Source organism: Candidatus Devosia phytovorans (genome assembly GCA_029202405.1).
GTDB classification, from domain to species: Bacteria; Pseudomonadota; Alphaproteobacteria; order Rhizobiales; family Devosiaceae; genus Devosia; species Devosia phytovorans.
Genome location: CP119312.1, coordinates 2,155,386 through 2,383,097 on the forward strand (window position 1 = coordinate 2,155,386; position 227,712 = coordinate 2,383,097).

Here is a 227,712-nt window from a genome sequence, read left to right on the forward strand (position 1 = left end):
CCCAATACTTGCGCCGACTTAGTTTTTGGTCACCAGGCGGTAATACACGAAGTCCGAGTTGGAGCCGTTGACGTAGCCTTCCACGTTGGTGGCCATGCCGATCTGGAGGGCGGCCTGGAACATGATGACGATCGGGCTTTCGGCCTGGACCTTTTCCTGCAGGTCGACGTAGAGCTCGTTGCGCTTGGCCTGATCGGGTTCGGCCAGGGCGGCGTTGACTTCGTCGTTCATCTCGACCGGAACGGCCCAGCTGTTGCGCCAGGTGGTGGTGGCGGCGTAACTGGCGTCCGAATTGTCGGAATTATAGGCGAAGGCCTTGGCGTTGGAATGCGGGTCCATGAAGTCGGGGCCCCAGTACAGCAGCATGGCTTGATGGGTGCGCTCGCGGTACTTGGTGATGACCTGGGCGCCGGTGCCGGGCAGGATTTCGAAGTTGATGCCGGCTTCGGCAAAGCCAGCCTGGAGCGACTGGGCGATGTCGGTGAAGGGAGCCGAGTTGATCACGTCGAGGGTGACGTTGATCGGCGTGGTGATGCCGGCGTCGGCCAGGATCTGCTTGGCCTTTTCGACGTCATAGCTATAGGGCGTTTCGTCGTAGGAGCCCGGGAAACCCTTGGGCCAGAAGGCCTGGTGCTTTTCCATCTGGCCCTTGAGGAAGGTCTCGGTCATGCCGTCGTAATCGACAAGATAACGCGCGGCTTCCCAGACGGCCGGCGGGGTCAGCGACTCGGTCTTCTGGTTGAAGGAGAGGAAGTGAACGGCGGCCTGAGGGAAGGTTTCCACCTTGACCGATTCCGGCAGGCCGGCGATCTGGTCGGGGGTGAGGTTCTTGGCCATGTCGACGTCGCCCGAGGTCAGCAGCAGCTGCTGGGTGGCGGCTTCGGCAACGTGGCGGATGAGGATCTGCTTCATGGCGGGGGCGCCGCCAAAATAGGTCTCATTGGCGGTCATACGGACCAGTTCGGCCGGGCGATAGTCGGTCAGGACATAGGGGCCCGAGCCGGCCGAATTGGTATTGAGCCAGGCATTGCCCCAGTCTTCGCCTTCGACATGCTCGGAAACCAGAACTTCGTCAACGATGGAGGCCGGGCGCGAGGCCAGGACGTTGAGGACGAAGGCCGACGCGAAATCGCCTTCCCACTGCACGGTGACGGTGTTGCCGTCGACGGTGACCATCTGGTCGATGTTTTCCGGGGTCCAGCCGAGCTGGGTCAGGATGAAGGCGGGGGTCAGGTTGAGCGAGACCACGCGCTTGAAGGTATAGTGCACGTCTTCGGCGCGGACCGGGTTGCCCGAGGCGAAGGTGGCGCCATCACGCATGGTGAAGGTCAGGGTCTTGGCGGCTTCGTCGGCCACCCATTCCGAGGCCAGGCCCGGCGCGAGAACAGTGGTGTCCTCGGCGGCATACTGGACCAGGTGGTCATAGAGATTGGCGTTGATCTCGCCGGCCGAGAATTCATAGGCCTGGGCGGGATCGAGGGCGACGATGTCGTCGATGTTCTGGGCAATGACCAGAGCTTCGGCCGGGGGTCGCGGCGTAAACTGCACCAGCCGCGAGCGGCATGGACAGAGCAGTCGCGAGCAGTGCGGCTGTAAACAGCTTCATGTGCGTTTCTCCTTGGATGTGACGATCTTCTTGTTCTTCACCGGCTTAGGGCCGGTTTTTGCTGCCGGCCCGACCTGCCGCGAGGGCTTGGCCGAGGACCGGAAGAGGGTGAGCGTGCCGGTCCAGAGGAGGCGCGCGGGCTGATCGGTGTGGTTGGACCAGGAATGGGGACGATTGCCGCGGAAATGGAGGCTATCGCCGGCGCTCATGATCATTTCCTCGCCATCGAGGCGCTGGGTGATCGAGCCTTCGAGCACGAAGAGGATTTCCTCGCCCTCATGCGCCACGGTTTCGGAGCGATAGCCGGGCGGCACGGTCATGACGAAGCTGGAGAGCTGATTGCCGGGGAAATCGGTGGCGAGGCGCTCGTAGACGATGGAGGAACCGTCGACGGAAAAGCGGTTGCGCTCCCCTGCCCGCGTCAGCGCCGTTTCAGGCTTGGGTGCGGAGACGAAATAGTCGATGCCGACGCCCAAAGCACGGGCAATGCTAGCGAGGGTGCCCAGCGATGGCGTGGCGTGATCGCGCTCGACCTGGCTCAGGTAGCCGACCGAAACTTCGGCGGATTTGCCCAGCGCTTCGAGGGTGAGCTGCTGCTGGCGACGGCGGGCACGGATGAGCGCGCCCACACGGGGGTGCCCCTCCAGATCGACATTGGCCAGCGCATTGATCGTCATCAAACCACCAAAATTTTTTTGATATAAGCAAAGTTTTCTGTATGGTGAAAGCGAAATGTGAGGGTTCTCACAGTCTGCAAGAGAGTCATCTTGCGGATGTAAATTCCTGTTTTTGTTGGAGTTTATCTGCTTGAGCCAAGACCTGCAGACGACAGCCATGGCTGACCCCGTTCCGCCGAAAAAGCGCAAATGGGGGCGGATTGCATCTGCCGTCGCCGGTTTCGTGCTGACGCTTTTCCTCACCTTTCTGGGCCTTCTGGCCATCACCTTCTTCATCGGTCGGGTGATCCCGATCGATCCGGTGCTGTCGGTGGTGGGCGATCGTGCGACGCAGGCGCAATATGACGCCGCCAAGATCGCCATGGGGCTGGACCGGCCGCTGTGGGAGCAGTTCATCAGCTATGTGATCAACGTGTTCTCGGGCAACCTGGGGCAATCGGTGTCGACCGGCCGCGCGGTGGTGGACGACCTGGGCCGGGTGTTTCCGGCAACGCTGGAAATGGCGACAATCGGCATTTTTCTCGGCGTGGTGATCGGCGTGCCGCTGGGCGTGATCGCGGCCAGCCGGCAGGGCTCCATCATCGACCAGATCATTCGCGTGGTGGGGCTCTTGGGCTATTCCATGCCAGCCTTCTGGCTGGGGCTGGTGGGGCTGGCGCTGTTTTATGCGCGGCTGCGCTGGGTGGGTGGTCCGGGGCGGCTCGACATTTTCTATGACGGGCTGGTGAGCCCGGTGACGGGGTTGATCCTCGTCGATAGCCTGCTGGCGGGCGAGTGGGAGATTTTCTGGAATGCGATCAGCCATTTGATCCTGCCGGCCTCGGTGCTGGGCTTTTTCAGCCTCGCCTATATCGCCCGCATGACGCGCTCGTTCATGCTGGATCAGCTGAGCCAGGAATTCGTGACCACGGCGCGGGTCAAGGGCGTGCCGGAGCGCGTGGTGATCTGGCGACATGCGTTCAACCCCATTCGGGTGCAGCTGATTACGGTGATCGGGCTGAGCTACGCCGGGCTGCTGGAAGGCTCGGTGATGGTGGAAATGGTGTTCGCCTGGCCTGGGATCGGCAATTACCTGACCACGGCGCTGCTCAATGCCGACATGAATGCCGTGCTCGGCGCGACGCTTGTGATCGGCGCGGTGTTCATCTTCATCAACAAGATTTCGGACGTGCTGTATCGCGTCCTCGACCCGAGGGCCCGCTGATGTCGACACGTGACTGGCTGCTTGCCGACTCGCCCAGTTCCCGGTTTCAGGCCAATGCGGGGCGCTTCTATCGCGTGCTGACAGCGCTGATGCGCAATCCGCTGTCGCTGCTGGGCGGGATCATCATTATGGCGCTGATCATCACGGCCGCCTTTGCGCCGTGGATCGCGCCCTATTCGCCGGTGGGGCAGAACCTGGGCCAGCGCCTGCTGCCGCCATCGGGCGCGCACTGGATGGGCACCGACGAGCTGGGCCGCGATATCTATTCGCGGGTGATCTATGGATCGCAGATTACCCTCACCATCGTGGCACTGGTGGCGCTGATCTCGGCGCCGCTGGGGTTACTCGTCGGTGCGGTGGCCGGATATTTTGGTGGCTGGGTGGACCGGGCGCTGATGGGCGTGACCGATATTTTCCTCTCCATGCCCAAGCTGATCCTGGCGCTGGCCTTCGTCGCGGCGCTCGGACCGGGCATCAACAATGCGATCATCGCCATCGCGATTACCTCGTGGCCGGCCTATGCGCGCATTGCCCGCGCCGAGACGATGACGATCCGTAATGCGGAGTTCATTTCGGCGGTGCGATTGTCCGGGGCTGGACCGGTGCGGGTGATCGTGCAGCATATTTTGCCGCTCTGTACCTCGTCGATGATCATCCGCGTGACGCTGGACATGGCGGGCGTGATCCTGACTGCGGCGGGGCTGGGCTTCATCGGGCTCGGGGCGCAGCCGCCACTGCCGGAATGGGGCGCGATGATTTCGCGCGGCCGCACCTTCATCCTCGACCAGTGGTGGGTGGCGACCATGCCGGGCTTTGCCATCATCATCGTCAGCCTGGGCTTCTGCTTCCTCGGTGACGGGTTGCGCGATGTGCTCGACCCCAAGAGCGAGGACAAGTAAATGGCGCCGCTTCTATCGGTCGAAAATCTGCGCGTCAGCTTTCCGACGCATACGGGTCGGGTCGAGGTGGTGAAGGGGATTTCCTTCGAGCTGGGCCGGGAACGGCTGGGCATTGTGGGGGAGAGTGGATCGGGCAAGTCGATGACGGGCCGGTCCATCCTCAAGCTGATCCGCAAGCCGGGGCTGGTGACGGCCGACCGGATGGAATTCGACGGGGTGGACCTGCGGGCACAGTCCGAGCGGCAGATGCGGGCTATCCGCGGCGCGCGGATTTCCATGGTGATGCAGGACCCGAAGTTTTCGCTGAACCCGGTGATGACCGTGGGCGAGCAGATCGCCGAAGCGCTGGTGACGCATGAAAAGCTGCCGCGGCGTGAGGTGAATGAACGCATCTACGCCATGCTGGAGGCGGTGCGGATCCATGATCCGAAGCGCGTGGCGGGGCTTTATCCGCATGAAGTGTCGGGCGGCATGGGGCAGCGCATCATGATCGCCATGATGCTGATCCCCGAGCCGGAGCTGCTTATTGCCGACGAGCCGACTTCGGCGCTGGACGTGAGCGTGCAGGCACAGGTGCTCGACATCATCGATAATCTCGTGACCCAGAAGGGCATGGGACTGATCCTGATCAGCCATGACCTCAACCTCGTCAGCCGCTATTGCGACCGGATTCTGGTGATGAATTCGGGGCGGGTGGTGGAGGAATGCGCGGCGGGCGAACTGGCCAATGCCAGGCACCCCTATACGCGGGGCCTCTTGGCGGCGATGCCGGTGATCGATGAGACACGAGACGAATTGCCGGTGCTCGACCGGACACAATGGGCGGGCACATGAGCGCTATAGACCTCGAAAACCTCGATATTTCCTATGGCGACACCAAGGTCGTGCATGGGGTGAACCTCAACATTTCAGAAGGCGAGAGCTTTGCCCTGGTGGGGGAAAGCGGCTCGGGCAAGTCGACGATCCTGCGGGCGATTGCGGGGTTGGCGCCGGATTGGACCGGGTCGATTTCGGTGCTGGGCAAGGCGCGCAGCCATCGCATCGAACGCGATGTGGCGCGGCAGGTGCAGATGGTGTTCCAGGACCCCTATGGGTCGCTGCATCCGCGCAAGACGATCGACTCGGTGCTGAGCGAGCCTTTGGTGATCAACGGGATCGGCGAGCGCGGCGATCGGGTGGAAAAGATGCTGACGGCCGTGGGACTGGATCATCGCTTCCGCTTCCGCTTTCCGCACCAGCTTTCGGGCGGGCAAAGGCAGCGCGTGGCGATTGCGCGGGCGCTGATGCTGGAGCCGAAAGTGCTGCTGCTGGACGAGCCGACGTCAGCGCTGGATGTTTCGGTGCAGGCGGAAATCTTGAACCTGCTGAAGCGTTTGCGGAAGGAACAGGGGCTCACCTATCTCTTGGTGACGCACAACCTGCCGGTGGTGAGCTTTTTGTGCGACCGACTGGCCGTGATGCGGCATGGGCGGATCGTGGAAGTGGCCGATGTGGGGCTGCTGAAGCAGGGGCAGTTGCGGGAAGAGTATTCGCGGGAATTGCTGGCGGCGACGCCGGGGTAATTTGCCAAACTCACCACGTCCACCTTGCGGCCGTGGCGCGATATCGAGATGGATTCCGGCTCAAGGCCGGGATGACACCGTGGGTGTGGATCGCAAGGTGCGCCCAACAAAAACCAGGAAAAACTATGACTGACCACACGACGGCGCTCGCCCAGTTCAATGCCGAGATCGCTCTGGCCAAGGGGCAGGATGCGGCGTTTAACGCCTTGCAGACGCTGGTGCAGAGCGTGGTGGGCGCGAAGCTGTTTACGGTGATGATCGTGGACATGGAAAAGGAAGAGTCGAGCCGGGCATTCACCAGCCATCCGGTGGACTATCCGACCTCGGGCACCAAGCCGCTCAATTATGGACCGTGGTTCGACCTCGTGCACAAGCAGCGGGCCTATTATGTCGCTAACACGATCGAGGATATTTCCAAGCTGCTGTTTGATTACGAGCTGATCAATGCGCTGGGCTGCCAGTCGATCGTCAACATGCCGGTGTTTCTGGGCGATGAAATGCTGGGCTCGGTGAACATGCTCAATGTGGAAGGGTATTTCACGGAGGAGCGGGTGCAGGTGATCAGGGATGTGCTGGAGATTCCGGCGAAACTGGCGATGGCTGTGGCGCTGCGGTAAATCCCTAGCCTTATGAATTGGAAAGGCCCGCGGATGTCCGCGGGCTTTTTTTTGTTGGTGTACCCCCTCCTAGCCTCCCCTGATAAGGGGGAGGGACAGATCGAGTTTGGGGCGCCATGTTGCCAAATCCACCGACCGGGTCCCTCCCCCTTTTCAGGGGGAGGATAGGTGGGGGTATTCTTCCTTATCCGGCGGTCGCCATTAGCGATGCGTTGCCGCCGGCGGCCGTGGTGTCGATGCAGACGTGGCGTTCGAGGAGGAGTTTGCCGGCGTCTTGCATGGAGGTCAGCAGCGGCAGGATGGCGCCGGTGCGGGCGCTCATGGCGATGCGGATGGCGCGGAGGGTGGTCTCGTCGCCGAACCAGGCGACAGCGTCGAAGGTGGTGGCGTGGGACAGGGCGTCGAAATCGAGCTCGGCGAGCATGGCCGTGCTGCCCAGGGTGGCGGCCATGGTGGCCTGGGCCTGCTGGTCAGCCGTGGTTGGGCCGAGGCAAAGGACCGCAGCACGAGGGGCCGTGTGCATGACATTGCTCTCGCCGGTCGGGCCGGGCAGCGGGAGCGGCGCGGCTTCGGCGGGAACGGGACCCTGGGTGAAGCGCGGCAGGTAGTGCGGGCCGCCGGCCTTGGGACCGGTGCCGGACATGGCTTCGCCACCAAAGGGCTGCGAGCCGACAACGGCGCCGATCTGGTTGCGGTTGATGTAGATATTGCCGGCCTTGACCGTCTGCGAGAGCTGTCGGACGCGCGAGGAAATCCGGGTGTGGAGGCCAAAGGTCAGGCCATAGCCCGAGGCATTGATGGCGGCGATGACGGCCGGGAGATCGTCTGCCCTATAGGTCGCGACATGGAGGACGGGGCCGAAGATTTCTTCCTTGAGGTCTTCGATGCCTTTTACGCGCAGGACTGCGGGGGCAACGAAGGTCCCCTTCCCTTCCGGCGTATTCAACCTGTGAATCAGATTCCCGTTTTTCTTGTAAGTATCGACATGGGCCTGGATTTTAGCCCGGGCGGCTTCGTCGATGACGGGGCCGATGTCGGTCGAAAGGCTCCAGGGATTGCCCAGGGTCAGCTCGTCCATGGCGCCCTTGAGCATTTCCACGGTGCGTTCTGCAGCGTCTTCCTGGACGTAGAGCACGCGCAGGGCCGAGCAGCGCTGGCCGGCGGACTGGAAGGCGGACGCGAGGATGTCGCGCACAGCCTGTTCGGGAAGCGCGGTCGAATCCACGACCATGGCGTTGAGGCCGCCGGTTTCGGCGATGAGCGGCGCCATGGGATCGAGATTGGAGGCCATGACGGCGTCGATCTTACGGGCGGTGGGGAGCGAGCCGGTGAAGACCACGCCTGATATGGCGGGGTTGGAGGTCAGCGCGGTGCCGACCTCGCCGGCGCCGGGCAGCAGCTGGATGGCATTGTTGGGAATGCCGGCTTCGAGCATGAGCTGGACGGCGCGGAAGGCGATGAGCGGGGTCTGTGGGGCGGGCTTGGCCAGCACCGGATTGCCGGCGACGAGAGCCGCCGCGATCTGGCCGGTGAAGATGGCCAGCGGGAAATTCCACGGCGAAATGGCGGCGATGGGACCCCGCGGGGCGGCGAGAGGGATGGCTTCGGCCTGGGCGGCGTAGTAGCGCAGGAAATCGACGGCTTCGCGGACTTCGGCCACGGCATCGGCCCAGGATTTGCCTGCCTCGCGGGCGAGGAGCGCGAAGAGTTCGGCGCGGTTGGCTTCGTAAAGATCGGCGACGGCACGCAGGCGCGTGGCGCGGACGAAGGCCGAGGTCTTTGGCCAGGCGGAGGCGGCGGCGGACTTGATGGCGGTGGCGACGTCGGTGGCCGTGGCTTCGGTGACGGTGCCGATTATGTCGCTGTGGTCGGCGGGGTTTTTCAGTTCGACTGCCGTGCCCTTGGTTGGCGCTTTCACGGTCAGCGGCTTGGCGTGCCACTGGGTTGTGCGGAAGGCTTCGCGGGCGGCGTCCATGGCGGGGAAGGTCACCGGGTCGGTGAGGTCGAGGCCGATGGAATTGCGGCGGGCACCGAAGATGGCCTGGGGTGCCGGGATGGCGGGATTGGGGATGGTATCGAGGGCGAGCACTTTGCCGATCGGGTCTTCGGCGACGGTGGCGGCGGGGATGTCCTCGTCGGCGATCTGGTAGACGAAGGAGCCGTTGGCGCCGTTTTCGAGGAGGCGACGGACGAGGTAGGCGAGCAGGTCCTTGTGGGCGCCGACCGGGGCATAGATGCGGGTGCTTGTGTCGTGATTGGTGCGCAGCACTTCGTGCAGGCGCTCGCCCATGCCGTGCAGGCGCTGGAATTCGTAAGAGTCCTTGAAGCGACCGGCTTCGGCCGCGAGGTGGAGAATGGCGCTGGCGGTGTGGGCGTTGTGGCTGGCGAACTGGGGGTAGATATTGGGCGAAGCGAAGAGCTTTTTGGCCGCGGCGATATAGGAAATGTCGGTCGAGGCCTTGCGGGTGAAAACCGGGTAGCCGTCGAGGCCCATGACTTGGGCGCGCTTGATTTCGGCATCCCAATAGGCGCCCTTGACGAGGCGCACCATGATCTTGCGATCGAGCGAAGCGGCGGTGGCCTGGAGCCAGTCGATCAAAGGCAGGACGCGCTTGCCATAGGCCTGAACGACGACGCCGAAACCATCCCAGCCGGCCAGCTCGGGCGTGGCGAGAACGGCCGCAATGATATCCATGGAGAGATCGAGGCGGTCGGCCTCTTCGGCATCGATGTTGAAGCCCATGTTGGCGGAACGGGCCTGGATGGCGAGCTTGCGCGTGGCTTCCACCAGCTCGGTCATGACGCGGTGGCGCTGGGCGACCTCGTAGCGCGGGTGAAGCGCCGACAGTTTTACCGAAATGCCGGGATTGTCGCGGACGGAGGGCGACTTGCAGTGGGGGGCGAGGCTGGCGATGGCGCGGGAATAAGCGAGGAAATAGCGGGCGGCGTCTTCGCTGGTGCGGGCGGCTTCGCCCAGCATGTCGTAGGAGTAGCGATAGCCGAGGGCCTCGGGCTTTTTGGCATTCTGGATGGCTTCGTCGATGGTGCGGCCGAAGACGAACTGGCTGCCCAAGAGGCGCATGGCCTGGGCGACGGCGGTGCGGATGACGGGCTCGCCGAGGCGGGCAACGGCGCGATGCAGTGCGTTTTTCGGGCCGACTTCGGGATCGCCGAGGACGTCGGCGGTGAGGCTGAGGGCCCAGGAGGAGAAGTTGACCAGCTGATTGGAGGAGGCGCCGAAATGGCTGGCCCAGTTGGAGCCGCCGACTTTGTCGTGGATCAGGGCATCGACGGTTTCGGCATCGGGCACGCGCAACAGGGCTTCGGCCAGCGACATGAGCGCCACGCCCTCGTCGGTGGCGAGGCCATATTCGGCGAGGAAGCTTTCCATGAGGCCGAGGCGATTGCCGGTGCGGACGGTTTTGACCAATTGCTCGGCGTGAGCAGAGATTTTCTGGCGCGCCGTCGCGTCGAGACCCGTATCGGCGATGAGCTGGCGGACCAGCTTGGTCTCGTCGGCGAGGTTGCGGGCGTGGAGGTCGGAACGGGCGGCGGCGATGTCGGACATGGGGCGCTCTTGGGGCACGACCTCGTGGTTCGAGTCTCGCGAAGAGCTCGCACCTCACCATGAGGTCTACTGGAAATCTGGCGGGAGAATGACACGGCTTTGACAGGCGTTTCGCCTGATGTGGTGGCGCTGGACGCGATCAGGCATTATCGTAAGGGCATATTGCAGGACAAGCGCCCATGAAAATCGTCAGCTACGAGACTTTGGACCAGATCGACCGGCGGATTCTCGATGAGCTGGCCAAGGATGGGCGGATCAGCGTGGCGGAATTGAGCCGGCGGGTGAACCTCTCCAAAACGCCCTGCCAAGCGCGGATCACCCGGCTGGAGAAGGCGGGCTATATCCTGGGTTATCGGGCGGTGATCGACCCGAAGCGGTTGGGCCTACCTCATGTGGCCTTTGTGGAGGTGAAGCTATCGGATACGCGCAAGGGTGCGCTGGCGGCATTCAACAAGGCGGTGCGGGCGATCCCCGAGGTGGAACAGGCGCATATGATCGCCTCGAGCTTTGACTATCTGCTCAAGGTGCGGACGAAGGATATTGCGGATTATCGGGAGGTGCTGGGGGAGAAAATCAGCGCCCTGCCCCATGTGGCGCATACATCTACCCATGTTTCCATGGAGGCGGTGAAGGGGGATGAAGAGTAGCGGCGAAGGGGAGTCTTCGTCGGATACCCCCTCCTATTCTCCCCCTGATAGGGGGAGGGATCCGGCCGGTGGGTTTGGCTACTTGGTGCCTCAAGCTGGATCTGTTCCTCCCCCTATCAGGGGGAGGTTAGGTGGGGGTATCCGCTACCCTGCAGGAAACAACTTCCAGCGTTTGGGACGGAAGGCCAGGCGGGTTTTTTCGCCGGCGGGGTGGTCGAAGGGGAGGTCTACCTCGACCGGATGGTTGTCGCCGCCGATGGCGAGGTCGACGCGGCGGGTGCCGCCGACGCGGCGGGTGGTGGTGACGACGCCGGCGAGGGCTGCATCGGCTTCGACCAGTTCGGCATCGTGGGGGCGGAAGAAGAGGCGGGCGTTGCCGGAAGGTGTGTCGCCGGCGGGGATGCCGATGGCGCGGCCGCCGATCCAGACTTCGCCGTTTTCGACGGTGACGGGGAGTTCGCTGGAATCACCGATGAAGCCGAAGACGAAGGGCGAGGTGGGGCGGTCGTAGACGTCGTCGGGCGTGCCGACCTGTTCGATCTTGCCTTGGCTCATGACGCAGAGACGGTCGGAGAGTTCGAGGGCCTCTTCCTGGTCGTGGGTGACGAAGACCGTGGTGTGGCCGGTGCGGTCGTGGATTTCGCGCAGCCATTTGCGCAGTTCGCGGCGGACCTGCGCGTCGAGGGCGCCGAACGGTTCGTCGAGGAGCAGCACGGCGGGTTCGATGGCGAGGGCGCGGGCGAGTGCGACGCGCTGGCGCTGGCCGCCGGAGAGCTGGTTGGGATAGCGCTTTTCAAGGCCCGAGAGCTGGACGAGGTCGAGCAATTCCATGGCGCGGCGACGGATCTCGCCATTGGGCGGGCGGGTCGAGCGCGGGCGGACTTTCAGGCCAAAGGAGATGTTTTCGAGGATCGTCATATGCCGGAACAGGGCATAATGCTGGAAGACAAAGCCGATGTTGCGCTCCTGTACGGTCTTTTCGGAGGCATCGGTATCGCCGAAGAAGATCTTGCCCTGGGTCGGCATTTCTAGGCCGGCGATGAGGCGCAGCAGCGTGGTCTTGCCCGAGCCCGAGGGGCCGAGCAGCGCGATCAGCTCGCCCGAGCGGATATCGAGCGAGACATCATGCAGCGCCGGAAACCGGTCAAATTCCTTGCGCACATTTTGAACGCGAACTTCCATAGATCCTATTCCGATTTAGCAGCGGCGATTTCCTCGCCGAAGCGCCATTCCAGCGCAGATTTCAAAACCAGCGTGACCAGCGCGAGCAGGGCCAGCAGCGACGCCAGGGCGAAGGCCGCCGCGGCATTATATTCGTTGTAGAGCATTTCCACCTGCAAGGGCATGGTGGTGGTCTGTCCGCGGATTTTTCCCGAGACCACGGCGACGGCGCCGAATTCGCCCATGGCGCGGGCGTTGCAGAGCAGCACGCCGTAGAGCAGGCCCCATTTGATATTGGGCAGGGTGACGCGCCAGAAGGTCTGGAAGCCATTGGCGCCGAGCGAGAGCGCCGCCTCCTCGTCGCCGGTACCCTGGTCCTGCATCAGCGGGATCAGTTCGCGGGCGACGAAGGGGAAGGTGACGAAAATGGTGGCGAGGACAATGCCGGGCAGCGCGAAGAGGACTTCGATGCCGTAGCTCTTGAGGAAGGGGCCGAGGAAGCTCCCTGCCCCAAAGAGCAGGACATAGACGAGGCCAGAGATCACCGGGGAGACCGAGAAGGGAAGATCAATCAGGGTGATCAGGAAGGCTTTCCCCTTGAATTCGAACTTGGCGATGGCCCAGGAGGCGGCAAGGCCGAAGACGACGTTGAGCGGCACGGCGATCGCTGCGACCAGGAGCGTCAGGCGGATGGCGGCCTGGGCGTCGTGTTCGGTGAGCGCGGCAAAGAAGGGGCCGATGCCCTTGGCGAAGGCCTCGTGGAAGACGGCATAGAGCGGCAACACCAGGATGACGGCCATGAAGGCCAGGGCAATGCCGATCAGCAGATACTGGACGGCGCGGCTTTCGCTGGTGGGGGAAACGCGGCGCCTGGTGCGGGCGGTGAGCTTAGTGGCCATAGCCATACCTCCGGCGCGACCAGGCCTGGATCAGGTTGATCAGCAGCAACAGGGCAAAGGAGATCAGCAGCATGACGGTGGCGATGACCGTGGCGCCGACATAGTTGAACTCCTGCAGACGGATGTAGATCAGCAGCGGCGCGATTTCCGAGACGAAGGGAATGTTGCCGGCGATGAAGATGATGGAGCCATATTCGCCCACGGCTCGGGCGAAGGCGAGCGCAAAGCCGGTGAGGATGGCGGGCATGAGGCTGGGCAGGATGACGTGGAAGATGGTCTGGAAACGGTTGGCGCCCAGTGTCGCGCTAGCCTCTTCCACTTCGTGGCTGACCTCTTCCAAGATCGGCTGGATGGTGCGGACGACGAAGGGCAGGCCGATGAAGATCATGGCGATGACGATGCCGGCCGGGGTGTAGGCGATGCGCCAGCCGAGCGGGGCAAAGAGCGCGCCCACGGTGCCATTGGGGGCGTAGATGGCGGTGAGCGCAATGCCGGCCACGGCGGTGGGCAGCGCGAAGGGCAGATCGATGATGGCATCAAAAATGCGGCGGCCGGGGAAGCGGTAACGCACCAGCACCCAGGCGATCAGCGTGCCGAAGATCACATTGACCGAAGCGGCAATGAGCGCGGTGACGAAGCTGACGCGGAGCGAGCCGAGCACGCGGGCATCGGTGGCGGCTTTCCAGAAGCCCTCGGGGCCGAGGCCGGCGGAGCGGACGGCCAGGGCCACCAGCGGGATCAGGATGATCAGGGAAAAATAGGTGAGCGTGAAGCCGAGCGTTAGCCCGAAGCCGGGAATGACGCTGGGCTGGCGAAAGCTCCAGGCGCGGCGTGTTGCGGAGGACGGCGCGGTGCTCAAGTGGCGCCCCAGATGGCGAAAGTAGCTGCTGTCATCATGTCGACCCCTCAACCGGTACGGCGGTCGCGACCCTATTGGATCGGTCGGGTTTATCAAAGCGAGGTCGTGGCGTTTACGCAAGCGGGGAAAGAAAATTGTGCTAGCGGCAGGCTGGATTGGAGATTGGCGCAGTCAGGAAGCGCAATTTTCGCTGTTGGAACAGAAATTTGTAGCGTCGTGCAAACTGGTTTGACGCGGTTTCCGACCGCGCTAGCGCTCGGGCGTCCAGATGGGAGAGGTCTCGCGCTCCAAGGGACCGAGCGTGGTGATGTCGTCGCCGCGGCGCATGTAGATGTTCATGCGGAAGGAATTGCCGATGCGTTCGGAGCGCTCGATGAATAGCGCGGCGATGTCGGGCGGGCAGAGGTTTTCCGCGGTGCGGCGGAAGAGCGAGAGCCAGCGCATGAAATGTTCGTCGGCAAGCTCGGGCATGGCCATGTGCTTGGGCATGGGGCGGCCCGCATAGCGGCCGGTGCCGAGCAGCATGGAGCTCCAGAAATCGGCGATGGTGGCGAGGTGGGCGGGCCAGGCTTCGGGCGCTACGACGCGATTGAAGATGGGGCCGATGACGGGATCGCGGCGGGCATCAGCGTAGAAGCTGTCGACAACCCTGCGGATCAGGGCCTCGTCGAGACCTTCGGGAGTCTCCCAACCAACGCGCCTGTGCTGGGTGCCGAGTGGTGGCCGGGGATTGTCGACGTCGCTCATGGCGTGATCTCTGAGATGGCATAGGTGCAGCGGCGGCCGCCGGAGACGATGTGCTCGCCGCGCTCGATCTGTGTTTTCGGGCCAAGGATGGCGCGGAAGACGTCGAGTTCGGCGCGGCAGAAGCCCTGACAGGCGGTGGCTGCGGCGCAGATCGGGCAATGGTTTTCGACCAGGGTGAAGGATCCGTCGGCCTCTTCGCGCCAATCGGCCATATAGCCTTCGGCAGAGCGCAGGCCGACGAGGGCGGCGACCTTGTCGCGCAGCGGCAGGTCGTCGGCGATGGCGGCGGCATAGGCGTTGCGCGTCTCGGCTTCGCGGACGGAAATCAGCGTATCAAGCGCGGCTTCACCCAAAGCATCCTTGACGATGCCGAGGAGCTGAACGGTGAGAGCTGCATGGGTGTCGGGGAAGCGGGACTGGGCAGTGGGCGTCAGGCTCCAGCGCTGGGTGGGCCGACCGACGCCCCTTGCCTCGCTGAACGACTGCACAAGGCCCTCTTCGGCGAGGCGCGCCAGTTGCTGGCGCGCGGCTTCGCCAGTGGTGGAAAGCTTGGTGCCCAGTTCGGAAGAGGACAGTTCGCCATGCATCTTGAGCGCCATCAGCACGCGTTCGGCCGGGCTCCTGGGAGACCAAGTTGCGTTTGTCGCGGCTGCGCCGGCTCGGGGGGCGCCCATGCCGGTGACGTCGAACCGATTATCCAAGCCTGGGCTTGACATATTTGCGCCAGAGGTTTTCAAAGTCATTACTTGGAAATTAGATGGCAGGCGTTGTTTATGCAAGTGCCGCGCTGTCGCAGCTAAAAGATGGAGCCTGCAAATGGCCTTTGAACTCCCCGCCCTGCCCTATGCTCATTCAGCCCTTGCCGAGAACGGCATGAGCCAGGAGACGCTGGAGTTGCACCACGACAAGCACCACCAGGCCTATGTGACGGCACTGAACGGGTTCGTTGAAAAGAACGCGGACCTGCAGGGCAAGTCGCTGGAAGAGATCATCACCTTTGCCAATGGCAAGGCGGACCTGGCGCCGGTGTTCAACAATGCCGGCCAGCATTGGAACCACATCCACTTCTGGAACGCGCTGTCGCCCAAGGGCGGCGCCCTGCCCGGCAAGCTGGAGGCCAAGATCGTTGCCGATCTCGGCTCGGTCGACGCTTTCAAGGAGCAGTTCAAGACGGCTGCGACGACGCAGTTCGGTTCGGGCTGGGCCTGGCTGGTGCTGGGAACCGATGGCAAGCTCAAGGTCACCAAGACACCTAACGGTTCCAATCCGCTGGCGACCGGCGAGGGCAAGCCGCTGCTCGGCCTCGATGTGTGGGAGCACTCCTATTATGTCGACTTCCGCAATCGCCGCCCGGACTATGTGACCAACTTCCTCGACAAGCTGGCGAACTACGAATTTGCCGAAGCCAATCTGGGCTAGGGGCGCCGTATTTCACTGATGCTGGCCTGCAACGGGCAGTGTTCTGCGCTTCCGGTGCTCACGTACCCAAACGTACGCTCCGCTCCGGTTCTCGAACACCACCCCTTTCGGCTCAGCCTGAGCGAAATCCGGTCGCCCCTGTGGCGCCTGGTAACCACTGTTGCGTCCCGGCCTTGAGCCGGGATGCTTCCTGAGCTTCATTGATAGAGCTTGCGGCTGAGGCACCATCCCGGGATGGGTCCCGGCTCGAGGCCGGGATGACATCGTGGGCGGGGTCAAATCCTCCCCTGACAAAATTCCGAAGACGATGCGATGGGCGGCCTGCTTGTCGCCGGAGACAGAATTGACCCTGATGGCTGATTTCGACCTGCCCGATACGATGCACCTGCGACAGTCGCGACGGCCGGTGATCGGCAACGCGGAATTCCGCTCGGCCATGGCTGCCACCGCCTCCACGGTCAGCGTGGTGACGGCGCGGCGGGGCGACGAGCGGATCGGGCGGACGGTGACAGCCGTCCTCTCCATGTCGGCCAATCCGCCGGCCGTGCTGGTGTCCATCGACATCGTCAGCCGGATGGCCGATTTCATTGCCAAGACGGGCGGCTTCTCGCTGGCCATGCTGGCCGAGGACCAGTCCGACATTGCCAATGCCTTTGCCGGCAAGGTCGAGGCGAGCGGGCGCTTTGCGCTGGGCGAGTGGCAGGCCTGGCCCTCGGGCCATCCGATGCTGCTGGGCGCAGTGACGGCACTGGACTGCGAAGTCATCGGCGCTATCGAAACGGGTACGCATGTGCTGTTTGCCGGCGCGATCGTCGAGGCGGAAACCACGACAAGTCGGGCGCCGTTGATCTGGCAGCGCCATGCCTATCACGGACTGGCCGGGCTCGACTGACACGCCGGAAAGTGCCAAGCTCGCAACTCCTGCCCCGCTCCGGCATTCCCTGTTCAGAGCATTTCACCGTTTCTTCGAAACGCCGAAATTGCTCTAAATTTTTGGAAGGTCGCGTTTTCGAACCGCAAAAGCGGTATCCACTTTTGCTGAAAACGCTCCATGGGAGGCGTTCATGCCCCAGTTCTTTTTCCATTACCGCACCGATGATGAATTGATCCGCGACGTGGATGGCAGCGAACTGCCAGATCTCGACGCGGCAGAGCACAAGGCCGCAGCCCTGGCCAAGGCGATCGTCGAGCATGCGGCGAGTACGGGCGGAGACACGCGCCTGCCCCGGTCGATCGAAATCACCGACGCGGCGGGTGAGGAACTGCTCTATATCGTGTTCTGGGCGGGACCAAAGATTGGCGCAGACGGCAAGGATGATGACTCGCTGATCGAGCAAGTGCCTACTGTTCATTGATATTATCAGTTTGAACTGATATAGGTTGAGGCCTATAATTTCTGCGCTTGGGGGCGCGGGAATGGCTGGTGTTTGGGTTGTTCTGGAACATCCGAAGTTTGCGCGAGAATGGGAAAGGCTGCCCATTTCAACGCAGAAAAAGCTGGATGCTGTCGTCCAGATTCTCAGAGAGCACGGGCCAGCATTAGGACGCCCCTATGTCGATACGCTCAATGCGTCGCGTCATGGGAACATGAAGGAAATTCGGCTCAACGCCGACGGTGTCTGGCGCTTTGCATTTGCGTTCGACCCCGCACGCAACGCCGTCATCCTGGTCGGAGGGGACAAGGAAGGCGAGAACCAGACGGCCTTCTACAAGAAGTTCATCCGTTTGGCCGATGCGCGACTTGATGAATGGCTGGCACAGGAGAGTTGACATGACAAGGTACAAGAGATCCGACTTCCTCCCCGCTGACAGGCATTTCAACGCCCGCCCTCCCGAGGAACAGGCCGAAATTCTTGCCGAAGCAGACAGGATGATGGCGGAAATCCACCTGGCGAGTGTTCGCAAGGCCCTGACCGTCACGCAGGCTGACCTCGCCGAAAGGACGGGCCTCAAGCAAGGTGAAATTTCGCGGATCGAGAATGCGGTGACGAGCGTGCAGATCAAGACGCTGCAGCGCTATGTCAGCGGGCTTGGTGGTCAGTTGCGCATCGTGGCTGACTTTCCGGATGGATCGAAGGCGGAGATTCCGCTGCGAAATGGCAAGCCGGTCAAATCGAAGGCGATTGTCGCGGCGGCAGACCGCAAGAAGTCGGCCTGAGAGAACAAAAACGCCGGCCCGAGGGCCGGCGTCCTAACGTCCGGGAGGACGATTGCCTTGGATCACTGCGCCGGCGTGCCGGTGTAGATCTGGTCGAAGATGCCGCCGTCGCCGAAGAAGTGGGGCTGGGCTTCGCGCCAGCCGCCGAAGTCCTCGATGGTGACGAGGTTGACCTCGCCGAAGCGGGCGACGTCTTCCGGCGCTGCGGCTTCTGGCTTGAAGGGACGGTAGTAGTTGGCGGCAGCGATCGCCTGGCCTTCGTCGGAATAGAGATATTCGAGATAGGCCTGGGCCAGATCGGTATTGCCTTTCTTTTCGGCATTGCCGACGACAAGCGCGACGGGGGGTTCGGCGAGGATCGAAACCGAGGGGGTCACGATGTCGAAGGCATCGGGGCCGAGTTCCTCGAGGGCGAGATAGGCTTCGTTTTCCCAGGCGAGAAGGACATCACCGATGCCACGCTGCACGAAGGTGGTGGTGGAGCCGCGGGCACCGGTATCGAGCACGGGGACGTGCTTGTAGAGCTCGGTGACATAGGCCTGGGCGGTTTCATCGGAGCCGTCCGGCTGCGCCTTGGCCCAGGCCCAGGCTGCGAGGAGATTCCAGCGGGCGCCGCCAGAGGTCTTGGGATTGGGCGTGATGACCTCGACGCCATCATTGGTGAGATCGCCCCAGTCATTGAGACCCTTGGGATTACCCTTGCGGACCAGGAAGACGATGGTCGAGGTATAGGGGGCGTTGTTGTTTTCGAGCGTGCCGCGCCAGTCGGCGGGGATCAGCGTCGGATCGGCGTCGGAAATGGCGTTGATGTCGGATTCGAGCGCCAGGGTCACGACATCGGCCTCGAGTCCATCAATGACCGTGCGGGCCTGGGCGCCTGAGCCACCGTGGGTGGTCTGGATGGCCACGGTTTCACCCGCGGTTTCCTGCCAGTGAGTGGTGAAGGCCTGGTTGAACTGCTGGTAGAGCTCGCGGGTCGGATCGTAGCTGACGTTGATCAGGGTGCGATCCTGCGCATGCGCCGTGGTGACGGCAAAGCCCAGCATCAGCGAGGCGGCCAGACCGGCGTAGGCGATGTATCTTGAAGCGTTCTTCATCTCTGTCTCCCCGATGAGATCGATGGGAAAAGACTACCAGACCAATCGTCTATCGCAAGGCGATGGGCTCGCGCTGTTGTAACGCGCGGGAAAACAGTTTGCTGCATTCGAGGTTCTGGCGAGAAAAACATGGCGGAGAGCGAGAAAAAGGCTCGGTCTGCGCAAATTCATTCCAATCTGATCGTCGAGCAATCGGGCCTTGCTGTCATGCTGCCATTATGACGCCGCGCTAGTGGTTGAAGGAGAGGCAGACAGGTGCGAGCGGCGTGCCTAGAGTGACGCTGCGAGATGGGGAGTCGTTGAATGGACCTTGGGCAATCGAACCTGCTGGAGCGGGCTGAAGCGCTGATGGCTGGGGATGAGGGATTTGCGCGGTTCTTCCGGGCGGCGATCCTGGCCACGGACAAAGAGGACCTGGCACGACAGACGCCGGAGCGGTTCGAGGCGGACCTGCGCCAGTCCTATCAGTTGCTGGTGTCCTTCGAGGGCGATGGCAGCCGGTTGAGCGCGACGCCGCCGGCCGTGACGGGCGATCCGCTGGTGGTGGATGTAGTGTCGCCGGACATGCCGTTTATCGTCGACAGCGCGCTGGCGGCGGTGCGGGCGGCGGGTGGCACGGTGCGGCTGTTTACCCATCCGGTGGTCAAGGTGGACAATGGCACGGTAAGTGCCAATGGCGGGCGGGCGCTGAGCCTGCTGCATATTTACAGCGATCCGGTGGACGATGTTTCGGCGCTGACAGCGGAAGTCGAAGCGACGATGGCCGAGGTGACGCGGGCGGTCAGCGACTGGCAGGCGATGCTGGAGCGGCTGCGCAAGGGTGTCGCGGCGCTGCAGCAGAGCCCTGCCCCCAACAAGGACGAGAAGCTGCGGTTTCTCGACTGGCTGATCGAGCATAATTTCACCTTCCTCGGCATGCGGGAATATCGGCTGGGGGCGGAGGGCCTGGCGCCGGTCGCGGGCAGCGGGCTGGGGATTTTGCGCGACCCCGATTTCAAAGTGCTGCGCAGCGGCGCGAGTTTTGTGGAATCGACGCCCCAGCATGCTGCCTTCATGGCGGGTAACGAACCGCTGCTGGTGACCAAGGCCAATGTGCGGGCGCGGGTGCATCGGCGCGTGCATATGGATTATGTGGGCATCAAGCTGTTTGGCGCGGATGGCGCGGCGACGGGCGAGCTGCGCATCGTGGGGCTGTTCACAGCGCAGGCGCTGGCGACGCCGCATACCGACGTGCCTGTTATCCGGCGCAAGATTGCCGAGGTGATGCGCAAGTCGGGCGTCGATCCGCTGGGGCATGACGGGCGGACGCTGCTGAGCGCGCTGGACAGCTATCCGCGCGACGAGCTGTTCCAGATCGGGGGCGAACAGCTTTATGAATTCGCCACGGCGATTGCTGGCCTTTATGACCGGCCGCGGGTGCGGGTGCTGCCGCGCATCGACCGGTTCGACAATTTTGTCTCGGTGTTGGTTTATGTGCCACGCGATCGCTACGACAGCGAGGCACGGGCCCGGATCACGCGCTATCTGGCACAGGTCTATGACGGGCGCGTTTCGGCCTATTATCCGCATTTCCCGGAAGGGGATCTGGTGCGGCTGCATGTGATCATCGGGCGGATTGCCGGCGCGACGCCGCAGCCGAGCCGGGCGACGCTGGAGGACCATGTCGATGCGCTAACCTCCAATTTCGGTGATGTGCTGGCGGCGACGGCGCGGGATCCGGCGACGATCAGCGATTATCGCGGGGCGTTCTCGGCGGCCTATCAGTCACGCAATACGGCGGTGGATGCGCTGGATGATATCGGCGTGCTGCGGTCCCTGGGCGATGGCGCGGGGGTGGCGATACGGCTGCGGGCGCGCGAGGGCGCGGACGGGGCGCTGGGGCTCAAATTCTACCACCGCGAGAGCGCCATTCCGCTGAGCGACCGCGTGCCGATGATCGAGGCCTTTGGCTTCCGGGTGATCGACGAGCGCACCTATACGGTGGTGCCGCGCGACGGGGTCGAGCGGTATCTGCATGACATGGTGCTGGCGCCGAGCGAAGGGGCGAGCTTTGATCTCAGCGCGCGCGGCGCAGCGGTCGAGGAAGGGCTGCTCGCGGTGTGGGATGGGCTGGCCGAGAGTGATCAGCTCAATGCGCTGGTCAGCCGGACCATGCTGGGCTGGACGGATGCGGCGCCGCTGCGGGCGCTGTCGCGGTATCTCAGACAGATCGGGACGAGCTATTCGCAGCGCTATATTGCCAATGTGCTGGTGAAACAGGCGGAGGCCGCTTCGGCGCTGGTGGCGCTGTTCAATGCGCTGCATGACCCCGTGCAGGACGATCGGGAGGTCGCAGCCGAGGAAGCGCGGGAGCGGATCGTTGCGGCGCTCGATGCCATGGCGTCGCTGGACGAGGACACGATTGTCAGGCGCTTCGTCAACCTGATCGAGGCCTCGGTGCGGACCAATGCGTTTCAGCGCGATGAGGCGGGGCAGCGCATGCCGGCGCTGGCGATCAAGTTCAATTCCTCGCTGGTGGACGGCATGGTGGCGCCCCGACCGTTCCGCGAGATTTCGGTCTATTCGCCGCGCGTCGAGGGCGTGCATCTGCGGTTTGGGGCGATCGCGCGCGGTGGATTGCGGTGGTCAGATCGGCCGGAAGATTTCCGCACGGAAGTGCTGGGGCTGGTCAAGGCGCAGCAGGTCAAGAATGCGGTGATCGTGCCGGTGGGGGCCAAGGGCGGGTTCGTGCCCAAGCATCTGACGGCTGGCATGCCGCGCGAGGCTTTCGCGGCGGAGGGCGTGGCCGCCTACAAGATCTTCATCGGTGCACTGCTGGATGTGACGGATAATCTGGTCAATGGTGCCGTGGTGCCGCCAAGGGATGTCGTGCGGCGGGATGGGGACGATCCTTATCTCGTGGTGGCGGCGGACAAGGGCACGGCGAGCTTTTCGGACATGGCCAATGGCATTGCGATTTCGCGCGGCTTCTGGCTGGGCGATGCTTTCGCCTCGGGCGGCTCGGCCGGCTATGACCACAAGAAGATGGGCATTACGGCGCGCGGCGGCTGGGAGGCGGTGAAGCGGCATTTCCGCGAGATGGATCGGGATATCCAGAAGCAGCCGTTCACCGTGGTGGGCGTCGGCGACATGAGCGGCGATGTGTTCGGCAATGGCATGCTGCTGTCGCCGGAAATCGAGCTGATCGCCGCGTTTGACCACCGGGACATCTTCATCGATCCCAAGCCGAATGCGGCGGCTAGCCTTGCCGAGCGGCAGCGGCTGTTCGCCCTGCCCCGCTCGAGCTGGCAGGATTATGACCGTGCGCTGATCTCGGCGGGCGGCGGGGTGTTTTCGCGCTCGCTGAAGGCCATTCCGCTGACGGCGGAAATGCAGGCGGCGCTGGGGCTCAACGTGCCGCATGCGACGCCGGCGGAGGTGATGACGGCTATCCTCAAGGCGGAGGTGGACCTGCTATGGTTCGGCGGCATCGGCACCTATGTGCGGGCAGCGGGCGAGACGGATGCCGAAGTGGGCGACCGGGCCAATGATGCGATCCGCATCACCGGGGCCGAGGTGCGGGCCAAGGTGATTGGTGAAGGCGCGAACCTGGGCGTGACGCAGCGCGGGCGGGTGGACTATGCGCTCAAGGGTGGGCGGATCAATACGGATGCGATCGACAATTCGGCGGGGGTGAACTCTTCCGACCTCGAGGTCAATATCAAGATCGCGCTGGCGCCGCTGCTGGCCGATGGGTCGATTGATATCGAGGCGCGCAATGCCTTCCTCGTGACGATGACCGACGAGGTGGCACAGCTTTGCCTGCGCAACAATTACCTGCAGGGGCTGGCGATTTCGCTGGCGCAGCGGGCGGGGCTGGCCGAATTGCCGGACCACCGCGAGCTAATCGAGCAGCTGGAAGAACGCGGCCTGCTGGACCGACTGGTGGAATTCCTGCCGAGCGATGCCACGATGGACGGGCGGGCGCTGGTGCGGCCGGAGCTGGCGGTGATCCTGGCCTATGCCAAACTGACGCTTTATGCCGATCTCCTGGAGGGCGTTTCCATTGATGACCAGTATCTGGCGGGCGAGCTCTATCGCTATTTCCCGGAGACGCTGCACAGGACCTATCCCGAGGCTGTTGCGCAGCATCGGCTGAAGCGGGAGGTGATCGCCACGGTGCTGGCCAATGCGATGATCAATCGCGGCGGGCCGGCCTTTGTCAGCGAGCTGACGGCCGCGACCAGCGCCAGCCCGGGCGAGGTGGCGCTGGCCTATGCGGCGACGCGCGATGTCTATGGGCTGACGGCGCTCAATGGGGCAATCGATGCGCTGGATGGTGTGGTATCAGGCGATGTGCAGTTGGGGCTTTATGCCGAGGTTGCCGACCTGTTGATGCAGGAAAGCCTGTGGTTCCTGCGCAATGCCGACGTGACGCAGGGGCTGGTCAGTCTCGTGGAGCGACATGCGGCGGGCGTGTCCGTGTTGCGGGAGAGCACCCTGCCCGCTTCGCTGCAGGCTCGGGTGGATGGCAAGAGTGCCGAGCTCGTGGGTCTTGGTGTTCCGGAAACGGTGGCGCGGAACATCGCGCAACTGCCGGTGCTGAGCTATGCCAGCGATATCGTGCTGGTGAGCGAACGTGCGGGTGTGAGCGTGGTCGATGGTGCGGCGGCGTTCTTTGGGGTGTTCGCGCAGTTCGGGCTGTGGCCGGTGATCGAGCAAGGCCGCGATATCCGGCTCAGCGACCGGTTTGATCGTATGGCGCTGGACCGGGCGCTGGCCAACCTGATGCGGGCGCAGCGCGACCTCACGGCGGATGTGCTCAAGGCCGAGGGCGGGTTTGCGACATGGGCGGCGCGGCCGGGGATCTCGCGGACGGCGGCTTCGGTGGCGGAGCTGACGCAGGGGGAGCTTACGGTATCGCGGTTGAGCGTGGCGGCGGGGTTGCTGGCGGATCTGGCGCAAGAATAGTGGCACGCCCTCGTGGTTCGAGGCTTTGCTGCGCAAAGCACCTCACCATGAGGGCTACTGAGAGCTCGATGCTTCAACAGCCCTCATGGTGAGGTGGGAGCGCAGCGACCCTCGAACCACGAGGGCGTGGCGCCATGCTGCCAAAGTCTGCCTTGTATCCCAGCGACATATGGGGAGAGTGAGGCACCCTGCCCTTCTTGTGAGTGACCAGATGACCACGCTGACCCAATGGCTTGCCGCGCAGACTGTCGATCCGAAACTGGCTTCGGTGGTGGCCACGATGGCGGCGGCGAGTGCCGAGATTGCCGGGGTGCTGCGACTGGCGCCGATCGCGGGACAGACGGGATTGGCGGGGCATACCAATGTGCAAGGCGAGGCGCAGAAGGCGCTGGATGTGATCTCGAATGACATTGTTCTCAAGCACTTGAAGGACAATGACAAGATTTCGATTCTGGTGTCGGAAGAGCTGGATGAGGAAGTCCGGTTCGGCAATGACGGCCAGTATTTTGTGGCGACCGATCCGCTGGATGGCTCGTCCAATCTCGATGTGAATGTGACTGTTGGCACGATTTTTTCGGTGCTGGATGCGCGCAAGGGCCTGCTGCAGAAGGGTAGTGAGCAGTTGGCGGCAGGCTATGCGGCCTATGGACCGGCGACGAGTTTGGTCATCACCTTCGGGACAGGTGTCGCGATCTTCACGCTGGATGGATCGGGTGCGTTCGTTTTGACGCAGGACCAGGTCGCCGTGCCCGCCGCCTCGGGCGAATATGCGATCAATACGGCGCGCGAGCGGTTCTGGGACGCGGCGACCAAGGCCTACGTGGCCGAGAATGTTGCGGGCGAAACCGGCACGGCGGGCAAGCGCTACAATATGCGCTGGGTTGGGTCGATGGTGGCCGATATCCATCGCATCCTGATGCGCGGGGGGATTTTCCTTTATCCGCTGGACAGCGAGACCGTCAGCAAGGGCGGCCGGTTGCGGCTGCTTTATGAGGCCAATCCGATGGCGATGATCGTCGAGGCGGCAGGGGGGAAATCGACAACGGGACCGGAAAAGATACTTGAACTCGTGCCTAGCGGAATTCATCAGCGCGTTCCGGTGATCCTGGGATCGGCGGACGAGGTCGAGCGCGTGGAGGCCTGGTACAAGAAGGGATAGTGAGGCCTTCGGCCGAGTCTTCGTGGGGGGTACCCCCACCTATCCTCCCCCTGATAGGGAGAGGGACTGCTCCGTGGGCGGGGCGAGATGTTGCCACAAACTCGATCTGTCCCTCCCCCTTTTCAGGGGGAGGCTAGGTGGGGGTACTCTTCTCTCACATCCACGACCCAGATCAATTGCAACGTTCTTATAGTGTAGCTATAGCTCCTGCCAACAAGGAGCCAGTTCCATGACCGACGTTACGCTTGCCAAGACCAATTCGAGCCCGTGGCCGAAGCGGCCGTTTCATCGGCAGTATCTGATGCGGCAGGCGAACAATCTCTTTGATTTCTTCGAGGCGGCCTCGATCAATCCCAAGGGCGGGTTTTTCGAGCTGGATGACGAGGGTCTGCCGCTGGACGAGGGAAATTCCACCCGGCAAATCCATGTGACGACGCGCATGATCCATTGCGCGGTGATCGGCAGCCTGTTGGGGCGGCCGGGATCGGACGAGATTGTCGATCACGGCATGCGCTATGTCTGGGAGCAGCATCGCGACGCCGAGCATGGCGGCTATGTGTGGGGGCTGGACGACAATGGCGTCGTCAACGGGTCCAAGCAGGCCTATGGCCATGCCTTCGTGCTGCTGGCGGCATCGAGCGCCAAGCTCGTGGGGCATCCGCTGGCCGAGCAGATGATCGCCGATGTGACCAAGATCATCAACGAGCGATTCTGGGACGAGGGGACCGGAACGGTCAAGGACGAGTATAATCAGGACTGGTCCGAGCTGCTGCCCTATCGCGGACAGAATGCCAACATGCATATGACCGAAGCGCTGATGGCAGCCTTCGAGGCAACCGGGGACAAGGCCTATCTGCAAAAGGCCGAGCGGATCGCCGAGCTGATCATCCTCAAGAACGCCGTGGCGCTGGACCACCGCGTGGCCGAGCATTTCGATGCCGACTGGGTGCTGGACAAAAATTATGAGGGCAATGAGATGTTCCGCCCCTCGGGCACGACGCCCGGGCACTGGCTGGAATGGTCGCGGCTGCTCTATCAGCTGTGGGTGCTGGGCGAGAAGCGGCTGAGCTGGATGACCGGCGCGGCGCGCGAGCTGTTCCGCCAGTCGATCGAGCTGGGCTGGGACACGGCGCATGGCGGGTTCTTCTATACGCTGGACTGGGACAACAAGCCGATCATGCGCGAGAAGCTGTGGTGGCCGACGGCCGAGGCGATTGGCGCGGCGGCCTATATTTCGGCCTATGATACGCATGACTATTTCCAGACTTGGTATCGCAAGCTCTGGGACTATGCGGAAAACCACGTGATCGACCATGCGCGCGGCGGCTGGCTGAGCGAACTCAAGGAAGACCTGACGCCGACCTCGCGGCTGTTCGTGGGCAAGCCCGATATCTACCACGCGCTGCAGGCCTGCCTGATCCCGCTCTATCCGGCGACGGGGAGCCTCACCAGGGCGATCATCGAGGCGGATCACACGGATAAGTATGCCCGCTGAGGTCTGCCCTTAAGGGCAGTTGCAAGCCTTGCAGGTCGCGCGTAAAGCAGCGCGACTTGCGGGAGAGAGCGCGACATGACGACGATGATGCAGGCGAAGACCGATGCGGGATTGACCACATTGGTGCTTGAGGCCGCGATTGCGGCGGCGCGTGTCATCATGGATGTCTATGCCCGGCCGATAACGGCCGTCAAAAAGGCCGATGGTTCGCCGGTGACCGAGGCTGATGCCGCCGCGGAAGCGGTGATCCTCGACCATCTCAGACCGACCGGAATTCCCGTATTGGGCGAGGAAAGCGTGGCCGCCGGGATCATCCCCGTGCTGGGCGAGCGCTATTTCGTGGTCGATCCGCTGGACGGGACCAAGGAATTCATCAAACGCAATGGCGAGTTCACGGTGAACATCGCGCTGGTCGAGCATGGCGTGCCGGTGCTGGGCGTGGTGCTGGCGCCGGCGACGGGGGAAACTTTTATCGGCGACGCCACCGGGGCGTGGTTCTGCAACGTGCAGGACGGCCTGGCCTCGGAAAGACAGAGCATTGCCGTGGCTTCGGCTACGCGGTTGCGGATCGTGGCGAGCCGCAGCCATGGGCATGCGGCGCTGGCGGCGCTGTGCCAGACGCTCGATGTCGAGGCGGATGTGTCGGTGGGGTCGTCGCTGAAATTCTGCCTATTGGCACGCGGCGAGGCGCAGCTTTACCCGCGCTTTACCCCGACTTCGGAATGGGACACGGCTGCCGGACAGGCAGTGCTAGAAGCGGCGGGCGGTGCGGTGGTGACGCTGGACGGCGCGCGCATGGCTTATGGCAAGCATGACCTGGCCTTCCTCAACCCTTATTTCGTGGCCGCTTCGAGCCTCGAACTGGCGCAAAAGGCGGCCGCGGAGATGAGCCGGCTGCTCGATTGAGGGGACTGCTGACACAGTCTGTCAGCGACGCGAGAGCAGATTGGCCGGCCTGCAATGGGGCGGCAGTGTGGCTTGCGCTATGCTCGTCAAGCATATAAACAGCCGCCATATATCGATCCAGCATATGGTCGTGTGGAGCGCGCATGAACGTCAGGACCCTGTGTCTATCCATCCTCTATGAAGGCGATGCGACGGGCTATGACATCCGCCGCATGTGCGTCGAGGGTGAGTGCGCCTATTTCGTCGAAGCCAGCTATGGCTCGATCTACCCGGCGCTGGCCAAGCTCGAGGCGGAAAAGCTGGTTGTCAGCCGGACCGAGCCGCAGCCGGGCAAGCCGGCCAAGAAAATCTATTCCATCACCGATGCCGGGCGCGACGAATTTGCCGAGGCGCTGGCCGGGCCGCTGGGCGAGGATGTGTTCCGCAGCCCGTTCCTGCTGTTTGCCCGCTATGCGCATATTTTGCCGCGCGATCTGGTCGCGGCGCGGGCGCAGGAATTTCTCGACAAGCTCGGCGACAAGCACAGCAAGCTGCAAGATGCCTTCCCAGGGCACGCCAGCAATGCCAGTGACGCATGGGTAATAAATTACGGTCGTGCCATCATGGAGGTTGCGCAAACGCATATGCGCACCCACATGCACGAACTGATCACTTTGGCGCGAGCCGAACAGAACAAAGACGCGGCTGAGTAAAGGGGCAAATATTCATGCGTGCACTGTTTTCATATGGACTGGCTTTGTTGATCCTGCTTGGCGCTGGCGCCTGGCTCGCCACCGGAACGCTGGTGGTGGGTGGAAGCGGACCGGGGAATGGGGAAAGACCCATTGTTTCGGTCATCGAAGGCCAGGATCATGGTCCCCTGCATGAGACGCTGGCGAATGCCGGCGTGCTGGCCGAGCATCCCGAACCCGAAACCGACCCCCGACTGACCATTGCCCAGCGCAATGAAGAGGCAAGCGGGTCCGATGAGGCGCTGGCGAAGGTCCGTACCGTGACCTACACCGCCAAGCCGATGCAGATCGACGTGCCGCTGCGCGGCCGCACCCAGGCGAAATCCTCGGTCGGCGCTCTGGCCGAGACGGCTGGTATCGTCGATGAGGTGCATGTCACCAAGGGCGAGCAGGTTGCCGTGGGCGATGCCCTGTGCACGCTGGATCGTGGCACGCGCGCTGCCGCCGTGGCCCAGGCACAGGCGGGGCTGGAGCAGGCCAATGCTGGCCTCAACCAGGCACAGCTCGATTTTGACACCAATGCCGACCTGCGTGAACGCGGACTGGCCGCGCCCAATACGGGTCGCGCCGTGGAAGTGGCGCTGAGCGGCGCCCGGGCGTCGGTGTCCTCGGCCCAGGCTGCGCTCGACAATGCACAGCAGGAACTCGATCGCACCGAGATCAAGGCCAAGGTGGCCGGTGTGGTGCAGGATCCGGTGGCCGTGGCTGGCGCCATGCTGCCGCAGGGTCAGGCCTGCGCGACCATCGTGCAGCTCAATCCGATGAAGTTCGTCGGCCAGGTGCCGGAGTCGCGTATCGACCTGGCACGCACCGGGCTCGACGCCGTGGTCAAGACGGTGAGCGGCGCGCAGGCCGAGGGCAAGGTGACGTTCATTTCGGCCACGGCCGACGATGCGACCCGTTCCTTCCCGGTCGAAATCGAATTTGCCAATGACGAGCTGAGCTTCCGCGATGGCGCAACGGCGCAGGCCGTGGTGACGCTGGGCAGTGCGCAGGGCCAGCTGCTGCCGCAGTCGGTGCTGACGCTGGACGAGGCCGGCACGCTGGGCGTGCGCACGGTGGAGGACGGCAAGGTCGCCTTCCATGAAATCACCATCGTCAGCGATACGCGCGATGGCGTGTGGGTTACCGGCCTGCCCGAGACGATCGACGTGATCACCGTCGGCCAGGAAAACGTGTCTGCAGGACAGGCGGTCGACGCCTCGTCCGATGAGAATGCTCCCGCTGTCAGCGAAGAAAGCGTCTGATCATGCTCGACTTCATCGTCAGAATCCTGAGGATGCCGCGTGTCGTGCTGACCGTCATGGTCATCATGGTCGGCGCGGGTGTCTCGGCCTATGTGTCGCTGCCCAAGGAAAGCTTCCCGGCAATCGACGTCCCCTATCTCTACGTCTCGATCAGCCAGACGGGCGTTTCGCCGCGTGACGCGGAAAACCTCCTCGCCAAGCCGACCGAGGAAGAGCTGGCAACCCTGCCGGGGCTCGAGAATATCAGCTCCACCTCGACCACCGGCCATGCCTCGATCTTCCTCGAGTTCGACATCAATACGGACAAGGACCAGGCCCTCGCCGATACCCGCGCCCGCATGGATGCGGTCAAGGCCGAGTTGCCCGACGAGGCCAATGAGCCAATCGTGGCGGAAATCGACCTGGTCGGCACGCCGATCATTTCCGTGGCCGTGTTCGGCAATGCGCCGGAAAAGGAACTGGTGCGCCGCGCCGAGGACCTGCAGGATCACCTCGAAGGCCTGGCCGATGTGCGCGAGGCAGAACTTTCCGGCGGGCGCGACGAAATCCTCGAGGTCAAGATCGACCTGCTGCGGCTCGAAGCCTATGGGCTGACTGCCAGCCAGCTGCTCGATGCGCTCAATCGCAACAATATGGTGGTGCCGGGCGGTACGCTCAACACCGGCCAGGGCTCGTTCAATATCGAAGTGCCGGGCCTGATCACCAATCCGGCCGACGTCTACAACCTGCCGCTCAAGACCGACGGCAATAGCGTGGTGACCTTTGGCGATGTGGCCACGATCACCCGGACGCTGGAAGACGCGACCGCCTATACCACGGTCAACGGCTCCCCTGCCCTGATCCTGGGCGTATCCAAAAAGCTCGGCACCAATATCATCGACGTATCGGGCCAGGTGCGCGCAGCGACTGCAGAATTTGCCAAGGACTGGCCGTCGGGCGTGCAGTATTCCTTCTTCCTCGACCAGGCGGAAACGACCAATTCGATGTTCCGCTCGCTGGAAGCAGCGGTGCTGACGGCCGTGGCGCTGGTGCTGATCACCTGCGTGGCCACGCTTGGCGTGCGTCCGGCGATCATGATTGGCCTGTCGATCCCGCTGTCCTTCATGATGGCGTTCCTCGTGGCGCAGATGCTGGGCATGACCATCAACATGATGGTGATGTTTGGCCTGGTCATCGCGGTGGGCGTGCTGGTCGACGACCCTGTGGTGGTGGTCGAATATGCGGAGCGAAAACTGCAGGAAGGCGTCTCGAAAAAAGAGGCGTTCATCCTGGCCGTGCGCAAGATGTTCATCCCGGTGGTTGGCGCCACCGCGACGACGCTGGGCGCCTTCGTGCCGCTGCTGTTCTGGCCGGGCATCATCGGGAAGTTCATGGCCTATCTGCCGACCATCGTGATCATCGTGATGATTGCGTCGCTGATCTCGGCACTGATCTTCATGCCGGTGATCGGCGCGGTGATCGCCTCGACCCATGTGGACGAGAAGGCCAAGGAAGCTGCCGACGTCGTGATGTATCCCGACAAGTTCGACGCCAAGAAGGTGCGCGGCGTCACCGGCGTCTATGTGCGGACCATGGAGCATCTGCTGCATTGGCCCATACCGACGCTGGCGGTGGGCTTCGGCATCATCGTGGCGATCTTTGTCGCCTATGCCACCAACCCGACCGGCAGCGAGGCCTTCCCGGCTTCGGAACCGGAATTCGCTACGGTGGCCGTGGTCGGTCGCGGCAATTACTCGCCGGAAGAAATCCGCGACATGATGAGCGAGATCGGCGACGAGATCATGCAGGTCCAGGGCATCCAGGACGTGATCATGCAGTTTGGTGACACGGGCGCCTTTGGCACCATGCCGCCCGACACGCTGGCCAATTTCCAGCTGCAGCTCACCAACTACAACAATCGCGTCAAGGCCGAGGAAATCTTCGGGCAGATCCGCGAGCGGATGACGCAGTTTTCGGGCCTCGATATCCAGGTGCTGGCGGCCGAGAATGGCCCGCCCGCGGGCAAGGACATCAACCTGCGCGTGGACAGCACCAACTATGACGACCTGGTTCCGGTCGTCGCGGCGATCCGGGCGCATCTGGAATCCATGCCCAATACGGTGGATATCGAAGACGGTCGCCCCTCCCCCGGCATCGACTGGCAGATCACCATTGATCGCAACGAGGCCGGCAAATACGGCATCGGCGTCCGCGAACTCGCACCCTATGTGCAGCTCGTGACCTCGGGCGTGGAACTGGGCACCTATCGCGATGAAGAGACCGGCAAGGAACTCGACATCAAGGTGCGCCTGCCGGAGAACGAACGCACGTTCGACGCGCTGGATTCGATGCGCATCGCCACGTCCAATGGCATGGTGCCGGTGAGCAATTTCATCGAGCGCACGGCCGTGCCCAAGGTCGCCAATATCCAGCGGCGCAACCAGGTCTACCAGATGCCGGTGGCTGCCGGTCTCGCCAACCTGCCGGAGGGCGTCTATGCCGCCGACAAGGTGGCCGAGGTCCAGGCGTGGGTCGAGGAACAGAATTTCCCCGACTCCATCACTGTGGCCTATACCGGCGCTGAAGAGCAGATGGGCGATGCCAATGCCTTTATCGTGCAGGCATTTGGCGCCGCCATGTTCCTGATCTTCTTCATCCTGCTGCTCGAGTACAACAGCTTCTACCAGGTGATGGTGACGCTCTCGACGGTCATCATGTCCGTGGCCGGTGTGCTGCTGGGCATGCTGGCGACGGGGATGAGCTTTTCGGCGATCATGACGGGCCTGGGCATCGTGGCGCTGGCAGGCATTGTGGTGAAGAACGGCATCGTGCTGATCGACACCTATAATGACTACAACCGCCATCAGCATGTGGAGCCGGTCAAGGCGATGCTGCTGACCATCGGGCAGCGCGTTCGCCCGGTGCTGTTGACCGCGTTCCTGACGGCACTCGGCGTCATCCCGATGTGGGCCAATGTCGAGTTCGACTTCATCCGCCGCGAAATCGTGGTCGGCGGGCTGGCCGGTTCGTGGTTCATCCACCTCTCCGCAGCGCTGGTCTCGGGCCTCTTCTTCTCGACCGCCCTGACCCTCGTCATGGTGCCGGTGCTGATCACCGCCCCAAGCGTGATCTGGGGACAGATGAAGGGTACCGGGCACCAGTTCGATCGCCTGCGCAACTATGTGAGCGGCGGCTGGCGCAAGCCGGCGGCGGCAGCCCCGGCAGGGTTCGACGGCATGGCCGTGGAAATCCCGGCCGACGCTGACGGCAGCAAGCGCTATATTGTCAGCCCGGACGCAGGCCTCGACAACAAGGGCAAGGATGCGGCCAACAGACCGGATCGGCCTGAGGCGGCAGAATAACGAGACAGACGAAAGGCCCGCAGCAATGCGGGCCTTTTGGTTTGATGCACTTGCATAGTTAGCTAATTTAGCTATATTTGCGGTTAGCTATTTTAGCTGACGGAGTTTGTCGCCATGGCTGTATTCAACGCAACTGATGCCAAGAACAAGTTCGGGCAAGTGCTGGAAATGGCGCAGGCTGGACCGGTGCGTATCCAGAAGAACGGGCGTGATGTCGGGATCATGCTGTCACCCGAACAGTATGAGCAGATGAAATCTGCCAACGCGGCCCCACAGGTTCGTCCGCTCGTGGAAGAATTGCTGGAGCGCAGCATTCAGCGGCGCAGGTCACTTTACGAGGCACTGGCGAAATAGGTAAGCGGGGATGCCAAGCTACCTGACGTTGGAAGAGGCCCTTCGCATCCACCGGCGGATGCTTGAGGAGTTTGGTGGCGCTAAGGGCATAAGGGATGCAGGGCTGATCGAGTCAGCCCTGTTGCGCCCGCAAACCGGCTACTATGCCGACCTGATCGAAGAAGCCGCCGCCCTTTGGGAGAGCCTCGCGATGAACCATGGCTTCATCGACGGCAACAAGCGCGTGGCCTACGCCTGCGTCGAACTGTTTTTGCAATTGAACGGCGTCGATATCTATCCGGGCAATGACGATATCGAGGCGTTTATCTACCGCAACATCGAGGGCGGCACTTTCAACAAGGACGTCATCGAGCGCTGGCTACACGAGCACACCGAGCCCTTCTCACTCGATCAGTCGTAGCTGAGCTTGGGGTACCAGTCCTTGCCCCTGCCCTCGGGCGTAAAGTCGAGGATGGTCCAGAGCGCGGCGATGTCGGGGGCGTCGCGGGGATCCTGGTCGGGGTCGGCCATGTCGCCGGTCATTTCGCTGGCCCAGAACAGGCGGACCTCGTCGCCATCGCGCTTAAAGACGATGAAGGCGGGGATTTCGCCGCCGTCCTCCATGATGAGGCCAAGGTCATTGGCGTAGTCGTCGCCCAGGGTCTGGATGAAATCGAGATGCTTCCAGCCGCGTTCCTCGGCGAAGTCGCGCTGGCGTTTGACCGGGCTGCGACCGAGGATCTTGAAAGCGACGCGCTGCTTGATGTCGGCGGCATTGCCTTCGACGCTCCCCAGCCAATTGGTGCACATGGGGCACGGACGTTTGCGCTCGGGACCATACATCCAGAAATAGGTGACCAGCGTATCCTTGTCGCCAAACAGGTCCAGCAGGCTGAGGTCGCTGCCATCGGCGTCGAGGAAGCGGTAGTCCTTGTCGATGACGGGACCGGGGGGCAGCGCCTGTCGCTGTGCGCTGAGGCGCGTCATGTGGCGGCGGAACTCGATCTCTTCGGCCAGCAGGGCCTCGCGGGCGGCGCGGTATTCAGCGGTTTCGCCGGGGAACGGGGTTTTGGCACCGCGGGCGAGGTCGGCGGCGGGGGTGAGCGTGGTCGTCATGGCAATGCTCCATCACTTGTGTGCTGGAGCAACAAGCTGGGGCGGCGCAGGTTCCTGATATGTGATCGAGCGGAGGATGGTCGTCAACCCGGAAGGGCCTATCCCGAGAGGGTACCCCCTCCTAACCTCCCCCTGATAGGGGGAGGGACCGATCGAGTTTGGCGCCCGCCCAGCAGGCTATTCCGCTGCCGGGGTGCCGCGTTTGACGAAGCCGTCGGGGTCGTTGGCGGTTTCGAGGAGTTTTTCTTCGGCCTCGGTGGCTTCGCGCTGGCGGCTCCACATCTGGGCGTAGAGGCCATCCTGGGCGAGAAGCGCTGTGTGGCTGCCGCGTTCGGCGACAATGCCCTCGCGCAGAACGAGGATTTCGTCGGCGTTGACCACCGTGGACAGACGGTGAGCGATGACGACGGTGGTGCGGTTTTTCGAGACCACGTCGAGGGCAGACTGGATGTCGCGCTCGGTCTTGGTGTCGAGGGCCGACGTCGCCTCATCGAGGATGAGGATGGACGGCGCCTTGAGGATGGTGCGGGCGATGGCAACGCGCTGCTTTTCGCCGCCCGAGAGCTTCAGGCCGCGTTCGCCGACGGGCGTGTCATAGCCATGCGGCAGGCTCTCGATGAAGGGCCCGACCTGGGCCATGGCGGCGGCAGAGCGGACGTCTTCGCGGCTGGCGCCGGGGCGGCCATATTCGATGTTGTAGCCGATGGTGTCGTTGAACAGCACCGTGTCCTGCGGGACCATGCCGATGGCGGAGCGCAGGCTTTCCTGAGTGATGGCGCGCAGATCCTGGCCATCGATGGTGATGGCGCCACCCGTCACGTCATAGAAGCGGTAGAGGAGCCGGGAGATGGTCGACTTGCCGGCGCCGGTGGGGCCAACGATGGCGACGGTCTTGCCGGCGGGCACTTCGAAACTCACGCCCTTGAGAATGGGACGCTCGGGATCGTAGTGGAAGGTGACATTGTCGAAGCGGATGACCGGGCCGGTGACGGCGAGCGGCTTGGCATCGGGCGCGTCGACGACCTCGGCCTTCTGGTCGAGTAGCTTGAACATTTCCTCGATGTCGGTGAGGCCCTGGCGCAGCTCGCGGTAGACGAAGCCGATGAAGTTGAGCGGGCGATAGACCTGCATGAGGAAGGTGTTGAGGAGGACGAAATCACCCAGGGTCAGCGTCTGGTTCATGACGCCGACGACGGCCATGATCGAGATGATCAGGAAGCCGGCATAGAAAATGACGGCCTGGCCGAAGTTGAGGAAGCCCAGCGAGGTCCAGATGCGGATGGCGGACTTTTCATAGCCGGCCATGGAGGCGTCATAGCGTTCGGCCTCCATCTTCTCGTTGGCGAAGTATTTGACCGTTTCGTAATTGAGCAGGCTGTCGATGGCCTTGCCATTGGCATCGGTGTCGGAATTGTTCATGTCGCGGCGGATGGCGATACGCCAGTTCGACGCCTTGATGGTGAAATAGAGGTAGCCCCAGATCATCACCACGAGGACGCCGAGATAGCTGACGCCGAAGAGCCAGACGAAGATCACGGCGGTGACGACGAATTCGACGATGGTGGGGGCGATGTTGAGCATGGCGAACCGGACGACCGTTTCAATGCCCTTGGTGCCGCGCTCGATGACGCGACTGAGCCCGCCAGTGCGGCGCGCCAGATGGAAGCGCAGCGACAGGCGATGCATGTGGTGGAAGGTTTCGAGTGCCAGCTTGCGCACGGCATGCTGACCGACGCTGGCGAACCAGACGTCGCGCAGCTGCTGGAAGCCGGCATCGATGATGTTGCCGAGGACGTACGCAATGACCAGCACGATGGGCACGGCGAGGCCCATGACGACGGCATTGTTCGGGGCGGAGCCATCGAGGTTGTCGATGATGCCCTTGTAGGCGAAGGGGATCAGCGTGGTGGCGACCTTACTGGCCAGCAGGGCGCCAATGGCCAGCACGACGCGCCAGCGCAAATCCGGGCGATCGGCGGGCCACATATAGGCCCAGAGGTTGCGAATGGTCGAAAAGATGGAGCCTTCGTCCGCGCTAACGGACGGTTTTGCAGGCGCAGCGCTGTCAGACGACATCAGGCGGGTTCCGCTTCCAGTTTTGTCGGTGCGGGGGCGAAGCCCGCGATCATGCCGGAATAGGCGCTGCCAAGGGCGGCGAGCCGGTCATACTGGACGATATAGCAATTGCGTGTGCCACGCGGACGACGCTCGATCAGGCCCGCGTCGAGGAGGACCTTGATATGCTGGCTGACGGTGGACTGGGCCAGGGTCAGTTCATCGGTGACATCGGCGCAGCAGCATTCGCCGCGCTCCTGCTTGGCCAGGATGCGCAGGATGTTGAGCCGCACCGGGTGGCCCATCGCTCGCATGATGTTGGCAATGTCGTCGTCGTGCATGGCGTGTCTTGGTGCGTGTCTTGGGTTGATCGTCATTTACCGATAAAATGGGTAAGGGCGCGACAATAATCAATGGCCCACCTGTCAGCGGGCCATTTTCTGCGCAGTTATTTAGTTGGGCAGGTCGAAAACCTGGCCGGGATAGATGCGATTGGGGTCGCGGATCTGGCCGGTATTGGCTTCGTAGATGGTGGTGTAGCGGATGCCTTCGCCATAGACGCGGCGGGCGATGGTCCAGAGATTGTCGCCGCGACGGATGATGGCCTTGCCGGCGGCGAAGCGCTCGGAATCGGGGCCGCCGACGGAAATGGCCACCAGGGTTGGCACGGCGTCAGTGGCGGTTTCCGGCGTGACAGCAGGTGTGGCTTCGGCGACGGCGACATCGGGCGTTTCTACGGGCGCCGGTGCTTCGGCGACCGGTGCCGGTTCGGTTGCTGCAGGCTCGGGCGCCTGGGCAACGGCGGTGGGCGCTTCCTCGGCCGGGGCTTCGATGCGGAAGTCGACTTCGGCGCGGGCCGTGACGTCGGCGCTGTTGGGAGCAAGGACGTCGATGCGGACGCGCTGGGTGGGCTTGGTCAGCACATTGCCACCCTCGACGAGCCAGCGACCGTCGGAGACGGTGGAATCGGCGACATAGGCATCATCGACATAGAGGCGAACATTGGCGCCTTCATCGGCAGCGCCGGCGAAGAAGGTGCGGTCGCCTTCGATCTCGATGGCGTCGATGGTGGGTGCGACAGTGGCAACGGCCGGCGCGGCAGATGCGGGTGGCGTGGCCGGGGCAGGATCGGCTGCGACAATGGTGGGTTCGGCGGCGGGTGCCGGGGTTTCCGCTGGAGCCGCAGGTGGCGTTGCCGCCGTATCGGCAGCCGGCGCGACGGGTGCCGGGGCTGTGGCGGCAGGTTCGGCCGGCGTTTCTGCAGCCGGGGCGGCAGGCGTTGTGGTTTCGGGCGCAGCGGGGGCTGGCGGCGTGACCGGATCGGCAGTGGCGACCTGGGTGTCGATGGCGGGGCGATCAAGGCCCTGAAGAATGTCGCTGGCGGCGCCAGGCGTGCTGGCGACGACGAGGGGCTCACTGGTCTTGTCGTCATTGATGACGACAACGAAGGACTGGGCCGAGCGCCCTTCCTTGCCGGCTTCGGCCAGGGTGATTTCCGTGCCGCCGGGGGTGATGGGCGCATCGGGGACGATGACCCAGTCGCCGCTCGGCTCGACGGTGGCAGAGCCGATCAGGGCATCGTTGGAATAGACTTCCACTTCGGTGCCCGGCGTGCCGCTGCCGGCGATGACGACGGAGCCATCGGGCTCGGCGCGCAGCAGGCCGAAAGTGGCGCCGATCAGATTGTCGGGCACGTCGGTGGTTGCGGGCGGGGTGACGGCGAGTTCGGGCCCGGGGCTGACCGTGGCTTCAGGCTCGGGCGCCTCTGCGGGGGCGATCACGGCGACATCCTGCGGTGCTTCGGTCGGCTCTTCCGTATCCGCCACCACCGTCTGCGGCAGCAGGCCCGCATTGGTCATGGCGCCGCGCAGGCAGACGCCCATGCCGTCGGGAGAATTGAAGCAGGAGACGATGGTCGGACCGGTGAGCACGCCGACGATAACGACGAGGGTAACCGCTGCTGCCCCGACGGTGAGAGCAAGAGGTTTCTTGGGAGCAGTGTCGGCCAGTTCATCCTCCAGAACCGTTTCGGCAGTGTTCAGCTCTGCCCGGTTAGATCGTGCCCGCTGCCGTCTCAGTTTTCAACAGCTTGTAGGTGATTGATTCATACAGAGCTTCAAAGGAGGCATCAATGATATTGGGGGAAACGCCGATCGTGTACCAGCGCTCGCCCGTGCCATCGCGGCTCTCGACCAGTACACGGGTGACCGCGCCCGTGCCGCCGTCCAGAATACGCACCTTGAAGTCGACCAGTTCGAGGTCTTCGATGCGGGCCGAATACTTGCCCAAGTCCTTGCGAAGGGCCAGATCCAGCGCATTGATCGGGCCATTGCCCTCGGCGACGGACATCAGTAATTCGCCCTCGACGCGGATTTTCACCACCGCCTCGGTCATGGTGATTTCCTCGCCCTGGGCATTGTGGCGGCGTTCGACGCTGGCGCGATAATTCTCCACTTGGAAAAATTCAGGCAGCGTGCCGAGCACTTCATGGGCGAGGACCGCGAAGGAGGCGTCGGCGCCATCGTAGGAATAGCCGCGCGATTCGCGGTCCTTGACCTCGCGCAGCAGCTTTTCGAGGCGGGGATCGTCCTTGGCGAGGTCGATGCCGTGGCGGGCGAGCGCGGTCAAAAGGTTGGACTTGCCGGCCTGCTGGCTGACCATGATGGCGCGTTCGTTGCCAATGCTTTCGGGCGGGACATGCTCATAGGTGGAAAAATCCTTGAGCAGGGCCGAAGCATGGATGCCGGCCTTGGTGGCAAAGGCGGAACGGCCGACATAGGGCGCCTGGCGCATGGGGGCGCGGTTGAGGCGATCGTCGAAGGCGCGGGAGATCTGGGCGAGACGCGAGAGGCGGCTGGCATCGATGCCGGTTTCGAAGCGCTCGGCGTACCAGGGCTTCAGCGCCAAGGTCGGGATCAGGGTGATCAGGTTGGCATTGCCGCAGCGCTCGCCGATGCCGTTGAGCGTGCCCTGGATCTGGCGGACGCCGGCCTCGACGGCAGCCAGCGTATTGGCGACGGCCTGGCCGGTGTCATCATGGGCATGGATGCCGAGGTGGTCACCCGGGGCGACGGCCAGGACTTTCGTGATGATGTCGCGGACTTCGGTTGGCATGGTGCCGCCATTGGTGTCGCAAAGCACGACCCAGCGGGCGCCGGCGTCGAGGGCGGTTTGCACGCATTGCAGGGCATAGTCGGGATTGGCCTTGAAGCCGTCGAAAAAGTGCTCGCAGTCGATCAGCGCTTCCTTGCCGGCGGCAACGGCGCCGGCAACAGTGTCGCGCAGACTTTCGAGATTATCCTCCAGCGAGATTTCGAGCGCGATCTTGACCTGGTGGTCCCAGGTCTTGGCAACAAAGCAGGTGGCTTCAGCGGAAGAGTTGAGCAGAGCCTGGACACCCGGGTCATTGGCGGCGGAGCGCCCTGCCCTTTTGGTCATGCCGAAGGCGGTGAATTTGGCGCTCCTGGTGCGCTTGGTCTCGAAGAACTCGGTATCGACCGGATTGGCGCCGGGATAGCCGCCTTCGATGTAGTCGACGCCCAGCTCTTCGAGCAGACGGGCAATGGAAATCTTGTCCTCAAGCGAGAATTCGATGCCAGCCGTCTGGGCGCCATCGCGCAGGGTCGTGTCGAAGAGATAGAGGCGGTCTTTGGACATTAGCTCAACTCAAATGTCGTGTTTGTCTTGTCGTATTCGCGAACCGCGAAACCGGTGGCCACTTTTGCTGGGAACACTCCGTTTTTGGCCCTTTGGATCAGGGCCAATCCGATGTGTCGTGGTCGGGGTGCTGGTGGTTGGTCTGCTTGATCGCCGAGGCCCAGGCTTCCTGGCCGGTTTCGGTATCCCCGCCATTTTCGATGGTGATCAACGTCTCGAACCACGGCACCTTGCCCTCGTTGCCGGTATTGGCATGGGGCGGGAAGAGCTCGGGATGGTCGAGCGAGCCGATGGTGAAGTTGACGCGACCACCCTCGACATTGTCATAGAACAGCGGCGTCCCGCATTGGGCGCAGAAGCCGCGGTCGACATGCTCAGAACTGCGGAAGCGAGCGGGCGTGCCACGGGTCCAGGTGATGGCTTCGCGCGGCGCGGCCACGAGGGCGGCGAACACGTTGCCCACGGCCTTCTGGCACATGCGGCAGTGGCAGATGTGGGCATTGTCCAGCATTTCGGTGGCGTGATAGCGCACGGCGCCGCATTGGCAGCCGCCGCTGACCTCCATGGCGTATCGATCCATCACTTGTCTCCGCGCGGCGGCCAGTCGGCCGTGTCGTGGTCGGGATGCTGGTTGGAATGGATGCCGGCCATGAAACTGCTCCACTCGTCGGCATTTTCGCGCAGCGGCAGACTGCTGAGCTTTTCGAAAAAGGGCAGCTTTTCATGCGGATTGACCTGGATCTCGGGGGCCGCGACCTCGGGATGGTCGAAGGCACCGATGGCCAGCTCGAGGCCGAAGCGGGTTTCATAGGCCAGGGGCGTGCCGCAATCGCCGCAGAAGGCGCGGCGGGCGGCGTTGGAGGACTGGAACCACTTCGGCTCGCCACGGGTCCAGACGGCATTGTGAGCGGTGACCAGCGGGCCGAAGAAGCCGCCGAAGGCCTTCTGGCACATGCGGCAATGACAGATGGAGCCGCGACCGAGGCGGGTGACGCTGAAGCGGACGGCGCCGCACTGGCAGCCGCCGGCATGGGCTTCGGGGCGCTCTATCACCGTTTCATCTCCCATTTGGTGGCGCGCTGGCCGGCCTCGTTCTTGTAGTCCATCAGCGAGATGCCCTGTTCGGTCAGCTCGTTGCGGATGGCGTCGGCGCGGGCGAAATCCTTGCCGTTGAGCGCGTCGAGGCGGTCAGCGATGGCCTTGGCGATATGCGGGGGCGCTTCCCAGCCGTCGTCGGAGGTGAGCAGGCTATCTAGGCCGAAGCCGAGGAAGCGCAGGGTGGCGGCGAGGCAATGACGGGCATTGCCCTCCTCGCGATTGGCCTTCTTGGCGATGAAGTCCAGCGCCACCGAGGCGCGGTGGAAGTTGAGGTCGTCGGCCAGTTCCCTGACCACGCTGTCATCTGGCGCATCGCCTTCGGCAACCTCGGCCCCGCGGGCAGCGCGCTGCCAGTCGCGCAGCTTGGCCTCGGCTTCTTCGAGCCGCTTGACCGAAAAGTCGATGGGCTCGCGATAGTGGGTCATCAGCATGGCGAGGCGCAGCACGTCGCCGATCCAGGCGCGACCGCCCATGGTGCCGGTTTCGAGCAGATCGTTGATGGTGACGAAATTGCCGAGCGACTTGCTCATCTTCTGGCCTTCGACCTGAAGGAAGCCATTGTGCATCCAGACATTGGCCATGGCGTGGGTGCCATGGGCGCAACGGGACTGGGCGATTTCGTTTTCGTGGTGCGGGAAGATCAGGTCGAGCCCGCCGCCATGGATGTCGAAGGTCTGGCCGAGATAGCGCTCGGACATGGCCGAGCATTCGATATGCCAGCCGGGGCGGCCACGGCCCCAGGGGCTGTCCCAGCCCGGTTCGCTGTCGGAGGACTGTTTCCAGAGCACGAAATCGGCCGGGTTCTTCTTGTGGGCTTCCACGGCGATGCGGGCGCCGGCGAGATTGTCTTCGAGATTGCGGCCCGAGAGCTGGCCGTAGTCGGGCATGGACTTGACATCGAACAGCACTTCGCCCGAGGCATTGTAGGCGTGATTGTTGGCGATCAGGTCGCGAATGAGAACCTGCATCTGCTCGATATTGTCGGTGGCGCGGGGCTGGATGGTGGGCTCCAGTGCGCCCAGCGCCGTCGCATCGGAGAGGAACTGGCGCTCGGTCTTTTCGGTGACGCGGCGGATGGCCTCGTTCAGCGGCAGATCGGGAAAATCGCGCAGGGCGCGGGCGTTGATCTTGTCGTCGACGTCGGTGATGTTGCGCACATAAGTGACCTGCTCTGCGCCATAGGTGTGGCGCAGCAGGCGGAACAGCAGGTCGAAAACGATGACCGGGCGGGCATTGCCGATATGGGCGAAGTCATAGACCGTGGGGCCGCAGACATACATGCGCACATTGTTCGCATCGATGGGGGCAAAGGCCTCCTTGGTGCGGGAGAGCGTATTGTAGAGCGTCAGCGAAGTCATATGGTCCGTCCTCTGGGCCAAGCGCATTTGTGCTGGCAGACGGCTCTTCGGGTATCAGATTGTTTGGATGAAGAAGACCGCGCCGCCAACGAGTGGTTAGCAGGTAATAATGCAGGTCGAAATCAGAATGATCTGGTTCTTCATGGCGGCATGATTGAACGGCGTGTGGGCGGAAAGCAAGCCGAAAATAAAAAAGGCGGTCCCGAGGGACCGCCAATCGCTTTGGAGGCGATGGAACTGTTACGAGCGGAACTGCTGGTGGCACTGGCCGCAGGTGGCGCCGATGGCCTGAAGGGCGGCGGCGTAGCCGGCGGCATCACCGGTTTCGGCAGCAGCCAAGCCCGTTTCGGCAGCGGCGCGGCCGGTTTCGATGATGGCGGTGAAGCCTTCCCAGTTTTCCCAGATGGCAGGCAGCGCTTCGCTGTCGCCGACGATCGAGCCTTCGGGGAAGAGGGCGGGCATGTTGGTATAGTCGTCGAGCAGGGTCTGCATGGCGGCGACGGCCTCGGCACCGGTCAGCGGGCCGGCGCTGCGCAGGGTCTGGCCGTTGGTGCGCATGATCGCCTTGCGCGCCGTGACGGCTTCCTCGGGCGTGGCAGGCGCGACAAAGGCGTCCTGGGCGACGGTGGCCACGACGCCCAGCGTCATCAGGCCAGCAATGGCCATGGCGGAAATCTTCTTGATCGACATTGTTCGTTGCACCTCAACTTGCACCGGGGTCAGAGTTGCATGGCAAGATGACGGGCCCAACGCCCACACGCGAATGTTATCAAACATTTGCAACGTGTTGGCGTCAGGAGCTCGCTAGCGGATTCAAGACGTTAGACTAGGACGATCTTTTGCAGGATGTCGCCGAGGAGCGCCCTGCCGTCGTTGTCGATGGCGCCGATGCGGACCAGGTCGCCGGGCTTGAGGAAGGGCGTGCGGGCACGGCCGTATTTGAGTTTTTCGACGGTGCGGGCCTCGGCGATGCAGGCAAAACCGATACCGTCGCGCTTGATCGGCAGCGCTTCTTCGTGGCGGTTGGAGACGGTACCGCCGCCGATGATGGTGCCGGCGGCGAGGTCGCGGGTGCGGGCGGCTTCGACGATCAGGTCGGCGAAGTCGAAATGCATGTCGGTGCCGGCATTGGGCTGGCCGTAGAGCGTGCCATTGACCTCGATGCGGACGGGCAGATGCAGGCGATTGTCGCGCCAGGCCACGCCGAGGCTGTCGGGCGTGGCGACGACGGGGGCGAAGCTGGTGGAAGGCTTGGCGTGGAAAAAGCCGAAGCCGTTCTGCAGGTCATCGACCACAAGGCGGCGCAGGGAGACGTCGTTACAGACGGTGACGAGGCGGATGGCGGCGCTGGCCGTGGCTTTGTCGGCGCCCATGGGAACGTGGCCGATGATGACGGCGACTTCGGCTTCGAAATCGAGGGCGAGATCGGCATCGGTGACGCGGATGGGATCGGTGGGGGCGGAGAGCGAATCGGAGCCGCCCTGATAGAGCAGCGGCCGGGTGGACTGCAGTTCCTCATCCTTGCTGCCCTTGAGGCTGCGGACGCGTTCGAGGTGACTGAGATAGCCGGCGCCATCGATCCACTGATAGGCGCGCGGCAGCGGCGCAAGGGCCTGGACGGGGTCGAAGGGCTGGCCGGCGATGGCCCCCGCATCGAGCTCAGCCGAGAGCGCGGCAAGGGCCGGGGCCAGAGTGGACCAGTCATCGAGCGCGGCCTGCAGCGTCGGGGCGATGCGGCCGGCCGAGACATAGCGCGCGGAATCACTGGAAAGGACGACAAGCTGGCCGTCGGGCCGGGTATTGCGAAGCGTGGCAAGTTTCATTCTGGCGCAATCTCGAACTTGTGTGGCCCTGCAGCGCTACCACGCCGCGCGGTGACCGGTATAGTGTTGGCAATGGTGGAGAGTCTGAGGCTTGGCGCGTTTACAAATTGGAAACGCGGCCGCCTTGCCTTAAGGCCGACACATGGACGCGCGACGCGTCCGGGATCAGATTCGAGGACAGAGCTTGGGCAGCAATCGCACACGGGCCATTATCCTGACGGTGCTGGCGGCCATGCTGCTCGTGCTGGACGTCAACACGGCCTATGCACAGGCGGCGCAATGCGCCCAGCTCGACAATGCGCTGCGCCAGTTCGACCGCAATGCCGACTTCCGGCAGATGGGCGGGAACTCGCAAGCCGCGCAGCAGGCAGCGCGCGATGTGCAGCAGATGGAAAGCCGCTATGTGCGCGAGGGCTGCAATGATGCGGCGCGGGCCGGCCAGCAGCTGACCCGTCAATGCCAGCAGATTGGCCGCGAAGTGCTGCGGCTGCGCGATGTGGCATCGCAGGTCAGCCAGCAGGTGGACTCGGCCAATGCCGTGGCCGGCCAGCGCGAAGCGATCCTGCAGGAAATGGCGCGGTTCGGCTGCAATGCCGGTTCAAGCGCCGGCTTCAGCAATGAACGGCAGTCGGTGTTCGACCGTATTTTCGGCACGACGTCGGAAGGCGATTTCACCAATGGGCAGATGGTCGATGGCGGCGGCTATTGGGGTTACCAGGGCTATCAGACGGTGCGGACGGTCTGCGTGCGGCTGAGCGACGGCTATTTCTGGCCGATCAGCTATGCCACGCTGCCCGACTATGTGAGCCAGGATGCGCAGCAATGCCAGGCGAGTTGTCCGACGACGCCGGTGGAGCTCTATTTCTATGACAATCCGGGCCAGGAGCCCGAGCAGATGCGCAACCAGTATGGCGAGAGCTATACCTCGCTGGGGGCCGCCTTCCGCTACCGCACCGAACTCGACACCAGTGCCACGGCCAATTGCAAGGTGCCGGCGATTTCGCAGGGCACGATGAGCGTGGCGACGGGCAGCGATGGCTCGACGCGCACGATGATCGAGACGGCGGACCTCAACTTCCCGCTGCCGCTGCGCGATCCGCGCCGGCAGATGCCGGTGGCGGCAGTCGTGGCGCCTGCGCTGCAGGCGGCTGTGGTGGTGGATGTGCCCCTGCCCCGCGTGCGTCCGGCCGGCCCGGGCGAAATTGCCGTAACGCGGCCGGTTCAGACGGCGAGCCAGCCGGACCTGCGCCTCGTGCAGTTCGGCAACAAGGTGGTCAGGGTAGTCGGTCCAGACACGCCTTACGCCCAGCCAGCGGGAGCAGGGACTTAAGCTCGGGACCATCGTGACGGCCCGTCAGGGCCATGCGCAGCGGCAGGAAGAGCGCCTTGCCCTTGCGGCCGGTGGCGGTCTTGAGCGCGTCGGTCCAGGTGCCCCAGGTGGTTTCGTCCCAGGGCTCGGGCGGCAGCAGGGCCTTGGCCAGTGCCAGGAAATCGCGATCTTCCTCGGCGATGACGGGCTCTACCGGGCCAGTGACCAGCTTTGACCAATCGGCGATGTCGTCGAACTTGCGCAGATTGGCGCGCAGCAGCAGCCACATGGCTTCGCCTTCGAGGCCCAGGACGGAGAGCCGAGCTGCAGCGCCCTCATAGGGCAGCGCATGCAGCAGGCGGGCGTTGAGATTGTCGAGTTCGACGGGATCGAAACGCGCCGCGCCATGGCTGATCATCCCGAAATCGAGCCGGTTGGCGATTTCATCGAGGGTTTCATAGGTCTCGATGGGCAGGCTCGTGCCGGTGAGGCTGGCCATGATGGCCACAGCCATGGGCTCATAGCCTTCATCGCGGAAATCGCTGATCGACTGCGAGCCGAGACGCTTGGAGAAGCCCTGCCCTTCGGCGTCGGTGAGCAGATTGTGGTGGGCGAAGGTGGGGACCGTACCGCCCAGGGCTTCAAAAATCTCGATCTGCGTGCCGGTGTTGGAGACGTGGTCCTCGCCGCGGATGACATGGGTGATGCCGAGATCGATGTCATCGACCACGGAGGGCAAGGTGTAGAGATAGGAGCCGTCGCCACGCACCAGGACCGGGTCGGACATGGAGGCGGTGTTGACGGTCTGGAAGCCCTTGATCAGGTCCTCGAACTGGACTGGGCGGCCATCGAGCTTGAAACGCCAATGGGGCGTGCGGCCTTCGGCTTCGAGTTTTGCGCGGTCCTCGTCTGTGAGCGAGAGGGCAGCGCGATCATAGATCGGCGGCTTGTTGAGGAGGCGAGCGCGGGCGCGCTTGCGGTCGAGTTCGTCCTCGGTCTCGTAGCAGGGATAGAGGCGGCCGGCGGCCTTGAGCTTTTCGACGGCAGCGTCATAGAGCGCGGTGCGTTCGGACTGGCGGACGAGCAGGTCGGGCGTGACGCCGAGCCACGCCAGGTCCACTTCGATGCCGTCGGCATATTCGCGGGTCGAGCGGGCGTGGTCGGTGTCGTCCATGCGCAGGACATACTGGCCGCCGTGGCGTCGGGCGTAGAACCAGTTGAGCAGGGCCGGACGGGCATTGCCGAGATGGATGCGACCGGTGGGGGATGGCGCCCAGCGGACGATGATATTGGGGCTGGTCGTCATCCGATCACGCGATCCTTGTAGCCATTGGTGATGGGATAGCGGCGGCCGAGGCCGAAGGCTTTCACCGTCAGCTTGGGGCCCGGGGCGGACTGGCGACGCTTGTATTCGGCGATATTGAGCAGGCGCTCGATCCGTTCGACCAGAGCCTGATCGTGGCCCTGGGCGACGATCTCGGCAATGGAGAGTTCGTCTTCGACAATGCCCTTCAGGATCGCGTCGAGCACCGGATAGGGCGGCAGGCTGTCCTGGTCGGTCTGATTGGGCCGCAGTTCGGCGCTGGGGGCCTTGTCGATGATGGCCTGGGGGATGACTTCGCCGGCCGGGCCCTTGCAATCGCCGGGCACGTGGCTGTTGCGCCAGGCGGCGAGGCGATAGACCTCCATCTTGAACATGTCCTTGAGCGGATTGTAGCCGCCGTTCATGTCGCCATAGATGGTGGCGTAGCCAACGCCCATTTCCGACTTGTTGCCGGTGGTCAGCAGCATCGAGCCGAGCTTGTTGGAGACGGCCATGAGCACGACGCCGCGCATGCGGGACTGGATGTTTTCCTCGGCGAGATCGGGCGCGCGGTTGTCGAAGATCGGGGCCAGTTCGACCAGCGCGTCATCGACCGGATTGCCAATGGACACAATGTCGTAACGCACGCCAAGGGCCTCGGCGCAGTCCTTCGCGTCCTTGAGGCTGGCCTCGGAGGTGTAGCGATAGGGCAGCATGATGCAGTGGACGTTTTCGGCGCCCAGGGCATCGACGGCCATGGCGGCGACGACGGCGCTGTCGATGCCACCCGAGAGGCCGAGCACGACCTGCTTGAAGCCGTTCTTCTTCACATAGTCGCGCAGGCCGAGGACGCAGGCGAGCCAAGGGGCTTCATCAGTGGTGGTCAGTTCGGTGACTTCGCCATCGGCGCAGGTCCAGCCATTGTCGCCCATCACCCAGTCGGAGACGATGAAGTCGGTTTCGAAGCTCTTGCCCTGGAAGACCAGCTTGTTGCCGGGCTCCATGGCGAAGGATGCGCCGTCGAACACCAATTCGTCCTGGCCACCGACCTGGTTGAGATAGAGCATGGGCACATCGTCTTCGGCAACGCGGGCGCGGACGAGGTCTTTGCGGACATGCTGTTTGTTGGTCCAATAGGGCGAACCATTGGGGCAGAGCATGATTTCGGCGCCGCGCATGGCGAGGTGCTCGCAGACCGAAGTGTGCCAGATGTCTTCGCAGATCGGGATGCCGACGGGTACGCCCTTGATGACCACGGGATCGGGCAGCGGGCCGGCGGCGAAATAGCGCTTTTCGTAGAAGACGTCATTGTTGGGCAGTTCACGCTTGTAGCGCGTGGCGATGATCTCGCCGTTTTCGGCAACGACGACGGCATTGTGGAGGCCCGTCTTGTCCTGCCAGATCGTGGGCAGGATCACGACGGTGTTTTTGCCCTTCGTGTCGGCCACCAGATCATGCGCCGCCTGGATGGCGTCTGCTACGAACTTTGGCTTGAACAGCAGATCATCCGGGAAATAGCCGGTGAGGAAAAGCTCGCTCAGCAGCAGGATATCGGCTTTTGCGGCCGTGGCATCGGCCAGGGCCTGACGCGCCAGGGCGAGATTGCCGACGAGATCGCCGACCTTGGGATTGAGCTGCGCGAGCGCAATTCTGAGGCGGTCTGTCACGATGCTGCTGACCCGAGGCTGGAAATGAAACGCGCGCCACGGCAGGGAGCCGGACGCGCGCAAGACTTAGCGATTTGCCCTCGGGAGGGCAAGGGAAGCAGGTTCAGAAGCTGCCGGAGATTTCGAGGAGAGCGCCGTAGCGGATCATCTCGAAGGGGTTGTCGCGGAAAATCCAGCGCTGAGCGGTGATCGTATTGTCGGCAGTGCTGTCGAGCATGACGGAGTCGTAGGTCGCGTCATACTGGCCCGTCAGGTAGGAGGCTTTGCCGCCTACGCGAATGGTCAGGTTCTCCGTCGGATGGAAGCCGACCATGAGCTTGCCGCTGGCGCCATAGCCGTTGCCTTCGATCTGGGCTGCGGAGGTCTGGCGGAACAGGCCTGACTGACCCGGGACAGAAAAGCCTCCGTAGGTGCCGCCGATCCATGAATAGGGAATTGCCGCAGCCTCGCCAGTGATGTCGAAAGCACCGCCATCGAAGCGGCCAGCCAGACCCAGTTTCAGTTCGTGGACACGGAAGTCGTTGACCTCGCTATCGCCACCCCCAGTGATGGAGTATGGCGCCCCACCCGCTGTAACAGCCGGCGTGGTCAGGAAATTGGCGCTGCCCGTGTCCGGCGAGTCCTTGGTGAACTGGTAGCCCGTCATCAGACCGAAACGCGCGGTTTCGTCGCCGAAGGCGAGCCAGCCGAAGTCGGCGCCGACATAGCCCAAGCGGGCCGCAGGGAGGTCGACGTCTGCGCCGCCATTGACGCTGTAGCTGCCGCTGTGGGCGACGCCGTAGCCCGCGGTGGCTTCGACATAGGACTGGGTCGAGAGGTCGTTGATGCGGGCAAAAATTTCGCCGGACGAGGTCTTTGTCTCATTGGACTCGGAGAAATCACCGATATTGTGTTCCTGGTAGCCCAGGGAATACCAGTAGCGGATGCCGGTCTCGTAAGTCAGCGGGTTGGCATCGCTCGACTGCCAGTTGTTCGGATAGGATGTACGCAGGGCCGGGGCAGCCATCCAGTCCGCAGCCAAAGCCGGCACGGCGACCAGCAGGGATGAGAGGGCCACGGTGCCCAGAATGATCCGATTCATTACAGCCTCCGGCATTCTGCCAAATGTTGGAGACCATTCATGATGTGTTAGGGTTAAAATCCCGCTAAGCTCAATGAGTTGGGACTTTGGTAACTGCATGGGTGCAGATTTGATCACAGGGTGCGAGATTACGCGCCATTTTTGGCAACCGTGCGCCCTGTTTGGGAGTTGCCCCGAAGTCAGTACAGGCCTTCTGGTCCGAAGAGTTTTTTGATGATGCGTATTCTGGTGGTCGAGGACGAGATTTTTGTCGCGACCGAAATCGAGCATGTGATCGAGGAAATGGGGTTCAACCCCATCGGCATCGCGCATGACCAGCGTTCGGCGCTGGCGCTGGCGTCGCAGGCCGATATCGCACTGGTCGATCTCAATCTCCAGGACGGTCCCACCGGCATCGGCATCGGACGCATCCTGGCGCAGACGCATGGCGTGACCGTGGTCTATATGACGGCCAATCCGTCCCAGCTCGGCGACGGCGTTCCCGGAACGGTGGGCGTGCTGGCCAAGCCGGCCAGCGACCGCGATCTGCGGGCCGTGGTGGCCTATGCCGTGGCCCGTCGCCAGGAAGCAGATGCGGCGCCTCCTGCCCGGCTGCAGCTTTTCAGCTGGCCGGACAGCATGATCCACAACTAGCCAGTCATCGAGCCAGTCATCGAGCCTGTCAGCTCTGCAGCTTCCCGGATCGCCGCAGTGTGTCGAGCGGCAGGTCGATCTCGACGCGCAGGCCGTCGGTTTCCCAGAGTCTTTGCAGGTTGCCCCGCATCTGGCCCTCGACGCTGAGCGTGATCAGGCGCGAGCCGAAACCCGAAAGCTCGCCTTCGCGCTCGATGGCGGGGCCGCCGATTTCCTTCCAGGACAGGCGATAGCGGTCGTCGCTCTGGCTGCCGGTGAGGCCCACCCTGCCCGCTTCGAGGGAGAGGGCGCCGTATTTGGCCGAATTGGTGCCCAGTTCGTGAAAGAGCAGCGCCAAAGGCGTGGCGGCGCCATCGTCGATCTGGGCGTCGTCGCCATCAAAGAGGATGCGTGAGCCCTCCTCGTTGCCATAGGGCTGCATCAGGCGGTCGATCAGTGATTTCAGCGAGCCCTGATTTTCCGGCGGACGGGAGACGTGGCTGTGCGGACGCACGAAATCATGCGCTTCGCCCAGGGCATAGATGCGCTGGCGCAGTTCGGTCGAGAAGGCCTTGACCTCGTCGCTCTTGCTGCGCGCCGAGAGGCTGATGATGCTGGTGAGGACGGCGAAGATGTTCTTGATGCGGTGGCTGAGTTCCTGTGCCACCAGTTCGCGTTCCTCGGTGACCTGTTTGGTCTCGTGAATATCGGTGCAGGTGCCAATCCAGCGCAGGATCTGACCTTCGGCGTCACGAATGGGCAGTGCGAGGCCGAGCGTCCAACGGTAGGCGCCGGTGTGGTGCTTCAGGCGATATTCGATCTGGTAGGGCTCGCCGGTCGCGAGGCTATGCCGCCAGGCCTTCCAGGCGCGGTCCTGGTCTTCGGGGTGGAACATGTCGTTCCAGCCTTCGCCGTCGGTCGAGCCCTGCGGCACGCCGGTGAATTCGTACCAGCGGGCGTTGTAATAGTCGTGATAGCCATCGGGCAGGGTCGACCAGACCATTTGCGGCATGGTGTCGGCGAGGGTGCGGAAGCGCAGTTCGCTCTCGGCCAGGGCGTCCGAGATATGGCGCTGTTCGGTGATATCGACGATGACGCCGGGGAAGCGCGTGGCGACGCCATTGGAGTCAAGGCGTGGACGGCCCGAGGCGCTGACGTAGTGGGTGGCGCCCTGCTGGTCGACGAGCCGATATTCGCTGCGATAGGGCGAGCCGTCCTTGAGAACGGCAGCAATCTCGTTGCCCACCCGGGTGACATCATCGGGATGGATGGCCGCGAGAAATTCCTCGATCGGCACGCCAAGGCCGGCCTTCAGCGAATCGAGATTGAACATGGCGGCGAATTTGTCGTCTGAAGTCACGATATTGGCCGCGACATCCCAGTCCCAGGTGCCGACAAGGCTTGAGCCATTGAGGGCGAGGGAGAGACGCTCCTCGCTGCGGGCCAGCGCCTTCTGGGCGAGCATGCGACCCGTGGTTTCGTGGACAATACACAGCGTGCCCATCGACTGCCCATCTTCGCCGACGACCGCGCTGTAGCGCAGATCCATCCAGACCGGCTCGGGCTGGCCATTGCGATTAAGCGCCAGTTCCTGATCGGTCAGCGACCAGGATTCGTTGCGCAGGCCGCGTTCGATATTGCCGCGATTGAAGTCTGCGATTTCGGGCCAAGCCCGGGCTGCCGGCATGCCGAAAATCTCGGGGTGCCGTCCGCCGGCAAACACGGCATAGGCGTTGTTGTAGACCAGGTAGCCCTCGGTGCCGATCAGCATGACCATGGGCGTTGCCGTCGACATCATCAAGCGTACCGAGCCACGCAGGCTCTCCGGCCAGCCCGGAATGGGACCCAGGGGGTGGCTCGACCAGTCGAACTCGTTGATCAGCTTGAGCGTGGGATCCCGCTCCAGGCGCTCGCGCGCTTCAGGGCTGGCAGCAGGGAAGAGCGACTTTGGCATGCTCTGCTTTCGTAGGCGGATCAGTGGTCAGGACTATAGCTGGCCAAAAGGCCGATCTGCAACGCGCTGCCTCACGTCCGGTTCACCTGCCCCAATAATTTATTCTCCGGCGACGAGACGCTGGCGCGGTGGCTTTTGTGCATGGACTTCCTCGGCGACGAGGAAGGCCAGTTCGAGGGCCTGGCTGGCATTGAGGCGCGGGTCGCAATAGGTGTTGTAGCGATCGGCCAAAGTGGCCTCGGTGACCGCCGAAACACCGCCCACACATTCGGTGACATCGTCGCCGGTCATCTCGATATGCACGCCGCCGGCATAGGTGCCCATTTCGCGGTGTATGTCGAAGAAGCTCTTTACTTCCGAGAGCACGCGATCGAGCGGACGGGTCTTGAAGCCGGTGGAGGCCTTGATGGTGTTGCCATGCATGGGATCGGAGCACCAGACGACGGTGCGGCCGGCCTTCTGCACGGTCTCGATCAGGCGCGGCAGATGATCGTGGATCTTGTCGCTGCCGAAACGGGCGATCAGCGTAATGCGGCCGGCCTCGTCGGTGGGGTTGAGGCGATCGAGCAGGCGCAGCAGGTCGTCGCTCTGCAGCGAGGGGCCGCATTTGATGCCGATGGGATTGTGGATGCCGGCGAAATATTCGACATGGGCAGCATCGGGCTGGCGGGTGCGGTCGCCGATCCACAGCATGTGGCCGGAGGTGGCGTAGTAATTGTTGGAAATGGAGTCGCGACGGGTCAGCGCCTCCTCATAGCCGAGCAGCAAGGCTTCGTGGCTGGTGAAGAAACTGGTCTGGCGCAGGGCCGGCGTATTCTCGGGATTGAGGCCGAGCGCGCCCATGAAGGTGATGGCGTCGTCGATCTTGCGGGCGACTTCCTCGTAGCGGGTGTTCCAGTTGGAGCCCTTCATGAAGCCGACGGTCCACTCGTGGATGCGGGTCAGCTCGGCATAGCCGCCCATGGAGAAGGCGCGCAGCAGGTTGAGCGTGGCGGCGGACTGGCGATAGGCCTGCAGCATGCGGTCCGGATCGGGCACGCGGGCAGCTTCATTGAACTCGATCGCATTGATGATGTCGCCGCGATAGGAGGGCAGTTCGACGCCATCGATGGTTTCGGTATCGGCCGAGCGCGGCTTGGCGAACTGGCCGGCAACGCGGCCGACCTTGACCACGGGCTTGCTGGCGCCGTGGGTCAGCACCACCGCCATCTGCAGGAAGACGCGGAAGAAGTCGCGGATGTGGTCGGCGCCATGCTCGGCAAAGCTTTCGGCGCAGTCGCCACCCTGCAGCAGGAAGGCTTCTCCACGTGCCACGGCGGCGAGGCGGGTCTTGAGATCGCGGGCTTCGCCGGCAAAGACCAGCGGTGGGAAGGTCGCGAGCTGACGCTCGGCTTCGGCCAGGGCCGCCGGATCGGGATAGGCCGGAACCTGGGAGATGGGCTTGTTGCGCCAGCTATCGGGGGTCCAGGTGGTCATCGGCTCGTTTCCTCGTTGTTGGCGCGGGAATACCAAGGGCGGGCGCTGTGGACAAGGATAATCGCGGCAGACTTTGGTCGTGCAGAAGCGCCGCCTGCAATGCGGTTTTCACGGATGACGGGCGGCCATGAGCCCAGAAACTACTAGTGAAGTGCGAGCCAACGGCCGCCCTGTCACAGTCTGAAGTTTTCTCACCGGGTCCGGAACTCACCGGGGACTATTATCGCAAGCCTAGGTGCCGACTTTCAGCCCGGCCAAATGGGCGCCCCCATCTCCAGCCTCCCCACCCGGTGCTGCGTCGGCACCGCATGTGTGACGGGAATGGGGAGAGTATGCGCGAGGATTGAAGGGCGGGGAAAAGTCGGATGAAAAAGTCGCCATCGGCTGAGGACGCAGGAATAATTCGGCTTTTGAAACGGGGATTGGAAGCCGCGATACCAACCATCTCCCCTCGCAGTGCATGCGAGGTGGTCAGCCGCCGAGTTTTTCCCCGTCGCGATAGGTGTAGGTCGGGCTCTTGAAGGTGACGAGTTCTTCGGCCGCAGAGGGATGGAGGGCCATGGCGCGGTCGAAGTCGGCCTTGACTGCGCCCATGCCCATGGGGATGGCGACGAGCTGGATCATTTCGGCGGCGCCGGGTCCGAGGATATGGCAGCCGAGAATCTTGCCGCCGTCCTTTTCGGTGATCAATTTCAGGATCATCCGCTCGGTGCGGGTGGATAGCGTGTTCATCATCGGCCGGAAGCGGGCGCAGTAGACGTCGATGTCGCCATGGGTGGCGGCCTCGGTCTCGGTGAGGCCGACGACGCCGATTTCGGGGTCGGTGAAGACGGCGGTCGGGATCAGGGAATGGTCGACCGACAGCTTGTTATTGTTGAATACGGTCTCGGCGAAATACCAGCCCTCGCGGATGGCGACCGGGGTAAGCTGGGCGCGGCCGGTGACGTCGCCCACGGCGTAGATGCTGGGCACCGAGGATTGCGAGAAGGCGTCGACCTTGATGGCGCCGGAGGATTCGAGCACGACGCCGGCCTTGTCGAGGCCCAGGCCATGCACATTGGGCGTGCGGCCAATGGCGAACATGACCTGGCCATAGGGGGCGGTGACGCCGTCGCTGAAGGTGACGGAAATGTCGTCGCCGGCGCGGCGGAGTTCGCTGATGGTGGTCTGGTAGATCAGCTTGACGCCACGGTCGATGAGACCGGCTTCGAGACCGCGGCGGATGTCCTCGTCGAAGCCGCGCAGGATGCAGTCACCGCGATAGATCAGGGTGGTGTTGACGCCGAGGCCGGCGAAGATGGCGGCGAATTCGACCGCGATATAGCCACCGCCGGCGATCAGGATCGAATGCGGCAGGGTTTCGAGATCAAAGGCTTCGTTGGAGGTGATGGCCAGTTCGGCGCCGGGGATATGGGGCGCGTTGGGCCGCGCGCCGGTGGCGACGAGAATATATCTGGCGGTCAGTTCGCGATCCTGTTCGACGAGATGCACCGAATTGGGCCCGGTGACGACGCCGCGGTCCTTGATGATCTCGACGCCGGGCTTTTCGAGATTGGCCGTATAGGCGACCTCGAGCCGGGTGATTTCCTTTTCCTTGGCGGTGACCAGCGTTGGCCAGTCAAAGCTGGCCTCGACATCCCAGCCGAAGCTGGATGCGACGTCGAACATGTCGTGGAACCGGGAAGCATAGGCGTAGAGCTTCTTGGGCACGCAGCCACGGATAACGCAGGTGCCGCCGACGCGGAATTCCTCGATGATGGCGACCCTGGCGCCATAGGTGGCGGCCATGCGCGCGGCGCGGACACCGCCGGAGCCAGCGCCGATAACGACGAGATCATAGCTATCGGACATGGCAGGCGCTCCTTTGCATCATCGGTATTTTACGATGAATATCGGGTGGCAGATCGCATAAAAAAAGACCCCGCACAAGGCGGGGTCCGATTGCTGCCATGGAAGTCGTGGTTTGACTAGACTTCAAAGCCCTGGGAGCGCAATTCGGCGCGGACCTTGGCGTAGAATTCGGGACGGGTGTTGTTGGTGAAGACCTGCAGGATCGCCTGCATGTCGGAGTTCACTTCGGTATTGGCGCGGGCCAGCTTGCGGCCGGTGGGGCTCTCGTAGAAGGTGACAATCTGCTGCAGCTCTTCAACGGTGAAGCGCGTGGCATAGACGCGGGCAAACTGGTCGAGCAACTCGCCCTTGCGGCCCTGATAGGTCTCGAGCACCTTGCCGATGGCCAGGTCGATCTCGTCGGCCAGCTCGGGATTTTGCTGGGTGAGCTGGGACAGGCTGCCAAGGCCGATTTCGACGAGAGTGATCTCGAACACGCCGGCGCTGTCGGTCAGGTCGACATATTTGCGGGCCAGGGCCAGCTGTTCGGGTGGCACTTCCTGGGCCATTGCGGGCGCGGCAACGGCAAACAGCGCCACGCTCATCACTACAGCCACCAGCGCCTTGGCGCGCGTCATAAGACCGGTCATCATCGATTTCCCCACTTGATTGATCAGTTCAGCTAGCCGCCAGCGTTCTTACGCCATCCGCGGTCGCCACATAAGCCGTCTTGCACATTTTGAGGAACAGCCCGTGCTGCACTACCCCGGCGATGTCAAGCAAGTCGCGTGACAGCGCTTCTGGCTGCGAAATGCGGCCAAAAAATGCATCGAGAATGAGGTGGCCGCCGTCGGTGACGAAGGGCGTGGATGGCGCCGTCTCGCGCAGGCGCAACTCGCCCTCGGCCCCATGGGCGGCAATGACCTCGGCCACGGTGCGGCGCGTGGCGCCCAGGCCGAAGCGATTGACCTCGATAGGCAGCGGGAAGCGGCCGAGGGTGTCGACGAGCTTGGAGCCGTCGGCAATGACCAGCATGGCGTCAGAGGCTGCAGCGACGATCTTTTCGCGCAGGAGGGCGCCGCCGCCACCCTTGATCAGGTTGAGATGGGGATCGATCTCGTCGGCGCCGTCGACGGTCACGTCGAGGCGATCGAGCGTATCGAGATCGGAGAGCGGGATATTGAGCGAGAGCGCCTGGCGGGCCGTGACTTCAGAGGTGGGCACGCAGATACACTCGAAGCCCTGGGCAACCTTTTCGCCGAGCAGTTCGACGAAATGCTTCGCGGTGGAGCCGGTGCCGAGGCCCAGGCGCATGCCGGAGTGGAGGCTGGCCAGGGCCATGGCGGCGGCCTCGCGCTTCAGGTGTTCGCTCATCGTCGCATCCTGCAGTTGGTGGCCGTGCAATTGCAGGGGTTTGCCATGGAGTCAATGCCACCTTTGCGGCGCGATCACGCATTGGTGAACGCGCAGTGTAACTTGCCTGCAACACATTTTGTTGAACGTGAAAAAACGGTGGCGAATTGGGGGCAATCGGCCCTTCTCGCTGCATGGCAAAGCGCGTAAGCAACAAAAATTCCTGGGGGCGGGAGACTTGATTCCTCGCTCTATTTCAGAGGCCAAGTCGTCAGATGCTCAATACCAAAACCATGGTGGCTCTCGGGCTGTCCCTTATCCTGTCGGCAACCAGCGTCATGCCCGCAATGGCTGAACTGGTCTATGATCGCACCACCGGCACGTTTGTCGAAGCCTCAACCATCGCGCCGCGTCCGCGGGCTGGCCAGAGCGCGATCAAGAAAGAAATCGTTGATTATGCCACGAGCCAGAAGCCTGGCACGATCGTGATCGAGACCGGCGAGCGTCGCCTTTATCTGGTGCTGGAAGACGGCAAGGCCCTGAAGTATGGCATCGGCGTCGGCCGTGACGGCTTTACCTGGTCGGGCACCAATCGGATCACACGCAAGGCCGAGTGGCCCGGCTGGACGCCGCCTGCCGCCATGCGCAAGCGCGTTCCGGACCTGCCGGCCTATATGGAAGGCGGCCCCGACAATCCGCTGGGCGCCCGCGCGCTCTATATTGGTTCGACGCTTTATCGCGTGCATGGCACGTCCGAGCCGTGGTCGATCGGCCAGGCGGTGTCGTCGGGCTGTATCCGTCTGACCAATGACGACGTGGCCGACCTCTACGAACGCGTTGCCGTGGGCGCCAAGATCATCGTGAATCATTAGCAGGGGGCGCCCGGCCTACGAGGCTGGGCCCGTCTCTAGCGCAAGACTGACCGATCCGTTTGGAAAGGGTGCCCGCCGGCACCCTTTTTCTTTGGGCAATGCTTTGAAAGTGATGGGGGAATGGATAGATTGGGGGGATGAGCATAGTCGCCTCCCCTGCCCGACCGCTGATCGACCGCTTCGGGCGGCAGATTTCTTATCTGCGCATTTCGGTGACGGATCGCTGCGACTTCCGCTGTGTCTATTGCATGGCCGAGGACATGACTTTCCTGCCCAAGCGGGAGGTGTTGAGCTTTGAGGAAATCGAGGCGATCGCCAATGCCTTTATCGCGCGGGGCACGACGCGGATCCGGCTGACTGGCGGCGAGCCACTGGTGCGTCGGGATATCATGGCGCTGGTGCAGAAGCTGGGCGGGCGGATTGGCGGGGGGCTGGACGAGCTGACGCTGACCACAAATGGCAGCCAGCTTTCCAAGCATGCGGAAGGCCTGTTCGCGGCCGGGGTGCGGCGGATCAACGTGTCGCTCGATACGCTGGATGCGGACCGGTTCAGGACGATCACCCGGCGCGGCCGGCTTGAGGATGTGATGGCCGGGATCGACGCGGCGCAGGCGGCGGGGCTGGCGATCAAAATCAACATGGTGGCGATGGCCGGCGTCAATGACGACGAGATCGAGCCGATGATGGCCTGGGCGCATGGCCGTGGCATGGGACTGACGCTGATCGAGGGCATGCCGCTGGGCGAGGTCGGCATGGATCGCGTCGATGCCTATCTGCCGCTGCGCGAACTGCATGACAGGCTGGCGCGGCGCTATACGCTGACGCCGATCGACAAGAAAACCGGTGGGCCGGCGCGCTACAAACATGTGGCGGAGACCGGCGGTGTGCTCGGCTTCATCACGCCGATGAGCCACAATTTCTGCGAGAGCTGCAATCGCGTGCGGCTGACGGCGACGGGGCAGCTGTATCTGTGCCTGGGGCAGGACGATCAGGTGAACCTGCGCGACGCCTGGCGCGAGGGCGGTGCCGCGGGGCTGGACGCCGCCATGGATCACGCCATGGCGATCAAGCCCAAGGGGCATGACTTCGTCATCGACCGCAGCAAGACCGAGCCCGCATTGGGCCGCCACATGAGCGTCACCGGAGGTTAGAATGGGCGAAAGAACGACGATCACGGCCAGCGATGGCTTCACCCTCAATGCCTATGCGGCCAGGCCAGCGAGCAAGCCGATCGGCGGCGTGGTGCTGATCCAGGAGGTCTGGGGCCTCAATGACTGGATCCGCAGCGAAGTGGACCGCTATGCCGCCGAGGGCTTTCTGACCGTGGCGCCGGCGATGTTCGACCGGGTGGAATTTGGCTACGAGAGCAATAATTACGGACCGGAGCAGTTTGCCGTGATCGGCGAGCTGATGAAGAAATTCGACCACAAGACAGCGCTGCTCGACGTGGCAGCGGCGATCACGACAGCTGCGGATGGCGACAAGGTCGGGATCACCGGCTATTGCTTTGGCGGCGCGGTGAGCTGGCGTGCGGCGGCGCATGAAGGCATGGGGCTGAGCGCGGCTTCGGGCTATTATGGCGGCGGCGTGCCGAACTATATCGACCTGGCGCCGCGCATCCCCACCGAGATGCATTTCGGTGACCAGGACAAGGGCATTCCGCTCGAGCAGATCGAGGCGCTCAAGGCCCGGCATCCGGAAGCCGACATCTACACCTATCCGGCCGATCACGGCTTCTGCAACAGCGCCCGGCCCGGCAATTTCAACGCCGATGCCTGTGCCAAGGCCAATGCGCGAACGCTCGACTTCTTCCGCAAGCATCTTGGATAGTCTGCAGGCGCATCAGGACTATCTGCTGGAAGCGTGGGCAGCGGCGCAGGCTGCGCCACTGTCGGTGCGCAAGGCCATGCTGGTGGCGGGCTTGCTCGATGCGCAGGTCGACCGGCTGTTCACGAGGGACGCCGGCGACATCCTGGCCTTTCGCGCCATAATGGCAGAGCAAAGTCCGGCCCTCGGCGCTGTGATGGCGCTCTGTAGCCGGCGGGATGGGTTTGACGTGGTCGTCGAGGCGGTCGCGGTGCCGCTCAGCGCATATCAGCAGCTTTCGGTGCAGGACTTCATGGTGAGCCTCTACAATGATCACACGGTGCAAAAGCTCAACCTCGTGCTGCCGGACGGGGCGCGGCGGGAGATGCATGGGGTTTTGAGTAAGGCGCTGGACGCCTTGAAAGTCGCGTTGAATAACCCAACAAGATAGGTTATTTTGGTCATGATCACGGTACTGCAATCTGGTGGAATGCGGTTCGTGATCTACCAGAACGATCACCAACCGGCGCATGTGCATGTCTATGGCGACGGCGATGCAAGGATCGATATCGTCGAGGTCTCCCTGCTCAGCCATCGCGGGATGAGCAAACGGGATTTGTCGCGGGCAAAGGCCGTGGTGTTTGAGCACCGTTCGATGCTTTTGGCGAAGTGGGAAGAAATTCATGTCACAGCGAGAAATCACTGAAGACGAATACGAGGCGGCCACGCAACGCGGTGAGATAGAGCGGGCGCGCAGCCCCAACCCATCGCAGGTGCGCTTTGACCGCCAGACTGGCCGCGTGCTCGTCGATTTCAGCAATGGGGCGGCCTTGCTGATCCCGGCCCGATCGCTGCAGGGGCTGGAAGACGCCAGCGACGACGAACTGGCCGAAGTCGAACTGCTGGGCGAGACCGGGTTACACTGGGAAAGCCGGGATGTGGATTTCACCATTGATGGGTTGATGCGTGGTGTGTTTGGCACGGCGGCCTTCATGGCGCAACGCAAGGGCGGCCAGTCGCGGTCCGAAGCCAAGGTAGCCGCAAGCCGGGCCAATGGCGCCCAGGGCGGTCGCCCCCGCAAAGCCCGTCCCTAGCGCTTCTCGGCGCGTTCTACCAGTTCGACGATCACGCCGTCGGGGTCGCGGACGAAGGCGACGCGGGTGAGCATTTCGGTGAAGATGGCGGGGCGTGGGGCTTCGAGGATTTCGATGCCGGCAGCCTGCAGCTTGATGGCAATGGCATCGACATCGTCGAAGGCGAAGGTGATGTGCCGCAGGCCCGATTCATGGGGCGGCACATCGCGGGAGCGGGTCACCGGGGCATAGGGCGAGCCGATTTCGAGCATGCCGCCGCCGGTATCGAGGAAGGCAATCTCGCCGCGGGTGTTCTTCTTGCGCAGGGCAAGCGTCAGGCCGAGCAGACCGCAGTAGAAATCGATCGTCCGATCAAGATTGGACGAGGTCATGCCGACATGTTCGAAGCCTAGAAGCATATTCCGTTCCCGCGGAAGTCCTGCTCAACCACCCGGCGCAGCAGGGGTTCCAAGAGAGGCATGCTTATTTGTCGTCGTCAACGACAATGGCGAAGTCGAGCGGCAGTGCCGTGGTGTATTTGATCTGTCCCATGGCAAAAGCCGAACTGACATCGGTCAGATTGATCTTGCTGATCAGGCGCTTGTAGAAGGTGTCATAGGCGCCAATATCGGGAACGACTACGCGCATCAGGTAATCGACATCCCCGCTCATGCGGTAGAATTCGACGACCTCGGGAAATTCGTCGATGACACCGGCGAACTTGCGCATCCAGGCTTCATTATGCTCGTTGGTCTTGACCGAAACGAAGACGGTGACGCCGACATTGACCTTGGCCGGATCGAGGACGGCGACGCGACGCTGGATGACGCCGTCTTCTTCCATCTTCTGGATACGGCGCCAGCAGGGGGTGGTGGACAGGCCAACCTTGCGGCCGATCTCGGCGACCGGCATGGTGGCATCCTTCTGCAGAAGGGTGAGAATTTTTCGGTCGATCTTGTCCAAAGCCATAACGCCCCCGCGAAATCAGTTTGCGCGTTTCGACCGAAATCCCGGCCAAAGCGGAAGATTTACTGCCACATCTGGCATGGACTAGCAATAATCTTGCGCGAAAATAAGTCGACGGCCTGATTTTACAAGCTGTTAACCAGGACCTCTACGGCCAGAGATCGCCCAGCCATGAGAGGGCATTGTGCGGGCGGGCCTCATCGTCGCGCCAGTCGCGCGGGCGATCGAAGCTGCCGGCCCAGATGCCACGGCTGTCGCGCCGTGCGGCAGCCTCCTCGGTCCAGTAGCCGCCGGAGGACACGGCAAGCCCCTCCCCGACCATGATGGCACCAAGGTCCTGGTCGTTGACCCGGCAGGTGGCGAGCAGGCGATCATACTGGTCGCGGCCCTCGGGACGGCAATCGACGGCACCGGATGACAAAAGTTCGGCCATGCGATCGCGGGCAGAGCGGCCACAGGTCCATTTTGAACCATCAGCAGTGTCGCATTGCTGGGCCAGTTCGGGGGCATCCATGCCGAGCAGGCGGATGCGCTCGTCGCCAAGGCGGAAGCTGTCGCCGTCGCTGACGCGCGCCTGCCCTGCCACGGGCGGCAGGGGCTGGTCGAGTGCGACGACCAGTGCGGCCACGCCCGCCAGCACGAGCAGGGCCAGCAGGCCACCGCGGCGGGTGCGAAAAATGGAGAATGGATAAAGTTGTCGGCGCCGGATTTCACCACCCGTTAACTACGTGGTCCTAGTGTGCTCAGCAGAGTAGCGGACGCGTTTTATGTTCGCATTTGTTTAGTAATGAGTAATGAGTCCATGGCGTCCCCACCGGTTGCTACCGATGACGTCCGTTCGCAGATGGGACGGGACAGCAAGCGCGCGGCGCAAAAGACCGTGCTGGATGCGCGTCAGCGCCTGACATCCAGCTCGGGCACCCGCGCGGACTATGATTTCGAACTCATGCGCGACTATGCGCAGGCCCGGCTGAATGCCGCCCTGCCGATCGCCGCCATTGTCTCCATCCTGTCGATCGTTGCCAGCTTCTGGGTCCCGGTGGTGTTCACCACGCTCTGGGCCGGCATGGTGATCCTGAGCCTCGTGATCGTGGCGCTGCTGGCGCATCGCTTCCGCACCAGCGAACCGTCAAAATTCAACGCCCGGCAGTGGACCGCCAGTTTCGTGGCCGGCGAAACCATCCATGGCCTGACCTGGTCGACGCTGGCGCTGTTCACCCTAGTGGCGGATGTGACGGCGCTGGTGCCGGTGATGTTTGCCATGGTGCTGGTTTCCATCGCGGCCAATGCCGTTTCTACCAATGCCCTGCCCTCGGCCACGGTGGTGAGCACCGCGCCGGTCATGCTGACGGTTTCCGGCACGCTGCTGGCGCTGGGTGGCACGCTCAATTACACGCTGGGTGCCGTGGTGATCCTGGGCGAGGTGTTCTTCGTCTATCTGGCCCGCCAGATGCACGCGACAAATCTCGAGACGATTTCGCACCAGTCGGAAAAGGACGCGCTGATCGGCGAGCTGGAAGAAGCCCGGCAGATGTCGGACGAGGCGCGCCGGCATGCCGAGCAGGCCAATATCGCCAAGTCGCAGTTCCTCGCCACGATGAGCCACGAGCTGCGCACGCCGCTCAACGCCATCATCGGCTTTTCCGAAGTGCTGAAATCGGAACTGCTCGGCCCGCACCAGGTGCCGCAGTACAAGGAATATGCCGGGGACATCCACGGCAGTGGGCAGCACCTGCTCAACCTCATCAACGAACTGCTCGACCTCAGCCGCATCGAGGCGGGCAAGTATGAGCTCAACGAGGAAGTGGTGTCGCTGGTCGATATCGCCGAGGACTGCCGCCGCATGATGGAGCTGCGCGCCAAGTCCAAGGGCATCGAGCTGGTCTATAATGTCGGCAATAACCTGCCCAAACTCTGGGGTGACGAGCGCGCCATCCGCCAGGTCGTGCTGAACCTGTTGAGCAATGCCATCAAGTTCACGCCGCAGTCGGGCAAGGTGACGCTGGTGGTGACGCGCAGCGGCGACGGCGGCCAGATGGTTTCGGTCAAGGACAATGGCCCGGGCATTCCCGAGGACGAGATCGAAACCGTTCTCTCCTCCTTCGGCCAGGGCTCGCTGGCGCAGAAGACTGCCGAACAGGGCGCGGGCCTGGGCCTGCCGATCGTGCAGAAGATCATGGAGCTGCACCAGGGCCGGTTCGACCTGTTCAGCAAGCTGCGTTTCGGCACCGAAGTGATCGCCACCTTCCCGCGCGCCCGTGTGATGGACGCGCTGGCTCCCGTCGTCGAGAAGCGCAACCGCCTCGAGATTTTCTCGGAAGCCGGCTAAGCCAACACTTTTGCTGGAAAACAACAGTAATTAGCTTTCAATCAACAATCCTCCTGCTAGCACATTGCTATTGGGAGTCGCAAAATGCTGAATACATATGGCCGTGGGTCGGTCATTCTTCTTGTTTACGAAGATAATGCGGATAATAACGCGACCTTGGCCCGGGAAACCGGCGCACAGGCCATCACGCTGGACGAGTTTTCCGGCAATCACCTTGCCAATGACCCCAATATCGTCATCCGCGTGGCGCTCAGCAATCTCGACACGGTCCGCAAGCTCAAGGCTGTGCTGGCCAATCGCGGCAAGGGCCGACGCATATTTCTCGTCGATCTGGACAAGCGCGTGACCAGCGTACATGCGGCGGTGCTGGGCGCCGACGTGCTGCTGGCCGAACCGGCGAGCAGCGCCGAGATCAACAAGGCCGTGCGCGAACAGCTCAACCTGCCCGCCGACAGTCCGCATAGCGTGGCCGTGATGAACTCGATCGGCGCGGGCATCACTGCGCTCGACGCCTCGTTCAAGGCGATCATTGCCGGCGCGCAGCTCGATACCGAAGGGGCGCAACTGGCGAGCGAGCAGATTGCCGACGCGGTGACGCTGGCGGGGATCAATGACTGGCTGGCGACCGTCAAGGGCTATCACTTCGGCACGTTCCAGCACTGCATGCTGGTGACCGGCATGGCATCGGCTTTTGGCAGCAAGACCGGCATGTCGCGGCAGGACGTGATGCGGCTGACGCTGGCGGGACTGCTGCATGACATCGGCAAGGCCGTGGTGCCGCTGCGCATTCTCGACAAGCCGGGGGCGCTCGACCCGGACGAACAGGCGATCATGCAGGTGCATCCGGTGGCGGGATATGACTATCTCAAGCAGCACAGCACGATCGATGCCCAGACGCTGGCCAGCGTGCGGCACCATCATGAAGCGCTCGATGGCAGCGGCTATCCCGATCATCTGGCGGGCGAACAGATCGACGACCTGACGCGCATCATCACCATCTGCGATATCTACGCCGCCCTGATCGAGAAGCGCAGCTACAAGGAAGCCAAGACGCCGCGGCAGGCACTGACGATCCTCAACGCCATGGCGGCAGACGGCAAGGTCGAGGCAAGCCTGGTGCGGGCACTGGGCAATATCGTGATGGGCACGAAGGTCGTCTAGCGACCTGTCGGCCGATAGACCTGCGCCATGGCGCCGCCGGGAAAGGTTCTCGAGCTGACCAGCGTCAGGGGCAGCGGCGCTTCGAGCCTCGAAAAGGGCGAATGCCCCTGCCCCAGCGCGATGGGATGAATGGCAAAGACGAACTGGTCGACCAGCCCGCTGGCGACGAGGCTTTGCGCAAAACTGTAGCCGCCATGGGCGAGGATCGGCTTGCCGGTCTCGGATTTGAGCCGGGTGATTTCCCCGGCGAGATCGCCGCTGGCGACATGGCTTTGGGCCCAGCTTTCGCCACCGGGCTGGAGCGTGGCATCGGCGGGCAGCTCTGCGGCCTTGAGGATGGCAGCGCCACGGCGCGAGAACACGGCCTTGGGGATCTGGTTCATCGGCGGAGCGAAAAGCGTGGTCGAGACGGGCCAGAAGGGCGCCATGGCCTCGAAGGACCGGCTGCCCATGATGTGCAGGCTGGCGTTGGCGACATTTTCGACCGACCAGGCCTTGGCCTCCTCGTCGCCACCGAACATCCAGGCATTGCGGCCCTCCATGTCGCTGACAAAGCCATCGAGCGACATGGACATTTTCAGGATCAATTCACGCATCGCATCCTCCGGACGACAGCCTAGCACAGGACGTGTGGCGGCGGAGGGTGCCGACACCACCGCACCCGGTAAGGCCTAGGCGGCGTCGGTCAAAGGCTGGGCACGATCGATGCGCTCACGCTGGGCGGGATCGTTGAGCGCTTTCCACAGATCGGTACGGCGCTGGGTGTTGAGCCAGAAGTCGGCGCTATTGCCAAAGACGCGCGCAAGGATCAGGGCTGTCGCGGCGGTCACCGTGCGACGATCATTGCAGAGCTCGTTGACGTGTTTGCGCGGCACACCCATGGCCTCGGCAAGCGCCGACTGGGTGAGGCCCATGGGCTCCAGAAACTCTTCGGTCAGGATCTCGCCAATGCTGGCAGGACGCCGTGTGGTCATCAACATTTTTGCACCTCACCGATAGCTGTGGTTGTCGAGATAGACTTCGGAGGCCTCGCCCTCGGACCAGATGAAGATCAGACGCCATTGCTGGTTCACACGAATGGAATACCGGCCATCCAAACCGCCGCGAAGCTTCTCGAAGTGATTGCTTGGCGGTACCCGCAGGTCGCTATCGACAGCAGCATCGTCGAGCATCTGCAGCTTGCGAAAAAGTCGATCTTCCAGATCTGGCGGAATTCGCGACGAACGTTTGTCGTCCGCGAAGAATTGCTTCAGCCAACTATCGCGGAAACCGACAATCATGCTTCACCTGCCGAGGTACTGTACCACCCCATGGGACAGCCAGCAAGTGAGGCCGACTACCCCGCCACCGGCTGCACCGCGGCTCTGCCCAACTCCGTCAAGCCATAAACGCCCCGGCTTTCGCGTTGGAACCAGCCGTAGACATTGCTGCGCAGGATGGTTGGGGCGCGGGTGACGATGGGTTTGAGCTGCTTGGGGCTTTGCGGGCCGGACAGCAAAGCCGTGGCGCAGAGGATGCAGTCCTGGCGGTAGGCGGTCATGATGGGCTTGCCGCGGCCGCCACCCTTCTGGGGATCGCCGACGCGGCGTTTGTGCTCGTCGAGCAGGCGGGAGCGGCGTTTGGCATCGCGGCGGGGCGTGGCGGCGAAGGGGGCGACGACGACTTCCACGTCGCCGGATTCCGCAACGGTGATGAGGCCGAAGCCAAGACGGCGGCAGAGATTGCGGAAACGGGCGTCCTGCTCGCGTCCCTTGCCGGAGCGCGACAGGCGCGCCGCCAGCCAGACCTCGTCGCAATAGGTGGCGCGCTGGACGCCCTGCATGACCAGCTCGAGATTGAAGCTCAGCTTCATCTCGCAAACGACCACCACTGGCGGCTCCCCATCCTGGACGCCGACGAGGTCACAGCCATTGACCTCGCCTTTGACGGTGTAGCCGGCGCCTTCCATGAAGGACTTCAGCGGGAGATAGAGGTCGGTCTCGGCCATGGTGGAAACGTCGCCGTCAGCCTTGCTTGCCGCTGATCGATGCGCTTTCGAAGGTTGCCATGTTGTTGTGGAGGTGGAGGGCCGTCTTGACCAGCACGGCAGCAAGCGCGGCGCCGGTGCCTTCGCCGAGGCGCATGCCGAGGTCGAGCAGTCCCTTCTGGCCCATGGCACCCAGCGCGCGGGCGTGGCCGGTTTCGGCCGAGACATGGGCGAAGAGGCAATGGTCGATGCTGGCGGGGTTGACGGCATAGGCAACGGCAGCGGCGGCGGTGGCGACGAAACCATCGACGATGACCGGGACCTTCTGGTGGCGGGCAGCGATCAGGGCGCCGAGCATGGCGGCGATTTCGCGGCCACCGAGGCGGGCGAGGACCGCCAGCGGATGGTCGAGTTCGGCCCGGTGCAGCGCCAGGGCACGGTCGACTGCGTCGGCCTTGCGGGCGAGGCCGGCATCATCGATGCCGGTGCCGCGACCGACCCAGTCGGCGCCCACGCCGCCGTAGAGGCCGGCATAGACGGCAGCAGCGACGGTGGTGTTGCCAATGCCCATTTCGCCGAGGCAGATCAGGTCCGGCTTGCCGGCAATGGCTTCCATGCCATAGGCGATGGTCGCGGCACACATGCGATCGTCGAGGGCAGCTTCCTGGGTAATGTCGCCGGTAGGCAGTTCGAGCGCCAGTTCGAAGACGCGCAGGTTGATTTCGTGCAGGGCGCAAATCTGGGAAATGGCGGCGCCGCCATTGGTGAAATTGGCCACCATCTGGGCGGTGACTTCGCGCGGGAAGGCCGAGACGCCCTGATCGGTCACGCCGTGATTGCCGGCGAAGATGGTGACCATGGGATTGTCGAGGCGGGGCTGTGCCCTGCCCTGCCAGCGCGCGAGGAACTCCACCAGGCCTTCCATGGCGCCGAGCGAGCCGGCCGGCTTGGTCAGCTGGGCTTCACGGGCGCGGACGGCGGCGACGGCGGCTTCATCGCCATCGGGCGCAATGGTCAGAAGCTCGAGCACGTCGGCATAGGCGGGGTTGAGAGCGGGCATGGCTATTCACAGAAGTTTCGGGATAGGAAGTGGGCGACTTGTTGCCCATTGCAGGATGAAAAGCAATTGAACCCGGATGAGCCTTCCGCCGATCCCGAGGCGCCGAGCCAGGTGCAGGCTTCTGGGCTCTGGGGTGATTTCATTATGGCGCTGCGGTTCTTCTCGCGGTTGCCGACGGGGCGTTCACCGCATGTGAGGCCAGACCTCGGACGCATGGCCATGGTGTTGCCGCTGGCGAGCCTTGTCATCGGGCTGGGACCTGCGCTGGTGCTGGTGGGCGGTGTGTGGATCGGGCTGCCGGGCTATTTTGCGGCGACGCTGGCTGTCGGGGCGATGGCGGTGGTCAGCGGCGCAATGGCCGAGGACGCCTTGGCCGATGCCATGGATGGGCTGTTTGGCGGACATTGCGTCGAGCGGCGGCTGGAGATCATGAAGGACAGCCGGCATGGCACCTATGGGGTGACGGCGCTGGCGCTGTTCATCCTGTTGCGGGTGATGGCGCTGGGGGCGATTGCGGCGGTCAATCCACTGGCGGCAGGCGCGGAGTGGCTGGCGGCCAATATCGTCGGACGGTCGGCGGCGATGGGGCTGGCGGTTGTGCTGCCGCCGGCGCGGCGTGATGGCGCGTCGGCGACGGCGGGACGGGTGCCGGGGCGAAGCTTTGCGGTGGGAGCGGGGTTTGCAGCGGTGCTGCTGTTCGTGCTTGGCGTGCCGGCGACGAGTGTTGCTGGCATGATTGCAGCGTTGCTTGTTGCGGTTGTCGTGGTGGTCGGCTGGACGCTGCTGTGCCGGAAACTGGTGGGCGGTCAGTCCGGCGATCTGATCGGCGCGGCTGGGGCGTTGTGCGAGATTGGGGTCCTCACCGCGTTGCTGGTTTTTGTCTGAAGCCTTGAAAATGACTCACGTCTTCCCTTTATGAGGTTGACGATGTTGCGGAACTTGGAGGCGCGGGCATGATCTTTATCGGCATTGCGCTGCTGGTGGCGGCGGGCCTGGCCCTGCTGATCAATGCCGATGTCGGCGCCGTTGCGGGGCTCACCCAGATGCAGACGGCGCAGCTGATCCCTCTCCTCGTCATTTTGATCGTCTTTGCCGGCGGGCTGTTCACGCGGCGGCGCAAGGCGACCGAGCTATTGGGCAATCTGATGCTGTGGCTGGTGATCATCGGCGTGGCTGGCGTGACCTATGCCTATCGCGACGAACTCGGAGGGGTGGCGAGCCGGGTGGCCGGCGAATTTCAGCCCGGTGTCGCCGTGGTGGACGCCGAACAGGGCCTTGCGACCTTCCGGCGCGGCATGGGCGGGCATTTCGAGATCAATGCCACGATCAATGGACATACGACGCCAATGATCTTCGACACCGGCGCCAGCGCGGTGGTTCTGACCATTGCCGATGCCGAGGCAGCCGGCATTTCCACCAAGCGGCTCAATTTCACCATCCCGGTCTCCACCGCCAATGGCACGGGCCGCGCGGCGCGGGTGCGGCTCGAGCGTATGGAGGTGGGCGGCATCGTGCGCGAGGGTGTCGTGGCCTTTGTGACCGAGGAAAATGCGCTGGAGCAGAGCCTGCTCGGCATGACCTTCCTCGAAACGCTGAGCCGCTATTCGGTGACGCAGAATTCGCTGGAACTGGCGAATTAACTGGCTTCTGCCAGCTTTGGCCGGTTTACGGCCTCGAAGGCCCGCAGCATGACATCCGAGGTAGCACCGGGCTTGCAGGCGTCGACGCTCAGAATCTGGCGGAACTGGCGGGCACCGGGCAGGCCAGTAGCGAGGCCCAGCATGTGGCGCGCGATATTGTTGACCCTGGTGCCCTGGGCCAGTTCGCGGTCGGTATAGTCGGCCATGGCCTGCATGATGCCTTCAAGGCTGGGCGCATCGCGCTCGACACCAAAGAAGCGGCGGTCGACCTCGGCCAGCAGCATGGGCGTGTGATAGGCGGCGCGGCCGAGCATGACGCCATCCATATGGGCCATCTCGGCTTCGGCCATTTCCAGCGTTTCGAGACCGCCATTGATCATCATCTGCAGCGGCGCAAAACGCTGGCGCAGGCGATGCACCCGATCGTAGTCGAGCGGGGGAATGGTGCGGTTTTCCTTGGGGCTCAGGCCCTTGAGCCAGGCTTTGCGGGCATGGACATAGAGCGCGTCGACGCCGGCGCCGACCACCGCATCGGCGAAGCGATCGAGGCTTTCCTCGGTGTCCTGATCGTCAATGCCGATGCGGCACTTGACCGTCACAGGGCGATCGGTGGCGTCGCGCATGGCGCGGACGCAGTCGGCGACGAGGTCCGGCTCGGCCATGAGGCAGGCGCCGAATTTGCCCGACTGCACGCGATCGGAGGGGCAGCCGACATTGAGATTGATCTCGGCATAGGCGTAGTCTTGCGCAAGGCGAATGGCTTCCGCCAGCTCGGCCGGATCGGCGCCGCCGAGCTGCAGGGCGACGAGGCCTTCGTCCGGATTGAGCCGCAGGTGACGATGGGCATCGCCATGCACAATGGCGGCGCTGGTGATCATTTCGGTGAAGAGCAGCGCCTCGCCCGTCAGCAGGCGATGCAGATAGCGGCAATGCCGATCGGTCCAGTCGATCATGGGCGCGACGGAAAAGCGGCGGGACCGCTGGATGGCGTCGGCGGGGGTCGGGACTATCTGCTGCATGGCGTTTCCATAAAGCCGAAAACCCGGCGGGGCAATGCAGCGGGCATGATCTGGATCAATACTGGCTGTGCGGCGCAGGCATAGTGTGGGGCAAAAGCGGAAAGGAAATCGCCATGTATACCCGGATCGTCGTCGGCATTGATGGATCAGAACTCGCCACCAAGGCACTGCGCCACGCGCTGGTGCTGGGCAAGGAGATGAATGCCAGGCTGCTGGTCGTGACCTCGACGGAGCCGTCGGTGCTGGTGGCGCCGGGTTCCGAATTCATGGCGGTGGATACGAGTTCCGTGATCCCTGACATGGAGGAGGTCAAGGCCAGGTCGGCCGAGGTGACGCTCAACGCTGCGCGCGAGCTGGCCGCGGCCAGCGGGCTGGACATCGAGACACAGCATGTGCCGGCCAGCGTCGCGGCGGACGCTATCGTCAGCGCCGCCAGGGAGAATGGAGCAGACCTGATCGTGATGGGCTCGCATGGCCGACGCGGGCTGGGTCGCCTGCTGCTGGGCAGCCAGGCCGCCGAAGTGCTGGCGCATTCGACCATTCCCGTGCTGGTGGTGAAGTAAGCGCTTGAAACAGATGCCAGACTGCTAACATGTTAGCAGTCTGGCTTTCATTTTGAATCTCGGATATGCCGCAGCAGCGTCCCTGTTTGCGAGCATGTGCCATGTCCCTGCCCCACCACATTGCCGTCATCGACATCGGCAAGACCAATGCCAAGGTCGTGCTGATCGACTCGGGCAGCCAGCAGCAGGTGGCGACGCGCAGCACGCCCAATGTGGTCAGGCAAGACGGGCCCTACCCGCATGCCGATGTCGAGCGGTTGTGGAGCTTCATCACCGAAAGCCTGCTGGTGCTGCATGCCGAGCACCGGGTGGACGGCATTTCCATCACCACGCATGGCGCCACGGCGGCGCTGCTGGCGGGCGATGCACTGGCCATGCCGGTGCTGGACTATGAGTTTGCCGGGACGGAACAAACCTCGGCCGATTATGCCGCGGCGCGGCCCGACTTTACCGAAACGCTGTCGCCGCGCCTGCCCAATGGTCTCAACCTCGGCGCGCAGATCTTCTGGCAATCGCGGACGCAGGCGGCGGACTTCGCTCGGGTGACGGCAATTCTCACCTATCCGCAATATTGGGCGTGGCGGCTGACCGGGCAGATGGCGAGCGAGGTGACGTCGCTGGGTTGCCATACGGACCTGTGGGCGCCGGCCAAGGGCGCTTTTTCCTCCATGGTGGCGTCGGAGGGCTGGGCGAAACTGTTTCCGGCGGTCAAGCCGGCGGCTTCAGTGCTTGGCTACCTGACGCCCGAAGTGGCCGAGGCGACGGGGCTCACCACCGCAATCCCAGTGACCTGCGGCATTCATGACTCCAATGCCTCGCTGCTGCCCCATCTCGGCCGGCACGAAGTGCCTTTCACCATCATTTCCACCGGCACATGGACCATTGCCATGACGGTGGGCGGGGATACGGCGCATCTGGATCCGGCGCGGGATAGCCTCGCCAATGTCGATGCCTTTGGCCGCGCCGTGCCGACCGCGCGCTTCATGGGCGGGCGCGAATTCGACCAGCTGGTGCCTGAGATCAGGACGCCGAGTGCGGCGACAATCGCGCGGGTGATTGAAGAAGACATCCGCGTGCAGCCCAACTTCAATGCGGGTGTCGGCCCTTTCCCCAATGCCGAGGGCGGCTGGACGCGGCCAGTGGAGCAATTGTCCGCCGAAGAGCGGACGGCGGCCGCTTCTCTCTATCTGGCGCTGGTGACGGAGGCCTGTCTCGAACTGTGCGGACTGGGCAGGCAGATCATCATCGAGGGACCGCTGGCGCGCAATGCGCTGTTCGCCGAGGCGCTTGCCGCCCTGACCAGCGTCGACGTGCATGCCTCGGGGGATGCGACGGGCACGAGCCTTGGTGCGAGCATGCTGTTTGGCGCGAGCGAAAGCCATGCAGCAGACAGGGTGCCGGTGGCGCCGCTCGATGTGGCGGGGCTTGCCGACTATGCGGCGCGTTGGCGTGCAGCCATCAGTTAAACTAATGTATTAGCTCAATAATCCACATTGCTGCAGTTCATTCAGCGCATGGCAATGCCATAGTATTGTTCGCCTAACCGATGTACCTCGAAGGCCCTTGCATATAGCGTAGCGGCGTTAGGAGACGGCATGGCACGGCATCGCGTGGTTATCGTCGGCAGTGGTTTTGGTGGCCTGGCGGCAGCGCAGGCGCTGTCCGGCGCAGAGGTCGAGGTGACGCTGATCGATCGGCGCAACCACCACCTGTTCCAGCCCCTGCTCTATCAGGTCGCGACCGCTTCGCTAAGCCCGTCGGAAATCGCCTGGCCGATCCGCCATATCCTGCGCAAACGCGATGACGTCACGACGCTGCTGGCGACCGTGGCGGGCGTCGATGTCGACAGTAAAAGCGTCTTGCTGGAGAACGATAGCCGCGTTCCCTATGACAGCCTGATCCTCGCGACCGGCGCGCGGCATGCCTATTTCGGACATGACGAATGGGAACAATTCGCCCCAGGCCTCAAGACGCTGGAGGATGCGACGACGATCCGCCGCAAGCTGCTGCTGGCCTTCGAGGCGGCGGAGCGCGAGCCCGATCCGGTCAAGCGCCGGGCGCTGCTGACCTTTGTCATCATCGGTGCCGGCCCGACGGGCGTCGAGCTTGCAGGGGCGATCAGCGAGCTGGCGCGGGTCACGCTCAAAGGCGAATTCCGCCATTCGGACCCGGCAGCGGCGCGGGTCGTGCTGGTGGAAGCAGCCAACAAGGTTTTGGGCAATTTCCGGCCGGAACTGTCGGACTATAGTCTTGGTGCCCTCAAGGGACTGGGGGTCGAGGTGATCCTCGGGCAGCCGGTGACGACGATCGACAAGGACGGGCTGGTCTATGGCGAGACGCGGCTCGATGCCGAATGTGTCATCTGGGCGGCGGGGGTGCAGGCGTCGCCGGCGGCAGAATGGCTGGGTGTCGAGGCTGACCGGGCCGGGCGCGTGAAGGTTCTGCCAGACCTGACGGTGCCCGAGCATCCCGAGATTTTCGTGGTCGGCGATACGGCGACGATCAACAAGGCCGATGGCAAGCCGGTGCCTGGGGTTGGCGATGCGGCCAAGCAGGCGGGCAAGCATGCTGCACGACTTCTGGTGAAACGTCTTGAGGGTGACGTTACGCCTAGCCCATTTCACTACAATCACGCGGGGGACCTGGCGACCATCGGCAAGCGTGCGGCGGTGATTGACTTTGGCTGGCTGCAACTCAAGGGCGGGCTCGCCTGGTGGGTGTGGGGCATTGCCCATATCTATTTCCTGATCGACATCAAGAACCGCCTGTCGGTGGCGATGAGCTGGCTGTGGATCTATCTCAGCGGCCAGCGCAGCGCCCGGCTGATCACCCAGGGCAGCGCGGAAAAGAAAGCGCCGATCAAGGAAGTGACGGAGAACCCGAAGAGTTGATGGGGTGACGGGCGGGGATTATGATGGCGGAGAACAGGAGGCTGCGATGGCCAATGCTCTGCCCAAAACGCCCCGCCTAACGCGCGACGACTATTTGAGAATTCTCGACCTGCCGTCGAAAGCGTTCCGCGACGCAAAGGCGAGCATGTCGGAAGCGGAAGTCGTTGAAATGCGCAAAGTCTGGCTGGAGGACAGCAAAGAGGCGATCGCGGACTATAATCGCCATGTCGAAGAGCATGGGCTCCCGCTTGAGAAGTATCGGTTGTTCTGATGGCGCGGTACGATGTCTTTCGACTGGGTGATGGCCTGGTGGTAGATGTCCAAACCAACTATTTATCCGACATCGTCAGCCGCCTCGTCGTTCCACTGGAACCACTGCAGAATACGGCGCGACGTACGCGGCGGCTAAACCCGATCCTGCAATTTGACGGCGGATCGTATGTGCTGTTGCCACAGCAGATGGCTTCGGTGTCCATCAGAATACTCACGCACCGTCTCGGATCGATCGCCGAATATCACGATGACATCATGGACGCCATCGACGTGCTGCTGACTGGCTTCTAGCCCTCTGCGACCTCCACTGCCGTGGTCTGCTTGTGCAGGGCCCGTTCTCGGAGCCAGATGTAGAGGCCGCTGGCCATGACTACGGGGGCGCCGAGGAAGAACCAGAGGTCGGGGGGCTGCTGGAAGATGAGCCAGCTGGAGAGGGCGAAGAACAGGATCTGCGCGTAGGAGAAGGGCGCCAGGGCCGAGGCGGGTGCAAAATTGTGCGCTACGGTGATGAACTGGTGGCCGGTGAAGCCAATGATGCCGATGAGCGACAGCACCAGCCAGTCGGCCGGCGTGCTCGGCCAGACCCAGTTCGCCAAAGCCAGGGGCGCTAGGACCAGCGTGGGAAGCGCGGCGCCATAGAATTGCTGGGTGCCGGCGGAGTCGACGCCGGCGAGGCGCCGGGTCAGCATGGCGTAGCAGGCGTAGGAGGTGGCGCCGCCCAGCGACAGCAGGGTCGCCGGGTGAAAGACTTCGGTGCCGGGACGGACGATGATCAGCACGCCGATGAAACCGATGGCGATGGCCGTCCAGCGGCGCCAACCGACCACTTCGCGCAGGAAGAAGACCGACAGCGCGGTGATGATCAGGGGAATGGTAAAGCCGATGGCGCCGGTGACGGTCAGCGGGAGGTAGCGCACGGCGGTGAAATTGCAGAGGGTAGAGCCGAGCAGCGCCAGGGCGCGGAGAAATTCGAGCTTCGGGCTTTTGGTGCGCAGCAGGGAGAGCCCCTTGCTCGGCAGGTTGATGGCGGCGGCCAGGCCGAAATGGACGGCATAGCGGACGAAAATGACCTGGAAGGCGGGAATGCCGACGAGGCCGAGCCATTTGGCGGAGCTGTCGAGGCAAACGAAAAGGAAATAGGCGGCAATGGCGAGGCCGATGCCCAGAAGGCGGCGCTCGAGCGGGGCGGTGGTCATGATCAGTCCGTCTGGCCGCCAGTGTGCGACCTCTTCCCATGAGCCCGAGCGGCACCGCCCCTGTCAACCGCAGGGGCGGTGGTTTTCGTCCGCTGGGATCAGAAAGTTTCCGACAGGTTGCGGACCTTGAGCGAGCGTACCAGTTCGGCCGGCGACGGGGTGGCACCATGGCGTGGAGTGAAGGTCAGCTCGGTCTGGCGACCGGGCAGAAGCGTCACGGCATTGTCGGAGAAATAGCCCGGAATATCGACCGTGGCGGTGACAAAGAGCGCCGGCTGGTCGCTGGTGAGGGTCAGGACGAGTTGACCATCGACATCTGACCAGGCAGCTCGCACCTTGGGCTGGACCAGTTCATAGGCCTTGTAGGGTTTCGGGACATAGTCGTTTTCTCCAAGCAGCCTGCCCTTGGCGTCGCGCCAGGAGAAGAAGAGGAACTCGTCTTCGCCAAGGTCGGCGAAAGGCAGTTCGGCCAGCGTCACGGCGCCGTCGGGGCCAATGGCGCTATTGCCGGTAAAGACCGTTCGCGTGCCGCCGCCGACCTTTACCGCCAGCACTTCGAGGAAAATGCTGACCGGGCGGCCGGTGTCGTTGATGCCGCGCAGGCGGATCGCGGTGGGCGGGGCGTTTTCGACCGGAGTGCCGCGCGAATTGGTGGCGATGTCCTCGTGGTGTGGCACGGCGACGACATTGACCGGCAGGAAGAAGCGCTTGGCCATATATTGCAGCAGCTTCCACTGGCCGCCGTAGTCGAGGCTCGACCAGGAGGCGACCGGCCAGATGTCGTTGATCTGCCAATAGAGCGTGCCCATGCAGCGCGGCTTGGTGGAGCGCCAGTATTCGATGGCGGTCTTGATGGCGAGGCCCTGCTGGATCTGGCTGAGGAAGACCATCTGGTCGAAATCGCGCGGGAAACGGAAATAGCGCGTCATGGTTTCGAGGATGCGGGCATTGCCGCCGGCATTGCGCTGGTGATTTTCCATGACCGGGGAGGACGGATTGCGATCCTTTTCCTCGGCGAAACTCTCGATGACATTCATAGAGGTGAAGCTCTGGAAGCCGAATTCGGAGGCAAAGCGCGGATTGACCGAGCGATAGGCCTCAAAGCTCTTTGCGGAGTGCCAGACGTCCCAATAGTGCAGGTCGCCGCGGGTGTCGGAATGCCAGCCGTCGGAGAAGTCCATGTAGCCGAGCGAGGGTGACGAGGGCCAGAAGCGTCGGATGGGATCTTCATCCTCGACGATATTGCCGAGCATGGAATTGAGGCGGTCGTAATTGGCGATATAGCGGCCCGGATCGGCCTTGGTTTCGGGATACCAGCTGAGCGAGCCGATGACCTCGTTGTCGCCGCACCATAGCGCGATGCAGGCGTGGTGGCTGAGACGTCGGACCTGCTGAGTGATTTCCTGGCGGACGTTTTCGAGGAAGGGCCGGTCGGACGGGTAGCTCATGCATGCGAACATGAAGTCGTGCCAGATCAGAATGCCGAGCTCGTCGCAGAGCTCGTAGAAATAATCGGGCTCATACTGCCCGCCACCCCAGATGCGCAGCATGTTCATGTTCGCCGCCTTGGCGCTTTCGAGCAGGTCGCGGATGACCGTTGGGGTGATGCGGGAGGGGATGGCGTCGGCGGGGATCCAGTTGGCGCCCATCATGGTGATGTCGCGGCCGTTGATGCGGCATTTGAAGCTGTGGTCGATCTCGTCCGGCTCGACGATCCATTCGAGCTGCCTGAGGCCGAGCTGGCGGGTGGTCTTTTCGCCTTCGAGGTCGGTCACCAGCTCGTAGAGCGGCTGGGCGCCCTGCCCGGCCGGCCACCAGAGGTTCGGATTGTGGATGGTGACAGTGTGGGTGAAGACATTCTCGCCCTTCTGCAGCGAGACCTTATCACTGATAACCTGACCGTCTATCGTGTGGCTCAGTTCAACCTCACCGTGAGCAAAGGCGAAAAGGCGAGTCTTTATCGAGAGTTCGACCGACTTCTCGCCATGGGCCTGATCGACCTGAACGCTCTCCTGGCGGGCCAGACGTGACTTGCGCAGGCTCATGGTGCCGTAGACGCCGATGGGCATGAGGCAGATGCCCCAGTCCCAGCCGGCATGGCAGGCCGCCTTGCGGATAAAGTTCATGTGCACGCCGGCCAGACCATTGGTCTGGTAGTTCTTGGTGAAGGGAATCGGGAACGGATGGGCCTCGGCGCGCGCCTTGGCGACGTCGGGCGCGATGTCGAATTCAATGCGCAGGGTGTTGTCGCCCTCGTGCACCTTGCCGGTGACGTCGATATCGTTGCGCAGGAAGCTGTTCTGGGTTTTCGCCACCACCTCGCCATTGAGCAGGATCGTGGCAATGCAATCGACCTCGCTGAGAGTCAGGGTCAGGTAGCCGTCAACATCGGCGGCGCTGGCGGTGAATCTGCGCTCGACGGACCAGGCCGTCTCGTTGACCCACATGACCTTTTTCTCGTTTTCGCCGAAATATGGATCGGCAATGAGATCGGCCTCGAGCAGCGCGTGATGCACATCGCCCGGCAGGGCAATGGCTGTGCGGATCTCGCTGGTGGGGGATGACAGGTTGAACTGGCCCGTCAGATCGAGGGCGGAATAGGTGGCTGGCATGGCCATAGTCGTCTCCTCAAGGCACTTTGCGAGGGTGCCCGACTGTATTTGGCGATAATGCGCGGATTGCTGGCGCAATCGATTGCATTGACCTTCTAGCCGGAACATCGGGGCGTTCCAATGGCATAGCGACCAGAGTTCGGAATTTTTGCATCGTTGCTATAGTGACCGGCGCGGCAATTGATGCAGGAGCACCCATGCAATTTTGCGGTCTATTAGGGATTTAACCCCTATTTTCTGGCTCTGGAGCCAGAAGGCATGACGCGTCTGAAGACTATTCTACGGGTATTTACTGTGCCGGACGATCCCGATCTGGTGCATGCACAGGCGCGCGCCTTCAGCCGGCAAGTGCCGCTGATGTATGGGATATTGCTCATCAATTCGCTGGTGCTGGCGGCCACGCACAGGAATGCGCCGGAGCTTTTACGCTTCTATGTTCCCGGCCTGTTGTCACTGGCCAGCATCGCCCGTATCGCCATGTGGTGGCGCGTGCAGGGCAAGCCCATCGATCATGTCTCGGCACGCCACATGCTGCGCAGCACGACGCGGGTGTCGGGTGCGCTTGGCATCGGCTTTTCGACCTGGGCGCTGAGCCTCTTCCCCTATGGCGATGCGTTTCAGCAGTCCCATGTCGCCTTCTACATGGCGATGACCAGCATCTGCTGCATGTTCTGCCTGATGCATCTGCGCGGCGCGGCGATCATCGTGGCGCTGAGCGTCATGCTACCCTTTGCTGCGGTGTTCGCCACGGGTGGCAATGCGGTGTTTGCCGCGCTGGCCTTCAATTTCGTCGTGGTCGTGGTGGCGCTGATGTGGCTGCTGTTTGGCAATTATCGCGATTTCAGCGCGCTGGTGGCGTCGCGCTTCGACCTCGAGCGCAAGCAGAAGGAAACGCAGCGCCTGTCGGATGACAACTACCGGCTGGCCAATGTGGACCCGATGACGGGCCTTGCCAACCGACGCGCTTTCGACCGTCAATTGTCGCTGGCGCTGGAACAGGCCCAGGCCGAAGGCCGGCAGATCGCGGTGGCCCGGCTCGACCTCGACAGCTTCAAGTCGGTCAATGACATCTTTGGCAAGATTGCCGGCGACCGGGTGCTGGAAGACGTGGCGCGCCGCATCAATGCGCTGCGCCGCCCCTCGACGCTGGTGGCGCGGCTCGACAATGACAATTTCGCACTGATCATGCTGGAGATGACCAGCGAAGCGGCGATGCAGGCCTGTGGCGATGTGCTGACCGCGGCGATGCGGCCAAGCTTCGAGACGCCGCTGGGCATTGTGCATCTGACGGCTTCGGCCGGTTTTGCCGCGTCGCGGCCGGGCGATACGGCCTATACGCTTTATGACCGCGCCGACTACGTCACCTGGCTGGCCAAGCGCGAGCTGCGCGGCAAGGCGGTGGTCTTTACCGACCAGCATGCCGCCGACCTCGGCCGGGTGCGCAAGATGGAGCATGCGCTGCATACCTGCGATTTCGAGAGCGAAATCGAGGTGATGTTCCAGCCGCAGTTCGACATCGCCCTGAACCGGGCCACAGGCTATGAAGTGCTGGCGCGCTGGAAGAGCCCGGTGCTGGGCCTGGTGTCGCCCGCCGAATTCATCCCCATGGCCGAGCGGATCGGGGTGATCGGCAAGATCACGCTGGCGGTGTTGCGCCAGGCGCTGGCGGTCTCGGCCAAGCTGCCGCGGTCGCTGCGGCTGTCGGTCAATCTTTCGGCCAATGACCTGGCCTCGGCAACGACGATCGACGCCATGGTCAAGCTGGTGCAGCGGCACGGCACACCCTGCCGCATCGACTTCGAGATTACCGAAACCGCCATCCTGCGCGATCTCGAACAGGCCCATGACGCGCTGCTGCAACTGCTGGCGCTGGGGTCGCGCATCGCGCTCGACGATTTCGGCACCGGCCATTCGAGCCTTACCCATGTGCAGAAGTTGCCGCTCGACCGGATCAAGGTGGACCGCAGTTTCGTCAACGAGGTGACGGCGGATCCGACCAGCCGGGCGATCATCAAGACCACGATCGACCTGTGCCGGAACCTGGGGATTTCCTGCGTCTTCGAGGGGATCGAGACCGAGGAACAGCTCGATGCCCTGCTGGGCCTGGGCGGCACGGTGATGCAGGGATATCTGTTTGGCCGTCCGGTCAGCGAGGCCGAGATGCTGGAGCAGCTTTCGAGCGATCGCAGCACATGGGAATTCCACCGCAGCCGCATGTTCGGGGCGGCGAGTTAGGGCAGCGGAGCTCTACCCTCTCCCCTTGAGGGAGAGGGACAGCTTTTCTGCGTTCAGCAGAAAAGCAGGGTGAGGGGTGCTGCGCTATCCCATGCCCAGAGATAGTCGGATAGCGCAGGACCCCTCATCCCAACCGAAATTCGCTTTCGCGAATTCGGTGCGGCTGCGCCGAGCCACCTTCTCCCTCAAGGGGAGAGGGTTAAGCACCGTGGGTGCGGACAGGTCAGTGCAAAGCCGAAGCTACTGCGCCGCCTCTTCCGTCTGGTCGGCATCGATGAAGCCGCCGGACTGGCGGTGCCAGAGCTGGCTGTAAATGCCGCCGGTGTCGACGAGTTCGGCATGGGTGCCGGTTTCGAGGACACGGCCCTTATCGAGCACGACGAGCCGATCCATCATGGCGATGGTGGAGAGCCGGTGGGCGATGGCGATGACCGTCTTGCCCTTCATCAAAAGCTGCAGCTGGCTCTGGATGGCGGCTTCGACCTCGGAATCGAGCGCGGAGGTGGCTTCGTCCAGCACCAGGATCGGCGCGTTCTTGAGCAGCACGCGGGCGATGGCGATGCGCTGGCGCTGGCCGCCGGACAGTTTTACGCCGCGTTCGCCGACATGGGCATCGAAACCCTTGCGGCCCTGCAGGTCGGAGAGCCCCTCGATGAAGGCGGAGGCTTCAGCGAGATCGGCGGCTTCGCGCATCATCTCTTCGGTCGCATCGGGGCGGCCATAGATAATGTTGTCGCGCACCGAGCGATGGAGGAGCGAGGTGTCCTGGGTGACGACGCCGATATTGGCGCGCAGGCTATCCTGCGTCACATGGGCGATGTCATGCCCGTCGATCAGCACGCGGCCGTCGGCACGGTCGTAGAAGCGCAGCAGCAGGTTGACCAGGGTCGACTTGCCCGCGCCGGACCGGCCGACGAGGCCGATCTTTTCGCCCGGCTTGATGTGGAGGTTGAGGTCGTCGATGACGCCGGAATTCTTGCCGTAGTGGAATGAGACCTTGTCGAATTTGATATCGCCCGCCACCTTGCCGATCGGCTTGGCGTCGCTGGCATCGGAGACGACGCGCGGCAGCGAGAAGGAGGAAATGCCGTCCTTGACCGTGCCGATATTCTCGAACAGGGCCGACATTTCCCACATGACCCATTGGCTCATGCCCTGGAAGCGCATGACTAGGCCAAGCGAGACGGCCAGCGCGCCGGGGCTCATGACGCCCTGCATCCACAGCCAGATGCCCATGGCGCCGACCGAGGCCAGCAGCAAGGCATTGGACCAGAGCACCAGCATGTTGAGCACGGTAAAGAGCCGCATCTGGCGGTAAACTGTGTCGAGGAAGCCATCCATGGCCTCCTTGGCATAGGTCTCTTCGCGGTTGGAATGGCTGAACAGCTTGACGGTGGCGATATTGGTATAGCTGTCGACGATGCGGCCGGTCATCATCGAGCGGGCATCGGCCTGCGCCTGGGAAATCTTGCCCATGCGCGGGATGAAGTAAAACATCATCGAGACATAGGCGACGAGCCAGAGCAGGAAGGGAATGGCCAGGCGCCAGTCGGCCGCGGCGGCCAGCACCACGGCGCCCGTGAAATAGACGACCACATAGACCAGCATGTCGAGCAGCTTCATCACCACTTCGCGGACGGCGAGCGAGGTCTGCATCAGCTTGGCGCCGATGCGGCCGGCGAACTCGTCCTGGAAGTAGCTCATCGACTGGCGGATCAGGTAGCGATGGCTCATCCAGCGAATGCGCTGGGGGAAATTGCCGAGCAGCGTCTGATGCATGGTCAGCGTCGAGACCAGGGCGAAAGCGGGCAGGACAAAGACGATCATGGCGCCCATCAGCGCCAGCTTCCAGCCGTCGGTCGCAAGGAAGGTCTCGGGATTGGCGCCGGCCAGCCAGTTCACCACGTCGCCGATGAAGCCGAAGATGATGATTTCGCCGATGGCGACGGCTGCGGCGGCGAAGGCCATCAGGGCCAGCCACTTCTTGGCGCCGTGCGAATAGTGCAGGCAAAAGGCCCAGAGGCCCTTTGGTGGCTGGGTGGGTTCCCCAGCAGGATAGGCGTCGAGACGTCGTTCAAACCAACGCAGCATTGCAGTCACCAGACAGTTGAGCGGTGGATCGCGCCGACACGTCCTGCCCGATCCTCCCGGGAGCAAGACGTCCGGGCCGAGGCGATGCCGACCGGAGAATGTGGAATTCGCGCTCGATACGCCCAGATTGGCGCAGAGGAGCAGCGTCGCGACCTGTACTTATGCCTCTCCCCAAGGCCAGTCAATTTGGCGTAGAAGAGGGACCGAAACGGGTGTAGCCCCGTTAGGTTACACGAATGCGGCAAAACTGCTGTTGCGGCAGGGCCACAGACAATTTCAGACCGACGATTTTGACGGATCAGTTCATGCGCACCGAGACCGAGCACACCATCTATCTCAAGGACTATGCCCCCAGCCCCTATCGAATCACGTCTGTGGACCTGGACTTCCGGATCCTCAGCGAGAACACGCGGGTGCGGGCACAGCTGACCGTCGAGCCGCGCGAGGGCACGGCACCGGGCACGCCGCTGGTGCTGGATGGCGACGGGCTGGTGCTGGGTTCAATTGCCATCGATGGCGCGCCGCTGATGCTGTCGGACTATGCGGCCGATGATGACGGGCTGACCGTCTACGAGCCGCCGCTGCGCAAGTTCATTCTCGAAACCGAGGTGACGCTGCAGCCAGAGAACAATACCAAGCTGATGGGTCTTTATCGCTCGGGCGGCACCTGGTGCACGCAATGCGAGCCTGAAGGTTTTCGCCGCATCACCTATTATCTCGACCGGCCGGATAATCTGGCCGTGTTCAAGGTGCGGATGACGGCGCTGCTGAGTGAAGCGCCGGTGCTGCTGGCCAATGGCAATCTCATCGACAAGGGCGATGCCGGCGACGGACTGCATTATGCCGTGTGGGAGGACCCCTTCCCCAAGCCGGCGTATCTGTTTGCGCTGGTCGCGGGCGACCTCGGCTCGATCAGCGACAACTTCACCACGGCATCGGGTCGCAAGGTGGCGCTGGCGATCTATTGCACGCATGGCAAGGAAGACCAGTGCCTGTGGGCCATGGACAGTCTCAAGCGCTCGATGGCCTGGGACGAGCGGCGCTTTGGCCGCGAATATGACCTCGACATTTTCAACATCGTGGCCGTCAGCGATTTCAACTTCGGCGCGATGGAGAACAAGGGCCTCAATATCTTCAACGATCGCTTGGTCTTTGCCCAGCCCGAGACCGCGACCGATGGCAATTACGACGGCATCGAGCGGGTCATTGCGCATGAATATTTCCACAACTGGACCGGCAATCGCATCACCTGCCGCGACTGGTTCCAGCTCTGCCTCAAGGAAGGGCTGACGGTCTATCGCGACCAGGAATTCACCAGCGACGAACGCTCGCGAGCGGTGAAACGCATTTCCGACGTGGTGGGGCTGCGCTCGGCGCAATTTCCGGAAGACGGCGGCCCGCTGGCCCACCCGCCACGCCCCGACCAGTATCGCGAGATCAACAACTTCTACACGACCACGGTCTACGAGAAGGGCGCCGAAATCGTGCGCATGCTGGCGACGCTTCTGGGCGAAGCCGGCTTCCGTGGGGGTATGGACCTCTATTTCGAACGCCATGACGGTGAGGCGACGACGATCGAAGCGTTCCTCGCCAGCTTTGCCGATGCCAATGGCATGGACCTCGACCAGTTCAAGATCTGGTATCTCGAAGCCGGCACGCCGCGGCTGAGCGTCGACGAAGTCTACGATGTTCAAAAGCAGACCTATACGCTGAAGTTCAGGCAGGAGACGGCGCCGACGCCGAACCAGCCGAGCAAGGCGGCGCGCGTGCTGCCGATCAAGTTCGGCCTGCTCGGCCCCAATGGCAGTCCGATGGGCTGGAGCGGCGTTTCGGGCGCCGAAGTGCGCGACGAGATGATCGTGCTCAACAGCGAGAGCGCCGAGGTCACCTTCACCGGCATTGCCAACCGCCCCGTGCCGTCGCTGCTGCGCGGTTTTTCGGCGCCGGTCATCCTGGAGAGCAAGGCCAGTCAAGACGACCAGCTGTTCCTCGCCCGGCACGACAGTGATCCGTTCAACCGCTGGCAGGCGCTGCAGAATGTCGGCATGGCGCTGGCGGTCAATGCGGTCAAGGGCACGCCCTGGACCCAGGAGGCCGTTGCGGCGCTGAGCCAGGCCATGGGCGACACGCTGGCCAGCGACAGTCTCGACGATGCCTTCAAGGCGCTGGCCCTGTCGCTGCCGGATGAGCAGCTGATCGGCCGCGAGATCGGGCGGGATGTCGATCCCGATGCGATCGACCGGGTGTGGCATGATCTGCTGAAAGCGTTGTTCCTGCCGCTGGCCGATCCACTCAAGGCGACCTATGAGCGCCTCGCCAGCGACGCGCCCTATTCGCCCGATGCGGCGAGCACCGGGCGACGCGCCCTGCGCAATCGCGCGCTGGGCCTCTTGGTCGGCAGCGGCGCAGCGGGGGCGACAGAGCTGGCCAAGGCGCAGTATGACGACGCGCGCAACATGACCGACCGGATGGCGGCGCTGGGCTCCAGCACCTTTGCCGGCACGAGCTTTGCCCCTGCCCTGCTCGCCGACTTCCGCAGCCGCTATGGCGCCGATCCGCTGGTACTGGACAAGTGGCTGGCGGTGACCGCGGCGCAGCCGCGCGACGGGGTGATCGACGACATGAAGGCGATCCTCGCCGATCCGAGCTTCCCCAGGACAAATCCGAACCGGCTGCGCGCGCTGGTGGGCAGCTTTGCCATGGGCAATGTCACCCAGTTCACCCGGGCCGATGGCGCGGGCTTCCGCTTCGTCGCCGAATTCGTGGCCGATGTCGACAAGGTCAACCCGCAGGTGGCGGCGCGCGTCCTCACCGGCTTCCGCATTTGGCCGATGCTGGATGCGGGTCGGCGAGAGGCGGCAAAAGCCGCGCTGACGGGCCTGCAGGGCAAGAGCCTCAGCCGCAATACGGCGGACATCCTGACGCGGACGCTGGCGGGGTAGATATCGCCGGAGTCGCCCCACCCACAGTGTCACCCCGGCCTTGAGCCGGGCTGACATCGAGTGCGTGGAAAACTCGGATCAAGAGCCTACGTAGTCCACAATGCAACCCCGCGTCGGGATTGGGAAATTTCCCAAGTCCGGCGTTTCGATTCAACGGCTTAGCCGATTTTGTGGAACAATTTTTTTCGCTCGCTAAGTGACTCTATCGACTCGTCTATTTCCGATCACGTCGGCGAGAGCCGGATCGGGGGTATGGACAGCGGAGTCCGCGTGATTCATTGTTTGTTAAGGGCAAATCACGGGTCGGACATACCCGCTTTTCACACCGGGAGAATTGCATGCGGACGGCGGAGGCATCCGGCGCCAGCGTAGCCGGATTCGGCACTGGCAAGGGCAAGGCAGTTGAGCAGCGAACCGCCAGCAAGGCCCGGTCATTCGGGCTCTCCCTGCCGCAATTCAACCTGACCCCCATCGCCCATGCCGTGCTGGTCACGGGCCTCGTCGCTGCCTTGGCCTTCGTGATTTTCGATACGGCGCGCAGCTTTGGCGATGCGCGACGCGAGCTGGCGATCATCGGCTCGGCACTTGCCGCCGATATTTCCGACATGTCGACGGCCGATGCCCTGGGCGAAATCGGGCTGACCAATCGGCGCTATATCGCCATCGGCCGGGCGAGCCTTGTCAGTGCTGCTGCCGTGCCGTCCTCCTCCATCATGGCGGGCATGATCGTGCCGGCGCAGCCGCATGGCGTGCTGGCGATGGAAACGCAGCAGCAAAACGTCTGGGGCGCCGTGACGCAGCGGGCCGCCGCCGCCTTTGCGCTGGTGGGGCTGGCGGTGCTGCTGGCCTCGCGCAAGCGCCGCGACGACATGCCCGATGCCATGCAGCGCGACAGCTATTCGACACTGGCGGCCGCCATTCCGCTCGGCGTCGCCTGCTGGACGAAAAGCGGCAAGCTGATCGTCTGCAACGAGCAATATCGCGAACGGCTGAACCTGGGCAGCGGAAAGACCACCTATCAGGAAGCAGTCAAGAAACTGAGCATGGGCGGCTATGTGAAGCTGCTCAATGACGATGACGGCAGCCGCATCCTCGAGCTGCATCGCGAAGACGGCTCGTGCCTTCTGATCGACGAGCGCCCGCTCGGCCAGGGCGCCTTCATGACGCTGGTGAGCGATGTGACCGAAGCCAAGCGCACCGATACCATGCTGCATGCCATCCGCCAGGAACAGCGCCTGCTCGCCCGCCGCTATCACGAGGAAAAGCTCAAGGCCGAAGCGGCCAGCCGCTCCAAGACCAATTTCCTCGCCCATCTCAGCCATGACGTGCGCACGCCGCTCAACCACATCATCGGCTTTGCCGACCTGATGCGCCACAAGACCTATGGGCCGCTCGGCGACGAGCGCTACGAGGACTATGTGCAGTCGATCAAGGCCTCGGGCGAGCACCTGCTACAGAGCTTTGCCACCATTCTCGACCTGGCCGAACTCGAAGGCGGGCAGAAGGCACTGCGCAATGACCTGATCGATCTCGATGGCGTGCTCGATGGCGTGGTGCAGCGCTTCAAGGGCCAAGCCAACCGGGCGGGCGTGCTGTTCGTCCTCGGGGAAACCAGCGAGGCGATCGTTCAGGGCGACCAGCTCGGGCTTTCCCGCATGGTCTGCAATATTGTCGAAAATGCCCTGCGCTTCACGTCGCAGGGTGGGCAGGTGACCCTGGCGGCCTATGCGGCGCGCGATGGCGTGGTCATCGAGATCACCGACACGGGCCTGGGGATGAGCGAAGACAAGCTCTCCTCCCTCTCCCAGCCATTCGCCCTGGGTGATGCCACCTTTACCCGCCAGGGCGTAGGGCCGGGCCTGGGGATTTCAATTGCCCGCACCATTGCCGAGCTCAGCGGCGGAAACCTCGTGATTGACTCGACGCCGAGCCTGGGCACCACTGTTGCCATCTCCCTCCCCTTGGCCGGCATGTCCGGAGCGCAGGCAGCAGAATGATCAACCGCGATTGGCACGAGTCCCATCGCATGCCCAGGAATGCCAATCTCGAGCAGCGCGTGGAATGGCATATCGAACATGCCGAACAGTGCGGCTGCCGGGAGATTCCCGATAGCGTGAAGCGGGCGCTGGAACAGAGGGGCACGCCGGTGCCACCGCGGAAGGCTGGACAGGAATAGTGCCACACCCTCGTGGTTCGAGGCTTTGCTACGCAAAGCACCTCACCATGAGGGTTACTGGGAACGCGGTGTAGCAACAGCCCACAAGTAGCCCTCATGGTGAGGTGCGAGCTCTTGCGAGCCTCGAACCACGAGGGCGTGGCAGGATGCTAAAGCCCCCGCGCCTTTTCATACCATTGTGCCGCCGCCGCGCTTACCTCATCGCGCATCTTGCGCAGGTCCAGCTCCAGCAGCTCAAAGCTCGGATAATGCGTTAGCCCCGCCAACAATTCCTTGAAGGCCTCTGTCCAGGCTTCGGCCTTGAACGGGCTGACTAGGGCCGAGCTCATCACCTGCAGCACCGTGGAATACAGCTCGTGGATTTCGGCGAGGCGCGTGCCCTGGGGAACGAGGCCCACTTCATCAAGCCGGGTCAGGACGCGGGCCGTCGAGGCCTGCGGGCGGGCGACGGTCTGGCCAGCGAGCAGTTGGGCCGACTGGGCGATGAATTCGAGATCGACCAGCCCCCCCTCGGCGAGCTTGAGATCGAAGGGGTGGCGCGCCGGGCGTTCTTTTGCCATCAGCGCCCGCATGGAGAGGACATCCTCAACAATCTTGCCGGCCTCGCGCGGGCGGACCATCACTTCGGCCACGGCGGCGGCGACCGTGTCGCCGAAAGCGCCGTCGGCCATGATGACGCGGGCGCGGCTCAGCGCCAGGTGTTCCCAGGTCCAGGCGTCGTCGCGGTGATAGGCGCGGAAGCCGGAGAGACTTGTCGCCAGCGGGCCGGCATTGCCCGAGGGCCGCAGGCGCATATCGGCCTCGTAGAGCACGCCCTCGGCGGTGGGCGAGGTCACCGCCGCGACGAGGCGCTGGGTAAGGCGGGTATAGTAATGGCTGGTGCTGAGGGGCTTTTCGCCATCCGACTCTTCATCCGGCGCGTCGTAGAGCAGGATGAAATCGAGGTCGGAAGTGACCGTCATTTCGCGGCTGGCCATCTTGCCGAAGGCAAGCAGCGCCACCTTGCCGCCGGGCAATCTGCCGTGGCGGCGCTGGAATTCCATGCGGACGCTGTCGAAAAGGCGATTGACCAGGGTTTCGGCGAGGGCGGTGAACTGTTCCCCTGCCCCGGTGGCGCTGACGGTGCCGGAAAGCAGGCCGGCAGCGATGAGGAATTTCTGTTCCTGGCCAATGATGCGGGCGCGGTCGATGATCTCCTCATAGGAGCGGCTTTCGGCAAGAAAGGCGTCGACCTTGGCGATCAGCACGTCGCGATGGGTGACGTCATTGGCAAAGGCCGGATCGATCAGCCCGTCCATGACATGGGCGCGATGGATGACCGCTTCCGACATGCGCGGCGCCGAGGCCATCAGCTGGACCAGCAGGGTGCGCAGGTTGGCATGGCTGCGCAGCAGGGCGAAAAGCTGCACGCCGGTGGGGAGACGGGACAAAAAATTGTCGAATTTGGCCAGCGCCTCGTCGGCATTACCGGCGGTGCTGAGCGTATTGAGCAGGGCCGGCAGGAGTTCGGTCAGATGGGCCCGGGCGGCGGAGGCGCGGGTGGCCGGGTAAGAGCCATAGTGCCATCTGCGCACCGTTTCGATGGCCCTGGAGGGATTGGCAAAGCCCATGGCAGAGAGGGTTTCCACCGTTTCGGGATCGTCGTCATTGCCGGTGAAGACCAGATTGCCCTCGCCCGAGCCCAGGGTTTCGCCCTCGGTGAAGAGTTCGGAATAATAGGTGACGACGCGTTCCAGTGCTGCGCGATAGTCGCGCTCGAATTCGCGCAGGTCGTCCAAGCCCATCAGCCGGCCGATGATGGCCACTTCATCCGCCGAAGCGGGCATGACATGGGTCTGCTCGTCGCGCAGCATCTGCAGGCGGTTTTCGACGGCGCGCAGGAACCAGTAGGTCTGCGTTAGCTCGGTCGCGGCTCTGGGGGTAATCCAGTTCGCATCGGCCAGCGCCGCCAGAGCATGCGCCGTGGGTTTCACCCGAAGTGTCTTGTCGCGGCCGCCGGCGATGAGCTGCTGGGTCTGGGTGAAGAATTCGATCTCGCGGATGCCGCCGCGGCCGAGCTTGACGTTGTGGCCCTCGACGCGAATGTCACCGACATTCTTGGCAATGTTGATCTGACGCTTCATCGCCTGGATATCGGCGATGGTGGCGAAGTCGAGATGCTTGCGCCAGACATAGGGGGCAAGCTCCTTGAGGAAAGCCTCGCCGACGCGCTTGTCGCCGGCGCAGGGCCGCGCCTTGATCCAGGCGGCGCGCTCCCAGTTCTGGCCGCGGCTTTCGTAATAGGCGAGCGCGGCTTCGAACGAGATGGCGACCGGGGTCGAGCCGGGATCGGGGCGCAGGCGCAGGTCGGTGCGGAAGACATAGCCATGGGCCTGGCGGTCTTCCATCAGGCCGACGAGCTTCTGCACCATGCGGGAGTAGATTTTCGTGGCTTCAGAGGGGTCGGCCAGCACCTGCTTTTCGAGATCGTAGAAGGCGACGATGTCGATGTCGGAGGAATAGTTGAGCTCCTGCCCGCCATGCTTGCCGAGGGCGAAGATGGCGAGGCCGGAATTGGCGGCAGTTGCCTCATTGGCGGGGATGGCGAGCTGGCCCTTCTCGGCAGCCTGGCGCATCAGCAGGTTCAGCGCCGCATCGAGCGCGGCATCGGCAAGATCGGAGAGCGCCGCCGTCGATTGCGCCGTGGTCCAGGCGCCGCCGGTTTCGGCCAGCGCCGCCAAGAGCGCCGTGCGGCCCTTGGCAATGCGCAGGACAGGGGCGAGCGCCTCCTCGCTGGCGGCGGTCTTGCCGAGGGTGTCGACGACGTCGATGATATCGGTGAAGGCACCATCGGCGCTATCGGCCAGGGTGGTGATCAGCCATTGGGCATTGGCCTGCGCAAGGTCGAGCAGATAGGGCGCGGATTCGAGCAGCGGGCCGAGGGTGGGCGTCGCAGCCTGCAGCGCCTCCCGCTGATCGGCAGACAGGTCGGCAAGCCAGGCATCAAAGCGCGGCGTGTCGGCGGACGGCAGGGCATTGAGCAGGAAGGTCATAATTCAGGCATAGCTTGGCCGATCCCGCGCGGCAAGGCGGGTGGGGCGACATCCGAGTACCCCCACCTATCCTCCCCCTGATAGGGGGAGGGACCGCCCCGTGGATGTGGCACGATCTGAGAAAGCTCCGATCTGTCCCTCCCCCTTTTCAGGGGGAGGTTAGGTGGGGGTATCCTTCCTGTCTGGCAGATCCACCACAGCCCGCACTCCCGGCATATTGTCCTCGATGCGGAGACTGCCGCCATGGAGGCTCGCCACGGCGTTGACCAGCGACAGGCCAAGCCCCGAGCCGGGCTCGGAGCGGCTTTTTTCAAGCCGCACGAAGCGTTGCAGCACGCGCTGGCGGTCTTCTACCGGGATGCCGGGGCCGTTGTCGGCAACTTCGATCAACACCCGGTCCTTATCGCGGCGCAGGCCGACGGTGATGCGCCCCTGCCCTTCCCCTTGAGGCTTGGCATATTTCACCGCGTTTTCGAGCAGGTTGACCATGGCCTGGCCGATCAGTTCGCGATTGGCGTGGAGATGCACGTCCTCGGCGATGGAGGTCTCGACCAGAATGCCCTCGTCCTCGGCCACGGGGCCATAGAGTTCGGCGACATCGGCGACCACGGCGCTGACGTCGACATCGGCCAGGGCGCCGGAGGGGGCGCCGGCTTCGGCGCGGGCGATCATCAGAAGGGCATTGAAGGTCTGGATAAGGCGGTCGCTTTCGGCAATGGTGGTCTCCAGCGCGCGCTGGCGGGTTTCGTCGCTGGCACCGTCGCGCAGGGCGGTTTCGGCCTGGTTGCGCAGGCGGGTCAGCGGCGTCTTGAGGTCATGGGCGACATTGTCGGTGACTTCCTTGAGCCCCTGCAACAGTTGCTCGATGCGGTCGAGCATGGCGTTGAGATTGGTAGCCAGACCGTCGAATTCATCATTGCGCCGGGTGACCGGCACGCGCTCGCTGAGATTGCCCGACATGATCTTGGTGGAGGTATCGCGGATGGTGTCGATGCGCTTGAGCACGCGCTGGGCGGTGAGGCCGCCGGCAATCAGCGAAAAGAGGATGATGCCCAGCACGCCGAACAGGAAGCTCTGCACGATGATGGCGGAAAAACCACGGCGTTCCACGACATCACGCCCAACGACCAGCCGCATGCCATTGCTCAATTCCACCGAGCGGACCACGGCAAAGCCGGTCTTGGCGGGCGGTGCCACACCATGGGGCGAGTCTGGAGCGTCAGGCGGCGGGTCGATGAAGGGATTGGCGCGTTCGTAGTCGAAACTATAGATGCCCGGCTCGATCAGCACGTTGGCCGGCACGTCGGTGACATTGCCGAGCAGATACTGGCCACTGGCATCCCCGAGATAATAGACGCCCGGCCCCGGCGCCGTGGCGACGCGCTGCAGGGCGAAGGCCAGGGCGCGAATGCCCTGGTTGGCGTCGATGCGCTGGAAGACACGGACCTCGCGGTCGATGGCATCGGCCTGCTGACGCTGGATCTGCACCGAGGACTGCCAGGTGATGAAGGCCAGCAGCAGGATGGCGAACAGCGAAAAGATCAGGATGAACGTCGCCGTCAGCCTGACCGTCGAGGTCCGCCAGAGTTGCAGGAACCGGTTCACGGATTACTCGCGGATCATGTAGCCGGCGCCGCGCACGGTATGCAGCAGCGGGCTGGCGTGGCCCTTGTCGATCTTTGAGCGCAGGCGCGACATATGCACGTCGATGACATTGGTCTGGGGGTCGAAGTGATAGTCCCAGACATTTTCGAGCAGCATGGTGCGGGTCACCACCTTGCCGGCATTCTTCATCAGATATTCGAGCAGGCGGAATTCGCGCGGCTGCAGCAGGATGGTCTCGCCATCGCGCTCGACCTTGCGGGAGAGCCGGTCAAGACTGAGGCCTGCCACTTCATAGGCGGTGGCGGCTTCTGATGGGCTGGAACGGCGGGCGAGCACTTCGACGCGGGCCAGAAGCTCGGTGAAGGCATAGGGCTTGGTGAGATAGTCGTCGCCGCCGGCGCGCAGGCCGGTCACGCGGTCGTCGACTTCGCCGAGCGCCGAAAGAATGAGAACGGGGGTTTTATCGCCTTCGGCCCGCAGGCTCTCGACGATGGACAGGCCGTCGCGGCGGGGCAGCATGCGATCGACGATCAGCACGTCATAATCCATGCCCGAGGCCATGGCATAGCCGGTTTCGCCATCGGCGGCGTGGTGGGTGATGTGGCCGGCCTCATCGAGCGCCTGGATCAGGTAGCTGGCGGCTTCGCGGTCGTCTTCGATCAGCAGGATTTTCACCGGAGCCCCCAAGGCTTTGGCAGGAAGGTAATGGCCCCGGGCATGAAGCCCGGGGCCGGTCTGTTTAGTTGTCGCCCAGCGGCAGGCCGATAAACGTGTCATTGCCGTCGCGGCTGGCCTTGACCAGGGCGGTATTGCGACCCTGAGCCTTGACCGCGTCAAGCGCCGCTTCGAATTCGTCCAGCGAATTGACCGGCGCATTGTTGACCTCGAGGATGGCATCGCCAACCGTCAGGCCCTTCTGGGCGGCAGCGGATTCAGGATCGACGTCCTGGATCAGCAGGCCACCATTGCCATCCGAGTTCGGCACCAGGGTCAGACCGACGCTGGATTCGCTGGGAAGCGCTGCCGGCGGGGTCGGAGCGGCAGGCTCGTCGGCCTGGGCCAGAGCCTCTTCGTTAAGCGTACCGAGCTGGACCGAGAGCGTGGTCTCGGCGCCATCACGCCAGATGGTCAGCTCGACCGAGGAGTCGGGTGACTTGCCGGCGATGGTGCGGCTGAGGTCGAGGGCGTCATCGATCGCATCGCCATCGACGGCGGTGATGATGTCGCCGGACTTGATGCCGGCCGGGCCGGCAGGGCCATCTTCAGCCACATTGCTGACGATGGCGCCCTTGGCACTGGCAAGGCCAACGCCGTCGGCGATGTCGCGGTTGACGTCCTGGATGCCGACGCCGAGGTAGCCGCGCGTAACGGTGCCCGAGTCGATCAGCTGGTTGACAATGCCCTTGACGGTGGCAGCGGGGATGGCGAAAGCGATGCCGACATTGCCGCCATTGGGCGAATAGATGGCGGTGTTGACGCCGACCACTTCACCCTGGGTGTTGAAGGCCGGGCCGCCCGAATTGCCGGTGTTGACGGCAGCGTCGATCTGCAGGAAATCGCCATAGTTGGAACCGCCGATATTGCGACCCTGACCAGAGATGACGCCGACGGTCACGGTGCCGCCAAGGCCAAAGGGATTGCCCACGGCAACGACCCAGTCACCAACGCGGCTGGCATCGTTCTCGAAGCCGACAAAGGGAAGGTCCTCGCCTTCGATCTTGACCACGGCCAGATCGGTGCGCTCGTCGGTGCCGACGATTTCGGCGACCTTTTCGGTGCCGTCTTCAAAGACAACCGTCACCTTGGTGGCGTTTTCGACGACGTGGTTATTGGTGACGATATAGCCGTCAGCCGAGATCACGAAGCCCGAACCGGCGGCCATGAAGTGGCGCGGGGCCTGTGGCTGGTCGGGACGATTGCCGGGGCCACCAGGGCCGCCAAACTGGTTGAAGAAGTCCTTGAAGGGATGGCCTTCCGGCAGGTCGGGGAAGTTGAAATCGAAGTCGCGGCCGCGCGGACCGCCCTGCTGGGGCGCCTCTTCGGCCTCGACCAGGATCGAGACCACTGCAGGCTTGACCGCCTCGACGAGGTCGGCAAAGCCGGCATGGGGCTGCGCTGCCTCGGGCACGGTGATCTGCGCAACGTTCTGCACCTGCGCATTGGCCGCCTGGCCGGTCATGACGAAAGCGGTCGAGACACCGCCGATACCGACCAGCAGCGCCAGGGCGGATGCCCCGAGCCAGCGGCTGGTACGCTTGAGAATGGACGAGCGCATGTAGACAATCTCCTTGGGCAAGCCCTCAACAGCTTATGGGCCTAGATATGGAATGCCGCGCCTTTCGGAGAAGTTGCGCCAACATTAAACCTTGGCAATGTTGGTGGCGGGATTGGGGCGTTATCTGGACGCAGGATGACCCAAACACTCGGTGTCACCCCGGCCTTGAGCCGGGGCCCATCCCGAGATGGAGCCACAGCCGCGAGGTGGTCATGTCGACGACCTTGCGGTAGACCAAAAATCTCAGGATGGGTCCCGGCTCAAGGCCGGGATGACACCGTGGTTGGGGTTGATTAGGTGGACAACGCCACAGCTACTTCAGCTCGTCCAGCGCCGACTGCTCTTCGGCGGTCAATCCACCCGCAGCAATCCGCTTCTTCCGCCCCAGCGCCACCAGTGTGCCTAGCCCGACCAACAAGAGTGCGGGCGCAGCGATCCAGAGCAGGATCGTATGGTTGTTGACCCGCGGGTTGAGCAGGACGAATTCGCCGTAGCGATCGACGAGGAATTGCCGCACGGCTTCGTCGCTGTCACCCGCCACCAGCCGCTCGCGCACCAGAAGGCGCAGATCCCTGGCGAGGTCGGCATCGCTGTCGTCGATCGACTGGTTCTGGCAGACGAGGCACCGCAGGCCCGCCGAGATGTCGCGGGCGCGCTGTTCGAGCACGGGATCGGGGAGGACTTCGTCCGGGCTGACCGCCAGCACCGGCGTCGCGAGGCAAAGGGCCAATAGCAGTACGCGGAGCCACATCATTCGGCGGGACTCGCGACAGGCTTCGCGGCACGTTGCGGCGCGCCGATGCGCACCTTGCGATCGGTCAACGAAACCACGCCGGCGGCGGCCATGAACAGGCAGCCGATCCAGATCAGGGTGATATAGGGCTTGAACCAGATGCGCACGACGTGGGTATCGCTGAGCGGTTCACCGAGCTGGAGATAGAGCTGGGAGAAGCCGTAGGTGGTGATGGCCGCCTCGGTGGTGGGCATGCCGCTGGCGACATAGATGCGGCGCTCGGCCATCAGGTCGCGGGTTTCGCCACCGGGGGCGGTGACGATGAAATGTCCCTCTTCGCCCATGTAATTGGGGCCCTGCTCCTGCTTGAAGTCGTCAAAGGCAATCGTATAGCCGGAGAGCTGCGCCGTTTCGCCAGGATTGAGCGTGGTGACCAGTTCGGTCTCCCAGGCGGTCACGGCGACAATGCCGAGCACGGTGACGCCGATGCCGAAATGGCCAAGCGCCGTCGACCAGGCAGAGCGCGGCAGGCCGACGAGGCGGCGCATGCTTTCGCCGAACGGAATGCGGCCGATCTTGCTGCGGTCGACCAGTTCGGCCACGGCGCCGAAGGCGACCCAGAAACCGAGCAGCAGGCCGAGAGGGGCCAGCGAGATCGAAATGCCGCCCAGCGCCGAAATCAGGATGGTGGCAAAGATGGCCAGCGCCGCCGCGCCGATCAGGCGCTGCGATGCGGCCATGACATCGGCGCGCTTCCAGGCGAGCAGCGGCCCAAAGGGCAGCACCAGCAGGAGCGGCGCCATCAGCGCCCCGAAGGTCAGATCGAAGAAAGGCGCGCCGACCGAAATGGCGGTGCCGGTCAGGGCGTCGAGGAGCAGCGGATAGAGCGTGCCGACGAGCACCGCGCCAACGGCCGTCGAGAGGAACAGGTTGTTGAGGATCAACCCGCCCTCGCGGCTGATCGGGGCAAACAGCCCGCCCTGGCGCAGCGATGGCGAGCGGATGGCAAAGAGCACGAAGGCGCCGCCGATCAATACGGCCAGAATGGCGAGGATGACCATGCCGCGGGTCGGGTCGGCGGCAAAGGTATGCACCGAGGTCAGGATGCCGGAGCGGACGAGGAAGGTGCCGAGCAGCGACAGCGAGAAGGTGATGATGGACAAAAAGATCGTCCAGATTTTCAGCGCATTGCGCTTTTCCATCACCAGCGCCGAATGCAGCAGAGCCGTCCCGGCCAGCCAGGGCATGAAGCTGGCATTTTCTACCGGGTCCCAGAACCACCAGCCGCCCCAGCCAAGCTCGTAATAGGCCCAGTAGGAACCCATGGCGATGCCCAGGGTGAGGAAAGTCCAGCTCAGCATGGTCCAGGGGCGTACCCAACGGGCCCAGGCCTGGTCGATGCGGCCGGAAATCAGCGCGGCGATGGCAAAGGAGAAGCAGATCGAAAAGCCGACATAGCCGGCGTAAAGCAGCGGCGGATGGATGGCGAGGCCGATATCCTGCAACACCGGATTGAGGTCATTGCCCTCAAGTGGCGGATTAAGCACGCGAGCGAAGGGATTGGAGGTAAAGAGCGTGAAGCCGGTGAAGGCGGCAGTCAGCATGCTCTGGGTGGTCAGCACCAGCGCCATCAGGTCATCGGGCAAGCGACGGCCGAAGGCGGCGACCATGGCGCCGAAGGAAACCAGGATGAAAATCCAGAGGACCAGCGAGCCCTCGTGATTGCCCCAGACGCCGGAGATCTTGAAGATCAGCGGTTTGAGGGAATGGGAATTGTTAACCGCCAGCAGGAGGCTGAAGTCGGAGGTGACGAAGGCCTGGATCAGCGCGGCGAAAGCGGCGGCCACCAGCACGAATTGCAGTACGGCCCCCTGGCTCAATGCCTGGGCGATACGCGCGCCGCTGCGCCAATAGGCATAGCCGCCGATGGTCGAGATCGTTGCAATGGCAAAGGCGAGAATGAGGGCGAAGTGACCGAGTTCGATGCTCACTGCGCGGTCTCCGGCCGCCATTCGCCGCTGGCCTTCAGCGCGTCGACGACTTCCTTGGGAATGTAATTCTCGTCATGCTTGGCCAGCACATTGGTGGCCTTGAACGTGCCGTCTTCCTGCATGGCGCCCTCGGCCACCACGCCCTGCCCCTCGCGGAACAGGTCGGGCAGAATGCCGGTGTAATGGGCAGCCACGGTTTCTGCCCCGTCGGTAATGGCGAAGTCGTTCTCCTGGCCCGTGCGGACCCAGGAGCCGTCGGCGACGAGTCCCCCGAGGCGGATCGGCGTGCCGGCCGCAACCTCGCGGGCAATGACATCGCTGGGCGAATAGAAGAAAACGATCTGGTCGCGCAGGGCGATCAGCACCAGCGTCGTCGCCAGCGCCAGCACCAGGCCAAGGCCGGCGATAATGCCCAAGCGCTTCTGCTTGCGCGACCAGCCCTTTTTGCGAACCGCCATTTGCACGGTCATGGCGTGCCTCCATTCAGCGTAAGGCCGGCGGCCAGCGCCAGCGTATCGAGATCGCCGCGATCGAAGGCCTGGGGATAGGCCGCAACGGCATTGTCATAGGCAGTTTGTGCAGCGGTCAGATCGTTCAGCACGATGTAGGAGCGCACCAGTCGCGTCCATTCCTCGATCGTGCCGCCATCGGCCTCGAGCCGGGCCGCGAGCCCGCTGACCATGCCGGCGACCGCATCGGCCTGCGCATCGCCAGCTTCGACCACACCGCCATTTTCGGCCACCGCCAGGCCTTGCTGGGCCGAGGCGACCCAAGGTTCGCTGCCATCGGTCGAGAGCGCCAGCGCCTCCTCCCATGCCATTTTGGCTGCGGGATAGTCTTCCATGCGCGTCAGTTCGGCAGCGATATAGAGCCGCGACAGCACGTGTGCGGGCTCGGCGGCGGCGGCAGCGCGCAGCAGATCCATGGCTTCATCCGAGCCCTGCCCGTCCGCAGCCATCAGCAGGGTTTCGGCGAGGCGCGTCTGCAGGTCGGCTGTCGGGCCGCCGAGTTCGATGACCCGGCGATAGGCATTGGCGGCGTCGGCGAAGCGGCCGAGCTGCATATAGGCGGGGGCGATCACCGTCCAGCCGCGCAGGTCGTCGGGATTTTGCGTGAGCTGGCTTTCGATGCGCTCGATGGCCACGTCGAGATCGATGGATTGCGCGACAACCTCTTCGCGACCGGCCAGGGGCACAGCCGGCAGGTCGGGGCTGCCAAGGACCATATAGACGCTAAGGGTCAGTGCGGCGATGCCGCCGATGCCTGCGAGAAGCATGCCATTGCCCATGGTGCCGCTGGGCTGGGTCTTGTTGGCCTCGGCTTTGGCACGCAGAATTTCGCGCGCCAGCTCGCCCCGGGCCGCCTGCGCTTCGGCACCCGCCAGCTTGCCGGCCGCAAGGTCAGCATCGATTCCCGCCAGCACGAGGCGAAAATGGCTGTTGGCATCGTCCAATTCGGGCGCGGTCGCATTGTCCGTGCCGCGGCGCGCTGCGTGAAAAAGTGCAGCACAGGCGATGGCGGTGATGGCTGAGGCAATGAACCAGAAAAGCATGGGTCCTGAGCGCTTGACGCCGACGAGCGGCAAGTTTGGAACATCTATAAAGTACGCGCGCCGAAAAACCACCAAAACACGCGATTGTGGAGCGGACGCATTGCCACATGCGCGTTTGGCCGCATGAGGGAACACGCGCATGTGGGTGGTGGAGGGTGGCGCGATCGCCAGCCAGGACATTCGCTGGCGCGACGATCTGGATCTAGCTGCGGCGCTCGGCCGAGGCGCGGGCGCGCCTCAGTGTCTCGGCATATTCCGGGTTGAAGCGGATTTCGGCCATCTTGATACCGGCGTCGAGCCGTGCGCCGGTATTGGCATCGCCGGGGTTCTGCCGCATCAGGTCGAGATTGCGCTGCAGATGCATTTCCAGCGCCTCCCCGCTCTGGCTCCAGGCCTGGTCGAACAGGGCATTGAGAGCCAGGGAGTCACGGCATTCGCGGATGGTGGCCAGGAGATAGACGCCGTTGATCGCCGAAAGCAGCGCATCATTGTCAACGCGGTCATGGCCCTCGCGGCCGCGGCGCAGCGCCAGGTTGATGTCGGAGACGACATCGCGCAGGCGTGGTTCGACGCGGTCGGACACCTGCTTGGTGATGGCCGAGATAATCTGCGCCCAGCGGCTGCCGCGGGCAAATTCGATATAGCCGGTCAGCGAGCGCACCAGGCGATGGAAGCGTTCGAGGCTGCGGCAGATCAGGTCGATATCGGCGAAGGGCCCGACTGGCTGCAAGGCAAAGACCTTGTTCTGCGCATGAGCCAGGATGGCGTCGATCACCGGGGCAAAGCCCAGTCGAAGCACTGCCGCTTCGGTGGCATTGCCGCTGAGCTTGATGATGGAGGTGGTGAGCCGCGTCGGATTGGTGATCTGCGGTAACGCGGCATGGAACAGCAGCGCCGAGAGCGCCTGGTCCTTGAGCGGCATGGATTGCAGCGCCGCGCCGATGGCTGCGTCATCGGCCATGCCGTTGATGGCCTTGCCGAAAGCCTGTGCCTTGACCAGCAACGCACGGCTGCGCAGGGCCATGACCACATTGGGCAAGGCGTCGCGCGCTTCCTTGCTGCCCAGGGTAGCGCGCAGGCGGCGGTCTTTTTCCGGATCAGCGGAGGCAGTGTCGATGCCGGCCTTCATGGCTTGCAGGATCTGCGGCAGGATGGCTTCGAGCGCGGCCGCCTCAAAGCTGCCGTCGGCCAGGGAGTCGGGATTGATCAGTTCGGGGCAGAGGTCGCGATAGACCCAGACCCAGGCGGCCTCGGCGTGACTGCGGAAAATCGAACCGGCAAAGGCGAACTGCGCCGGATCCTGCACGATGACGGGATCGATCACGCCGGCAAAAGGGCGCGTCGCCGCGCGGCCTGCGCGGCGGGTCGTCGCTGTGTCGGATTGTGTGGCTGCTTGCTGCATCAACGCGGTGGAGTTGGTGGTCTATCGTAAAACCCTAACGGGCTTCGGTAAACAATCCATTCCCACCGCCGTCACGATGAAAGATTAAGCAGCGCCCTGCACGACAGCCCAGTTGCCGTTCTGCTCGCGGCAGGCCGTGCCCTTCTTGACATAGTCCTGGCCCTTGGCCTTGACCGTGTGGGTGAAGTCGCGGCAGTCGAGATTGTTGACGCGGACATAGGGACCGACCGCCACCGAACCGGTGGTGCCGGCTTCACCGGTCCAGGCGCGCGGGGCACCGGGGCGGCCAAACTGCAGCGCATAGAACTGGGCGCTATTGGCTTCGGCCGAATCCTTGGAGGTCATGACCGAAAGCGCGGCCGCATCGACAAAGCCATTGGAGACGCTGGTGGTCAGCAGGGCCTGCTGCGTGGTCTGAGCCGGGGTCGGCACCAGCGGCTGGGCGATGACCGGGGTCGCAACCACGGGGGCCTGCGCGATCTGGGTCGGGCCGGTGGAGGTACAGGCGGCCAGGGTCATGGCAAGCAACGGAGCGGCGAAGAGAGCGATACGGTTCATATGTCTGCGTTCCGATGGACGTTTAGAGTGGCTCATTGTTGTCGCAATGCGGCGAAAGTGCGTCAAGTTGCATTAGGCTTGGCCGCACCAGCGAGTCGGGCCGTAGGCAATCGCAGTTCGACCAGCAGCCCGCCAAGCGCAGCGCGCTTGAGTGCAAGGCTGCCGCCATAGACATCCACCAGTTCCTTGACGATATCGAGCCCTAGTCCGGTTCCGGGCGTTTTCTCGTCCAGCCTGACACCGCGGCGCAACACTTTCTGCGCATCTTCGTCGCTCAGACCCAGTCCATTGTCCTCGATCCGCACCAGCAGCATGGCGCCGGTTTCCGCGCGCTCGGACGACAGCATCACCCGCACCTGCCCCCTGGACCACTTGCAGGCATTGTCGAGCAGGTTGCCCGCCATTTCCTCGAGGTCGGCCTCGTCGCCGCGGAACCAGGGCAGACCGGGCTCGGGACGATTGAGGGTCACCGTGACCTCCGGATGAATCTTGCCCATCACCCGCACCAGCCGCCCCATGACCATGGTGGCATCGGCCCTCTTGCCCACCACGGACGTGCGGGCGGCGAGCCGGGCGCGCTCGAGATAGGTGGACACCATGGTGCTCATCTTCTCGCTTTCGCTCATCACCACATCGGCCAGATCGCCCTTTGTCGCCGCTGCTTCGTTACGCAGCACGGCGATCGGCGTCTTCAGCCCATGGGCGAGATTGCCGACCTGGTTGCGGGCGCGCTCGATGATCTGCGTATTGGAGCGCAGCAGCTCGTTGACCTCTTCGGCCAGTGGCGCGATTTCGCGCGGATAGGTGCCGCCCACCGCCACGCTCTCGCCGGCCCGCACGCTTTCGATGGCGGCGCTGAGCTTGTCGACGGGGCGCATGGCAAAGCGGGCGACGATGGCGCTCATGATGGCCAGCATGACCCCCACCGCGCCGAGCACGATGAAGGCCTGGCCACGGAAGTCGCCGACCAGGTCGAGGATTTCGCTGAGATTGCCGGTCACGACGATCTGGAAGGTCGTCGGTGCCACGGTCACCGTGCGCTCGACGACCCGCATGCGCGTGCCAAAGGCGTCGTCGAGGATTTCGGTGCGCCGGCCACGGCTGTCGCGGTCGCCTTCGAGCACGGGCATGTCGATGCCCACGGCCGAGGTCGAGAGGTTATAGAGCGTGCCATTGGCGTCGCGGATGGCCCAATACCAGCCCGAGCGCGGGCGGTCGAAGCGCGGATCGCTGAGGGTGATGGCGTCGCTGGTGGGATCGCCGGTTTCGAGCAGTGAACCGGTCAGGCTCTCGACATGGAAATCGAGCGATTCCGCAAGCGAGGTATCGAGAGCGCGGGAATAGAGGTCGGTCAGCAGGAAGCCGGTCGCGACCAGCGCCACCACCAGCCAGCCGGCCGAGAGCCAGAACAGCGAAGCGGCAATCGAGCCTTTGCGCAGGGAATGGCCCTGCGGCTTGGTCGGCGCCGGCGCCTCACTCGCGTTGGTCTGGCTGGGCACGGTCAGCGCCTAGTCTCCCGCGATCTGATAGCCCAGTCCGCGCACGGTCTGGATGCAATCATCGGGAAGCTTCTTGCGCAGGCGGCCGACGAAGACTTCGATCGTATTGCTGTCGCGATCGAAATCCTGGTCGTAAAGATGCTCGGTCAGCTCGGTGCGCGAAATGACCTTGCCCTTGTGATGCATCAGATAGCTCAGAAGGCGAAGCTCATGGCTGGTCAGCTTGACCGACTGGCCATTGACCGTCACCCGCCCCGACCGGGAATCCAGCCGCACCGGGCCGGCGACAATCTCGTTGGAGGCCAGGCCCGCCGCGCGCCGCACCAAGGCACGGATACGGGCCAGAACCTCTTCCATATGGAAAGGCTTGGCGACATAGTCGTCGGCACCGGCGTCGATGCCCTGCACCTTGTCGCTCCAGCGATCGCGGGCGGTTAGCAGCAGCACCGGCGTGGTCTTGCCGCCGCGGCGCCATTCTTCGAGCACCGACAGGCCATCCATGCGTGGCAGGCCGATATCGAGCACGATGGCATCATAGGGTTCGGTATCGCCGAGGAAATGGCCCTCCTCGCCGTCGAAAGCTACGTCCACCGCATAGCCGGCTTCGGTCAGCGCTTCCTTGAGCTGGCGATTGAGATTGGTGTCGTCCTCGACAACAAGAATACGCATGCCCGCCTCGCGCGATTGGTTTGCTTATTGTGCGCTTACTGTCAGATTCTGCGCGGTGCCGTCAGCACTGAGGACACCGATGATCCAGACATAACGCCCGCCCTGGTCGCAGAGCCGGAAATTGAGGATCTGATCGGCACTATAGCCTGCCGAGGCCACGGCCTCATACTGGCTGATGATCTGGCCCGAGCTGATGAGCGCCTGGATCTCCGCCGAACTGTCGATACAGGCCTGCGCCTGCGCCGTCCCGGCAGAGGCCAGGCCGAGCAGCAGCGCAACGACAATCGGAACAAGCGTCTTGAGGGTCACGGTTTTCATGAGAACAAACTATGACGCCGTTGCTGAATGGGACATGAATGAGGCAAAAACGGCAAAACCTAGAGTTTGATGGACGTGCCGGCATCGCGCAGAATGCTGTTGGCTGTATGGCGGCTCATCAGATTGCGCGGCACAGAAACGACTTTGCCTTTTGCATTCGTCCATTTCTCGTGTGAACCCTTTGCGTTGACCAGATAGCGAAAACCGTTGGCTTTCAATATCTTTACGACGGATGCGTAATATCCGTCGACCATATCAGGCCGCTTTGCCGGCGGGTCGTTGCCAGAGTATGGCCGGAATCAGATCTTTCGGCGCCATGGTCTTCAAGTCTTCCGGACTGACATGGTTCGCCATGACGAGCTCGGGCGCCAGATCCATCATGATCTCTTCGAATTCCTCGATCGTGGCCGCCTCGACATGCAGGCCAAAGATATCGCTTTCGGAATAGAACACCTTCGCCTCATCGTCCCAATGGGCCGTGACGCTGAACATGCGTTTTGCCATGCGTCACGCTCCCTTGGGTCCATTAAGTTCGATCAGATCGGCGATCGCGCCAAACACGCATTCGCCTGTTGTCTTTCCAATATCGGTCAGACAGTCCGAAGTTGCAATGGATCGCTCAAGCCGCCCCGATATCCGCCTTCAGCCCCCGGCGCAGGAACAGCACCGCCAGCGCGTCCATCACCAATTGCCCTGCCGAGCTCCCATCGAGTGATGGCAGGTCGACGCCCAGCATCTGCAACACGCCGGCAAGCAGCATGAAAATCGAGACGATGTAGGTCTTGTAGCCGTTGAGAATGTCCATCATGGTTTTCCTTTCAGGGATCTGAATTGGCTTGATATTTTCTGCGCCGGCGACAGCCAGCGCGGCCTTGCGCACCGATGCAACACGGCTGGTCCAGCCACGACCGAAGGTGGCAAAGGTGCCGAGACGCTGCAGGAAGCCGAGGCGCTGGTCGCAGAGCGCAGTGACAAGGCCGGGAGAGGAACGCCTGGCCACCGCCGCCAGGGTCAGCGGACCAATCTGCCCGTCGGCCAGCACGCCCAATATGGCCTGCAGCGCCTTTATCGCCCCATCGGGGCCGGAATTGACGGCATAGTCGAACAGCGCCAGGTCCAGTCCCGGTGGCAGGTGGTCCGCCTTGCAGCGATCCCAGTAGCCTGCCCGATAGATTTTCCCCGCCTCGGCGCGCGTGAGATCCTTCACCGCGCTTTTGGGCAGGTCCCACCAGGGCGACACCTGCCGCCAGCGTGCCAGCGTCTTGTGGGTGATGCCCATACTGGTGGCGCCGCCCGGATCCTGCGGATGGTCGGCATAGCCGCCCTCGTGCCGCAGCACCTCGTCGAGACAGATATCGAAGCGATCAGCCATCAAACTCTCCCTGCGCCACATCTCCGGGTCCAAACACCGGACTGACCTGCGCCACGGTGAAAGTGAAATTATCCGCCGGGCCACCGAAGTCGGCGACCTGTTGCGCGGCAGAATAGGTGGCGGCGGGGGCAGCACTCTCGAAGCTCCGCAGTACCGTCGCGCCATTGCGGATGGTCACCGCATAGCGCTCTGGCACATGCTCCAGTGGGCTTTCCGCCACGCCCCAGCCGTCGCCATCGGCCCGGCTGCGGCGGATCCAGCGCAGAGCGACATCGCCGCCCACCCGCCGCGCCCGAAGGTGCACCGGCGGAAGTGGCAGGACGGGATCCAATCCCAGCTCAAGTGCCAGGTCGCTGCCCTCGACATCGCGCGCGCCGGCATAGATGCGCAGGTCGCGGCTCTCGCCGAGCCATTGCGTCTCCACCGGCAATCCCGCGTCTCGCCGATCCAGCACCACCATGCGATGGCCAACCGAACCCGGTCCGACACCCGTGCCATCCTGTCCGCGCAGCAATTGGCTCAGCCGGTAGCGTCCCGGCGCGATCAGTTCCGCCTTGACGAAACCGATGACTTCCCAGTCGCCGCCATCACCCTGCACGGCAATCCGGTTGCTCCCGGCCAGCACGGCCAGTTCGTCCGCTGCAGCCAGATGCCCAGCCAGCAGGTTGATCTCAATGACATTGCCCCGGTCCCAGATCCCCTGCGGCCCCGCGGAGAGCGGCACCAGCAGTTCGCCCACCAGGCCACGCCGCGTGATCTCGGCGAGGCTGGCGCCGGTCGCGTCATCCACCACCTGCACCACGCCCGGCCAGGGCTGGGCATGGGCGGCCAGCAGCAGCCGACTGCGCGCCGGCTCGCTCGGCAAGGGCGGCAGATGCGCCGCCACAACCAGCGGGATCGAGCGCGGCGCGACGCCCGTGCCCTGCGCAAAGCCGCGATCCACCCCCGTCGCCAGTGCCAGCCCCGATGGCAGGCCGTGCGCCACGACCTTGCGTGCCAGACCGTCGCGGATTTCGCTGATCTCGAACGGCCCCTCGGCCAGTCCATGGATCGCAACCAGATCCCCCGGCTCCAGCGCCACGGCACTGGGCGGAAGCACAAATTCCAGCACCTCGCGTCGCGCCGCCTGCCCGTCCAGCATGCGCTCGGCGGCCAGCCGCGCGCTGGCGCCATCCAGCGTCAGCGCCACGCTTTGCGCCACCAATGGCCCGTCCGCGCGAACCAGCGCCGTCGCCGTGGCCGCCAGATAATCGCGCTCGCGATCCTGATAGGTCAGCGCCAGCCGCCCCGGCATTTCGGCCGGATCGGGTGAGCGGCGCGACAGCACCGCGCCCTCCTCCAGCACCAGGGCGTCCGGCTCGACTGAAGTCGCCACCGCCCGCCGCGCCTTGCCCAGATGCAGCCCGTGCACGCGATTGCGCATGGATAGGCCCGTCGCCCCCAGCAACGGCTCCAGCGCCTGCCGCGCCGTCGTCGCACTGCCCAGCACGCAGCCGGTGACGAAGGGCGCGGCGGGTTCGGCGCTCAGGCTCACGCCATGATCTTCCGCCATCGCCGCGGCCAGTTCATCGCTCGCCATGCCGCCCAGCCGGCCGGTCAGCCAATGGCCATTGCGATGGTTCTCGCCATCGCGCCACACATCGGTCAGCCCGGGAAAAGCCGGATAGGGCCGCGCGTCCCAGGTCCAGAGATGGATGCGCTCCACATCCACCATGCCGGCCGGATTGTTGGCGGGATCGCGCCAGAAACCCTGATGGGCCCGCAGCACCTGCCGCTGCATCAGCGCATCGGGCGTGCCGCGCGAAAAATACGGCCGCCCGTCCTCGGCACTCTTGGCATCGCCGAAAATATTGGGCTGGTTGCCCCCCTTGTCGACCGCGCCGCAGCCGAGCTCGGTGAAGACGATCGGTTTGCTCCCCGGCACCCAGGCCGTCGGCGTCGCCTTGCGCATCCCGCCCGGCCGATCGTGATGCGTATGGCTCCACCAGCTCCGGATATCCTTGAAGCGCCAGACCCAGGCTTCGCCATAGGCGCCATCGCTGATCGGGCTGCGAATTTGCGCCGCGCGATCCGCCGCGCTGGCATAATACCAGTCGAACCCCTCGCCCCCGGCGATATTGGCTTTGAGATACTCGAGGTCATATCCATCCGCCGACAGCGCAGCATCGCTATGCCCATGGCCCTCGCGCCAGTCGGCGACCGGCATGTAATTGTCGATTCCCACGGCATCTATCGCAGGCGATGCCCAGAGCGGATCGAGGTGGAAAAACTTCTCGCCATTGGGCTGATAGCCCGAATATTCGCTCCAGTCGGCCGCATAGGTGAGCCGCGTCCCCGCGCCCACCACGGCCCGCACCTCCGCCGCCAGCGCCACCAGCGCCTCGACAAAGGGGAAGCTGTTGCCAGCGCCGCGCACCGTCGTCAGCCCGACCATTTCCGACCCGAGCACCAGCAGGTCGACGCCACCCGCTGCCTGCGCCAGCCAGGCATAATGCAGCGCCATCTGCCGATAGCGCGCGGCAAAGCCCGCCACCTGTGCAGCCGCGACAGCGCTCCTGTCGGGCGTCCCCGCCTGCCCCGGTGCCGGGTGGCAGGTGATCCGCCCACGCCAGGGGTAACTCGCCTGCATGCCCCAGCCATATGGATCAACCAGCCCGTTCCCCACCGGAATATCCATCATCACCAGCGGATAGAGCGTAACCCTCAGCCCCCGGGCCTTGAGGTCGGCAATCGCCGCCAGCACCGCGGCATCGCTGGGCGTGCCGCCATAGGCCGGGCCCCCCTGATGCTGGCTGACCACGGGCACATCGCCCCGCCCCAGCCCCATCACGCGCCATTGGACGCCCTGCACGCTGCGCGCCGCCGCTTCCACCCGCGGCCCGATCAGGCAGTGCTCGCAGCGCAGGTCATTGCCGAACCAGGCCACCACCAGCGCAACCTGTCTGAGGTTCGGGCAGAGCGCCGTCAGCTCGTCGATGGAGACGGTCCAGTCGCTCTGTCCCCCCACGACATGGGCATTCTCGCCCGTCGTTTCGCCCGGCCCCAGCAGTCGCAGCCGCGGGGTCGGGTCATAGCCGAATTCCGTCGCGCCGGGGATGACGGTCACGGCCGTGATATCGCGCTCCAGATCCCCCACCACCCGGCAGAGTTCGACGCTGAGATGGGGAATGCGATTGCCAAACCGGTTGAGCGGCAATTGCTCCACCACCAGGTAGCACAGGCCCCGATAGGCCGGCGCCACGCTACCCTGCGTGGCCTCGATCAGCCCATCGGGCAATTGGTCCTCGGTGCCGCGATAAAAGCGGAGTGTCAGCCCCTGGGTATCGAGCAATTGCCCATCGGCCCAGATCCGCCCCATATGGGCCACCTCGCCCTCGCAGAAGGCCACGGCAAAGCTGGCGCCCACCACGTCCTCCTTGGGCTGGCTCACGCCCTTGGCGCCCTGGCTTTCCTGACCCAGCAGTTCCAGTTCACGCGCCCAGATGATATTCCCGCTCAGCCGGCTCCAGCCATAAAGCCGCGGCACCGCCCCGCCCTCGCTGGAATATTGCAGGCGAATATCGGCACCGACCTCCGGCGCGGTACGCTCGCCGAACAACACCGAGTCGACCGCATTCCCGGCCAGCGCGCCCAGCGCCCGCCCCACGGTCGCGCCAATCGGCCCGCCGACCAGTCCACCCACGAACTGCCCAGCCAACGACAATGCCAAAGTGGCCATTTTCTTGGTCCTCGAAGAAAGCCGCGTTTTTCGCTGCCATTGCCGCACGCTCGATGTCATCCCGGCCTTGAGCCGGGACCCATCCCGCGATCTGCGTTCCGCCGCCAGGTTTCTCAGTCGATCCCAACCACCTTGCGGCCGTTGGAAAATCTCAAGATGGGCCCCGGCTCAAGGGCCGGGGTGACACCGTGGTTGGGGCGCTTTCAGTGGTTGGAAACCGAAACCGCCCGCTCACCCGCCGCCCCCACGCCTCAGTCAAACTCGCCTCCACCACACCCAGCCGCTCCTGCGCATGGATGAACCGGCTCTCGCCCACCAAAATCCCGCAATGCTTCGGCTCGACCAGGCCACCCAGCCGGAACAGCAACACCTGCCCCGCGGCCAACGGCCCATGCTCCGCAATCAAAAACCGCTCCGCCGCGATCCGCAGCGCCCCGGCGTTGACCGGATCGCGCATGTCCGCCCGATAGGCCGGCAACTCCATCGGCTCATCGCCCAGCACCGCCCGCCACACGCCGCGCAACAGCCCGAGGCAATCGCAGCCAGCGCCAATGGTGGACGCCTGGTGCCGATAGGGCGTGCCGAGAAACGCTCGTGCCGCCACCACCACCGCCGCGCTCACTTGACCACCGCCCGCCCATCCAGCGCATCGCCCTGGCGCGGATGGCGCAGCACATAGTCGCTGCCCGGAATATGCGGAAAACCGCGGAAATTGACCGCATTGGCAAAGCGGGTCCGGCAGGTCTCAAAGCGCCGGTCGCAGCCCACCGTCACCACCAGCATATCGCCCGGCATGACCCAGTCCCCGACCTTCACCCCAAAACCCAGCGCATCGCCTCCAGCCACCCGCTGGTGCTGGAGCACACCGTCGCGCAGCCCCGCGCGTTTCCCGTCCGTCCACAATGCGGAACCGAAACCGAACGCATTCTCGGCAAAATGGCCGATCCCGCTCACCACCACCCTGTGGCTATCCTCCACCGCCATGACAGTGGCAAAGCCCTGCCGCTCCGGCCCGTCCAGCGCCAATCCACAGCGCGCATCGCCAACGGTCGCGTCGCACAGCCCCTGATAGATCCGCCCATGCGTGACATTGAGTCCCTGTTGGCCCGAGCGCAGCTCGGCGCGAAACAAGCCGTCCTCACGGACAATCTCGCCGATCACATCCACCCGCAACTGTACCCGCTGGCTGACATCGGCCCAGTTGACCCGCCAGGTTTCCACCATGGCCCCGTCATAACGCCCGAGCAGGATATCCTCTTCCGTGATCGCTTCGGCACTGATCACGCCCAGCACTTCCGAAGTCTCGACGCCCATGCCAAGCTTGCCCGGCACTTCGCTGCCATCGAGCCCGCTCACCGGTGTGTAATCCGTCCCACCAAAGCTCAGCACCCGATCGTGGTCGGTAAACCCCAGCACCACCCCATCGCGCCGCACCAGCGTCCAGCAGGTCGCCAGCGTCGTCTCACTCTGCGCGACATGTGCGGCAAAGCCGATCTCCAGCGTCCTCATGGCAAGATCTCCACCAGCGGAATGCTTGGCACCTCGGCCCCGTCGAAGCTGCTCAGTTCCACGTCCAGCCGGTCCATGTCGAAGCGCACCGGCACATCGAAGAGAAAGCCCGCGGTTACCGAAACACCATCGGCGGGCGGCGTGGCAAAGCCCACGACACCCGTCGCGAGATCGATCGTCCAGCCACTCAGCAAGTCCAGCCCCGCCACCGCCACGCGCACCGAACCCGAAATCGGCCGCGTGATCGGCCGCAGATAGGGATCAAAACTAGCGCCATAACGCTTGCTCAGCTGAAACTCCGCGCGCACGCCGTCGCCCGTGCCGATCCTCTGGTCCAGCGCCGTCGGCACCGCGCCACCGCTGGAAAAATCCAGCCCATCGCGCCACAAAAACCCATGCAATCTGCCGCGCCTTTCCTCGAAAAAAGCCAGCACCGCCGCCATGTCGGCGCGCGATTTCACCCCATAGCCGGCATTGTAGCGCCGCCGTGAATGCGCCCAGCGCCCATTGCGCTGCTCGCGCCCGCTGGCCAGCGTCACCACATCGGTCCGCCGCTCCGGCCCACCCCGCGCGCCCAGGGCGACGTCGAGCGGAAAGCGGATTGCATGAAAGGCCATGATGGATTTCCTTTGGATACCCCCACCTATCCTCCCCCTGATAGGGGGAGGGACCGCGTGGTGGATGGGGCAAGAGCGTGGATTAATCTCGATCTAGTCCCTCCCCCTTTTCAGGGGGAGGTTAGGTGGGGGTACTCTTCCTAACTCGACCGTGTCCCCCGCTTCACCGCCCGCAGCAGCATGGCCGAAATCTCCGCCTCGCTCTGGACGAAACTGCGCGCATCGCTGGCCGCCACATTGAAGGTCACGTTGACCGCGCCGCCACCACCGGCGACGCCCAATCGTCCATCGGAGCCGCGGGCCAGCGGCATGATTGCCTCCGGCCCGCGCTCCCCCACCAGGCCTGACGACGTGCCCAGTGGAAAATAGCTCGGCGTCGCGATCACCCCGCCCTTGGCGAAGGGTGTGACTGTGCCGAGCGCCGGATTGGTCCCGGCAAACAGGGAATTCATAAAACCACCTGCGAGATCGCCGAGCGGTTTGAAGGCGGCTTTCAGCGCGATATCGGCAAAGCCCTGCGCAATATCGCCCAGCATGGCTTTGAGCGACTTGCCGTCGAGCAGTGCGCCGCGAAAGCCGGTGGACACACTGCGCGCCACGCCGGCCGCCAGGTCCTCGATCCGCTCGAGCTCCAGCGACACATCGCCGAGCTCGCGTTCGAAGCCATCGGGAAACAGCTCATCGGCCATCGGGAAAGCGCTCCATCAGCATGTCCAGTTCACGCCGCCCCAGCGGCGCCCCGCGATCGCCCACCACCGCGCCCCAGGCGGCCGCCAGCTCCCGCGGGCTCATGCGCCAGAAGTCGCGTGGTGGCAGGCGCAGCACGCCCAGCCCGAAGCGCATCGCCGCCTCCCAGGGAAAGGGCGTCATGCTGCCTCTCCAAAGGTTGCCCTCAGCAGGCGCGCCGCGATCTCGGCCGCGCCCTTCAACCCGCCCTCGATGGCAAAGCGCGCCAGGTCATCGTCGGAAATGTCATTGCCGCCGCCACGCAGCCCGGCGCCCAGGATCGCCGTCAGGTCCCGCGCCGACACCCGTCCACTGCCGAACCGCTCAGCCAACCCGACGAGATCCCCCGCCTGCAACCGGCTCTCCAGCTCCGCCAGCGCCCCCAGCGTCAGGCACAAAACCCTCCGCTCGCCGCCGATCTCAGCGTCGATTTCACCCCGCAGGTGATTTCTCATGATGATCTCCTAGAGCGCCGTAAACGTCACTTCGCCCGCACTCTCCAGCGCGAGATCAAACGTCACCTCGCCCGCATGGTCGGCGGCAAATTCGAGTGCCACGATCTGGAACGGGCCCTGCACCGTGCCGAAGTCGGGAAGCGTCAGCTGCCAGTTGCGGATCGTGCCGGCAAAGAACAGGCTCCGCACCTGCGCATCCGAGGCGCCATCCTTGAACACCCCCGCCCCGCTGACCGAAGCGCGCTTCACCCCGCCGCCCGCCAGAAGCTCGCGCCAGCGCCCGGCACTTTCCTGGTCGGTCGTGTCGACGCTCGAGGCATTGAAGGCCAGGCTCCGCGTGCGCAGCCCGGCCACGGTGAGAAAACTACCCGACCCGGTCTGGTCGAGCTTGAGCAACATATTCTTCCCGCTCTGTGCGGCCATTTTTTGGTCCTTTCAGATTGGCTCGGAGAAAAACCGCAGTGTCACTGCGGCGCGCGCCAGGCCGCTGTTGCGGTCGATCATCGTTTCCGTGCGCAGATGATCGCGATGCGTCACGACGATGCCGGTCGCCACAAAGCTCTCGGCCACCGCTGCCACCCTTTCGGCCATATCCAGCGCCCGCTTGCGGCTCGGCTGGTCGCTCCAACAATGGATCAGCAGCCGGTGCTCCAGCACTGGCGCCAGGTCGCCATCCCTTGCGATCCCGTCATGCCGGGCAATCACCACATAGGGCGCCGCCCGCCCCTTGGGCACGGCATCGAAAACACCCTCCGCGCCCACCAGCGCCACCAGTTCAGCATCCGCCCGGAGCGCCATCACCAGCGCCCCCTGCAACAGTGCAATCGCCTGCATCGCCCTACCCCGTGAAACTGGTCTCGCTGCAGGCGCAGCTGAGATAGGCCTTGCGGCCATTGAGATCTGCCGCGCTCACCACATCCAGATTGCGCCCGCGATAGACGATGCGGTCGCCCGGCCGCACGTCATTGCGAAAGCGCAGCACTACGGCATGCGAAATTTCCACCGCCCTGCCATCCATGCTGGTGCCCTGCCGCCCGGCGAGACTACGCACCCGCGCCCAGAGGTCGCTGATCGGCACGAAGAGCGCCACCTGCCCGCCCTCCTCCTCGTCCATGGTTTCCCGGCGTCGCAACTGCACCCGGTCGGTCAGCGTGCCGAAGGGCGGGATATCCCCGCTCACAGCCGCACCCGCTTGTACTGGCCGACCATGCGATCAAAGCTCGACGGCACCAGAGCACCTGAACCAGCCACGATCACCGCGTCGCGATGCTCGAACCAATAGGCCACCAGCATCAGGATCGCCTGGCGAATGTCCGCTGGCACATTGCCCGGCTCGACACCGAACCCGGCGACATAGTCCACCTCGATCCCCTGCCGCTCCCGCAGCACGGGCATGCCGGTTACCAGTGATGGCAACAGCAGCCGATCCGGCTCGCTCAAAAACTGCCCCAGCGGCACCACATGCGCCGCGCCGCCTACGTCAAAAGCGGTGATCTCCGTCACCGCCATGAAAGGCGTCACGGGAAGCCGCAGCTGGCCGTCCCCCGGCCAGTCATCCAGCACCAGCCGCCAGCCCTGCGCCACCAGCGCCCGCCCGGTCACGCCCTCGACATGCAACCGCGCCGCCCCGATCAGTGTCGTGATCAGCGCATCCTCGGTCGTGTCATCGAGCTTGAGAAACGCCCTCGCCTCGCCAAGCGAAACCGGCTCCTCCGCGGGCCCCGCGAGAAGGTATGAAATCATGTTTTTGGCCTTTTGGTTTTGCTTGTCGCTGAACCCTCAGTCGACAACCCTCTCCCCTTGAGGGAGAGGGACAGGAAATCCGCGTTCAGCGGATTTCCAGGGTGAGGGGTTGGCACCGCAAACTGAGTGCCTAAGCAGAGAACCCCTCATCCGTCTCGGCTTCGCCGAGCCACCTTCTCCCTCAAGGGGAGAAGGTTGAGACCGAGTGTGTGGACGCGCCGGCGTTCAGCTGACAGCAAACTTCAGCAGCTTGATCGCATCGTAGTCCGCAATCCCGCCACCAACCCGCTTGGTCGTATAAAACAGCACATAGGGCTTGCTGCTGAACGGGTCGCGCAGCACGCTCACCCCCTGGCGGTCGACGATCAGATACCCCCGCTTGAAATCGCCAAAGGCAATCGACATCGACCCCGCCGCAATCCCGGGCATGTCCTCGGCCTCGACCAGGTCAAAGCCCATGAACCTTGCCTTGCCATCGGCCGTCGCTGCCGGCTGCCACAGGTAGTTCCCGTCCGCATCCTTGAGCTTGCGCAGGGTCCCTTGCGTCTTGCGGTTCATCACCCAGCTGGCATTCTGCCGATAACCAGCCTTGAGCGCATAGACCAGATCGATCAGCACATCGCTGGCACTGGTTGCCGGCAGCGCACCCGCCACGCCGGTCGGCACATAGCCGAGGTTTCCCCAGCTCCAGTTGATCTCGTTGACCGCAGTTGCCGCCAGGAACCCCGTCGGCTTGTTGACGCCATTGCCAGTGACGAAGGCCGTGGTTTCCTGCGCCGCAAAGGCCGCATTGACCTCTTCGGCGATCCACTGGCCGACATCCACCGCCGCATCGTCGAGGAAGGCCGATGTCGCCGCCGGCATGGCATAGAGTTCCATGGTCGGATAGCTGAGCTCGGCCAGGGTCTGGCTATTGGTCACCGGCCGCGCCGCCGTTTCGCCGACCCAGCCCACCTGCGGCCCGGTGACCGAAATCGGCCGCTTGTAGACCGCGCCACTCACCTGCCGCACGCCGGCAATGGCGCGGATCGGCGATACCGCCGTCATCAGCCTGGTGATCTCGGTCTCGGTCTCGGGCGGCACCACATAGCCGCCATCGGCATTGACGCCGATCTGCAGCGCCTTTTCCTCGCCGCGCTTGACGTAGGACGCGAAAGCCGCCTTGTATTCGCCGCCGAGCGACGCCGCCTTGCCATCGAGCGCCGGACGGGCGCGCTCCAGCGCCACGCGGTCGAGCGCCGCCTTCTGCCCGTCGAGCACGGCGTTCAGCCGATCCAGCTTGCCTTCGAGCAGCGTATCGGCCGAGCCGCGCTTTTCGATCTCGGCGATGCGCTGGTCATTGGTGCGCTTGAATTCCTCGAAGGCGCCGGAAAATTCGGCGAAGAGCGCAGCAATGTCGCTCCCCGCGCCGGCCTTGGTTTCAAGGCCGTCACTGGTCATGTCCATCTGTTTGGATATCCTATCGGTTACGGATAGCGTCGGTCGCCGCCACAATGGCAGCGCCGGTGGAAAGCGAGGCCGGCGCGATGCGCGCCGCCTCCATCATCGGAAAGGTGACGATCGAGATTTCAAACAACTCGATCTGCCAGAGTTTGCGCGTGCCCCCCTCGCGGGTCGCCCTGACGGTGCGGAAGCCGATGGACAAACCATCCAGCGCCCCCTGCGCGATCAGCCTGCGCAGCGCATCCGCGCGCTCGACCCCCGGCACCAGCCGCCCGGCAACGAACAGCCCATGCCCATCCTCGGCAATGGTCTCCCAGATGCCGACCGGCTCCTTGGGATCATGCTGGAACAGCATGCGGACGCGGTCGCGCCGCTTGCCGAGGCTTTTGGCAAAGGCCCCCGGCATGACCACGTCGCCACCGCTGTCGAGAATATTGAACAGGCTGGCATAGCCCGAAAACCGTCCATCCGCCTCGATGGCAATGGCGCCCATCAGCGCTTGCCCGGCTTGGCTGACACTGGCTTGGTCTTGGCCAAAGTCCCCGCCAGGTTCCAGGCAAATTGCCGGAACGTCTGCTGCGCATTCTCGCGATTTGGCTTGTTTGCCATGGCTTTAGTCCTCCTTGCGAAACAGGCGATTCAAATTGGCGATCTCCTGCACGAAGTCGTTGAAGTGTTGATTCACCTTGGCCATCTCGCGCAGGCTCCAGACGAGGAGCCCCGAAGCCCCGCTGGCCCAGAGAAACAGCGCAAGATGGGCGAGGTCGCCCCGCTCGATGACGGTTTTGGTCAGGTCGTCCATTGCTCCCTCCGGGCAAAGAAAAGGCCCGCCGAAGGGGCGGGCCTTGGGTTTCATGCATAGCTGGCAGATGGCCTCGGCCCTAAAGCCGACGTCGGATCAGCCCGAAAAGAGAGTCGATATGAGCAGCCGAGGTGAAGCCGAAATCCGCCTTTGACCGTCGCCACAGATCTAAAAGACGGTCGCCCGAATTGGGCAGGATAAGCACCTTGTCCAAGAAGCCGGCCAGTTCTCGGCGTTCCTCCTCCGACAGACCCATCACGAGATAGTCCGCAAGCGCCGTGTCCTTTGCTTCGACGAAGTCGAGAACGTCCTGATGAAACCGCATGGCGATAGCCCAGAAGCTTGCGGGCGCATCCGGCGCATCATTAGCCATACCTATACTCCCGACGATGCCAGATAAGTCTCCACGATCGCCGAGCGCAGGCGCCACTTGGGCTTGCTCGACCACTGCGCCCAGGCAGACTTCAAGACGTCGCTTTCCCAAAATGCGTTCAGCGCGGTGTAAAAGTCGCGCACCAGAACCCGGCGCTCGATGCGAACGGCAAATTCCAGCCGGTCGGGATACGTCCAGGCCGACAACGTCACGGTTGGCGCAGTGCCCGACACGACGATCGCGGCATAGCCACCCTCCATGTCTATTCCCAGAGAGCCTTCACCGGCAGCAACAAGATGCTCCAACCAATCGATGAACTGCAGGCGATATTCTTGGTCTGCATGGACACGAAACAAGGATAGAGGGTCACAGCTGTCGATGCTGTCCGGCGAGTATAGTCCCCACTCGACCACAGAATTGCCCGCTTTGATGTCGATCGGGATTTCCCACGCGACCGGTGCAGCAAGACGGATTGAAACCTCATCCACGACTGGAAAATCGTCTCTGGTCAGGTTCTTGCCGGTTCGGACAAGCGCGGCGAGCTTGTCTGACGTTCCGGTTCTGACGATGACAAGTCTGTGCTTCATCTCAATCAGCTCCCCACATTTCGACTGGATACAACTGATGGATTTGTCCCGTTACGGGATCGAAACGAATTCTAACTCTATCGGTTAGCTGTCCGTATTTGTCCACTCCCACCAACAGCGGGGTCACGGCGCCCGTGGTCAGATCGACCTCAACAAAGTCGCCGGAAAATTCGTAGAGGTTGCCATGCGTCCAAGGCATCGGCACCGTATGCCTGCGATACAGGTCGTCTACTATACTCTGTATGGCTTCCGGGGTCGAAAACTGAAGCAAAAATCTGCTGTTGTTGGGTCGCGTTCTTGGTGTGTAAAAGCCGTGAGAATTGATGATGTGAAACATCCTCTCGGGCGTGATGATCGGATTTATGCTGAAGTTTTGCGCAACGCGAACGCGTTGGCTGGCTCCTGATTGACCCGTTACTGCGCCAGCGCTAGGTATCCACTGCCCACCCTCTGATGTCCCTTTTGGAGCTCTGGGCTGGTCCGGACGGTACTTGTGGGAAAGTCTATCAAGAGCTTGCCAGAAGCGGCGTAGCGCCAGCGTCAGCCTGAGATCTGCGATATGAGATCGGATTTCCGGCCGCATCATCACATCCCCACCAGCGCCCGCTTCTCCGCATCCGTCAAAAACTCCGCCGCACTGACCCTGGCCCAGAGCGCCGCGCGGTCCTCGGCCAGCGCCTCGACCCCATCGAAGTCCGGCGTCACCACCGCCCCGCCAAACGCCGGGCCCAGCCAGGTGCTGAGTTCATCCGCCACCCGCAGCACCAGAGGGATCAGCGTCTGTCGCCATAGCGCGCGATTGGCCTCGGCGAGATTGGCATAGGTATTGTCGCCCGGAATGCCGAGCAGCATGGGTGGCACGCCGAAGGCCAGGGCGATATCCCGCGCCGCCGCGTGGCGCGCCTCGATGAAATCCATGTCGCGCGGCGACAGTGCGATCGTCTTCCAGTCCAGCCCGCCTTCGAGCAGCATCGGCCGACCGGCATTGCCCGTGCCGGTAAAATTCTCCTCCAGCTCGACCTTCAGCCGATCAAACTGGTCCCGCGTCATGCCCTGGGCGCCGGCCGAATAGACCAGCGCCCCGCTCGGCCGCGCCGCATTGTCGAGCAGCGCCTTGTTCCATTCGGCGGCAGCATTGTGGATGTCCATGCTGGTCTGCGCCGCTTCGAGCGGCGCCATGCCATAGTGGTCGTCCGCCGGATGAAACAGCGCCAGGTGCAACACCGCCGCGACCGGCCCGCCATCCTGGCGCAGCCGGATCGTCCGCCCGCCGGCGGTATAGTCATAGGCCTCCGGCCAACCGTCCGCCCCGGCCACAACCTTCATCCGGTCCGGCCGCAGGCCAAACAGGCCCCTGACCGCCCCATCGACGATTCCCGCCTGCAGATAGGCGTTGCCACTGGTCTGCAGATAGGCATAAACCGCCTCGAGCAATTCACTGCCCGACTGCCGCCCATTGGGCCGGCCGAGCAGGTCCTTCAGCGGATGCTCATCCAGCCGCTTGCCATTCTCGCTCACCACCAACGGCACCCGATTGGCCGTTTCGGCAATCAGTCGTATACAGCGATAGACCACCGGGTTGCGGGCAAAGCCCTGGTTCACGAGGCTCGCAAACCCCCGCCCACTCCAGTTCGCCGCCCCGAGCTGGCTAAGGCTGAGCAGCGAATGCCCGGCAAAGGCCTTGGCTTCGACAGGCGTGTTTGCTCCGCCGCGAAACAGGCGGTTGATCCAGTTCGGCATGGTCAAAACGTCCCTATTTCTATATGTTCATCGTGAACATGCGAGGCTTCAAAGATGGCTCACGCCAAGCTACGGACCCAACGTTCTGACATGGGCGCTCCCCCTTTGGGGCAGCAACCCGTTCTCGGCGCCGCCACGGCGTCGTTTGCTCCTGTGCCCAACCTTGCCGAATTGGAGCAGACCGGCGGACCGGAGTTTGACGGCAAACTTGAGCTACCGACCCGCGTGCATTGGTCATCTCGCTTTTCACCGGATCTCTTCGAAGATTGAGCCTGCTCCTCGACACAAATATCCTGTCGGACCTGCGTCGACGCCGCGAGGGGCGCGAGAAGCTGTTTGCCTGGCGTGACACCGTCGCCGGTCAGGCCAAATACATCTCGGTCATGTCCCTGATGGAGATCGAGGACGGCATCTTGCGCTCGGAACATCGCCACGACGCCCATGTCCCGGCGCTCCGCATGTGGTTCTCAAGCCTGCTGCAACAGTTCGATCGAGCCACGCTCAGTGTTGACACAGAGGTCGCCCTGATGACCTCCAGACTGCAGCGCATTCGAACCGTCCCGATGAATGATGCCATCATTGCCGCAACCGCCCTTGTGCACAACCTGACGGTCGTCACTCGTGACGAGCACGACTTCAGGGATCTCGGTCTGCGTATCATCAACCCCTGGACCTAATCACCACAACCGCCTGATCCGCGGCCCCATCGGCCCCAGCATCAGGTCTGTCACAGCCCAGACCAGCGCATCGACCCGGTCCGGGGAGTGGCCATTGCTCAGCCCATCGAGCCGGAAGGCGCACATTTCGTCCTCCAGCGCGGTCAGCCCGTCGCCGTGGCTCACCAGCCCGCGCCCATAGAGCGCTGCCACCGGCTCGGCCCTTGTCCACTTGCCCCGGCTGGCCCGCACCTCGCGGATCGGCACCTGGGCATCGGCCTGTCGGATCACCTCGCGCACCAGGTCCCCGCCCTGATTGACCTCCACCACGATGGCATCCGCACCATGCGCATGAAAGGCCGCCACCGCCCGGCGCGCCCATTGCATGGGCTGCACCGCATGCATGGTGCAATCCTCCAGCACCGCCGCGCCCTCGCCGACCCGGCCGGCCACGACGATGCCGCAAGCATCGGATCGCGATGTCCCCGTCACCGGCGGATCCACCGCGACGACAATGCGTTCCACCGCGCCCCCCTCGAAACGCCGGAACATGGATCGCTGCCACAGCGCATCCGGCATGTCCTCGATCAGCTCCCCATCCAGCTCCTGCCGCCCGAGCACGGAGCCCTTGTAGCGACCCACGACGTCGTCGAGAAAGCGTGGAGCCAGATGGGCGTGATTATCCTGCGTTCGCATATGGCGCACCACGGTGTGCTCATCGGCCAGCAGTCGCCGCAGCAGCGGGATCGGCCGTGGCGTCGTCGTCGCCAATTGCCTTGGCCGGTCGCCCAGCCTGAGGCCAAACTGCAACTGGTCCCATGCCGCTTCCGCATTGGGCCATTTGGCTACCTCGTCGCACCAGGCGGCCGCGAACTGAGGCCCCCGGAAGCGATCGGGATCGGACGCGGACATCAGGAAAGCCTCCACCCCATTGGGCCAGACCAGCCGGTTGCCCTTGATCGTGGGCTGCTCGCCATCGGCGCAGACATCGACGATGCCGCTGTCGCCGCGCACCATGATGGTCAGCGCCTCGGCCATGTTCTCGCCCACCAGAGCGATGGGCGATATCTTGCGTTGCGCGAGGCTGCGCACCCATTCGGCGCCGGTCCGAGTCTTGCCGCAACCCCGCCCACCCATGAACAGCCAGGTCGTCCAGTCGCCCTCGGGCTCGCGCTGCTGTTCGTAGGACCAGTGCGACCAGTCGTAGAGCTTGGCATCCACCTCGCCGTCGACCATTGCGGCGACCTGGGTTCTTCCATCAGCGGCGGTTGTATTGGTCAATTCGTCTTGCCAGCTTTTCGCGCTTCTCGGCCATGTCCCGCTTCGGCGGCACGATCTCGATCTTGTTCTCGGCCGCTTCCATGCTGGCGATCTTGTCGAAATTCCTGATCAGGTCGGTCAATTGCCGTGTCTCCGTTTCGCTCAGCGTTTCGCCGGTTGAATTGCCCAGCTTGGCTACCTGCCGCTCGAGCAGGGCGAAGAGCCGGCTGAAGGTCGAGCCCTTGCGGTCGCTGTTGCGCAATTGGCGCGACAGCCAGCGGTCCTTGCGACAACGGTTCTCGAACTGCCCTTTGGTCACGCCGAACTGCGTGCAGATCTGCTTGATGCTGTCGTCGCTCAATTCATAGGCGCGCCGGATCGCGATCCAGTCCGGACCGTCGCCACTTTTTACTGCTGTCATGAAGTCCTCGGATGGTTTGTCAGGTCCCCGCTACAGCGTTGTGACCCACTTTTCCGACCATGCCATAACCATAGCATGCCAGCGTCACGCGGGGAAAAGTCCCACGAAATTTCTGCACTTCCGCGGCCAAGATATTGCCACGCCCCGGAAAAAACTTCGATTCCAGCGGTTTCAAACTGTCGGATTGGCCGGCCAGCGCGCCCGCCCCGCTCAAAGCCCGGGAGAAAACCAAATTCTGGCGCACTTGAAATCGGATCAATCAATCCGCGCGAAATACTGAAGGTCTTTAGAAATTTCCTTGCAACATGACTGCAATCTTCAAACATCATCAATAAAACAGATCGTAATGATTGCTTGATTGAGGGGGACACCAATCATGGCACGCGACGTCGAGCGATATATCCGCATTCAGGAAAAGGGGCCGGCCAAGGGCGACATGGCGGTCACCTGGCGCACCCTACCCAATTGCGAAAAGGTCCCGGTCTGGGAAACGGCCAAGGCCTTCAGGCTCGACGAGGGCCAGACCGATCCGGTCACCGTCCACATCTTCCACATTCCCCATGTGCCGAAGGTCAGCCGCGGCCATCGCGTGGTCTATCTCGGCCTGCCCTTCCAGGTCGCGGAAGTCTCCAACACCCCGCAACTGCTCGGCCTCGAACTGCGCTGCCGCGCCGAAATCGCATAGGCCCCACGCCAAGCCGTCCTGCGCCGCATTGGTTCGGCCGCTCACCGCGTGGCCGTGCCATCTTGTCTTCTTCCCGATTGGCCTTCATCCTGCGCTTCTTTGAGCGATTTTTCCGGGATTTGCCGCGTGCCCTGTTTTCATTGGCGACTTCAATGCTGGCTCGCTCAGCCTGTTGCCGCCATGGTCGAGGTCATTGCCACCCATCCTGCCTCGGCCTGACCGCCAGGGCAGGCTTGCCGCGATGATTGGGCTTGTGCAGGTTCTGTAGCATTCAAGCAGGAGACGTCTCTTGTTGCCGTTCTTGTCGGACCTCCTGTCTCCCTTCTTTGGCGCCATGCGCCTGCTTGGCTCCGACATGCTGCTGATCGCTCTGGGGGCCTGCAGCGCTTTTTTCGTCACCGTACTGGGCATTCCCCGTATTGTTCATCGCCTGCCGCGCGATCGTGGCCGGGCCTTTGCCGTCGATGCGGACAAGAGCGTGGGCAAGCCGATGGGCGCCGGTCTTTTTCTCATGCTGGTCTTTGCCGCTGCCGTCCTCATCTTCGTGCCCTGGCGAGCGGACCTGGTCCTGTTCCTCGGCGTGCTGCTATTGGCTGCCGCCGTCGGCTTTGTCGACGATGCTACGGGCGGGCTGTCGCAATATCAGCTGGCTGCCTTCGATCTGCTGGCGGCGGGACTGTCGGCTGCGCTGCTGGTGGGCGGCACGACGACGGTGGACCTGTGGTTTCCGCTGGTAAGCGGCTCCTTTACGCTGCCCGCCTTTGCCGTCTTCCTGCTGTTTCTCGGCGTGATCTGGATCGCCATCAATGCCACCAATTGCAGCGACGGGGTGGATGGACTGTCTGGCAGCCTCAGCGTGGTCTCGCCCGTCTTCCTGGGCTTCCTGCTCTATGGCGTGGTGGGCGACGAGGCGACGGCGACCTATCTGCTGATCCCCTTTGATGCCCGCACCGGGTTATGGGCCAGCCTGGCTTTCATCATGGTAGGGGGCCTCGCCGGCTATCTCTGGCACAATGCCCCACCGAGCACCGTGCTGATGGGCGACGCCGGGTCGCGGCCGCTGGGCCTCTTGGTCGGCGTGCTGGTCTGCGCCAGCCACAATGTGCTGCTGATCGTGGTCGTGGGCTTCGTCATCCTTGCCAATGGCGGCACGGGCATCGTCAAGATTGCGCTCAAGCGCTTCTTCAGGATCCTGGTTTTCGGCCGCATCCGCTTTCCGCTGCACGACCATTTCCGCAAGCAGGCCGGCTGGACGGGAACGCAGGTGCTGATGCGCTTCGTCATCGCCCATCTCATCCTGTCTGCCCTGCTCTACGCCGTGCTGCTCAAGGTGAGATAGATATTCTCACACTCGGAACAGACCCCGCCGCCATCGTCAGCCTGAGAGGATCTTTCGTGTTCAATCCCGCCGACCATCACGTGCCGCAATCGTCCTACAGCAAGCTCGACCTGCTGAACTCCGCCAATGGCGGCTATTTCGGGCCCGGCAATGCGCAATTGCCGGCGCCGCCCATGCTGATGATGGACCGCATTACCGAGATCACGCTCGACGGCGGTCCGCATGGCAAGGGCCATGTCGTGGCCGAACTCGATATCAGTCCCGACCTCTGGTTCTTCAATTGCCATTTCCCCGGCGATCCGGTGATGCCGGGGTGCCTGGGGCTCGATGCCATGTGGCAGGTGGTCGGCTTCTGGCTTGGCTGGTCCGGGTCGCCCGGCAAGGGCCGCGCCTCGGGCGTGGGGGAGGTGAAATTCCGCGGCGAGATCACACCACAGACCCGGCTGGTGCGCTACGAGATTGACATGCGCCAGGTGCGGCGCGGCCGATTGGTGGTTGGCGCCGCCGATGGCCGCGTCTTCGCCGATGGTGCGCTGGTCTATCAGGCGCATGACATGAAGGTTAGCCTGATCGCCCCGGTCGCCTGATCGTGGCGGGCGAGGCAAGCAGGTCAGTCGATAGCCAGATCCCGCTTGGGCGTGGGCGCGTGGCCGAGGTGTTCGCCAGGGGCGAGCACGTGCTCAAGCTCTACCGGGACGGCGCAGGCAAGGCGGCCGCCTTTCGCGAAGCCGCCACGCTGGCCCTCCTCGAGGACACGGGCCTCCCCATACCCGGGGTCGTGGCCGCTGGGCTCTACGACGGGCGCTGGGGGGTGGAAATGAGCCGCGCCGCCCGGCCCGCTGTGGCCTGGGACGCCCCAGCGATCGCGGCGCTGCATATCCGCATCCACCAGGTTCGCGGCAAGCCGCTGCCCGCGCTCAAATCGAGACTGCGGCGCGATATCGGCAATGCCCGCCAGCTGGATGACGCGCTGCGCAGCAAGCTGCTGTCGCGGCTCGACACTCTCGCCGAAGGCGACGCGCTCTGCCATGGCGATTTCCATCCCGGCAATATCATGGGCAGCGCGGCAGCACCCGTCGTCGTCGACTGGCTCGACGCGGCCACAGGGCCATCCGAGGCCGATGCCTGTCGCAGCTATCTGCTGTTCCTGCACCACGCGCCTGCCTTGGCCGAGCCCTATCTCGACGCCTATTCGACCCTTGCGGGGCGACCACGCGACACTATCCTGGCCTGGCTGCCGATCGTCGCGGCGGCTCGCCTCGCCGAAGGTGTCCATGACGAGGTTGCGCGCCTTCTGGCGCTGGCCGCCGGCTGACCGTTGCGCCTCACGCCCGATCCAGCCGCAGGATGAAGCGGAACACCTGGCTTCCCTCCCACCACATGGGAAAATTGGTGCCCCACTTGTTGTTGTAGAGGTTGAAGGCCACCCCCTGCCCGAAGTCGGGAACTTCGGGCTGGAAGGGCATGAAGGGCGCGAGCGCCGGCGCCACCAGCGCCGCATCGAGCGGCGTAACGGTCAAGGCGCCCTGCCCCAGCCGCGCCCGCATTGCCGTGACGGCCTGCAACTGGCCACCGCCGCGGCGCACGATATTGTCGGCCGCATGCCACAGCCCCAGTTTTTCCAGCTGCCATTCGTTCGCACCCGCCGGCCTGATGCTGAAGAACCCCGCCTCGGGCATGCGATTGGCCGGCTTGTCGCGCAAAACCAGCGTCACCGCCACCTGATCGGCATCGATCCCCTGGATGTGGATTTCCTGCCGCGCCGGACCGCCCAGCGCGTCACGCGCCTCCGGCTCCAGCTCGGCGATGCCAACCCCGCCATCGACGCCCAGGTGACGCGGCACAAAGCGCGCCGTCCGCGCCGTTTTCGCACGCTCCAGCCCCGGCTTGTCGTGATCGAGAATGGCCCATTCGAGGCAATGCTGCAGATAGCTGTCGAGATGGGTCTGGAGGCTTGCCGAGTCAAAACTCTCGTGGCGATAGCCAAGCAACGCCCCATCCTGGCCCTCCACAACCTGCCCGTCAGGCGCCACGAGCCGCAGGACATCGCCCGTCGTCGCATCAAGATCGGCCGTCCAGCCCTTGTCCTCCAACTGCAGGCCGGCCTGTGGCACCGCTGGCGCAGGCGGCGTCAACCCGGCCAACGCGGCGTCCGCCGCGGCCCGGTCCGCACCATCCAGCGCCTGCAGGGCCGTATCGATGTAGCCGCGCTGTTCGGCCCAGGACTGTTCGGCATAGGCAAAGCGATAGTCCGATCGGCGCGACGCTTCGAAGTCGCTGCGATCCCAGGCCTTGTCATCGCGCAGATAGGTCTTCACATCGACGCCCCAGGTGTGCTCGGCCACCATGGCAAGGCCTCGACCAAAGGCGCGGCGCTGCGGCGTCAGCGTCTCGAAGCCGTCGTAGAACCGCTGCAGCGCACGGAAGCGCGCCAGCTTTTGCGGGTCGCTGGCCGTGCCATGGATCCAGCTGTCGCCAATCTCCTGTTCCAGCACCGGAAACTGCGCCCGCCGCGCCCACATTTCCGCGCCAAAAGCATCGAGCGTCGATGCCACGATCCTGGCATCGGGATGGTCGTGGCGCATGGCCCGCAGCGCCTCGACGGTCTGGCCGACGCTTTGCGGGCCGATATTGTCATTGGTATGGGCAAAGCTGAGGCCGATATCGGGCCCGGCCGGGAAGTCGGTCGCCCCATAGGAGGCCTGATACATCACCACCACTTCGGCGCCATCGGGCGCCCGCCAGACAAAGATCGGCGGCACATCGGGCACGGGGCTCGCCGTATTGACGCCCAGATGCAGGAAGCGGATCCCAGCCGCCGCCAGCAGCGGCACCATGCCCAGCGTATGGCCGGGCACATCGGTCATCTTGGCCGCGATGGTCGTGTTGCCAAAGCGCTGGTCGAGCTCTTCTGCATAGCTCAGCCCGGCCCTGAACAGGGCCGGCGACATCAGCTCGGTATGGGTGGTAAAGGGCAATCCATGCCAGGCGATCAGCCCGCGCTCGATGGCCCGCTCCAGCCGCCGCACCCGCGCGGCATCCTGGCTCTGCAGATGATCCCAGATCAGCCAGGCGCCGGTCGTCCAGATGAAGGCGGGCGCCTCGGGATTTTCGGCAAAGAAATGCTCCCCCGTGGCGATCGCCTGGGGAATGAACTGTTCATGATATTGCCGCCGTACCGGCGCGGCATGATCGGTGAAACCGATATCGAGATGGGTCTTGAAGACCAGGTGAATGGTTGGCACGGCCATGCAGGTTCCTCCCCTGCCCGCCTGTTTGGCAAGGATGGGACAGGACGGCAAGAGCGCCCTGCGCGATCGATCAGGCACGTCGTCGGAATTGGCGCTGCTCGACGCCATCTGGCGATCGTCTGCTCATCGACCATGCCCGCCGCCGCACGCATTCCTTTAAGACCAATGCGGTTAGATAGACCCGGACAGGGGGCGACTCATGGCGAAGAAAAAGCAGAATTCGAACTGGGCCGGATGGGTCATCCTGGGTGTCATCGGCTTCGGCATCTATCAGTTCGCCATGGTGGACCGCCCGGCGACCGGCGGCAGCGCCAGTCCTGCCGCCAGATCGGCGCCGCCGGCATCACCAGCATCCGCATCGGCGCCGCTTTCCGCGCCCCGTTTCGTCAATGTCGCGTCCCTCAATGTCCGCCACACGCCCGACACAGCCGGTCCCCTGATCATGACGTTGCCGCGCGGCACGGCGCTGCGGGTCATCGACCGGCAGAATGGCTGGCTCCTTGTGGACCTCAATCCGAGTCTTGAGGGCTGGGTTTCAGAACAGCTCACGACGACCCAGGCGCCACAGAAACGCCTGGTGCCACCAGCCGCACTGACCGGCTCGCGCTAGGCGCGGCCCCGCGCCGGCGCTCTTTCAGCCAAACTTGCGCCTGGCGTCCAGCGCCAGGCCCAGGCCCACGCTGCCCAGCACGTCGGTGCGGACCAGTTCGGCGTCGGGGAACAATTCGCGCAGCCGGCTGGCAATGGCCGGGACCTGGGTCGAGCCGCCAGTCAGGATCAGGCTGTCGATCTCGCCCTTCTCCACCCCTGCCCGCCGCAGCGTTTCGGCAATGGTGGCCTCGATGCGCTGCACCGAATGATGCAGCGCCGCTGTAAAGTCGGCGATGGTCATCTCCGTTTCGATCAGCCGGTCGCGCACGGGGAAGCTGAAATCGGTGCTGTCGGCATCGGAGAGCGCGATCTTGGCTGCTTCCACGGCGCCCACCAGGCGATGGCCGAGCCGGTCTTCCACCAGTTCCATCATCATTTCCACCCGCTCCGGCGCTTCTGCCTCGCGCATGGTGCCGCGCAGGTCGCGCTGGGTCTGGGCATTGTAGAGCCGGTTGATGCGGTGCCAGGTCGAGAGGTCATGATAGGGCGCTACCGGCAGGTGGCGCTTGCCATCCCTTGTCTTGGTGCCGAGGCCCAGCTCGGGCATGACCTTGGCCATGGACAGCAGCCGGTCGAAATCGGTGCCGCCGATATGGACGCCCGCCGTCGAAAGGATATCGCCAGCGCGATCCACCGCCTTGGCCCGCTGCGGCGAGACGCGCACCACGGAAAAGTCAGAGGTACCGCCGCCAAGGTCGACGATCAGCGCAAGGCGTTCGCTGGTCACCTGCCGCTCATAGTCAAGCGCTGCGGCAATCGGCTCGAACTGGAAATCGACATGTTTGAAACCCTGCGCCCGCACCGCGCCTTCGAGCTGTCCCTGCGCTGCCGCATCGGCCGCCGCATCGTCATCCACGAAATGCACCGGACGGCCGCAGACGACGCTATCGACCGAGCCCCACAGCTCGGCCTCGGCGCGCTTCTTGAGCTCGGCGATGAAAATTCCGAGGATTTCCACGAAGCCATAGGAGCGGGCTTTCACCCGCGTGCTGTCGCCGATCAGCGCCGTGCCCAGCACGCTTTTGAGCGAGCGCATCAACCTGCCCTCGGCACCGGTCACATATTCGGCCACGGCCTGTCGGCCGAAATGGATGCGATCGTCCTCGAAGGAAAAGAAGATGACGCTGGGGATGGTCTCGCGCCCCGCCTCGAGCTTGAGCAGATGCGGCACGCCGCCACTGTCGAGATGGGCGATGGTGGAATTGGACGTGCCGAAATCGAGGCCGCAAACGAGGGTCATGGCAAGCCGTCCTGCTGGGGAATGTAGAAGGGAGGGGTCTCATAAGGGCTCACGCCGCCGCTGGCAACCTCTGCAAGGCCGGCAACCTCTGCGATGCAGCGATTGTTTCACCATCCGCGCCCCATACTCGATGTCATCCCGGCCTTGAGCCGGGACCCATCTCGAGATTTTCCCAGCTGCCGCAAGGTCTCTCGGTCTGCCTCTTTGCCTGGAGGCCGAGGCGCGATCTCAGTATGGGTCCCAGCGCAAAGCCGGGGTGACACCGTGGCCGAGGTACCCGAACCGGACATCCCCAATCCCACACCTCTTCCCAAGTCTTGACTCCCGGCCAAAATATTTATAACCATCCGGTCGGAAATAAAAACAAGGCACTCTTATGGGACGCAAACGTGTCATCGACCAGCAGGCCATTCTCGATGCCGGCGAAGCCGTTGTCGCCCGCGATGGCGCTACGGCACTGACACTCGATGCCGTCGCCAGAGAGGCCGGCATCAGCAAGGCCAGTGTCATCTATGACTACAGGACCAAGCAGGCGCTGATCGAGGCCATTGTCGAGCGCGCCTTCCGCAATGACCACGCCCGGCACGCCGAAGTCGAAGGCGGCCTAACCGACCGCGACAGCCCCGCCATCCGCTCACGCCTTGCCGTGGCCGCCGAACCGCCACCTGAAGCCTTCCGCCCAGCCGCCCTCAATCTCACCGCGGCCCTCGCCATGGATGGCGGCCTGCGCCAGCGCATGCAGGAGAGCCAGGCCGCAACCGTCACCCATATCCTTGACACCGCGACCTCGCCGCGGGGCGCCCTCCTCGCCTATCTGGCGCTGGAAGGCCTCAAATTCCTCGAATATCTCGACTTCCACCATTTCGACCCCGACGAGCGCCTACGCATTATCGGCGAGATCGACTGGCTGGTGACCACCACGCCCAAGACCTAGAAGCGAAAGCCCGATCATGACCCAATTTACCGACGCAGCCCCCGCTGCGGCGAATGCTCCCGCCATGCCCTTCGCCAAGATCTTCCTCACCGGCGGCAGCGGCTATGTCGGCCGCAACCTCATCCGCCAATTCACCGCCAGGGGCATTGCCGTCGTGGCCCTCGTCCGCTCGCCGGCCTCCGCCGCGCTGGTCACAGACCTCGGCGCCACTCCCGTGCTCGGCGCCCTGCCCGACGCTGACCTCGTGCCCGTCATGGCCGGCTGCGATGCCCTGATCCACGCTGCCGCCGACACCGACCACGGCCATGGCTCACCGTCCCAGTTCCGCATCAACGAAGAGGGCACGCGCGCGGTATTTGCTGCCGCAACCGCGGCCGGCATAGCCACCGCCGTGCATCTCAGCACCGAATCCGTCCTCGCCGACGGGCGCCCGCTGGTCCGCGTCACCGAAGACCATCCCCTGCCCCGCCGCCCGGCCGGCGCCTATTCCGCCAGCAAGGCCAGAGCCGAACAGATCGCCCTCGCCGCCAATTCGGCAGATTTCCGCGTCGTCGCCCTTCGCCCCCGTGCCGTCTGGGGGCGCGATGACACCACTGCCATGCCGCAACTGCTCGCCGCCGCCCATTCCGGCCAGCTCGCCTGGATCTCCGGCGGCAACTATCTCACCTCGACCACCCATATCGCCAATCTCTGCCACGGCGTGGAGCTGGCTCTGGCAAAAGGGCGTGGCGGGGAAGTCTATTTCCTCAGCGACAACGATGACCTGCCCTTCAGGCACTTCGTCACCGGCATGTTGGCCAGCCAGGGCCTCACCGCGCCCGACAAGACCGTACCCCGCCCGCTCCTGCGCCTTATCGCCGGGCTCGGCGACATGCTGCATCGCCTGTCCGGCGGCCAGATCAAGGGGCCACTGACCCTACAGGCCTATGCAACCTCGGCGGTAGAAATCACCCTCGACATCTCAAAGGCGCAGCGCGACCTGGGCTATCGCCCCGTCATCACGCGGGCGGAGGGTCTGGCGGAAATGGCGGCTGTCAGATAGCTCAGGCGGCCCTGGCCTGTTTCAGGTGCTTCTGCCGCTTGCGCTCGATGCGCGGGCGTAGGTCCATGATCTCGAGCTTGCCGAGGCCCCGACGCTGGCCCTTCTTGACCGCCTCGGCGCCGGCCTCGAAGAAGCGGCGATCGTAATTGCCGAGTGGGTTGGTCACGGCAAGGCCAATGCCGACGGTTACAACACCGGCATGGCTGACCTTGTTGGCCACCGACTGGCGGCGCACGGCGTCGGTGATTTTCAGCGCCAGGGTCCGTGCCATCAGCGCCGGCAGGTCCGGCAGGACGACGACAAAGCCGCCCCGACCCAGCCGCAGGCAGCTGTCTCCGGCACGCGGCAGGCAGTCGACAATGGTCCGCATCACCGCCAGCACACCGGCATCGGTATCCGGCTTGTCATAGGCGGCGTAATATTCGTTGGCGCGATCGATCTCGATGACCAGCAGGCTCAGCGACACATTGTGCTGCGCCGCATTGCTCCAGCCCTGCTCCAGCTCTTCCTCGATCAGGGTGCCGAGCTTGGGCTTCATGCCGATGGACCGCGCGATCGCCGCCTGGCCATAAGCGGGCTGCTTCATCGGCCTCATGGCGTGCAGGGCGCTGCGCACCCTGCTCCAGAAGTGGTCACCCGTCTGATCTTTGGAAGTCGCAAGTAACGTCATCTGGGCCGCCGAGATAAAGGCTCACGCAGGCGAGATCAGGCCACAAGATGGTCAATCAATAGTTAATCTTACTTCAAAGAGCTTCCGGCGGCTCCCACTCGGGCCAGTCTACCGCATGCTCTTCCCACTCATCGGGCGCGATGTCCTGCTCCGCAAACGTCCTACCCCGTGCCGAGACGCCGACATCGACCACGGTTTGCGGATCGCCCGAGACCAGCGGATGCCACCAGGCGAGGCCCTTGCCCTCGGCAATGCGCCGATAGGCGCAGGTGGTGGGGATCCACTTGATCTCGGTGACATTCTGCGGCGTCAGCTTGATGCAGTCGGGGACCTTGGCCTGACGGCCGGGATAGTCGGTGCAGCCACAGGTGTCGCCATCGAGCAATTGGCAGCGCACGTCCGAGGTGATCAGCAAGCCGCTGTCCTCATCCTCGAGCTTGATCAGGCAGCAGCGACCGCAACCGTCGCAGAGGGCTTCCCACTCCGCGTCGCTCATTTCGTCCAGCGATTTCTCTTCCCAAAAGGCCATCTTAACTCGCGGGCGGTAATCGTGTTGCCGGTTTGCTCTTGTCGGCGCCGGAGCGCAATCATATTCCAGCGATTGTGTTGCGTTGCGCGTCCGGAGCGGACAATTTCCGTCACCAACCGGGGTGAAAAGTGCAGGATCCGTTCTACACCAAGGAGAAGCGCAAGAAGTCGTCCAGCATGCTGGCGGCCGATGCGTGGCTGGATTCCTCGCTCTACGAATTCTGGCAGTCGCTGGGCCGTGGCTATACGCACTTTGCCGACGTCATGTCCATTTTTCATGTCGCCGGCTTCAAGCGCTTTTTCGTCGAGATTTTCTCCGACGCCTTCTCTTTCCTCGCCATCGGCTGCGTGCTGATGGTGGCGCTGGCCCTGCCGGCTTTCGATGTCACCGCCTCGGGCGAGTTCAACAAGGCGGAAGACTATTCCGTTGTTTTTCTTGATAGATTCGGCACCGAGATTGGGCGCCGCGGTATTCGTTCCGACGATTCCGTGGCCCTGGCCGACATGCCGGACTATCTGATCAAGGCAACGCTGGCGACCGAAGACCGGCGCTTCTACGAGCATTTCGGCATCGACGTCGTCGGCACGTTACGCGCTTTAATGACCAATGCCTCGGGCGAAAGTTCGCTGCATGGCGGCTCTTCGATCACCCAGCAATTGGCCAAACAGCTTTTCCTGAGCTCCGAGAGGACGATAGAGCGCAAGATCGTCGAGGCCTTCCTGTCCGTCTGGCTGGAGTGGCACTATTCCAAGGACGAAATCCTCAAGCTCTATCTCGACCGCGCCTATATGGGCGGCGGCAATTTCGGCGTCGTCGCCGCGGCGGATTACTACTTCGGCAAGCGCATCCAGGATATTTCCCTGGCAGAAGCTGCAATGCTGTCAGGGCTTTACAAGGCACCGGGCCGCTGGGCGCCGCATATCGACCTGGCCGCAGCCCGTGGTCGCGCCAATGTCGTGCTCTCCAATCTCGTCGCCTCGGGCTTTCTCACCGAAGGCCAGGTGACCGCCGCCCGCCGCCACCCCGCCACCCCGATCAGCCGCGCTGCCGATGCCAATTCGCCCAACTATTTCCTCGACTGGGCCTTCGAACAGTCCAAGCGCCTGATCGAAACCAGTCAGCACGCCACCAACAATTTCGTCGTCCGCACCACGATCGACACGACCCTGCAGAAATATGCAGAGGAGGCAGTGGTTTCGACTGTTCGCGAACAGGGCGAACAGTATGACGTGACGCAGGCTTCCATGGTCGTGACCGACACGCAGGGCGCCATCCGCGCCATGGTCGGCGGCACCGACTATGGCAAGAGCCAGTTCAACCGCGCCGTGGTTTCCACCCGCCAGCCGGGCTCGGCCTACAAGATTTTCGTTTACGCCGAGGCCTTCGAGCAGCTTGGCCTCACCCCGAGTGACACGATCACCGACCGTCCGGTCTGCATCGGCAATTGGTGCCCGCAAAATTACGGTCGCAGCTACAAGGGCAATGTCACCCTGGCGTCGGCCTTCGCCCAGTCGCTCAACACCGTGCCGGTGACCCTCTCGATCAAGACCGGCCGCGATCCGATTGCATCGCTCAGCCACAGGATGGGTCTGCAAGCCGACTACCCCGTCACCCGCTCGCTGGCGCTCGGCGTAGCCTCGGTTTCGGTGCTCGACATGACCTCGTCTTACGCCGTCCTCGCCAATCATGGCCTAAAGACCCAGGCCTATGGCATCACCCGGATGACGACCCTGCGCGGCGAACAGGTGTTTGATCTCAATCCCGATGCGCCGCGCGAACGCATTCTCAGCGAAACCACTGTCGCCAATATGAATTCCATGCTGCGCGGCGTGGTCACCGGCGGCACGGGTCGTCGCGCCGACGTGCCCGGAGTGCCGGTCGTGGGCAAGTCAGGCACCACCTCGTCCTATCGCGACGCCTGGTTCTGCGGCTTCACCGGCAATTTCGTCGCCGCCGTCTGGTTCGGCAATGACGACTATCACTCCACCAACAACCTGACCGGCGGCACGCTGCCCGCCATCGCTTGGCAGAAGTTCATGGCCTATGCCCATACCAATATCGACGTGCAGCCGGTGTTTGGCGTCGATTTCGTCCCCGAGCAGACCGTGATCGCCGATGCCGATCCCGCCGAGGACGAAGAGGTAATCGAGCGCCCTCCCAACCTCACCCCCGCCGCCGCACGCAAACTGGTCGATCTCGCCGACCTGCTGGCCGTAACGATCAGCGCGACAGGCGGGTCAGCCAACCAGGCCAGCGCCCAGGTGCCAGCGGCGACACAGGGGCTGTAGCTCCCTCACTCCGCTCCAATCTTGACCACGCTCGACATGTAGCTTATAAGCTACAATCGTGATCACGGTTCGTCAGACTGAAACTTTCAGCGAATGGCACCAGGCGCTGCGAGACAAGGTTGCCGCCCGCAAGATTGCCATTCGGATCACGAGAATTGAAGCGGGCTTCTAGGCGACGTGAAATATTTCGATGGCATCGGCGAGTTTAGGATCGATTACGGCCCCGGTTACCGCATCTATTTCATTCGACGCGGCACCGCGATTGTCATCCTGCTTTGCGGGGGCGACCAGTCCTCGCAACAAAGGGACATAGCTGCGACCAAGGTGCTGGCCAAGGAGTATTAAATGGCAAAAGAAGCCCTTCCCTTCGACGCCGCAGAGTTTCTGCAGGACGACGAGTCCCAGACAGAATTGCTTGCAGATGCCTTCGATAGCGGCGACCCGGGCTACGTGGCCCATGCCGTGGGCGTTGTTGCCCGTGCACGCGGCATGGCCCAAGTCGCCAAGGATGCGGACCTGAACCGTGAAGCGCTTTATCGCGCGCTGAGCCGCGACGGCGACCCTCGCCTCTCCACGTTCCTCGGCGTCATGAACGCGCTGGGAATCAAGCTTCAGCCGAAAATGGAAAATCGATCCGACGCCGCATGAGCACACTGGCGCTCATCGAACTATTCGCCCGGATGCATCTTGTCGTGGCGATTGATGTAGAGGGCAAAGCCGATCACGAACAAGGCAACGCTCGGCCCCCAAAGCCAAAGCAGCAAGGTTGTCATGTCACTCCTCCAGCTTTCCTAGGGTTCTTCTTGCCCCCAAATGTAACACAGCTCCGACAGCAACTCCAAACACCGACAGGCTGAAAAGATTGAACAGGTCGGTCTGAGTCGATAGCGTGCCCATACCGATACCGACATAGGGCGCCACCAGTGCTGCCAATATTGTACCGGACGACAGGGAATTCAGAAGAGAGGCCGTAAGTTTGATCCGCTCTGACTTGGCTGGCGACATCTCACGCCCCAATTAACGCTTGTGGACGTACTATTGTCCGCACACACTTGCCACGCAAGACACCTTCACCCTTCCGAACACCTGCCCCCCTTGCTATAGCCTTGGGCGAGCCACCCAGCGCGCAGGTTTCGCCGCCCATGATCTTCCCCGCTTTGTCGAGCCGCTGACCAGTGCGCTTCGTCTTGTATCTGCTGATGATGATTGCCGTGGCGCTCGGCGTTGGTTTCGGGCTGAGCTATTATGCGCTGACTGACGGGCGGTTCTTCGGCGTGGCGCAGGTCGGGCCCTGGCATGCCTGGCCCGATGTTGGCTCCAGCGCGCCCAATCCCTATACGCGGGCCCATCTGGCGCGCACTGCCGCTTTCGAGCTGGGCCAGGCCGAGGGCCTGCAGTTTACCGCCACCAGCGACAGCGATGGTGAGGCGCTGACCCGGGACTGCAGCTACAGCATCGTCGGCATGACGCCGCTGGCAAGCTTCTGGACGCTCGTGGCGCAGGACGAGGCCGGCATCAATGTCGCCGCCCCCGATGTCGCGCCTTCGTTGCGCAGCACGGATGTGACTCGCGACAATGATGGCGCCCTCCATATCCATGTGGGCACGCGCCTCGCCCCCGGCACCTGGCTCGAGCTCACGGGTTCGGGCCCGTTCCAGCTGGTGCTCCGCCTCTATGACACGGCAGCCTTTTCGGGCCTCTCCAGTGATCAGGCCATGCCGGCGATCAATCGGGGGGACTGCGTATGATCCGTCCCCTGCTCTGGCTGCTGGCAGGCCTCGTGCTCGGCGGCATTATCCATATCGTGGTGATCCTCACCTTGCCCGCCCTGACGGAACAGTCGGTCTGGACGCGCGTCGCCGCCATCGAGGCCGACAATCGCGTGGTCATTCTCGATTCCGTCCCTGCCGGCCAGCCCAATCCGCTGGGGCTTGATCCCGAAATGGTCTATGGCCTCTGCCGCGTCGACCTTGCCCAGGGCCCGGCCTATGTGCGCGGCACGCTGCCCGATGCCTTCTGGTCGGTGGCGCTGTTCGACACCTCCGGCAAGGTCGCCTATTCCACGACCAATCGCGACGGCATCGGCCAGGTGATGGATCTGGGGATTTTCAACGCCGACCAGACGCGTCTGCTGGCCCAGCAACAGATCGATGTCGCCGAGGGCACGCTGGTGGTCGAAACCACCAGTGACAAGCTGCTGATTCTCGTCCGCCTCGCCCCGCCGCAACAGGTCATGGCCGAACGGTTTGCCCGATCGTTGGCGGCGGTGAGCTGCGGCACGGTAGCGCCCTAGAGCGCCAGCAGGCCGCCAATTGCCGCCAGCGCCAGCACGACCAACCATGGCGCAATCTTCCAGACGACCAGTGCCAGGAAGCCCGTCAGCGCCAGGAGGAAATCACGGGGGCTCAACACGGCGCTGATCCAGACCGGATCATAGAGCGCCGCGCCCAAAATCCCGACCACTGCCGCATTGGCGCCGCGCATCGCGGCCTGGGCCAAGGGGCGACCGCGCAGTGCATCCCAGAAGGGCAATACGCCGACCAGCAGCAGCAAGCCGGGCAGGAAGATGGCGATCAGCGCGATGATTGCGCCAAATACGCCATCAGATGCTGTGCCAAGATAGGCGGCAAAAGTGAAGAGCGGGCCGGGCACGGCTTGCGTCGCGCCATAGCCGGCAAGGAAATCACTCTGGCTGACCCAGCCGCGCGCCACGGTTTCGGCTTCGAGCAGCGGCAGCACAACATGGCCGCCACCAAACACCAGCGACCCAGCACGATAGAAAGCATCGAACAGGGCCGCTCCATGGCCCAGTCCCGCCAACAACGGCAAGCCCAGCAGCAGCACGACAAACAGCGCCAGGCACAAAAGCCCCACGAAAGGGGTGATGCCAAATCGGATGGTGTTCTCAACCGCCACAGCACCGCCTCGGCAGAGCAGCAGGCCAGCCACCCCACCCAGCACGATCGCCACCACCTGCCCTGATGATCCAGCAAGGATCACCGTAGCCGCGACAGCCGCGAGCGCAATCCCGGCGCGCTGCCGGTCCGGCGTCAGGCTCTTGGCCATGCCCCAGACCGCCTGCGCCACCACGGCGACGGCAACAAGTTTGAGCCCATGCAGCACCCCCTGGGCCACGGGATGATCCAGCGCTCCGGCACCCAGCGCAAATAGCACCAGCAGAAGGGCTGATGGCAGGGTGAAACCCGCCCAGGCCGCCAGCGCGCCAAGTGGCCCGGCACGCCACAGGCCCAAGGCGAAGCCAACCTGGCTGGAGGCCGGGCCCGGCAGGAACTGGCACAGCGCCACGAGATCGGCATAGGCCTTTTCGCCCAGCCAGTTTCGGCGCAGCACGATCTCGTCGCGGAAATAGCCAAGGTGCGCGATGGGCCCGCCAAACGACGTCAGGCCGAGCTTGAGCAAGGCGAGAAACACCTCGCTGGCACTGCCGTTTCTCTGCTGGCTGTCTTCCGCCATATCCCGCCCCCAAGCGCGCCAGCATCGACCGCTTATTTGGGCAGCACGACCTCGGTGTCGCCACTATGCTGGTAGCGTGACGGAATGACGACAGTGCCCTGCCCCGGCAACCTGCCGCCATCGCCGCAGAAATCGTAGCGATTGGCGCGGTCGACGAAGGTCTTCATGCGGCGCAGCGCATCGTCCACGGCGATGGATTGCTCATGGGGGGTCTCGACCAGCAGCATGTCCAGCGCATAGTCATAGCTGGAGAAGCGATAGTTCAACGCGCGGACAAACCAGTCGATGAAGGCGTCGTTCTCGTATTTGCGCGCCCGCATGTTCTCGCCGACATTGGGCCCGATCTGCCGGTTGAGGCCGGCATAGGCCACGGCGCGCTGACGATCGATCTCGACCACGGCGCAAATGGCGGCAAAGGTGGTGGGCAGCGTATCGATATCGGCCGTGACATGCCGACCGACCGTCGCATAGCGCGTGCGGGAAGAATTGTAGCTCTCGCCCTTCAGCCAGAGATAATAGCGCTCGACCGTGAAAGTCTCGTCGCGCGGCGGCGTGATGCGGGTGCGCTGCAATTCGACATGGGTGTCGAACAACCAGTCCTTGGCATGGGCGGCGACGAGGAAACGCCAGACGCGATCATGCATCTCGTTTTCCTGGTCGGTCTTGTTGAATTTGCTGACCGGCTCCTGCCGGCCATATTCGGCGACCAGATCGCCGGCTGCCGGCATGGCGGTGTCATGCGTCCAGCTGGGTGCGGCGCGACCGAAATCGCCCACCGGCCGCGAAACGCTGCAGGCTGCAATCATGCCGGCCAGGACGATTGCCCCGCTTACAAACCAGAACTTATCCACGCTTGCGCTTGGGCCGCGTAGGATCGAGCTGCGTCGACGGCGATGGTAGCGGCCCGCGTTCATAACGCACCCCAGTAAAGATCAGGATCTGGGCGGGCCCAGACGGCGCTATGCCCGCCTCGGCATTGGCGGCTCTCTGCCGCAGATCGAATTTGACGAGCTTTCCCAAGCTGTCCTCCAGCGATGACGCCCCTTCAGTCCCATTAAAGGCAGCGAATGGTGTTTGCAGTTCAGTAGAGCGACGCCCCTCGCCCGACTGCCAATGTCCGCATTAAGAGATCGTCAAGGTTAACAGTCTGCTAACGAATTGGAGGCAAAAGTGGCTGGGCATCGAATGTGATGCGATTCCGATAAACGGTCCGCGACAAATGCTTGGTTTTCAGCCCTACGAGACGTTTCAACTGCTCATCGAGACTGGTGGCGTCGACCGTACCAACACACTGCTGATTGCTGCCTGCGATGCCTATGCGCGACGCGGCAAGCCGACCGTTCCCGAATTGGAACAGTTCGAAGCCCTTGCCGGACGGCTGTTTCCCACGGCCAGCGCCCAGGCCCGCGCCAAGGGCGCAGCCATCCTCGGCCGCGCCGAAATGCTGTCGCCCGCGCTGGAACAGCTGGTGGTCGACAATATCGGTGAAGACCTCAACAGCTTCCTGACCACCGCAGCCGAGCTGTCTGAACCGACCATGCTCGACATCATTGCCCGTTACGACGTGCCCTCCGCTTCGGTCATCGCGGCCCGGCCGGACCTGTCCAACGTCGTGCTGGCCAAGCTTTTTCAGATGAATTCGCGCAAGGTCTATCGCGCCCTTGCCGCCAATACCAATATCGTGCCGCGCGGCGCCTATCTCAGCGCCCTCGCCCGCTCCGCCCAGATGGACCACATGGTTGCCGAGGCGCTGGCACAGCGCGACGACTTCGACGCGGCCCTTCTGGCACCCGCCTTTTTCGATCTCTCCGACAATCACCGGGTCAAGGTCATCCGCGCCTTCACCCAGCGCCAGACGCCGGTTGCGCCGATCAGCAAGACCATCGAACTGCTGACGGTCGCCAATCAGGACCTGACCAAGGCGCTGATGAAGCTGTTCTCGGAAAACCGCCGTCCGGAAGTCACGCGCCTGCTCAGCCAGATCACCGGTCTCGACGAAGTGCGCTGCGGCCAGATCGCGCATGACGTCACCGGCGCCTCACTGTTCGTCATCCTGCGCGCCTTCGGCTGCACGGCCTATGATGGGCTCAAGGTCTTGATCCACGCCACCAGCCACGACAGCGAGCGCTCGCGTGCCCTGGCCGATTTCGCCAATCTCTTCGCCAGCGTGCCGCCCGAATCCATGGCCTATCTGATGAGCGCCTGGCGTGGCGAGGTGAACCTGCTTGAACTCGGCAAGCCCGAATACAAGCCTTTCGCCCAGCCCAGCCGCCGCGCCCAGGTGCTGGCTCCGGCGCACAATCCCGTCGTCGACCAAGCCATCGAAGCCCTCGCGCGCATCGGCGCCCGCCGCGCGAGCTAGGCTCTAGACCACATCCACGCCGATATCATCGCCGCGATGATCCAGGCTGATCACCCAGAGATCGGGGTCAAACCTGGCCTCCTGGGCGATGCGGTCGGTTACCTTGGGTGGTTCGACATGGCTGAAGCGGCGCTGGAAGACCAGGCGCGCATCGTTGTCGCGGCTGGCCATGGGGGCCGGCGTATAGAGCGAGCGGGTGCCGTCGAGGTGATCGACTTCGATGAAGACCTGGCCGGCAATGGCGTCGCCGCGGCGGGCTACGACGCACATATGGCCCAAGTCATTGTGGCGGCGCACAAAGGCGCTGCACCACAAATCGCTGCGGAGCGTGCTCACGGCGATGTCGCGTTTTCGAGCCGCAAAACCGTCTCCACTTTTGCTGAAAACGCGTTAGATGGACGCGCCAGCCTGGCGCAGCAGGCCGACGAGGTCGGGATTGATCTGGCCGGTCACGCGATAGCTATGGAAATTCTCGAATTCGCGGATGGCGCGGGCGGTGCCATCGCCGGGATGGCCGTCGATCGAGCCGTGGTAGAAACCAAGGCTGGCGAGGCCACGCTGGATCTGGCTGACGAGCTGCACATTATTGGCGGGCAGCACGTTCTGCGGCACGGCTTCTGACTGGACGGCCGTAGCGGGCCGGGGTGCAGCCATGAGTTCAAGCGAAGCGACCTGGACAGGCGGCGCGGCAACAGGCGCGACGGCTGGCAGGGCAGCCTGGGGCACAGGCGCCGGGCTGGTCGAGGCCGGAGTGGAGCGACCGCCATCGACAGCGGCGACAATGGAATCAAGCGTGCTGGCGGCGGCATTGCCCACCGTATCGACGGCACTGTCGATCGGCGAAACGGGTGCCACGCGCGCGATCACCACATCGACCTGCGGTGCGGGCGCCACTGGCTGCTGGATCACGGCCTGCTGCACCGGCGCGGGCTGCACGGGCACGGGCTGCTGCGCTACGGGCACGCGACCGGCAGTATCGGACTTGAGGATGGCGTCGACCACGCCCGGCGTCAGGGCGCCGGTCGGGGTCATGCCGTTCTGGGTTTCAAAGGCGCGGATGGCCGTCGCGGTCTGCGGGCCGTAAAAGCCATCCACGGTGCCGCGGAAGAGGCCGATCTCGGTCAGCTTCTTCTGGACGGCAAAGGCATCCTTGTTGCCCACGGGGGCATCGGGAATGACCGGCGCGGCAGCCGGCACGCTGGTGACGCTGCCCGTGGTCTCGGGCGAGGTCACGGCAGGCAGCACGGCGGTCTGGCGCATTTCGGGCATGGGCTGCGGCTGGGGCTCCACGTCCGAATCAACCACCGCGACCGGTACTGCCGGGGATGGCGCAAAGAAGGGCGCCGGATGGCGCGCGGTCTGAAAATAGAGCGCATTGCTCGCGGCCAGAGCCGTCATGGTCACCATGGCCAAAAGGCCAGAGGAGGCCAGCGGCGCACGCATATAGCGATGGAAGGACCAAAGGCCCGCGCGGCCCATATGGGCCGCGAGTGCACTACCCGCCAGCAGAAGCGGGCGCGAGAGGGTTGAAGCCGTCATTGCGCTTTTCTTTTTTCGTCTTGCCATGGGTGTATCTGAGCGGCGGCCGGCTCTTTGCGGAAGGGTGTAACCGAGCCAGTTTCCTCGGTCTTTATTGCCGGACCGTTTATGGGCAGTAAAACAGTCACGGTTGTCCCCGAACCAATTTCGGACATGGCCCGCAGCGTGCCCTTGTGCAGGTCGACGAGGCCCTTGACGATCGAGAGGCCAAGACCCGTGCCTTCATAGCGGCGATCGAGACCGTCATGAGCCTGGAAAAAGGGCTCGCCGATGCGCTGCAGCGATTCGGGCGGCATGCCGACGCCCTGGTCGGCGACCGAGATATTAAGGCTCTGGCCCTGACGCTTGACCGATACCGTCACCTGGCCGCCGCGATGGCTGAACTTGATGGCGTTGGACATCAGGTTGATCAGGATCTGGCGGCAGGCGCGCTCGTCGGCCACCAGCATGGGCAGGTTGGGCGCAACGTCGGCAACCAGCGTCACCTCCTGCTTCTGGGCCAGGGTATCGACCATGGAGAAGCAGGGGACGATCATGTCCTCGACGTCGAAGGGCTCGGTCTGCAGTTCGAACTTGCCGGCTTCGAGCTTGGACATGTCGAGCAGCATGCGCACCACTTCGAGCAGGTGCTTGCCGCTCTGGTGGATCAGGCCGGCATATTCGCGATGGGTGTCGCTGAGTTCGCCGCCGATGCCACTGGTCATCATTTCCGAAAAGCCGACGACGGCATTGAGCGGCGTGCGCAGCTCATGACCGATAGTGGCGAGGAAGCGCGACTTGGCGTCGGACGCCTCTTCGGCAGCGCGGCGGGCCTCCGCCATGGCGATTTCGTCATCCTTGCGGCGCGTCACGTCGCGGAACAGGGCGACGACCTCGCGGCGCTGACCATCCGCATCGGGATCGACGACGGGCGACAGGCTGACCTCGACCCAGATGAAATGGGGCAGATTGGACTGCGCGCGCGGATCATCCTGGCGTAGCCGCACTTCGAGCGTGCGGGCGCGGCCGGACTGGTTGGCGTCGGCAAAGGCGTTGAGATAGGCGGGGCGATCCAGCACATGCAGGCGCCCGACCAGACCGCCATCGGCCAGCTCGAACCGGCGGCAGCCGAAGAGCTTCTCTGACGAGCGCGAAGCCATCAGGATATCGCCTTCGCTGGAGAAGCGAATGACGCCGTCCTGCACATGCTCGATCAGGTGGCGGTAGGCGGTCATCTGCGCCTTGTCATAGACTTCATAGGCCGCATTGATGCGGTTGGCGGTATGGATGATCAGCACGGCCGCCGCGATGAAGGCAATCACGCTGGTACCCATCAGGATGGGGCCATGGATGGTCAGCAGCGGAATGGAAAGGAGGCTGGAGAGGCCCGCGACCACCAGAATGCCGGCAAACATGGCCCAGCTGTGGCGGCGCAGACCGGGCTTGCCGAGCAACGCAGCCATGACCGGCGCCATCACGGCAATGGCCAGGCCGGCATCGCCCATATTGCTGTCAGCCAGGGTCAGCAGGCCACCAACGGCGAGCAGGGCATAAACCTGACCGGCGGCGGCAAAATCGAACAGGCGGCGCTGATGCAGCGCCAGCGTGATCATGCCGCCAGCCAGGGTCAGTGCAGCAATCACGAAGGGGAAGATGGCGCCGATGACAATGGCATAGACGGCGACCGGCATGCTCAGCGCGCCAAGCAGGATCATCAGGCGGGCATTGTTGGCGAGGGTCTTGCGACGCAGCATCTCAGGCCGCTGGCCGTTGCCAGAAGCGCGCTGAGACATCTCTTTGCTTTCGCCGAAAGAGAACAGGCTACGCATACGCAATACTCACAAAACGACGCCAGCGGTTGCGGTTGCCTTAGGGGTCCCGCAAGAAGTGACTGCCTGGGCAGACTGCCTGAATGGGTTCAGGTCTTGTTGGGCCCACACTGCGGCCGGAGAGCTAAATTCGCTCTTAAGTTCGATGGTCCGGGAGGGTCTTCAGCACCCGTCGGGAGGCGCTTTCGGCGATTAGCGTAAACAAGGTCTTGCCTCACGCGGACAGGGCAATTGCAATTTGCATAAAATTTTATCGAAAAATCCCAGCGCGGTTTAACAAGCCCCGGCTAGCTTGGGTTTTGCAGGCTGCAACCCGGTCTGCGACAGATTTCAGGTTTGCTCATGTTTGCAGTTGTTCGCTCGGTTTTCTGGCTCACCGTCGCCTATATGGTGATCAAGCCAGGCGTCGACCTGCCCAATGCCAACGAGATTTCGCAGCAGGCCATGGCCGCCGGCAGCCAGATCATTGCCGAGCAGATCGCCAATATCGAATGCGACTCAATTCAGTGCCTCGGCGGCAAGGCCATCGCCACGCAGACGCTTGATAGTTTCGCCACCCAGACCCCTCCGCCCGTCGCCGTCGTTCCCCTGCAGGAGATTCCCGCGGCGATCAGCGTGGCCCCGGTTCCCATGCCGCGGCTGCACCGGGAGAGCTAGGAGGCTCGCGGAGCCTCCTGTTGAATACCAGCCGCCCGTGTCACTTCCCCAAGCGACACAGACCCGACGGGCCCCTGGTCCTTGGCCGCAAGCACCAGCTCGTGCTTGCGGTCTTTTCTTCGGCAGCGCTAGCCATTAGATAGCAGCCATGACCGAGCCCCAAGCCTTCCAGGACATTGCCGAAAACCTCTCCTTCCTCGACGACTGGGAGGACCGGCTCAACTATGTGATCGAGCTGGGCCAGGCGCTGCCGGGCATGGATGATGCCGACAAGACCGACCTCAACCGGGTTAAAGGCTGCGTTTCCAACGTCTGGCTGGTGTCGAGCGTCGACGATAGCAAGGTCATGAGTTTTCGCGGCCAGTCCGATGCCATCATCACCAAGGGCCTGGTGGCGATCCTGCTGGCGCTCTACTCAGGCCGTCCGGCGGCAGAGATTGCCGAAACCGATGCGATCGCATGGTTTGCCAAGGTCGGGCTCAGCGAGCATCTGGGTATGCAGCGCTCCAATGGCCTCGTCGCCATGGTCAATCGCATCCGCAGCGAGGCCAAGGCCCTCACCTGATTATTCGGCCGGTGCAGCCACCGGCGTACGCCGCCGCTTGCCGAACAGCCGGCTGAAAATGCCCAACAAGGGCTGCTCTAGACCTCGGTAAACCACGATGCCCCCCAGGGTGCCGCCAAAGACCGCCAGGGTCGAGACGCCGGCATAGGCCCAAAGGTTTGCCGGATCGAGAAACTTGAAGGCGATATCGGCGACCACGGCCACGGCATAGATGTGGATCAGGTAGATCGAATAGGACGCATCACCGATCAGTTCGGCCAGTTTGACGCGTGGCACGGTGGTTTCAAAGCGCACCGCCAGCAGCACCAGCGCCGTGGCGAAGGCGAGGAAGCCGATGAAGGCCTGCCAATCCTCCACGAGGTTGGCATGGTCCACGCCAAAGCCCGCCACAAGGCCCACGGCCCCCAGCGCGGCCGCCGGCACGATTGTCTTGCCCGATAGTAGCTGCAAGCGCCCGCGCAGCGTCGCATAGCCCAGCCAGGCGCCGGCGACGAAGGCCAGCGGCATGAAGGTCGTATAGAATTTGGCGATCGCATCCTGCGGCACGAGCGTCGCGCCGATGATCGACAGCGCGACAAAGCCCAGTGTCAGCCAGACCACGCGCATCTTTGCGCTGAGGAATGCGAGCAAAGCAAAGCAGACGTAGAAGAAGACTTCGTAGTTGAGCGTCCAACCCAGCTTGTAGAGCGGATGAATGCCACCGCTTTCGGGGTTGTGGAAAGGTATGAACAGCAGCGAGAGGATCAGTTCGCCGGTATCATAGACCGTGGTTTTGAACAGCTCCGGCAGGAAAAAGGCCAGCGCCGCGGCAAACAGGGTTGCGCCCCAATACATGGGCACGATGCGGATGGCGCGGCGGCGCAGGAAATCGCCGGCCGAGAAGCGCTCATCCCCGGTGACCACGACCATGATGAAGCCTGAGATGACGAAGAACAGGATCACGCCCAGCCAGCCCATGCGGCCATAGAACAGGGTATGCTCGACCAGGGGATAAAGCAGAGCGTGCGAGGCCAGGACCAGCAGAGCCGCCAGGCCGCGCAGATATTGGATCGAGATGAATTTGTGCCGCATGAGCGTGCTTTACCACGGCTTTCCCCGGCCAATCATTACCGTCCATTACATAGTTAAGGCTGTTCCTTGGTGAACATCCTTGGCCGGTCCGGCAGCCAGTGACGCGCCCTGCCCTGCTGGACGCCCTCGGCCGCGGGCGACAGGCCGAACAGGTCTGCCAACTGGTCGAGCCCGATGCGCAGCACCAGCTTGGCGCTGCGGCGCGGCCAGCGCCGCTCTACCTCGATCTGCTGCATGCCCTTGCCCAGGCCGCAGACATCGAGCAGCACGCCCCAGCAGTCGGGCGGCAGCCGGCCAGCGAGCTGGTTGAGCTTCTGGCGTGCCGCAGCGGCGCTGTCGCTGGCGGTCTCGACGCCATTGGCGGAGCGGTTGCGGGTGCCGACGCTGGCCGGACTATAAGACATAGTCACGCGCTGCATGACCTGGGCCCGCCGGATCAGCCGCTCCAGCCGTTGCGCCGCCTCGAGCTGATGCGGCGCGAGAAAGGCCGGTTCGCCGCCGCGCGCCATGGCAAGGCGCAGCAGTCCTGTGTCTTCGTCACGCGACATGGAGCCGTGCCTCCAGAATGTCTTCGAGCAAGCAGAGGTCGCGGTCGAAAACGACATCGTCGCGCAGGTCTTCGATCAGCGCACAGGCATAGGAGACAGTAGTCCTATCGCGTCCGAAAGCCGTGCCAACCTCGCTCAGGCTGCGGCTCAGGATGACGTGGCAGAGATACATGGCGATCTGGCGCGCCCGCGACGTGGTCGGACCGCGACTGCGCCCGACAAGGTCGTAAATGGAAACGTGTTTTGTGCGCGCGACCAAGGCAATGACGTCGTCGCAACGGTATTTCGACAGCCGGCGCCACGCTCTGGCACGGCGGGAAAGGGTCGTGGAAGGCGTATGATGCATGATCTAGTCCATCCAAAATGTAAGAATTAATTCCTACATTCTGAACCAGACAAGAGGGGGCGGGGAAAAGTCACCGCAGAACTTGGTAAATCTGCGTAGAAGCTCTGTTGGGGAATCCGGCAGTGCCAGAGATTTAGCGTGAACGCCCTGGCGCGGAAAAAGAGTTGGAAGCAGCGGGCAAAAATGTCAAACGGCCGCCTTTTGAGCGACCGTTTGAATTTGGTTATCGCCGGGGTCCGGACGGACGCGACGTATCGTGGTATAGCGCAGGCGAGTCTCAGGCAGCCTTGCGGCCGAGACCATTGTCCTTGGCAAGCTTGGAGCGCGTCGCCGAATAGTTGGGAGCAACCATCGGGTAGTCTGCGGGCAAGCCCCACTTCTCGCGGTATTCTTCCGGCGAGAGATTGTAGTGGGTGCGCAGGTGGCGCTTCAGCGACTTGAACTTCTTACCGTCTTCCAGGCAGATGATGTAGTCGGCTGCAACAGACTTGCGTACAGGCACGGCGGGCTTGAGTTCTTCGACAGGCGTCTGCACTTCATTGCCCTGCAAACCACGCAGTGCCGAATGTACATCGGCAATCAGCTTGGGCAGATCAGTCAGGCTCACGGAGTTGTGGGCCACGTAGGAGGAGACGATGTCGGAGCTGAGCTCGATCAGATCGTGCTCGTATCCGGTCGCCGAACCGGTGATGTCATTCATATTTCGACCTTCCATTATTCTTATTGGGTTGAGACAGGGGCGGTCACAACCATGATTCATTCCTAGGACTGTTCATTGTGGTTCGCAACCCAATACGCCACAATTAACATGTTACCGCCCACTAATTCATCCCCTATAACTTGGGCTACTTTTCGACTTTAGTTGGTAACGCTCACCAGAGACCAGTGATTGATCAGTGATGCGATATCTTGTGGTTGCTGGAAAATGATACTTTAAGACGAGATGATTCGCCGCAGGCAGCGACAATTACTGGAAAAAACACGATCCAGTTTGATCATCTCATTAGTCGCCGCGCCGAATGGCCAGTTCTTCTGTCGCTATTTGCGCTTGCCGACAAACCGGACACCGTGAACGCAGGCGGCACCCTGTAATTCGATCCGGGCCGCAATGCGGATAAATACGGATGCCTATCGTAAAATCAAGCGGGCCAAGGCCCTCTTTCATTGGCACTCCATCGAGCCTATGTGGAGAGACCACTCTCGTCCGGACGTTCCATGACCAAGCTCACGCCTCCCGCTGCCGCTCGCAAGCCTCATTCCGTCACCTTCCACACTATAAAGCGTGACGACCCCTATCATTGGCTGCGCGCGGACAATTGGCAGGAGGTCATGCAGAAGCCCGAGACGCTGGATAGCGAGATCCGCGCGTATCTCGACGCCGAAAATACTTACTACGAGAGTGAATTCGGCAAGCCGACAAGCGACTTGCAGGACAAGATCTACAAAGAGATTCGCGGCCGTATGAAGGAGGATGACAGCGGCATCGCTTCGCCTGACGGTCCCTTCGCCTATAATTCGCGCATGCTTGAGGGCAAGCAGTATCCGCTGATCGTGCGCACCCCGCGCGAAGGCGGCGAAGAAACCGTGCTGCTTGACTGCAATGTGGAAGCCGGTGACGAATACTTCGGCTTTGCCGGCGCCGAGCATGACCGCAGCCACCGCTATCTCGCCTGGGCCGCCGACCGCGCCGGCTCGGAATATTATGACATCGTCATTCGCGACCTCGACACCGGCACCGATAGCGCCGAAGTCATCACCGAGACCGCCGGTTCCTATGTCTGGACCAATGATTCCAGCGCCATCTACTATACCGAATATGACGACAACCACCGGCCCTGGCGCGTGAAGCTTCACGTCATCGGCACCGACCAGGCCAATGACCCCATCATCTTCGAGGAAAAGGACCCCGGCTTCTTCGTCGGGGTCGGCCGCACGCAGAGCGACAAATATATCGTCATCGACGCGCATGATCACCAGACCAGCGAATGCTGGCTGATCGATGCAGAGCTCGGCGGCGCACCGCGCGTGGTCGCGCCGCGGGTCACCGACCGCGAATATGACATCGAGGAACGCGACGGCCTGCTCTATATCCGCACCAATGCCGATGGCGCCGAAGACTTCAAGATCGTGGTCGCCCCGGTCGATCGTCCGGATGCCGCCAACTGGACCGATTTCGTGTCCCACCAGCAGGGCGTGCTGATCCTCGATACCATTGTCATCAAGAACCACATGCTGCGCCTCGAACGTTTCGAGGGCCTGCCGCGCATCGTCGTGCGCGACCTGCGCACGGACAAGGAAGAGACCGTCAAGTTCGACGAAGAGGCCTATTCGCTGGGCATGTCGGTTGGCTACGAATTCGATACGTCGGTGTTCCGCCTCACCTATTCCTCGCCGACCACGCCGTCGCGCACCTATGATGTCGACCTCGACACCGGCACACGCACTTTGCTCAAGGAGCAGGAAGTGCCCTCGGGCCACAATCCCGATGACTATGAAACGCGCCGGCTCTTTGCCAAAGCGAGCGATGGCGAGCTGGTGCCGGTCACCCTGCTCTATCGCAAGGGCCTCGCGCTCGACGGGTCGGCCCCAACCCTGCTCTATGGCTACGGCGCCTATGGCATGTCCATGCCTTCGGGCTTTTCCATCTCCGCCCTGTCGCTGGTCGATCGCGGCTTCGTCCATGCCACGGCCCATATTCGCGGCGGCATGGAGAAGGGCTATCGCTGGTATGTGCAGGGCCGGCGCGAGCACAAGACCAACACCTTCACCGATTTCATCGCCGCCGCCGAAATGCTGATCGAGCAGGGCTATACCGCCAAAGGGCGCATCGTTGCCCAGGGCGGTTCGGCCGGTGGCATGCTGATGGGCGCCATCGCAAATCTCCGCCCCGACCTCTGGGGCGGTATCCTGGCACAGGTGCCCTTTGTCGACGTGCTCAACACCATGCTCGACGAGACACTGCCGCTGACCCCGCCGGAGTGGCCCGAATGGGGCAATCCGCTGGCCTCGGCCGAGGATTATGCGCGCATCGCCGCCTACGCGCCCTACGAGCAGGTCGAAGCCAAGGATTATCCGCCGATCTTTGCCCTCGCCGGTCTCACCGATCCGCGCGTCACCTATTGGGAGCCCGCCAAGTGGGTCGCGCGCCTGCGCGCCACCAAGAGCGGCACGGCCCCGCTCTATCTCAAGACCAATATGGGGGCTGGCCACGGCGGTGCCTCGGGGCGGTTCGACCGTCTCAAGGAAACCGCCGAATGCTATGCCTTCGCACTACATGCCGTTGGACTGGAAACATTCAAACCCAACTGATTGTTGTGTCGTCACATTCGGCCTATACCAAAGGCCGACTATCCCTCAGCGTCTAACCCAAATGGAGGCCCCTTTGTCCACCAAGTTCACTCTGCCGCCGCTGCCTTACGCCTATGATGCCCTCGGCCCCTACATGTCGGCCGAAACGCTTGAATTCCATCACGACAAGCATCACCAGGCCTATGTCACCAACGGCGAAAAGCTGCTGGAAGGTTCGGGCCTCGAAATCCTGCCGCTCGAAGACATCGTCAAGGAAAGCTTCGGCAAGAATGCCGGCCTCTTCAACAACGCTGGCCAGCATTACAACCACGTCCATTTCTGGAACTGGATGAAGCCCAATGGCGGCGGCAACAAGCTGCCGGGCAAGCTGCAGGCTGCGATCGACAGCGACCTGGGCGGCTTCGACAAGTTCCGCACCGATTTCATCGCTGCCGGCACCACCCAGTTCGGTTCGGGCTGGGCATGGCTGTCGATCAAGAACGGCAAGCTCGAAGTCACCAAGACTGCCAATGGCGAGTCGCCGCTGGTTCATGGCGGCAAGCCGCTGCTGGGCGTCGACGTGTGGGAACACTCCTACTACATCGACTATCGCAACGCGCGCCCGAAGTACCTTGAAGCCTGGTTCGATAACCTCGTGAACTGGGAACATGTCGAGCTGATGTTCGACGAAGCCACGGCGTAAGGCTTGGAGGATAGCCCCACCTAACCTCCCCCTGATAGGGGTAGGGATCAGATCGGGGCTATCCACTATCGTGCCACATGCACCGCAGGGTCCCTCCCCCTTTTCAGGGGGAGGATAGGTGGGGGTACGAAAGAAAGACTCTCCCGATCCGATCCGTTCAGCCCGCCTCTGGCGGGCTTTTCTTTGTCCGACAGGCTTTTGTGGCGCTTTCCCCCGCTCATTAGCCATTTGCCGAACCCGGCGCTTCAATCACGCCGCCGTGCGTGGTAACGGTTCATTTACTATTCGGGGGAAGCCATTGTCCGCACCTAGCAAGGTCGTTGCCATCATCGCGGCGAATCCTGCGCTATCATCGCTGCTGGCGATGGTGGTGGCGGGCGATACGCGCCTCAAGGTGCGCCAGTTCGACAGCGAGATCGAGCTGATCGCCTATATGCGCATCGCACCGGTGGACATCCTGGTCTGCGATTTCGACCGCGATGGCCGCCCGGCCTATGAGATGGTCGAAGGCATCCGCCTCAATGGCGAGCTGATCAGCCAGGATGTGCCGGTCATCGCCCTCACCCGCACCATCACGCCGCCGATGCGCCACCAGGCGATCAGCGCCGGCATCGACGAGGTCGTGCTCAAGCCCATGTCGCCGCGCCACCTGCTGCAACGCATCCAGGTCCGCCTGCGCGGTCGCAGTGTTGTCGGCGTCTTCGGCAGCTACCGTGGCCCGGAACGCCGCAACCGCATCTTCATGCCCGTGCCCCACCCGGCACCGGCCCGCCGCTACACCGACAATGTCGTGCAGCTGTTCCCGGACCGGCGCAAGCCACGGCATCCGGGGCTCGAGGGGTAAGAGAACCCTCCGTACTTTAGGGGCAGTATTGTCCCCATACTCACGGTGTCACCCCGGCCTTGAGCCGGGTCCTATCTCGATATCGGGCCCCAGCCGCAAGGTAGTGGTGACAGGCACAGCTACCTCGCGGCAGGACACAGATCTCAGGCTGGGTCCCGGCTCAAGACCGGGATGACATCGCGTGTGTGGAGCGAGCGATTGCCGCTCATAATAACAAGGGGTTACCTCCCCTCGTTCACCAGCCGGCTCAATCTTGCCCACAAATCTTCAACGCTATCCGCAAACTGAACCGCGCGTTCATAGCCCGCCAGCCCCGGCGAGAGCACGTCCGCCGCGTAGCCGCGCATGACTTCATAGGCCTTGTGCCGGTTGAGCATCAGCACCGGAGGGGCCTTGCCCAGTGATTTGGCCGCGACCCAGGCGCCGAACAGGGCGGAGGCAGAGGCGAGCGAGCCGGGCAGCGCCACATAGGCATGGGCCAGCTGGGCGACCCGGGCGAGGCGCTCTTCGCGCATGGCGAGGGCTTCCATGGTCACGCCATTAAGGGCCGGCGGCAGCACGACGCTGGTGTCGCCGACGATCTGCACCTGGCCACCGGCGGCGCGGGCCGCGGTTATCAACGGCACGGGGATGACGCCGTTCTCCGCGAGGCAGAGAAGGCGGGCACCGCGCTTGGCGAAATAGGTACCAGCCTGGCTCATGATCGAGGCGCGTTCGGGATCGCCCGGCCCCCTGTCGGAGGCAAAGACGGCGACGATGGGTGAGGTATTATTGAGGTCGGTCATTGGTTTATCGCCCCCGCTTCAAGCCGCCCAGGATGCCGCGCACCAGCGCGCTTCCCAAGCGATTGGCCACCGTGCGGGCCAGCGAATTCATCGCGGCCTCGGCCGGAGTCTGGCGGGTGGACGTCCGGCGAGGCCTATCGTCCTGATAGGTGCGCTCGGTCTTTCTGATCTCGTCATCCTGGCGCTGGCGCTCTTCGGCCAATTGCTTGTCGCGCGCCTTTTTGGCCAGCACTTCAAAGGCAGATTCTCGATCAACGACAGTGTCATAGAGACCGGCGACGGGCGAGTTGGCGATGATGGCGCGACGCTCCTCGGGCAGTAGCGGGCCGACCTGCGCCGACGGCGGGCGGATCAACGTGCGGCCAACCATGGAGGGAATGCCCTTGGCTTCGAGCACCGAGACCAAAGCCTCGCCGATGCCGAGCTGGGTGATGACCTCTTCGGTCGAGAAAGCCGGGTTGGGACGGAAGGTTTCGGCGGCGACACGCACCGCCTTCTGCTCGCGCGGGGTATAGGCACGGAGGGCGTGCTGGACGCGGTTGGCGAGCTGGGCGAGCACCGATTCGGGGATGTCGACGGGGTTCTGCGTGACGAAATAAACCCCGACACCCTTGGAGCGGACGAGGCGGACGACCTGTTCCACCTTGTCGATCAGCACCTTTGGCGCGTCGTCGAAGAGGAGGTGCGCTTCGTCGAAGAAGAAGACGAGTTTGGGCTTGTCGACGTCGCCAACCTCCGGAAGCTCCTCAAAAAGTTCGCTCAGCATCCAGAGCAGGAAGGTGGCGTAGAGGCGCGGCGAGCGCATCAATTCGTCGGCGGCGAGGATGGAAATGAAGCCCTTGCCGTCGCGGTCAACGCGCATCAGGTCGGCGATTTCCAGCGAGCGTTCGCCGAAAAAGTTCTCGGCGCCCTGCTGTTCGAGCACCAGAAGGGCGCGCTGGATGGCGCCGATGGAGGTCGGCGAGACGTTGCCGTAGCGGGTGGAAATCTCTTTGCTACGCTCCTGGATCTCCACCAGAAGAGCGCGTAAATCCTTGAGATCAAGCAATAAAAGGCCTTCGTCGTCGGCCAGCTTGAAGGCGATGTTGAGGACACCTTCCTGGGTGTCGTTGAGCTGCAGCATGCGGCTCAGCAGCAAGGCACCCATTTCGGAAATTGTGGCGCGGATCGGATGACCCTGGCGGCCGAACAGGTCCCAGAAGATTACCGGAAAGACGTCGTCCTTATAGTCGATAAAGCCGATGTCGCTGGCGCGCTGGGTCTGCCAGCCCTGGGCCGCGCCCAGCTTGCCGACGCCACTCAGATCGCCCTTGATATCGGCGGCAAAGACCGGCACGCCGGCGGCGGAAAATCCTTCAGCCATAACCTGTAAGGTCACGGTCTTGCCGGTGCCCGTGGCGCCGGTGACGAGGCCGTGGCGGTTGCCATATTTCAGCGCCAGATATTCGGGCTGCGTGCTGGTCCCGAGGAAAATCTTGTCGTCAGCGAGCATTGCGCACCCTTGCCTTGCGTTGCGTTCTTATAGCCGCCTGCCCGAGTGTGGGACAACTCGTAACTCTGTTTTCCATTGCTAGTAGGCAGTCCAGGTCTGGAAAGGCATGATCGGACCATGACCCATGCCCTTCGCCTCAGCCGTCGCAGCATGCTGAAAGCATGCTTGTCTAGTGCCGCCGTTTTGCCCGTCGCAGCCCATGCGCAGGGCATGCTCGACGCATCGAGCGAGGGGCTCGTGGGCAACTTGTCTGATGACCAGTCCGAACTTGTACGATCAATTTTGGAACGGGCCAGCGCTGCCGGTCAAAGTGTGCGACTGCCAACAGGGACGATCCGCATCAGCGCCCTCGACCTGCCCGGCAATGTGATCGTCGAAGGCGTGCCGGGTCAGACCGAGATCGCGATCCTTCCCGACGGGTCTGGCCTGCGCATTGCCGATATGGCTTCGGTGGTGTTGCGCGATATTGCGATCAGCGGCGGGACCAATGCGCTGACCATTTCAAACAGTTCGGAGATCACCCTCGAGCGCTGCCGTTTCAGCGATGCCGATGTCGGGGTGTCGCTGAGCAATGCCGGGGCCAGGATTCGGGATTGTACTTTCGACAATCTCGGCGACGCCGCCATCCACTCCATGGACAGTCTTGGACTGCTGATCACCGGCAATAGGATCGATGGCTGCGGCAATGCCGGTATCCGCATCTGGCGCAGCGAGAGCGGGTCGGATGGGACCATCATTTCCAGCAACCGCATCGCCAATGTCGACTGGGTCGGCGGCGGCAATGGGCAGAATGGCAATGGGGTGAATGTGTTCAAGGCGGATGAAGTGATCATCGCCGACAATCACATCGCCGACTGTGCCTTTACCGCCGTGCGGCTGAACGGCACCCGGAACAGCCAGATCAGCGGCAATATGTGTCTTCGTTCCGGCGAGGTGGCGATTTTCTCCGAGTTCGAATTCTCCGGCTCGATCATCGCCAACAATATCGTGGACACCGCCGCGACTGGCATATCGATCACCAATTTCGATGTCGGCGGGGCGCTGGCGGTGTGTTCAGCCAATATCGTGCGCAATATCCTGCCGGTATCGGCGGTCAATCCCGACACGCTCCCGATCGGCATCTTTGCCGAGGCGGACACGGCGATCTCGGGCAATACCGTCACCCAGGTGCCGGGCGTCGCCATTGCGGCGGGCTATGGAGCCTTCCTGCGCAATGTGGTGATCACAGCCAATGTGGTGACCGAGAGCAATTACGGGATCGGCGTCAGCGTGGTCGAGGGCGCCGGCAAAGTGCGGATCGGGGACAATGTGATCTCCTCCAGCGCGCATGACGTGGTGGGCATGGCCTGGGACGAGGTGGTGGAGACGGATCTGGCAGTGAATGCGGCCAGGTATGCGAATGTGATTTTTTGATCGGGCCGTCACCGGGCGACCCAAACACTCGATGTCACCCCGGCCTTGAGCCGGGGCCCATCTCGATAATTCTCCACGGCCGCGAGGTCGTTGTGCTTGATCACCAATACCTTACGGCAGCCCATCCATCTCGAGATGGGTCCCGGCTCAAGGCCGGGATGACATCGGGGGTGGGGGGGAGGTTGGTGGGTTTCAGGAAACCGCCCGCAACTCCCCGACCTCAGCACCGCGCACGCTCTTGATGGTCTGGTGGGCCAGGCCTTCCAGGATTTTTGTCTGTTCAGCGTCGGGATCGGCGTGTTTGAGCAGCATGGCGGCCAGCATGGCCTGGCTGGCCGGGATATTGCCGTCGTCGCATTTCAGCGCATAGCCCCAGCCCTTGTCGCGGATGGCGCCGCATTGCACGCCTTCGGCGCCGACCTTCTGCATCAGCCGGCCCTTGAAGGCGGCCATCAGCATGGTGTCGGGGTGGCCGGTGCCGGCGACGAGATGGGGATGGCGGGTCGCGGCGTCGAACAGGCGCTGCGCGGCCGTGGCGAGGTCAGGCGCAATCCCCTGCCCCGATGCCATGCGGGCAAAGCCCAGGGCAAAAGCGCGGAGCGGCGCGGCAAAGGTCGGGATGGAGCAGCCATCGGTGCCGCATTTTTCTTCGCTGAGGCTTTCGCCGATCACCGCTTCGACCGCGGCGCGCACGGCCTTCTGCACTTCGTGTTCGCGGCCCACATAGCCCGCCGTCGGCACGCCCATGGCGAGGGCCACGCTCAGCATGCCGGAATGCTTGCCCGAACAATTGTTATGCAGGGGGCTCGGCTCGCTGCCCGAAGCCCGCAGCGCCTCGCGGGCGGCGGCATTGGTGGGGGCATGAGCGCCGCATTCGAGATCGGCCGCAGACAGGCCGATGCGGGTGAGGAGATGGTTGGCGGTCTTCACATGCGCATCTTCGCCATGGTGGCTGGCGCAGGCCAGAGCCAGCTCTTCGTCACTGTGATGGAACCTGCCCTCGGCCTGGCGCGCAAAGATCGGCAACGCCTGCATGGACTTGATGGCGGAGCGCGGGAAGATGGGGCGCTCGATATCGCCTTGCGAGGCGATGACTGCGCCCGTGGCATCGACAATGACCCAGGCTCCGCGATGGCGGTTTTCGACCCAGTTGCCGCGCAGGGTTTCGGCAAGAATGGGGTTGGCATCCATCAGAAAAAACTCCGGTCCAGACTGTCCTTGAGGAACAGCGCAGGACCGGAAAAGTCAATCTGGAGGTCGGCACGAAATCAAAATTGCGGCACGGTCAGTGTCTGAACGATCAGCACGCGGGATTCGGGTTTGGCCTTGGCCATGGCCGGCTGCACCGCAAAGGCACCGGCCGAAACGATCACCAGCCCGCAAAGCGTGGCGATGAGCAGTTTTTCCTGACGCTTGTTCATGATGTCCCCCTGGACATGTCGATTGTGGAGGCATGATGCCCCGACGCCGTTGAACTGACCGTGATGGGTCTGTTCAGAATGCGTTCATCCTGTGCGCAGCGCATTGCGTGAACATTGCGTGCTTGAACACCAGTTCGCGCTGCCTCGCCTCACCCATTTGGGTGGGACGGAACGATTGGCAGCCGACGGCTTACCGCCTAGTCTTGTGCCCAACAAAAGGGAGACGAGGATGAGCAGGATTGTGGTCACGGGTGGCAGCGGCAAGCTGGGACAGGCGGTTCTGCGGGACCTGATTGCGCATGGCCATGAGGTGCTGAACCTTGATCAGCAGGCACTGAAGCAACCGATCTGCCCGAGCATCAAGATCGACCTGACCAATTTCGGCGAAGTGGCCGCGGCGATCCTGGGCGGCGTCGACGAGCGCAAGGGGCCGTTCGATGCCGTGGTGCATCTGGCGGCGATTCCGGCGCCGGGGCTGGCGGCCAATGCCAAGACCTTCGCCGACAATGTGCCGACGACCTATAATGTCTTCGAAGCCAGCCGGTTGGCAGGCATCAAGAACATTGTCTTTGCCTCGAGCGAGACGGTGCTCGGCCTGCCCTTCGACACGCCGCCGCCCTATGCGCCGGTGGACGAGGAGTATTATCCGCGACCGGAAAGTGCCTATTCGCTGGGCAAGCTTCTGGACGAGACCATGGCGGCACAATTCTGCCGCTGGGACCCGGAGCTGCGCATCGTGGCCTTACGCTTTTCCAATGTGATGAACCCGGAGGACTATGCCGGTTTTCCCAAGTTCGACGCCGATCCAAAGAGCCGGAAATGGAACCTCTGGGGCTATATCGATGCGCGTGACGGCGCGCAGGCGGTGCGCCGGGCGATCCAGGCCGATTTCAAGGGGTTCGAAGCCTTCATCATCGCCAATGCAGATACGGTGATGAGCCGGTCGAACATGTCGCTGTTGGCGGAAGTGTTTCCCGGGGTCCCGACCAAGGGGAACATGACGCAGAACGGGACGCTGCTGTCCATCGAAAAGGCCAAACGGATGCTGGGGTATTCGCCGCAGTTTAGTTGGCGGAATGAGGTGTAGCGAGCTTTATCAACACCCTGCCACGCCCTCGTGGTTCGAGGCTCGCGAAGGGCTCGCACCTCACCATGAGGGCTACGAAGAAATCGATCTACCAACAGCCCTCATGGTGAGGTGCTTTGCGCAGCAAAGCCTCGAACCACGAGGGCGTGGCCGGGTGCCATTCGAGCGTGGCTCTCATGGCATCGCGGTTTAGGCGCCTATCCAGCCGTCACGCGGACAATCGTCGACGTCCCAGCCTGGGGATCTTCCGTCACCGCATAAACCGCCCCATCCGGGCCAACCTTCACATCGCGGACGCGGGCTTCGAGAGGGATGCGTTCTTCGGAGACGACGGTGTCACCATCGAGATGGACGACCACGAGGCCCTGCGATACCAGACCGCCGATGATGAAGGTGTTTTCCCATGCGGGGAATTCATCGCCGGCATAATAGGCCATGCCGGAGGGGGCGATCACCGGGTCCCAATAATAGGCTGGCTGGGTGGTTTCGGCATTTTCGGTCACGCCATCGCCGATCTGTTCGCCGCTATATTCGACGCCATAGGCAACATCGGGCCAACCGTAATTGACGCCGGCTTCGGGACGGTTGAGTTCGTCGCCGCCCTTGGTGCCATGCTCGACGATCCACAGGCGGCCGTCGCCATCAAGCGCAGCCGACTGGGTGTTGCGGTGACCAAGGCTCCAGATTTCGGGCAGTGCACCTTCCGTCTCGGCAAAGGGATTGCCTTCGAAGGGCGCGCCTGTCTCGGTGATGCGGAAAACCTTGCCGAGGCCGCTTTCCAGCTCCTGGGCCTGGGGCCGCGTCACGTCGTCGGAGCGTTCGCCGACGGTGACATAGAGTTCATAGTCTGGGCCCCAGACCAGGCGCGAGCCGTAATGCTTGTCGCCGTCATAGGTCGGGGTCTGCTGGAAGACGGTCTGGACATCCTGCAGCTCGCCGCCGCCATTGTCGTCGGGCACCAGCGTGCCCATGGCGACCGTCGTGCCATTGCCGCCTTCGCGGGGCTCGGCATAGGAGAAATAGACGCCGCGGCGTTCTTCATAATCGGGCGCCAGCGCGACATCGAGCAGGCCGCCCTGCCCGCGCGCATCGACTTCGGGCACGCCCGTGATCGCCGGACCGGGTGTGCCGTCTTCGCCGATGATATGCATGGCGCCGGACTTGGCCGTGACCAGCATGCGGCCATCGGGGAGGAATTCCATGGCCCAAAGATGCGGCAGGCCTTCGGCCACCACTTCGGTGGTGACTGCCGTCGCCGTTTCCGGCTCGGGGGCGCGGGTCTGACCCTCAAAGGCGGGTGTCTGATCGGGGGCATTGGGTGGCGCGGTTTCGGCCTGTGCAAAGGCCGGGCCAGCCAGGAGGGCCGTGGTCAGCAGCGTCGATGTGAGCAGGGGCGCGAGGCGGATCATGCAGTGGTCTCCGTGGGTTACGGGAGCCCAACGGGTGACGCATGCTGGCGTTGCGCGAGAGGTGTTCACGATGGGGTTATGAGGGAGGATCGTGGCACGCCCCCGTGGTTCGAGGCTCGCAAGAGCTCGCACCTCACCATGAGGGCTACTGGGAGATGGGTTCCAGAGACACTGAGCAATCAACAGCCCTCATGGTGAGGTGCGCTTCTTCAGCGCCTCGAACCACGAGGGCGTGGCACAATCCTAGACCCTTATGTGTCCAATCCCCTTCTTCTCGATCTCATCAAAACTCTCGTCATACCCCGCATCGGCATAGCGCATGACGCCCAGGGCCGTGTCATTGGTGAGGGCGTGATCGAGGCGCTCGTCGCCGCCGGGCGTGCCATCGGCCACGACCGTGACGCCGGCCGAGGTCATGTAGCCGGCATAGCCGCCACCGCCGGAATGGACGACGACCAGATCGGCCATGGAGGAGCAGAGCAGCATGGCATCCAGCAAGGGCCAGTCGGCAATGGCGTCGGAGCCGTCCTTCATCCTCTCGGTCATGATATTGGGATGGGCCATGGCGCCGGCATCGAGATGGTCGCGGCTGAAGGCGACCGGGCCGGCAAGCGTGCCATCGGCGACCATGGCGTTGACGGCGCGGGCCAGCGCGGTGCGTTCGCCGTGGCCGAGCCAGGCGATGCGGGCGGGCAAGCCTTCGAAGGGCACGTGCTGGCGGGCGAGTTTCACCCAATTGGTGACGATCTTGTTGTCCGGGAACATCTCCAGCAATTTGTCGTCGATCTTGCGAATGTCCTCGGGGTCGCCGCTCAGCGCCATCCAGCGGAAGGGGCCGATGGCGCGGGCAAACAGCGGGCGCAGATAGGCTTCGGTGAAGATCTTGATGTCGAAGGCATTTTCGACCCCGCCGGCCTGGGCATGGGTGCGGATCAGGTTGCCATTGTCGAAGACTTCCGAACCGGCCTGCTGGAAGGCCAGCATGGCGCGGACGTGGTCGACGATCGAGGCGCGGCTGGCGGCCATCAACTGGCCCTGACCGTCGACGCGCAGGCGTTTCACCTCCTCGATGCTCATGCCCTTGGGGACATAGCCATAGACGAGGTCGTGGGCGCTGGTCTGGTCGGTGACGATATCGGGCACGATGCCGCGGCGGGCGATCTCGGGGTAGATTTCGGCGGCATTGCCGACAAGGCCGATGGACGTCGCGCGCTTTTCGGCGACCGCCTTTTCGATCATGGCGAGGGCCGTATCGAGGTCGGGGGCGATTTCTTCGAGATAGCCGATGGCCTTGCGCTTGGCCGCGCGTTCCGCGTCGATGTCGAGGCAAAGGATGGCGGCGCCGGCCATGCGGCCGGCCAGGGGCTGGGCGCCGCCCATGCCGCCCAGGCCTGCGGTGAGGATGAAGCGACCGGCGAGCGAGCCGTTGAAGCGGTTTTCGGCGATGCGCATGAAGATTTCATAGGTGCCCTGGATGACGCCTTGGCTGCCGATATATTGCCAGGCGCCGGCGGTGAGGCCGCCCCAGCAGATCAGGCCCTTCTTTTCCAGCTCGTAGAAGACCTCGGCCTTGGCCCATTGGCCGACGAGATTGCAATTGGCCATGATGACCAGCGGGGCTTTTGAGTGGGTTTTCAAGAGGCCAATCGGCTTGCCGGACTGGATGATGAGGGTCTGGTCCTCGTCCATGCTGAGCAGGGTTTGCACGATGGCCTTGTGGCTGGCCCAGTTGCGCGCGGCTTTGCCCAGCGCGGCATAGACCACGAGGTCATCGGGGTTCTCGCCGACGGAGAGGACGTTTTCGAGGAGGCGCAGCAGGGCTTCCTGGCGCCAGCCCTTCGCCCGCAGCTCGGGGCCACCGGGAATGGGGAAATTGGGGTGGCGGGGATTGGGTGTGGGCATTTTTTGCTCCTTCTCCGGAGGCATCAACAGACTGTTCTGGTTTCCACCGGTGGTTTCACACCCACGGTGTCACCCCGGCCTTGAGCCGGGGCCCATCTTGAGATTTCTGGCCTGCCGCAAGGTGTTTGTTCGATCGACCTTGCGGCTGTGGGTCGATCTCGGGATGGGTCCGGCTCAAGGACGGGATGACATCGAGTGTGGGGTTAGTCTTTTGCGTCCGATGCCCGCCGCCCCCGATCCAGCGCGTAACTCGCCAGATCGATGCCCATGCGGTCTTCGACGAAGGGATAAACCGCCGGATCCAGCACAGATGAGCTGAGCGGAATGATGGTTTTGGGGACGTGCAGCACGAAGATATAGAGGCCGCGGCCGAGCTGGCCGACGGAGAGTGCCTGGCCGGCGGCGTCGAGCGTGGTAATGACGTCGGGGAAGGTGGCCAGCCGGGTGCCGCCGGCGTCTTCTACGGCCATATATTCGTTCATGATGTGGAGCGTCGTCGCCTTGTCGCCCTCGCCAATGGTCACCTTGCCGATGTCGAAGGCTTCCTTGGTGTAGGTGACGTCGATGTCGGTGATATAGCCCTTGGTGAGGATGGTGCCGCCGGTGGTCTCTACGATGGCGTCGATCATCGAGCCGGGGCCCTTGCCCTCGGCCGCGATCATGGCTTCGCCGAGCTTGAGGGCCAGCGAGATGCCGCCCAGCGCGGCGTGCTGCTTGACGTAGCTGGCGCGCAGCGGGTTGCGGCAGGAGGCGATGAAGCCGCCCGACATGTCGGCGGCGGTGCGCAGGATGGGCGAGACTTTCGCCGTGGCGCCGCGGGTGACCAGCTCGATATAGCGGTTCTCGCTGCGATTGCCGCCGACGGCGGTCTGGATCATCTGTTCGGGCGAACCGGCCATGCCGATGGAGCCCATGTCGCCGGTCGGGTGGGCGCGGATATCGCCTACGGCATCGACGACCTTGGTGCCCAGGATTGCCGAGGGCAGCCAGCCGTTGAGGGTGGAGCTTTTGCCGTTCTGGCCGACCATGAGGCCGCTCAGCTTTTCGCCCAGAGCGTCCTGCAGCAATTGCACGGCCTTGATGTAATCGACGCCCTGCATTTCCCAGGGCGTGGTCGAGGCCGGCGCGCCGATGGCGGCGGCGGTGGCGACCCAGTCGTTTTCATCCAGCTCTTCCACCGAGACCAGTTCGGGCTGGCCGGCATTGACGGCCGCCGTGCCCAGCATGCGGCCGTGGTCGGCCCAGCCGCCACCGCCCGCCGCATAGATCGAGCCCCCGCGCACGGCGGCTTCGACGTCCTTTTCGGTCAGGATGCGGCCCATTCAGATTCCCCCTTGCAGTGTGATATCGAGCGTCTTGACCGCTTCGAGAAGTACGGATGCGCCCAGCGCGATGTCGTCGGTGGATGCAGCCTCGTCCGGCGCATGGCTGCGGCCGTCGACGCAAGGCACGAAGATCATGGCCGATTTGGTGATGCGGGCCATCCAGGCGGTGTCGTGGCCGGCGCCGGAGGCCATGCGGCGATGGCGGGCGCCAGCGGTTTCGCAGGCGGCGTCGAGCACGTCGAGCAGGTCGGGATCGCCGGGCGTGGGCGGATTGTCGGAAACGATGCGAATGGGCTGGACGGTGACGCCGGTCTTTTCGGCAATGGCGGCAACGCCGTTTCCCAGCTCCTCGATGAAACGCTCCATGTCGTCGCGGTTTTCGGCGCGGGCGTCGATCAGCATGCGGACGCGGGCTGGGACGACATTGGCGGCATTGGGCGTCATTTCGAATTCGCCGACGGTGGCGGCGAAATGTTCCTCGCCAGCGGACAGGGCCCTAGCCAGTTCCTCGACGCCCAGGGCAATCCAGGCGGCGGTGGTCAGCGCGTCCTGGCGGGCGTTCATGGGCGTCGTGCCGGCGTGGTCGGCGCGGCCCTCCACAATGATTTCGACGCGGGTGATGCCGGCGATGGCGGTGACGACGCCGATGTCGAGTTGCTCGTTCTGCAGCACCGGGCCCTGCTCGATATGGAGCTCGAGGAAGGCCTTGATATCGTCGCGCTGGGCGGGGTGGAGCATGTTGCCGCCGACCGCGATTATGGCCTGCTCCAGAGTCTGGCCGTCACTCTCGCGGGTCAGCCACTCGGCGGGACGGGTGCCGCTGATGCCGCGACTGCCGATGCAGGAGACGCCAAAGATCGACACTTCTTCGGCGAGAAAATCAGCGATTTCAAGCGTGTGGTCTAAAATGATCGACTGGTCCCGCAAGGCGCGGGCGACTTCGAGGGCCGTGATGACGCCGGCAATGCCGTCGTAGCGGCCGCCATCGGGCACGGTGTCGGAATGGGAGCCGAGCATGATGGTGCCGAGGTCCGGGCGGCGGCCGGGGATAGTGCCGATCAGGTTGCCGGCGGGATCAACGCGGGTGACGGCGCCAGCCTCCTGCATGGATTTTTCGAGCCACTTGCGGCCTTCGAGGAACATGGGCGTGAAGGCGCGGCGGGTCCAGGGGCGCCCGGGCTCGGTGATCGCCGCGAGGGCGTCGATATCGGCCGCGATACGGGTGGCGCGGATGGGGGCATTGGGGATCATGCGCGCGGCTCCGGGCGGACGAAGCGGCCGGTGCCGGGCTGGGCGACGCTGGTGCCGTCAAAGACCTGCTGGCCGCGGAGATAGGTGAGGCCAACGGTCCAGGGCAGTTCGATACCGTTATAGGGGCTCCAGCCGACCACATTGTGCCCGCTGGCCGCCGCGTCATAGCGCGATGGGCGGGGGAAGAGCACGGTGATGTCGGCGTCGCAGCCGGGGGTGAGCGCGCCCTTGATATGATCGAGGCGGAAGTGGCGGGCCGGGTTTTCGGCCATGAGTTTTGCCGCCCAGGTCAGCGGCACGCCGCGCTTGAGGGCGCCCATGACAAATAGCGGCACCATGACTTCGAGGCCGGGCACGCCGGAGGCATTGGCCAGCATGTCGGGGTTGGTCTTGCGGTTTTCCGACCAGCTGACGTGGTCGGTCGAGACCAGCGTGACATTGCCCGCCATCACATGCTCCCAGAGCTTTTCCACCTCGACGCGCGGCCGGATGGGCGGGTTGATCTTGGCCTTGCCGCCAAGCCGCGCCACATCGTTTTCCTCGTCGAGCGTCAGATAGTGGATGCAGGCTTCGATGGTGGCCGCATAGCCCTGGTCGCGGTAGCTGCGGGCGATGTCATAGCCGCGGCCGAGCGAGCAATGAACGACATGAGCGGGGCAGCCGGTGACGGCGCCGGTTTCATAGATCTGCAGCGAGGCCAGCAATTCGGTAAGCGGCGGGCGGCTCAGCGCATGGGCGCGATAGTCGGTGATGCCCGCCGCCTTGACCTTGGCCATGGCGGCGCGGACCATTTCATCGTCTTCATTGTGCACGCCGGCAGTGAGGCCGGTTTTCGCCACGGCGGCGAAGCATTCTTCGAGCAGGGCCGGGGGAATGCGGGGGAAGCGGATCGGGTCGGTGCCGAAGGTGGAGAATTTGAAAGCGGCGACGCCGGCAGCGGCCTGTTCGGCAATGCGGGCCGCGCCTTCTTCAGGGTTGATCGTGCCATAGAGGGCGAAATCGACGCGGGCCTGCGGGCTGGCGTGATCGACCTTGATGCGGACGGCTTCGGCGGAGCAGACGAGATTGCCCTCGTCATAGGGCATGTCGACAATGGTGGTGACGCCACCGGCCGCGGCGGAGCGGGTCGACCAGATGAAATCCTCCTGGTCCTTCTGGCTCAGCGAATGGGTTTGCGCATCGATGGCGCCGGGCAGGATCAGGGCATTGCCGAGGTCGTGTTTTTCGCTGGCGGCCGGGGAAGCCCCCTGCCCGACATGATCCACCTTGCCATCGCGGACGGCGACATAGCCCTCTTCCACAATGCGGTCGGGCAGCACGACGGTGCCGGAAAGGACGAGATCGAAATCGGACATGCTAGTTTCCTCGAGATTTGAGGTGGCACGCCCCCGTGGTTCGAGGGTCGCTTCGCTCCCACCTCACCATGAGGGCTACTGATAGGGAAGAGCCAGTTGAAACCTCTGTCATCAGAAAGGCCCCTGAGACCTCATGGTGAGGTGCGAGCCCTTGCGAGCCTCGAACCACGAGGGCGGGAACACAGACCTCACGCCGCGGCCCTTCCCAGTTGCCCGGTCCGGGCCATCAGCAGACGTTCGAGCGCCGAGAGCGCATCATAGATCAAGACAGCCAGCACGCCGACGATCAAGCCACCCTGCAGCACAAAGGCCGTGTTGCTGGAGAGCAGGCCGGCGATGATCACCTCGCCCAGCGTCCGCGCGGCAACGGTCGAACCAATGGTGGCCGTCGCCAGCGAAATCACCACCGAGAGCCGGATGCCGGCGAGGATGACCGGCAGGGCCAGCGGCAGTTCGACTTTGACCAGCCGCTGCCAGCCGGTCATGCCGACGCCCTTGGCGGCGTCGGTGACGGTGGGTGGCAGGTTGGTGAGGCCGGTCAGGGTGTTCTCGAAAATCGGCAGCAGCCCATAGAGGAAGAGCGCGACCAGCGTCGGGGCGGTGCCGAAGCCGAGCATGGGCACGGCGAGGGCCAGCACGGCGACCGGCGGGAAGGTCTGGCCGATATTGGCGAGCGAGCGCGACAGCGGCAGGAATTCGGCGCCGAAAGGGCGGGTGACCACGATGGCGAGGCCCACGGCGATGATGGTCGAGGCGAGCGTTGCCGCCAGCACGATGGCAAGGTGGTTGAGCGTGATGTCGAGCAGGCCGCCCTGATTGTAGATGGCGGGCTGGCCGTTCTTGGTGAAGAGGCTGAAGAAGCCGGCGAAGAGTTCCGGATTGATCAGGAACAGCGCCAAGGCGACGAAGGCGACCAGCCTTATGAGATTGCCAATGGTCATTGCGGCCTCGCGGCGAGGCGCGACAGGGCGGCGAGCGTGACCTGGCCGACCACGGCGCCATCGCGGCGCACCGGCAGGGCGGGCCGGCCCGACCAGAGCAGTTCGGCATAGGCATCGCGCAGCGAGGCGGAGGCTTCGATGGGTTCACCGGCGCCCTCACCCGGCTCGATATGGTCGGAGACTTTGGCGAGCGACAGCAGACGGAAGGGGCGTTCGCTGGTGCCGATCAGTTCGGCAACGAAGGGCGTCGCCGGATTGGCGATGATCTCGGAGGGTTTGGCGCATTGCAGCAGCTTGCCCTTGTCCATCACAGCGATGGTATCGCCGAGGTGGATGGCTTCTTCCATGTCATGGGTGACCAACACGACGGTGGTGCCCATCTTGCGCTGGATGGCGAGCAGGTCTTCTTGCGCCTTGGCGCGGATGACCGGATCGAGCGCGCCATAGGGCTCGTCCATCAGGAGGATATTGGGCGAAGCCGCCAGGGCGCGGGCGACGCCGACGCGCTGCTGCTGGCCGCCCGAGAGTTCATGGGGCAGACGGTCACGGAACTGGGCCGGATCGAGCTGGAACAGCGAGAGCAATTCATCGACGCGGGTGGCGGTTTTCTTCTTGTCCCAGCCGAGGAGTTTCGGGACCGTGGCGATGTTCTGGCCGACGCTGCGATGCGGGAAGAGGCCATGGCCCTGGATGGCATAGCCGATGCGGCGGCGCAGCTCGTAGGCGGGAATGGAGGCAATGTCCTCGCCATCGATGCGGATATGGCCAGAGGTGGGCGTCACCAGCTTGTTGATCATGCGCATGAGCGTGGTCTTGCCGGAGCCCGAGGTGCCGACGATGACGCAGATGGAATGCGGCTCGATGGTGAGGTTGACCCTGTCGACCACGACGGTGCCGGAATAGGATTTGGTGATCTCGTCAATTTCGATCATGCCGGGCGCCCTCCGCGCAAAGTCATTTCTACAAGTGCATCGAGCACCACGGCGGCGGCGAAGGCCAGGGCCACGGTGGGCACGGCCCCCAGGAGCACCAGGTCCATGGCCGTCTGGCCGATGCCCTGGAAAACGAAGACGCCGAAGCCGCCACCGCCGATCAAAGCGGCAATGGTGGCGAGGCCGATGTTCTGCACCAGCACGATGCGGATGCCGGTGAGGATCACCGGGAAAGCCAGCGGCAGTTCGACAGCAAAGAGGCGCTGCGACCCGGTCATGCCCATGCCCTTGGCGGCATCGACAGCGGCGGGCGACACGCTTTGGAGGCCCACCACCGTGTTGGAAACGACCGGCAGCAGCGAATAGGCAAAGAGCGCGACCATGGCCGGTGCGACCCCGATGCCGGAGATGCCGATGGCGGAGGCGCCGGGGATATTGGCGGCGACCCAGGCCAAGGGCGCGATCAGCAGGCCGAAGAGCGCGATGGAGGGAATGGTCTGAACGATGTTGAGCACATTGAGAACACCGGCGCGCAAGGGCTTGATCTTGTAGCACATTATGCCGACCGGAATGCCGATGACGGTAGCAATGGCGACCGAGCCGAAGGCCAGCGCCAGATGGGTGCGGGCCTCGGCCCAGAAGGCGGGCGCGCGCGTGCCATATTCCTTGAGGATGGAGAGATTGTTCCAGGCGCCGCTCCACAGCAGCGCCGCGATGGCGAGGCATACGGCGACAAGGATGCCGATGCGGATCAGCGGCTTGAACTTCAACCGTGTCAGCGCATCGGTGACGAGCAGCGCAAAGGCGAAGACCAGCAGCCAGAAACCGGCGCCGGGGGAGACGCGGGCGAAAGTGTCTTCGGGCGGGGTGAGATAGGTGGCCGACCAGCCGATCAGCACGAAAAGAACCGCCAGTGCACCGAAGCCGGCCGTCAGCTTGCCGACTACGGACGTGCGCAGAACGGCCACCGCAAAGCTGACGACGAGGACGCCGACGAGAAAGCCGCCTTGGAAGCTGGGCAGGGCGTCGAACAGCGATCGGGACTCGCCGAGCACGATGCGATTGGCGCGGAACAGGGCGAAGGGCAGGACGGCGCCGGCGAGGATGATCAGGCCGATGAGGACGCCGAGCTTGTCGATGGCGATCCGGCGCGGGCGGTATGAGGATGTGTCGGCAATGCTCATGCTGGCTTGAACTGCCTTCTGATTGATAGCGCCGGGAGTGCCCACAGCGCTTTGCGCATACTCGGTGTCACCCCGGCCTTGAGCCGGGGCCCATCCTGAGATGGCATCACGGCCGCTAGGTCGTCGTGCCCGTCAGAACCACCTTGCGGCTGTGACACGATCTCGGGATGGGTCCCGGCTCAAGGCCGGGATGACATCGAGGGTGTAGTTCACTTGGTGCGAACCAAAGAATGGGGTGGCGGCGTGCACCACCCCTAAGATGTTATTCCAGAAAACCGCCCTGCGTCAGGTAGTCCGTCGCAACCGTAGCGGCAGCCTCACCACCCACCTGCACGCGACCGTTGAGTTCCTGCAGCACTTCGAGGGTCAGGCCTTCAAAGACCGGCTTCAACAGTTCTTCGATCTGCGGGTATTCCGTGAGCACTTCCTCCCGGATGATCGGGGCAGGCTGATAGACGGGCTGCACGCCCTTGTCGTCTTCCAGAACCACCAGGCCCGAGGGGGCGATGCCGCCGTCGGTGCCGTAGACCATGGCGGCGTTGACGCCATTGGTCTGCTGGGCCGCAGCGGCAATGGTGGCGGCCGTGTCGCCACCCGAAAGGGTCACGAGCTGGTCGGGCGTCAGGGTGAAGCCATAGACTTCCTGGAACTTTGGCAGCGCCGCCGGGGAGTTCACGAATTCGGCCGATGCGGCCAGCTTGACCTCGCCGCCGCCGGCAACCCAGGCGCCGAATTCGGTGAAGGTGGTCAGGCTATTGGCTTCGGCGACATCGCCACGCAGGGCCACGGCCCAGGTGTTGTTGGCGGGCGAGGGCGAGAGCCAGACGATCTTGTTGGCGTCATAGTCGAGCTTGGCGGCTTCGGCATAGGCGCTTTCGGCATTGTTCCAGAGCGGATCATCGGCCTTTTCGAAGAAGAATGCGGCGTTGCCGGTATATTCGGGATAGATGTCGATTTCGCCGGCGGTGATGGCTTCGCGCACGATGGGCGTGCCGCCGAGCTGGATGCGGTCGGTGACGGCGATGTCGTTGGCTTCAAGCACCTGCTTGATGATATTGCCCAGAACGCCACCTTCGGTGTCGATCTTGGACGAAACGACGACCTGGGCGTTGGCTGCGGACACCGTGATGGCGAGCGCGGCGGCCGCGGTCAGAAGCTTGGAAGTGAGGCGCATTGGTTTCTCCGTTTTCTCCGAGCGATCCACTGACGCGTGGCCCCGGCTGTCCCTAACGTAACGTCTTGCGAGAATTGAGCGAGGCCGTGCTTGCTAGCTGACTGGCCCCAAAGCGAAAAACTCGTCCAACTCCATAATCGCTGAGTGAGAAATTAGTTCGTTCATGAGTTCGTCCGATGCCAGAGCATCTTCGACGGCCTCGACCTCTGCCGATAAAGGCCGATCCTGACGATATGTGTCAGCATGGCGGCGCACCAGCGAATAGATGATGCCAGGGACATTGCCGGGCGTATCGCCGGAGATGTCCATGGCCTGGGCCGAGAGCATGGCCTCGATGGCGGCGAGGCGGCGCAGGGCCAGGACCTGGCGTTCGAGGCGTTCCACGACCAGCGGCAGAAAGGTCGCCTCGTCCTCGATGCCGCCGGCCACGACCATGGAATTGGCCGAGATGGGATTGGTCATGGTGAGGACGCGGGCAAACAGTTCGCCGGCCAGCTTGATGACTGGGCCAAAGCCGGTGGCGATGCAGCCCGGCATGACGAGATTGACCGGCAGGTCGCGGCGCTGGCCATTGCCGAGCAGCACGCAGCGATTGAAACTGTTGCGGGCGATATGGGCGAGGCCGAGCTGGGCGGTCTGCAGGAAGACGGTTACGTCGAGCGGCAGCGAGCCGCCGGAGGTCAGGACCTGGCCGCCGGCGACCACCGGATTGTCGTCGGTGCGGCCGGTGGCGGCCATCAGCGTCTTGCCGGCGGCAACCAGCGTCTCGAAGCCGGTGGCAAAGACCTGGCTCATCATGCGCAGCGAGAGCGGATCCTGGATATGGGTGGCGTCGGGCCAGTCCCAGCCCTTGGCGTTGAAATAGAGCCAGGCGCCGATCCCCGCCTCACGCTCGGTGCCGACATGGGCCACGGCCTTCCACGGATCGCGCGAGGCGCCGAGCGCTCCGGCGGTGGTGAGGCCGGTAGCCAGCATGACGCGGGTGACGGCAGCAGCGTCGCGGATGGCCTTCGCCGCGGCGGCATAGCCGACGGCATTGGTGGAAATGGAGGCAAGGCTATCGCGCGGGGCGAGGCGGACGGGCTTCAGCCCGGCGGCATTGAGGGCCTCCTCAGCCGGCTGGCGGCGACCGTCGAACATCGCCTCCCCTGCCCCGGTCAGTACGGCGCCGATCTGGCCCATCAGGCCAATGTCGGCGCAGCCGATGGAGCCGGTGCGGCGGACGACGGGAACGACGTCGGTCGAGAGCAGCGCCAGGAAGGCATCGACGAGGCCCGTCGTACAGCCGACGCGGCCGGTCAGCGCCATGTTGACGCGGATCGCCATGGCGGTGCGGATGATGTCGCTTGAGAACGCATCGCCGGTGCCGAAGTGATGCGCGCGGACGAGGCCCATGTTGAAGGCATCGAGCTGGTCATCGGTCCACTCGACATCCTTCATGGCGCCGACGCCGGTGGTCGAGCCGTAGACGGGCTGGCCATTGGCAATGGCGGTCTCGACGACCTCGCGCGCATTGGCGACGCGCTCCATGGCGTCAGCATCGGCCACGAGGCGCACCTTGCGGGCGCCGATGCGGGCAATATCGGAAAAGCTCAAGGGTTTACCGTTGAGCGTGATGGGCGTGGAATGGAGGGCCGAAGGACGTTCGTTCATGGCGGTGAACGTATGTGATCACGGGGGAAATGCATAGTGCCACGCCCCCGTGGTTCGAGGCTCGCGAAGGCTCGCACCTCACCATGAGGGCTACTGGGAGTGCGATGAACCAACAGCCCTCATGGTGAGGTGCTTTGCGCAGCAAAGCCTCGAACCACGAGGGCGTGCCCCGATGCCTATTTCATCCAGAACAGCGGCACGAGATCGGTGGAATCCGGCACGTTGTTTTCGTCCGTTGCCATGATGTCGGCCATGTGTTTCCACCAGCGCTGGTTGACTTCGGTCCCGGGCAGGTCGGACATGGTGTGATCGACCCGGCGCCAGAGGACGCCGAAGAGGGTGTTGGTCTCTTCGTCGAGGTGGATGGAATAATCCTTTACGCCGGCATCGTGCAGCGCATCGACCAGGTCGGGGAAAATCTCGTCATGGCGCTTCTTGTATTCCGCCGCCATGCCGGGATTGAGCTTCATCTTGAAGGCGTGCTTTTCCCAGCCATTGTCCTCGATCATGCGCGGCGCTCCTTGATCATCTTCCAGAGGATGGGCAGGGCGATGACGACGATCAGCAGCGAGCCGGTGAAGATGGTCATGACGATCCCCGGCACGTTGAGGAGGCCAAGGCCGAAGGTCACGAGGCCAACGATCAGCGCTGCAAGGACCACGCCGATGATCGAGCCGGCCCCGCCCAGGATGGAGACGCCGCCGAGCACGACCATGGTGATGGCTTCGAGCTCAAAACCCTGGGCAATCGAGGGGCGGGTCGAGCCGAGGCGTGCGGTCAAGAGGACCGCGGCGATGCCGCTCATCAGGCCGGTCAGGCAGAAGAGCACGAACTTGATGCGGTCGACGCGGACGCCGGAGAATTGGGCGGCGACGTCATTGTTGCCGATGGCGAAGATGCGGCGGCCGAAATTGGTGCGATGCAACACGACCCAGTAGATCACGGCGGCGACGGCAAACAGCACCAGTTCGAAGGAAATGACCCAGGTGACATAGCCCTGGCCGAACCAGGTGAAGCTGGCGGGGTAGCCGTTAAAGCTCTGGTCGCCGAGGACGATATAGGCAATGCCGCGGAAAAGGCTCATCGTGCCGATGGTGACGACGATGGAGGGGAGCTTCAGCCCCGTCACGAGGAAGCCGTTGAAGGCGCCGCAGAGGATACCGACGCCGATGCCGATGGCAACGAGCATGGGTGTGTCGGCGCCATATTGCAGGGCCAAGCCCATCATGGTGGAGGCCAGCGCGATGATCGAGGCGACCGAGAGGTCGATCTCGCCGGAGATGATCAGCAGCGCCATGGCCAATGCGATCAGCGCCTTCTCGGTGAAGTTGAACGTCATGTCGCTCAGGCTCCACTCATTGAGGAAGTAGGGCGAGCTCATGGCGTTGAGGATGAAGATGGCCAGGGCCACGAGAACCAGCAGGCTCTCCCAGCTCAGCACGGCGGATTTGAGCGGATTGTCGAGCCGGTTGGGCAGGCTGCGGTGCAGGGAAGTGTCGGTCATGCGGCAGCTGCCTTCTTGAGAATGATGCGGCCCTTGCGGCGTTCGCCACGGGCATTGAGCACGACGGCGAGCAGGATGGCGGTGCCGGAAATGGCCATCTGCCAGAAGGGCGAGATGCCGATGACCGGCAGGGCATTGTTGATGATGCCGAGGAAGAGCGCGCCGAGCAGCACGCCGGCCACGGTGCCGATGCCGCCGGCAATGGAGACGCCGCCGATGACGCAGGCGGCGATGATGGTCAGCTCATAGCCGCGCGCCACTTCGGTCGAGGCGATGACGTAGCGCGAGATGTAGAGATAGCCGGCAAGGCCAGCGACGGCGCCAGCGATGACGAAGGCCCAGAACTTGGTGCGGCCGACATTGATGCCGGTATAGACGGCGGCGGTCGGATTGACGCCGATGGCATAGATGGCGCGGCCAAGCGCGGTACGGGTCATGGTCAGCCAGAAGATCAGCGCGGTGACAATGGCGATCCAGCTCATGACCGGCAGGCCAAGGAAGATGGTGCGCTGCAGGGCGATGAAATCGGGGCTCATCTGCGAGGCATTGACCCAGGCGCCGCCGGAAATGACGAAGGTCAGGCCGCGATAGATGGTCAGCGTGCCCAGGGTCACGACGATGGGCGGAATGTTGAGCAGCCAGACCAGGCCGCCGTTGAAGGCGCCAAGCGCCGCGCCAATGAGCACCGAGGCGACCATGATCAGCGGGATCGGCACGCCGGGGAAAGCGGCATTGAGCATGGCAACGATCATGCCGGTCAACGCCAGATTGGCGGCCATGGAGAGGTCGATCGAGCGCGTCAGAATGACCACCATCTGGCCCAGCGCCAGCATGATCAGGATGGACGTGTCATCGAAAATGGCCATCAGATTGCCGGGCTGGGCAAAGCGCGGGAAGCGCAGGGTCACGAGGACCAGCACAGCCAGGATGGCGAGAAACAGGAAGATCTCGCGATGTTTCAGAAGGCGATTCATGCTGCCTGCTCCTCGGCAATACCGGCAGCCAGGCGTACCAGCGTCTCGGGCTTGAGGCCCTTGTTTTCAAGCGTGTCGATGACAAGGCCCTCGCGCATGACAACGATGCGGTCGCTCATGCCCAGGACTTCGGGAAGTTCGGACGAGACCATGATGACCGACAGGCCCTGCGCCACCAGTTCGGCCATGAAGCCATGCACGGCGGCCTTGGAGCCGATGTCGATGCCCTTGGTCGGCTCGTCGAGGATGATGACCTTGGGCAGGGTGGCGAGCCATTTGGCGATCACCACCTTCTGCTGATTGCCACCCGACAGGGTCGAGACATTCTGGCTGAGCGAAGAGGCGCGCAGGTCGAGGCGTTCGGTATAGGTGCGGGCGAGGTCGAATTCCTCGGCCATGCGCAGGAAGCCGGACTTGCTGGTCTTGCCGAGCGAAGGCAGCGAGACATTCATGAAGATGGGTTCGCCAGTGATGACACCCTGCTTGCCGCGTTCCTCGGGCACGTAAACGATACCGGCCTCCACCGCGTCGGCAGCCGATTTTGGTGCAATGGTCTTGCCTTCGAGGACGAGCGAACCGGCGGAGGGCTGGGTCATGCCGAAAACGGCCTGCATGACTTCGGAGCGCCCTGCCCCGACCAGGCCATAAAAGCCCAGGATTTCGCCCTTGCGGACCGCAAAGCTCACATCATGGAATTCGGTGGGATGGCTGAGGCCCTTGGCCTCCAGCACCACTTCGCCGATGGCGGTGCTGCGCTCGGGGAAGACCTGGTCGACGGGACGGCCGACCATGAGCTGAACGATCTGACTCTGGCTGGTTTCCTTGATCAGCCCCTTGCCGACCTGTTCGCCGTCGCGGAAGACGGTGAAGCGATCGGCGATGCGGTAGATCTCATCGAACTTGTGGCTGATGAAGAGGATGGCCTTGCCGTCCTGCTTGAGCAGTTCGATCAGCACATAGAGCTCTTCGATTTCCTTCTGGCTCAACGCGGCGGTCGGCTCATCCATGATGACGACGCGCGCGTCGATGGAGAGCGCCCGGGCCACGGCCACGAGGTGCTTTTTGGCAATGCCCAGTTCCTTGAGCTTGATCGAGGCGTCGACACCGGCGGCCATGGAATCGAGCGTCTTCTGTGCTTCGCTGCGGGTCTTTTTCCAGTCGATCATGCCGAAACGGTTGGTCGGCATGTGACCGAGATAAATGTTTTCGGCCACGGTCAGCTCGTCGAAGAGCACGGTTTCCTGATGGATGGCGGTGATGCCGACAGCCGATGCGGAATGAGCGGTGGGAAGAGCGACGAGTTGGCCGCCGACGCGGATCTCGCCTTCGTCGGGCTGATAGATGCCGGTCAGAGTCTTGACCAGGGTGGACTTGCCGGCCCCGTTTTCCCCGATCAGGGCGGTGACTTCACCGGCATAGAGTTCGAGCGACACGCCATTGAGCGCACGCACGCCGGGAAAGCTCTTGGATATGCCCGAAAGGGTGAGGATGGGGTCGGTCATGCAGTGGGGCCTTTTGCTTTCAACTGCTGGTTCCACACCCACGGTGTCACCCCGGCCTTGAGCCGGGGCCCATCCTGAGATCGCGCCACAGCCGCAAGGTCGTGGCGACTATCGAACCACCTTGCGGCAGGACTGAAATCTCGGGATGGGTCCCGGCTCAAGGCCGGGATGACATCGCGTATGTGGAACCAGTGGTTGCATTCTTTCCCTCACGCAGGAGAGGGTCGGCCCGGCGCCGAAGCGCCGGGCCGGGTTTCGCTTAGTAAATCTTGGAAAATTCTTCGATGTTGCTGGCGTCGAACTGGAACGGCACGGCCATGGCGGCGGCGTTGGTGTCGTCCAGGGTCACTTCGCCAACGCGGCCGATCGAGAAGGTCGCGCCGGGAGCGGCTTCTTCGCCCTTGACCAGGTCATTGGCGAGGAACACGGCCGAGTAGCCGAGATCGATCGGGTTCCACAGGGCCACGGCCTGCGACGCACCATTGTCGATGAACTGCTTGAACTCGGACGGCAGGGCGAGGCCGGTGACGTTGATCTTGCCGATCAGGTTCTGATCGGTGACGACCTGGGCTGCAGCAACGACGCCGACGGTGGTCGGAGCGATGATGGCCTTGAGGTCGGGGTAGGACGAGATCAGGCCCTTGGCTTCGTTGGTCGACTTGACCGAGTCGTCATCGCCGTAAACGGTAGCGACGAGTTCGATATTGGCGAACTTCTCGGGCAGAGCGGCCTTGGCAGCTTCGATCCAGGCATTCTGGTTGGTCGCGGTGGAAGCGGCCGAGAGAATGGCAACCTGGCCGCCTTCAGGCAGGTAGTCAGCGGCCAGCTTGATGATGGTCTCGCCGATCAGCGCATTGTCCGACGGGTTGAGGTGGATCTGGCGGCCTTCGGGGGCAACGCCGGAGTCGAAGGACACGACCTTGATGCCGCGCTGCATGGCGCGCTGCAGGACCGGGACCAGAGCGTCCGGGTCATTGGCCGAGATGGCGATGGCGTCGACCTGCTGAGCGATCAGCGAGTTGACGACTTCGATCTGGGCTTCGGCGGTGGCAGCGGTCGGGCCGGTATAGATGACTTCGACGTCACCGAGTTCGGCGGCAGCTTCCTGGGCGCCCTTGTTGGCGGCGTCGAAGAAGCCATTGCCGAGCGACTTGACGACGAGCGCGATGCGCGTCTGGGCATAGGCCGGCGCGGCGAGCAGCATGGCAACGGCTGTGGTGGCAGCCAGTACTTTCAAGAGTTTCATTGGATAATCCCTCCCTGGGACTTGGTGATCGAAAAGTCCATCTCAGGCGACCGTTGCTTGCTGGTCTGCCTGAGCATTCGAATCCGCCACGATGAGCCGCACGCCTGCCGTTTCCAGCATCTGACGGTCTTCGTCGCGGATACCGCTGTCGGTGATGACGGCGGCAATTCGGTCGAGCCCGCACAATATGAGGCTCGATCTGCCCGAAAACTTGGATGAGTCTGCCAGAACAATCAGCTCGTCGGCCTGCCCGATCAGGGCCAGTTCGGACTGGACGACCATGGGATCGGCCTCCATCAATCCGTGCTGGCCGATGCCCTGGCAGCCGATGAACATGCGCTTGGCATAAAAGTGGGATGCCACCACGCCACCGAAGGGCGAGAGGATGACATTTTGCTCGCGATAGACGGTGCCGCCGGGAATGACGACGGAATTGCGCGAGTTGTGGATGAGGAATTCGGCGATGGCGAAGCTGTTGGTGAAAACCGACAGGCGACGCCCGGTCAGGTGATGCACCATCTGGAAGGTGGTGGTGCCGCCATTGATGATGATCGGCTCGCCATCCTTGCAGAGTTCGGCGGCGGCGCGGGCGATTGACCGCTTCTGCGCGATGTTGATCGTTTCGTTGACCGAAAAGGGGCGCCCCATCAGCGCGGTCTGCTCGGGCGGATTGACCGCCTCGGCCCCGCCCCGCACACGCCGTACCTCACCACGCACATGCAGCGCTGCAATGTCGCGACGAATGGTGGCTTCAGACGAGCCCGTCACTTCGCACAGCTCGGCCACGGTTACCACCGGGCGCGTCTGCGCAGCAGCAATGATCACTCTCTGGCGTTCAGTTTCGTGCAAGGCAGCTATCTCCCTGACGCATTCCTAATCGGGTATTTCAATCAGTGTCAATCATCAAACCGTCAACTTCAAAACATGTTAGCGGGATATGCGCGGTAATGACTGTTTGTGATTGACAGTGATGATTGATCGTGGCCATGTCCGGCCCAATCCGCGACCACCAATACCCAATGGGAGGAGTCTATCATGTCCACCACCGCGCCCAAGCGCCTCGCAAACCTCTGGGACGACGTAAAAGCCGCCGCGATGAGCGAGCCGGAACGCCTCGTCTATCGCTCCAACCTGCTGGGCAGCGACAAGCGCGTCACCAATTATGGTGGCGGCAATACCTCCTCCAAGATCATGCAGAAGGACCCGCTGACCGGCGAGACCGTGGAAGTGCTGTGGGTCAAGGGTTCGGGCGGCGATAGCGCTTCGATCAAGCTCGATGGCTTTTCGACGCTCTATATGGACAAGCTGCGGGCGCTGAAGGGTCTCTATCGCGGCGTCGAATTCGAAGACGAAATGGTGGGCTACCTGCCGCATGCGACGTTCAACCTCAACCCGCGCGCCGCGTCGATCGACACCCCGCTGCATGCCTATGTGAACCACCCCTATGTGGATCACATGCACCCCGACGCGATCATTGCCATCGCGGCTTCGGTCAATTCCAAGGAACTGACCCAGCAGATCTTCGGTGACAGCATTGGCTGGCTGCCGTGGAAGAAACCGGGCTTCGAGCTCGGCCTGTGGCTGGGCAAGTATTGCGAAGAAAACCCGAACTCCAAGGGCCTGATCCTTGAGAGCCATGGCCTCTTCACCTGGGGCGACACGCCCAAGGAATGCTACCAGACCACGATCGACATCATCAACAAGGCGATCGAGTGGTTCGAGCAGCAGACGGAAGGCAAGACCATCTTTGGCGGCGCGGCGACCACGTCCCTCGATGCCGATGCCCGTCGTGCCGTCGCAGCCCGCCTGATGCCCAAGATCCGCGGCTTCATCTCGGAAGACAGCCACAAGCTTGGCCATTTCGATGACAGCGCGGCCGTGCTGGAATTCGTCAATTCCAACAATCTGCGTCCGCTTGCGGCGCTCGGTACGTCGTGCCCCGACCACTTCCTGCGCACCAAGATCCGTCCGCTGGTGATCGACTTCGATCCGGAAAACCCGGATGTTGATGCCGTGATCGCCGGCCTTGCCGACCAGATCGCCGCCTATCGCGTCGACTACCAGGCCTATTACGATCGCTGCAAGCACGACAATTCGCCCGCCGTGCGCGACCCGAATGCCGTGGTCTACCTGATCCCGGGCGTCGGCATGCTGACCTTCGCCAAGGACAAGGCCACCGCCCGCATTTCCGGCGAGTTCTATGTCAACGCCATCAACGTGATGCGCGGCTCGTCGACCGTGAGCGAATATCAGGGCCTGCCCGAGCAGGAAGCCTTCGACATTGAATACTGGCTGCTTGAAGAAGCCAAGCTGGCCCGCATGCCCAAGCCCAAGGCTCTGGCTGGCAAGATTGCGCTGGTCACCGGCGGCGCTGGCGGCATCGGCAAGGCCACCGCAGCGCGCCTGCTGCGGGAAGGCGCCTGCGTCGTCATCGCCGATATCGACCAGACGGCGCTCGACGCCGCCACGACCGAACTCAGCGACGTGTTCGGCAAGGACTTCGTGCGCCCGGTGAACATCAACGTCACCAAGGAAGAGCAGGTCATTTCCGGCTTCGCCCATGCCGTGGTGGAGTTTGGTGGCCTCGACATCCTCGTGTCCAACGCCGGCCTTGCCTCCTCGGCACCGATCGAGGAGACGACGCTCGAGCTGTGGAACAAGAACATGGACATCCTGTCCACGGGCTATTTCCTCGTCTCGCGCGAGGCCTTCCGCCTGTTCCGTCAGCAGAAGATCGGCGGCAATGTGGTGTTCGTGGCGTCCAAGAACGGTCTCGCCGCTTCGCCCAACGCTTCGGCCTATTGCACCGCCAAGGCTGCGGAAATCCACCTGGCACGATGCCTCGCGCTCGAAGGCGCAGGCGAGCAGATCCGCGTCAATGTGGTCAATCCCGACGCCGTGCTGCGTGGCTCGAAAATCTGGGCCGGCGAATGGCTGGAGCAGCGTGCATCGACCTATAAGACCGACAAGGATGGTCTCGAGGAGATGTATCGCGAGCGTTCTATGCTCAAGCGTTCGGTGTTCCCTGAGGACATCGCCGAAGCCATCTACTTCTTCGCTTCGGAAGCCTCGGCCAAGTCGACCGGCAACATCATCAATGTCGACGCGGGCAACGCCCAGTCGTTCACGCGGTAGTCCATCGGGGCAAAATCTCGCCACACCCACGATGTCACCCCGGGCTCGACCCGGGGCCCATCCCGAGATCTCAAGATGGGTCCCGGCCCAAGGCCGGGATGACACCGAGTTTGTGGAGGGAGCGGAGGAAACAAAATGACCGAATACATGATCGACACATCCGTCGTCGAAGCCGAGAATGCCAAGCGGGTCGATGACCTGCATGCCGACTATGAATCGCTGGGCGAGCGCCTCGATCGTCGCGGCATTGCCATCGATGCCATCAAGGCCAAGGTTGCCGACTTCTCCGTGGCCCTGCCCTCCTGGGCCGTGGGCACCGGCGGCACGCGCTTTGCCAAATTTCCCGGCGCCGGCGAGCCGCGCGACGTCTTCGACAAGATCGAAGACTGCGCCGTGGTGACCCAGCTGTCGCAGGCCAGCAAGACCATCTCGCTGCACATTCCGTGGGACAAGGCCGATCCGAACCGGTTGAAGCAGGCTGCCAGCCGCTTCAACCTCGGCTTTGACGCGATGAATTCGAACACGTTCTCGGATGCCCGCGGGCAGTTGCAGAGCTACAAGTTCGGTTCGTTGTCGCATGCCGACAAGGGCACGCGCCAGCAGGCCATCGAGCACAACATCGAGTGCATCGAAATCGGCAAGACCATCGGCAGCAAGGCCCTGACCATCTGGATCGGCGACGGCTCGAATTTTCCGGGCCAGGTGAACTTTGCCGACCAGTTCGGCCATTACCTCGACTCGGCCAAGGAAGTTTACGCTGCCCTGCCCGAGGACTGGAAGCTCTATACCGAGCACAAGATGTACGAGCCGGCGTTCTATTCGACGGTCGTGCAGGACTGGGGCACCAATTACATCATCGCCAAAGAGCTGGGCGAGAAGGCCCTGTGCCTCGTCGACCTCGGCCACCATGCGCCGAATGTGAACATCGAGATGATCGTCTCGCGCCTTGCCCAGTTCGGCAAGCTCGGCGGCTTCCATTTCAATGACAGCAAGTATGGCGACGACGATCTCGACGCCGGCGCCATCGACCCCTACCGCCTGTTCCTGGTGTTCAACGAGCTGGTCGACATCGAAAACCGCCAGCCCGATTTCCACCCGGCGCATATGCTCGACCAGTCGCATAATGTCACCGACCCGATCGAGTCGCTGATGCTCAGCGCCTCGGACGTGCAGCGCGCCTATGCGCAGGCGCTCCTCGTCGACCGCACGACGCTCAAGGGCGCGCAGGAAGCCAATGACGCGCTGACCGCCACCCAGCAGCTGCGCCAGGCCTATCGCACCGATGTGGAACCGATCCTGGCCATGTCGCGCCTTGAAAAGGGCGGCGCCATCGACCTGCTCGCCACCTACCGCGCCTCCGGCTACCGCCAGAAGGTCGCCGAAGTGCGGCCGGCGGTTGAGGGCGGCTCGGGCGGGATCGTCTAAACCAGTTTCGATCTTCTCCCAGAGACGGAAAACGGGGCCCGGTGAGCGATCACCGGGCCTTTGTTGTTTCCAGGGCGATGACCCGGGTCTCACTGCACAAGCCCCACACTCGATGTCACCCCGGCCTTGAGCCGGGGCCCATCCTGAGATCGAACCACAGCCGCAAGGTGGTCGTGAGAAGCACGCCGGCCTTGCGGCAGGACAGACATCTCGAGATGGGTCCCGGCTCAAGGCCGGGATGACACCGTGTATGTGGGAGCTCCGTGCGAACACTCCCGCAGGAAGATACGGCAAGGGCCGCTGACGGTTTGCGTCAGCCGCCCATTTTCACGCGTTCGGCGCGTCGATGCTAACAGTCTGCTAGCGCATTCCAGCCAAAAGCGACTGGTCGTGCATAAGGCAGCTTTATGCCCGCACCTACTTCATCACCGGCATCTGGAACTCGGCACCATCCTTGATACCACTCGGCCAGCGGGCGGTGACCGTCTTGGTCTTGGTCCAGAACTTGATCGAATCCGTGCCATGCTGGTTGAGATCGCCGAAGGCACTCGCCTTCCAGCCGCCGAAGCTGTGATAGGCCAGCGGCACCGGCACCGGGACGTTGATGCCGACCATACCGACATTGACGCGGGCAGCAAAGTCGCGCGCCGCGTCGCCGTCGCGGGTGAAGATCGCCGTGCCATTGCCATAAGGATTGTCCATGGTGAGCTTGAGCGCATCCTCGTAAGTCTTTGAACGGACAACGCTCAGCACCGGCCCGAAGATCTCTTCCTTGTAGATGTCCATCTCGGCGGTGACATTGTCGAACAGGGTCGGGCCGACAAAATAGCCGTTCTCATAGCCCTGAAGGCTGAGACCACGGCCGTCGATGACGAGGTCGGCGCCCTGCTCCACGCCCTTGTCGATCAGGCCCTTGATCTTGTCCTGGCTGGCCTTGGTGATGACCGGGCCCATTTCGCTGGCCTTGTCCGAAGCGGGACCGACCTTGAGCTTTTCGATGCGGGGTTTCAGAGCCGCGACGATGCGATCGGCGGTTTCGTCACCCACCGGCACGGCGACCGAAACGGCCATGCAGCGCTCGCCGGCCGAGCCGAAACCGGCGCCCATCAGGGCATCGGCGGCCTTGTCCATGTCGGCATCGGGCATGATGATCATGTGGTTCTTGGCGCCGCCAAAAGCCTGAACGCGCTTGCCCTCGGCAGCGGCCGTTGCATAGACATAGCGGGCGATCGGGGTCGAGCCGACGAAGCTCACTGCGCCAATCTGATCGTGGTGCAGGATGCCATCCACCACCGGCTTGCCGCCATGCACGACATTGAGAATGCCCGGCGGCAGGCCGGCTTCCACGGCCAGTTCGGCGAGCCTGACCGGAACGGACGGGTCGCGCTCGGAGGGCTTGAGGATAAAGGCATTGCCCACGGCAATGGCTGGCGACAGCATCCACAGCGGGATCATGGCCGGGAAATTGAAGGGCGTGATGCCGGCGCCGATGCCGACCGGCTGGCGCATGGAATACATGTCGATGCCCGGGCCCGCGCCATCGGTGAACTCGCCCTTGAGCAGGTGCGGCGCGCCAGCGACGAATTCGGCGACTTCCAGACCGCGCAGGATATCGCCCTTGGCGTCGTCGACGGTCTTGCCATGTTCGAGGCTCAGCAGTTCGGCCAAAGCCTGCATGTCACGATTGATCAGCGCGACAAAATTGAAGAAGACGCGGGCGCGGCGCTGCGGATTGGTAGCGGCCCATTTGGGCTGGGCGGCAGCGGCCGAGGCCACGGCGGCATCGAGATCGGCTTCGGTCGCCAGCGCCACGCGGGCCTGCACTTCGCCGGTCGCCGGATTGAACACGTCCTGAAATTCGGCGCTATTGCCGGTGGTTTGCTTGCCGTTGATGAAATGGCCAATGGTGCGCACGCGATGTCTCCCTGTTATCGGGCCTGTCATCGCGCTATAGTCCTCGCATCGCAATGCGATAGATTTTGCATCGGTTGTGCGGGAATTGAAGTGCGATGAATTGGGATGATGTGCGGATTTTTCTCGCCGTGGCGCGCAACGGGCAGATTCTGGGTGCGGCGCGCAGCCTTGGGCTCAACCATGCGACGGTGGCGCGGCGGCTGACGGCGCTGGAGGACGCGCTGGGCGCACGCCTCTTCACCCGCAAGACCAATGGCAGCGAACTCTCGGGCGAAGGCGAACGCTTTCTCACCCATGCCGAGCGGATGGAAAGCGCCATGCTGGCGGCCAGCCAGGCGGCTGGGGCCGACAGCCTCATCGAGGGAACGGTGCGCGTCGGGGCGCCAGACGGGTTCGGCGTGGCCTTTCTCGCGCCGCGGCTGGGCGAGCTGGCCGAGCGGCACAAAGGCCTGCGGATCGAACTGGTGCCGGTGCCGCGGGCCTTTTCGCTGTCGCGGCGCGAGGCGGATATCGCGGTGACGCTGGAGCGGCCGCGCGAGGGGCGGCTGGTGGCGCGCAAGCTGACCGACTATCGGCTCGGGCTTTATGCGGCACAGCGCTATCTCGATGCCCATGGCACGCCAGAGACGCTGGAGGCGCTCTCGGATCATCGTCTCGTCGGCTACGTGGAAGACCTGCTGTTTACCGCCTCGCTCGACTATACCGGCGAGTTTTTGAAAGGCTGGCGCTCGTCATTGGCGGTGTCCTCGGCCATGGGCCAGACGGAAGCCGTGCGGGCGGGCGCCGGGATCGGCATCCTGCACACCTTCATGGCCGGCGGCGACGCGGGGCTGGTCCCGGTGCTGCCCGGGCATAGCCTCACCCGCTCCTACTGGACCGTGGTGCATGAGGACCTGCGCAGCATTCGCCGCGTGGCGCTGGTGTCTGACTTTCTGGCCGAGATCGTCGCCCGCGACCGGGCCATGTTTTAGTCCCTGAGCGACTTGCTGGCCTCGATAATCCAGTCGCGAAAGGCCCGAATCTTGGGGCTGTTGCGGCGGCTTTCGGGATAGACGAGGTAATAGCCACGGCCCGCTGGTGCCAGGAGATCAAACGGCTGGATCAGGCGGCCAGAGGCAATCTCGTCGCGGAAGAAAGCGGGTGTCAGCATGGAGACTCCACGCCCCGCCATGGCGGCCGTGGCGAGAAGGCTTTGCAGGCCCATCATGCTGAGCGGCCGTCCTTCGATGGAATAGCCGGGCACGCCGGCAGCGGCAAACCATTGGCCGAGCCATTCGTCCTCGGGATCGAGCATGGGCAGTTTCAGCAGGTCCTCGGGCCGGGTGATGCCGCCGACGCTTGCGGCCAGAGCGGGGCTGAGCAGCGGGGTGAAATCAGCTTCGACCAGCAGGTGATGCACCAGCCCCTTACCCTGCGGGCCGGGCAGCGTGCGGATGCCAAGGTCGAAGTCGTCATTGGCGAGATCGGCCAGGGCGCTGGAGCTGTCGAGCCGCACGGCAATCTCGGGATGGGCGACGTTGAACAGGCCGAGGTTTTGCGCCAGCCACTGGCTGGCAAAGGTCGGCACCGAAGTGATCGAGAGGAGGTTGTCGACTTGCCCGCGCATGTCGGCGAAAGCCACGCGCATCATGTCGAAGGCTTGCGACACCTGTGGCGCCAGGCGGGCGCCGGTTTCGCTGAGCAGGATCTGGCGCGGCTTGCGCAGGAAGAGCGGCGCCCCGACGCGCTCCTCCAGCACCTTGATCTGATAGCTCACCGCCGCCTGGGTCATCCCCAGTTCCTCGGCAGCGCGGGTAAAGCTCAGATGGCGGGCGACAGCCTCGAAGGCGCGCACGGCGGTCAGGGGCGGCAGGTTCGACATGGATCAAATCTCCTTATGCCAACCTCTCGACGTTTAGTTGGAGATCAACCGGATTACCAGCCATCTTGTGAGCATAGGCAAACCAGAGAGAGGCCATCTGCATAAGGATGGTTATAGCCATGACCGCAATCACCCAGTCTGCCGAATGCGCTATCACCCTGCCGCGCTGGAGCGTTTGGCGCCTGTTCCGCATCCACAGCCGCCGCCGGCGCGTGACGGTCGACCTGATCCACTCCTCCCCGCATTTGCTGCGCGATATCGGGGCGATGGAATATCGCGTGGTGGAGAGAAGGCCGTAGAGTTTTTTGGGGGGGTACCCCCTCCTATCCTCCCCTGATAAGGGGGAGGGACCGCGCCGCGTATCTGGCGAGATCGTGCCCCAAGCTGGATCTGTCCCTCCCCCTATCAGGGAGAGGCTAGGAGGGGGGACCCGCAAAAACCCTCTTCCACCACGCCCGCAGCACCAATATCCTCCGCCCCATGTCCAAGACCACGCCCGCAACGCTTGCCCTGACCAAGGCCGGCTTTGCTTTCACCACCGCCACCTATGACTACAACCCCGATGCCGATCGCGTCGGGTTGCAGGCGGCCGAGGCCATGGGCGTTTCGCCCTCGATCGTGCTGAAGACGCTGATGGCCGAGGTGGATGGCAAGCCGGTCTGCGTGGTGGTGCCGTCGGATGAAGAAGTGAACATGAAAAAGCTGGCCGCGGCCTTCGGCGGCAAGTCGGCGCATATGATGAAGCCGGCGGATGCCGAGCGCCTGACGGGCTACAAGGTGGGCGGGATCAGCCCCTTCGGACAGAAGAAAGCAGTGCCAACCTGCGTCGAGGAAATGGCCACGCTGGAGGAGGAAATTTTCCTCAACGGCGGGCAGCGCGGGCTGCAGATCCGGATGAGGCCGGATGACCTTGTCACCGTCCTAGGCGGTAAGTCTGCGGATCTGATCCGCTAGTCATTGCAGACCCCAGAATAGACAAAAGGCGCCCTGGTGGACGCCTTCATCTAACAGACAGCAAGTCTAATATCGCTTAGTTGGCGTAGGTGCCGCGAGCGATGTTCTTGATGTCGCCCTTGGTGATGCCGAGGTCATTGAGCTGACGGGCGTCGAGAGCGTTGAGTTCACGCATGGTGCGCTGATACTGAGCAAACTGTGCGATTTTCTGGCGGATGTTCATTTCGGTTTCCCCTTCGTTTGATGACCCCTATGTAGACCCGGCCCGTCGTGATTAGAAGATGGACTTGCTGCACATCCGTTATGCATTTTGTGCAAACAAAAGAGGCATGGCTGTCATATTGGGTTCAGGTTGGAGTGCCCAGAGTCTAGGCATCCGACTTTTGCTCCGCCCGCCACCTCATTGATTTCACGAAGAAAAACGGACACCGCCACAGCGATGCCCGCGTTAAGGTATTTTTGACCATCCGGTAAAGAGCCATGCGCGGGATGGCCGGCGCTTTCAGGAGACCTGCGTTTAGCGCTGGATGGGCTCCCTGCCCTCTTCAATGGCGATGCGCCGGTCTTCGCGCATCTCGAACCACATGGCATTGAGGATGGCGAAGGAACAGGCCAGGCCCAGGCCGAGGATCCACGAGAAATACCACATGAGCGTCTCCTAATAGGCGTTTGGGTTCTTTTCGAGCGAGGTGGTGCTGACCGTGCCGCGCATGACGCGGAAAACCCAGGCGGTGTAGGCGAGGATGATCGGCAGGAAGATCGCGGTGGCGATCAGCATGATGAACAGCGTCAGATGGCTGGACGAAGCATCCCAGAGCGTGAGGCTTGCCTGTGGCAGGGTCGAACTGGGCAAGAGGAAGGGGAAGAGCGACAGGCCCGCCGTCGAGACGATGCCGAAGATGGCAAGGCTCGAGGCCAGAAGCGTTGGAAAGCGCCAGCGGGCCTGCAGGCCGAACAAGGCGCCGAGGAGGCCCAGGAAGCCGAGGACGGGCGCGGCAATCATCCAGGGATAGGTGCCGTAGTTGGTGAGCCAGCCACCGCGGGTCAGGACCACGGTCTTGGCCAGCGGATTGATGGCGGCATTGCCGTCCACGGCGCTGGTGATGGCATAGCCGTCGATGCCCAGCGCTACCCAGACGCCGGCCAGGGCAAAGAGCAGGATGGTGGCCATGGCGATCAGGCTGCCATAGCTGCGAGCCCGCTCGGCAATGATGCCCTCGGTGCGCGCGGCGATGACGGCGGCGCCCTGCGTTGCAATCATGCCGAGGCTCACGAGGCCCGACAGCAAGGCGAAGGGCATAAGCAACTGGAAGAAATTGCCCGTGTAGAAGCTGCGCATCGTGTCATCGAGGTGGAAGGGTGCCCCGAGCAAGACATTGCCCACGGCGACGCCGAAGATCAGCGCCGGCACGAAGCCGCCGATGAACAGGGCCCAGTCCCAGGTGGCGCGCCAGCGTGCATCCTTCACCTTGCCGCGGAACTTGAAGCCGACGGGCCGCAGGATCAGCGCGAGCAGGATCACGATCATGGCGAGGTAGAAGCCCGAAAAGCTCACCGCATAGAGCGGCGGGAAGGCGGCAAAGATGGCGCCGCCGCCCAGGATCAGCCAGACCTGATTGCCTTCCCAGGTCGGGCCGACCAGGTTGATCAGCACACGGCGTTCGTCGTCCTTGCGGGCGACGAGTGGCAGCAGGGCCCCTACCCCGAGGTCACGGCCACCCATGATGGCAAAGCCGATCAGCAGAATGCCGAGCAGCAGCCACCAGATGAGGCGCAGGGTTTCGTAGTCGAGCGGAATGGCGGTCACGATCCAAGTCCCTTGTTGGCAGCGGTTGCGGGGAGAGCGGCGACGACGAAGTCCTCGTCGTCGCTTTCGTCGGCGGAGAAGAGCTTGTCCTGCGGGCCGGCCTTGATGATCTTGATCATCAGCAGGACCGTGATGATGGCGAGGGTAGTATAGAGCAGGGTGAAAAAGCTCAGCGAGATGACCAGGTCCCAGAAGTGGAGGCCCGAGGCGGCGTAGAAGGTGGGCAGAACGCCCTCCACCACCCAGGGCTGGCGGCCATATTCGGCGATGAACCAGCCCGACTCGATGGCAATCCAGGGCGTCGGCAGCAGCAGGGCGCCGAGCCACAGCATGCGTCGATTGGTGCCAATCCAGCCGCGCGACGCGCGGCAGAAGGTCAGCGCGAAGAAGGCGATGAAGAAGAAGCCCAGGCCCATCATGATGCGGAAGGTCCAGAACAGCGGCCAGACATCGGGCACGGTATATTCGGCCGCCATGGCGATCTCGGCGTCTGTGGCATTGCCGACATCCTCGCGATACTGCTTGAGCAGCAGGCCATAGCCGAGGTCGGGCCAGTGCTGCTCGAAGGTCAGGCGCGCAGCGGCATTGTTGCCGTCGGCCCGGATCTCCTGCAGGGCGTCATAGGCCACCATGCCCGAGCGGATGCGGGTTTCGGCATGGGCGACCAGCTCCTCGATGCCCGGCATGGGCTTGTCGAAGGAGCGCGTGGTGATGAGACCACCCATCCACGGGATCTGGATCGACCAACTGGGGGCGCCACCATCCTCGCCCGGCCAGGCGAGAACCGTCCAAGGAGCGGGTGCCGGCTCAGTGTGATAGCTGGCCTCCATGGCCGCGATCTTCATCTTCTGGTGTTCGGTCGCGACATAGCCACTTTCATCACCCAGCACGACCACCGACAGGGCCGAGGCCAGGCCGAAGCTGGCGGCAACCACCATGGAGCGCTTGGCGATCTCGACATGCTTGCCCTTGAGCTGGAAAATGCAAGAGATGGAGAAGACGAAGACCGCGCCGCAGAGATAGCCGGCGCTGACGGTATGGACGAATTTGGCCTGCGCCACCTGGTTGAAGATCACTGCCATGAAGTCGGTGACTTCCATGCGCATGGTGTCGGGATTGAACTTGGCGCCGACCGGGTTTTGCATCCAGCCATTGGCGATGAGGATCCAGAGCGCCGAGAAATTGGCGCCCAGCGCCGTCAGCCAGGTGACGGCCAGATGGCCGACCTTGCTCAACCGGTCCCAGCCGAAGAAGAAAAGGCCGATGAAGGTGGCTTCAAGGAAGAAGGCCATCAAGCCCTCGATGGCCAGCGGCGCGCCGAAGACGTCGCCGACATAGTGGCTGTAGTAGCTCCAGTTCATGCCGAACTGGAATTCCATGACGATGCCGGTAGCGACGCCCATGGCAAAATTGACGCCGAACAGCGTGCCCCAAAACAGGGTCGCCTTGCGCCAGACCTCGCGCCCGGTCATCACATAGACGCTTTCCATGATGCCCATCATCACGGAAAGGCCAATGGTCAGCGGCGGAAATATGAAGTGATACATGGCGGTGACGGCGAATTGCCACCGCGAGAGTTCGACAACGGTCATGTCGATCATGGCATGAGGGCCCCTATGATTGACGCACCCCGAGGGGCGGAAAGTTCAATCGTCATAGGCAATAAGTGCGGGCTATTCCTTGATTCAGATCAAAGGTGGTTCTGTCGGTCCGGCTATGGTGTGGGCATCGAATTGCGAGAGTGCCAATGTCAGCCAGTCAGACGATAGACCGCCAAAACGGGAAGACGCTATCGGGATTGACCCGTAACGGTGGCGTCTGGCTGGGCCTCGCCATTGCCGCCCCTCTCCTGGGTGGTGCCCTGCTGATCTGGCAGGCCTGGACGCTGGCCCATGTGATCGGCGCGGCGATCGAAGGTGGCGCGGCCATATCGACGCTCGGGCCGGCCGTGGCGCTGATCCTGGCCTTGCTCATCATCCGCGCCGCGCTGGGGGCGATCGGCGATCGTGCCGGCACAGCCGCCGCCGAAGCGATCAAGACGCAGCTGCGCGGCGCGCTGTTTGGTCAATTGCTGTCGCGCTCGCCGCGCGAGGCCGAGCGGGCGCAGGCCGGCGCTGCGACCGCAGCCATTGTCGATCAGGTCGAAGCGCTCGATGCCTTCTTTTCGCGCTACCTGCCGGCGATGATCGGTGCGAGCGTGCTGCCCGTGGCCTTTGGCGCCGTCATCCTGCCGCTCGACTGGCTGGCGGGTCTCCTCTTCCTCGTCACCGCGCCGCTCATTCCCCTGTTCATGGCGCTGGCGGGCCTTGGCGCACAGGTGGCGACGCGGCGGCAGGCGCGCGCCCTTAGTCTCCTCACTGGACGCTTTGCCGACCGGCTGCGCGGGCTGATGACGCTCAAACTCTTCGGCCGTGCCGAGGCGGAAACGGCGGGCATTGTTGCTGCCAGCGACGACTTGCGGCAGCGCAACCTGCGGGTGCTGCGCATCGCCTTTCTGTCCTCGGCCGTGCTGGAATTCTTTGCGGCACTCGGCGTCGCCGGCGTGGCGCTCTATATCGGGCTGACCTACATCGACTTCCTGCACCTGCGGTCGACGCCGATGACGCTGGAGCTGGGCCTGTTCCTGCTACTGATGGCGCCCGAGGTCTATAATCCCCTGCGCACGCTGGCAGCCCATTATCACGACCGCGCCGCCGCCAAGGCGGGGATTGGAGAGATCGAGGCGCAGCTTGGCACCCTGCCCAGGCAGGTGCCAAGCTTCGCCGATGCACCGCTCATCCCCAATACCGGCGCCATCGGCGTCACTATCCGCAGCCTGACCCTGCGCACGCCCGACAATGCCCGCACGCTCCTCGAAGGCGCTGACCTCACCATCGCGCCCGGCGAGCATATCGCCATCCTGGGCCAGAGCGGCATCGGCAAGTCGACGCTGCTCGAAGCCATGGTCCGGCTGCGCCATCACGAGGGCAGCATGGCCCTGGGCGGTCGCCCGCTAGCCGATTGGCCCGAGGCTGAGCTGCGCGCCCGCGTCACCATGCTGGGCCAGAAGCCGCGTATCTTTGCCGGCACCATGGCCCACAACATTGCCCTCGCCCGCCCCGGCGCGAGCAATGCCGAAATTCGGCGCGCGGCCGAATTGGCGCATGCCGCCGGCTTTGCCGACGCCCTGCCCGAGGGGCTCGATACCCTGCTGGGCGAAGGCGGCTTTGGCCTGTCGGGTGGACAGGTGCAACGCATCGCCCTGGCGCGCGTCTATCTGCGCGATGCCGGATTGATCCTCCTCGATGAGCCGACCGCCCATCTCGACGCCGACCTCGAACAGGCCGTGCTCGACGACCTCAGGGCCTATGCCAAGGGCCGCACGCTGGTGATTTCCACCCATTCGCTGGCCGTCGCCTCGCAGATGGACCGGGTCTGGCGCATTGCCGGCGAAAAACTGCTGCCGGTGGCAACGCCGCATCGGGATCGGAGCATCGCATGAAATCCCTCTTCGCCTTCCGCGCCCTGTTCATGAGCCAGCTCACCGGCTTTGCCCTGGCGCTGCTGCTGTCGCTGATCGCCCTTGGCGCCGGCGTGACCCTCCTCGCCACCTCGGGCTGGTTCGTCACCGCCGCCGCCATCACCACGCTGGGCCTCGCCTTCAATCTCTTCGTGCCTTCGGCGCTGGTACGTGCCTTTTCCTTCATCCGGATCCTGGCGCGTTATGGCGAGCGGCTGGTGGGGCATGACGCGACACTGCGCCTCCTGGCCGATCTGCGCGGCTGGCTGTTTGCCCGGCTCTTCCCTCGCCTGCCGCTGGGCGACCGCAGCCTGCGCCATGGCGATCTTGTCAGTCGCCTCACCGCCGATGTCGATGCGCTCGACACGGCCTTTCTCGTCGCCATCGGACCAATCACCGCCGCCCTGGTCATCGGCACGGTGCTCACCGCTGTCATGGCCTTTCTGCTGCCGGGCGCGGCGCTGGTCTTTGGCCTCTTCTATGCCAGCGCTATTCTCGTCGTGCCGGCGGGCCTCGTGCTGGTCAGCCGCGACACAGGCCAGGACATGGTCACCCGCGCCGCCGATGCGCGCGCTGCCGTGCTCGACGGCATCGAAGGCCATGCCGATCTCACCGTGTTTGGCGTATTGGGCACAGCCCAGGCCGGTTTTGACGTCACCGCGGCCCGGTTGAGTGCGACCAGAGGGCATCTCGCCAGCCTCACGGCCCTCGGCAGTTTTGCCGTGCAAGCGCTGGCCACCCTGGCACTGGTCGGCTCGCTCTGGCTGGGTCTTGTGGCGCTGGAGGCCGGACAGGTCGATGGCCCCGTGCTGGCGGGGCTGCTGCTCGCCATCATGGGGAGTTTTGAAGCCACCAATGTCATCCTTCGCAGCGTCAGCAAGCTGACCACGGCCATGGCCGCCGCAGAGCGCCTGACCGCCATTGCCGAAATGCCGATCGTCGTTGTCGATCCAGTGAAGCCTCTTGCCCTGCGGGATGACATGACGATCGCCTTGCGTGACGTGTGTTTCGGCTATGGTGGTCCTGTCGTGCTCGACGAGCTCAACCTCACCGTGCGGCCGGGAGAGCATCTGGCGATCCAGGGCGCCAGCGGCGGTGGCAAATCGAGCCTGCTCACATTGCTGCTGCGCCTGGCCGATCCGCAGGCCGGCAGCATCACTCTGGGTGGCGTCCCGATCGACCATCTGCGCTTGGCGGACCTGCACGCCAGCCTCGCCCTCCTCAGCCAGGACAGCCCGCTGTTCAACGACACGATCCGCGCCAACCTTCACATCGGCCGGCCCGAGGCTGACGATGACGCGCTCTGGGCGGCGCTCCATGCCGCGGGCATCGGCGCGTTCGTGCAGGGCCTGCCGCTCGGTCTCGATGCGCTGCTGGGCGAAGGCGGCCGCACGGTCTCGGCTGGTCAGGCCCGCCGCCTTTGTCTGGCCCGCGTGCTGCTGTCGCCGGCAAAAATCCTGCTGCTGGATGAGCCGACCACGGGTCTCGACCACACGGCCGAAGTGAGCTTCTTTGAAACCCTGCGCGCAGCCGCACAGGGCCGGACCGTCATTGTCGTCACCCACGCCAGCATTCCCGACGGCACCGTGGATCGCGTGATGACCCTGCGAAACGGGCGGCTCGATTGATAGGCTTTTTCCGACAGCTTCACATACGTGGTTGTGAATCCACGGGCAAAGGCCGACAATCCGCAACCTAGCCGCAGCGGAGGCGGAGCCTCGTCAGATCGGGCACGACGACGTGGCGATAGTGTTCGATCTCGATCACGCCGTCGGCCTTGAGGCGGCTTATCTGGCGGCTCACGGTTTCGATGGTCAGGCCCAGAAAATCGGCGATGTCTGCGCGACTGAGTGGCAGGTCGAAGGTGGTGACCGCCCCGGCCGGATCGATATGGCTGGCGATGAGATAGAGAAAGCTCGCGACCTTTTCGGCTGCCGTCTTGCGGCCCAGCGTCACCATCCAGTCGCGCGCCTCGTCGAGATCGCGCAGGGCCTGCAGCGCCACGCGATGTTCGAGTTCGGGATTGCTGCGCACCAGTGCTTCCAGCGCCGCCTTGGGCACGAGGCACACTTCCACATCGGACGCCGCCTCGGCCGTGACCCGGCTCTCGGTGGCAAACATGCGGCCAAGCAGATCGGGGGCAAATTGCAACCCGACCACCTGCTGACGCCCATCCTCGAGCACCTTGGTCAACTTGATGACGCCGCGCAGCACATTGCCATAGGCGGTGATGGGCTCGGCATCGGCCATCAGCTCCTCGCCGGCCTCGTATCGGACGCGGCGTGTCAGATGGGAAATGGCCAGGAGCTGTTCGGGGGTGAGGGCAGAACAGATGCCCTGGTGCATCCCCCTGCAGGCCTGGCAGAGCGCCGGTGTGGGCACGGGTCTGGCTATGCGTTCGATGTCGTTGCTGACGTGCTGCATGGCATTTCGTCTCCTGACAGGATCGATATACGCCTGCGCCGAGGGCGCACTAAGTTGCGCAACTGTCGCAGTGCCAACCTGCCGCAGGTCAGTTTGATCGATGCCAATGCAGGGTTCGCCGGGCCGCGATCTGGCCTTTTGCAGCATGGCGATCACTCTCGAACGCGTGCGGCTGCCGGGGGCCTTGACCTTCCCATGATGGGAAGGTCTATATGCATGGGGACGAGGTGAAAAACCATGACTGAACACGTCCAAAAAGACAAAATGCAATTCAATATCGAAGGCATGACCTGCGCCTCCTGTGTGGCGCGGGTGGAAAAATCAATTTTGAAAGTCTCTGGCGTAACGGCGGCGTCTGTCAACCTTGCGACTGAACGCGCCACCATAACGGGCGGCGCCGAGGGTGATTTAATCAAGGCCATCCAGAAGGTTGGCTATGCGGCAGAAAAAGTGCCGGAACACCATCATGCCGATCATTCCGGCCATCAACACCACGACGAAGACGCGGTGATTCTGCGCCGCGACATGCTCATTGCCGGCGGGCTCACCCTGCCGATCTTCGTGCTGGAAATGCTGGGGCATTTCTACATGCCCTTCCACATGTGGCTGATGGCCGCCGTGCCGATGCAGGTGCTGTGGATCGCCTATTTCGTGGCGACCAGCGTGGTGCTGTTCGTGCCCGGCTGGCGCTTCTTCCAGCATGGCATTCCGGCGCTCCTGCGCGGCGCGCCGGAGATGAATTCGCTGGTCGCCCTGGGTGCCGGCGCGGCCTACCTCTATTCGGTGGTTGCCACCTTCGCGCCGGCGCTGCTGCCCGAGGGCACGCGCTATGTCTATTACGAGGCGGCCGCCGTTATCGTTACGCTGATCCTTGTCGGGCGCTGGCTCGAAGCGCTGGCCAAGGGTCGCACCGGCGAGGCCATTCAGCGGCTGGTGCGCGAGCAGGCGAAAACCGCCCGCGTCACGCGTGATGGCACGCTCATCGAGCTGCCGATCGAGCAGGTCGTGGCTGGCGATATCATCATGGTCCGCCCCGGCGAAAAGATCGCCGTGGATGGGGAAATCGTCGAGGGCGCGAGCCATGTCGACGAGTCGATGATTTCGGGCGAGAGCCTGCCGGTCACCAAGGGCGTCGGCGCCGAGGTGATCGGAGGCACGCTCAATATGTCGGGCAGTTTCAGCTTCCGCGCCACCAAGGTTGGCGGCGATACGATGCTGGCGCAGATCATCCGCATGGTCGAGGAAGCGCAGGGCGGCAAGCTGCCGATCCAGGCCGTGGTCGACCGGATTACCGCCTGGTTCGTGCCCATGGTCATCGCGCTGGCCATTGCCACTTTCGCTGTCTGGGTCGTGTTCGGTCCGCAGCCGGCCTATGCCTTTGGCTTGGTCAATGCGGTGGCCGTACTGATCATCGCCTGCCCCTGTGCCATGGGCCTCGCCACGCCGACATCCATCATGGTCGGCACCGGCCGGGCTGCCGAGCTGGGCGTGCTATTCCGCCGCGGCGAGTCGCTGCAGCAATTGCGCGAAGCCAAGGTCGTCGCCTTCGACAAGACGGGCACGCTGACCGAGGGCAGGCCCACGCTCACCGATCTCATTCTCGACGATGATTTCACCCATGACGAAGTGCTGGGTTTGGTCGCCGCCGTCGAGGCAAAGTCCGAGCATCCGATCGCTGCGGCCATCGTCGCTGCTGCCGAAAAGGCAGGGCTTTCGCTGGGCGCGGTGACCGAGTTCCAGTCGCATGCCGGTCATGGCGTCACCGCCCGGGTCGATGGGCGACTGGTCTCCATTGGCTCGCAGCGTCACCTGAGCCATCTCGATTTTTCCGATTTTGCCGATGCGATCGAAAAGCTCGCCGATGCGGGCAAGACGCCGGTCTTTGCCGCGATGGATGACAAGCTGGCCGCGGCCATCGTTGTTGCCGACACGATCAGGCCGACCAGCAAGGCGGTCATATCAGCGCTGCATGGCATGGGCCTCAAGACCGCGATGATCTCGGGCGACAATCGCCGCACCGCCGCAGCCATCGCCCGCCAGCTGGGCATTGACGAAGTGCGCGCCGAAGTGCTGCCGGCCGACAAGGTGGCTGCGATCAAGAGCCTGCGCTCGCTGGGCGTCGTCGCCTATGTGGGCGACGGCATCAATGATGCGCCGGCGCTGGCGGAAGCCGATATCGGCATTGCCGTGGGCACGGGCACCGACGCCGCCATCGAGAGCGCCGATGTCGTGCTGCTCGGCGGCGACCTGAAAGGCGTGCTCAATGCCCTCACCATCAGCCGCGCCACCATGCGCAATATCTGGGAAAACCTCTTCTGGGCCTTTGGCTACAATGTGCTGTTGATCCCGCTGGCCGCCGGCGCGCTCTATCCCGCCTTCGGCCTGCTGCTCAATCCCATGTTCGGGGCCGGCGCCATGGCGCTCTCCTCGGTGCTGGTGGTCAGCAATGCGCAGCGCCTGCGGGCGGTGAAAGGCGTTCAGTCATGAATATCGGTGAAGCCTCCAGCGCCTCGGGCGTTTCGGCCAAGATGATCCGCTATTACGAATCCATCGGCCTGATCCGCGCGCCCCTGCGCACCGACAGCAATTACCGCGTCTATGGCGCCGACGAAGTGCATGTGCTGCGCTTCGTCAAACGCGCCCGGACGCTGGGTTTCTCGGTCGATGAAACGTCCACCCTCCTCGGCCTCTGGCAGGACAAGTCGCGCGCCAGTGCCGAGGTCAAGGAGATCGCCACCGGGCACATATCGGCGCTCGAAACCAAGATTGCCGAGCTGCAATCGATGGTCAAAACGCTGAAACATCTCTCACATTGCTGCAGCGGCGACAACCGTCCCGACTGCCCCATCCTCGACGATCTCGCTGGCGCAAAGCCGGCCACCAAAGGACACTGACCATGAGCCAAACGACCACATTCACCGTCAACGACATGACCTGCAGCCATTGCGTCGGCACGGTCACCAAGGCGCTCGAAGAGGCCCTGCCCGGCGCCGAGATCGCCGTCGATCTCGGCACCCACACGGTGCGCTTCACCGGCGATGCCGCCAAGGGCAAGGCGGCGATCGAAGAGGCGGGCTACACGCCTGAAGCCTAGTCGTCGACCAGTGGTAGGAAGCCGCCGAAGACGCGGCGAGCTTCGTCGCCCGGCGTGCCTTCCTCGTGCATGCGCGGGTCTTCGTAGATCTTTGGCCAGGCAGCGTCGCGATGCGCCTTGCTGGGCCATTCGATGAAGGAAAACACCACGCTTTCGTCCGCCCTGGCACTGACCGCCTTCTTGAAGTCGGTGTGCTGGCCATCGGGGACATTATCGCCCCAGGCGTCGACAAAACGTGTCGCACCCAATTCCTTGAACACGGCGGCCTGGCGTTCCAGCACGGCGCGATATTCATCCTTGCGGGCGGTCGGCACGGGGATGAGCGAGCCGTCGACATAGCCCGGCTTGCCCTTCGTGCCCTGCTGATAGATTTCGGCGAAACCACCATAGATCATGCGCGCGCCGTCAAAGGGCATGTCGCGGCCCATGGCTTCCATGGCCGGGTCGTGCATCATCTTTTCGCTGGCGGCATCGGCCGTCGCCTTGTCGGGATATTCGTGCCAGGAAAAGACGATCACCTCGTCCTCCCTGGCCTGCACGGCGCGGCGGAAATCGGTGACCTGCCCATCGGGCACGTCATCCTCCCAGGCCTCCATCAGCCGCCTGACGCCATAGCCCTTGAACAGGTCCGCGCTGTTGTCGACCAGCGTTTTGTATTTGTCCTTGTTGTCCGCCGGAACGGGCACGACAAAACCAGATATATAGGTCATCGCAGTCTCTCCTCTTCTCCTCACAGGAGGAAAACCTCGATACGAGGTTAGTTCCCCTGCATGACGTTCGCATGCAGGCAAATCCGACAGAAGAGAGAGGATTGGTGAGCCCCAATGGCACCAAATGGTCCGGCGTCACCCGAGGCTCGCGGCAGGAACGGGGGGCGTAACGGTTGGTTCCCGAGGAAGCATCGGGTTTTAGGAAAATTCGGCGAAGACGCGTTTTCAATGGGATACCCCCACCTATCCTCCCCCTGATAGGGGGAGGGACTGATCGAGTTTGGGGCGTGATATTGCCCGCCCGCCGGCCGGATCCCTCCCCCTTTTCAGGGGGAGGTTAGGAGGGGGTATCCAGCAAAAACAAAGGGCGCCAAAGGCGCCCTCTGCATTATTTTCTATCCAACCAACTTTAGAACGGGCTGTCCGGGAAGTAGAAGTTGGCCGCATTCTCCTTGGTGATCAGTGGCGAACCCAGGATATAGGTGCCGCCGACCGGGCCGTTGGAGACAAAGTGGTTGACCGTCACGTCCATGGCCGTGGCGATCTGTGCCGGCGGATAGAGCACGTCGACGGGCACCAGCTCGTCGCCATCCATCACGCCCTTGACGATTTCCTTCATGCCGGCGCCGCCGACCACGAACATTTCGCTCTCGCGGCCCGCGGCCTTGATGGCTTCGACCACGCCCAGGGTGATGTCGTCGTCCTGGGCCCAGACGCCGTCAATGTCGGGGAAGCGCGACAGGAAGTCCTGCATCACTTCGAAGCCGTCATCGCGGTTCCAGTTGGCGAACTTGTTGTCGAGCACATTGATGCCCGAGCCCTCGATGGCGCCCATGAAGGCGTCGAAGCGTTCGGTGTCTAGCACGGTCGGAATACCGCGCAGGATGACGATATTGTCGCCATCGCCGAGACGGGTCTTCATGTATTCGGCCGAGTTGACGCCCATTTCGGTGTTGTTGCCCGAAACATAGACGTCCTGGATGGACGTGTCGGTCAGGCCGCGGTCGACGACGGTGATGAAGGCACCGCTATCCTTGACGGCGCGGACCGGTTCGGTCAGCGGCTCGGATTCGAACGGCAGCACCACGAGGCCCTGGATCTGGTGCACCGAGACCAGGTCTTCGAGATCGCTGGCCTGGTCGGCCGGGCCGTCGGCGGTCACGATGATCAGGTCGATATTGGGATTGGCGGCTTCGAGGCGCTTTTCGGCCTCGGCAGCATGCCAGTTCAGCCCACCCATGAAGCCGTGCGTAGCGGCCGGAATGGAGACGCCGATCTTGATCTGGTCCTGCGCCATGGCCGATCCGGCCAGGACGGAGGTGGCCAACAGGCCCAATGCGATAGCCTTCAATGACATAATGTTAGTCCTCCCTACCAATGTTTGGCGCCAGCTCCCCTGGCGCCGCTTTATCCGCCCCTGCGGGCTGGAATTCTTCTTTGCGCGTCGCGCGACGCCTTACTCCGCCTTCTTGCGCTTGCTGGTCAGCGAGCCGCGCTGCAGATAGACCGCCGCGACGATGATCACGCCCTGCACTGCCCCATTGAGGTAGTTGGAGATGATCTCGGTGAGATTGAGAATATTGCCAATGGAGGTCAGGATCAGCGCGCCGATGACGGTGCCGCCGATGCGGCCGAAACCGCCCTTGAGCATGGTACCGCCGATGATCACGGCCGCAATGGCCTCGAGTTCCCAGAGCACGCCGGTGGCCGACGAGGCCGAACCAAGCCGCGGCACATAGATGATCGTCGCCAGCGAGACGCAGAGGCCCTGCAGGATATAGGTCATGGTCTTGACCCGATCGACCTTGATGGCCGAATAGCGCGCCACATGCTCGTTGGAACCGATGGCCATGCAATAGCGGCCAAAGGCGGTGCGGTTCATCAGCACCCAGCCGATGATGGCGACGGCGATGAACACCCAGACCGGATAGGGAATGCGCAGGAAGCTGTCGTAATAGACCGGGCGATAGATATCGCGGGCGCCATTGTTGAGCGACAGCGTGCCGCCATCGGCGAAATAGGTCACCAGCGAGCGATAGATGCCCATGGTGCCCAGCGTCACGATGAAGGCCTCGATCTTGGCCTTGGTGGTCAGAAAGCCGTTGATGAAGCCGGCGCCGACCCCCAGCACCAGCGACGAACCGATGCCCAGGATGACCGTGGCCAGCGAGGCGCCCCAGGCATCGACGGCGGAGTTCATGATGATGATCATGACGCCGGCGATAAAGGCCGCCATGGAGCCGACCGAGAGGTCGATGCCGCCGGCGGTGATCACGAAGGTCGCGCCCACCGCGATGATGCCGATGAAGGCCGAGCGGGTCAGGATATTGGTGACATTGCCCTCGTTGAGGAAGGCGGGATTGAGCGAATAGCCCAGGACCACCAGCAGGATCAGCGCCAGCAGCGGTCCCGCGGTCTTGAGATCAAGCCGGAACCCCTTGGCCGGCTTGGCTCCCTCATGCGCTGATACGCTCATCGTCCCCATCCTGTTTGATGCCTGCGGCGTACCGCATGATTTCTGCTTCACCGATCTCGCCGCCCTCGAGCGTGCCGGCGAGGCGCCCGTTGCGCATCACCAGAACCTTGTGGGCGAGGCCGATGACCTCCTGCATTTCCGAGGAAATGACGATGATCGACTTCCCCTCGGCGGCCAGCGCCGCAATGATATGATAGATCTGCTGCTTGGTGCCGACATCGATGCCGCGGGTCGGTTCATCCATGATGATGATCTCCGGCTCGCTTTCCATGGTCTTGCCCAGCATCAGCTTCTGCTGGTTGCCACCCGACAGCTGGCCGACGCGCACCGAGGCGTCGCGGGCGCGGATATCGAAGCGGCGCGTGGCGCGCTCCAGCGCCTTTTCCTCGCTCTTGCCGTCGAGAAAGCCGTGGTTGAGGTGCTTCTTCAGGGTCAGCAGGGTCAGGTTGGGCTGCAGGCCGACATTGAGCAGGAGCCCCCTGCCCTTGCGGTCCTTGGTCATATAGGCCAGCCCGGCATCGACCGAGGCGGCGACGTCCGGAAAGTCAGCCGGCTTGCCATTGAGCGTGATCTCGCCGGCGCTCTTGTGCGTCAGCCCGACAATGGCCTCTGCCACCGCCGTGCGGCCCGAGCCGATCAGGCCAGCAAAGCCGAGGATTTCGCCGCGGCGCAGCTCGAATGAGACATCCCTGACGCCCGGCGCCACCAGATTGCGCACCGAGAGCACCACCGGCGCATCAACATCGGGTTCATGCTTGGGCGGATAAAGGTTGGAGAGCTCGCGGCCGACCATCATCTGGGCGATGGAGTCGGGCGTCAGCGCTTCGGTCGACACCGTGGCGATCAGCTGGCCGTCGCGCAGCACGGTGACGCGCTGGGCCAGAGCCATGATCTCGTCGAGCTTGTGCGAGATGAAGATGACCGCCACGCCGCGCGCGGTGAGGCGCCTGATCTGCTCGAACAGCGTCTCGGTCTCGCCCACCGAGAGCACGGCGGTCGGTTCGTCCATGATCAGCACGCGCGCATCGCGGCTGATGGCCTTGGCGATCTCCACCATCTGCTTGTCGGCGACCGAAAGAGTATTGATGCGCGCATCGGGATCGACATGGACATGCAGCGCTTCCATGACGTCATGGGCGCGGCGGCGCATTTCCTTGAGATCGAGGAAGCCGAACTTCCTGATTTCGCGGCCGAGGAAGATGGAATCCGCCACCGTCAGGTGTTCGGCCAGGTTCAGCTCCTGGTGAATCAGCACGATGCCCATGGCTTCGGCTTCGCCATTGGGCGGCAGGACCACGGTCTTACCATCATAGGCGATCGAGCCGGCGGTGGGCTGTTCGATGCCGGAGAGGATCTTGATGAGGGTCGACTTGCCCGCGCCATTCTCGCCGATGATGGCGTGGACCTCGCCCGGCCTGATGTCGAAATCGACGGAGAACAGCACCGGGATTTCGCCAAACGACTTGGAGATCCTGCTCGCTGACAGGATGGACGTCGCGGACGTGCCTTCGGCACTGGTCATGTGATAGCCCCTCCCTGTTTCCCGACGCGGCTGGCTTGTCCTGCTCTTCGTCGATGATTGATTGATGTAAAGGTTTTCATGAATGATGTAAAGGTTTACAGAAAGCGAAAACGGGATAACCGTGTGGGGAGGTCTGGCGCCCGACAAACCATCTGCTAAAGGCGATGGCGGGACGCCAGCGGGCGTGCGGAGCATCAGATTGCGCAGACAGTTTGAGCAGGACGAGCCGAAAATGGTGGTGTTCGAGAACCGGAGCGCAGCGTGCGTTCTGCACGTGAGCACCGGAAGCGCAGAAGACCGCCGTTTGCAGGCCGGCATGGTCAAAATGGACGCAATCTGAAGTGCAGCACCAGAAACTGGCCACGATCGATGACGTTGCGGCGATTGCCGGCGTGTCCATCGCCACGGTCAGCCGCGCCATCAACGAGCCGACCAAGGTGGCCGACGAAACTCGTCGCCGGGTGAACGAGGCCATTGCCCGCACCGGCTATACGACCAATGCCATGGCCCGCTCGCTGCGCATGCGGCGAAGCAACATGATCCTGATTCTGGCGCCGGACGTGGGCGACCCGAACTTTTCCAATATTCTCGTCGGGCTCGAAACCGAGGCCAGCAAGCGCGGCTATGGCGTGCTGATCGGCAATACGCAGAATGACGCCACCCGCGAGACCGACTATCTGCGCTTCATCAGCTCCAACCAGGCCGACGGGCTGATCCTTTTTACCGGCCACCTGCCCTATGGTTTTGGCAATGACGCGGGCGAAGCGCGCCTGCCGCCCATGGTCGCGGTCAACGAGCCGGTCAGCAATAGCGACATACCCTTTGTCGGCGTCGATAATTTCGAAGGCTCGCGCGTCGCCGCCGAACACCTGATCAGCCAGGGCCACCGCCGCATTGCCTTTATCGGCCATTCGACCAGCAAGGCGGTCAACCAGTTGCGCGAGGCTGGCTATCGCGCGGCGCTGGGCAGCGCAGGCATCACCATTGATCCACGGCTGATCCTTGATGGCGACGGGACGACCGAAAGCGGCCGCCAGGCGACCGAGGCCATGTTCGTGCGCGACGTGCTGCCTACCGCCTTCCTCTGCGTCAACGATGCGACGGCGCTGGGTGTCATTATTTCCCTCAACGCTCGCCGCTACGACCTGCCGCGCGAATATTCGGTGATGGGCTTTGACGACATTTCCTTTTCCAGCTTCGTCACCCCCTCGCTGACGACGATGAAGCAGCCGCGCCTCAAGATCGGCGAAGAGGCGATGGATCTGCTGCTGGCCCTGCTCGAAGGCAAGCCGCCGAAAAACACCGAAGTGCTGCTGCGCGCCGAGCTGATCGTGCGCAATTCGGTCGGGCGTGTTGGAAAGGATTGAAATGACTGAACGAAACGTCCTGCTGTTTTCCTATGGCACGCTGCAGCTCGAGGAGGTGCAACGCGCCCAGTTCAACCGTCTGCTCGACGGCACAGCCGATGCCATGCCCGGCTATGCCCAGTCCTGGGTCGAGATCACTGATCCCGAGGTCATCCGCAAGAGCGGCAGCAATAGCCATCCCATCGTCATCCCGACGGGCAATCCCGCCGACTCGGTTTCTGGCAAGGTCTTCGCCATCACCGAGGCCGAACTGGCCGCCGCCGACGACTATGAAGTCGACGACTACAAGCGCGTGCTGGTGACGCTGGCGTCGGGGAAAGAAGCCTGGGTCTACGTCAAGGCTTAGTGGCCGTTCTTGGTCAGCCACTCCTGCATCCACGCGATCTCGGCTTCCTGCGCCGTGATCACCGCTTCGGCCAGGGCCTTCACTTCGGAATCGCTGCCATGTTCGAGGACGATCCTTGCCATATCCACCGCGCCCCGGTGATGGGGGATCATGCCGCGGATGAAATCCACGTCGGCATTGCCGGTCAGCTCCATGGCCATGTCCGCATGCATCTTTGCATTGGCGGTCGCGAAGGCCTGGCTCGATGCGCTTTCGCTATCCGCCGGCATGGCATGGCCGGAATGATCCTGCGCCCATGTGGGCGACGTGAGCAGGAGGGCGAGCGAGGCGGCGGCAATCATCGTCTTCATGGCGAGACCTTTCAGTGTGTCGGATATCAGCAAGCGGGCCTGCCCCATGGGAAGGTCAAGCAGATTGACCGCAGGCGAGGGCGCGCCTAATCACCAGATTCACCAATCCGCGTCGAAGGTGACGCTCGATGCTAACAGTCTGCTAGCCGACTGCCGCAAAATGGTAGCCCGAACGAAGCATAATGTGACTGATTTTTCAGGACCTTGGCATGAAGACCATTCTCATCGTCGGCATCGGCTCGGGCAACCCGGAACATATCACCATCCAGGCGATCAACGCCCTTAACCGCGCCGATCTGCTGTTCATTCCAGACAAGGGCGCGGGCAAATCCGACCTGGCGGACCTGCGCCGCGAGATCATCGCGCGTTATGTCACCAATCCGGAAAGCCGCACCGTCGACTATGCCGTGCCACGGCGCAATGCTGCCAATCCGGACTACGAAGCTGGCGTCGATGATTGGCACGCAGCGCTGGCAGAAATCTTCGCCAACCTCCTGTCACCCCTACCAGAAAACGGCATCGGCGCCTTCCTGGTCTGGGGCGATCCCGGGCTTTATGACAGCACGATCCGCATCATGGACCGGTTGCGCGGCGACCACGCCGTCGAGGTCATTCCGGGGATCACCAGCATCCAGGCGCTCACCGCTGCCCATGGCATAGCGCTCAACCGCATCGGCGAGCCCATCCATATCACCACGGGCCGCCGGCTCGGCCCGGTGGAGGATGATACGGTGGTCTTGCTCGACGGCCAGACGGCCTTCCTAAATGCCGATCAGGACATGGAAATCTTCTGGGGCGCCTATCTCGGCACGCCCGACCAGATCGTGCTTTCCGGCCGCCTCGGCAACGTCCGCGACGAGATTGTCGCCACCCGCAAGGCGGCGCGGGAGCAGCATGGCTGGATCATGGACACCTATCTGTTGCGCAAGGCGAATTGACGAAGCGCAATTCCCCCGGAGCCGGCGATCCGCTAAAATAACCGCATGACCACCGCCCTGCCCATTGAACCCAGCCGTCGCGGCGCCTGCCCGTCGCTCCACGCGCCGATGCAGACCGGTGACGGCCTGCTGGCAAGGGTGCGGGTCGCCGGGGGGCGGCTGACGCCAGCGCAACTGGCAGGCATCGCCGAACTGGCCCAGCAGCATGGCAATGGCCTCATCGAAATCAGCGCTCGCGGCAATCTGCAGGTGCGTGGGCTGACGCAAGCTGCCGTGCCGAGTTTCGCGCAATCCATTGAGGCCATTGTCGAAATAGAGCGCGGCCTGGTTGTGCAAACGCCACCACTGGCCGGCGACGATCCCCGTGAGCTGGCCGATCCATGGCCCATTGCCGCCGCCATCCGTGTTGCTGCGGCCTCGCTCGCCGACCGGCTTGGGCCCAAGGTGAGCGTGGTGGTGGACGGTGGGGGACAGATCGGCCTCGGCAATCTCAACACCGATATCCGCCTCGTCGCAAAGGGCCCAGGAGACTGGACCCTGTCTGTCGCTGGGCGCATGCCGGTCCCCGTCATTCGTCATGACGAGGTCAGTGCCACCCTCCGCATCCTGCGCCAGATCGCCGCGCTTGGACCTGCAGCGCGCGCCAGCGATCTGCCTGGCAGCACTACAAAAATTCTCGCGGATGCCAGCCGACCAGTGGGTGTCTTTGCCCTCATGCATGGTCAAGCCACGGGCATCGCCCTGCCCTTCGGCTCGGCTAGCGCCGCCACTTTGGTGGCTCTGGCTAACCAGGCCGCCCTTCATGGCGTTGGTGAGTTCCGTCTTGCGCCACACCATGCGCTGCTGGCCATCGGCGCTGATCCGAGTTTCCCTTCGATGGCTGAAACGCTTGGCTTCATTACGAAAACCGACGATCCGCGGCAGCGCATCAGTGCCTGTATCGGCAGCGAGGGCTGTGCCTCCGGCCATGTCCCTGCACGCTTGATCGCAGCCCAATTGGCGGCCAATCTGCCACAGGACCAGCACCTGCATGTCTCGGGCTGTTCCAAGGGCTGCGCCCATCCGCGCGCCAGCGACATTACGCTGGTGGGCCGGGCCGATGGCTATGGTCTTGTCATTGACGGCAGGGCGGGCGATACGCCACGGGCAGTGCTGCAGGCCGATAACCTCGCCAGCGCGCTCGGCCAGGGATGACGATGACCACATACGACTACATCAGGGACGGCGAGGCGATCTATCGCCAGTCCTTCGCGATCATTCGCCAAGAGGCTGATCTGTCTCGCTTTTCCACCGACGAGGCGGATGTCGCCGTGCGCATGATCCATGCTGCCGGCTCGGTCGACGCTGCAGAGCACTTCGAGTTTGCACCCGGCTTTGTTGCCGCGGCCCGCGCTGCTCTGGCCGATGGTGCACCGATCTTCTGCGACGCCGAAATGGTGGCGCGCGGCGTGACCGCCGCTCGCTTGCCGGCCAGCAACGAGGTCATCTGCACGCTGCGTGATCCGCAAACGCCTGAAATCGCTGCCGAAATCGGCAATACCCGTTCTGCCGCCGCGCTGAAGCTGTGGCTGCCGCGACTGGAAGAATCGGTTGTTGCCATCGGCAATGCGCCGACTGCGCTGTTCTTCCTGCTCGAACTGCTGCGCGACGGTGCGCCGAAGCCAGCCGCCATCATCGGCATGCCGGTAGGCTTTGTCGGCGCCATGGAATCCAAGGCTGCGCTCGCTGAAAACTCTTATGGCGTGCCCTATGCGATCGTGCGCGGCCGGCTCGGCGGCTCGGCCATGACGGCAGCGGCGCTCAATGCCCTGGCGAGGCCTGGCATATGACAGGCAAGCTGTTCGGCGTCGGCACGGGTCCGGGGGACCCGGAATTGCTCACGCTCAAGGCCGTGCGCGCCATCCAAGGTGCTGACGTCATTGCCTATTTCGCCAAGCAGGGGAATGCCAGCAATGCCCGCGCCATCGTCGCCGATCTGCTTGCCGGCAAGGTCGAGGAGCCACTTGGCTATCCCGTGACCACGGAAATCGACCGCCGGCACGAGGACTACAAATCAGCCACCGCGGCCTTCTATGCCGAGGCCGCCGCCCGCGTTGCCGCCCATCTCGATGCCGGCCGCAGCGTCGCCGTGCTGAGCGAGGGCGATCCGCTGTTTTACGGCAGCTATATGCATATCCATGTCCGGCTGGCACAGCGCTATGACACCGAGGTCATACCCGGCATCACCGCCATGTCCGGCTGCTGGTCGCAGGCCGGCCTGCCGCTGGTGCAGGGCGACGACATTCTCTCCATCCTGCCCGGTACGCTGGAGGAGGACGCGTTGCGCGACCGGCTCGAGGGAACGGACGGCGCCGTCATCATGAAGATTGGCCGTAACCTGCCGAAGATCCGCCGCGCCATCGCGGCCGCCGGCCATCTGGATCGTGCCATCTATGTCGAGCGCGGCACCATGGCCAGCGGCCATCATATGCGCCTTGCCGACAAGGCGGACGATGTCGCGCCCTATTTCGCCATCGTCCTCGTGCCTGGCTGGAGCACGCGGCCATGAGCGGCAAGCTCTTCATCGTCGGCACTGGTCCCGGCAATCCCGAGCAGACCACGCCCGAAGCGCTGGCCGCGATCGCTGCCAGTCATGTGTTTTTTGGCTACGGCCCCTATCTCGATCGGCTGACCCTGCGCCAAGACCAGCGTCGCGTCGCCTCGGACAATCGCGAGGAACTGGCCCGGGCCAAAGACGCTCTGCACACTGCTGCCTCGGGCGAGCAGGTCTGCGTGGTCTCGGGCGGCGATCCCGGCGTCTTTGCCATGGCCGCTGCCGTCCTCGAAGCGCTGGAAGCGGGGCCACCGTCATGGCGCGAGGTCGACCTTCAGATCGTTCCGGGCATCACCGCCATGCTGGCGGTCGCCGCCCGTGTCGGCGCGCCGCTCGGCCATGATTTCTGTGCCATTTCGCTGTCGGACAATCTTAAACCTTGGACGGTCATCGAATCCCGCCTGCGCGCGGTGGCCGGAGCGGGCCTGGTGATTGCGCTCTATAATCCCATTTCCAAAGCCCGCCCGCATCAGCTCGGCGCGGCCTTTGCCATCCTTCGCGAAGTGCTGCCCTGGTCGACGCCGGTGATCTTTGGTCGCGCCGCGGGGCGCCCCGACGAGGCCATTACCATCATGTCGCTGGCGGAGGCCGATCCCAAGGTCGCCGACATGGCCACCTGCGTCATCATCGGTTCGGCCGAAACTCGGATCATCGAACGGGAGGGCCAAACGCCGCTTGTCTATTCGCCCCGCTCGACAGGTGGCCCGGCATGAAGTGGCTCTCGATCGTCGGCATTGGCGAGGATGGTCTTGATGGGCTCGGTTCGGCGGCCAGGGCGGCCATTGCCGAGGCCGAGTTCGTTTTTGGCGGCGCCCGCCATCTGGAACTCGCGGCCTCGCTGGTTTTGGGCGAGGCACGGCCGTGGCTGTCACCCTTCTCCGACTCAGTCGATGCCATTCTCGCCCTGCGCGGTCGCAAAGTCTGCGTGCTGGCATCGGGCGACCCATTCCATTTCGGCGTCGGCGCCACGCTGACGCGCAGGCTGGATGCCAGCGAAATGCAGGCATTCTCGCAGCCGTCTGCCTTCAGCCTCGCCGCCAGCCGGCTGGGCTGGCCGCTGCAGGATGTGCTGACGCTGTCGCTGCATGGCCGACCGATCGAACTGATCCGGCCGCATCTGCATCCCGGCGTCCGCATCCTGGCGCTGACATCGGACGAGCATGGTCCAGCGGAAATCGCCAGGTTGCTGACCGATGCGGGGTTCGGCATCTCCATCATCACCGTGCTTGAAGCTCTTGGCGGCCCAAACGAAACCGTGCGTTCGCAGGTCGCGATGGGCTTTGCGCTGGCCGATATCAACCCGCTCAACATCTGCGCTGTCAGCGTCGTCGCCCTGCCCGATGCCCGCGTGCTGCCGCTGACCCCGGGGCTGGACGACGCCCTGTTCGAGCATGATGGGCAGATCACCAAGCGCGAAGTCCGCGCCCTGACCCTCGCCGCACTCGCTCCGCGGCGGGGCGAATTGCTGTGGGACATCGGCGCTGGGTCCGGCTCGATCGGGATCGAGTGGATGTTGGCAGATCCGTCTCTTAAAGCGACTGCTATAGAGCTGGATGTCGAACGTATCGGCAGAATTGCACGCAATGCCAAGGCCTTGGGTGTTCCTGATCTCACGGTGATTCATGGCGCCGCGCCACAGGCTCTTGCAGGACTTGAACAGCCGCATGCGATTTTCATTGGTGGTGGCGGGTCAGAGCCAGGCGTCATCGAGGCGGCGATCGCAGCGCTGCGTTCGGGTGGACGGCTGGTCGCCAATGCGGTGACATTGGAGATGGAGGCCCTGCTCCTCGCTCGGCAGGCAGCGCTCGGCGGCAGACTCATCCGCATCGATATCTCCCGTGCGGATGCAATCGGCTCGATGACCGGCTGGCGCCCAGCCATGCCGATCACGCAATGGGTATGGAGCAAACCATGACGGTGCATTTCATCGGGGCCGGTCCGGGCGCGGCGGACCTGATCACCGTGCGCGGCATGAATATTCTGAGGGCCGCGCCGGTCTGTCTCTACGCCGGCTCGATCGTGCCAAAAGAGATGCTGGACTGGTGCCCGCCTGGTGCCCGGCTGATCGATACGGCACCGATGTCGCTGGACGAGATCGAGGCGGAATATGTCCGCGCGCAGCAGGCAGGCGAGGATGTGGCCCGCCTTCACTCCGGTGATCTGTCGGTGTGGAGCGCCGTGGCCGAGCAGATGCGGCGGCTTGATCGCCTGGGCATCGACTACACCCTGACGCCGGGCGTGCCGAGCTTTGCGGCCGCCGCTGCTGCGCTCAAGCGCGAGCTGACGATACCTGCTGTGGCGCAAAGCCTTGTGCTCACCCGGATATCCGGCCGGGCCTCGCCCATGCCGGAGCGCGAGACTTTGGCGGGCTTTGGTGCCACCGGGGCGACACTGGCCGTGCATCTCGCCATCCACGCACTGGATCGTGTGGTCGCGGAACTGACGCCGCTCTATGGCGCAGATTGCCCGGTGGCGATTGTCTTTCACGCCTCGTGGCCGGACGAGAAGATCATCCGCGGCACGCTTGAAACCATCGCGGCGCGCTTTGCGGCCGAACCGGTCGAGCGCACCGCGATCATCTTTGTCGGACGCGGGCTGGGCGAGGCGGATTTCCGCGAGTCCTCGCTTTACAATCCCGACTACCAGCGCCGCTTCCGCGACCGGCTTTAGAGCCTCTTGCCAGTTTCGCGGTTGAAGGGATGTAGCGCAGCCGCAGGAACGACGAAGTCGATCCTGGCGGCCTCGACCATATCGGGACGGCCCTGCACCACCAGGATGAACTCGCGCTTGAGGCCCTGGACACGGACATAGAGGTGGCTTTCGCCGCCCACGGGCTCGATCAGTTCGAGCGTGCCTGTCAGGGCCAGATCGCCTGGCTGCGCGGCGCGCAGTTGCACCGCATCGGGTCTTACGCCCATGATATTGGTCCCGGCTGGCAGCTTTGCCGGCACGACACCCAGTGCCTCCAGTTCCTCGACGTCGAGCAGGTTCATTGGCGGAGAACCGATGAACCCGGCGACGAATAGCGAGGCGGGGCGGTCATAAAGCTCGGTCGGCTTGCCGACCTGCTCGATCTTGCCACCATTCATCACCACCAGGCGGTCGGCCAGGGTCATGGCTTCGAGCTGGTCGTGGGTCACGTAGACCGAGGTGGTTTTCAGATTGCGCTGCAGGCGACGGATTTCGATGCGCATCTGGCCGCGCAGCTTGGCGTCGAGGTTGGAGAGCGGCTCGTCGAAGAGGAAGGCCTTGGGTTCGCGCACGATGGCACGACCCATGGCGACGCGCTGGCGTTGACCGCCGGAAAGCTGGCGCGGCTTGCGATCAAGGAAGGGCGCGATCTCGAGGATACGCGCCGCTTCATTGACGCGGCGATCGATCTCTATACGCGGCGTGCCGCGGTTCTTGAGGCCATATTCGAGGTTTCCGCGCACGCTCATGTGGGGATAGAGCGCATAGTTCTGGAACACCATGGCGATGTCCCGCTCGGCCGGTTCCTTGCGGTTAACCTCGGTGCCGTCGATGGAAATCGTGCCGTCGGTGATGGTTTCGAGCCCGGCAATCATGCGCAGCAGGGTGGACTTGCCGCAGCCGGAAGGGCCGACCAGCACGACCAGTTCGCCATCGGCAATATCGAGGTCGATGCCATGCACGACCTGCTGGCCGCCGGGATAAGTCTTCTTGACGCCTTTGAGATTGATGGTGGCCATGACTTATTTCTCCGTTTCGACCAGGCCCTTGACGAACAGGCGCTGCATGAAAATGACGATGAGGACGGGGGGCAGCAGGGCGAGGATCACCGCCGCCATGATGATGTTCCACTGCGGCTCGGCTTCGGCGGTGGCCGACAGGCGCTGCACGCCCAGGATCAGCGTGTAGTATTTCTCGTTGGTGGTGACGAGCAGCGGCCAGAGATATTGCACCCAGCCGTAGATGAAGAGGATGACGCAGAGCGCGGCGATATTGGTGCGGCTCAGCGGCAGCAGGATATCCCAAAAGAATTTGAGCGGCCCTGCCCCGTCGACGCGGGCGGCTTCCATCAGCTCGTCCGGCACTGTCATGAAGAACTGGCGGAAGAGGAATGTTGCCGTGGCCGAGGCGATCAGGGGAATGGTGAGGCCGGCAAAGGAATTGAGCATGCCAAGGTTGGCCACAACCTCATAGGTGGGCAGGATGCGCACTTCGACCGGCAGCATCAACGTGATGAAGATGATCCAGAAGGCGATGATGCGGCCGGGGAAGCGGAAATAGACGATGGCATAGGCCGAGATGATCGAGATGGCGATCTTGCCGGCGGTGATGATCAACGCCATGAGCGTCGAATTCCACACCATCAGCCAGAAGGGCGGCAGGCCGGGGAGTTTGGAAAACAACACCAGCGACATGTTGTTGAAGAATTCGCCGCCCGGCAGCAGCGGCATCAGGCCCGAGCTGAGCTCGGAGGCGTGATGGGTCGCTGCAATCAGGGCGATATAGACCGGGAAGGCGACGATGACCACGCCCAGGATCAGCACGGCATGGGTGAGGAAATCGAGGATGGGACGGTTTTCAACCATTGTGAGCGCGCCTCAATACTGGACCCGGCGTTCCACGAAGCGGAACTGCACGAAGGTGAGGATGACGACCATGAGCATGAGCAGCACGGACTGGGCGGAGGACGAGCCGATGTTCAGCCCGATGATGCCGTCGGAATAGACCTTGTAGACGAGAACGCTGGTCGCCTGGTTCGGCCCGCCGCTGGTGGTGGCCGCGATGATGCCGAAGGTGTCGAACATCGTGTAGTTAACGTTGACGATGAAGAGGAAAAACGTCGTGGGCGAGATCAGCGGCAGGATGATGGTCCAGAAGCGCTTGAGCGGTCCGGCGCCATCGATGGCGGCCGCTTCGGTCAGCGAATGGGGGATGGATTGCATGCCGGCGAGGAAGAACAGGAAGTTGTAGGACACCTGTTTCCAGCTGGCAGCGACGATGATCAGGATCATCGCATGAGTGCCGTTGAGCTGGTGGTTCCAGTTCACGCCGAAGGCTTTCAGCGCATAGGGCAAGATGCCGGTGCCGGTGTTGAAGATGAACCACCAGAGGATGCCCGCCACGACTGGGGCTACGGCATAGGGCCAGACCAGCATGGTCGAATAGAACTGGCTGGTGCGGATGACCCGGCTCACGGCCATGGCCAGCAGCAGGCCGAGACCCATCGAAACTACGGTCACCGCGCCGGCAAAAACAAAGGTTCGGCCGATGGCGGCAAGGTAGCTCGGATCGGCCAGCAGGCGCGCGTAATGGCTGAAGCCGACGAAAGTGGTGGAGAGGCCGAAGGGGTCCTGGCGCTCGAAGGAGGATTTCACCGCCTGCCCGGCAGGCCAGATGAAGAAGATCAGGGTGATGATGAGCTGCGGCGCAATGAACGCGTAGGGCAGACCCTTGTTGGGAAAAATCGTGCGCTTGGTTTCCATGCCCGCTTCCATCCAGTCGTAAACAAGTCAAAAGGCCGGCCCAAAAGGACCGGCCTTTCAGCGATTGCAAAGGCTTACTGTGCGTTGTTCGCTTCGAATTCGCGCAGAATGGCGTTGCCGCGCTCGACTGCCGAATCCAGGGCTTCCTGGCCGGTCTTGTCGCCGTTCAGCACAGCCTGCAGTTCCTCATCGAGCACGATGCGGATCTGGGGCATGTTGCCGAAACGCAGGCCCTTGGAGTTTTCGGTCGGCGGGTTGAGGTTCACCTGGTTGATGGCGATGTCCGAACCCGGGTTGGCTTCGTAATAGCCCTGTTCCTGGCTCAGCTCATAGGCAGCCGTGGTGATCGGCAGGTAGCCGGTGGCCTGGTGCCAGGCAGCCTGAACTTCGGGGGTCGAGAGGTAGTTCAGGAACTGGGCGGTGCCGGTGTATTCTTCGTCCGACTTGCCGGTCATGACCCAGAGGGTCGCGCCACCGATGATCGAGTTCTGCGGTGCGCCGTCGACGTCGCCGAAATAGGGCAGCATGCCGAAGCCGACTTCAAAGTCCTTGGCATTGGCAACCACGCCAGCGCGGCCGGCCGAGGAGCCCATGTTGATGGCGCATTCCTGGGCGTAGAACTTGGGAGCGGTATCAGCGCCACCAGCAGGACCGCCATAGGCGAAGTAGCCGGCGTCGGACCATTCCTTGAGCTTGTCCCAGAGACGAACCTGGATTTCGCCGTTGAAAGTCAGTTCGGCACCGAGGCCGCCGAAGCCGTTTTCAAGGGTCGAGAAGGGCACGTTGTGCAGGGACGAGACATTCTCGAGGCCAACCCAGGTGGCAGCATAGCCCATGGTGAAGCCGCAGGTGGCAGCGCCGGAATCAACGATCTGCTTGGAGAAGGCTTCGATGTCTTCCCAGGTCTTGGGCGCCACATCGCGATCGAGGCCGGCCTTCTCGAAAACGTCCTTGTTGTAGTACAGGATCGGGGTCGAGGAGTTGAAGGGCATGGAGAGCATGTTGCCCTCGGTGTCGGTGTAATAGCCGGTCACGACTGGCAAATAGACGGACGGGTCGAAGTTGGCGCCGTGGTCGGCCATCAGCTGGTAGACGGGATAGACGGCGCCCTTGGCGGCCATCATGGTGCCGGTGCCGACTTCGTAGACCTGAACGATGGTCGGCTGCTCGCCAGCGCGGAAGGCGGCGATGGTGTTGACCAGGCTCTCTTCATATTCGCCGCGGTAGGACGGGACGATGACGTATTCGCTCTGCGACGCGTTGAAGTCGGCAGCGATAGCCTCAAGGCGTTCGCCGAGTTCGCCGCCCATGGAATGCCACCAGCTGATTTCAGTCTGGGCAAAGGCGGTGGTCGAGGTCAGCGCAACGGCCAAAGCGGCCAGCGAAAGGCGAACCATAGGGTCTCTCCTGCATGTCGGAAACAACGGCAGGAAAGCCCCCTACCGGTCCGCCTTCAAAGCGAACGCCGGTGCCCTAACAACGCTCCTTGACAGTTGGGTGACGTGTTTTTGACTGTTCGATGACAGTTACCAACAGGGATGTCATGTCGCAGGCGCGCGCACCGGTGCGCGCTGAAGAGCCAAACCTTGCAGACGTCAGTGCGTCTCGACCGGCACGAGGCGAATGCCCGCCCCGACGACGTCATCGGCCCGGTTCACCACCATATCGAGCGGCTGGCCCGCGTAATCTGCGTTTCTCAGCGTCTCGTCCAGCAATGCTCGGACCTCTTCCGCGCTGAGGCTGGCGCGGATGTCCAGAAACCAGGCGCTTCTTTCCTCGTCCGGCCAATGGGCCAGGGCGAACCAGGCTTCAATGATCCCGGCATTGCCGGACAGAACCTGCTGCAGATCCCGGATCAGGGCCGTCGGCGGATTTGCTGGCGTGCCCAGCATGACATTTGTGTCCTTGGCCACGGTATGCCGCACCGGCTTGCCCAGCAGCGCCGTCACATGGTCGGGAGCCCAATGTACACTGTAGGGAAAACCGGGGTTGAGCCATGCCCCACCGCTTTCGACAAGGGACAGCAATTCCCTGCCCTGCATGGCAACAAAGCCGACGCCGTCACCGAAGACATCGGCAATCCGCTCCTGCGCCGTAAAGATGGCCGTCACCAGCGCCCCGTCCGGGCTGCGCACGCTCATAAGGTTCAGGTATTCGCCCTCCCCTACTGTGCGCATGCCCTCGATGGCGGGCGGTGCCGGGGTGGCGACAAACAGCTTTGCCTCCAGCAGGGCCCGTTCGAACCCCGGTCTGGCGTCCGCGTTGACGGCCGCTTCGAACAGAAATTCCTCAATCTCGTTGATGGGTCGCGGTGCGACCGAAGCCTCGGACTTCTGGGCGGCGGTTTCGACCGGCTCTGCCTGCTCGGCGTCGCGAACTTTGTTGCCCAGCAGTTTTTTCAGCCAACGCATGTTCTACCCCGCCAGATAGCCGAACTGGGCCTTGTGCAACACAGCATAGGCGCCGTCCTCGGCCAAAAGAGTATCGTGACTGCCCTCTTCGACGATGCCGGTTTCGTCAATCACGACGATCCGATCGGCATGCTGGATGGTGGCCAGACGGTGGGCGATGACCAGCGTGGTGCGACCTTGTGACAGCTCGGTCAACGAGCGCTGGATGGCCACTTCGGTTGCCGTGTCGAGTGCCGAGGTCGCCTCGTCGAGGATCAGGATCGGCGGGTTCTTGAGGAAGATGCGGGCGATGGCAACCCGCTGCTTCTGGCCGCCAGAGAGTTTGACGCCGCGTTCGCCGACCATGGTATCGAGCCCTTCAGGGAGCCGCTTGATGACCGTATCGAAGCGGGCGCGGCGCGCCGCTTCCCAGATGGCTTCGTCACTGGCACCAAGCTGGCCATAAGCAATGTTCTCGCGAATGGTGCCACCAAACAGGAAAACGTCCTGCTGCACGATGCCGATCTGGCTGCGCAGCGAGGATTGGGTCATGTCACGAATGTCCATGCCGTCGATGGTGATCGAGCCACTGTCGAGTTCATAAAAGCGCGGCAGCAGCGAGCAGAGCGTGGTCTTGCCGGCGCCGGACGGGCCGACGACGGCGATGGTCTCGCCGGCGTTGACGACGAGATCGAGCCCGTCGAGCACCTTGCGGCCGCTTTCGTAGGAGAACGAAGCCTGCTTGAAGACGATGTCGCCGCGCAGGTGATCGACCACTTTGGCGTTCTTGCGGTCGGCAATGTCGGGCTCGGTATCGATCAGGGTGGTGAAGCGGCGGAAGCCGGCGACGCCCTTGGGATAGCTTTCCAACACGCTGGTGATCTTGTCGACCGGGCGCATGAAGACGTTGACCAGCAGCAGGAAGCTGACAAAGCCGCCATAGGTCAATTCGCCCTGCACCACCAGCCAGGAGCCAACCAGCATGACGATGAGCTGGACGAGGCGCGTCGACAGGTAGGTAATGGTGATCGAGGCCGTCATATAGGCATAGGCCTGCAGCTTGGTGCTGCGATAGGCCGAGTTGTTGCCGGCAAAAAGCTTGGCTTCATGCGGCTCGTTGGCGAAGGCTTTCACCACACGGATGCCACCGATGGAGTCCTCGATGCGGGTGTTGAACTCGCCAACCTGACGGAACAGCTTGCGCCAGTTCTCGGTCATGGCTGCGCCATAACGGCTGACCAGCCAGGTCATGACCGGGACGATCAAGGTGGTCAGCAGGGCCAGCTTCCAGTTGACCGTGAACATCAGGGCAAAGGCGCCGACAAAGGTCATCACGGCGATGAAGACGTCTTCGGGACCATGGTGGGCCACTTCGCCGACGTCTTCGAGATCCTTGGTCACGTGGGTTATCAGGTGACCGGTCTTGTTGTTGTCAAAGAAGCGAAAGCTGAGCTTTTGCAGGTGATCAAAGACCTGCCGGCGCATGTCGGTTTCGATGCTGATGCCCAGCATGTGGCCGAAATAATTCACCACGCCCATGAGGGCCGTGTTGAACACATAGATGGCCAGCAGGGCCGAACCGGCGATCAGGATGAAGCCGAATTCGGACCGCGGCAGCAATTGGTCGATGAAATAGGCGACGGCCATGGGAAAGGCCAGTTCCAACAGCCCTGCCAGAACCGCGCAGCCAAAATCCAGCGCGAACAGGCCCTTGTAGGGGGCGTAGTAAGAAAAGAACCGTTTGATCATTCAGGCACTACTTTGGTGAACGGCCCTCAGCCGTTTCCGACAGGCCTCATGGAGCGAAGGTCAAAGCAGGAGTCGTCCTCCTCGCGACCGGCATGGGCGCTAATTGCCTGCTCAAGCGTCGCAATGTCCAGCACTTCATTGGGCAGCCAGCCGCAACCGCAGCCGTCAGGATCAAGATGGCTGTCGGCGATCTCGCGATAGATGGAGCCAATCGCTGCCGACAGACACTCCAGGGCTTCGAGGGGCGACAGGCGGGTGGAGGCCAGCGTACCGGCGTAAGACGCCATCATCGCAGCCCGCACTGCAGCAAATGTCGCGTCGCGGTCATTGGATGACATGGCGGTTCTCCAAAAAGACGATGAGGCGACATCGCACATTAAGTGGAGTTGTTCAATCATATTTGATGCGGTGGATTTTGAGGCAACTGCCGTCGGCTCGGGAAACGAATTGGGCATCCAAATGGGATACCGCCATGCGGTGCCGCTGATCGCCTATGCATGGAACGAGGGTTTACTTCGTCCTGTTCGTTCAATATGGACTGAACGCTTGGAAGGATGACAGCATGCTGGCGACCGAACGCTTCGTGGAAGAATTTGGCCTGATCTCGCAGGACGGCGGCGACACGCGCATTGCGGGCCGCATCATGGGTCTGCTGATCATCGAGGGCCGCGAGCTCAGCCTCAGCCAGATCAGCGATCGGCTCAAGGTCAGCCGGGCCAGCGTCAGCACCAATGCCCGCACCCTTGCGCGCCGCGGCGCTATCAACCTCACGACGCATTCTGGCGACCGCCAGGACTATTACCAGATCTCGAACTTCCGCGACTTCGACATGCTGGGCGAGCTGGCCGACCGGTTCCGGCGCCATGCCAAGACCATAGAAAGCTGCGTGGTTGACATGCGCAGCGAAGATCCACCGGCCGCCGAGCGTGCCGAAGACATGCAGGACTTCTTCGAGAAGTCGGCAGAAATACTAGACCACTGGGCGACCTCGCTCCGCGAAGACGGAACGACGCGAAAGGACACGAAATGAGCACTGCACACGAAAAGCCGGAATGGGCGCAGAGCCGGCACGACAAGCGCAATGCCGAGCGTGTCGCGCAGGGGCAGAAGCCCAAGCGTCGCATCTGGCCCTGGCTGATCCCGGTCGTTATCGTTGTCGGCATAGGCGCCTTCATCTTCCTGCAGCCCAGCCCGCCGGCCGAGGAATCGGTCGAGCAGGCGCCCGTCGCGCGTCAGGTTCGCCAGTCGGAGACCACGACGATCGAACAAGCCATGTTGCGCGATACCGTCAAGGTGACGGGCACCCTGGTCCCCGGCCAGCGTTCGGATGTGTCGGCGCAGGCCTCGGGCCGCGTCATGACGGTGATGGTTCGTCCCGGTGATCGCGTCGCCGAGGGCGACGTGCTGGCCCAGATCGATCGGGCCACACTCGAGTTGCAGCTCAACCAGCAGCGGGCCACCGCCAGCGCCACCCGCGCGCAGTTGCAGTCGTCCGAACAGCAATTGGAGCGCACCGAACAGCTGGCGATCCGCGGCACTGTCACCGCCTCCGCGCTTGAACAGGCCCGCTCGGCCACGGCCGCGCTTGTCGCTCAGCTCGATGCCCTCGACAGCGCCGTGGCGACGGCCGAGCTCGCCGTGGAGAACGCCACCGTTACCGCGCCGCTCACCGGCATCGTGTCGGCCCGCACCGTCGAGCCAGGCCAGACCGTCCAGACCGGCACGGCGCTGTTCACCATCGTCAACCTCGACCGGATGGAATTTGAAGCTGCAGCTTCCGCCAATTCGAGTGCGCTGGTCGATCCGGGCCAGGCTGCGACCGTGAGCGTCACGGGCCTCGACAACCAGGAATTCGCCGGCGAAGTCACCCGCGTCAATCCGGTGGCGATGAGCGGAACGCGGACCGTGCCGATCTATATCGACATCGACAATGCCGAGAGCCGCCTGCGCGGTGGCATGTTCGCCACCGGCCATATCACGGTCATCGAGCAGGACAATGCCATCGCCGTGCCGGCCGCAGCGCTGCGCGAAGATGCCGAGGGGCAGTTCGTACTCAAGCTCGCCGGGACGACGCTCGAGCGCCAGCCCGTCGAAACCGTCCGCCAGTGGAGCCGTGGCTCGCTGGTGGAAGTCACCGGGCTGCAAGCGGGTGACCAGGTCATCTCGTCCCCGCTTGCCGAACTGAAGGCCGGCGAGGCCTACGAACTGGTAGAAGGATAACCGATGTTTCTCACGCGCATCAGCGTCAATCACCCCGTGTTTGCGACCATGATCATGGTCGCGATCATGGTGTTCGGTGTCTATTCCTACCAGCGCCTGCCGATCGAGCAGATGCCGGATGTCGACTTTCCCGTCGTTGCCGTCGTCGTCAGCTACCCCGGCGCCTCGCCCGAGGCGGTGGAAGCCGATATCGTCGAGCCCATCGAAAACGCGGTCAATACCATTGCCGGCCTCGACACGGTGCAGTCCACCGCACAGTCGGGCCAGGCCATGGTCCTGATGATCTTTGACCTAGAGCAGAATTCCCAGGCCATGGCCCAGGAAGTGCGCGACAAGATCGACCCGATCCGCGCCGACCTGCCGGAAAATGCCGGTGATCCGCGCGTGCTGCGCTTTGATCCATCGGCCCTGCCCGTGCTGTCACTGGCCGTCAGCTCGGACACGCTGTCCGAGCGTGACCTGACAACGCTGACCGAAGACATCATCGTCACCCGCCTGTCCAATATTTCGGGCGTGGGCAGTGCGACGGTGGTGGGCGGCGTGCCGCGCCAGCTCAATATCCAGATCGATCCCGATCGCCTCTCGGCCTACAATATCAGCCCGGGCGCGGTCGTGCAGGCGTTGCAGAACGCCAATCGTGACCTTGCCGCCGGCCAGATCACGCAGGACAGCATCGTGCAGTCGCTGCAGGTTCTGGGTCGCATCGAGGAGTCCGAGGACTTTTACGACATCAATGTCGGCAACCAGGGTGGTCAGCCGGTCACGCTGCGCGACGTCGCGACCATCGAAGATGGCACCGGCGAGGCCAGCAGCCTTGCCATTCTCAACGGCCAACGCGCACTGGCCGTCGACATTCTCAAGACGCAGGGCGCCAATACCGTGGGCGTTGCGGAAGAAATCCGCCACACCATCGATACCTTGCTCGCGACCGAGTTGCCCGAAGGGCAGGTCAATATCGAGGTCGTGGTCGACAATGCCGAACCGGTGGAAGAGAGCTTCCACGAAGTTCAGGCCATGCTGCTCGAAGGCGCGGCCCTCGCCGTCGTCATCGTCTTCCTGTTCCTCAACTCCTGGCGCTCCACCGTCATCACGGGTCTCACCCTGCCGATCTCGATCATCGGCACGATGGTGGCGCTCAACTTCCTTGGCTTCAGCCTCAACATCATGACGCTGCTGGCCCTGTCGCTTGCCGTCGGCATCCTGATCGACGACGCCATCGTGGTCCGCGAAAACATCACGCGCCACCTGCATATGGGCAAGTCGCACCGCCAGGCGGCGTTCGACGGCACCAATGAAATCGGGCTCGCCGTGCTGGCCACGACGCTGTCCATTGTCGCGGTGTTCCTGCCGGTGGCCTTCATGGACGGCATCATGGGCCGGTTCTTCCTGCAGTTCGGCGTCACTGTGTCGGTTGCAGTGCTGATCTCGCTGTTCGTGGCCTTTACGCTCGATCCGATGATGTCGAGCGTCTGGTACGATCCGGCGTCCAATCCCAACGTCAAGCGGGGCCCGATCGGCCGGCTGGTGCACCAGTTCGACCGGCTGTTTGACTGGTTCACGGAGGGCTATCGCAGCCTCATTCACCTCGGCCTCAAGTGGCGCAAGTCGGTGCTGCTGGTGGCTCTGCTGTCCTTCGTCGGCGCGTTCCTGCTGTTCCCGCGCGTGGGCGTCGAGTTCATCCCGACGACCGACAATGGCATCTTCACCATCAATGTCGAAGCGCCGGCCGGCTCGTCCAAGGAGTTCACGGCAGCCAAGGTCCGGCAGGCGGAAACCATCATCCGTGCCCTGCCCGAGGTCGAGACCGTCTATTCGACCATCGCTGGCGGCACGGCGGCATCGGGGTCCAATACGGGCACGATGACCGTGACCATGGTGGACCAGGCCGAACGCGACGTCACACCGCAGGAGATCATGCCGCGGGTCCGTCAGGCTCTGCAGGCCGTGCCGGGTGCCACCTTCCAGGTGTCGGCCGCATCGGGCCTGGGCGGCAGTTCCGCCCCCGTGTCGATCACGCTGTTCGGCGACAGCTTCGTCGTGCTGGATCGTCTGGCCGATGATCTGGTGGCCCAGCTCGAGCAGGTCGATGGCCTGATCAACATCAAGTCGAGCCTGGACGATGCCCAGCCGGTCGTCGGGATCCGGATCAACCAGGATCTGGCCGACAACCTCGGCATCACGATGACCCAGATCGCCAGCACGCTCAATCCGCTGATCAGCGGCGAGGACGTGTCGGACTGGACGGCGCCCAATGGCCAGATCTATTCGGTCATGGTGCGCCTGCCGCCCGAGTTGCGTGACGATGTGGACGCGATCGGCAATCTGCCGATCGCCCAGTCGGGCACATCGGGGTCGAGCGAAATGGTGACCCTCAGCCAGGTGGCCGAAGTCGTGGAAAGCACCGGCCCCGCCACGATCAACCGTGAGGACCTGCAGCGCGGCGTGACCGTGGAAGCCTATCTCGAAGGTGTCGAACTCGGCGCGATCACGCCGCAATTGCAGCAGATCGTGGGCGACATCACCTTCCCGACGGGCTACCGCAGCTCGTTCGGCGGTGAAGTCGAGCAGATCGCCGACACCATGGGATCGGTTGGTTCGGCATTGCTGCTGGCCGTGGTCTTCATCTACCTCGTGCTGGCCAGCCAGTTCGGCAGTTTCCTGCAGCCGATCGCCATCATGGGCTCCCTGCCCCTCGCCCTGATCGGCGTGATGCTGGGCCTGCTGGTCGGAGGATCGACGCTCAACATGTTCTCGGCCATTGGCTTCATCATGTTGATGGGTCTGGTGGTGAAAAACGCCATTCTTCTGGTCGACAATGCCAACCAGCACGTCAAGCAGGGGTGGAACCTTTATGAGGCCCTGGTTGAAGCCGGCGTGACGCGTTTCCGCCCGATCATCATGACGACGCTGGCAATGATCTTCGGCATGGTGCCGCTGGCCCTTGGCACGGGACAGAACGCTCCGATGGCCCATGCCGTGATCGGCGGACTGATCAGCTCGACCGCACTCACGCTGCTCGTGGTGCCAGTGCTGCTGACCTATATCGACAGCTTCAGCGCCTTCACCCGTCGCTTCATGCCCAAGGCTCCGGACGACATGGAGCATGGCGAAGAGGCCACGACCGGGCACTGACCAAACCGGCAGGACAGGTGACATGTCATCTGTCCTGCCCACGATTTCAGGTGATGGACCGCCAGAACCAGGCGCCCAGAACCACGGCGATCACCACCCAGATCGCGATGATGACAACAAGGCCGGCCTTACTGGCCGGCCTTTGCAACTGCGCCTCGGCCGCGAGGCGAAAGTCGGCCATCAGCGGCGCCGGGATGAGCCGCACGGCGAGCAGGATGCCCAGGGGCACGAGCAGAACATCGTCTAGATAGCCGAGGACCGGAATGAAGTCGGGGATGAGGTCGACCGGCGACAGGGCATAGGCTGCCACGATCGCCGCGACCACCTTGGCCGCCAAAGGCGTGCGGGGATCACGCGCCCCGATCCACAAGGCCACCACATCCCGCTTGATACGCTTCGCCCAGGCCTTGGCGGCGGCTAGCCAGTTGTTCAATCATTGCTCCTGTCAGTGTGCTGGGCCAGCGCCCGACGCAGCCGTTCGACATTCTTGAGGTGCTCGACGGCCTGATCCTTGTCCAACAGCGAGAGTGCGGTCACCAGGCTGTCGAGCAGCGCAATGGTGCCGATATGCAGTGCCACGCCCTGATCCGCGCGTCTCGGCACCGTGACCGTATGGCGGACCCGGGCGCTGATCGGGCTTTGTGCCCTGTCAGTCAGCAGGAAAACGGGGATGTTGCGACGCGCGGCCTCGGAGAGCGTCACGTCGATTTCGTGATAGGGCTGGCCATAGGATAGCGCCAGAATGGCATCGCCTTCAGCTAGACCTGCGAGATCGTCCGCCAGCATGCTGCCCGTGTGGCTGAGCCGATGGACTTTGCGCCCGCGACGCCGCAGCTGCGCCTCGGCATAGCGCACCAGATGCCGGGTCGGACCAATCGCGAAAAAGACGATCCGCTCGGCCTGGTGCAAGTTCTCGGCAAGCAGGCGAATGCCCTCGAGCACGTCGGCGCCCAGCATGTGCTCAAGATGGCTGCGGCCGGCTTCGATCGATTGCCGGATGGCCAGTGCCATATCCGTCTGTGCAGCCGTGATGCTGGCTCCGAGATCCCGTGCCGGGCTCCGGGCGGCCATTTCTTCGGCCAGTTCGCGGCGCAGTGCCGCCAGTCCTTCGTAGCCAAGCGCCTTGGCAGCGCGGATCACCGTGGCGTCCGATGTGCCCGTCGCCTCCCCCAATGCAAGGGCAGACCGCGACAGCACGTCGAAGCGGTTCTGGTCGAGGTATTCCGCAACACGCAGGAGAACGGTCGGCAATTCGGAGCGCCGCTCCTCCAGCCTGGCCGTCAGATCCGAATGAACCAAACTCTCCTCCTTAGGTCGCATGCACGACAATCACTGAAGGGCTTTCAAACGCCTTCCACGACAGGTGCACGAAAACACTGGATTACATGACCAATCCTCGACAGCAATCCGTATTGAGCGGGGAGGAAGTAAACATGATCCTTGTCATCATAAATTTGCGATGGTAGTGATCACGACAATTCGACCTGCAGACTGCGCTCAACATGCCCGCCATCTCTTCGCTCAGCCTACAAGGCGTGCATTTCTCGATCCGCGGCCGCAAGATCCTCAATGATCTGACCTTTACGGCGCAGCCCGGTGAGTTCCTGGCCATCGTAGGCCCCAATGGCTGCGGTAAAAGCACGACGCTGCGCCTGATGTCCGGGCTGGCCCGGCCCGACAGCGGCAAGATCCTGGCAGGCGACACTGATCTCGCCACGCTCGGTCGCAAGGAAATCTCCCGCCGCATCGCTCTGCTCACTCAGGCCGGTCATGTGCCGCCCAATCTGACGGTTCATGACCTGGTGTCGATGGGGCGCTTCGCGCATCAGAGCCTGCTCTCCCGGCAATCTCGCGAAGATGAGGCGCTGGTCGCCGACGCGCTTCTGTCCATGCATGTGCAGTCGCTGCAGACGCAACGCGTCGGCGAACTTTCAGGAGGCCAGTTGCAGCGCGCCCGCATGGCCATGACGCTGGCGCAGGACGGGGGCATCCTGCTGCTCGATGAGCCGACCACCTATCTCGACCTGCGGTTCCAGTTCGGCATTCTGGAAAAGGCGCGCGAACTGGCCCATGCGGGCCGTACAGTCATTGCCGTGCTGCATGATTTCACCCAGGCATCGCTGTTCGCCGACCGGGTTGCAGTGATGAACGAGGGCCGCCTTGTGGCCCTGGGCCGGCCTCATGAGGTGCTGACCGAAGACATCGTCGCCGAAGTGTTCGGCGTCCGGACCAAGGTGGTGCACGCGAATGGAGCGGTCTTCCACGTGCCCGAAACGATCGCGAAATGACACGCACGCTCTTGCTGGCAACGATACCGGCCGCAGTGGTTGTCGGGCTCGGCGTGCTGCATCTGCGGCTGGGCGCGGCGCCGATGGAATTCACGCTGATCCGCGACGCCTTTCTCGCCTATGACTCGACCAATTATTCCCATGTCATCGTCATCTTCCAGCGCCTGACACGGCTGGCCGTGGCGGTCTACGCCGGCGCAGCTCTCGGCGCGGCGGGCTATCTGCTGCAAAAGATCATGCAGAATGGCCTGGTGTCGCCTTCCACCCTGGGCATCAGCGCCGGGGCAACCAATTTCGTCGTTCTGTCGGTGTTCTTCTTCGGCATGTCGGGGGTTGCGCAGTTCATCCCGGCGCTGGCCGGCGGCGTGACGGCCATTCTGCTCACCCTGGGCGTGAGCCACATCCTCAAGGGTCAGGGTGATCCGCGCCTAAATCTGGTGCTCGCCGGCTCGATGGTGGCAACGCTGTTTTCAGCCATCACCACATTCGTCGTGTCGCTGGATGCGGACGGCTTCGCCAATCTCATCGGCTGGCTGATCGGCAATATCGGCAATTTCGACTATGTCGCGCTGGCGCCGATGGCCCCCATCGGCGCCTTGGCGATGATCGCCGCGGTGATCGCTTCGCGCGCTGTCGACATTCTCGTGCTGGGCGAGGAACAGGCGGCAGCCATGGGGGTCAATGTGACCCTTGTCTATGGCGGCACTCTGCTGACCGCCGTGGTTCTGGCCGTGACCGCCGTCACCGTGGTCGGGCCCATCGGCTTCGTTGGCCTCGTGGTGCCGCATATGGTGCGTTCCATCGCCGGAGAGATCGGCCGACTGTCGCTCTGGCTCAGCATGGTGGGCGGCGCGGTCGTCCTCACCTCGGCCGATATCCTGGCGCGTACCGCCATCGCACCGCGGGTGATGAATGTCGGCACGGTCATGGGCTTTACCGGCGGGCTGGTTTTCCTGGGGCTCGTGCTGTGGTCGGCACGCCGCCGGAGGTCGATCGCATGAGCGCGGTTGTGGTTCTACGGCTCGGCCGCCATGTCAGCCTGCCGGTCAGCCGGCGTTTCCTTCTGGTCGCGCCAGCCCTGGCTATCGGCCTGCTCGTCAGCATGTTTGGCGCGCTCAATCTGGGTTCGATGCAGACCAGCCTTGCCGATGCACTGGCGGCGCTGTTCACCGCACCCGATGCGCTCGGCGACAGTGCCAGGAGCGTCGCCCTGTTCCGCATGCCGCGCATTCTCGTGGCCGTGCTTGCCGGCGCGATGCTGGCCGCATCGGGCTATCTGCTGCAGGTGGTGTCGCGCAACGGGCTGGCCGACCCCGGCATCCTGGGCCTCTCCAGCGGCGCAACTGTCGTGGTGATGGGCGCCAGCTTCCTCTACCCGACCATCCCGGTGGAGCATCTCGGATTCCTCGCCCTCGCGGGTTCGTTGGGCACGGCCCTGCTGGTGCTGGGCCTGGGGCGCAACATGCTGAGCGGCGGCGGCATCATCCTCGTCGGCCTCAGCATCAATATCGTGCTGGGCGCCCTGATAGAGGTCATTCTGGTTTCGGGCTCGGCCATGCAGTTTTCGCGCCTCGTCACCTGGTCGCGCGGCACGCTGTCGACGGTGGATGGCGCGGACCTGCGGCTGGTGCTGCAATGGTTCGTGGTGCTGGTGCCGGCGCTGCTGCTGTCGAGCCGCATGCTGGCGCCGCTGCTGCTCGGCGAGGAGGCGGCGCGGGCGCTCGGCGTCAGGGCGCTGGCCATCCACGCCTTTTACGTGTTGCTGGCGGCGGCCTTTGCGGCGCCGGTGGTCGCGGCCTGCGGGCCGGTGGCCTTTGTCGGCCTCATGTCATCCTACATTGCCCGCCGCGTGGTCGGCGACCGCCCGACAGAAGTGGTCGTCACCGCCATGCTGGCCGGCGGGCTGATCCTGCTCTGGGCCGACACATTGGGCCGGACGCTGTTCGCACCCATCATCATTTCAGCCGGCGTGATGGTGTCCGTGGTCGGCGTCCTGACCTTCATCCTGGCCGCAAGGCTGGGACAGCGGTTCACCTCGCGGGAGACTTGAATGCCCGCCAGCAAAGCTCCTCGTTTTCACCCCCCAACGGACTGACCAATGCACAAAATTCTTGGACCACTCGTCTCCACCCTCGCCCTTGCAGCCCTGACGCTTCCCGGCGTGGCGCAGGACATGCGCTCCGTTACCGACCATGCCAATTACACGGTTGAAATTCCCGTCGATCCGCAGCGCATCGTGTCGCTGCATGACTGGACCGCAACGGTGATGACCTATGAGCTAGGCGGCAATCTCATCGGCTCGTCCGGCCGCCTCGACAACGAGGGCAACTACTTCGTCCGCTCGGGCCGCGAGCTCTACGACCTGGGATTTGACCAGATCGAGATGGCCTCGGTGCATGGCGAGCTGGACATGGAGCGCATTGCCGCGCTCAAGCCCGACCTGATCATCGGCAATCTCGGCGACACGATCGAGTTTCGCGATCAGCTGGCAGCCATCGCGCCGACCGTGATCTTTGACCCGATGAACGGCCAGCCGCCGCTGGCCAACTACCGCACGCTGGCCGATTGGGTGGCGCGCCCCGAGCGCTTCGACGAACTCAATGCGGAATATGAGACACGCATCGACGAAGTTCGTGCCGAACTGTTCGGCGATCGCCCTGCTCCCAGCTATGCGGCCATCTTGCCCAATACCGAAAGCGGCGAGTTGCGCGTGTTCCGCAATTACGGCGCACTGACCACGGTGCTTGAAGATCTCGGCTTCACCCATGCCAGCATTATGGACCAGGTGCCCGAGACCGAGCAGGAGGCCAATTTCTCCGCCGAGGTCATCGCGCAAGTCGACAGCGACTATGCTTTCCTCACCCATATCAGCGATCGTGGCGAGAGCCTCGAAACCATCATGACAGAGTTTGACCAGATCGCTCCCGGCTATCGCGAGCTGCTGCCGGCCGCCAAAAATGGTCGGTTCATCTCCATGTCGCGCTTCCACGTCTATCCGACGACATTTGCAGCCATGAATTACGTGCTGGATGAACTGGTCGCGACACTGAAATAAATGTCGAGGGCGGACACCAATGAGTGCCCGCCCCACCCACCGACGAAGTTATGAGCATCCTGGAAATCACGTGGCAATATTGCTGTCACGGATAAACTTCCAGATATCGCGATTGACTGACGTCACGCCCTGAATTGCACCCTTGATGCGCACGATTTCACAATCATCGAGCAGTTCGACTTTGCCGTATTTCAGGTCATCCCCGAAATCATTGATTCGCATGAGCTGGGTAGAGCCGAACTCGCCATTGGCATCGAACGAATAGATACAATGGTTATACTTGTTGCGGATCCTGGCCTCGTCCTTCAATCGTTCGGTCAGGTCGAGCACCCGTTTGCGCGTCTCGTCGTTAACCGTATTCAATTTTGCCAGTCGCTCTATCAGATCAAGCCTCGCCCGCGTCGTGTTTAGCGTCAGGAAGATGACGATCGCGGCCTCCTTGTTGGTCCCGGAAAGATGCGCGATCAGGTAGATGAACAGCGACTCCGTATTGGTCCAGGCATAGTTCATCTGCCCGACCAGCTGCAGCACCTGATCCATGCGGGTCATGGCTGGCGCACCTCGAAACGGCTCCCCTCGGGATTGCGTCCGCTGCCGTTCTTGCGGCGCAGGAAAGCTGCCGCAGCCTGGGTGCGATTGGACACGCCAAGCTTGGCGATGACCTTGTGCACATGTGCCTTGACGGTGTGTTCGGAGAGCGCCATGCGGTTGGCGATCAGCTTGTTCTGAAAGCCTTCGGAGACATATTGCAGGATCTGTTCTTCGCGCATGGTGAGGCTTGCGACTTCGGTGATGGAGATGGTTTCCTCAAGCGCCGGCAGAACCGCTGCCTCGCCCGTCGCGCGTTCCAGAACCCGGTCCGTTGCGGCTTTTTTCAACCGGTCTGCAGGCAGATAATGCCCTCCCGACAGCAGCAACGAGGCAATGGCAATCAGCACGTCCAGCGGCAGGGACAGCGGCAATATGCCTTGCACCACGCCGCTGGTGGCCAGATCGGCAAGGTCGGCGCCCTGTTCGGCCAGAAGGCCGATCGGAATGCCCGGCGCCTGCTGGCGCACGCCCGCGACCAGGTCCTCCACCCCGGCCTCCGCGCTTGCGCTCACCAGGATGAGCACCAGGCCATTTGACGCGGCCAGTCGCCCGCGACTTTCAACCAGGCTCACATCGTAAGCGGCGAAATATTGCTGAAATGTCTCGGCCAGTGACTGATACATGGCCTGACGAGAGGCAAGCAGAACAATAGTCCTGCGCCTTTGACTTGCGTCGACCTGAACTTCGCCCGGATTTTCCGATGCAATTCTCACTATTTCCTCCCTCAGCCACGCGCTTCCCTGATTAACAGAGTATTAACACTGTGGTCGTGACTCAAGGGTGACATCGATCACTTTGATTAGTTCCTGTGTTTTTCGGTTAAGAAGCATATGGAAATAGATCTTACGATCACCACAGAATGATCCAAGATTCGCTCGCCCTGTTGAGCTAAGATCAAAATAATGCAGGCGAATTTGTTCTTGCGGTAATTCCGGACATCGCAAATCCGGAAATACAAGCCGATCGAAAGCCACTGATCGAATTGGCTGCTTTCTATCTTTTGACGCCGGCAACAGGATGATGTGGCCTGACGGAGATCATTCCTCAGGCGGCCTCAAGGGTTTGCAAAATACTTGGGGTTGGGAGCGGAGGAGCCCAAGGTCTCGTTTGAAATGAAGAGAGACCCGGTCCACC

General features: G+C 63.4%; 221 protein-coding genes and 1 pseudogene. 90 read left to right on the forward strand and 132 right to left on the reverse strand.

Annotation, left to right across the window (positions count from 1 at the left end):
• Positions 1-18: 18 nt before the first annotated feature.
• Together P0Y65_10695 and P0Y65_10700 are read right to left on the reverse strand one after the other, a co-directional pair.
• A pseudogene (locus P0Y65_10695) lies at positions 19-1,606 on the reverse strand (ABC transporter substrate-binding protein).
• Complete coding sequence (locus tag P0Y65_10700) at positions 1,603-2,283, reverse strand: XRE family transcriptional regulator (GenBank protein WEK06680.1); 681 nt, start codon at positions 2,281-2,283, stop codon at positions 1,603-1,605. The pseudogene P0Y65_10695 and the gene P0Y65_10700 overlap by 4 nt, the downstream one beginning before the upstream one ends.
• 157 nt (positions 2,284-2,440) lie before the next feature.
• On the opposite strand from P0Y65_10700, the gene P0Y65_10705 reads away from it, so the two are divergent.
• The 5 genes from P0Y65_10705 to P0Y65_10725 all read left to right on the forward strand — a co-directional run bounded on the left by P0Y65_10705 (position 2,441) and on the right by P0Y65_10725 (position 6,565).
• A complete protein-coding gene (locus P0Y65_10705) occupies positions 2,441-3,487 on the forward strand; it encodes an ABC transporter permease (GenBank protein WEK06681.1) in 1,047 nt (348 codons plus the stop codon).
• Positions 3,487-4,386: an ABC transporter permease gene (locus tag P0Y65_10710; GenBank protein ID WEK06682.1), complete on the forward strand. Its 900-nt coding sequence runs from the start codon at positions 3,487-3,489 to the stop codon at positions 4,384-4,386. The genes P0Y65_10705 and P0Y65_10710 overlap by 1 nt, the downstream gene beginning before the upstream one ends.
• Positions 4,387-5,220 carry an ABC transporter ATP-binding protein gene (locus P0Y65_10715; GenBank protein ID WEK06683.1) on the forward strand — a complete coding sequence of 278 codons (834 nt, stop codon included), beginning with the start codon at positions 4,387-4,389 and terminating at the stop codon, positions 5,218-5,220.
• Positions 5,217-5,948 carry an ABC transporter ATP-binding protein gene (locus P0Y65_10720; GenBank protein ID WEK06684.1) on the forward strand — a complete coding sequence of 244 codons (732 nt, stop codon included), beginning with the start codon at positions 5,217-5,219 and terminating at the stop codon, positions 5,946-5,948. The genes P0Y65_10715 and P0Y65_10720 overlap by 4 nt, the downstream gene beginning before the upstream one ends.
• Positions 5,949-6,073: 125 nt before the next feature.
• Positions 6,074-6,565 (forward strand): GAF domain-containing protein, encoded by a 492-nt coding sequence (locus P0Y65_10725; GenBank protein WEK06685.1) that lies wholly within the window; start codon positions 6,074-6,076, stop codon positions 6,563-6,565.
• A 184-nt stretch (positions 6,566-6,749) separates the two neighbouring features.
• Here P0Y65_10725 and putA read toward each other — a convergent pair whose 3' ends face one another.
• Positions 6,750-10,133, reverse strand: coding sequence for a bifunctional proline dehydrogenase/L-glutamate gamma-semialdehyde dehydrogenase PutA (gene putA, locus P0Y65_10730; protein ID WEK06686.1), 3,384 nt, complete (start codon positions 10,131-10,133; stop codon positions 6,750-6,752).
• 179 nt (positions 10,134-10,312) lie between these two features.
• Here putA and P0Y65_10735 point away from each other — a divergent pair, with 179 nt between their 5' ends.
• The gene (locus P0Y65_10735) at positions 10,313-10,780 is read left to right on the forward strand and encodes an Lrp/AsnC ligand binding domain-containing protein (GenBank protein ID WEK02685.1); all 468 of its coding nucleotides are present in this window, start codon (positions 10,313-10,315) and stop codon (positions 10,778-10,780) included.
• 144 nt (positions 10,781-10,924) lie between these two features.
• On the opposite strand, the gene P0Y65_10740 is transcribed toward P0Y65_10735, so the two are convergent.
• The 5 genes from P0Y65_10740 to P0Y65_10760 all read right to left on the reverse strand — a co-directional run bounded on the left by P0Y65_10740 (position 10,925) and on the right by P0Y65_10760 (position 15,045).
• Positions 10,925-11,962, reverse strand: coding sequence for a sulfate/molybdate ABC transporter ATP-binding protein (locus P0Y65_10740; GenBank protein WEK02686.1), 1,038 nt, complete (start codon positions 11,960-11,962; stop codon positions 10,925-10,927).
• A gap of 5 nt (positions 11,963-11,967) precedes the next feature.
• Positions 11,968-12,846 (reverse strand): sulfate ABC transporter permease subunit CysW, encoded by an 879-nt coding sequence (cysW, locus tag P0Y65_10745; protein ID WEK02687.1) that lies wholly within the window; start codon positions 12,844-12,846, stop codon positions 11,968-11,970.
• A complete protein-coding gene (cysT, locus tag P0Y65_10750) occupies positions 12,830-13,699 on the reverse strand; it encodes a sulfate ABC transporter permease subunit CysT (protein WEK02688.1) in 870 nt (289 codons plus the stop codon). The genes cysW and cysT overlap by 17 nt, the downstream gene beginning before the upstream one ends.
• A gap of 249 nt (positions 13,700-13,948) precedes the next feature.
• Entirely contained in the window at positions 13,949-14,446 is a 498-nt protein-coding gene (locus P0Y65_10755) for a group III truncated hemoglobin (GenBank protein ID WEK02689.1), read from the reverse strand.
• The gene (locus P0Y65_10760; GenBank protein WEK06781.1) at positions 14,443-15,045 is read right to left on the reverse strand and encodes a transcriptional regulator; all 603 of its coding nucleotides are present in this window, start codon (positions 15,043-15,045) and stop codon (positions 14,443-14,445) included. Before P0Y65_10760 ends, P0Y65_10755 begins: the two co-directional genes overlap by 4 nt.
• A 217-nt stretch (positions 15,046-15,262) precedes the next feature.
• On the opposite strand from P0Y65_10760, the gene P0Y65_10765 reads away from it, so the two are divergent.
• The 5 genes from P0Y65_10765 to P0Y65_10785 all read left to right on the forward strand — a co-directional run bounded on the left by P0Y65_10765 (position 15,263) and on the right by P0Y65_10785 (position 18,023).
• The gene (locus P0Y65_10765; protein WEK02690.1) at positions 15,263-15,865 is read left to right on the forward strand and encodes a superoxide dismutase; all 603 of its coding nucleotides are present in this window, start codon (positions 15,263-15,265) and stop codon (positions 15,863-15,865) included.
• 352 nt (positions 15,866-16,217) lie between these two features.
• Positions 16,218-16,757 (forward strand): flavin reductase family protein, encoded by a 540-nt coding sequence (locus P0Y65_10770; GenBank protein ID WEK06782.1) that lies wholly within the window; start codon positions 16,218-16,220, stop codon positions 16,755-16,757.
• Between the two features lie 172 nt (positions 16,758-16,929).
• Entirely contained in the window at positions 16,930-17,220 is a 291-nt protein-coding gene (locus P0Y65_10775) for a hypothetical protein (GenBank protein WEK02691.1), read from the forward strand.
• A gap of 61 nt (positions 17,221-17,281) precedes the next feature.
• Positions 17,282-17,635: a type II toxin-antitoxin system RelE/ParE family toxin gene (locus P0Y65_10780; protein WEK02692.1), complete on the forward strand. Its 354-nt coding sequence runs from the start codon at positions 17,282-17,284 to the stop codon at positions 17,633-17,635.
• A gap of 1 nt (position 17,636) precedes the next feature.
• Entirely contained in the window at positions 17,637-18,023 is a 387-nt protein-coding gene (locus P0Y65_10785; protein ID WEK02693.1) for a helix-turn-helix transcriptional regulator, read from the forward strand.
• A gap of 62 nt (positions 18,024-18,085) precedes the next feature.
• Here the strand turns inward: P0Y65_10785 and P0Y65_10790 are convergent, their stop codons facing one another.
• On the reverse strand, positions 18,086-19,120 hold the full coding sequence (locus P0Y65_10790) for a sulfate ABC transporter substrate-binding protein (GenBank protein WEK02694.1): 1,035 nt from the start codon (positions 19,118-19,120) through the stop codon (positions 18,086-18,088).
• Positions 19,121-19,423: 303 nt separating this feature from the next.
• Between P0Y65_10790 and P0Y65_10795 the strand changes: the two genes are divergently transcribed.
• The 9 genes from P0Y65_10795 (at position 19,424) to P0Y65_10835 (ending at position 33,703) form a co-directional block, all read left to right on the forward strand.
• Complete coding sequence (locus tag P0Y65_10795; GenBank protein WEK02695.1) at positions 19,424-24,070, forward strand: NAD-glutamate dehydrogenase; 4,647 nt, start codon at positions 19,424-19,426, stop codon at positions 24,068-24,070.
• A gap of 211 nt (positions 24,071-24,281) precedes the next feature.
• Positions 24,282-25,229, forward strand: coding sequence for a class 1 fructose-bisphosphatase (locus P0Y65_10800; protein ID WEK02696.1), 948 nt, complete (start codon positions 24,282-24,284; stop codon positions 25,227-25,229).
• Positions 25,230-25,458: 229 nt separating this feature from the next.
• On the forward strand, positions 25,459-26,724 hold the full coding sequence (locus P0Y65_10805; protein WEK02697.1) for an AGE family epimerase/isomerase: 1,266 nt from the start codon (positions 25,459-25,461) through the stop codon (positions 26,722-26,724).
• A 75-nt stretch (positions 26,725-26,799) separates the two neighbouring features.
• Positions 26,800-27,630, forward strand: a complete 831-nt coding sequence (gene cysQ / locus P0Y65_10810) for a 3'(2'),5'-bisphosphate nucleotidase CysQ (GenBank protein WEK02698.1) — start codon at positions 26,800-26,802, stop codon at positions 27,628-27,630.
• A 143-nt stretch (positions 27,631-27,773) separates the two neighbouring features.
• Complete coding sequence (locus P0Y65_10815; protein WEK02699.1) at positions 27,774-28,322, forward strand: PadR family transcriptional regulator; 549 nt, start codon at positions 27,774-27,776, stop codon at positions 28,320-28,322.
• Between the two features lie 14 nt (positions 28,323-28,336).
• Positions 28,337-29,608 (forward strand): efflux RND transporter periplasmic adaptor subunit, encoded by a 1,272-nt coding sequence (locus P0Y65_10820; GenBank protein WEK02700.1) that lies wholly within the window; start codon positions 28,337-28,339, stop codon positions 29,606-29,608.
• A 2-nt stretch (positions 29,609-29,610) separates the two neighbouring features.
• On the forward strand, positions 29,611-32,949 hold the full coding sequence (locus P0Y65_10825) for an efflux RND transporter permease subunit (GenBank protein WEK02701.1): 3,339 nt from the start codon (positions 29,611-29,613) through the stop codon (positions 32,947-32,949).
• Positions 32,950-33,063: 114 nt separating this feature from the next.
• Positions 33,064-33,303, forward strand: a complete 240-nt coding sequence (locus P0Y65_10830) for a type II toxin-antitoxin system Phd/YefM family antitoxin (GenBank protein ID WEK02702.1) — start codon at positions 33,064-33,066, stop codon at positions 33,301-33,303.
• Between the two features lie 10 nt (positions 33,304-33,313).
• Positions 33,314-33,703 (forward strand): type II toxin-antitoxin system death-on-curing family toxin, encoded by a 390-nt coding sequence (locus P0Y65_10835; GenBank protein WEK02703.1) that lies wholly within the window; start codon positions 33,314-33,316, stop codon positions 33,701-33,703.
• Here the strand turns inward: P0Y65_10835 and P0Y65_10840 are convergent.
• From P0Y65_10840 to P0Y65_10885, 10 genes are all read right to left on the reverse strand, one after another.
• Positions 33,694-34,398 (reverse strand): DUF899 family protein, encoded by a 705-nt coding sequence (locus tag P0Y65_10840; protein WEK02704.1) that lies wholly within the window; start codon positions 34,396-34,398, stop codon positions 33,694-33,696. The genes P0Y65_10835 and P0Y65_10840 overlap by 10 nt on opposite strands.
• Positions 34,399-34,575: 177 nt before the next feature.
• Positions 34,576-36,474, reverse strand: a complete 1,899-nt coding sequence (locus P0Y65_10845) for an ABC transporter ATP-binding protein/permease (GenBank protein ID WEK02705.1) — start codon at positions 36,472-36,474, stop codon at positions 34,576-34,578.
• Positions 36,474-36,794 (reverse strand): metalloregulator ArsR/SmtB family transcription factor, encoded by a 321-nt coding sequence (locus P0Y65_10850; GenBank protein ID WEK02706.1) that lies wholly within the window; start codon positions 36,792-36,794, stop codon positions 36,474-36,476. The genes P0Y65_10845 and P0Y65_10850 overlap by 1 nt, the downstream gene beginning before the upstream one ends.
• A gap of 111 nt (positions 36,795-36,905) precedes the next feature.
• On the reverse strand, positions 36,906-38,384 hold the full coding sequence (locus P0Y65_10855) for a LysM peptidoglycan-binding domain-containing protein (protein ID WEK02707.1): 1,479 nt from the start codon (positions 38,382-38,384) through the stop codon (positions 36,906-36,908).
• 121 nt (positions 38,385-38,505) lie between these two features.
• A complete protein-coding gene (gene cimA, locus P0Y65_10860; protein WEK02708.1) occupies positions 38,506-40,110 on the reverse strand; it encodes a citramalate synthase in 1,605 nt (534 codons plus the stop codon).
• Between the two features lie 97 nt (positions 40,111-40,207).
• Entirely contained in the window at positions 40,208-40,690 is a 483-nt protein-coding gene (locus P0Y65_10865; GenBank protein ID WEK02709.1) for a GFA family protein, read from the reverse strand.
• Positions 40,690-41,163 (reverse strand): GFA family protein, encoded by a 474-nt coding sequence (locus P0Y65_10870; GenBank protein WEK02710.1) that lies wholly within the window; start codon positions 41,161-41,163, stop codon positions 40,690-40,692. The genes P0Y65_10865 and P0Y65_10870 overlap by 1 nt, the downstream gene beginning before the upstream one ends.
• Positions 41,160-42,566 carry a cysteine--tRNA ligase gene (cysS, locus tag P0Y65_10875; protein ID WEK02711.1) on the reverse strand — a complete coding sequence of 469 codons (1,407 nt, stop codon included), beginning with the start codon at positions 42,564-42,566 and terminating at the stop codon, positions 41,160-41,162. The genes P0Y65_10870 and cysS overlap by 4 nt, the downstream gene beginning before the upstream one ends.
• Before the next feature lie 240 nt (positions 42,567-42,806).
• Positions 42,807-43,256 (reverse strand): cytochrome c, encoded by a 450-nt coding sequence (locus tag P0Y65_10880; GenBank protein ID WEK02712.1) that lies wholly within the window; start codon positions 43,254-43,256, stop codon positions 42,807-42,809.
• Positions 43,257-43,387: 131 nt separating this feature from the next.
• On the reverse strand, positions 43,388-44,389 hold the full coding sequence (locus tag P0Y65_10885) for a fumarylacetoacetate hydrolase family protein (protein WEK02713.1): 1,002 nt from the start codon (positions 44,387-44,389) through the stop codon (positions 43,388-43,390).
• A 184-nt stretch (positions 44,390-44,573) separates the two neighbouring features.
• On the opposite strand from P0Y65_10885, the gene P0Y65_10890 reads away from it, so the two are divergent.
• Positions 44,574-45,719, forward strand: a complete 1,146-nt coding sequence (locus P0Y65_10890; GenBank protein WEK02714.1) for a DUF2865 domain-containing protein — start codon at positions 44,574-44,576, stop codon at positions 45,717-45,719.
• On the opposite strand, the gene gltX is transcribed toward P0Y65_10890, so the two are convergent.
• The 3 genes from gltX to P0Y65_10905 form a co-directional block, all read right to left on the reverse strand.
• Positions 45,664-47,004, reverse strand: coding sequence for a glutamate--tRNA ligase (gene gltX / locus P0Y65_10895; GenBank protein ID WEK02715.1), 1,341 nt, complete (start codon positions 47,002-47,004; stop codon positions 45,664-45,666). The two genes, P0Y65_10890 and gltX, sit on opposite strands and share 56 nt — an antisense overlap.
• Entirely contained in the window at positions 47,001-48,668 is a 1,668-nt protein-coding gene (locus tag P0Y65_10900) for an NAD+ synthase (GenBank protein ID WEK02716.1), read from the reverse strand. Before P0Y65_10900 ends, gltX begins: the two co-directional genes overlap by 4 nt.
• Before the next feature lie 103 nt (positions 48,669-48,771).
• Entirely contained in the window at positions 48,772-49,749 is a 978-nt protein-coding gene (locus P0Y65_10905) for a hypothetical protein (GenBank protein ID WEK02717.1), read from the reverse strand.
• A gap of 213 nt (positions 49,750-49,962) precedes the next feature.
• On the opposite strand from P0Y65_10905, the gene P0Y65_10910 reads away from it, so the two are divergent.
• Positions 49,963-50,382 (forward strand): response regulator, encoded by a 420-nt coding sequence (locus tag P0Y65_10910; protein WEK02718.1) that lies wholly within the window; start codon positions 49,963-49,965, stop codon positions 50,380-50,382.
• Positions 50,383-50,410: 28 nt separating this feature from the next.
• On the opposite strand, the gene P0Y65_10915 is transcribed toward P0Y65_10910, so the two are convergent.
• The 5 genes from P0Y65_10915 to rpiA form a co-directional block, all read right to left on the reverse strand.
• Positions 50,411-52,315 carry a PAS domain-containing protein gene (locus P0Y65_10915; protein WEK02719.1) on the reverse strand — a complete coding sequence of 635 codons (1,905 nt, stop codon included), beginning with the start codon at positions 52,313-52,315 and terminating at the stop codon, positions 50,411-50,413.
• A gap of 99 nt (positions 52,316-52,414) precedes the next feature.
• The gene (locus P0Y65_10920; GenBank protein WEK02720.1) at positions 52,415-53,791 is read right to left on the reverse strand and encodes a 3-deoxy-7-phosphoheptulonate synthase class II; all 1,377 of its coding nucleotides are present in this window, start codon (positions 53,789-53,791) and stop codon (positions 52,415-52,417) included.
• 471 nt (positions 53,792-54,262) lie between these two features.
• Complete coding sequence (gorA, locus tag P0Y65_10925; GenBank protein ID WEK02721.1) at positions 54,263-55,642, reverse strand: glutathione-disulfide reductase; 1,380 nt, start codon at positions 55,640-55,642, stop codon at positions 54,263-54,265.
• Between the two features lie 116 nt (positions 55,643-55,758).
• Entirely contained in the window at positions 55,759-56,274 is a 516-nt protein-coding gene (locus P0Y65_10930) for a DUF2059 domain-containing protein (protein WEK02722.1), read from the reverse strand.
• 25 nt (positions 56,275-56,299) lie between these two features.
• Positions 56,300-56,995, reverse strand: a complete 696-nt coding sequence (rpiA, locus tag P0Y65_10935) for a ribose-5-phosphate isomerase RpiA (protein WEK02723.1) — start codon at positions 56,993-56,995, stop codon at positions 56,300-56,302.
• A gap of 254 nt (positions 56,996-57,249) precedes the next feature.
• On the opposite strand from rpiA, the gene P0Y65_10940 reads away from it, so the two are divergent.
• The 6 genes from P0Y65_10940 (at position 57,250) to P0Y65_10965 (ending at position 60,746) form a co-directional block, all read left to right on the forward strand.
• Positions 57,250-57,846 carry a L,D-transpeptidase gene (locus P0Y65_10940; GenBank protein WEK02724.1) on the forward strand — a complete coding sequence of 199 codons (597 nt, stop codon included), beginning with the start codon at positions 57,250-57,252 and terminating at the stop codon, positions 57,844-57,846.
• A gap of 137 nt (positions 57,847-57,983) precedes the next feature.
• Positions 57,984-58,997, forward strand: coding sequence for a GTP 3',8-cyclase MoaA (gene moaA / locus P0Y65_10945; GenBank protein ID WEK02725.1), 1,014 nt, complete (start codon positions 57,984-57,986; stop codon positions 58,995-58,997).
• Between the two features lies 1 nt (position 58,998).
• On the forward strand, positions 58,999-59,676 hold the full coding sequence (locus P0Y65_10950) for a dienelactone hydrolase family protein (protein WEK02726.1): 678 nt from the start codon (positions 58,999-59,001) through the stop codon (positions 59,674-59,676).
• Positions 59,669-60,103, forward strand: a complete 435-nt coding sequence (locus P0Y65_10955) for a hypothetical protein (protein ID WEK02727.1) — start codon at positions 59,669-59,671, stop codon at positions 60,101-60,103. The genes P0Y65_10950 and P0Y65_10955 overlap by 8 nt, the downstream gene beginning before the upstream one ends.
• A 12-nt stretch (positions 60,104-60,115) precedes the next feature.
• Positions 60,116-60,358, forward strand: coding sequence for a DUF4160 domain-containing protein (locus P0Y65_10960; protein WEK02728.1), 243 nt, complete (start codon positions 60,116-60,118; stop codon positions 60,356-60,358).
• On the forward strand, positions 60,336-60,746 hold the full coding sequence (locus P0Y65_10965) for a DUF2442 domain-containing protein (GenBank protein WEK02729.1): 411 nt from the start codon (positions 60,336-60,338) through the stop codon (positions 60,744-60,746). Before P0Y65_10960 ends, P0Y65_10965 begins: the two co-directional genes overlap by 23 nt.
• Here the strand turns inward: P0Y65_10965 and P0Y65_10970 are convergent.
• From P0Y65_10970 to P0Y65_10980, 3 genes are all read right to left on the reverse strand, one after another.
• A complete protein-coding gene (locus P0Y65_10970) occupies positions 60,743-61,144 on the reverse strand; it encodes a VOC family protein (protein ID WEK02730.1) in 402 nt (133 codons plus the stop codon). The genes P0Y65_10965 and P0Y65_10970 overlap by 4 nt on opposite strands.
• A gap of 64 nt (positions 61,145-61,208) precedes the next feature.
• On the reverse strand, positions 61,209-61,688 hold the full coding sequence (locus P0Y65_10975) for an Lrp/AsnC family transcriptional regulator (protein ID WEK06783.1): 480 nt from the start codon (positions 61,686-61,688) through the stop codon (positions 61,209-61,211).
• Positions 61,689-61,839: 151 nt separating this feature from the next.
• Positions 61,840-62,319 (reverse strand): thermonuclease family protein, encoded by a 480-nt coding sequence (locus P0Y65_10980; GenBank protein WEK02731.1) that lies wholly within the window; start codon positions 62,317-62,319, stop codon positions 61,840-61,842.
• 174 nt (positions 62,320-62,493) lie between these two features.
• On the opposite strand from P0Y65_10980, the gene P0Y65_10985 reads away from it, so the two are divergent.
• Positions 62,494-64,020 carry a HAMP domain-containing sensor histidine kinase gene (locus P0Y65_10985; protein ID WEK02732.1) on the forward strand — a complete coding sequence of 509 codons (1,527 nt, stop codon included), beginning with the start codon at positions 62,494-62,496 and terminating at the stop codon, positions 64,018-64,020.
• 84 nt (positions 64,021-64,104) lie between these two features.
• Positions 64,105-65,181, forward strand: a complete 1,077-nt coding sequence (locus P0Y65_10990; protein ID WEK02733.1) for an HD domain-containing protein — start codon at positions 64,105-64,107, stop codon at positions 65,179-65,181.
• Here P0Y65_10990 and P0Y65_10995 read toward each other — a convergent pair.
• From P0Y65_10995 to cobT, 5 genes are all read right to left on the reverse strand, one after another.
• Positions 65,178-65,777 (reverse strand): dihydrofolate reductase family protein, encoded by a 600-nt coding sequence (locus P0Y65_10995; GenBank protein WEK02734.1) that lies wholly within the window; start codon positions 65,775-65,777, stop codon positions 65,178-65,180. The genes P0Y65_10990 and P0Y65_10995 overlap by 4 nt on opposite strands.
• Positions 65,778-65,852: 75 nt before the next feature.
• Complete coding sequence (locus tag P0Y65_11000) at positions 65,853-66,161, reverse strand: HigA family addiction module antitoxin (protein ID WEK02735.1); 309 nt, start codon at positions 66,159-66,161, stop codon at positions 65,853-65,855.
• A gap of 9 nt (positions 66,162-66,170) precedes the next feature.
• A complete protein-coding gene (locus P0Y65_11005; GenBank protein WEK02736.1) occupies positions 66,171-66,461 on the reverse strand; it encodes a type II toxin-antitoxin system RelE/ParE family toxin in 291 nt (96 codons plus the stop codon).
• A 56-nt stretch (positions 66,462-66,517) separates the two neighbouring features.
• Positions 66,518-67,168: a DUF2161 family putative PD-(D/E)XK-type phosphodiesterase gene (locus P0Y65_11010; GenBank protein WEK02737.1), complete on the reverse strand. Its 651-nt coding sequence runs from the start codon at positions 67,166-67,168 to the stop codon at positions 66,518-66,520.
• A gap of 16 nt (positions 67,169-67,184) precedes the next feature.
• On the reverse strand, positions 67,185-68,207 hold the full coding sequence (gene cobT / locus P0Y65_11015; protein WEK02738.1) for a nicotinate-nucleotide--dimethylbenzimidazole phosphoribosyltransferase: 1,023 nt from the start codon (positions 68,205-68,207) through the stop codon (positions 67,185-67,187).
• A 66-nt stretch (positions 68,208-68,273) separates the two neighbouring features.
• Here cobT and P0Y65_11020 point away from each other — a divergent pair, with 66 nt between their 5' ends.
• Positions 68,274-69,092, forward strand: a complete 819-nt coding sequence (locus tag P0Y65_11020; GenBank protein WEK02739.1) for an adenosylcobinamide-GDP ribazoletransferase — start codon at positions 68,274-68,276, stop codon at positions 69,090-69,092.
• A gap of 68 nt (positions 69,093-69,160) precedes the next feature.
• The gene (locus tag P0Y65_11025; protein WEK02740.1) at positions 69,161-69,847 is read left to right on the forward strand and encodes a TIGR02281 family clan AA aspartic protease; all 687 of its coding nucleotides are present in this window, start codon (positions 69,161-69,163) and stop codon (positions 69,845-69,847) included.
• On the opposite strand, the gene dusA is transcribed toward P0Y65_11025, so the two are convergent.
• The gene (gene dusA / locus P0Y65_11030; protein WEK02741.1) at positions 69,844-70,866 is read right to left on the reverse strand and encodes a tRNA dihydrouridine(20/20a) synthase DusA; all 1,023 of its coding nucleotides are present in this window, start codon (positions 70,864-70,866) and stop codon (positions 69,844-69,846) included. The two genes, P0Y65_11025 and dusA, sit on opposite strands and share 4 nt — an antisense overlap.
• Positions 70,867-70,979: 113 nt before the next feature.
• On the opposite strand from dusA, the gene P0Y65_11035 reads away from it, so the two are divergent.
• The 5 genes from P0Y65_11035 (at position 70,980) to P0Y65_11055 (ending at position 74,884) form a co-directional block, all read left to right on the forward strand.
• Entirely contained in the window at positions 70,980-71,429 is a 450-nt protein-coding gene (locus P0Y65_11035) for a universal stress protein (GenBank protein WEK02742.1), read from the forward strand.
• A gap of 101 nt (positions 71,430-71,530) precedes the next feature.
• On the forward strand, positions 71,531-72,895 hold the full coding sequence (locus P0Y65_11040) for an FGGY family carbohydrate kinase (protein WEK02743.1): 1,365 nt from the start codon (positions 71,531-71,533) through the stop codon (positions 72,893-72,895).
• Positions 72,896-73,024: 129 nt separating this feature from the next.
• Complete coding sequence (locus tag P0Y65_11045; protein ID WEK02744.1) at positions 73,025-74,320, forward strand: NAD(P)/FAD-dependent oxidoreductase; 1,296 nt, start codon at positions 73,025-73,027, stop codon at positions 74,318-74,320.
• 46 nt (positions 74,321-74,366) lie between these two features.
• Positions 74,367-74,591 carry a type II toxin-antitoxin system CcdA family antitoxin gene (locus tag P0Y65_11050; GenBank protein WEK02745.1) on the forward strand — a complete coding sequence of 75 codons (225 nt, stop codon included), beginning with the start codon at positions 74,367-74,369 and terminating at the stop codon, positions 74,589-74,591.
• The gene (locus P0Y65_11055) at positions 74,591-74,884 is read left to right on the forward strand and encodes a CcdB family protein (protein WEK02746.1); all 294 of its coding nucleotides are present in this window, start codon (positions 74,591-74,593) and stop codon (positions 74,882-74,884) included. The genes P0Y65_11050 and P0Y65_11055 overlap by 1 nt, the downstream gene beginning before the upstream one ends.
• Here P0Y65_11055 and P0Y65_11060 read toward each other — a convergent pair.
• Complete coding sequence (locus P0Y65_11060; GenBank protein ID WEK02747.1) at positions 74,881-75,789, reverse strand: DMT family transporter; 909 nt, start codon at positions 75,787-75,789, stop codon at positions 74,881-74,883. The two genes, P0Y65_11055 and P0Y65_11060, sit on opposite strands and share 4 nt — an antisense overlap.
• A 98-nt stretch (positions 75,790-75,887) precedes the next feature.
• Positions 75,888-78,407, reverse strand: coding sequence for a glycoside hydrolase family 2 protein (locus tag P0Y65_11065; GenBank protein WEK02748.1), 2,520 nt, complete (start codon positions 78,405-78,407; stop codon positions 75,888-75,890).
• A 252-nt stretch (positions 78,408-78,659) separates the two neighbouring features.
• Here P0Y65_11065 and P0Y65_11070 point away from each other — a divergent pair, with 252 nt between their 5' ends.
• Positions 78,660-80,636, forward strand: coding sequence for an EAL domain-containing protein (locus P0Y65_11070; protein WEK02749.1), 1,977 nt, complete (start codon positions 78,660-78,662; stop codon positions 80,634-80,636).
• Between the two features lie 240 nt (positions 80,637-80,876).
• On the opposite strand, the gene P0Y65_11075 is transcribed toward P0Y65_11070, so the two are convergent.
• Positions 80,877-82,727 (reverse strand): ABC transporter ATP-binding protein, encoded by a 1,851-nt coding sequence (locus tag P0Y65_11075; GenBank protein ID WEK02750.1) that lies wholly within the window; start codon positions 82,725-82,727, stop codon positions 80,877-80,879.
• A gap of 305 nt (positions 82,728-83,032) precedes the next feature.
• Here P0Y65_11075 and pepN point away from each other — a divergent pair, with 305 nt between their 5' ends.
• The 3 genes from pepN (at position 83,033) to P0Y65_11090 (ending at position 87,845) form a co-directional block, all read left to right on the forward strand.
• The gene (pepN, locus tag P0Y65_11080) at positions 83,033-85,669 is read left to right on the forward strand and encodes an aminopeptidase N (GenBank protein ID WEK02751.1); all 2,637 of its coding nucleotides are present in this window, start codon (positions 83,033-83,035) and stop codon (positions 85,667-85,669) included.
• A gap of 338 nt (positions 85,670-86,007) precedes the next feature.
• Positions 86,008-87,666 (forward strand): ATP-binding protein, encoded by a 1,659-nt coding sequence (locus P0Y65_11085; protein ID WEK02752.1) that lies wholly within the window; start codon positions 86,008-86,010, stop codon positions 87,664-87,666.
• Entirely contained in the window at positions 87,663-87,845 is a 183-nt protein-coding gene (locus tag P0Y65_11090; GenBank protein WEK02753.1) for a hypothetical protein, read from the forward strand. Before P0Y65_11085 ends, P0Y65_11090 begins: the two co-directional genes overlap by 4 nt.
• A gap of 149 nt (positions 87,846-87,994) precedes the next feature.
• Here the strand turns inward: P0Y65_11090 and P0Y65_11095 are convergent, their stop codons facing one another.
• The 9 genes from P0Y65_11095 to P0Y65_11135 all read right to left on the reverse strand — a co-directional run bounded on the left by P0Y65_11095 (position 87,995) and on the right by P0Y65_11135 (position 100,357).
• Entirely contained in the window at positions 87,995-90,877 is a 2,883-nt protein-coding gene (locus P0Y65_11095; GenBank protein WEK02754.1) for a bifunctional [glutamine synthetase] adenylyltransferase/[glutamine synthetase]-adenylyl-L-tyrosine phosphorylase, read from the reverse strand.
• A 159-nt stretch (positions 90,878-91,036) separates the two neighbouring features.
• Complete coding sequence (locus P0Y65_11100; GenBank protein WEK02755.1) at positions 91,037-92,482, reverse strand: HAMP domain-containing sensor histidine kinase; 1,446 nt, start codon at positions 92,480-92,482, stop codon at positions 91,037-91,039.
• Between the two features lie 3 nt (positions 92,483-92,485).
• Complete coding sequence (locus P0Y65_11105; protein ID WEK02756.1) at positions 92,486-93,157, reverse strand: response regulator transcription factor; 672 nt, start codon at positions 93,155-93,157, stop codon at positions 92,486-92,488.
• A gap of 64 nt (positions 93,158-93,221) precedes the next feature.
• The gene (locus P0Y65_11110) at positions 93,222-94,757 is read right to left on the reverse strand and encodes a Do family serine endopeptidase (protein WEK02757.1); all 1,536 of its coding nucleotides are present in this window, start codon (positions 94,755-94,757) and stop codon (positions 93,222-93,224) included.
• 313 nt (positions 94,758-95,070) lie between these two features.
• Entirely contained in the window at positions 95,071-95,511 is a 441-nt protein-coding gene (locus tag P0Y65_11115; protein WEK02758.1) for a cytochrome c-type biogenesis protein CcmH, read from the reverse strand.
• Positions 95,508-97,481 (reverse strand): heme lyase CcmF/NrfE family subunit, encoded by a 1,974-nt coding sequence (locus P0Y65_11120; protein ID WEK02759.1) that lies wholly within the window; start codon positions 97,479-97,481, stop codon positions 95,508-95,510. Before P0Y65_11120 ends, P0Y65_11115 begins: the two co-directional genes overlap by 4 nt.
• A complete protein-coding gene (ccmE, locus tag P0Y65_11125; protein ID WEK02760.1) occupies positions 97,478-97,951 on the reverse strand; it encodes a cytochrome c maturation protein CcmE in 474 nt (157 codons plus the stop codon). Before ccmE ends, P0Y65_11120 begins: the two co-directional genes overlap by 4 nt.
• Positions 97,948-99,033 (reverse strand): c-type cytochrome biogenesis protein CcmI, encoded by a 1,086-nt coding sequence (ccmI, locus tag P0Y65_11130; protein ID WEK02761.1) that lies wholly within the window; start codon positions 99,031-99,033, stop codon positions 97,948-97,950. The genes ccmE and ccmI overlap by 4 nt, the downstream gene beginning before the upstream one ends.
• A gap of 202 nt (positions 99,034-99,235) precedes the next feature.
• Complete coding sequence (locus tag P0Y65_11135) at positions 99,236-100,357, reverse strand: hypothetical protein (protein WEK02762.1); 1,122 nt, start codon at positions 100,355-100,357, stop codon at positions 99,236-99,238.
• Between P0Y65_11135 and P0Y65_11140 the strand changes: the two genes are divergently transcribed.
• A complete protein-coding gene (locus P0Y65_11140) occupies positions 100,341-100,523 on the forward strand; it encodes a hypothetical protein (protein ID WEK02763.1) in 183 nt (60 codons plus the stop codon). The two genes, P0Y65_11135 and P0Y65_11140, sit on opposite strands and share 17 nt — an antisense overlap.
• Here the strand turns inward: P0Y65_11140 and P0Y65_11145 are convergent.
• The 25 genes from P0Y65_11145 to P0Y65_11265 all read right to left on the reverse strand — a co-directional run bounded on the left by P0Y65_11145 (position 100,520) and on the right by P0Y65_11265 (position 118,564).
• Positions 100,520-100,993, reverse strand: a complete 474-nt coding sequence (locus P0Y65_11145; GenBank protein WEK02764.1) for a hypothetical protein — start codon at positions 100,991-100,993, stop codon at positions 100,520-100,522. The genes P0Y65_11140 and P0Y65_11145 overlap by 4 nt on opposite strands.
• Before the next feature lie 62 nt (positions 100,994-101,055).
• Positions 101,056-102,492 carry a HAMP domain-containing sensor histidine kinase gene (locus tag P0Y65_11150; protein WEK02765.1) on the reverse strand — a complete coding sequence of 479 codons (1,437 nt, stop codon included), beginning with the start codon at positions 102,490-102,492 and terminating at the stop codon, positions 101,056-101,058.
• A 9-nt stretch (positions 102,493-102,501) separates the two neighbouring features.
• Positions 102,502-103,161, reverse strand: a complete 660-nt coding sequence (locus P0Y65_11155) for a response regulator transcription factor (protein ID WEK02766.1) — start codon at positions 103,159-103,161, stop codon at positions 102,502-102,504.
• A 24-nt stretch (positions 103,162-103,185) separates the two neighbouring features.
• Positions 103,186-103,479 carry a hypothetical protein gene (locus tag P0Y65_11160; protein WEK02767.1) on the reverse strand — a complete coding sequence of 98 codons (294 nt, stop codon included), beginning with the start codon at positions 103,477-103,479 and terminating at the stop codon, positions 103,186-103,188.
• 59 nt (positions 103,480-103,538) lie between these two features.
• Positions 103,539-103,733: a type II toxin-antitoxin system HicA family toxin gene (locus P0Y65_11165; protein WEK02768.1), complete on the reverse strand. Its 195-nt coding sequence runs from the start codon at positions 103,731-103,733 to the stop codon at positions 103,539-103,541.
• A 1-nt stretch (position 103,734) separates the two neighbouring features.
• Positions 103,735-103,983 carry a DUF1902 domain-containing protein gene (locus P0Y65_11170; protein WEK02769.1) on the reverse strand — a complete coding sequence of 83 codons (249 nt, stop codon included), beginning with the start codon at positions 103,981-103,983 and terminating at the stop codon, positions 103,735-103,737.
• Between the two features lie 115 nt (positions 103,984-104,098).
• Entirely contained in the window at positions 104,099-104,851 is a 753-nt protein-coding gene (locus P0Y65_11175; protein ID WEK02770.1) for a glycoside hydrolase family 108 protein, read from the reverse strand.
• Positions 104,844-108,569 carry a glycoside hydrolase/phage tail family protein gene (locus P0Y65_11180; protein ID WEK02771.1) on the reverse strand — a complete coding sequence of 1,242 codons (3,726 nt, stop codon included), beginning with the start codon at positions 108,567-108,569 and terminating at the stop codon, positions 104,844-104,846. The genes P0Y65_11175 and P0Y65_11180 overlap by 8 nt, the downstream gene beginning before the upstream one ends.
• A 151-nt stretch (positions 108,570-108,720) precedes the next feature.
• Entirely contained in the window at positions 108,721-109,191 is a 471-nt protein-coding gene (locus P0Y65_11185) for an NlpC/P60 family protein (protein WEK02772.1), read from the reverse strand.
• Positions 109,188-110,078, reverse strand: coding sequence for a DUF2163 domain-containing protein (locus P0Y65_11190; protein ID WEK02773.1), 891 nt, complete (start codon positions 110,076-110,078; stop codon positions 109,188-109,190). The genes P0Y65_11185 and P0Y65_11190 overlap by 4 nt, the downstream gene beginning before the upstream one ends.
• Positions 110,075-110,695, reverse strand: coding sequence for a DUF2460 domain-containing protein (locus P0Y65_11195; protein ID WEK02774.1), 621 nt, complete (start codon positions 110,693-110,695; stop codon positions 110,075-110,077). Before P0Y65_11195 ends, P0Y65_11190 begins: the two co-directional genes overlap by 4 nt.
• A 140-nt stretch (positions 110,696-110,835) precedes the next feature.
• On the reverse strand, positions 110,836-111,384 hold the full coding sequence (locus P0Y65_11200) for a phage tail tape measure protein (protein WEK02775.1): 549 nt from the start codon (positions 111,382-111,384) through the stop codon (positions 110,836-110,838).
• On the reverse strand, positions 111,374-111,565 hold the full coding sequence (locus P0Y65_11205) for a phage tail assembly chaperone (protein ID WEK02776.1): 192 nt from the start codon (positions 111,563-111,565) through the stop codon (positions 111,374-111,376). Before P0Y65_11205 ends, P0Y65_11200 begins: the two co-directional genes overlap by 11 nt.
• Positions 111,562-111,876, reverse strand: a complete 315-nt coding sequence (locus P0Y65_11210) for a gene transfer agent family protein (GenBank protein WEK02777.1) — start codon at positions 111,874-111,876, stop codon at positions 111,562-111,564. Before P0Y65_11210 ends, P0Y65_11205 begins: the two co-directional genes overlap by 4 nt.
• A gap of 9 nt (positions 111,877-111,885) precedes the next feature.
• Positions 111,886-112,299, reverse strand: a complete 414-nt coding sequence (locus P0Y65_11215) for a phage major tail protein, TP901-1 family (GenBank protein ID WEK02778.1) — start codon at positions 112,297-112,299, stop codon at positions 111,886-111,888.
• A 12-nt stretch (positions 112,300-112,311) separates the two neighbouring features.
• On the reverse strand, positions 112,312-112,710 hold the full coding sequence (locus P0Y65_11220; protein ID WEK02779.1) for a DUF3168 domain-containing protein: 399 nt from the start codon (positions 112,708-112,710) through the stop codon (positions 112,312-112,314).
• A gap of 4 nt (positions 112,711-112,714) precedes the next feature.
• Positions 112,715-113,056 carry a phage head closure protein gene (locus P0Y65_11225; GenBank protein ID WEK02780.1) on the reverse strand — a complete coding sequence of 114 codons (342 nt, stop codon included), beginning with the start codon at positions 113,054-113,056 and terminating at the stop codon, positions 112,715-112,717.
• Positions 113,053-113,619, reverse strand: coding sequence for a head-tail connector protein (locus P0Y65_11230; GenBank protein ID WEK02781.1), 567 nt, complete (start codon positions 113,617-113,619; stop codon positions 113,053-113,055). The genes P0Y65_11225 and P0Y65_11230 overlap by 4 nt, the downstream gene beginning before the upstream one ends.
• A 225-nt stretch (positions 113,620-113,844) precedes the next feature.
• The gene (locus P0Y65_11235) at positions 113,845-115,065 is read right to left on the reverse strand and encodes a phage major capsid protein (protein ID WEK02782.1); all 1,221 of its coding nucleotides are present in this window, start codon (positions 115,063-115,065) and stop codon (positions 113,845-113,847) included.
• Positions 115,066-115,078: 13 nt separating this feature from the next.
• Positions 115,079-115,555, reverse strand: coding sequence for an HK97 family phage prohead protease (locus P0Y65_11240; protein ID WEK02783.1), 477 nt, complete (start codon positions 115,553-115,555; stop codon positions 115,079-115,081).
• A 120-nt stretch (positions 115,556-115,675) separates the two neighbouring features.
• Positions 115,676-115,864 carry a hypothetical protein gene (locus P0Y65_11245; protein ID WEK02784.1) on the reverse strand — a complete coding sequence of 63 codons (189 nt, stop codon included), beginning with the start codon at positions 115,862-115,864 and terminating at the stop codon, positions 115,676-115,678.
• Between the two features lie 79 nt (positions 115,865-115,943).
• Positions 115,944-116,237 (reverse strand): hypothetical protein, encoded by a 294-nt coding sequence (locus P0Y65_11250; protein WEK02785.1) that lies wholly within the window; start codon positions 116,235-116,237, stop codon positions 115,944-115,946.
• A 2-nt stretch (positions 116,238-116,239) separates the two neighbouring features.
• Entirely contained in the window at positions 116,240-116,824 is a 585-nt protein-coding gene (locus tag P0Y65_11255) for a hypothetical protein (GenBank protein ID WEK02786.1), read from the reverse strand.
• Position 116,825: 1 nt separating this feature from the next.
• Entirely contained in the window at positions 116,826-117,410 is a 585-nt protein-coding gene (locus P0Y65_11260; protein WEK02787.1) for a hypothetical protein, read from the reverse strand.
• Positions 117,410-118,564 (reverse strand): phage portal protein, encoded by a 1,155-nt coding sequence (locus P0Y65_11265; GenBank protein ID WEK02788.1) that lies wholly within the window; start codon positions 118,562-118,564, stop codon positions 117,410-117,412. Before P0Y65_11265 ends, P0Y65_11260 begins: the two co-directional genes overlap by 1 nt.
• A 266-nt stretch (positions 118,565-118,830) precedes the next feature.
• Between P0Y65_11265 and P0Y65_11270 the strand changes: the two genes are divergently transcribed.
• Positions 118,831-119,241, forward strand: coding sequence for a type II toxin-antitoxin system VapC family toxin (locus tag P0Y65_11270; GenBank protein WEK02789.1), 411 nt, complete (start codon positions 118,831-118,833; stop codon positions 119,239-119,241).
• Here P0Y65_11270 and P0Y65_11275 read toward each other — a convergent pair whose 3' ends face one another.
• Together P0Y65_11275 and P0Y65_11280 are read right to left on the reverse strand one after the other, a co-directional pair.
• The gene (locus P0Y65_11275) at positions 119,242-120,501 is read right to left on the reverse strand and encodes a terminase family protein (protein ID WEK02790.1); all 1,260 of its coding nucleotides are present in this window, start codon (positions 120,499-120,501) and stop codon (positions 119,242-119,244) included.
• Positions 120,479-120,901, reverse strand: a complete 423-nt coding sequence (locus P0Y65_11280) for a hypothetical protein (protein ID WEK02791.1) — start codon at positions 120,899-120,901, stop codon at positions 120,479-120,481. The genes P0Y65_11275 and P0Y65_11280 overlap by 23 nt, the downstream gene beginning before the upstream one ends.
• Before the next feature lie 376 nt (positions 120,902-121,277).
• Here P0Y65_11280 and P0Y65_11285 point away from each other — a divergent pair, with 376 nt between their 5' ends.
• From P0Y65_11285 to P0Y65_11300, 4 genes are all read left to right on the forward strand, one after another.
• Complete coding sequence (locus P0Y65_11285; GenBank protein ID WEK02792.1) at positions 121,278-121,586, forward strand: hypothetical protein; 309 nt, start codon at positions 121,278-121,280, stop codon at positions 121,584-121,586.
• A gap of 289 nt (positions 121,587-121,875) precedes the next feature.
• A complete protein-coding gene (locus P0Y65_11290; protein WEK02793.1) occupies positions 121,876-122,925 on the forward strand; it encodes a hypothetical protein in 1,050 nt (349 codons plus the stop codon).
• A gap of 56 nt (positions 122,926-122,981) precedes the next feature.
• A complete protein-coding gene (gene fabA, locus P0Y65_11295; GenBank protein ID WEK02794.1) occupies positions 122,982-123,512 on the forward strand; it encodes a bifunctional 3-hydroxydecanoyl-ACP dehydratase/trans-2-decenoyl-ACP isomerase in 531 nt (176 codons plus the stop codon).
• An 89-nt stretch (positions 123,513-123,601) separates the two neighbouring features.
• Positions 123,602-124,240 carry a phosphotransferase gene (locus P0Y65_11300; protein ID WEK02795.1) on the forward strand — a complete coding sequence of 213 codons (639 nt, stop codon included), beginning with the start codon at positions 123,602-123,604 and terminating at the stop codon, positions 124,238-124,240.
• A 10-nt stretch (positions 124,241-124,250) separates the two neighbouring features.
• Here P0Y65_11300 and P0Y65_11305 read toward each other — a convergent pair whose 3' ends face one another.
• Entirely contained in the window at positions 124,251-126,176 is a 1,926-nt protein-coding gene (locus P0Y65_11305; protein ID WEK02796.1) for a DUF5054 domain-containing protein, read from the reverse strand.
• Between the two features lie 199 nt (positions 126,177-126,375).
• On the opposite strand from P0Y65_11305, the gene P0Y65_11310 reads away from it, so the two are divergent.
• Complete coding sequence (locus P0Y65_11310; protein ID WEK02797.1) at positions 126,376-126,786, forward strand: SH3 domain-containing protein; 411 nt, start codon at positions 126,376-126,378, stop codon at positions 126,784-126,786.
• A 24-nt stretch (positions 126,787-126,810) separates the two neighbouring features.
• On the opposite strand, the gene P0Y65_11315 is transcribed toward P0Y65_11310, so the two are convergent.
• Complete coding sequence (locus tag P0Y65_11315) at positions 126,811-128,067, reverse strand: Hsp70 family protein (protein WEK02798.1); 1,257 nt, start codon at positions 128,065-128,067, stop codon at positions 126,811-126,813.
• A 376-nt stretch (positions 128,068-128,443) separates the two neighbouring features.
• Here P0Y65_11315 and P0Y65_11320 point away from each other — a divergent pair, with 376 nt between their 5' ends.
• Positions 128,444-129,001 carry a TetR/AcrR family transcriptional regulator gene (locus P0Y65_11320; protein WEK02799.1) on the forward strand — a complete coding sequence of 186 codons (558 nt, stop codon included), beginning with the start codon at positions 128,444-128,446 and terminating at the stop codon, positions 128,999-129,001.
• Positions 129,002-129,017: 16 nt separating this feature from the next.
• Positions 129,018-130,043 carry an NAD-dependent epimerase/dehydratase family protein gene (locus P0Y65_11325; protein WEK02800.1) on the forward strand — a complete coding sequence of 342 codons (1,026 nt, stop codon included), beginning with the start codon at positions 129,018-129,020 and terminating at the stop codon, positions 130,041-130,043.
• Between the two features lies 1 nt (position 130,044).
• Here the strand turns inward: P0Y65_11325 and P0Y65_11330 are convergent, their stop codons facing one another.
• Positions 130,045-130,629: a diguanylate cyclase gene (locus P0Y65_11330; protein WEK02801.1), complete on the reverse strand. Its 585-nt coding sequence runs from the start codon at positions 130,627-130,629 to the stop codon at positions 130,045-130,047.
• Between the two features lie 157 nt (positions 130,630-130,786).
• On the reverse strand, positions 130,787-131,242 hold the full coding sequence (locus tag P0Y65_11335; GenBank protein ID WEK02802.1) for a YcgN family cysteine cluster protein: 456 nt from the start codon (positions 131,240-131,242) through the stop codon (positions 130,787-130,789).
• 128 nt (positions 131,243-131,370) lie between these two features.
• Between P0Y65_11335 and P0Y65_11340 the strand changes: the two genes are divergently transcribed.
• The 3 genes from P0Y65_11340 (at position 131,371) to P0Y65_11350 (ending at position 134,178) form a co-directional block, all read left to right on the forward strand.
• Positions 131,371-133,530: a PBP1A family penicillin-binding protein gene (locus tag P0Y65_11340; GenBank protein ID WEK02803.1), complete on the forward strand. Its 2,160-nt coding sequence runs from the start codon at positions 131,371-131,373 to the stop codon at positions 133,528-133,530.
• A gap of 177 nt (positions 133,531-133,707) precedes the next feature.
• Positions 133,708-133,875, forward strand: a complete 168-nt coding sequence (locus P0Y65_11345) for an addiction module killer protein (GenBank protein ID WEK02804.1) — start codon at positions 133,708-133,710, stop codon at positions 133,873-133,875.
• The gene (locus P0Y65_11350; protein WEK02805.1) at positions 133,876-134,178 is read left to right on the forward strand and encodes a putative addiction module antidote protein; all 303 of its coding nucleotides are present in this window, start codon (positions 133,876-133,878) and stop codon (positions 134,176-134,178) included. It abuts the gene before it with no gap.
• Positions 134,179-134,304: 126 nt separating this feature from the next.
• Here the strand turns inward: P0Y65_11350 and P0Y65_11355 are convergent, their stop codons facing one another.
• A complete protein-coding gene (locus P0Y65_11355; protein WEK02806.1) occupies positions 134,305-134,535 on the reverse strand; it encodes a hypothetical protein in 231 nt (76 codons plus the stop codon).
• 170 nt (positions 134,536-134,705) lie between these two features.
• Between P0Y65_11355 and P0Y65_11360 the strand changes: the two genes are divergently transcribed.
• Together P0Y65_11360 and P0Y65_11365 are read left to right on the forward strand one after the other, a co-directional pair.
• Positions 134,706-135,278 (forward strand): DUF1214 domain-containing protein, encoded by a 573-nt coding sequence (locus tag P0Y65_11360; GenBank protein ID WEK02807.1) that lies wholly within the window; start codon positions 134,706-134,708, stop codon positions 135,276-135,278.
• Positions 135,275-135,823 (forward strand): hypothetical protein, encoded by a 549-nt coding sequence (locus tag P0Y65_11365; protein ID WEK02808.1) that lies wholly within the window; start codon positions 135,275-135,277, stop codon positions 135,821-135,823. Before P0Y65_11360 ends, P0Y65_11365 begins: the two co-directional genes overlap by 4 nt.
• Here P0Y65_11365 and chrA read toward each other — a convergent pair.
• Both chrA and P0Y65_11375 read right to left on the reverse strand, forming a co-directional pair.
• The gene (chrA, locus tag P0Y65_11370; GenBank protein WEK02809.1) at positions 135,820-137,004 is read right to left on the reverse strand and encodes a chromate efflux transporter; all 1,185 of its coding nucleotides are present in this window, start codon (positions 137,002-137,004) and stop codon (positions 135,820-135,822) included. The genes P0Y65_11365 and chrA overlap by 4 nt on opposite strands.
• Positions 137,005-137,036: 32 nt before the next feature.
• Positions 137,037-137,855 carry a hypothetical protein gene (locus tag P0Y65_11375; GenBank protein WEK02810.1) on the reverse strand — a complete coding sequence of 273 codons (819 nt, stop codon included), beginning with the start codon at positions 137,853-137,855 and terminating at the stop codon, positions 137,037-137,039.
• 368 nt (positions 137,856-138,223) lie between these two features.
• Here P0Y65_11375 and P0Y65_11380 point away from each other — a divergent pair, with 368 nt between their 5' ends.
• The gene (locus tag P0Y65_11380; GenBank protein ID WEK02811.1) at positions 138,224-139,366 is read left to right on the forward strand and encodes a DUF2336 domain-containing protein; all 1,143 of its coding nucleotides are present in this window, start codon (positions 138,224-138,226) and stop codon (positions 139,364-139,366) included.
• Between the two features lie 3 nt (positions 139,367-139,369).
• On the opposite strand, the gene P0Y65_11385 is transcribed toward P0Y65_11380, so the two are convergent.
• Genes P0Y65_11385 through P0Y65_11395 form a run of 3 tightly spaced genes read right to left on the reverse strand, consistent with a single transcriptional unit; the run spans position 139,370 to position 142,638 of the window.
• Positions 139,370-139,702, reverse strand: coding sequence for a DUF1491 family protein (locus P0Y65_11385; GenBank protein ID WEK02812.1), 333 nt, complete (start codon positions 139,700-139,702; stop codon positions 139,370-139,372).
• A 54-nt stretch (positions 139,703-139,756) separates the two neighbouring features.
• A complete protein-coding gene (locus P0Y65_11390) occupies positions 139,757-140,905 on the reverse strand; it encodes a peptidoglycan-binding protein (protein WEK02813.1) in 1,149 nt (382 codons plus the stop codon).
• Positions 140,902-142,638, reverse strand: a complete 1,737-nt coding sequence (locus tag P0Y65_11395; GenBank protein ID WEK02814.1) for a PAS domain-containing sensor histidine kinase — start codon at positions 142,636-142,638, stop codon at positions 140,902-140,904. The genes P0Y65_11390 and P0Y65_11395 overlap by 4 nt, the downstream gene beginning before the upstream one ends.
• 417 nt (positions 142,639-143,055) lie before the next feature.
• Between P0Y65_11395 and P0Y65_11400 the strand changes: the two genes are divergently transcribed.
• Together P0Y65_11400 and P0Y65_11405 are read left to right on the forward strand one after the other, a co-directional pair.
• A complete protein-coding gene (locus P0Y65_11400) occupies positions 143,056-143,370 on the forward strand; it encodes a hypothetical protein (protein ID WEK02815.1) in 315 nt (104 codons plus the stop codon).
• 148 nt (positions 143,371-143,518) lie between these two features.
• A complete protein-coding gene (locus P0Y65_11405) occupies positions 143,519-143,935 on the forward strand; it encodes a SufE family protein (GenBank protein WEK02816.1) in 417 nt (138 codons plus the stop codon).
• Here the strand turns inward: P0Y65_11405 and P0Y65_11410 are convergent, their stop codons facing one another.
• The 4 genes from P0Y65_11410 to P0Y65_11425 form a co-directional block, all read right to left on the reverse strand.
• Positions 143,936-145,006 (reverse strand): acyltransferase, encoded by a 1,071-nt coding sequence (locus P0Y65_11410; protein ID WEK02817.1) that lies wholly within the window; start codon positions 145,004-145,006, stop codon positions 143,936-143,938.
• A gap of 53 nt (positions 145,007-145,059) precedes the next feature.
• Positions 145,060-145,554, reverse strand: a complete 495-nt coding sequence (locus P0Y65_11415; GenBank protein ID WEK02818.1) for a DUF6456 domain-containing protein — start codon at positions 145,552-145,554, stop codon at positions 145,060-145,062.
• Positions 145,544-145,900, reverse strand: coding sequence for a helix-turn-helix domain-containing protein (locus P0Y65_11420; protein ID WEK02819.1), 357 nt, complete (start codon positions 145,898-145,900; stop codon positions 145,544-145,546). Before P0Y65_11420 ends, P0Y65_11415 begins: the two co-directional genes overlap by 11 nt.
• A 277-nt stretch (positions 145,901-146,177) precedes the next feature.
• Entirely contained in the window at positions 146,178-146,600 is a 423-nt protein-coding gene (locus P0Y65_11425) for a MucR family transcriptional regulator (GenBank protein ID WEK02820.1), read from the reverse strand.
• Positions 146,601-146,809: 209 nt separating this feature from the next.
• On the opposite strand from P0Y65_11425, the gene P0Y65_11430 reads away from it, so the two are divergent.
• The 4 genes from P0Y65_11430 to P0Y65_11445 all read left to right on the forward strand — a co-directional run bounded on the left by P0Y65_11430 (position 146,810) and on the right by P0Y65_11445 (position 150,735).
• Positions 146,810-146,992 carry a hypothetical protein gene (locus P0Y65_11430; protein WEK02821.1) on the forward strand — a complete coding sequence of 61 codons (183 nt, stop codon included), beginning with the start codon at positions 146,810-146,812 and terminating at the stop codon, positions 146,990-146,992.
• A 123-nt stretch (positions 146,993-147,115) separates the two neighbouring features.
• Positions 147,116-149,209, forward strand: coding sequence for a S9 family peptidase (locus P0Y65_11435; GenBank protein WEK02822.1), 2,094 nt, complete (start codon positions 147,116-147,118; stop codon positions 149,207-149,209).
• A gap of 61 nt (positions 149,210-149,270) precedes the next feature.
• The gene (locus tag P0Y65_11440) at positions 149,271-149,891 is read left to right on the forward strand and encodes a superoxide dismutase (GenBank protein WEK02823.1); all 621 of its coding nucleotides are present in this window, start codon (positions 149,271-149,273) and stop codon (positions 149,889-149,891) included.
• 298 nt (positions 149,892-150,189) lie between these two features.
• Complete coding sequence (locus P0Y65_11445; protein WEK02824.1) at positions 150,190-150,735, forward strand: response regulator; 546 nt, start codon at positions 150,190-150,192, stop codon at positions 150,733-150,735.
• A 221-nt stretch (positions 150,736-150,956) separates the two neighbouring features.
• On the opposite strand, the gene P0Y65_11450 is transcribed toward P0Y65_11445, so the two are convergent.
• Positions 150,957-151,520: a hypothetical protein gene (locus P0Y65_11450; protein ID WEK02825.1), complete on the reverse strand. Its 564-nt coding sequence runs from the start codon at positions 151,518-151,520 to the stop codon at positions 150,957-150,959.
• 4 nt (positions 151,521-151,524) lie between these two features.
• Positions 151,525-153,012 carry a DUF853 family protein gene (locus tag P0Y65_11455; GenBank protein ID WEK02826.1) on the reverse strand — a complete coding sequence of 496 codons (1,488 nt, stop codon included), beginning with the start codon at positions 153,010-153,012 and terminating at the stop codon, positions 151,525-151,527.
• 117 nt (positions 153,013-153,129) lie between these two features.
• On the opposite strand from P0Y65_11455, the gene P0Y65_11460 reads away from it, so the two are divergent.
• Positions 153,130-154,425: a TIGR03808 family TAT-translocated repetitive protein gene (locus tag P0Y65_11460; GenBank protein WEK02827.1), complete on the forward strand. Its 1,296-nt coding sequence runs from the start codon at positions 153,130-153,132 to the stop codon at positions 154,423-154,425.
• Positions 154,426-154,617: 192 nt separating this feature from the next.
• Here P0Y65_11460 and P0Y65_11465 read toward each other — a convergent pair whose 3' ends face one another.
• Both P0Y65_11465 and P0Y65_11470 read right to left on the reverse strand, forming a co-directional pair.
• Positions 154,618-155,616: an asparaginase gene (locus P0Y65_11465; protein WEK02828.1), complete on the reverse strand. Its 999-nt coding sequence runs from the start codon at positions 155,614-155,616 to the stop codon at positions 154,618-154,620.
• A 77-nt stretch (positions 155,617-155,693) separates the two neighbouring features.
• On the reverse strand, positions 155,694-155,846 hold the full coding sequence (locus P0Y65_11470) for a hypothetical protein (GenBank protein ID WEK02829.1): 153 nt from the start codon (positions 155,844-155,846) through the stop codon (positions 155,694-155,696).
• A 229-nt stretch (positions 155,847-156,075) separates the two neighbouring features.
• Here P0Y65_11470 and P0Y65_11475 point away from each other — a divergent pair, with 229 nt between their 5' ends.
• A complete protein-coding gene (locus P0Y65_11475; GenBank protein WEK02830.1) occupies positions 156,076-156,933 on the forward strand; it encodes an NAD(P)-dependent oxidoreductase in 858 nt (285 codons plus the stop codon).
• Positions 156,934-157,130: 197 nt separating this feature from the next.
• Here P0Y65_11475 and P0Y65_11480 read toward each other — a convergent pair whose 3' ends face one another.
• The 16 genes from P0Y65_11480 to P0Y65_11555 all read right to left on the reverse strand — a co-directional run bounded on the left by P0Y65_11480 (position 157,131) and on the right by P0Y65_11555 (position 176,134).
• Complete coding sequence (locus tag P0Y65_11480; protein WEK02831.1) at positions 157,131-158,342, reverse strand: PQQ-dependent sugar dehydrogenase; 1,212 nt, start codon at positions 158,340-158,342, stop codon at positions 157,131-157,133.
• Positions 158,343-158,585: 243 nt separating this feature from the next.
• Positions 158,586-160,244 (reverse strand): urocanate hydratase, encoded by a 1,659-nt coding sequence (locus P0Y65_11485; GenBank protein WEK02832.1) that lies wholly within the window; start codon positions 160,242-160,244, stop codon positions 158,586-158,588.
• A gap of 203 nt (positions 160,245-160,447) precedes the next feature.
• Positions 160,448-161,566, reverse strand: a complete 1,119-nt coding sequence (locus P0Y65_11490; GenBank protein ID WEK02833.1) for a DUF917 domain-containing protein — start codon at positions 161,564-161,566, stop codon at positions 160,448-160,450.
• Positions 161,567-162,820 (reverse strand): Zn-dependent hydrolase, encoded by a 1,254-nt coding sequence (locus P0Y65_11495; GenBank protein WEK02834.1) that lies wholly within the window; start codon positions 162,818-162,820, stop codon positions 161,567-161,569.
• Entirely contained in the window at positions 162,817-164,175 is a 1,359-nt protein-coding gene (locus tag P0Y65_11500; protein ID WEK02835.1) for a dihydroorotase family protein, read from the reverse strand. Before P0Y65_11500 ends, P0Y65_11495 begins: the two co-directional genes overlap by 4 nt.
• A gap of 188 nt (positions 164,176-164,363) precedes the next feature.
• Positions 164,364-165,116: an ABC transporter permease gene (locus P0Y65_11505; GenBank protein WEK02836.1), complete on the reverse strand. Its 753-nt coding sequence runs from the start codon at positions 165,114-165,116 to the stop codon at positions 164,364-164,366.
• Positions 165,113-166,048 (reverse strand): ABC transporter ATP-binding protein, encoded by a 936-nt coding sequence (locus tag P0Y65_11510; protein ID WEK02837.1) that lies wholly within the window; start codon positions 166,046-166,048, stop codon positions 165,113-165,115. Before P0Y65_11510 ends, P0Y65_11505 begins: the two co-directional genes overlap by 4 nt.
• The gene (locus P0Y65_11515; GenBank protein WEK02838.1) at positions 166,045-167,232 is read right to left on the reverse strand and encodes an ABC transporter permease; all 1,188 of its coding nucleotides are present in this window, start codon (positions 167,230-167,232) and stop codon (positions 166,045-166,047) included. Before P0Y65_11515 ends, P0Y65_11510 begins: the two co-directional genes overlap by 4 nt.
• A 262-nt stretch (positions 167,233-167,494) precedes the next feature.
• On the reverse strand, positions 167,495-168,406 hold the full coding sequence (locus tag P0Y65_11520; GenBank protein WEK02839.1) for an ABC transporter substrate-binding protein: 912 nt from the start codon (positions 168,404-168,406) through the stop codon (positions 167,495-167,497).
• A 93-nt stretch (positions 168,407-168,499) separates the two neighbouring features.
• The gene (locus tag P0Y65_11525) at positions 168,500-170,059 is read right to left on the reverse strand and encodes an aromatic amino acid lyase (protein WEK02840.1); all 1,560 of its coding nucleotides are present in this window, start codon (positions 170,057-170,059) and stop codon (positions 168,500-168,502) included.
• Between the two features lie 176 nt (positions 170,060-170,235).
• Positions 170,236-170,568, reverse strand: coding sequence for an L-rhamnose mutarotase (gene rhaM, locus P0Y65_11530; protein ID WEK02841.1), 333 nt, complete (start codon positions 170,566-170,568; stop codon positions 170,236-170,238).
• On the reverse strand, positions 170,565-171,563 hold the full coding sequence (locus P0Y65_11535; protein WEK02842.1) for an ABC transporter permease: 999 nt from the start codon (positions 171,561-171,563) through the stop codon (positions 170,565-170,567). The genes rhaM and P0Y65_11535 overlap by 4 nt, the downstream gene beginning before the upstream one ends.
• Positions 171,560-172,537, reverse strand: coding sequence for an ABC transporter permease (locus P0Y65_11540; protein ID WEK02843.1), 978 nt, complete (start codon positions 172,535-172,537; stop codon positions 171,560-171,562). Before P0Y65_11540 ends, P0Y65_11535 begins: the two co-directional genes overlap by 4 nt.
• A complete protein-coding gene (locus tag P0Y65_11545; protein WEK02844.1) occupies positions 172,534-174,039 on the reverse strand; it encodes a sugar ABC transporter ATP-binding protein in 1,506 nt (501 codons plus the stop codon). Before P0Y65_11545 ends, P0Y65_11540 begins: the two co-directional genes overlap by 4 nt.
• A 259-nt stretch (positions 174,040-174,298) precedes the next feature.
• Positions 174,299-175,285: a rhamnose ABC transporter substrate-binding protein gene (gene rhaS, locus P0Y65_11550; GenBank protein ID WEK02845.1), complete on the reverse strand. Its 987-nt coding sequence runs from the start codon at positions 175,283-175,285 to the stop codon at positions 174,299-174,301.
• A 42-nt stretch (positions 175,286-175,327) separates the two neighbouring features.
• A complete protein-coding gene (locus P0Y65_11555) occupies positions 175,328-176,134 on the reverse strand; it encodes a DeoR/GlpR family DNA-binding transcription regulator (GenBank protein WEK02846.1) in 807 nt (268 codons plus the stop codon).
• Positions 176,135-176,320: 186 nt separating this feature from the next.
• On the opposite strand from P0Y65_11555, the gene P0Y65_11560 reads away from it, so the two are divergent.
• Together P0Y65_11560 and rhaI are read left to right on the forward strand one after the other, a co-directional pair.
• Positions 176,321-178,420, forward strand: coding sequence for a bifunctional rhamnulose-1-phosphate aldolase/short-chain dehydrogenase (locus P0Y65_11560; GenBank protein ID WEK02847.1), 2,100 nt, complete (start codon positions 176,321-176,323; stop codon positions 178,418-178,420).
• A 135-nt stretch (positions 178,421-178,555) separates the two neighbouring features.
• Positions 178,556-179,845, forward strand: coding sequence for an L-rhamnose catabolism isomerase (gene rhaI / locus P0Y65_11565; GenBank protein WEK02848.1), 1,290 nt, complete (start codon positions 178,556-178,558; stop codon positions 179,843-179,845).
• A 417-nt stretch (positions 179,846-180,262) separates the two neighbouring features.
• On the opposite strand, the gene P0Y65_11570 is transcribed toward rhaI, so the two are convergent.
• A complete protein-coding gene (locus tag P0Y65_11570; protein ID WEK02849.1) occupies positions 180,263-181,759 on the reverse strand; it encodes a CoA-acylating methylmalonate-semialdehyde dehydrogenase in 1,497 nt (498 codons plus the stop codon).
• 95 nt (positions 181,760-181,854) lie between these two features.
• On the opposite strand from P0Y65_11570, the gene P0Y65_11575 reads away from it, so the two are divergent.
• The gene (locus tag P0Y65_11575) at positions 181,855-182,730 is read left to right on the forward strand and encodes a LysR family transcriptional regulator (GenBank protein WEK02850.1); all 876 of its coding nucleotides are present in this window, start codon (positions 181,855-181,857) and stop codon (positions 182,728-182,730) included.
• On the opposite strand, the gene P0Y65_11580 is transcribed toward P0Y65_11575, so the two are convergent.
• Positions 182,727-183,620 (reverse strand): LysR substrate-binding domain-containing protein, encoded by an 894-nt coding sequence (locus P0Y65_11580; protein WEK02851.1) that lies wholly within the window; start codon positions 183,618-183,620, stop codon positions 182,727-182,729. The two genes, P0Y65_11575 and P0Y65_11580, sit on opposite strands and share 4 nt — an antisense overlap.
• Positions 183,621-183,739: 119 nt before the next feature.
• Here P0Y65_11580 and P0Y65_11585 point away from each other — a divergent pair, with 119 nt between their 5' ends.
• Both P0Y65_11585 and ybaK read left to right on the forward strand, forming a co-directional pair.
• Complete coding sequence (locus P0Y65_11585) at positions 183,740-183,919, forward strand: hypothetical protein (protein WEK02852.1); 180 nt, start codon at positions 183,740-183,742, stop codon at positions 183,917-183,919.
• A gap of 181 nt (positions 183,920-184,100) precedes the next feature.
• Positions 184,101-184,574 carry a Cys-tRNA(Pro) deacylase gene (gene ybaK, locus P0Y65_11590; protein ID WEK02853.1) on the forward strand — a complete coding sequence of 158 codons (474 nt, stop codon included), beginning with the start codon at positions 184,101-184,103 and terminating at the stop codon, positions 184,572-184,574.
• 76 nt (positions 184,575-184,650) lie between these two features.
• On the opposite strand, the gene P0Y65_11595 is transcribed toward ybaK, so the two are convergent.
• The 4 genes from P0Y65_11595 to P0Y65_11610 all read right to left on the reverse strand — a co-directional run bounded on the left by P0Y65_11595 (position 184,651) and on the right by P0Y65_11610 (position 187,982).
• The gene (locus tag P0Y65_11595) at positions 184,651-184,797 is read right to left on the reverse strand and encodes a DUF1127 domain-containing protein (GenBank protein ID WEK02854.1); all 147 of its coding nucleotides are present in this window, start codon (positions 184,795-184,797) and stop codon (positions 184,651-184,653) included.
• A 294-nt stretch (positions 184,798-185,091) separates the two neighbouring features.
• The gene (gene cydX / locus P0Y65_11600; protein WEK02855.1) at positions 185,092-185,223 is read right to left on the reverse strand and encodes a cytochrome bd-I oxidase subunit CydX; all 132 of its coding nucleotides are present in this window, start codon (positions 185,221-185,223) and stop codon (positions 185,092-185,094) included.
• 9 nt (positions 185,224-185,232) lie between these two features.
• Entirely contained in the window at positions 185,233-186,381 is a 1,149-nt protein-coding gene (gene cydB / locus P0Y65_11605) for a cytochrome d ubiquinol oxidase subunit II (GenBank protein WEK02856.1), read from the reverse strand.
• The gene (locus P0Y65_11610) at positions 186,378-187,982 is read right to left on the reverse strand and encodes a cytochrome ubiquinol oxidase subunit I (GenBank protein ID WEK02857.1); all 1,605 of its coding nucleotides are present in this window, start codon (positions 187,980-187,982) and stop codon (positions 186,378-186,380) included. The genes cydB and P0Y65_11610 overlap by 4 nt, the downstream gene beginning before the upstream one ends.
• Before the next feature lie 197 nt (positions 187,983-188,179).
• Here P0Y65_11610 and cydD point away from each other — a divergent pair, with 197 nt between their 5' ends.
• Together cydD and cydC are read left to right on the forward strand one after the other, a co-directional pair.
• Positions 188,180-189,862, forward strand: a complete 1,683-nt coding sequence (gene cydD / locus P0Y65_11615) for a thiol reductant ABC exporter subunit CydD (GenBank protein ID WEK02858.1) — start codon at positions 188,180-188,182, stop codon at positions 189,860-189,862.
• Positions 189,859-191,508, forward strand: coding sequence for a thiol reductant ABC exporter subunit CydC (gene cydC, locus P0Y65_11620; protein WEK02859.1), 1,650 nt, complete (start codon positions 189,859-189,861; stop codon positions 191,506-191,508). Before cydD ends, cydC begins: the two co-directional genes overlap by 4 nt.
• Before the next feature lie 67 nt (positions 191,509-191,575).
• Here cydC and P0Y65_11625 read toward each other — a convergent pair whose 3' ends face one another.
• A complete protein-coding gene (locus P0Y65_11625) occupies positions 191,576-192,304 on the reverse strand; it encodes a Crp/Fnr family transcriptional regulator (protein WEK02860.1) in 729 nt (242 codons plus the stop codon).
• Between the two features lie 237 nt (positions 192,305-192,541).
• On the opposite strand from P0Y65_11625, the gene P0Y65_11630 reads away from it, so the two are divergent.
• From P0Y65_11630 to P0Y65_11640, 3 genes are read left to right on the forward strand one after another with little or no spacing between them, the layout of a single operon-like run.
• Positions 192,542-194,791: a heavy metal translocating P-type ATPase gene (locus tag P0Y65_11630; GenBank protein ID WEK02861.1), complete on the forward strand. Its 2,250-nt coding sequence runs from the start codon at positions 192,542-192,544 to the stop codon at positions 194,789-194,791.
• The gene (gene cueR / locus P0Y65_11635; GenBank protein ID WEK02862.1) at positions 194,788-195,198 is read left to right on the forward strand and encodes a Cu(I)-responsive transcriptional regulator; all 411 of its coding nucleotides are present in this window, start codon (positions 194,788-194,790) and stop codon (positions 195,196-195,198) included. The genes P0Y65_11630 and cueR overlap by 4 nt, the downstream gene beginning before the upstream one ends.
• A 2-nt stretch (positions 195,199-195,200) precedes the next feature.
• Positions 195,201-195,398, forward strand: a complete 198-nt coding sequence (locus P0Y65_11640; GenBank protein WEK02863.1) for a heavy-metal-associated domain-containing protein — start codon at positions 195,201-195,203, stop codon at positions 195,396-195,398.
• Here P0Y65_11640 and P0Y65_11645 read toward each other — a convergent pair.
• From P0Y65_11645 to P0Y65_11660, 4 genes are all read right to left on the reverse strand, one after another.
• Positions 195,395-196,108: a DUF1428 domain-containing protein gene (locus P0Y65_11645; protein ID WEK02864.1), complete on the reverse strand. Its 714-nt coding sequence runs from the start codon at positions 196,106-196,108 to the stop codon at positions 195,395-195,397. The two genes, P0Y65_11640 and P0Y65_11645, sit on opposite strands and share 4 nt — an antisense overlap.
• Before the next feature lie 409 nt (positions 196,109-196,517).
• The gene (locus P0Y65_11650) at positions 196,518-197,465 is read right to left on the reverse strand and encodes a substrate-binding domain-containing protein (protein ID WEK02865.1); all 948 of its coding nucleotides are present in this window, start codon (positions 197,463-197,465) and stop codon (positions 196,518-196,520) included.
• A gap of 99 nt (positions 197,466-197,564) precedes the next feature.
• The gene (locus P0Y65_11655; protein ID WEK02866.1) at positions 197,565-198,584 is read right to left on the reverse strand and encodes an ABC transporter permease; all 1,020 of its coding nucleotides are present in this window, start codon (positions 198,582-198,584) and stop codon (positions 197,565-197,567) included.
• Positions 198,565-200,106, reverse strand: coding sequence for a sugar ABC transporter ATP-binding protein (locus tag P0Y65_11660; protein WEK02867.1), 1,542 nt, complete (start codon positions 200,104-200,106; stop codon positions 198,565-198,567). Before P0Y65_11660 ends, P0Y65_11655 begins: the two co-directional genes overlap by 20 nt.
• Before the next feature lie 341 nt (positions 200,107-200,447).
• On the opposite strand from P0Y65_11660, the gene P0Y65_11665 reads away from it, so the two are divergent.
• Complete coding sequence (locus P0Y65_11665; GenBank protein ID WEK02868.1) at positions 200,448-201,473, forward strand: LacI family DNA-binding transcriptional regulator; 1,026 nt, start codon at positions 200,448-200,450, stop codon at positions 201,471-201,473.
• A gap of 1 nt (position 201,474) precedes the next feature.
• Entirely contained in the window at positions 201,475-201,819 is a 345-nt protein-coding gene (locus P0Y65_11670) for a gamma-glutamylcyclotransferase (GenBank protein ID WEK02869.1), read from the forward strand.
• Here the strand turns inward: P0Y65_11670 and P0Y65_11675 are convergent.
• A complete protein-coding gene (locus tag P0Y65_11675) occupies positions 201,816-202,160 on the reverse strand; it encodes a DUF305 domain-containing protein (protein ID WEK06784.1) in 345 nt (114 codons plus the stop codon). The two genes, P0Y65_11670 and P0Y65_11675, sit on opposite strands and share 4 nt — an antisense overlap.
• A 218-nt stretch (positions 202,161-202,378) precedes the next feature.
• On the opposite strand from P0Y65_11675, the gene cobF reads away from it, so the two are divergent.
• Genes cobF through cobM form a run of 7 tightly spaced genes read left to right on the forward strand, consistent with a single transcriptional unit; the run spans position 202,379 to position 208,370 of the window.
• A complete protein-coding gene (gene cobF / locus P0Y65_11680; protein WEK02870.1) occupies positions 202,379-203,107 on the forward strand; it encodes a precorrin-6A synthase (deacetylating) in 729 nt (242 codons plus the stop codon).
• Positions 203,108-203,152: 45 nt separating this feature from the next.
• Positions 203,153-204,301, forward strand: a complete 1,149-nt coding sequence (gene cobG, locus P0Y65_11685; GenBank protein ID WEK02871.1) for a precorrin-3B synthase — start codon at positions 203,153-203,155, stop codon at positions 204,299-204,301.
• A gap of 2 nt (positions 204,302-204,303) precedes the next feature.
• Entirely contained in the window at positions 204,304-204,936 is a 633-nt protein-coding gene (locus P0Y65_11690; protein ID WEK02872.1) for a precorrin-8X methylmutase, read from the forward strand.
• A complete protein-coding gene (locus P0Y65_11695) occupies positions 204,933-205,655 on the forward strand; it encodes a precorrin-2 C(20)-methyltransferase (GenBank protein ID WEK02873.1) in 723 nt (240 codons plus the stop codon). Before P0Y65_11690 ends, P0Y65_11695 begins: the two co-directional genes overlap by 4 nt.
• Positions 205,652-206,413 (forward strand): precorrin-3B C(17)-methyltransferase, encoded by a 762-nt coding sequence (locus P0Y65_11700; protein WEK02874.1) that lies wholly within the window; start codon positions 205,652-205,654, stop codon positions 206,411-206,413. Before P0Y65_11695 ends, P0Y65_11700 begins: the two co-directional genes overlap by 4 nt.
• Complete coding sequence (gene cbiE, locus P0Y65_11705; protein ID WEK02875.1) at positions 206,410-207,615, forward strand: precorrin-6y C5,15-methyltransferase (decarboxylating) subunit CbiE; 1,206 nt, start codon at positions 206,410-206,412, stop codon at positions 207,613-207,615. The genes P0Y65_11700 and cbiE overlap by 4 nt, the downstream gene beginning before the upstream one ends.
• On the forward strand, positions 207,612-208,370 hold the full coding sequence (gene cobM / locus P0Y65_11710) for a precorrin-4 C(11)-methyltransferase (protein WEK02876.1): 759 nt from the start codon (positions 207,612-207,614) through the stop codon (positions 208,368-208,370). Before cbiE ends, cobM begins: the two co-directional genes overlap by 4 nt.
• On the opposite strand, the gene P0Y65_11715 is transcribed toward cobM, so the two are convergent.
• The 7 genes from P0Y65_11715 to P0Y65_11745 all read right to left on the reverse strand — a co-directional run bounded on the left by P0Y65_11715 (position 208,367) and on the right by P0Y65_11745 (position 215,630).
• Positions 208,367-209,410, reverse strand: coding sequence for a sn-glycerol-3-phosphate import ATP-binding protein UgpC (locus P0Y65_11715; protein ID WEK02877.1), 1,044 nt, complete (start codon positions 209,408-209,410; stop codon positions 208,367-208,369). The genes cobM and P0Y65_11715 overlap by 4 nt on opposite strands.
• A 3-nt stretch (positions 209,411-209,413) precedes the next feature.
• Positions 209,414-210,256: a sn-glycerol-3-phosphate ABC transporter permease UgpE gene (gene ugpE, locus P0Y65_11720; GenBank protein ID WEK02878.1), complete on the reverse strand. Its 843-nt coding sequence runs from the start codon at positions 210,254-210,256 to the stop codon at positions 209,414-209,416.
• Positions 210,257-210,268: 12 nt separating this feature from the next.
• Positions 210,269-211,153 (reverse strand): sn-glycerol-3-phosphate ABC transporter permease UgpA, encoded by an 885-nt coding sequence (ugpA, locus tag P0Y65_11725; protein ID WEK02879.1) that lies wholly within the window; start codon positions 211,151-211,153, stop codon positions 210,269-210,271.
• Between the two features lie 74 nt (positions 211,154-211,227).
• Positions 211,228-212,550 (reverse strand): sn-glycerol-3-phosphate ABC transporter substrate-binding protein UgpB, encoded by a 1,323-nt coding sequence (gene ugpB / locus P0Y65_11730; GenBank protein ID WEK02880.1) that lies wholly within the window; start codon positions 212,548-212,550, stop codon positions 211,228-211,230.
• A 198-nt stretch (positions 212,551-212,748) separates the two neighbouring features.
• Positions 212,749-213,564 (reverse strand): enhanced serine sensitivity protein SseB C-terminal domain-containing protein, encoded by an 816-nt coding sequence (locus tag P0Y65_11735; GenBank protein ID WEK02881.1) that lies wholly within the window; start codon positions 213,562-213,564, stop codon positions 212,749-212,751.
• A gap of 3 nt (positions 213,565-213,567) precedes the next feature.
• Positions 213,568-215,292, reverse strand: coding sequence for an ABC transporter ATP-binding protein (locus tag P0Y65_11740; GenBank protein ID WEK02882.1), 1,725 nt, complete (start codon positions 215,290-215,292; stop codon positions 213,568-213,570).
• Positions 215,293-215,318: 26 nt separating this feature from the next.
• The gene (locus P0Y65_11745; protein WEK02883.1) at positions 215,319-215,630 is read right to left on the reverse strand and encodes a hypothetical protein; all 312 of its coding nucleotides are present in this window, start codon (positions 215,628-215,630) and stop codon (positions 215,319-215,321) included.
• A gap of 224 nt (positions 215,631-215,854) precedes the next feature.
• Between P0Y65_11745 and P0Y65_11750 the strand changes: the two genes are divergently transcribed.
• The 3 genes from P0Y65_11750 to P0Y65_11760 are packed head-to-tail and all read left to right on the forward strand — an operon-like array spanning position 215,855 to position 220,644.
• Positions 215,855-216,322 carry a hypothetical protein gene (locus tag P0Y65_11750; GenBank protein ID WEK02884.1) on the forward strand — a complete coding sequence of 156 codons (468 nt, stop codon included), beginning with the start codon at positions 215,855-215,857 and terminating at the stop codon, positions 216,320-216,322.
• Positions 216,319-217,512: an efflux RND transporter periplasmic adaptor subunit gene (locus tag P0Y65_11755; GenBank protein WEK02885.1), complete on the forward strand. Its 1,194-nt coding sequence runs from the start codon at positions 216,319-216,321 to the stop codon at positions 217,510-217,512. Before P0Y65_11750 ends, P0Y65_11755 begins: the two co-directional genes overlap by 4 nt.
• Positions 217,513-217,515: 3 nt before the next feature.
• The gene (locus P0Y65_11760; protein ID WEK02886.1) at positions 217,516-220,644 is read left to right on the forward strand and encodes an efflux RND transporter permease subunit; all 3,129 of its coding nucleotides are present in this window, start codon (positions 217,516-217,518) and stop codon (positions 220,642-220,644) included.
• Positions 220,645-220,690: 46 nt separating this feature from the next.
• On the opposite strand, the gene P0Y65_11765 is transcribed toward P0Y65_11760, so the two are convergent.
• Complete coding sequence (locus P0Y65_11765) at positions 220,691-221,077, reverse strand: DUF1232 domain-containing protein (GenBank protein ID WEK02887.1); 387 nt, start codon at positions 221,075-221,077, stop codon at positions 220,691-220,693.
• Positions 221,074-221,943 (reverse strand): MurR/RpiR family transcriptional regulator, encoded by an 870-nt coding sequence (locus P0Y65_11770; protein WEK02888.1) that lies wholly within the window; start codon positions 221,941-221,943, stop codon positions 221,074-221,076. Before P0Y65_11770 ends, P0Y65_11765 begins: the two co-directional genes overlap by 4 nt.
• A 203-nt stretch (positions 221,944-222,146) precedes the next feature.
• Here P0Y65_11770 and P0Y65_11775 point away from each other — a divergent pair, with 203 nt between their 5' ends.
• Genes P0Y65_11775 through P0Y65_11790 form a run of 4 tightly spaced genes read left to right on the forward strand, consistent with a single transcriptional unit; the run spans position 222,147 to position 225,987 of the window.
• On the forward strand, positions 222,147-222,932 hold the full coding sequence (locus tag P0Y65_11775) for an ABC transporter ATP-binding protein (GenBank protein ID WEK02889.1): 786 nt from the start codon (positions 222,147-222,149) through the stop codon (positions 222,930-222,932).
• Positions 222,929-223,933 carry an iron ABC transporter permease gene (locus tag P0Y65_11780; protein ID WEK02890.1) on the forward strand — a complete coding sequence of 335 codons (1,005 nt, stop codon included), beginning with the start codon at positions 222,929-222,931 and terminating at the stop codon, positions 223,931-223,933. Before P0Y65_11775 ends, P0Y65_11780 begins: the two co-directional genes overlap by 4 nt.
• Entirely contained in the window at positions 223,930-224,982 is a 1,053-nt protein-coding gene (locus P0Y65_11785; protein ID WEK02891.1) for an iron ABC transporter permease, read from the forward strand. The genes P0Y65_11780 and P0Y65_11785 overlap by 4 nt, the downstream gene beginning before the upstream one ends.
• A 48-nt stretch (positions 224,983-225,030) precedes the next feature.
• Positions 225,031-225,987: an ABC transporter substrate-binding protein gene (locus tag P0Y65_11790; GenBank protein WEK02892.1), complete on the forward strand. Its 957-nt coding sequence runs from the start codon at positions 225,031-225,033 to the stop codon at positions 225,985-225,987.
• A 66-nt stretch (positions 225,988-226,053) separates the two neighbouring features.
• Here P0Y65_11790 and P0Y65_11795 read toward each other — a convergent pair whose 3' ends face one another.
• Together P0Y65_11795 and P0Y65_11800 are read right to left on the reverse strand one after the other, a co-directional pair.
• Positions 226,054-226,536, reverse strand: a complete 483-nt coding sequence (locus P0Y65_11795) for a hypothetical protein (GenBank protein WEK02893.1) — start codon at positions 226,534-226,536, stop codon at positions 226,054-226,056.
• Positions 226,533-227,201, reverse strand: coding sequence for a response regulator transcription factor (locus P0Y65_11800; GenBank protein ID WEK02894.1), 669 nt, complete (start codon positions 227,199-227,201; stop codon positions 226,533-226,535). The genes P0Y65_11795 and P0Y65_11800 overlap by 4 nt, the downstream gene beginning before the upstream one ends.
• Positions 227,202-227,712: the final 511 nt, after the last annotated feature.

Bases quoted from the DNA above. Each gene is read 5' to 3' on its own strand.
- P0Y65_10700 (WEK06680.1), bottom strand. From the start codon at position 2,283: ATGACGATCAATGCGCTGGCCAATGTCGATCTGGAGGGGCACCCCCGT.
- P0Y65_10705 (WEK06681.1), top strand. From the start codon at position 2,441: ATGGCTGACCCCGTTCCGCCGAAAAAGCGCAAATGGGGGCGGATTGCA.
- P0Y65_10710 (WEK06682.1), top strand. From the start codon at position 3,487: ATGTCGACACGTGACTGGCTGCTTGCCGACTCGCCCAGTTCCCGGTTT.
- P0Y65_10715 (WEK06683.1), top strand. From the start codon at position 4,387: ATGGCGCCGCTTCTATCGGTCGAAAATCTGCGCGTCAGCTTTCCGACG.
- P0Y65_10720 (WEK06684.1), top strand. From the start codon at position 5,217: ATGAGCGCTATAGACCTCGAAAACCTCGATATTTCCTATGGCGACACC.
- P0Y65_10725 (WEK06685.1), top strand. From the start codon at position 6,074: ATGACTGACCACACGACGGCGCTCGCCCAGTTCAATGCCGAGATCGCT.
- putA (WEK06686.1), bottom strand. From the start codon at position 10,133: ATGTCCGACATCGCCGCCGCCCGTTCCGACCTCCACGCCCGCAACCTC.
- P0Y65_10735 (WEK02685.1), top strand. From the start codon at position 10,313: ATGAAAATCGTCAGCTACGAGACTTTGGACCAGATCGACCGGCGGATT.
- P0Y65_10740 (WEK02686.1), bottom strand. From the start codon at position 11,962: ATGGAAGTTCGCGTTCAAAATGTGCGCAAGGAATTTGACCGGTTTCCG.
- cysW (WEK02687.1), bottom strand. From the start codon at position 12,846: ATGGCTATGGCCACTAAGCTCACCGCCCGCACCAGGCGCCGCGTTTCC.
- P0Y65_10755 (WEK02689.1), bottom strand. From the start codon at position 14,446: ATGAGCGACGTCGACAATCCCCGGCCACCACTCGGCACCCAGCACAGG.
- P0Y65_10760 (WEK06781.1), bottom strand. From the start codon at position 15,045: ATGGCGCTCAAGATGCATGGCGAACTGTCCTCTTCCGAACTGGGCACC.
- P0Y65_10765 (WEK02690.1), top strand. From the start codon at position 15,263: ATGGCCTTTGAACTCCCCGCCCTGCCCTATGCTCATTCAGCCCTTGCC.
- P0Y65_10770 (WEK06782.1), top strand. From the start codon at position 16,218: ATGGCTGATTTCGACCTGCCCGATACGATGCACCTGCGACAGTCGCGA.
- P0Y65_10775 (WEK02691.1), top strand. From the start codon at position 16,930: ATGCCCCAGTTCTTTTTCCATTACCGCACCGATGATGAATTGATCCGC.
- P0Y65_10780 (WEK02692.1), top strand. From the start codon at position 17,282: ATGGCTGGTGTTTGGGTTGTTCTGGAACATCCGAAGTTTGCGCGAGAA.
- P0Y65_10785 (WEK02693.1), top strand. From the start codon at position 17,637: ATGACAAGGTACAAGAGATCCGACTTCCTCCCCGCTGACAGGCATTTC.
- P0Y65_10790 (WEK02694.1), bottom strand. From the start codon at position 19,120: ATGAAGAACGCTTCAAGATACATCGCCTACGCCGGTCTGGCCGCCTCG.
- P0Y65_10795 (WEK02695.1), top strand. From the start codon at position 19,424: ATGGACCTTGGGCAATCGAACCTGCTGGAGCGGGCTGAAGCGCTGATG.
- P0Y65_10800 (WEK02696.1), top strand. From the start codon at position 24,282: ATGACCACGCTGACCCAATGGCTTGCCGCGCAGACTGTCGATCCGAAA.
- P0Y65_10805 (WEK02697.1), top strand. From the start codon at position 25,459: ATGACCGACGTTACGCTTGCCAAGACCAATTCGAGCCCGTGGCCGAAG.
- cysQ (WEK02698.1), top strand. From the start codon at position 26,800: ATGACGACGATGATGCAGGCGAAGACCGATGCGGGATTGACCACATTG.
- P0Y65_10815 (WEK02699.1), top strand. From the start codon at position 27,774: ATGAACGTCAGGACCCTGTGTCTATCCATCCTCTATGAAGGCGATGCG.
- P0Y65_10820 (WEK02700.1), top strand. From the start codon at position 28,337: ATGCGTGCACTGTTTTCATATGGACTGGCTTTGTTGATCCTGCTTGGC.
- P0Y65_10825 (WEK02701.1), top strand. From the start codon at position 29,611: ATGCTCGACTTCATCGTCAGAATCCTGAGGATGCCGCGTGTCGTGCTG.
- P0Y65_10830 (WEK02702.1), top strand. From the start codon at position 33,064: ATGGCTGTATTCAACGCAACTGATGCCAAGAACAAGTTCGGGCAAGTG.
- P0Y65_10835 (WEK02703.1), top strand. From the start codon at position 33,314: ATGCCAAGCTACCTGACGTTGGAAGAGGCCCTTCGCATCCACCGGCGG.
- P0Y65_10840 (WEK02704.1), bottom strand. From the start codon at position 34,398: ATGACGACCACGCTCACCCCCGCCGCCGACCTCGCCCGCGGTGCCAAA.
- P0Y65_10845 (WEK02705.1), bottom strand. From the start codon at position 36,474: ATGTCGTCTGACAGCGCTGCGCCTGCAAAACCGTCCGTTAGCGCGGAC.
- P0Y65_10850 (WEK02706.1), bottom strand. From the start codon at position 36,794: ATGCACGACGACGACATTGCCAACATCATGCGAGCGATGGGCCACCCG.
- cimA (WEK02708.1), bottom strand. From the start codon at position 40,110: ATGTCCAAAGACCGCCTCTATCTCTTCGACACGACCCTGCGCGATGGC.
- P0Y65_10865 (WEK02709.1), bottom strand. From the start codon at position 40,690: ATGGATCGATACGCCATGGAGGTCAGCGGCGGCTGCCAATGCGGCGCC.
- cysS (WEK02711.1), bottom strand. From the start codon at position 42,566: ATGACTTCGCTGACGCTCTACAATACGCTCTCCCGCACCAAGGAGGCC.
- P0Y65_10880 (WEK02712.1), bottom strand. From the start codon at position 43,256: ATGTCGATCAAGAAGATTTCCGCCATGGCCATTGCTGGCCTGATGACG.
- P0Y65_10885 (WEK02713.1), bottom strand. From the start codon at position 44,389: ATGAAACTTGCCACGCTTCGCAATACCCGGCCCGACGGCCAGCTTGTC.
- gltX (WEK02715.1), bottom strand. From the start codon at position 47,004: ATGACGACCAGCCCCAATATCATCGTCCGCTGGGCGCCATCCCCCACC.
- P0Y65_10905 (WEK02717.1), bottom strand. From the start codon at position 49,749: ATGAATCGGATCATTCTGGGCACCGTGGCCCTCTCATCCCTGCTGGTC.
- P0Y65_10910 (WEK02718.1), top strand. From the start codon at position 49,963: ATGATGCGTATTCTGGTGGTCGAGGACGAGATTTTTGTCGCGACCGAA.
- P0Y65_10915 (WEK02719.1), bottom strand. From the start codon at position 52,315: ATGCCAAAGTCGCTCTTCCCTGCTGCCAGCCCTGAAGCGCGCGAGCGC.
- P0Y65_10920 (WEK02720.1), bottom strand. From the start codon at position 53,791: ATGACCACCTGGACCCCCGATAGCTGGCGCAACAAGCCCATCTCCCAG.
- gorA (WEK02721.1), bottom strand. From the start codon at position 55,642: ATGTCCGATAGCTATGATCTCGTCGTTATCGGCGCTGGCTCCGGCGGT.
- P0Y65_10930 (WEK02722.1), bottom strand. From the start codon at position 56,274: ATGATGACCGGTCTTATGACGCGCGCCAAGGCGCTGGTGGCTGTAGTG.
- rpiA (WEK02723.1), bottom strand. From the start codon at position 56,995: ATGAGCGAACACCTGAAGCGCGAGGCCGCCGCCATGGCCCTGGCCAGC.
- P0Y65_10940 (WEK02724.1), top strand. From the start codon at position 57,250: ATGCTCAATACCAAAACCATGGTGGCTCTCGGGCTGTCCCTTATCCTG.
- moaA (WEK02725.1), top strand. From the start codon at position 57,984: ATGAGCATAGTCGCCTCCCCTGCCCGACCGCTGATCGACCGCTTCGGG.
- P0Y65_10950 (WEK02726.1), top strand. From the start codon at position 58,999: ATGGGCGAAAGAACGACGATCACGGCCAGCGATGGCTTCACCCTCAAT.
- P0Y65_10960 (WEK02728.1), top strand. From the start codon at position 60,116: ATGATCACGGTACTGCAATCTGGTGGAATGCGGTTCGTGATCTACCAG.
- P0Y65_10965 (WEK02729.1), top strand. From the start codon at position 60,336: ATGTCACAGCGAGAAATCACTGAAGACGAATACGAGGCGGCCACGCAA.
- P0Y65_10970 (WEK02730.1), bottom strand. From the start codon at position 61,144: ATGCTTCTAGGCTTCGAACATGTCGGCATGACCTCGTCCAATCTTGAT.
- P0Y65_10985 (WEK02732.1), top strand. From the start codon at position 62,494: ATGGCGTCCCCACCGGTTGCTACCGATGACGTCCGTTCGCAGATGGGA.
- P0Y65_10990 (WEK02733.1), top strand. From the start codon at position 64,105: ATGCTGAATACATATGGCCGTGGGTCGGTCATTCTTCTTGTTTACGAA.
- P0Y65_10995 (WEK02734.1), bottom strand. From the start codon at position 65,777: ATGCGTGAATTGATCCTGAAAATGTCCATGTCGCTCGATGGCTTTGTC.
- P0Y65_11000 (WEK02735.1), bottom strand. From the start codon at position 66,161: ATGTTGATGACCACACGGCGTCCTGCCAGCATTGGCGAGATCCTGACC.
- P0Y65_11005 (WEK02736.1), bottom strand. From the start codon at position 66,461: ATGATTGTCGGTTTCCGCGATAGTTGGCTGAAGCAATTCTTCGCGGAC.
- P0Y65_11010 (WEK02737.1), bottom strand. From the start codon at position 67,168: ATGGCCGAGACCGACCTCTATCTCCCGCTGAAGTCCTTCATGGAAGGC.
- cobT (WEK02738.1), bottom strand. From the start codon at position 68,207: ATGCCCGCTCTCAACCCCGCCTATGCCGACGTGCTCGAGCTTCTGACC.
- P0Y65_11025 (WEK02740.1), top strand. From the start codon at position 69,161: ATGATCTTTATCGGCATTGCGCTGCTGGTGGCGGCGGGCCTGGCCCTG.
- dusA (WEK02741.1), bottom strand. From the start codon at position 70,866: ATGCAGCAGATAGTCCCGACCCCCGCCGACGCCATCCAGCGGTCCCGC.
- P0Y65_11035 (WEK02742.1), top strand. From the start codon at position 70,980: ATGTATACCCGGATCGTCGTCGGCATTGATGGATCAGAACTCGCCACC.
- P0Y65_11040 (WEK02743.1), top strand. From the start codon at position 71,531: ATGTCCCTGCCCCACCACATTGCCGTCATCGACATCGGCAAGACCAAT.
- P0Y65_11045 (WEK02744.1), top strand. From the start codon at position 73,025: ATGGCACGGCATCGCGTGGTTATCGTCGGCAGTGGTTTTGGTGGCCTG.
- P0Y65_11050 (WEK02745.1), top strand. From the start codon at position 74,367: ATGGCCAATGCTCTGCCCAAAACGCCCCGCCTAACGCGCGACGACTAT.
- P0Y65_11055 (WEK02746.1), top strand. From the start codon at position 74,591: ATGGCGCGGTACGATGTCTTTCGACTGGGTGATGGCCTGGTGGTAGAT.
- P0Y65_11060 (WEK02747.1), bottom strand. From the start codon at position 75,789: ATGACCACCGCCCCGCTCGAGCGCCGCCTTCTGGGCATCGGCCTCGCC.
- P0Y65_11065 (WEK02748.1), bottom strand. From the start codon at position 78,407: ATGGCCATGCCAGCCACCTATTCCGCCCTCGATCTGACGGGCCAGTTC.
- P0Y65_11070 (WEK02749.1), top strand. From the start codon at position 78,660: ATGACGCGTCTGAAGACTATTCTACGGGTATTTACTGTGCCGGACGAT.
- P0Y65_11075 (WEK02750.1), bottom strand. From the start codon at position 82,727: ATGCTGCGTTGGTTTGAACGACGTCTCGACGCCTATCCTGCTGGGGAA.
- pepN (WEK02751.1), top strand. From the start codon at position 83,033: ATGCGCACCGAGACCGAGCACACCATCTATCTCAAGGACTATGCCCCC.
- P0Y65_11085 (WEK02752.1), top strand. From the start codon at position 86,008: ATGCGGACGGCGGAGGCATCCGGCGCCAGCGTAGCCGGATTCGGCACT.
- P0Y65_11090 (WEK02753.1), top strand. From the start codon at position 87,663: ATGATCAACCGCGATTGGCACGAGTCCCATCGCATGCCCAGGAATGCC.
- P0Y65_11095 (WEK02754.1), bottom strand. From the start codon at position 90,877: ATGACCTTCCTGCTCAATGCCCTGCCGTCCGCCGACACGCCGCGCTTT.
- P0Y65_11110 (WEK02757.1), bottom strand. From the start codon at position 94,757: ATGCGCTCGTCCATTCTCAAGCGTACCAGCCGCTGGCTCGGGGCATCC.
- P0Y65_11115 (WEK02758.1), bottom strand. From the start codon at position 95,511: ATGATGTGGCTCCGCGTACTGCTATTGGCCCTTTGCCTCGCGACGCCG.
- ccmE (WEK02760.1), bottom strand. From the start codon at position 97,951: ATGACCGTGCAAATGGCGGTTCGCAAAAAGGGCTGGTCGCGCAAGCAG.
- ccmI (WEK02761.1), bottom strand. From the start codon at position 99,033: ATGCTTTTCTGGTTCATTGCCTCAGCCATCACCGCCATCGCCTGTGCT.
- P0Y65_11140 (WEK02763.1), top strand. From the start codon at position 100,341: ATGACGGGATCGATCACGCCGGCAAAAGGGCGCGTCGCCGCGCGGCCT.
- P0Y65_11145 (WEK02764.1), bottom strand. From the start codon at position 100,993: ATGAACCGTATCGCTCTCTTCGCCGCTCCGTTGCTTGCCATGACCCTG.
- P0Y65_11155 (WEK02766.1), bottom strand. From the start codon at position 103,161: ATGCGTATTCTTGTTGTCGAGGACGACACCAATCTCAATCGCCAGCTC.
- P0Y65_11160 (WEK02767.1), bottom strand. From the start codon at position 103,479: ATGAAAACCGTGACCCTCAAGACGCTTGTTCCGATTGTCGTTGCGCTG.
- P0Y65_11165 (WEK02768.1), bottom strand. From the start codon at position 103,733: ATGGTCGACGGATATTACGCATCCGTCGTAAAGATATTGAAAGCCAAC.
- P0Y65_11170 (WEK02769.1), bottom strand. From the start codon at position 103,983: ATGGCAAAACGCATGTTCAGCGTCACGGCCCATTGGGACGATGAGGCG.
- P0Y65_11175 (WEK02770.1), bottom strand. From the start codon at position 104,851: ATGGCTGATCGCTTCGATATCTGTCTCGACGAGGTGCTGCGGCACGAG.
- P0Y65_11180 (WEK02771.1), bottom strand. From the start codon at position 108,569: ATGGCCACTTTGGCATTGTCGTTGGCTGGGCAGTTCGTGGGTGGACTG.
- P0Y65_11190 (WEK02773.1), bottom strand. From the start codon at position 110,078: ATGAGGACGCTGGAGATCGGCTTTGCCGCACATGTCGCGCAGAGTGAG.
- P0Y65_11195 (WEK02774.1), bottom strand. From the start codon at position 110,695: ATGGCCTTTCATGCAATCCGCTTTCCGCTCGACGTCGCCCTGGGCGCG.
- P0Y65_11200 (WEK02775.1), bottom strand. From the start codon at position 111,384: ATGGCCGATGAGCTGTTTCCCGATGGCTTCGAACGCGAGCTCGGCGAT.
- P0Y65_11205 (WEK02776.1), bottom strand. From the start codon at position 111,565: ATGACGCCCTTTCCCTGGGAGGCGGCGATGCGCTTCGGGCTGGGCGTG.
- P0Y65_11210 (WEK02777.1), bottom strand. From the start codon at position 111,876: ATGAGAAATCACCTGCGGGGTGAAATCGACGCTGAGATCGGCGGCGAG.
- P0Y65_11215 (WEK02778.1), bottom strand. From the start codon at position 112,299: ATGGCCGCACAGAGCGGGAAGAATATGTTGCTCAAGCTCGACCAGACC.
- P0Y65_11220 (WEK02779.1), bottom strand. From the start codon at position 112,710: ATGCAGGCGATTGCACTGTTGCAGGGGGCGCTGGTGATGGCGCTCCGG.
- P0Y65_11230 (WEK02781.1), bottom strand. From the start codon at position 113,619: ATGATTTCATACCTTCTCGCGGGGCCCGCGGAGGAGCCGGTTTCGCTT.
- P0Y65_11235 (WEK02782.1), bottom strand. From the start codon at position 115,065: ATGGACATGACCAGTGACGGCCTTGAAACCAAGGCCGGCGCGGGGAGC.
- P0Y65_11240 (WEK02783.1), bottom strand. From the start codon at position 115,555: ATGGGCGCCATTGCCATCGAGGCGGATGGACGGTTTTCGGGCTATGCC.
- P0Y65_11245 (WEK02784.1), bottom strand. From the start codon at position 115,864: ATGGACGACCTGACCAAAACCGTCATCGAGCGGGGCGACCTCGCCCAT.
- P0Y65_11250 (WEK02785.1), bottom strand. From the start codon at position 116,237: ATGGCTAATGATGCGCCGGATGCGCCCGCAAGCTTCTGGGCTATCGCC.
- P0Y65_11255 (WEK02786.1), bottom strand. From the start codon at position 116,824: ATGAAGCACAGACTTGTCATCGTCAGAACCGGAACGTCAGACAAGCTC.
- P0Y65_11260 (WEK02787.1), bottom strand. From the start codon at position 117,410: ATGATGCGGCCGGAAATCCGATCTCATATCGCAGATCTCAGGCTGACG.
- P0Y65_11265 (WEK02788.1), bottom strand. From the start codon at position 118,564: ATGCCGAACTGGATCAACCGCCTGTTTCGCGGCGGAGCAAACACGCCT.
- P0Y65_11280 (WEK02791.1), bottom strand. From the start codon at position 120,901: ATGACAGCAGTAAAAAGTGGCGACGGTCCGGACTGGATCGCGATCCGG.
- P0Y65_11285 (WEK02792.1), top strand. From the start codon at position 121,278: ATGGCACGCGACGTCGAGCGATATATCCGCATTCAGGAAAAGGGGCCG.
- P0Y65_11305 (WEK02796.1), bottom strand. From the start codon at position 126,176: ATGGCCGTGCCAACCATTCACCTGGTCTTCAAGACCCATCTCGATATC.
- P0Y65_11310 (WEK02797.1), top strand. From the start codon at position 126,376: ATGGCGAAGAAAAAGCAGAATTCGAACTGGGCCGGATGGGTCATCCTG.
- P0Y65_11315 (WEK02798.1), bottom strand. From the start codon at position 128,067: ATGACCCTCGTTTGCGGCCTCGATTTCGGCACGTCCAATTCCACCATC.
- P0Y65_11320 (WEK02799.1), top strand. From the start codon at position 128,444: ATGGGACGCAAACGTGTCATCGACCAGCAGGCCATTCTCGATGCCGGC.
- P0Y65_11325 (WEK02800.1), top strand. From the start codon at position 129,018: ATGACCCAATTTACCGACGCAGCCCCCGCTGCGGCGAATGCTCCCGCC.
- P0Y65_11330 (WEK02801.1), bottom strand. From the start codon at position 130,629: ATGAAGCAGCCCGCTTATGGCCAGGCGGCGATCGCGCGGTCCATCGGC.
- P0Y65_11335 (WEK02802.1), bottom strand. From the start codon at position 131,242: ATGGCCTTTTGGGAAGAGAAATCGCTGGACGAAATGAGCGACGCGGAG.
- P0Y65_11350 (WEK02805.1), top strand. From the start codon at position 133,876: ATGGCAAAAGAAGCCCTTCCCTTCGACGCCGCAGAGTTTCTGCAGGAC.
- P0Y65_11355 (WEK02806.1), bottom strand. From the start codon at position 134,535: ATGTCGCCAGCCAAGTCAGAGCGGATCAAACTTACGGCCTCTCTTCTG.
- P0Y65_11365 (WEK02808.1), top strand. From the start codon at position 135,275: ATGATCCGTCCCCTGCTCTGGCTGCTGGCAGGCCTCGTGCTCGGCGGC.
- chrA (WEK02809.1), bottom strand. From the start codon at position 137,004: ATGGCGGAAGACAGCCAGCAGAGAAACGGCAGTGCCAGCGAGGTGTTT.
- P0Y65_11380 (WEK02811.1), top strand. From the start codon at position 138,224: ATGCTTGGTTTTCAGCCCTACGAGACGTTTCAACTGCTCATCGAGACT.
- P0Y65_11390 (WEK02813.1), bottom strand. From the start codon at position 140,905: ATGACGGCTTCAACCCTCTCGCGCCCGCTTCTGCTGGCGGGTAGTGCA.
- P0Y65_11395 (WEK02814.1), bottom strand. From the start codon at position 142,638: ATGCTGCGTCGCAAGACCCTCGCCAACAATGCCCGCCTGATGATCCTG.
- P0Y65_11400 (WEK02815.1), top strand. From the start codon at position 143,056: ATGTTTGCAGTTGTTCGCTCGGTTTTCTGGCTCACCGTCGCCTATATG.
- P0Y65_11405 (WEK02816.1), top strand. From the start codon at position 143,519: ATGACCGAGCCCCAAGCCTTCCAGGACATTGCCGAAAACCTCTCCTTC.
- P0Y65_11410 (WEK02817.1), bottom strand. From the start codon at position 145,006: ATGCGGCACAAATTCATCTCGATCCAATATCTGCGCGGCCTGGCGGCT.
- P0Y65_11415 (WEK02818.1), bottom strand. From the start codon at position 145,554: ATGTCGCGTGACGAAGACACAGGACTGCTGCGCCTTGCCATGGCGCGC.
- P0Y65_11420 (WEK02819.1), bottom strand. From the start codon at position 145,900: ATGCATCATACGCCTTCCACGACCCTTTCCCGCCGTGCCAGAGCGTGG.
- P0Y65_11425 (WEK02820.1), bottom strand. From the start codon at position 146,600: ATGAATGACATCACCGGTTCGGCGACCGGATACGAGCACGATCTGATC.
- P0Y65_11435 (WEK02822.1), top strand. From the start codon at position 147,116: ATGACCAAGCTCACGCCTCCCGCTGCCGCTCGCAAGCCTCATTCCGTC.
- P0Y65_11440 (WEK02823.1), top strand. From the start codon at position 149,271: ATGGAGGCCCCTTTGTCCACCAAGTTCACTCTGCCGCCGCTGCCTTAC.
- P0Y65_11450 (WEK02825.1), bottom strand. From the start codon at position 151,520: ATGACCGACCTCAATAATACCTCACCCATCGTCGCCGTCTTTGCCTCC.
- P0Y65_11455 (WEK02826.1), bottom strand. From the start codon at position 153,012: ATGCTCGCTGACGACAAGATTTTCCTCGGGACCAGCACGCAGCCCGAA.
- P0Y65_11460 (WEK02827.1), top strand. From the start codon at position 153,130: ATGACCCATGCCCTTCGCCTCAGCCGTCGCAGCATGCTGAAAGCATGC.
- P0Y65_11465 (WEK02828.1), bottom strand. From the start codon at position 155,616: ATGGATGCCAACCCCATTCTTGCCGAAACCCTGCGCGGCAACTGGGTC.
- P0Y65_11470 (WEK02829.1), bottom strand. From the start codon at position 155,846: ATGAACAAGCGTCAGGAAAAACTGCTCATCGCCACGCTTTGCGGGCTG.
- P0Y65_11475 (WEK02830.1), top strand. From the start codon at position 156,076: ATGAGCAGGATTGTGGTCACGGGTGGCAGCGGCAAGCTGGGACAGGCG.
- P0Y65_11480 (WEK02831.1), bottom strand. From the start codon at position 158,342: ATGATCCGCCTCGCGCCCCTGCTCACATCGACGCTGCTGACCACGGCC.
- P0Y65_11485 (WEK02832.1), bottom strand. From the start codon at position 160,244: ATGCCCACACCCAATCCCCGCCACCCCAATTTCCCCATTCCCGGTGGC.
- P0Y65_11490 (WEK02833.1), bottom strand. From the start codon at position 161,566: ATGGGCCGCATCCTGACCGAAAAGGACGTCGAAGCCGCCGTGCGCGGG.
- P0Y65_11495 (WEK02834.1), bottom strand. From the start codon at position 162,820: ATGATCCCCAATGCCCCCATCCGCGCCACCCGTATCGCGGCCGATATC.
- P0Y65_11500 (WEK02835.1), bottom strand. From the start codon at position 164,175: ATGTCCGATTTCGATCTCGTCCTTTCCGGCACCGTCGTGCTGCCCGAC.
- P0Y65_11505 (WEK02836.1), bottom strand. From the start codon at position 165,116: ATGACCATTGGCAATCTCATAAGGCTGGTCGCCTTCGTCGCCTTGGCG.
- P0Y65_11510 (WEK02837.1), bottom strand. From the start codon at position 166,048: ATGATCGAAATTGACGAGATCACCAAATCCTATTCCGGCACCGTCGTG.
- P0Y65_11515 (WEK02838.1), bottom strand. From the start codon at position 167,232: ATGAGCATTGCCGACACATCCTCATACCGCCCGCGCCGGATCGCCATC.
- P0Y65_11520 (WEK02839.1), bottom strand. From the start codon at position 168,406: ATGCGCCTCACTTCCAAGCTTCTGACCGCGGCCGCCGCGCTCGCCATC.
- P0Y65_11525 (WEK02840.1), bottom strand. From the start codon at position 170,059: ATGAACGAACGTCCTTCGGCCCTCCATTCCACGCCCATCACGCTCAAC.
- rhaM (WEK02841.1), bottom strand. From the start codon at position 170,568: ATGATCGAGGACAATGGCTGGGAAAAGCACGCCTTCAAGATGAAGCTC.
- P0Y65_11535 (WEK02842.1), bottom strand. From the start codon at position 171,563: ATGACCGACACTTCCCTGCACCGCAGCCTGCCCAACCGGCTCGACAAT.
- P0Y65_11540 (WEK02843.1), bottom strand. From the start codon at position 172,537: ATGAATCGCCTTCTGAAACATCGCGAGATCTTCCTGTTTCTCGCCATC.
- P0Y65_11545 (WEK02844.1), bottom strand. From the start codon at position 174,039: ATGACCGACCCCATCCTCACCCTTTCGGGCATATCCAAGAGCTTTCCC.
- rhaS (WEK02845.1), bottom strand. From the start codon at position 175,285: ATGAAACTCTTGAAAGTACTGGCTGCCACCACAGCCGTTGCCATGCTG.
- P0Y65_11560 (WEK02847.1), top strand. From the start codon at position 176,321: ATGTCCACCACCGCGCCCAAGCGCCTCGCAAACCTCTGGGACGACGTA.
- rhaI (WEK02848.1), top strand. From the start codon at position 178,556: ATGACCGAATACATGATCGACACATCCGTCGTCGAAGCCGAGAATGCC.
- P0Y65_11575 (WEK02850.1), top strand. From the start codon at position 181,855: ATGAATTGGGATGATGTGCGGATTTTTCTCGCCGTGGCGCGCAACGGG.
- P0Y65_11580 (WEK02851.1), bottom strand. From the start codon at position 183,620: ATGTCGAACCTGCCGCCCCTGACCGCCGTGCGCGCCTTCGAGGCTGTC.
- P0Y65_11585 (WEK02852.1), top strand. From the start codon at position 183,740: ATGACCGCAATCACCCAGTCTGCCGAATGCGCTATCACCCTGCCGCGC.
- ybaK (WEK02853.1), top strand. From the start codon at position 184,101: ATGTCCAAGACCACGCCCGCAACGCTTGCCCTGACCAAGGCCGGCTTT.
- P0Y65_11595 (WEK02854.1), bottom strand. From the start codon at position 184,797: ATGAACATCCGCCAGAAAATCGCACAGTTTGCTCAGTATCAGCGCACC.
- cydX (WEK02855.1), bottom strand. From the start codon at position 185,223: ATGTGGTATTTCTCGTGGATCCTCGGCCTGGGCCTGGCCTGTTCCTTC.
- P0Y65_11610 (WEK02857.1), bottom strand. From the start codon at position 187,982: ATGATCGACATGACCGTTGTCGAACTCTCGCGGTGGCAATTCGCCGTC.
- cydC (WEK02859.1), top strand. From the start codon at position 189,859: ATGAAATCCCTCTTCGCCTTCCGCGCCCTGTTCATGAGCCAGCTCACC.
- P0Y65_11625 (WEK02860.1), bottom strand. From the start codon at position 192,304: ATGCAGCACGTCAGCAACGACATCGAACGCATAGCCAGACCCGTGCCC.
- P0Y65_11630 (WEK02861.1), top strand. From the start codon at position 192,542: ATGACTGAACACGTCCAAAAAGACAAAATGCAATTCAATATCGAAGGC.
- cueR (WEK02862.1), top strand. From the start codon at position 194,788: ATGAATATCGGTGAAGCCTCCAGCGCCTCGGGCGTTTCGGCCAAGATG.
- P0Y65_11640 (WEK02863.1), top strand. From the start codon at position 195,201: ATGAGCCAAACGACCACATTCACCGTCAACGACATGACCTGCAGCCAT.
- P0Y65_11645 (WEK02864.1), bottom strand. From the start codon at position 196,108: ATGACCTATATATCTGGTTTTGTCGTGCCCGTTCCGGCGGACAACAAG.
- P0Y65_11650 (WEK02865.1), bottom strand. From the start codon at position 197,465: ATGTCATTGAAGGCTATCGCATTGGGCCTGTTGGCCACCTCCGTCCTG.
- P0Y65_11655 (WEK02866.1), bottom strand. From the start codon at position 198,584: ATGAGCGTATCAGCGCATGAGGGAGCCAAGCCGGCCAAGGGGTTCCGG.
- P0Y65_11660 (WEK02867.1), bottom strand. From the start codon at position 200,106: ATGACCAGTGCCGAAGGCACGTCCGCGACGTCCATCCTGTCAGCGAGC.
- P0Y65_11670 (WEK02869.1), top strand. From the start codon at position 201,475: ATGACTGAACGAAACGTCCTGCTGTTTTCCTATGGCACGCTGCAGCTC.
- P0Y65_11675 (WEK06784.1), bottom strand. From the start codon at position 202,160: ATGATTGCCGCCGCCTCGCTCGCCCTCCTGCTCACGTCGCCCACATGG.
- cobF (WEK02870.1), top strand. From the start codon at position 202,379: ATGAAGACCATTCTCATCGTCGGCATCGGCTCGGGCAACCCGGAACAT.
- cobG (WEK02871.1), top strand. From the start codon at position 203,153: ATGACCACCGCCCTGCCCATTGAACCCAGCCGTCGCGGCGCCTGCCCG.
- P0Y65_11690 (WEK02872.1), top strand. From the start codon at position 204,304: ATGACCACATACGACTACATCAGGGACGGCGAGGCGATCTATCGCCAG.
- P0Y65_11695 (WEK02873.1), top strand. From the start codon at position 204,933: ATGACAGGCAAGCTGTTCGGCGTCGGCACGGGTCCGGGGGACCCGGAA.
- P0Y65_11700 (WEK02874.1), top strand. From the start codon at position 205,652: ATGAGCGGCAAGCTCTTCATCGTCGGCACTGGTCCCGGCAATCCCGAG.
- cbiE (WEK02875.1), top strand. From the start codon at position 206,410: ATGAAGTGGCTCTCGATCGTCGGCATTGGCGAGGATGGTCTTGATGGG.
- cobM (WEK02876.1), top strand. From the start codon at position 207,612: ATGACGGTGCATTTCATCGGGGCCGGTCCGGGCGCGGCGGACCTGATC.
- P0Y65_11715 (WEK02877.1), bottom strand. From the start codon at position 209,410: ATGGCCACCATCAATCTCAAAGGCGTCAAGAAGACTTATCCCGGCGGC.
- ugpE (WEK02878.1), bottom strand. From the start codon at position 210,256: ATGGTTGAAAACCGTCCCATCCTCGATTTCCTCACCCATGCCGTGCTG.
- ugpA (WEK02879.1), bottom strand. From the start codon at position 211,153: ATGGAAACCAAGCGCACGATTTTTCCCAACAAGGGTCTGCCCTACGCG.
- ugpB (WEK02880.1), bottom strand. From the start codon at position 212,550: ATGGTTCGCCTTTCGCTGGCCGCTTTGGCCGTTGCGCTGACCTCGACC.
- P0Y65_11735 (WEK02881.1), bottom strand. From the start codon at position 213,564: ATGCGTTGGCTGAAAAAACTGCTGGGCAACAAAGTTCGCGACGCCGAG.
- P0Y65_11740 (WEK02882.1), bottom strand. From the start codon at position 215,292: ATGATCAAACGGTTCTTTTCTTACTACGCCCCCTACAAGGGCCTGTTC.
- P0Y65_11745 (WEK02883.1), bottom strand. From the start codon at position 215,630: ATGTCATCCAATGACCGCGACGCGACATTTGCTGCAGTGCGGGCTGCG.
- P0Y65_11750 (WEK02884.1), top strand. From the start codon at position 215,855: ATGCTGGCGACCGAACGCTTCGTGGAAGAATTTGGCCTGATCTCGCAG.
- P0Y65_11755 (WEK02885.1), top strand. From the start codon at position 216,319: ATGAGCACTGCACACGAAAAGCCGGAATGGGCGCAGAGCCGGCACGAC.
- P0Y65_11760 (WEK02886.1), top strand. From the start codon at position 217,516: ATGTTTCTCACGCGCATCAGCGTCAATCACCCCGTGTTTGCGACCATG.
- P0Y65_11775 (WEK02889.1), top strand. From the start codon at position 222,147: ATGCCCGCCATCTCTTCGCTCAGCCTACAAGGCGTGCATTTCTCGATC.
- P0Y65_11780 (WEK02890.1), top strand. From the start codon at position 222,929: ATGACACGCACGCTCTTGCTGGCAACGATACCGGCCGCAGTGGTTGTC.
- P0Y65_11785 (WEK02891.1), top strand. From the start codon at position 223,930: ATGAGCGCGGTTGTGGTTCTACGGCTCGGCCGCCATGTCAGCCTGCCG.
- P0Y65_11790 (WEK02892.1), top strand. From the start codon at position 225,031: ATGCACAAAATTCTTGGACCACTCGTCTCCACCCTCGCCCTTGCAGCC.
- P0Y65_11795 (WEK02893.1), bottom strand. From the start codon at position 226,536: ATGACCCGCATGGATCAGGTGCTGCAGCTGGTCGGGCAGATGAACTAT.
- P0Y65_11800 (WEK02894.1), bottom strand. From the start codon at position 227,201: ATGTATCAGTCACTGGCCGAGACATTTCAGCAATATTTCGCCGCTTAC.